This is a genomic window from Phyllobacterium sp. K27 (assembly GCF_054796155.1).
The window spans coordinates 3,019,416-3,250,101 of the sequence record NZ_CM139240.1 but is presented as its reverse complement, the minus strand read 5'-3'; the positions used below and the strand labels follow the sequence as shown (position 1 = coordinate 3,250,101).

The following is a 230,686-nucleotide window of genomic DNA, read 5'->3' as shown; positions in this document are numbered from 1 at the left end:
CGCCTTTCCCCCTTTGATCAATTGCGCGAACTGGCCATGGAAGCGGCGTTGATCCGCATGCAGGTGGTGATCGCTGCTGAAATTCAGGATCTGAAGTTTTCATCCGACGAAGCACGCCGCATCGCCCGCTTTGAGTTTGGACGCTATGCCGCCCATGCGCTGATGATGCCCTATCAGGCATTCCAGACAGCGGCTGCGCGCGCCAGATATGATATCGACGTACTGCGCTCGCGATTTTCTGTTTCGTTCGAACAGGCGGCAAACCGGCTCACTACGCTTGCCGCACCGGGTAACAGCATTCCCTTCTTCATGCTCGAGGTGGATCATGCCGGAAACCGTTTCCGCAGGGCAGGGGCGCTGGGTTTTCCACAGTCGCGCTTTGGCGGTGACTGCCCCAAACTCGCCATACACTCGGCCTTTGCCCAGCCCGGTCAAATATTGGTCGAGGCGGTGGAAATGCCCGATGGCGCAGAGTTTTTGACCATCGCCCGCACACTTGAAGGTCCGCAAGGCGCTTTTAATGAGCGTCCGCGCCGTACCGCCATTCTGCTGGGATGCGATATCGGCTTTGCTGATGAGACAGTCTATGGCAGCGCGCTTGGCAATCGCAGCATCAGCGCCGCTCCACTTGGCAAGTTTGTCGGCGTCACCCCTGTCGGCCCCGCCTGCCGCCTATGCGAACGCTCCGCTTGTCTTTCCCGCGCCGAACCGCCGGTCACGCGCCCGCTCGGCCTTGATGAGATGGTAACGGGATTAAGTGCGTTTGATTTTCAGTAATCATCCCCTTGGTCTTTGGCCACGAAATAGCGGTTGTTGTTTTTCGATCAGTTGTGCAAGGCGTTCCACCAAGGTGCGGATCTCCGGGCGGTGCCTGTCGTCATCATGCATCACCAGCCATTGCCGGTGATAAAGCGGCTTGATCTCCTCGCCAGCCCGTACCAGCGAAGGATCGTCGTCGCCGACAAAACAGGGTAGGATACCCCGTCCGGCCCCACTGCGCAGAAGGTCATGCAGCATGCGGGGTGTGTTTGCCCAGATCGTCACCCATAAATCCGTCTGTGCAAGCAGCCAGCGGGCAGAAGGTGCAATTGCATCGTCAGCTCCAATTCCCACCCAGTTGCAGTCGCGCACCATATTAAAGTGGCTGGCGCAATATGGCGCATAGGCAACATCGCCAATGGGACGCGCCGCCAGATTGCTGCTCTCCGGAAATCTGTTACGAATGCCGATTTCTGCCTCGCGATGTGCAAGGTCGAGACGGATTTCCGCTGTCTTGAAGCAGAGACGGAAGGGATCGTCCGGGGTCCAAAGCTGCCCCAAATTGGCCGCCATGAAATGAGACATCCAACTGCCTGCGGAAATGCGCACCGTCGGAAGTTCGTTGACGCCTTCATTCCACGCTCCGATAGACTGTGCGGCTTCATTCATCGCAAGAACGTGCGTGAGGAGCGCTTGTCCGTCTTTGGTCAGCGAATATCCCGTTTGCCGCCGTATGAAAAAGTTCCGGCCCATCTGTCGCTCTAAAGCCAGCAGCCGCCGCCCGATTGTTGCCGGGCTTGCTCCTGTCTTTTCAGATGCGCCCGTTAATCCGCCTTCACGTGCGACATGCAGGAACAGCTTCAGGTCATCCCAATTCTCATTTTTCATTTTTGAAAAACCTGTTTCATCCATGCTTGTAGAAAACAGCTATTTACTCTGCCCATTCTTAACTCTGGTGCAAACAGTTTTTTACTGGAGATAAATATGAGTGGATATTTTTATCTATTATGGACCATCGCTCATCAGCAGATCAGTCAAAACCAAGGACGCCAGATGTCGGAGGATGAGTTCTATGAAAACTATGGTGGTTCGCCGAGCCGATTCTCCGTCTTACTGAAGCGCTTTTTTATGCTGGTGCGTTCCATGTTTTTTCGGAGCAAACACCCGTAACATCAAGGTGTTGGAGCCAAAAAAATCCATGCCAAATGCAACTTTCCGCATGAGAGTTGATCGATCCCAGTTGACGAAGTGATCGCAATCTAAAAAGGTAGGGGAAACTTACCTGTGCGGTGCATCTTCGCGGATGCACAAAGATACAGTGGAGCGTCGATCTGGGAACAAGCGGCATTGTAGAGGTGCTGGCAGCATGGAGAAAATAATGGGTATCAAAACTGTATTGTTAACCGCAACGCTTGCGCTGGGGATGACTACATCCGTGTGGGCGCAGGAACGCGTCGTTAATGTTTATAACTGGTCAGATTATATTGATCCGACCACCCTTGAGGATTTTACCAAGGAGACCGGAATCAAGGTTGTCTATGACACCTTCGACTCCAACGAAATTCTTGAAACCAAGCTTTTGGCGGGCGGAACCGGCTACGATGTTGTTGTTCCGACAGCCTCCTTCCTCCAGCGCCAGATTGCCGCCGGTGTGTTCCAGAAGCTCGACAAGTCGAAATTGCCGAACCTTTCCAATATGTGGGACGTTGTTTCCGAGCGTATCCAGAAATACGATCCCGGCAACGAATATGCTGTTGATTGGATGTGGGGAACCACGGGTCTCGGCTATAATGTAGCCAAAGCCAAGGAAATACTGGGCAATGATGAGCCGCCGACATGGGATGCGCTGTTCAAGCCCGAGCTTGCGGCCAAGTTCAAGGATTGCGGCATTCATGTTCTCGACTCGGCAACCGATGTCCTGCCATCCGCTCTTGCCTATCTTGACCTTGATCCTGACAGCAAGAACCCGGACGATTTGGCAAAGGCTGGCGAATTGCTTGAAAAAGTTCGCCCGAATATCCGCAAGTTCCACTCGTCAGAATATATCAATGGACTGGCCAATGGCGATATTTGCCTTGCGCTCGGCTATTCGGGAGATATTTTCCAGGCGCGCGACCGTGCAGCGGAAGCCAAGGCCGGCGTTGAAGTCGGTTATGCCATTCCGGGTGCTGCGCAAATGTGGTTCGACGTGCTGGCCATCCCCGCCGATGCGCCGCATGTGGCTGAAGCGCACGAACTCATCAACTACCTGATGCGCCCTGATGTTGCCGCCAAAGCCTCAAACTTTGTCTTCTATGCCAATGGCAACAAGGCCTCGCAGGATTTGATCAGTAAAGAAATCATGGATGATCCGGCGATCTATCCAACGCCTGAGGTTCTGTCGAAGCTGTTTACTGTCACGCCTTATGATACCAAGGTTCAGCGTGTGGTGACACGCCTGTGGACGAAAGTCGTAACCGGCCAGTAATCAACAAAGACCCCGGCACCGATTGCCGGGGTCTTTCAACAAAAGCGACAATCGGGGCATATCATGAAGTCATTGGGAAGCTTTCGCCGCAAGTTTGCACCGTGGAATGATCCGGAAGCAAAGCCCTTCATTGCTGTCGAAAACGTGACCAAGAGATTTGGCGATTTCACCGCTGTCGATGACCTTTCCCTGAATATCTATAACCGCGAATTCTTTGCGCTGCTCGGTGCATCCGGTTGCGGCAAGTCAACGCTGCTACGCATGCTTGCTGGGTTTGAAACGCCGACATCGGGCCGTATTCTGATCGATGGTCAGGATATGAGCGGCATTCCGCCCTATAAGCGTCCGGTCAATATGATGTTCCAGTCCTATGCGCTGTTTCCGCATATGACTGTCGAGGGCAATATCGCCTTTGGCCTCAAGCAGGATGGCATGCCCAAAAACGAGATCGATGCGCGCGTTGCCGAGATGCTCAAACTGGTCAAGCTCGAACAATTTGCCAAGCGCAAGCCGCACCAGCTTTCCGGTGGTCAGCGCCAGCGCGTTGCTCTGGCGCGCTGCGTTGCCAAACGGCCAAAGGTTCTGCTTTTGGATGAGCCGCTCGGTGCATTGGACAAGAAGCTGCGCGAGGAAACCCAGTTCGAGCTAATGGACCTTCAGATGAAGCTGGGCCTGACATTCGTCGTCGTGACCCATGATCAGGAAGAGGCCATGACTATGTCGGACCGCATCGCGGTCATGGATAAGGGCAAGGTCAAGCAGGTCGCCACCCCGGCGGAAGTCTATGAAGCGCCCAACTCGAAATTCGTCGCGGACTTCATCGGCAATGTGAACATGTTTGAGGGCACCGCGGCGGCGGTGGAAAATGGCAAGATCGATATCAGTATTCCCGCCGACAAGATGACCATTCGCACCGATGCGACGCGTGACTGTTCTGCCGGGCAAACGGTCGGTTTTGCCATCAGGCCGGAAAAAATACGGATAAGCCGTACTGAGCCTGCAAATTCCTCAGTCAACGCAGCCTATGGCGAGCTTTACGATATTGCCTATTTCGGTGACATGACGGTTTTCCATGTGCAGCTGGAAAATGGCCGCATCATCAAGGCGGCAAGCCTGAACGCGGTTCGCACCGTGGAAGACCCGCTAGGATATGAGGATATGGTCTGGGTGAATTTCGATACCGACGCCGGTATTCTTTTAACTGCGTGAGGAGGGCTGTCCAATGCAAAAATTGATAGCATCCGTCACAAGCCGGCTGGTTATCAGCGTGCCATATCTGTGGCTGCTGATCTTCTTCCTTGTTCCGTTCATTATCGTATTCAAGATTTCCCTGTCCGAAGTGGCGATGGCCATTCCGCCTTATACGCCTGTCCTTGATATTACAGCGGGGATCAGGTCTCTCTTCAACAGCATATCTCAGTTCTCATGGGACAATTATATTTGGCTGGTCGAAGACCCGCTCTACTACAAAGCCTATATTTCAAGCCTGACCATAGCGGCGGTTTCAACTCTTCTGACACTCATCATCGGCTATCCGATCGCCTATGGCATGGCGCGCGCTCCTGCGAGCCTCCGCCCCACTTTGCTTATGCTGGTCATCCTTCCATTCTGGACCAGCTTTCTTATCCGCGTTTATGCTTGGATCGGCATTTTGAAACCTGAGGGCCTGCTCAATCAGTTTCTGATGTGGGCCAATGTCATCGACACGCCGCTGAACATTCTCAACACCAATACGGCGATCTTTATCGGTATTGTTTATTCTTACCTGCCATTCTTGGTGCTGCCGATTTACTCGGCCTTGGAGAAAATGGATTATTCGCTGGTTGAAGCCGCTGAAGATCTTGGCTGCCCGCCGATCATGGCGTTCTGGAAGATCACATTTCCACTCTCAATGCCGGGTGTCATTGCCGGTTGCTTCCTTGTTTTCATTCCAGCAACGGGCGAATTCGTCATCCCGGACTTGCTGGGCGGCTCATCCACGCTGATGATCGGTAAGACATTGTGGAGTGAATTCTTTTCGAACCGCGATTGGCCGGTATCGTCTGCAGTTGCAGTTATCCTGCTTTTGCTGCTGGTTTTGCCTATTGTGCTGTTCCAGCGGTCTGAAGCCAAAGCGCAGGAAAGCGGGAAATAATATGAACACAACCTGGTCCCGCTTCAATATTGCTTCGCTGGTTTTGGGCTTTGCCTTTCTTTATCTGCCCATTGTCCTGCTCGTCATTTATTCGTTCAATGAGTCCCGGCTTGTCACCGTTTGGGCCGGATTCTCGACCAAATGGTATGTATCGCTGTTCAATAATCAGGCCTTTATTGATGCTGCCTGGGTCACCATCCGAGTCGGTCTGATTTCGGCAACTTTTGCCACCATTCTTGGTACACTTGGTGCACTGGCGATGACACGTTATACGCGCTTTCGTGGGCGCACGCTGTTTTCTGCGATGATTTATGCGCCGCTGGTCATGCCGGAGGTGATCACGGGCCTGTCACTTCTGCTGCTCTTCGTCGCCATTGGTCTCGACCGCGGCATTCTGACGGTTACACTTGCGCACATCACTTTTTCCATGTGTTTCGTGGCTGTGGTGGTTCAGTCGCGGCTCGTCACATTTGATCGCTCGCTCGAAGAGGCGGCGATGGACCTTGGTGCGACGCCTGTCACCACCTTTTTGAAGGTGACCTTGCCGGTGATCATGCCCGCAGTTGTTTCCGGATGGATGCTGGCTTTCACCCTTTCCCTTGATGATCTGGTCATTTCCAGCTTCACCTCGGGACCGGGCGCGACAACCCTGCCAATGCGTATCTATTCGCAGGTGCGCCTTGGCGTGACGCCGGAGATCAATGCTGCCTGCACGATCCTCATCGCCATTGTCGCTATTGGCGTCATCATCGCTTCCATCGCCAATAAGCGTCGTGAGGTTAACCGCGCCCGCGACGAACAAGCTGCGGCGCGGAATTGATGTTGTTTGCAGTGTAGGTAAGACAGCAAGAATAGCGCGAGCCAATCTCCCCCCTTGTGGGGGAGAAAGGATTTTCTTGGGTTTAGCCTCATTGCTAAATCCTTAGAAAATCCAAGAGAGGGGATCCGTTCATACGTCAAAGCAAGCAAGAGAGGTACTAACGTCTCGTGCAACGTCAATACCCAATGAACGAGGTAGCGTTTTAATGTGCACGCGCTTTCCCCTCTCTTGTGATTTCTGGCACTTAGCAAGGGCTAAGGTGCCGAAATCACTTTCTCCCCCACAAGGGGGGAGATTGGCGAATTATTGCGAGATAATCGGCGAAATAAACGGGTTGTCCCACGAGCCGCCGATGAAGAACCGCGTGTGATTGAACGCAGGCTCCGGTTTTGGCGCATCTTCTGGCGTGCCTTCCACTGGTGCTGGCGCAGCAATTGGTGCTGCGAAATCGCCGGTGAGTGCCAGGCTCTTGCTCACTAGCGTCACAATGCCTGCAAAGGTAAACGTGCCAAGCTTATTCTGGATTTGCGCGGTTTCAAGCGCTGCAACGCCATCCATGATGTTTGCCTTCAGCTCCAGCCTGTCGAGAGCAAGCGCAACGTCAGTCTTTTCGTTCAGGCTGAAAAACCGGTCTGTTTTTGCCTTGCTCAGCAAGCGTGTCAGGTCGAGACTGCGAATCTGACCATTGCCGAAGCGCAAGGAGAGAGTACCTTTTGCGTTGCGCAACGCCGTTGACCAGCGCGTTATCGGCCCTTTCAAGACCAGTGACACGGTGCCTTTGCCAAGTTCAAAGCGATTGCCAAGTCCTAATATTGAGGCAATTGAGGCGCTGTTGACGTCGGTTCCGTTGAAGCGCAACTCCCCGGTTGTGCCAGCTTCCGGTTCATCGGCGAGTTGGAAGCTACCTGCAACAGAACCATCGAAAGCTGTCGCATCGCCAATATCGAATATGGCGCGACCATTCCGGACCTGTGCAGTAGCTGCGACCTTCGTAAGGCTGACCTTTCCCAAGGTTGCCTTTTGCGTCGAAACCCGCAAATCAAGATTAAGCTGTTTAAGAAAGGCCGTGTTGATCTCGGTATCGGAATTGGCAGAACCATCCGGCAGCGGCATGATCCCGGAGAACACCGAGCGAAGGTCCAGAGTCTCGAATGCCAGCGTACCATTGATACCAAGCGGAGCGCCAGTCGCGTTATTCAGCGTGATCTCGATCACGCCTTTTGCTGGATTATCGTTCAGCGTGGCGGTCAGATTATCCAGCTTCACGCGGGAAGATGAGCCGGTAACGGAAGCGTCCAGCGTAAAGCTGCCAATAGGCGCCGCTGGAATTTCCGCCATTCTGGACCATTCGAGCGTGCGTCGCAGCGAGGGCGAGGTGAGGGAGAGGGTTCCTTCAAAAAACCGGTCCTTGGCAATATTGGCAGAACCGTTGAAAGAGAGTGTCAAAGGCGTAGAGCTCAGGTTGATCTGCATCGGGCTTGTCCCGCCCGCCAAAAGCAACAGTGCCTTGCTGGCAGAGCTGTCGATTGCAGTCTCTTCGCCATGCCAGATGGCCTTGCCCTGAAAGCTGGCAATGCCCGATGTCTGCGGCCAGTCAAATACGCCGCTTATACTTGATATCTGTTCCTCTGCACCATTGATGGGGCGCTTGAACGTGACCATTGCATCTTCCAACCGCACACGCCCGAATGGTTGCGAGGACACGTTGCTCATATCCGGTTTGGCGGGGTTGGCCTCAATGGCCGCCTTTGCCTCGCGCATCACGTCGCCAATACGGCCATCGCTCTTGGCAAGCGCTTCGCCAATGTCTGAAAGGCTTTTGATCGGCTCGTCGAGAACAAAGCGGGGCCGGATAATCTTGGTCTCTGTGAATTCGGTTTTCCCCATCAGCGCTGAGAGCAGCGAAAGATCAACCTCGATCCGTTCGGCGTGCATGAAAGGTTGACCTTCCGTAGCCCAGGGGTTGCGAATGGTCACATTGCCCATTGACGCTGTGAATGTTGGAAAAAATGAAATGTGCGGCTCTTGCTGTGCTTCGACACTATAGCCGGTCCAGTTGCTGATTTCCTGAACCAGACGCGCCCTGATGAGATCGGTGCTGACAAGGCTGGGAAGGGCAACAAGAATCCCACCGGCGATAAACGCCAATACCAGAATTGTCGCCAAAAGATTTCTCGGTCTCAGCCAAGACATGAGTTTTCCGATGTTCACATCCGTTGAGCCAAAGCCAAACGAAATACTGCACTGCCTCTCAACGGTTTAGCCATCATGGGTAGCAATTCAAGTCGATAACGCGGCTTTGACGCAATTTTGTTGCATAAGACACCGTTCAATGCCCGTTTGCGGACATTTTTTGAATTGACAGGCACAAACTGACAATCTAACAATCTAACAATTAACAGAATGTTGGATTATGATGATACGGCCCGTCCAACGTAAAGAGCTGGAAGATGCTGCGAATATTTTCAAAGCCTTGTCGGATACGGCGCGGCTGCAAACTTTGATCGTATTGGCACAAGGCGAGCGCAATGTCGGGCAAATTGCTGAAATAGAGCAAGACAAAATTGGTACTGTTTCCGCCCGGCTGAAACTTCTTCTGCATGCCCGTCTGGTCAAACGACGCAAGGACGGTAAGACCGTGATCTATTCAATTGCTGATGATCACGTCCTCATGCTTATCGAGAATGCAATTGAGCATGCTTGTGAGCAACATTAACAACCAAGTCTTTTGAAAGGAAATAATTATGAGCGACTGTACCCTTCCGCATCACCACAATCATGATCACAAGCACGAGCCCAATTGCGGGCACACCGCCATTCGTCATGGGGATCATGTGGACTATCTTCATGATGGCCACCTGCATCATCCCCATGGCGATCACGTGGACGAGCATGTGCTTGAGGTAAGCGCTACAAATCCTGATCGTTGCACGCCTGAGCATCGCTGTGCGGGCCATGATGCCGCCCATGTGCATGGGCCTGGTTGCGGCCATGAGGCTGTACCCCATGGTGATCATATTGATTATCTCGTGGATGGCCATTTGCACCACCCGCATGGCGATCATTGTGATGATCATGGTCCCGTGGAAATCGTCTCCTGATCAATGAATACCGCATCCTGCTGATATCAGCAGGATGCACTCTATTCCGCCAGAACACGCGTTGAGGGGAATGTGATTTCGACCATTGTTCCGCGCCCGGGGCTGGAATCAATATTGAAGTTTGCCCGGTTTGCTTCCGCCATTGCTTTGGTCAGCGGCAGGCCGAGACCTGTCCCGTCGCTGCGTACATTGCCCGGTGTTGTAATCTGTTTGTAGGGCCGCAAGGCCTGCTCGACCTCCTGCCGGGTCATGCCAATGCCCGTATCGCGCACCCGCAAAAGAACATCGCCGCTGGCTTCATAGCTGGTGGAGACAATGACCTGTCCGCCGGGGCCGGTAAAACGGACAGCATTTGACAATAAATTGAGCGCAATCTGCGTGATAGAGCGATTGTCGGCCACGATGTCCGGCAGGCGCGAGGTCAGGCTGGACCGGATGATGACGCGCTCGCGATTGGCTTGCGGCTGCATGATCGCGACGGCTTCGGTCAGGGCATCGTTCAAAGACACTGCCTCGAAATTCATCTCGACAGCGCCCGCCTCGATCTTGGAAATGTCCAGAAGATCATTGACCAGCGAAAGCACATGATTACCCGAGCGGCTGATATCATGCAGATAATCGCGGTAACGCTCGCTGCCGATGGGGCCGAATTTCTCATCAGCCATCAGTTCGGAAAAACCGATTATGGCATTGAGCGGGGTGCGGATTTCATGGCTGATCCGTGCCAGGAATTCGCTCTTCTGGGTTGATGTGCGTTCAGCTTCACGCTTGGCGCTGAGCAGTTCTTCTTCTGCGCGCTTCCAATGGGTTATGTCGCGCAGTACCACACAGTAGCCTTTGGAGGCGTCCAGCTTGCCGATTGTCATGAACAACGGAATGAACCGCCCCTGACTTTCGCGGCCAATCACTTCCCGTCCATCATTGAGAAGACTGGCAACGCCATTGTCAGAAAGACTGTTGAGGTAATCCATCGCTGCCCGTTGGCTTTCAATGGCAAAAAGGAACGAGAACGCTTTGCCATTGACCTCTTCCGGCTCATAGCTGAACAGTGCGGAGGCGGAGTGATTGACCGAGCGGATGGAACCAGCAGAATCAAGCAGGATCACCCCATCGGTTGCCGTGTCGAGAATGGCATTAAGCTCGTCGATCCGCGTCTGAAGCAGCAGGCGTTCACTCTCGTCGAAATGATTGGCAGCCTTGGTTTGCGCAGACAAAGCCAAAAGCAGGGCGCGCGATCCATCGCCGTTTTCATCATTCCAGCGTACCGCTTGAAGATGCGCCTCGACACGAAGCGTCGAGGCGTCATTGCGGCGCAGGATCATACCGCTTCCGTCCTCGTCGTCATCGTCCGGGCCGTCGGCAAAGAGTGTGCTCAGGCCACCAGCTTCATTGATCGCTTCGGCACTCTCGTAAGCCGTGGCTTCAAGCATGGCCTTGTTGGCATAAAGAATCTGCCCCTCGCGATGGATTAAAACGGCAAGCGGTAAAGCCGCAAGAATCGATGTATCAACGCCCTGGCGCACCTGTTCACGAATATCGCTGGCAAAATCCTTTGATGCCGTCTGCGTGACGAAAGGTGCGGTATCGGCGGCAAACCCTGGGCCGACAATTTCGGCGTCCGGCACCTTGGCTTTGCTGGCTACAGGGTTCGATTTCTGCTCAGAAACACGTGCAGGTTCCTGTGCTTCGACAAAAGCGGGCTCTGCAAGAACCTCGCGGCGAAGTCTCTCGGCAATCTCACGAAACGCGTTGCGTTCAGCATCGTTCAGGCGGCCATCATTGTGCAAGGGCTGCTGGGTTTTCAGCGCTACGACGTTGCTGGCTTCAGGCGGCACGATGGCAGGAGCCAGCGGTTCGTCCGCAAATGGATCGCTCTCGCTGGTTGGTATCGGTTCGACCCAGGCTTCCTGCTCACTGGAAACCGGCTGCGCACCAACGACGTTCAGGTCCTCAACGACCTCTGCCATTTTGGCTACACCAAACCCGCGAAAACCCAAAAAGACCCGCTCACGCGAATAGATGGGCAATGCTGCAAGTTCGATTGGTACGCGCAGATTGGTGCCCTCGATTGGCCAAAGCACAGCGCGGCCAGACCATGTATCGCGCCGCTCAAGAAGTCCGGCTATTTCGCCGTCCGCATCGAAACTATATTTGGCTGCCACATCGCGGAAAGATTTGCCGATAATGGCGGCTGAAACTGGCCCAACTGCTGCCGCGAATTCCGGTGAAATCTCACTGAAATTTGCCTGTGCATCCACTTTCCAGACAAATCGGGCGTTTACATCACTGGGTCTGTATTCAAACCTCTCGGAGGCTGGTTCGCTCGCGCTTGGATTCACCGCCGCTTTTTCGTCTTTCGCAATTGCGACAGGCGCAATTGGCTCGAAAGGCAGGTTGGCCTGCGGCATGTCCTTTACTTCGGTATCCGGAACGGGGGCGGCAGGAATGACCTCCCCGGCGGCTGATGCCAGCCTGCTATTCTCAGGTTCAATTGCCAGCAGCAAATGCAGGGCAGGGCTGTCGGTCAAGCGGGCCATGCCTGTCGGCACAGTGCCATTTGGCGTTGTGACTGCTCGCTTCACCAGACGATTGCGCTCATGCCGAACTTCGCGCACCAGATCGCCCAGACTTTTATCGTTAAAGCCCAGTTTGGAGAATTGTTGCGACGCGGCGATCACTGCACCTGATCCATCGACTATGGCGGCATGGGTCGTGTCGTCACCAAAGCCTTTTATTGCCTGTGCGGCAATCTGCGCATCGGAACTCGCGCGGTCGTTATTGGCGATTGAAAGCACGATAGCTTGCTCGCCACGAGGCAGAATAAGGTCGCTGGCCTGAAAGGTCAAAATGCGGCTGGTCAACCCGAATGCTATGCGCAGCGAGACGCTGCGCCCGTGCCCGATTGATGGAAATCCATCCAGTGCTTTGAGCTGTCGCTGTGCCTGAACACTCAGCACCGTGCCTGCATTCAATATATCATCGACCGTCGCATAACCAAGCATGGCGGCGCCTTGGCCATTAGCCCATATGACATTTGCAAGATCGGGTGAAATGACCACAAGCGCATCGCCATTGGCAAAGCGTTCGCGAACTTCATCGAGAACGGCAATGTCGATAAATGGGTAGATTCCAGACGCCATTATTGTTTAGCAGCTCCGTAGCAGACCACCGCATCCATGCGGAAGCCCTTAATACTTTATTAATAATAGCCATGAGGGCACACGTCCACAGGCTGCCGCTTGTCTGCCAGCTCTTTCTCTTGGTTTAGTTAACTTGGACCAGCACTTTGTAATGGTTTTCAGAATAATTTTCTTGGGAAATCAACGGTAAATGGTGCATTGCAAGAAAAATGTTGCAATGCACAATAAATGTGTTAAATATAGTCCATCAAATCAATTGCAGAGACAAACATCTGCACCAAGGAAGGGCTTTATTATGAGCAAGACTGCTAAACAGACTGCCGACGCATTTGCAATGCCTGCCTTCGACGCTACCGCTGTAACCGATCAGGTTCGCGAATTCACTGAAAAGGGCGTTGCCCAGTCCAAGGAAGCCTATGCCAAGATCAAGGATCAGGCTGAAGCTGCACAGAAGACTCTGGAAACAACTTTCGAAACTGCCCAGTCCAATAGCACTGCCATTTCGTTGAAGGCGCTGGCTGCCCTGCGCACCAACACAGAAGCTGGCTTTGCACATATCGAAGCTTTGTTCGGCGTAAAGTCGTTCGGCGAAGTTATCGAGCTGCAGACTGCATTTGTTCGCAAACAGGCGGAAGCAATCTCCGGCCAGGCCAAAGAGCTTCAGGCTGTGACTTCCAAGGCAGTTGAAGAAATCTCCGCACCGGTCAAGTCGGCTGTAGAGAAGGCAATCAAGGACGTAAAGGTAGCCTGATCAGGCGCCAGCGTTAGATATTCTCCAGCGGCATTCCTCCTCCCAGCCGCCGGAGACGCGAGAACGGCATCTCCTCCCTGCCAGTCTCGCATTCATGGAAAAGGCCGGGTCCTCCCCCCGGCCTTTTTTCTTTTTCAAAAGCGGTTTGCGTGTTTTTTTGGGAATCTCTGTGCCTTTTGTTGCATCAAGTGCTTGCAAAAAGCATCAATTCTCCGTATGTGACGCCAAGTCAAAAACTTGACGGTGTGCGGTCGTAGCTCAGTTGGTTAGAGCGCAGGATTGTGGCTCCTGAGGTCGGTGGTTCGAATCCACCCGTCCGTACCATTCATCCCACATGCCCATGACTTCTTGGCTGTCGATGGCTGTTCAGTATCGAACAGACCAACCTCCATCGCCCTTTATGCGAACCGCCAAAACCCGGCCTGCAATAGCAGTACCCATACTGTCGGAAAACGGTAGTGGGAGCGCCTTTTCAATCGCTTCCAAAACACTGTTTTCAAATGCGCGTTGTTGCGCCTCATTCCCCTGAATATTTTTTGCTGTGACTTTGGGCTTGCCGATCAATGTCCCATCGCGGCGCAACGAAAAAACAAGTGTGATTTCACTGTCCTCGGCATTTGGAATTCCAAAATAGCAGGCAAAAAGAGCGGGCCAAGTCTCTTTCAAAGTGGTGACGGTTTCTGTGCTGCGGCAATTCGGATCAATGCTTTCAGCAGACGATGGGGCCACCATCAAACTAAGTGTGACGATAGAAGTTACAATGAACTTAAATATATGAATCATCGGATAAAACCTGTTCTCGCAATAGGCTGTTGGTCTGAAAAATTAGATGCATGCAATAAACTGTAGTTTTTACTTATGTTACGGGTCCTAAGCGCGCAATGAAAATTCGCCAGCATCCGCTCAAGCGCCCTGCCGAATGACGCCCAGCCCCCCAAAGGCAGTCGATCAACTTTAAGCTGTGCAACGCAAAAATCTCTGGTGTACTTGGTTGAAATATCAGGGCAACTCAGTCAAAATCTTACCCAGATAAGTATTTTTGGAGATGAACCAGCATCTTGCATAACTCGATAAATCCACCGATAGATGCCGTCATTGCTTGGGTGGATGGCTCTGATCCTAAACATTTCGCAAATATGCAAAAATACTTGCCGGAAAATATACTCGGTAAGGCGACCCGCTATGCCAGCAATGGCGAGATTTATTACTGCATCGCGTCAATTTTGAAATTTGCACCGTTTATCCGCAATGTCTGGATAGTCACCGACAATCAGAGACCGCAATTTATTGACGAGTTCGCCAATGCCGGCCTCTGCCCGCAGGATTTTATCAAAATTGTCGATCATAAAGCGCTGTTCGAAGGTTTCGAATCGGTGCTACCGACATTCAATGCCAGAACAATTGAAACGATGTTGTGGCGCATCCCCGAGCTGAGTGAACATTACATCTATTTCAACGATGATTTTTTCTTGAACAAGCCCCTGACGCCGGAGTTCTTTTTTCGCCGTGGTCTTCCGGTTATTTTCGGAAAGCGGGCTTTACCGCATCGATGGCAGCCCAAGACGATTCTCCGCAAGGCACTGGCGGGTAAGAAAGTTCCTTCGCCCACCCTCCGTCCCACCTATAGGGCAGCCCATGAGCTTGGTGCCCGTAGCGCTGGAGTGAAGGGCAGGTTTGTGCTGGTCGATCACCTTCCACATCCTTTGCGCAAGTCCGTGCAGGCATCATTTTATCACAATGAGCCCGAACTATTGAGCAAGCAGCTGAAGTTCCGCTCGCGCAATATCGAACAGTTTTCATCGGTGGCCTTGATCAATCATTTGGAGATTTCAGCCGGTAATGCCCATATCGAAAAGCCGGTAAAGATCGCCTATGTCACGCCTCATGGTCGTTTTGTAATCCACCGCTTTGGCCAGCAGGTCCATGCGGAACAACGGCCATTTGGCTGTATTCAGAGTTTGGACAGTTTCTCCACCATTGGGCAGGGCCTGATCCGAAGCATAATGCGCAAAAAATTCGGACGTTTCTTGCCGGAGACGGTCATTTTTGAAGAATAGTTATCGTCTATAAGCCCGTTCGCTTTGCTATGAAGCGTGCAATAGCCGGGCCCGTTATCAGCACGATGAGAAAACGCGCGGTTTGCATGGCCATGACAAAGGGTAGGTCCACATCGCTTGAGGCCGCGATAATGGCGATGGAATCGGCGCCTCCGGGGCTTGTCGCGAGATAGGCTGTCAGCGGATCGATATCGGCGAAATAAACCAGCAAGGCAGCAATGCCGCCGCATATGGTTATAAGTGTCAGGATTGATGCAACGACGCGGGGCAGGGCGCGCGCAGCGTGAACAAGGATCGGCCGCGTAAAACGTGCCCCGATGTTCCAGCCGATCAGCGCATAGCTGGCCGCCAGCAGCCAGGGTGGCAGGACGATGGTCATCAGGCCGGTATTGTGAAGAATAATCCCGAGTATCATCGGCACAAGCATTGGGCCGGCGGGGATACGCAGCCTGACTGCAAGCCAGCCTGCTCCCAGGATGAGAACCAATGTCTGCCCGAAGCCTATCCAGTCGAGAGGTGGAAACCAGATGAACGCGGGCGCCGCGGCGATAGGGCCTGTCACCCAGATGAGAGATATCAGCGACGCGGCCACTGCCACGAAAACAACCCGCAAATATTGCATAAAGGCCACGAGGCGAATATCTGCGCCGTAGGCTTCGGCCATAAGGGTCATCGCGGCGGCCGCGCCCGGCGAAGAACCCCAAACCGCTGTTGTTCCCGGTAATACTTGCCAGCGCGCCAAAAACCAACCGAGTGTGTTGCTGGCGAAAATCACGGATGCAATGACAGCGAGAAAAATTGGCCAGTCATGTACCATTTCTCTGAGTGTCGAGGGTTCGATACTATGGGCAATAAGGCAGCCGATCACACCCTGTGAGATAATAAAGGGACGTACCGGGACCCGAATTGCGCCCTCAGCCGCCGCAACGGCAATCGCCGCCGCCATGGGGCCGAGAAGCAGTGCAGCGGGAAGGCGCATTGCCTGAAAAATCACGAAAAAGAGCAGGGAAAGCGCGAGCAAGACCAGCCACTGCAACCCTCGCGAGCGACTGCTTAAATTCATTCGCATTCTGTCACTTCCAACTGTTTTGAAACTGTAGAATAATCCTCTGAGGGCCACCGTCCAGCTTTGAATTCATTTTGCATTAGACCAATTGGCACTTTAGCAATGGCTGGAGCAATGCTATATTGCCTCTTGGAGTGGGGCGAACTTTCGTCCGCCCCTTTCCTCATTTCGTAAAGTGAACCCGGATCGTGAGTGACCAGCTCGTCCGGGTTCTTTTTACAATGAGGGTAATGCTAAGCGGTTTTTGCCACATAGCTTACCTCCAAGTTTGAGAGCAAGGCTGATGCCGCAGTCAAGGAAACCTATCTCCCTTGATGCACTGGCTGGCTCAGTGCTGCTGCTTTAGCACTCAAAACCGAAAGCCACTGACCCATCGCCTGATTTTATCCGCGCCGCAACGAATGCAGGGTTGCATTTCCCCTTGCCATTCGGGTTGAGCAGTTGCGCACATTGCGACCGACAATCGATACTGTTTGCGGGCTTTCCTGTTTCGTGCCAATGAAACAGCATGCGTATATTGCTGGTAGAAGACACACACGATGTGGGAGAAGCGATCGCCAAGCGCTTTGAGGCGGCTGGCCACGCCGTCGATTGGGAAACCAATGGGCGCAATGCGGCGGAAATTATCGACTTCACCGAGTATGCGCTGATCATTCTTGATGTCATGCTGCCCGGCATGGACGGTTTTGAAATTCTCAAATCCATCCGCAAGTCAGGCAATGCCGTTCCTGTGTTGATTCTGACCGCCAGATCGGAAATTGACGACCGCGTGAGCGCGCTTGATCTTGGAGCGGATGATTATCTGGTCAAGCCTTTTGACTTCCGCGAGCTGGAAGCACGGGCCCGCGTTTTAATGCGGCGGCATAGCGGCGGGGAGGCCACCAATCTCATCAAATGCGGTGATATTGCCGTTGATCGCGCCACGCGTTCTGTTCATGTGGGCAAACGCGAAATACAGCTGAAGCGGCGTGAGCTGACCTTGCTGGAGGTGCTTGTCGCCAGACCCGGCCGCGTTTTCAGCAAGGATGAATTGCTCGACCAGATTTTCGGGTTCGATGAAGCCGCCAATGCCAATGCCATCGAGCTCTATATTGGCCGTTTGCGCAAAAAACTTGACGGGGCGAAAGCCCACATCGTCACCGTTCGTGGCCTGGGCTATCAACTGGTATCCGGCGATGCCCCCTGAAATCCACGCAAATCAGCCTTCGTTGTTTGCACGCCTTGCAAGGCGCATTTCGCTGGTTCTTGGCATTGGCGCTGCTCTGCTGGTCAGCGCCGCTTGGTATTATGCCGACACTGCCGCAGACAAGGCCTATGACCGTTTGCTTGTGGGTGCAGCCTTGCAAATGGCGGAAAGCCTTGCAGTTGAAGACGGAAAGCTCAGCGTTCGCCTTCCCGCATCGGCTTTCGAGCTGCTCGGACTTGCCGATCGCGACCGGATTTTCTACCGCGTGATTGATACCAATGGCGAAACATTGACCGGGTATGATGATCTCAAGGGCCCGCGCACTCCAGACGGTAACAATGGCGCGATGCGTGTCGAAGAAGGTACCTATAAAGGTGAGGCTGTTCGCGTCACCCGCGCTACCCGGGTTCTTGCGGATCCCGCTGTCGCCGGCCGGGCCTATGTCATTGTCGCCCAGACCAATGAAGCACGGTCGGCCTTGACCCGCGAGCTTACGTTACGCGCGATTATTCTGGTGATCATCATGAGCCTTCTGGCCTTTGTGGGTGCCATGCTTGCCATCCGTTATGCGCTCCAACCGGTCGAGCATTTGGGAGCAGCGGTCCGCCGCCGGGATCCGCATGATCTGACGCCGGTCTCCGTCGATGTGCCGCGTGAACTTGACCCCTTTGTCGGGTCGATCAATCATTTCATGGGCCGTCTCGGTGAGCGGGTCGACCTGCTGCAACGCTTTGTCGCCGATGCTGCACATCAGATTCGAACACCGCTGACTGCGTTGAACGCGCAGATCGACCTGCTCGGATCTGGTAGAATGAGTAAAGCTGACCGCCAGCATTTTGATCGCGTCAAGGAACGCACAGGCGAGTTGTCCCGATTGACAAACCAGCTGCTTAGCCACGCCATGGTTATTCACCGCGCCGATTCCGTACAGCTGGAGCCGATCAGTCTTGTTGATGTGGCGCGGCGCGCCTGGCGCGCAGCCGTCCCCATTACTGTTGATCCGGATATTGTCGTTTCCTTCGAGGCGCCGGAAGACCGGCCATTGGTCCTTGGCGATGCGGTCAGTCTTCGCGAGGCTATCGTCAACGTCATTGACAACGCATTGCGCCACGGCACGCGGAGTCGCCTGGAAGTGCGTGTCAGCGCAGATCAAACCCATGCCTTCGTCGAAGTTGAAGACGATGGTCCCGGCATTCCGCCTGAAGGCTGGGAAAAGGCAATGCAACGCTTTTCAACATCGAAGTCGCACGAAGGCGGCTCTGGCCTCGGCTTTGCCATCGCGCAAGAGGTTGCCAAGGCCCATGGTGGAAGTTTGAGTTTCCGCCCTCGCAATAAGCGAGGATTTACTGTGGTGCTCACCTTGCCGCTCCATCAAAAAGAACAATTGGTCGATCAGGAATAATTAACCCCTAACAAAAAGACAGGCCCCGAAGGGCCTGCAAGTTTCCGCAGAGGGGAAACATATCTGCGGGGATGAACGAGTGCTTCGTCAAAACCTGACGCTCAAATCGGCTTTGACGGCATTGTCATGCGACTGGCTGGAGAACTGGCCGGTATAGCTGATGCCGATGCTGGTGGCCTTGCCGATGCCAAAGTCCAGCCCGGCCTCGATGATGGCCGCATCCTTGGCCATGCCAGCACCCTCAACCGTGAAGCCTTCGCTGCCGTTAAAGGCAAGGCTGGCCTCAGGTGTCACATTGCCAAAGCCGTGGGTCCAGCCCAGCATGCCGCGTGCGGTCAGCGTGGTGCTTTGGCTCAGCGTGAACTGGCGTGAGGCACGCAGACCAAGCGTTGTCACTGTCAGGTCAGTGCTTGATACTCCACCGGTCAGATTGCTGATGGCGCCATCTTCGCCAAAGCCATCGGTTTTGACATGCACATGCCGTGCTGCCGCAAAGGGTTCGAATGCGGCATAGGTCGTGTTGATCGCATAGCCGATCTCACCGAAGAGCTGTACGGAGCGCGCATCATAGGAAGCCTGATGCTCGTCATGCAGCGCGCCGAACTCTACGCTCCGCTTGGTGTCGATCTCGTGCTGGCCGAGATTGACGCCAAAGCGAAGCCCGAGCGCGTCCCACCTGGTGCCGCCATAGACGCCGATCTGATAATGATCCACCGATGCCTTGCCATTGCCATGCAGCGATGTGCTGCCATAGCCGGCAAGCAGACCAAAGCGCCAGTCATCGGCAATCACACCATCCATGCCGGTGACAAGACCGCCGGTGCTGCGGCTATAGCCGGCAGCATTGCCGTTTCCATCCGCATGGGCCCATGAGCCATAGGCTTCACCCCAAAGCGCCGTGCTTGCAGCGGCTGGTGCAATCGCGGCAAAGGCTTGGCTGGCCTTCGGCTTGGCCTCAGCACCATAAGCCAATGGCGCGGTGACAGATTGTGCCTTGCCTGCTACTCCGCCAAAGGCATGGCGCAGCCGCGCCGATGCCGTATCGGAGATGAAATGGCTGTCAGCCGCCACAACACCGGCCAGCACCGCATGAACATCGCCGGAAAGCGCATCGAAGTTAAGGGGCGCATCAGACGAGGAAACGATCACCTGACCGAGCAGCCTGTTGCCCTTGATGCCTTGTGACTGGATGGCCCGCCACACGCCTTTATGGTTGCCGCTTTCAACGCCAGCGGCAAGGAAATCGGCGGAAAGAAAGCCTTGCATCTTTTCCTTTAAAAGCCGGACATGCAAACGCGCACTCTCAGCTTCCTTGGCTACCATAAGCTGTTTTTCCAGCTCCAGAGTTTTTTCGGTTTTTACTGCGGAAGTGAAATCAAAACCAAGAACGACTTTGTTCTCATCGGAATAATCAAGATTGGCAGTGATGTAATTATATCGTGGCCAAACGCCGTCGAACTGGCCGGTCGCACCTTTGCTTGCGGTCAAGATATCAAAGGTTTTCAGGAACAGACTTTTAGTCACGTCCTCTGGCAACAGCGCCGGATCGTTTTCCAACCGCACATTGACCGCGCCGCCGAGCAGGATTGCCTTACCAGCAACTGCCAGTTGATCCGCACTCAAGAAATCAGGCTTGATCTCGATATCCAGGACGCTGCCCTTCTCGAATGTCGCATCCTTGCTTACATTAAGCGTACCTACCGAATTGCCCGGCGAGACAATGCCGCCGCTCTTGGCGGTAAGGCTATCCACCGTGCCAGTGCCGGAAACAAGGCCCTTGACTGTCACCAGATTGTGGACAACTCCATCAGCTTGAAATGTGCCCTTCTTGTTGACCAGAACAGGTGAAAGCAGCGAGGGAACGACTGCCTTGCCATCAGTATCCAGCATTGGCTTGCCATCCGTCCCAAGCTTCTGGCGGTCAAGCACCAGCAACCCGCCATCAATGCGGGTCTCACCGGCATAGGTGTTAACGCCCTGCAGGATCAATGTGCCGGTGCCGGATTTCGTCAGACCGGATTCGTATGTTTTTGTAGATAAATAAGCGGACCGGCGCTCTGAATTGTTAAAATCGCCGAGTGTCATTTCTTTAAATTCGGCGATTTCATTCGCTAAAATAGCAAAATCCGGCTTTTTCAACAAAACAACTAAATCAGCTCCCATATTCTTGGCAATCCAGGGATATTTTGGATCTGAAATATAATTAAAATAGAAGGCAGGATGACGCGTTTGCCCCTTCAGACGAGCAAAAGCAATTGATGCAAGAAGATCAGCGTTTACGGCCTCAAGCTCTTTGTCAAATTTGCCGGTGGTCATTGCAGCAGCAAGGGCCTTTAAAAGCGCCGGAGCAGTTTTGAGGTGTGAATCGACCATATCTGTCAATTGCTTATCGGAAATACCCTTTTCCCAGCTATTGGCTTTCTTTTCAGCTTTCCAATCCGCAACCTCCTTGGTTTCCTCCGCCTTGCGCGCAATCAAAGCCATGTCAGAAATATCGTTGGACCAGACATCGGTTCCAGTTTGCTGACCGGGAACAATGTCATCTTCAGCCAAATTCACAACAAACCTGTCCAGGAATTGCGCTGGTCCGTTTACCGCCTTGGAAATATTGACAAGGCCCCATCCGGTTACTTTGTTTGGCACATTGGAATCACTTTCAACCAAAGATGTACTTTGAGAATTAGTGCCAGATGATGCGATCATATTGGTTGCGGTTGTAAACAATACTGTGAGCGCTTGTTTATTGGTCATATAAGGATAGCGCTGCATGATAAGTGCCAGCGCGGCAGATGCGTGCGGAGCAGCAGCGGATGTTCCGTTGAAACTTTTCGAGTATTCATTATCTTTGCCAGCGCTCGGCGTTAGGATATTGACGGTGGGCGCCATAATGCACCAGTATTTTGCGATACCGCAGCGATTATAAATTTGGCTATTGTTTTGTTGATATCCGGTCGTTGTTAGCCAGTGTCCTTCGAGTTCGGGACGAAAATAGGGAAGTGATCCACGCAAACTTGTATTGTCATATCCGGTATTCCCTGCACTGAAATTATTGATGGCACCTTCATTTCCATTTTGACCCGTCGAGGCTCGTATTGCTCCATCGATCCAACTTCCCGTACCATCATGAAGCCGGAAAGCCTTGACCATCTCTGGTAGAGTTGAATAGGTCTCATTACCCGGCTGGCTACCCCAACTATTACTGATGATGCGTAGGCCAGCATCCGCCAATTTATCGTAAATAGCTGCAAGATAGGTTGGCGTTGCGTTTACGAAGGCCGTCTGTGCAGCACCGAATAGCAGACTGTCATTTGCACCTGTATTGGCGACATAAAGGTCTGCATCGAATATGATGCCTTGCATGTTTGTGCCATCTAAGGCACCTCGATCAGCGCCTATAACGCCGATTACATACGTACCATGGCTATCATTCAATCCCTTAATCCACGTACCAGAAATGCCGTTTGGATATTTCGTTGCTGTTGGCGGATTGGGATCTTTAACTGTAACTGAACGGAACCGTTTTTTCTGCGAAAACTCCTGATGGGAATCGTAAAAACCGGAATCAACAATTCCCAGTTTGAAGTTCCTGCCTGTCAAACCGAGGACATAAGCAGCTTCGACCTGCATCGCGCCAGCGCCCCAGCCCGCTCTGAACTCCGGATCATCCTGCCAACTCTTTAGGGCCACGGCGTAATCATCTGTGCGCGTTCCATCCGCTTTGAAATATCTGCCATCCGCCAATGCATTGGTGCCTGCTGCGGCGAGGATCAGTGCAATGCAGGCCGATCCTTTCAAATATTTGCTGAAAACGGAAAGACGATTGCGGCCTGCGGAAAAAACCGCAGCTGTGGTGTGAAAAGGCATTATAAAATTCCCGAATTATAGAAATAGGTCTTACAATATCCGGGTATTAAAGATGCAACACAGACTATGCGTCAAGTGCCTAATTTGCATGCAATAGAAATATTGCACTTTTAAACAGCAATATCGCGTATTGAGTATTACGATTGGATTGAGGCGGAAAATGATCAAGCATCTGTGTGTTGCCCTGGCCGGAATGTTGATTGCAGCGCCGGGCTATGCCGCCGATAACATAACCCGTTTTCCTGCCCTCCAGGCAGAATCGGGGAGGTTGACCATCTACTCGACGACAGACCTTGCGGCGATGAAGCCCCTCATTGATGATTTTCAGACAATCTGGCCCGATATGTCGATTGACTATATTGAGTATCTTACCAATGAATTGAATGCTCTGGCTGCAGAGGCGTGCCGCAAGCAGAAGCCGCTTGGTGATCTTCTGCTATCGTCATCTGTGGATCAACTTGTGAAACTGGCCAATGATGGCTGTGCAACCGCCCATACTTCACCCGAGACGGCTCGTATTGCCGATTGGGCAAATTGGCGGGATGAGGTTTTTGGTTTTACTTATGAACCGGCCGTTTTTGTCTACAATATCAACAAAGTGCCGCCGCGTGATGTGCCTCGCACCCATGTCGAACTTGCAGATCTGCTGCGGGAGAAACTCGACACCTATCGAGGACGTGTCGGGACCTATGATATCCGCCTTTCAGGCATTGGTTATCTGCTGGCATTCAATGATGCCCGTCAGACAACAGCCGTATTCGGCCGGTTGCTGGAAGGCATGGCGCGTGCCTCCGCAGTCGCCCGTTGTTGCACGGGTGAAATCCTTGAGGAGGTTGCCAAAGGCAATCTCTATATCGGCTATAATATGCTCGGCTCTTATGCCTATGAGGCGGCGCGCCGCTATCCGCAATTAAAAGTAGTCGTTCCGCGCGACTACACCTTGGTGTTGAGCCGTGGCGCTCTGATTCCGAAGGGGGCCAAACGCGCCGATCTTGCCGCAAAATTCCTCGACTATCTTCTGTCCCGGCAGGGGCAGTCCGTTGCAAAAGCCCATGCATTTTATTTCACCGAAACGGGCAGTCTGCCGCCTGATGTTGATGGTCCGCAGAACCTGAAAGAATCGGGCATCGCGCAGCCGATCCGTATCGGGCCCGCTTTGCTAGCCGTGCAGGACCGGGCGCAACGTCAGCGTTTCATTGATGATTGGTCGCAATCGCTGATTGAGTTGAACCGTCCTTCATGGAATCGGGAATAAGATCACTACAGGTTGAGCGATCAGCCGGCCATTATGAGCAAAGACCGGAAATTCTTGCTGAAGAATAGCGGATTTTTACGGCAGAATTTCCATCTTGGCGGGTAAAATGGTTGTGTGGACGCGAGTAAGACTAGAAAAGCGACCCTTGCGAACCGCCAGCGACCGGAGCTTTCTTGACCGATGCGGGTCGCTCAATTTTTGGCTGCACAGGCTTTGCATCGCCATTTTTTGCCAGTGCCTGAATGTCTCCATCCTGAAACCGGAGCGTCAGATTATCACCGGCACAGACGCCACCGGCGCGCTTGATCGGTGTGCCGGAAGGATCGAGGACGAGCGCAAAACCACGGTCCAGAATGCTCGTATGAGACAACCCATTCAGCAGGCGCCATTGTTCGTCTCTGCGGCGCTTGGCGTGGTCAAGCAGCAGTCTGACTGCTTGGATCTGGCGTCTGTCGAGCTGTTGCAAATGCTGCTTGCCGCGCTCTGCCAGACGTGCTGTCTGCTCGATCGACAGCCTTATCGAGCGCCTTTCGAAATAGGCTTTCCGGTCGCGAACAAGCATTTCGACGGCGCGTGGCAGCCGGGCGGATAAGACACTGATTTCACGACGCTTTTCACGAAATTTCTGTTGAAGAATGCGCGGCGACAATTGGCGTGCGGCACCGACAAACTCGCCGCGTTTCTTCTGTGTATTGGCTTGCAATGCACGTCCCAAACGCGCTGCGGTCTCGTCGAAATGCCGTCTTGGTAATGCGAGCAATTGGTCTGCCGAGGGCAGGGCGCGCGCAAGAGCCCGCTGCGCCTGTCTGCGGCGATCAAGATAGCGTGACATGCCCGATGAAAGCCTTGCTCCAAGTGTTGCCAGATGCGCCATCAGATCGGCTTTTACCGGCACGGCCATTTCCGCTGCCCCGGTCGGTGTCGGGGCGCGAACATCCGCGGCCAGATCGATCAGCGTCCAGTCAGTCTCGTGACCAACTGCGGAAATGACAGGGATATGCGAGGCACCCACAGCCCGCACCACCACTTCATCATTGAAGCCCCATAGATCTTCAAGACTGCCTCCGCCGCGCGCCACGATCAGAACGTCAGGCTGCGGGAAGACAAGGTTGTTTGCTAAGTCATTGAAACCATTAACGGCATTGGCAACCTCATTGCCGGAAGTCTCACCTTGTACACGCACCGGCCAGACCAGAACATGCAATGGAAACCGGTCTGTTATGCGGTGAATAATATCGCGAATAACAGCGCCTGTAGGCGATGTCACCACGCCAATAATGCGTGGCATATAGGGCAAAAGCTGCTTGGCAGAACTGTCGAAAAGGCCTTCCGCACCAAGTTTCCGTTTCCGCTCTTCAAGCAGCGCCATCAACGCCCCGGCACCAGCCGGTTCCATTTGTTCGATGACAATCTGATATTTGGAGGAACCCGGATATGTGGTTAGTTTTCCGGTGGCGATAACCTCCATGCCCTCTTCAGGTTGAAAACGCATGCGGCTCATGGAACCGCGCCAGATGACAGCTTCAATGCGGGCCTTGTCATCTTTCAGCGAAAAATAGGCGTGTCCGGAAGAATGTGGTCCTCTATAACCGGAAATCTCACCACGAACCCGAACATGGCCAAACGTATCTTCAACAGTACGTTTCAACGCACCTGAAATTTCGGACACAGTATATTCGGCAACATTGGATGCAGTTTCGAGCTTTTCGGTCATATCCCATTCCTATCGGAGAGATTGTGGAAATCAACCTTCCAATCTCCGATTGCATTCTTGGCAGTAGACGAATAACGCCTATAGAAGAATGTATAGGGGAATGAGGGAACACTATATGCCTGCTGTTGCGTATATACAGAAAAAACGCCTGACCTTGCGTCATTACCTGCTGCTGGGTGCTCTTATGATTGCCGGTGCGGCAGTAATTCTGCTGCTTATGGGCCGCAATCCCATATGCACTTGCGGGACTGTAAAATTATGGGTCAGCGATACAAACTCTTCAGACAATTCGCAGCATATCGCCGATTGGTATACGCTTTCCCATATCATCCACGGCTTTCTATTTTATGGACTTCTCTGGCTTGCAGCACGCAAAAGACCTGTCGGGCAGCGTCTTCTTGGGGCCATTTTTATAGAAGCTGCCTGGGAAATATTCGAGAATACGCAGATGGTGATCGACCGCTATCGTGAAGCAACGATCGCACTCGGTTATGTGGGTGACAGTGTGCTCAACTCCGTTAGCGACATTCTGTTTATGGTACTGGGTTTTTTCTTTGCGGCGCGCGCGCCAATCTGGCTGACAGTAGTCCTGGCGATCATATTTGAGTTGCTGGCAGGGTGGGTTATTCGCGATAACCTCACCCTTAATATCGTTATGCTGCTCTATCCGCTTGATGCAATCAAAGTTTGGCAGGGTGGATTGTAATCACCAGCCGGGGACGAGTTCCGTAGAGCGGACTTGCCTCATGCGCTGGTTGACCGGCACCGGAACTGCCGCTTGTGTCATGCTGACGGGGGTCGGCATGGACAGGTTGTCCAGGCTTTCTATGATGTGCTGCACCAATGCGTCGACGATTGCAGAGGGCTTGGTGTGGCCGCGCATAATACCGATCCCAAACTCTGGAAGACGACCGAAACCATCGGCCTCTGTCAGAACCCGCATGCCCGGCCGCAGGGCGCATTCCGGCAGAATTGATACGGCAAGCCCGGCGAGCACCGCGGCAGCAAGAACCGTAGCGGACCAGCTGGTAAACAGGATGCGATAGTCGTGATGCATTGAGTCCAGCACATCAATGGCCGCTGCACGCCATATGCAAGTGGGCCGGCCCACTGCCAAGGGCAGAACGGCTTCTTCATGCACATTATGGTTTGCGGAAGTCACCCACAGAAGCTGTTCGCTACGCACGACTTCAGAGCGGCGTTGCTCATCACATTGCGTGACAAGCGCAATATCCAATTGACCCTTGCGGATCATCTCATCGAGATTGACCGTTGGCTCACAGACAACCGATAGCTCTACTCGCGGGTTTGAGCGTGAGAAACGCGCCATAATTTCGGGCAGAAAGCGATCGGCATAATCATCGGGAGTGCCGATACGAATATGACCTTGCAGTTGCGTGTCATCAAAAGCTGCGATGGTTTCATTGTTCAGCTGGAGCATGCGCCGCGCATAAGCGAGAAGGCGCTCGCCATCTTCAGTCAGGCGGTTCGTGCGGCCATCGCGTTCAAAAAGCGCCTTGGAAACACGCTCTTCCAGCCGCCGCATCTGCATCGATACAGCCGACTGCGTCTTATTAACCTTATCCGCTGCCTTGGTGAAGCTTCCCAAGTCAGCAATGGCTGTGAATGTCTGCAACTGATCGAGATCAAGCGGTGCGCTCATGACAGGTTCCCAAAGCTGTTGACTCATCATTATTATTGAACGTTTACATTAAAAACATTCGTTTGAATAATCAATCCTTCTGTATCATTCTAAGGATGTTCAGGAAGCGCCGGTGTCCATAAGATATTGAGCGTGCTGCGCGAAAAATGGTTTTCGCGCGATTTAACTTCTGATCGCTGCCGTTCAAAAGGAGTACGGGCGATGACAACAACAACGAGAATGACCGAAGTAACTGGTTTCACCAGCACGATCGCATCGCTTGCGTCGCTGGCTGTCAGCTTTGTCAACCGAGTGATTGTTGCCCGCCGGAATCGTAAAACAATCTTGAGCTTGGGCGAGTGGAATGATGCAATGTTGCATGACATTGGTGTCACGCGTGCTGACCTTCATTCGGCCATTGGTACGTCGCTGCTGGATGATCCAAGCGAAAGACTTGGAGCGCTCGCAGATGTGCGCTCACGTGTTCGCAATGCGACAAGGTAATTTGATTTGACTGTTTAGCAGGCGCCCATTCACGCCGGAATCCCCTCCCGGCGCTCCGCCTGCCTCCTGCCCGGCCCATCTTGCATATGCAATTTGGCCGGGCTTTTTCTTTTCGGCTTTATCTGTGACGGTCCATTCCGCGCATATACTGGTCGAAGATCGACTCCATGCCCTTCTGGTACTGTTCGTTGGTCTTGCGGCCCGTATCGAACATCTCTCCAAGTATGTCTTTCAAAGGATTATCAGAAGGCGGGGAAGCGGCTGTTTCGGGCTCTGGTTCGGCTTCCGATTTTGGAGCCGATCGCTTTTGAGTCCCGCCGCCGAGCATTTCTTCAAAGATTTTACCGAAAGGATTGTCGCCAAAAGGGTTTTGGCCTGTATCCTGCGGCTGTTGGTTTTTCTCTGAGGTTTTGGGAGCCGCACTGCCGGGAACCCCACCACGCATCATTTCCTCAAAGATTTGCCCGAGCGGATTATTGCCGGTGGAACCACCCTGACCCGATGGCTGCTGCGTTGCACCGCCCAACATTCCTTCGAGAATCTGGCCCCATGGGTTGGTGCCGGGTGCAGTTTGTTGTGTGCCGGCAGTCTGCCCTCCGCCGCCTTGTCGCATCATCTGCTCGATCAGGTCGCCGATGACATTGCCGCCGCCAAGACCTGAGGCGGCAAATTGGCCGGTTGACTTCTTATAGAGTCCACCCATCAGCATTGACGCAATAACGGGAAGCATCTCCTTCAGCGTGGCAGTTGCAAGGCCAGTCGTGGTTGCGGCATGGTCAGCTACAGCTCGTGACAGATCCTTTGAGCCGAACAGATGACCCAGAATATCATTGCCGTCTGCTATGCCGGACGGGTTGAATGCCGCAGAGGGATTATCGAAGTAGTTGGCATGCTGGCCCGATGAGAGTGCCTGCACAAAAGCACCCATACCCATGGGATCGGCTGTGTTGCGCTGCAGCCCTTGCGAGAATGCAGGCATCAAAGCTTCGATAGCGGCGAGCGTTTGCTGTTGAGAAAAATTGAATTGCCGGGAAAGCGCTTCAATATTCTGCCCTCCCTGGCCCTTCAGAAACATATCCACGAGATTCATAACGCCGGTCCTCCCTCATGCTGATTATGGGGGAAGACTATCGCTGTAGTGATATCAACATCAACTGATTTATGCGTTTAGAAGAAGCGCTTGAGATTTTCCCGTATGCGCTGCAATGGATCAATAGCGGCATCACCGGCTTCGAACTTGTGGTCAGTGATCTTCTCATAGGCCTCAATATAGACCTTGGTCGTCGCGTCAATCACATCCTCAGGAATTTCCGGGATATCATCCTTGTACGGATCGCAACGCTCAACAACCCAGTTGCGGACGAAATCCTTGTCAAAGCTAACAGGCCGCTTGCCTGCTTCATAGCTATCGGCGAACCAGTAACGGCTGGAATCGGGCGTATGGATTTCATCTGCAAGAACGATATTGCCTGCTTCGTCCGTACCGAACTCATATTTGGTGTCAGCCAGGATCAAACCTCGGCTTGTCGCAATTTCCTGCCCGCGTGCAAAAAGCTTCAACGCATAAGATGAGATCGTTTCCCATTGTTCTTTGGTCAGCAGCTTCTGCTCAATAATATCTTCGGCAGTCAAAGGCTCATCATGACCGCCATCAAATGCCTTGGACGTGGGCGTGATGATTGGCTCGGGCAGTTTTTCATTGTCCAGCATGCCCTCCGGAAGGGTGAACCCATACATTTGACGCTTGCCGGATTTGTAGAGTGTCAGGATTGATGTGCCCGTTGTCCCGGCAAGATACCCACGCACGATGATTTCGACGGGGAGAATAGTGAGCTTCCGGCAGAGCAAAACATTTGGGTCGGGATATTCGATAACGTGATTTGGACAGATATCCTGCGTTTGTTCGAATTGGAAACGCGCGGTTTGCGTCAAAACCTGCCCTTTGAGCGGTATTGAGGCCAATATACGGTCAAATGCACTGATGCGATCCGTAGCGATAATAATGCGCGTGCCATCTGCAAGATCATAATTCTCACGGACCTTGCCTTTGTAGTGGTTTGGAAGCTCGGGAATAAAGGCTTCGGACAGCGCTTTGTGTTTTGCCATGGTTTGAAAATCCGCGTGAAAATGAGATTGCTCCGCATAACACATATAGCGTGCAACGGGAGTCCTAATTGTCGGAAGGCTTTAACGCCCCCCAGTTACGTCGAGCAACGAGCCTGTCACGTAGGATGATGCGTCACTCAGCAGCCAGACAATTGATTCTCCGACTTCATCCGCTGTACCAGCTCTGCCAAGTGGAGCTGTGGCACCAAGTCGTTGGGCGCGGTCGGGTTGTCCGCCGCTGGCGTGAAGATCGGTCTCAATCAATCCCGGACGTACTGCATTGACACGAATGCCTTCAGGGCCGGTCTCTTTCGCAAGACCAAGCGTCAGACTGTCCATTGCGCCTTTCGATCCGGCATAATCCACATATTCGAAGGGGCCGCCGATGCGGGCAGCTGCCGAAGACAAAAGCACGATCGAACCACCATTGCCGCCGCGTGACTGTGCAAGATAACGTACAGCTTCGCGCGCGCAGAGATAGGCTCCCAGAACATTGACATCAAGACACGCCGCATGCGGTCGCTGTCCATATCCATGAGTTTGGACGCCGGAGCCACGATGCCTGCATTGATGACGACGCCATCAAGTTTGCCGAGTTGCTTTGTCTGCTCGAACATTGAAATGACATCAGCTTCAACGGCAACGTCTCCCTGAATAGCCTTTGCCTTGCCGCCAGCTGCGATGACAGCCTGCACAACTTCATCAGCAGCAGCCTTGTTGGTTGCATAGTTTACGCCGACGGACCAGCCCTTTTGACCAGCGAGAATGGCGGCTGAACGGCCAATACCGCGGCTCGCGCCCGTAATCAGAACAGTTTTTGTCATCGGACTTTCTCCATCTCGTTCAGTAGGCATATTCCAGAAACGCCGGTTCAACCGAACTACCCCAAGCGGTATTGTACTGAGATAGCATTTGTTCGGCTGATGTTGTGCCGCGTGCAATCACTTCTTCCAGCGATGAGAGGTAATGGGTTTCATCGAAACCCTCACTGTTGAGCATCGCTCTGTTTCGAAGGCCAAGCTTGGAAATCGCCAGTACCTCGCGCGAGATTTCGTGCACGGAACGATTGCGCAATTTCGCTTGCAGGCCTTTGGCGGGAACCTCGTCGCGCAGCGTCTGAACCTCTTCATAACTCCAGTCACGCGTCATAGCTTCGGCTGCATTGAGCGCCTCAGCGTCATAGAGCAAACCTACCCAGAATGCGGGCAGAGCACAAATGCGCCGCCATGGCCCGCCATCTGCGCCGCGCATTTCAAGGAAGCGCTTCAGACGAACTTCGGGGAAAAGCGTTGACAGGTGATTGGCCCAATCGCCCATATTGGGCGTGCTTTCGGGAATATGGTCCTGCAATGCGCCATTCATGAACTGGCGGAACGTTACATGGGTGCAGTCGTGATAATGGCCATGACGCATGACGAAATACATCGGAACGTCCAAGGCCCATTCAACATAATCGGCAAAGCCAAAATTTTCATTGAAGATGAATGGCAGGACGCCGGAGCGATTATTATCGGTATCCCGCCAGATTTCCGAACGCCATGAAAGCAGGCCATTCGGCTTGCCTTCTGTGAACGGCGACATGGCAAACAGCGCGGTGGCAATCGATTGCAGTTTAACTGAAACCTGCATTTTGCGGCGCATGTCGGTCTCGGATGAGAAATCCAGATTCACCTGAATGGTACAGGTGCGGTACATCATATTCAGCCCGTCCTTGCCAACTTTCGGCATATAATTGGACATGATGTTGTAGCGCGACTTGGGCATGCGCGGCGTTTCGGCAAGGGTCCATTTTGGACTGCCACCCAGACCCAGAAAGCGAATGCCAAGTGGTTCGGCGATTTCGCGTACCTGAGCCAGATGGGCGTTGGATTCGCGGCAGATCTGGTGGATGGAAAGAAGTGGTGCGCCGGACAGCTCGAATTGCCCGCCCGGTTCAAGCGAGATTGCACCCTGGCCGGTTGGCTCTACGAGCCCGATAATATTGCCTTCATCTATGATAGGCTCCCAGCCGAGTTTGGACTGCATGCCTTCCAGAATGGCGCGAATACCACGCGGTCCGTCATAGGGAACCGGGCTGTTATGCTCGGTATAAAAGGGAAATTTCTCGTGCTCTGTGCCGATACGCCATGCTGCTTCCGGCTTTGATCCTTGCGCGAGATATGCGGCCAATTCTTCTGTATTGGCGATCATTGTTTCGTCTGTCGTATCCCGCGCCATGGCTGGTGCTTTCCATTATTGAAATATTGTTGGGCGTGATTGGCCATTTTTTGAATAAGAGCGCAAGCAAATTTCATTGATAGTTCGATCAACAGAAATTGCTTCTCACCAATCGCCAATCGTCGCCTGAATCAAGGCGAGGGCAGCAACTGCCGCCGTATCTGCCCGCAAGATGCGCTGACCAAGGGGAATGGCTGTTACAAAAGGCAAGGTACGCAGTCTCTGCCGCTCCTGATCCGAGAAGCCGCCCTCCGGCCCGATGATCACGCCAAGAGGTGTTTTAGGCAATGTTTGCAGCAGGGGCAGGGGATTATGTGTATCGTGCCCCTCGTCGCAGAAAATCAATCGGCGTGCGGGATCCCATTCATCAAGCAACTTCTCAAGTTTCAAAGGTTCGCGCGTCACCGGAATCGCCAACACTCCACATTGTTCAGCCGCTTCAATGGCATTCGCCTCGATCCTCTCAATGCCGATGCGCGCCACTTGCGTGTGTTGTGTGATCACGGGCTGCAGGACACCTGCACCCATCTCAACGGCTTTTTGCACGAGATAATCGAGCCGTCCCTGTTTTAGCGGTGCGAAGCAGTAGATCAAATCAGGGGTCAAAGGCTGTTCGCGGGTCAATTCGACGAGTTCGAAGTACAACTTCTTCTTGCTTTCAAATCGCAAGACTGCGCGCCATTCCCCATCCCATCCGTTAAAAACGAGAATCTCGTCGCCATCCTTCATTCGCAGAACATTGGCCAGATAGTTTACCGCCTCTGGTGAGGCATCAGCACGGCTTCCACGCTTTAGATCGGTGGACACAAACAGCCGTTGCATTTTGTAGTTGGCGCGCATCATTGGCTCCGGGCGTCAGGCGAGGGGTGGCAGGCGCCGTCTTACCGGCGAGGACTTGACTATTGCAGTGTTTGTTTCAGCTTTTTCCGCCAAACGGTCAAGGATACTGTCCAATTGCTGCATTGTGCGGAATTGCAACTTGCCGATAAAACAATCATCCCCCGTCACCTTATCGCATTCAGTGATTTCGGGGGTTTCCTGAATGAGCTTTTCAACAATGTGGAGCATACCGGGAAGCGGTCGCACCCGCACAATTGCAGTTAGATTATAGCCCAATGCTTGTGGGTCGATATCGACAGTGAAGGAGCGGATCACTTTCTTCTCTTCCAGTCGTCGCAGTCGTTCTGAAACACTTGGAGAGGATAGCCCGACCTTTTGGCTGAGTTCTTTCAAGGAGATACGCGCATCATCGACGAGAATTTCGATGATGGTTCTGTCGAGTTCATCAAGCATTTTTTCCGTAAGGCTCCCAGTTAAAATCGCCTTCATTTAAAAGGTGAATTGCAAATATTCCTATCTGTAAATCATATCAAATCCAGAGGCTGCCGCATAGTCTGTCATTAGCAGCCAAGGAGAATGGGCAATGGAAAGAGATATCGTCAGAGGCAGTTTGGAGATGACCGCAGCAATGGTTATTTCCGGTACGATTGGCTGGTTTGTGTTGATGTCAGGCCAACCGGTATTCTCTGTTGTGTTCTGGCGCTGTGCGATTGGCGCGCTGACATTGCTGGCTGTTTGTGGCGCTTTGGGTTTGCTTCGGCCCAATGTGATCTCATTAAAGATTCTTGGACTGGCAATGGTCGGCGGTGTCGCAATTGTACTGAATTGGGTTCTGCTGTTTGCTGCCTACCCGCGCGCCTCTATCGCAATTGCCACCACTGTCTATAATGTGCAGCCATTCATGCTTGTCGCTTTGGGTGCGTTGATCTTCAAGGAAAAACTCACCATCACAAAGCTGGCATGGCTGGCACTCGCATTTGCGGGCATGTTATTGATTGTGCAGGCAAAGCCCGGCGGCATCTATAGCGGGTCTGACTACATGACTGGTATCGCCTTGGCACTTGGCGCCGCTTTTCTCTATGCTATCGCTGCCATCGTTGCCAAGCGGTTGAGAGGTACGCCGCCGCATCTGATTGCGCTGATCCAGGTGAGCGTCGGCATTGTCATGCTTGCGCCTCTTGCCGATTTTGCCGCGCTACCACAAACGACGGGACAGTGGGCGAGCATCGTAACCATAGGTATCGTGCACACGGGGCTGATGTATATTCTGCTCTACAGCGCGATACAGAGGTTGCCGACCCACATCACGGGCTCACTATCATTCATCTATCCTGTAGCTGCCATTCTGGTTGATTATTTTGCCTTCAATCACGCTTTGCAGCCAAGTCAGCTGATAGGCTCGGCTATAATTCTGATTGCCGCAGCCGGGACGAGCCTTGGCTGGAGTTTCCGCCGAGCTGTAACGGGAGATGTGAAGGCTTGAAGCCCGCTTTGAGTGTGCGGATTGTTGAAGGCGGTGTAAGTAAGGTTGCCTCGGATAAGTCGATTTGAGCCTCTGAGTAGCCTTCCCAGGACCAAAGAAATGCTTTGCCCTGTTTGACCAGATAGGCGTCGGACCCGCTGGCCAGCATGGCTCCATCCGGTAGCTCATGAATTGCGGTGCCGACCGGGTGGTGTCTCTTCCGCCCCTTTTGATCGAGCCTTTCGCGATGAAGTAGCGCATCCATCTTTGGGGCAGGAGGCAATTCAGTTGCATTCCCTTCAGCCCATGCAGCTTGAAATTCTTTGGCTCTCTGTCTCTGACAATAGAAGCAAGGACGATGCCCTGCGCTTAAGGCGGTGGCTTCATCAAGAAAGAACAGCTCGGTCCAGCTTCTGCGTGCCATCACATCGCGTTGCACGTTCTTGAACCTGCAAACGCAGATGATCCATGCGCGCGATGACCAGCGCTTTTTCAGTAGAGTTTTCGTAGCGGGATCATGGATGATGCCGCGGTTTCCCGTCATGGTGCCGCGCTGCGTTACGGCAATGATGTCGCCAAAGGGTGTGACGCGATTTTGCAGGGGCATCTTACGGCTTCCGGTCATTGAGTCCTCATGCTATCCGAGATCATAACCAATGCAGATCAGGGTCGCCATGCACGTTCTTGTCGTTCAGAACTATCATAATACCGGACTTGGGCAGTTAGGCATCGCATTGAATGAGGCGAATGCTTCCATTGACTTGCGCCACGCCCATCTCGGCGAGCCACTGCCCCATAATCACGACGATCATGATGCGATTGTGGTGCTCGGTGGTGACCAAAATGCACTGGCAGACGAAAGCTATCCCTATCTCCCGCAGCTGGCAGGCTTGACCAAAAAATTCGGAGATGCGGATAAGGCCGTTCTTGGCATCTGCCTCGGCAGCCAATTGGTGGCGCGGGGGTACGGCGCCACAAACATTCTTGGCCGTCCGGCGGAATTCGGGTGGAAAAACGTGACATCTACGGCACAAGCTGCGTCAGATCCGATGCTCTCGGCTGTCGCCAAAGAATTCCCCATCTTTCATTGGCACAGCGATACTTTCACATTACCGGAACAAGCGACACATTTGGCCTCAAGCCAGATGACGCCCAATCAGGCCTTTCGGATCGGGCGTGCAGTGTACGGCATTCAATTTCATTTCGAAGCCGATACGCATCTGGTTGATGAATGGAAACATGTATTTCACGACCAGATTGTCAACAACCACACGGACTGGCTTGCTGATTATGCCAGTAACGTAGCGAAATATGGGGCTGCGGCAGATGCAGCAGGGCTTGCTCTTGCCCGTGCTTGGGTAGCGCTGATCCGGTAACGGGTATTCGACTTTAGTTGCAGCTGTGCAACAGATGAATTGCGAATCACTCTTACCCTGCTGAAATATGTGGAACGTGTCTTCAATTCACTAGTTGGTAATGGATGTGTCCTTTAGTGGGCACACGCACAACTGGCATCAAGCCAGAAAAAGCCTAGCAACGGAAACGCTTAAGATGACCACCAAGAGTGCCGCCCTTTTGACTGCCTTTATGCTGTCAGCCATTTTGTTCATGGGCATTGGTTTGTTTTCCGTTGATGCTGGCGGACATCGGGTATCGAGCGACGGCTACGGTGTCAGCACGTCATTTCGCTGATTGCCTTCATTATATAGTCGCTTCCAGAAACGTCTTGCTCAGGCCATCGATCATGATGGCGCTCAGCCTTCCGCTGGCATAAGCACCTGTATCAAGGTTTATCCGGTTGGGCCTGATTTCAACTTCAGTTACGGGTGTATGCCCGTGGACGATGACTTTGCTATGGGGGCGTGCATCGTCGAGAAACGGAGACCTGATCCAGATCAGATCTTCCGGGTCCTGTTGTTCAAGCTCTATTCCGGGGCGAATACCGGCGTGACAGAAGAAAAAATCTCCAAAGAACATTGATCGCGGCAACCGGCGCAAAAAGTCCACATGCGCGACTGGCACTGCCGTCTTCAAAGCTTCACGGCCCGATGCAAGGGACAAATCACTGCTGAAGTTGATGTTCACGCCATATGACAGTCCCGTCTGTCGTCCACCATGGCGGGCAAAAAGCCCGTAAGTGTCGCCTGTCTCAAGAAAATCAACAAAGCCAACATCGTGATTGCCTGCCAGTGCAAGCATTCGATGATTCTTGCGTTGTCCATCAATTAGGAAGTCGATGACACCGCATGATTGAAGACCCCGGTCAACATAGTCGCCAAGGTGTACCACGACCCAATCGAAGGGGGGGGATTTCAGGTTCTCCATATGGATCAGCCGATGCATCTCTTGAAGCAGATCGAGCCTGCCATGCACGTCACCTATCGCGTAGATGCGCAACTTGTCTGGTCCCCGGGCATGTTTGAAATCAACTGTTTTCATGATCCATCATTGAAGCCGTATACAAATCAAATCTTTGCACGATTTGCAGCTGTGACAAATATGGTTGCACTAAATTGATGATTGGAACAGCATGACGCAGCCAAAAACTGCGCCGGGGTGTTATAGGCTGAATGACAAGGCGAAACTTTGCTAAGACCGTGACGGGGAGGAACGATGTCCGGACTTGTTATGCCTAAGGCTGATGAAGCGACCATGTCGCGCCGAGCGGCGATTGTTGCGGCGCTGCAAGAAATCGTGCCGGGCGAAGGCGTCGTTGATGCCACGAACGAAATGCGTGTATTCGAATCGGATGCGCTGACTGCTTATCGCCAGCTGCCGCTCGTGGTGGTGCTTCCGCAGAGTGTCGCGCAGGTTTCGCGCATTCTCAAATATTGCCACGAAAACAACGTCAAAGTTGTGCCTCGGGGCTCAGGAACATCATTGTCTGGCGGGGCCTTACCCTTGGAAGATGCGGTGCTCCTGGTCATGACCCGTTTCAATCGCATCCTTGAGATTGATTACCCAAACCGGGTCGCCGTTGTTCAGCCGGGTGTTACAAATCTTGGAATAACCAAGGCGGTAGAACATGAAGGCTTTTATTACGCGCCTGACCCATCCTCGCAGATTGCATGCTCCATTGGCGGCAATATCGCAGAAAACTCCGGTGGTGTGCACTGTCTGAAATATGGGCTGACTGCAAACAATGTGCTGGGCCTTGAGATGGTGTTGATTACCGGCGAAGTCATCCGGCTTGGCGGCAAGCATCTTGATAGCGAGGGCTATGATTTTCTGGGCCTTATGACCGGCTCTGAAGGTCTGCTTGGGGTTGTCACCGAAGTCACTGTTCGCATCCTGCAAAAGCCAACGACAGCACGCGCGCTTATGGTAGGCTTCCCGACCAGTGAGGAGGCTGGGCAATGCGTCGCAGAGATTATCGCGGCGGGGATTATTCCCGGCGGTATGGAGATGATGGATCGTCCGGCTATCCATGCTGCCGAGGATTTCGTTCATGCAGGCTACCCACTTGATGTTGAGGCACTGCTCATCATCGAATTGGACGGACCAGCTGTTGAGGTGGATCACCTTATCAATATGGTTGAAGCCATTGGTCGCAAGAATGGCGCAACAACATGCGTCATATCGCAGAGCGAAGAAGAGCGCATGGCCTTTTGGGCGGGACGCAAGGCTGCGTTTCCGGCAGTCGGTCGAATTTCTCCGGACTATCTTTGCATGGACGGCACGATCCCGCGAAAGGAGCTGCCAAAAGTACTTGCCGGGATGCGCGAGCTTTCTAAGAAATATGGCCTGCGCGTTGCCAATGTCTTCCATGCTGGTGACGGCAATCTGCATCCACTCATCCTTTATGATGCCAATATACCAGAAGAACTGCATAAGGCCGAAAGCTTTGGTGCGGATATATTGCGGCTCTGCGTGAAGGTTGGCGGCGTGTTAACGGGCGAACATGGGGTCGGTGTTGAAAAGCGTGATCTCATGCCGGAAATGTTCAACGAAATCGATCTGAACCAGCAGATTCGCGTGAAATGCGCTTTCGACGATAAGCATCTGCTGAACCCCGGAAAGGTCTTTCCGCAACTGCATCGTTGTGCGGAACTTGGCCGTATGCATGTGCATCACGGCCGCGTGCCGTTTCCAGATATACCGAGATTTTGAACTTGAGCATATTCAATCCCCATTCTGAAGATGAGATTGTCGAGATCGTGCAATGGGCGCTGTCTGAACAAGCCCCGATTGAAATCATCGGTCAGGGTTCCAAGCGCGAACTTGGACGTCCTTTACAAACGGAACACACGATTGCCTTATCAAGCTATTCGGGTGTGACACTCTATGAACCCGATGAGCTTGTCCTGTCCGCCAAAGCCGGAACACCAGTCGCCGAGCTTGAAGCCATGCTTTCGGCCAGTGGTCAGGCATTTCAATTCGAGCCAATGGATTATGGGCCATTGCTGGGAAAGCCTGTCGGACAGGGTAGTCTTGGCGGTCTGCTTGCCACCAACCTATGCGGTCCACGACGTCTCAAGGCAGGCTCTGCTCGTGACCATGTGTTAGGGGTGCGGGTCGTTTCAGGCAGGGGAGAATTGTTCAAATCCGGCGGGCGCGTTGTCAAGAATGTGACAGGCTATGATCTTTCCAAAGGCATGGCGCATTCGTGGGGAACTCTGGGTATCGCGACTGAAATCACGTTTAAAGTTCTGCCATTGCCTGAAACCGAGACCACGCTGGTGCTGCGCGGGCTTGCCGACGATGAAGCTGCCCGGGCAATGGCGATTGCAATGGGATCAAGCGGTGAGGTGGCTTCTGCGGCGCATTTGCCTGGCAACGTCGCCAGCCGAGTGATTGGTGGTATCCTTCGAAGTGATGCCTCGACCTTGCTTCGCCTTGAAGGTTTTGCCCCTTCCGTGGCTGATCGGGCGGAAATGCTGAAAAAACTGTTGGCGTCAGCCGGTGAAATCGACATGCTGAATGGTGAGATATCCCGAAACCTATGGCGCGAAATCCGCGATGTCATACCATTCGCAGATGGCACGGAACGCCCTGTCTGGCGCGTGTCGATGGCGCCCATGGAGGCTTATAAGCTGGTGGCTTCTTTACGCATGGGCGCAGCTGTTGATGCGTTTTATGACTGGCAGGGCGGGCTTGTCTGGCTGCGGATGGAGGGTGATCCAGAGGCAGAGGCTGTTCGTGCGCTGATTGCCAAATATGGCGGGGGGCACGCGACATTGGTGCGCGCTTCTGTGGCATTGCGTGCTGCGGTGCCGGTATTCGAACCGCAACCGGCCCCTTTGGCAGCCCTGTCCAAAAGGTTGAAACAGCAGTTTGATCCAAGCGGCATATTCAATCCCGGTCGCATGGTTGTAGGGGTGTAGGATGCAAACCAACTTTACTCCCGAGCAATTGCGTAACCCTGGTGTTGCAGAGTCGGAAAAGATACTGCGCAAATGTGTGCATTGCGGTTTTTGCACCGCCACCTGTCCAACCTATGTCACGCTAGGCAACGAACTCGATAGCCCGCGCGGACGCATTTATCTGATCAAGGACATGCTGGAAAATGGCAGGGCCGCTGATGAACAAATCGTCAAGCATGTGGATAGGTGCCTGTCCTGTCTTGCCTGCATGACGACCTGTCCTTCAGGCGTCAATTACATGCATCTGGTTGATAATGCCCGGGCCCATATTGAGAAGACCTACAAGCGGCCATTCATGAATCGTCTGACGCGCGCCCTGCTTGCGCTGGTGTTGCCTTACCCGTCCCGCTTCCGCTTTGCTTTGACTGCTGCCAGATTCGGTAAGCCACTTGTCCCTCTTTTCAAATCCATTGCGGCTTTGAAACCCATGGCCGCGATGCTGGAACTTGCGCCCAAATCGCTTTCCGCCAAGTCGTCCTATGCAGAAGCTGGTACACATAAGGCGAAAACAGTAAAAAGAGGACGCGTTGCCATTTTAACGGGCTGCGCGCAGCCGGTTCTTGCCCCCGGCATCAATGAAGCAACGATCCGTCTTCTGACCCGGCTTGGTGTTGAGGTCATTGTGCCGAAAGGCGAGGGCTGTTGTGGCGCACTCGTGCATCATATGGGCCGCGAGGAAGCTGCACTGGAAAATGCCCGTCACAATGTCGACGTCTGGACACGTGAGCTTGAAAGTGGCGGCCTTGACGCGATCGTCATCACGGCATCCGGTTGCGGCACGGCGATCAAGGATTATGGTTATATGCTGCGACTCGATACTGCCTATAAAGAGAAGGCAGCACGCATCTCCGCTCTGGCAAAAGATGTTACTGAGTATCTGACGATGCTGGATTTACCGGAAGCCGAACACTCAACCGGCCTCACAGTTGTCTATCATTCGGCCTGCTCCATGCAACATGGCCAAAAAATTACCCGCCAACCAAAAGATTTGCTGAAGGCCGCCGGTTTTATTGTCAAGGAACCCGCTGAAGGTCATCTCTGTTGCGGTTCTGCCGGCACCTACAACATCATGCAGCCCGAAATTGCCCGCACGCTTCGGAACCGCAAGGTCAAGAATATAGAGGCCACCGGAGCCAGCGTGATTGCAACGGGCAACATCGGTTGCATTACCCAGATTGCCAGTGGAACGAGATTGCCGATTGTTCATACGGTGGAGTTGCTGGATTGGGCCTATGGCGGGCCCCGCCCTTCGGGTGTTCCACAAAGCAAACCATTGCTTGCCGCTGAATAAAAAGGGCAGCGGCACAAACTATATGCGCCGCTGCCCATTTCCGGCATCACCCCTGATACCGGCCCCCGTTATCTGACAATGACTTTTGTACCAACGTTCACCCGCTCATAGAGATCGGTGACGTCTTCATTACGCATGCGAATACAGCCGCTCGATACGGATTGCCCGATCGTCCATGGCGCATTGGTCCCGTGAATACGATAAAGGGTGGAGCCTAAATAGAGCGCTCGTGCACCAAGAGGATTTTCAATGCCGCCCGCCATATGAGCGGGTAGAATACGACCTTTGCGCTTCTCACGTTTGATCATCTCTGCTGGCGGATACCATGATGGCCATTCCGCTTTGCGGCTAATGATGTTGGTGCCGGACCAGCCGAACCCTTCCTTGCCGACACCGACGCCGTATCGTTGCGCGGTGCCACCAGCCTCGACCAGATAGAGAAAGCGCTGTGCCGTATCTATAACAATTGTTCCGGCTGGCTCGGTACCATCATAGGCTACGCTCTGCGGCAGGAATTTCGCATCCATCTCCCGCCTTTTTTTGGGTTGGGTATCAGCTGGCGCAGTGGGACGTCGAAATGAAACTTCGTCTACGGCTGGATTGGAATTGAGTTTTTTACGTGCTGCCCGGCGTTCGCGTTGTTTGACACGAGGATTCGGCTGCTCGTCAAAGACCACGTAACCGCGAGGGTTGACCGGTGTACCAACTGGCCGCTGGCGTAATTGCATAACCCAAGGAGCCGATAAGTCAGGACTTATGACGACGGGGGGACGCGTCGCATAGCGATCGCTGGCGACTGCACCCGATGCAACTGTAACAAGGCAGAATAGGAGAAGCAGGCGTGCAAACTTCATCGGAACCAGTCTCGTAACAAAATCTGCTGACAAGTTTTGTCAGTTTTCGGATTGAGTTTGCCAGCGGCAGGGTAGAAAAAAGTGAATGAGAATCAACTAAGCGTAATTCTCGGTCGAAACCACTCGGTATAGTTACCGATACGTGTGGCAAGTTGGTTAATGCGCGGTAAAATGAAAAGGCCCGCTATGAGTGAAGATGTTGCTGTGAAGACTGGTCTGATGACAGGTGACGATGGCATTACGCGCTGTTTCTGGCCTGGTGCTTTGCCCGAATATATTCGTTACCACGACAATGAATGGGGCAAGCCGGTAACAGACGACACACGGCTATTTGAAAAAATATGCCTCGAAGGGTTTCAATCAGGATTGTCCTGGTTAACGATACTGCGCAAACGCGAGAGTTTCCGCGAAGCCTTCGATGGTTTCGACTACCGCAAGATTGCCCGCTATACGGACAAGGATGTCGAACGGTTGCTCGGCAATGCCGGCATTGTGCGCCACCGCGGCAAGATAAATTCTGTTATCAACAATGCCAATCGCGCTATCGAACTGGTGAAAGAAACCGGCTCGCTTGCCGCCTATTTCTGGTCGTTTGAACCACCTGCAGAGGAGCGCCCAAAGGTCGTCGATTATTCGACCCTGATCGCAAATCCAACATCGCCTACATCAACCCGCCTTTCCAAGGATCTGAAGAAACGTGGCTGGAGTTTTGTCGGCCCCACAACGATGTATGCGCACATGCAGGCGATGGGTCTTGTCAATGACCATATAGAGGGCTGCAAATGCCGCGAGGAAATTGAAACTCTGCGTGCGAAGTTCAAAAGGCCCAAATGACGTCGGTATCCTTGCCCTTGCGGGCTTGATGGTCTAGAGCAAAACCGCTTCGGCAATCAGCTTCATCTCAGGGTATCGGATCATCATTATGGCAACCAAGGCAGACAGGGTAAAAGCGCGGCTGCCGCGCGGTTTCGTGGATCGTGCGCCAGATGATCTGCGCGCTGCAGAAAAAATGATGGCGGAAATCCGTAAAGTCTATGAACTCTACGGTTTTGAGCCGGTTGAGACACCACTGATCGAATATACCGATACGCTCGGAAAATTCCTTCCTGATCAGGACCGCCCGAATGAAGGTGTGTTCTCATTCCAGGACGATGACGAGCAATGGCTTTCGCTGCGCTATGATCTGACGGCGCCCTTGGCGCGCTATGTTGCTGAGAACTACGAGAGCATTCCGAAGCCCTATCGCAGCTACCGGGCCGGATGGGTTTTCCGTAACGAGAAGCCGGGGCCGGGCCGCTTCCGCCAGTTCATGCAGTTCGATGCCGATACGGTTGGCGCGCCAAACGTCTCTGCTGATGCCGAGATGTGCATGATGATGGCTGATGTCATGGAAGCTCTTGGCATTCAGCGCAGCGATTATGTGATCCGCGTCAATAATCGCAAGGTTCTTGATGGCGTACTGGAGGCGATCGGGCTCGGTGGAGATGAGAATTCCGGCAGGCGTCTGACAGTGCTGCGCGCTATCGACAAATTGGATAAGTTCGGCATTGAGGGCGTGCGTGAACTGCTTGGGAAAGGCCGAAAGGACGAAAGCGGCGATTTCACCAAAGGTGCAAATCTCGATGAGGCTGCCATCAAGCAGGTTCTTGATTTCACTTCGGCTGGTGGTGCCACAGGCAATGCCACTATTGCCAATCTGGAAAAGGTTGTCACTGGCAATGACAAGGGCGCAGAAGGCGTTGCCGAGTTGGGCACAATAGCAGCACTGTGTACTGCCGCTGGTTATGACGGACGCATAAAGATTGATCCTTCTGTCGTGCGTGGTCTTGAATATTACACCGGTCCCGTGTTCGAAGCCGAGCTTTTGGCGGAAATCCCCAATGAAGATGGCCAGATCGTCCGTTTCGGCTCGGTTGGTGGTGGCGGACGTTATGATGGGCTGGTCTCCCGCTTCCGCTCCGAACCTGTTCCGGCGACGGGTTTTTCAATCGGCGTTTCGCGCCTGATGACTGCGCTCAAGAATCTTGGCAAGCTGGATACGTCCGACAATATCGGACCTGTCGTCGTCATGGTCATGGACCGCGATACGGAAAGCCTTGGGCGCTATCAGAAAATGGTATCCGATCTGCGTCAAGCCGGTATTCGCGCCGAAATGTATCTGGGCGGTTCCGGCATGAAGCCGCAGATGAAATATGCGGATCGTCGCGGTGCACCCTGCGTCATTATTCAGGGCTCGCAAGAGCGCGATCTTGGAGAAGTGCAGATCAAGGATTTGATTGAAGGCGCACGTTTATCAGCTGAAATTGAGGATAATATTACCTGGCGTGAAAGCCGCCCAGCACAGATCACTGCGAAGGAAAGCGACATTATAGCCGAGGTACGCAAGATACTTGATGCCCAGGCTGAAGATCGCGCCAATGCAGCGAAAGCCTCCTAAGTTCGATGGTTGCCTCCCGCGCGCCTGCATTTAGCGATCGCCTTGCCGCGTTAATAGCGAGCAGGGAAGCGGAACTTGTCGATATCCCTGTTATCCAGCCTGCTGACCAGTTTCTGGACATGGCGGGTGAAGATTTGCGCCGCCGGATTTTCCTAACCGAAAATGAAACAGGCCAAAGCTTATGTCTGCGTCCTGAATTTACAATTCCGGTCTGCCGTAATCATATTGAGCTTAATGCTGCTACTCCAAAGCGCTATGCCTATCTTGGCGAGGTATTCCGCCAACGACGCGAAGGTGGCAATGAGTTTTTTCAAGCGGGTATTGAAGATTTGGGGGATGCCAATCGCGCGCGCGCGGATGCACGCTCTTTAGCGGATGCTCTGTCCTCCATCCGGCTCGTGGCACCCCATGCCCAGCTAGAAACCTTGCTCGGCGATCAAGCGATCTTTGAAGCGGTTCTGGCAGCGCTCGGCCTGCCGCGGGGCTGGCAAAAGAAGCTTGTCCGGGCTTTCGGCAATCCTGTTCAGCTCAAGGGCTTGTTGAAGGATTTGTCATCAGACAGACAGAATGGCGATCTGCCGGACCACCTTGCAACACTCGTTGCTAAAGGTGACGAGATTGCGCTTGCTGCCGAACTTGAAAAGGATATGCAATCTGCCGGTATTTCCCCGGGAGCTGGTCGTACACCTGTCGAGATTGCGCGCCGCCTCATCGACAAAGTTGCGCTTGCTTCTGTGCGTTTGCAGCCCAAGGCGATTTTGGCGCTTCAGGATTTTCTGGCGATCCGCATTCCTTTGCAATCAGCGGCAGGGCATCTGTTACGATATGCGCGGGAAAACGAGTTCGATTTGGGGTCGGCGTTGGAACAATTCGAAGCGCGCTCTGTGTCAATTGTTGAAGCGGGTATCGGAGACGAAACCATCATCTACGACGCATCGTTTGGTCGTCCGCTCGATTATTATACCGGCTTGGTCTATGAAACCCGTGCAGTGAGCAATACCGAACTTGGTGCCATCGTTGGCGGTGGCCGTTACGATCGGCTTTTGACGATGCTCGGTGCTGTCGGCTCGATCCCGGGCGTTGGTTTTTCCATATGGCTCGACCGTCTTGAGAAGATTTCAGGAGAGGCGCGATGACCATAACATTGGCGCTACCTTCCAAGGGGCGGCTGAAGGAACAGGCTCTTGAAGTACTTGGCAAAGCCGGTCTGGAAGTAATCCTTCCCAATGATCAGCGCAATTACAGGGCGCAGGTAGCAGGCGAAAGCCAGATTGATATTCTCTTTCTTTCTGCTTCCGAGATTGCCCGCGAATTGGGCTATGGCAGTGTCGATCTTGGTGTAACCGGAGAAGATCTTATTCGCGAAACCCTGTCTTCGGCCGATGATCGGGTGCAAATCGAGGCCCGACTGGGTTTTGGTCATGCGGATGTGATTGTTGCTGTTCCCGAGGTTTGGTACGACGTATCCACCATGGCGGACCTTGATGACGTCGCTGCGGATTTCCGTCAGCGTCATGGTCGTCGCTTGCGGATTGCCACCAAATACTGGCGGCTGACCCAGCAATTTTTCTCGCAGATGCATGGTATCCAGGTCTACCGTATTGTGGAAAGCCTTGGCGCTACTGAAGGTGCTCCCGCCTCCGGATCAGCCGATATCATCGTTGATATTACGTCGACTGGATCGACGCTTCGTGCCAATCAGCTCAAGGTTCTCGAAGACGGCATTATTTTGAAGTCGGAAGCGTGTTTGATTTCCTCGCGGAAGGTAGCGGATACCAAGGCTGTATCGGAGCTGTCGCAGCGCATAAAGGCAGCACTGGGTTAGCTGCAAATTCATCAACTCTCTGTGATCCATCCGGTTGAATGTAACCTTTTGGGCTCTTCCTTCGTATCTTTCTGCATGAAGCCGAAATAAATCGGTATCATTACGCAGGGAGCCTACCCATGATGACACGTCGAACCCTGTTCGGAGGCGCTGTTGCCGCTTTTGGTGCAGTTGTTGCCACACGCTTTGCAATCATGCCCGAGGCTCACGCCACTGGCAAATTCGAAGTCGAGCATACGGATGCCGAATGGAAGAAACTTCTGACGCCGGAGCAATATTATGTATTGCGTAAGGAAGGTACTGAAACGCCTTTCACCAGCCCGTTAGACCATGAGAAGCGCAAAGGTATCTTTGCCTGTGCTGGCTGTGATCAGCCGCTTTTCGAATCCGACAAGAAGTTTGACAGTGGCACTGGCTGGCCCAGCTTCTGGCAGCCGATAAAAGGCGCAGTGATCGAGAAATCAGACAGTTCCTTTGGCATGGTGCGTACAGCTGTGGATTGTCATCGTTGCGGCGGCCATCTTGGCCATGTCTTTAATGATGGTCCGCAACCCACCGGCCTTCGTTACTGCATGAATGGCGTTGCTATGAAATTCACACCGGCTGCGGCTTGAGCCACTTCGAAGGAAAAACAAATGAAACTTCGTTATTTGTTACTTGCCACCACGTTGATCTTTGCACCAGCTACGGCTCTCGCCGAAAGCGTCACAATGGTCCCGCCGCCTGCAATGGATCAATCAATATCAGCCAAAATGGAGAAAATCGTGCTTGCCGGTGGGTGTTTTTGGGGCGTCCAGGGCGTTTACCAACACATGAAAGGCGTAACAAACGCTGTGTCGGGTTACTCTGGAGGAACGAAAGCCACCGCCAATTACGAACTGGTCAGCAGCGGTGATACTGGCCATGCGGAAGCCGTCGAGATTAGTTATGATCCAAAGATCGTCAGTCTGGGCAAGATTTTGCAGGTCTATTTTTCGGTAGCTCACAACCCGACAGAGCTCAACCGTCAGGGGCCTGATGTTGGCCCGCAATACCGCTCAGCCGTCTTCACGACCAGTGCCGATCAGGAAAAGGTGGTGAAGGCCTACATAGATCAGCTCGACAAGGCCAAGGTCTATTCTGACCCCATAGTCACCAATGTATCGTCACTCGAAGCCTTTTACCCGGCAGAGGCGTATCATCAGGATTATGCGACCATCAATCCGACGCAGCCCTATATCGTCTACAACGACCTGCCCAAGATCGAAAATCTGAGCAAGCTGTTTCCGCAGGAATACAGAGAAAAGCCAGTGCTGGTAAGCGATGTAAAGCCTACCAACTGACATGATGTTAAAAACAAAGGCCGCTCGAAGCGGCCTTTGTTACTCAATGATGGTGTCGATTAACTGCGTCTGGCGTCAATTGAAAGTGCACCAGCGCCATAAGCGGCTAGCACAAAGAAACCGCCGGCTACGCCCAGGTTTTTCTGGAAGAACATGAACTGGGTCATGCCGGCATCGCCAGTCCAATTCATGTGAGCAGTTGCGGTGGCAGCCAATGTGAAAAGGCCAAGCAAAAGGGCAGCAATGCGCGTCTGGAAGCCAACGAGTACGGCAATACCACCGAAGAATTCAAGTAAACCGACAAGAACCGCAACAACTGTTGGGGCTGGCAAGCCCATGCCGCCAAAATAGGCAGCAGTACCGCCGATAGCTGTTAGCTTGCCCCAACCAGCCATGATAAACATGACCGAAAGCAGAATGCGACCGATTAGAACCAGAATGCCATTGTTAGACATAGGTATTTCTCCAAAAAAGTGACTGCGCGGTCAGTACGCGATGCATACTGTTTACTAAAGTCACTTTTTCGACAACAGATTGTTCATCAAATCCACTGCTTATTCAGGAGCGATCATCCGTTCCGGACGCACAAGACGATCATAGTCCTCTGCTGATACATGCCCGCTTGCGAGTGCTTCTTCCCGCAGCGTGGTGCCATTCTTGTGCGCGGTCTTGGCGATTTTGGCTGCATTGTCATATCCAATGGCAGGAGCCAATGCAGTCACGAGCATGAGCGAGCGTTCGAGCAAGTCCTTTATGCGTACTTCGTCGGCTTCGATGCCTTCAACGCAATTATCGGCGAACGACACCATCGAATCGGCAAGCAGGCGGATAGATTGGAGCACGTTCAGTGCGATAACCGGCTTGAACACATTAAGCTCAAAATGGCCTTGGCTTGCTGCCACAGTCACTGTCGTCTGATTGCCGAAAACCTGAGCTGCAACCATTGTCAACGCTTCCGCTTGAGTTGGGTTGACCTTGCCTGGCATGATTGAGGAGCCGGGCTCGTTTTCAGGTAGCTTCAGCTCACCAAGACCCGAGCGCGGCCCTGAACCAAGGAAGCGGATATCGTTGGCGATCTTGAAAAGATCTGTAGCAAGTGCGTTCAGGCTGCCATGGAAATTCGCTAGTGCACCATGGCTTGCCAGAGCCTCAAATTTGTTTGGCGCGGTCTTGAACGGTAGGCCGGTAATATCCGATACAGCTTCCGCAAAGCCCGAATCGAAGCCGACTGGAGCGTTCAATCCTGTACCAACAGCCGTACCCCCTTGCGCCAGCAGGAAGACGTCAGCCAAGCTCTGTTCAATACGCTTGCGTGCATATTCCAGCGCCGCACGATAGCCGGAAAACTCCTGTCCAAGAGTTACAGGTGTTGCATCCTGTGTATGTGTTCGGCCAATCTTGATGATATCGGCAAACGCTTTTTCCTTCTTGGCAAGCGCCACTGTCAGATGAGTCAGAGCAGGATAGAGACGCTCAGTTGCTTCAACTGCTGTTGCAATATGAATGGCCGTTGGAAACGTGTCGTTTGACGATTGGCTCATATTGACATGATCGTTCGGATGAACAGGTTTCTTTGAGCCTTTCGTTCCACCGAGCATTTCGATTGCACGGTTGGAGATAACCTCGTTGGCGTTCATATTGGACTGGGTTCCAGAGCCCGTCTGCCATACGACGAGGGGGAAGTGTTCGTCGAGCTTGCCTTCGATCACCTCTTCGGCAGCCACGGTAATCGCACGGCCAGTGACTTCATCCAGCTTGCCGAGAGCCATATTGGTTTCTGCCGCCGCGCGCTTTACGATGCCGAGTGCCCGAACCAATGGAATGGGCATACGTTCGCCGCCAATCTTGAAATTGTGCAGGGAACGTTCGGTCTGTGCGCCCCAATATTTGTCGGCAGCTACTTCGATTGGACCAAACGTATCGGTTTCGGTGCGTGTAGAAGTCATCATGTATTTTTCCCGTGACAGTTGGCGCAATGACTACTGCGAAGCGGTCCGGGAGGCAAGTTCCCAGCATGGAATGTTGGTCTGGATTTCGTAAGCTGCTAGGATAAAATCGATTATAACATTACGGGAGTGCGAGCAGTGACAGCACATGAAGCACGAACTCTTCAAATTGCGATTCATCGCGACTGGCAGAATGTCTACCGCTATGCAAGCTTGCCTGAGAATTTGCCAGAGTGGGCCTCAGGGCTGACTTCAGGGCTGCAGAAGTCCGGAAATGAATGGATGGCTGATGGGCCTGCGGGAAAGCTGCGTCTTCGATTTGCGCCTGAAAACGAGTTTGGCGTACTAGACCATTGGGTTACAACTGAAACTGGCGAGAATGTTTATATTCCTCTGCGCGTCGTTGCCAATGGCGATGCATCGGAGGTAATATTCACCTTGTTTCGGTTGCCTGGCATGGATGATGAAAAGTTTGCGGCGGACGCTGCCTGGGTTATGCGCGATTTGCAAAAGTTAAGAGATTTGCTGGAAGCCCAATTGGTGGAGTAATGGGATGAGCGATAAATTCAGGTCAAGACAAACAGATCAACTACATTGAGTTCAACGTCGACGATATTTCGCGTGCGAAGGATTTCTACGGCGCTGCATTCGACTGGACTTTTACCGATTATGGTTCAGCCTATTGCGAGTTTTCGGATGGCAATCTCAAGGGCGGCTTTGCTCACTCAAAGGGCGTTAAAGCTGGCGGGCCCTTGATTGTCCTTTTTGCCGATGATCTTGCGGAAACATTGGAGCGTGTCAAAAAAGCAGGCGGAGAAATTTCAAAAGAGATATTTGAGTTTCCTGGAGGGAAGCGCTTCCATTTTGTTGACCCGGAAGGCTACGAATTGGCGGTCTGGTCGGACAAATAAGGGAGGCGGCTGCATGGACAGCCGCCAAAAGCGTCAGGCGTCGCGTGCGGCTTTCAAAGCGTTACCCCACCAGACAAGCTGATCAAGCTGAGCGCCAGCCGCTTCATTAAGATGCGGGTAGTCGCCAAGTTTCTTTTCACCCTTCACGACCGTCAGATATTCAGGGAAGGAAATATGGACGCCGGTCTTGACCGATGCTGCGCCCATTTCAACGAAAATCAGACGCAGATGTTCAACCGCGCGCGCACCGCCCACGCCGCCATATCCAACGAATGCCACAGGCTTCTGGATGAACTCACCAAGGTCGATTGCATTCTTGAGCACGGCAGTAGGCGCGTGATTATATTCCGCAACAGTGAAAACAAATCCGTCGAATGAGCGTAGCTTCTTCTTCCAGCGTTCAGCAGTTTCTGTTTCTGCTGTTGTACTGCGTTCTTCACCAAAGAAATGCATTGGGTAGTCCAAGAGGTCGACAATCTCAACCTCCACATCATCACGCTGGCCTGCAACATCGGCAATCCATTTGGCAGGAAACTCGGCGAACCGACCAATACGCGTGCTGCCGACGATAACGCCGATTTTCAACTTTACCATTTGTAGGAATCCTTGTCTTGGGGTGGTAACTATTTGTGACCGGAGCTATATAGGTGACTGTTAAAAGTCCTAGCAAGGAGGCACTTTTTTGAAACCGAAGCACTTTGAGGTAACTCCTGCCTGCGGTGCGGTCCACCAAATTCTTTCCCGTGTCGGAGATAAGTGGACTGTGCTCGTCGTTAATTATTTGGGCGCTGGCTCGATGCGCTTCAACGAACTGAAACGCGCGATTGATGGCATTTCCCAAAAGATGCTGACGAGCACCTTGCGTGGTTTGGAGCGCGACGGCTTTGTGACGAGAACAGTGTTTCCGACAATTCCGCCGCGTGTAGATTACGAGCTTACTGATCTTGGACGCGATCTGCTTGTGCCTGTGCGTAGCCTTGCTGATTTCGCTATCCGGAATGAAACGCGTATTGCCAATGCGCGCGCCAGCTTCGATTCCGCGAACAAGGCTTCGCAAGCCACTTCGTCTTTCGCTCAAGCCGCAGAGTAAAACTTGCTCTCATTCGGATAACAAAAAAGGCGGGTCGAAACCCGCCTTTTCCGTATTGGTTGGGATAGGGCTTCTTAGAAGTCCATGCCGCCCATGCCGCCCATTCCGCCGCCTGGCATCTGGGGAGCGCTGCCATTGTCCTTCTTAGGAGCTTCAGCGATCATGGCTTCGGTAGTGACCAGAAGACCTGCAACCGATGCTGCGTCCTGCAGAGCAGTACGAACAACCTTGACCGGATCAACAATACCCATGACGATCAGATCGCCATATTCGCCGTTGGCTGCATTGTAGCCGTAGGTCTCTTTCTTGTTGTCAAGGATCTTGCCAACAACGATGGAAGCTTCATCACCTGCGTTTGTTGCGATCTGGCGAGCCGGAGCCTGCAGAGCACGACGAACGATGTTGATGCCTGCATCCTGATCGGAGTTTATGCCCTTGAGTGTAAGGTTCGCAGAAGCACGCAGAAGAGCAACACCACCGCCAGGAACGATACCTTCTTCAACAGCAGCGCGCGTTGCGTTGAGGGCGTCGTCTACACGGTCCTTCTTTTCCTTGACTTCAACTTCTGTAGCACCGCCAACGCGGATAACTGCAACGCCGCCAGCGAGCTTGGCAAGACGTTCCTGCAGCTTCTCACGGTCGTAATCGGAAGTTGTTTCATCGATCTGCTGCTTGATCTGGCCGACGCGGGCGTTGATTTCGCCCTTCTTGCCATGACCGTCAACAATCGTGGTGGTTTCCTTGGTGATCGACACCTTCTTGGCGCGGCCGAGCATGTCCAGCGTAACGCTTTCGAGCTTGATGCCGAGATCTTCGGAAATAACTTGACCGCCAGTAAGGATAGCGATGTCTTCAAGCATTGCCTTGCGGCGATCGCCGAAGCCAGGAGCCTTGACAGCAGCAATTTTCAGACCGCCACGCAGCTTGTTGACAACGAGCGTAGCAAGAGCTTCGCCTTCTACGTCTTCGGAGATGATGACGAGTGGCTTGGAAGTCTGAACAACAGCTTCGAGAACTGGCAAAAGAGCCTGAAGGTTCGAGAGCTTCTTTTCATGAAGAAGGATGTAAGCGTCTTCGAGATCAGCAACCATCTTTTCAGGGTTGGTGACGAAGTATGGCGACAGGTAGCCGCGGTCGAACTGCATGCCTTCAACGACTTCAAGTTCGGTTTCAGCGGTCTTGGCTTCTTCAACGGTGATTACACCCTCGTTGCCAACCTTCTGCATTGCCTTGGCAATCATTTCACCGATTTCAGTCTCGCCATTGGCAGAGATCGTGCCAACCTGCGCAACTTCTTCCGAAGTCTTGATCTTCTTGGCGCTCTTGCCGAGCTGCTTGACAACTTCTGCAACAGCAAGATCAATGCCGCGCTTCAGATCCATCGGGTTCATGCCGGCAGCAACAGCTTTGCCGCCTTCCTGAACGATTGCCTGAGCAAGAACAGTAGCGGTCGTGGTGCCGTCGCCGGCAATGTCGTTCGTTTTCGAAGCGACTTCACGGACCATCTGTGCGCCCATGTTTTCGAACTTGTCTTCAAGTTCGATTTCCTTGGCAACAGTCACGCCGTCCTTGGTGATGCGCGGAGCGCCGAAGGACTTGTCGATAACAACGTTGCGACCTTTCGGGCCAAGCGTTACCTTGACAGCATCTGCAAGGATGTTAACGCCGCGCAGCATGCGCTCACGCGCGTCGCGGCCGAATTTTACTTCTTTAGAAGCCATTTTATCTCTCCTGGGATTTAACCCGGTTTGATCGAAATATTATTGGGTGACGGTGATTAGCCGAGGATGCCGAGAATGTCGGATTCCTTCATGATCAGCAGGTCTTCGCCGCCGATCTTGACTTCCGTGCCGGACCACTTGCCGAACAGGATGTGGTCGCCTGCCTTGACATCGAGTGGTACGAGCTTGCCAGCTTCGTCACGAGCGCCTGTGCCTACGGAGACGATTTCGCCTTCCTGTGGCTTTTCCTTGGCAGTATCCGGAATGATGATGCCGCCTGCAGTCTTTGCTTCCGATTCAACGCGGCGTACAACGACGCGGTCGTGAAGCGGGCGGAACTTGGTCTTGGCCATGGTTAGAACCCTTGATGTTGGTGTCAAAACGGTTTCGCAAACAGCTGAGCCATTTGCGCTATTAGCACTCGATGGTGGTGAGTGCTAACTGCAGCCGGAGATAGTGGGAGGGGACGAAAGAGTCAAGGGAATTGCCGGTGAAATTTTCATGACAGTCATTTCAAATTCGACACTTTGAAACGATCTGGTGAAGCAGTTTCAATCATCGCTGTCCTCACAAACATGGTGGGCCATATCGACAAGCATGTCGCTGACATGCTTGTCAGCAAGTTCATAAAAAATCTGCTTTGCCTGCCGATTACCGTGTACCAGACGCGCGCCGCGCAACAATCGCAAATGGTGGCTCACCAATGATTGCGACAGATCAAGGCTTGCCGCAATGTCGCCAACAGAGCGCGGAGCCTCCAGGCAGAAGAACAGGATACGCAGGCGTGTCGGGTCGCCAAGCAATTTGAATGTCTCGGCCAGAATGGTCGTATCAAGCTGGGATGGTATTGATACTTTGCTCAATGCTTGTGGTCCTCTTGGCTGTGGTCATGCGCAGCATGTTCATGGTAGCCATGGCCGCTATGATCGTCATCTGCATGATCGTGGCTGTGTTCGCCGGAAGGCTCAGAACCAAGATGGCAACTGCCATGTGCATCGGCGAAATCGATGGCGACCGTTGAGTGCGCGATCTCAAATTTTTTGATCAATTCTGCTTCCACTGCTTTGACAAGTATACGCGGATCGCTGCCCTCTTTGGGCTTCACATGCAAGGTTGCCAGCGCTTTGCCGGATGTAATCATCCAGACATGAACATGGCGTACGCCAGCCAGGTCAGGAATGGTTTTCATCAGATGCTGTTCGATTTCTTCCGGCTTGGCGTTTTCTGGTGCACCTTCAAGCAGAATATGTAGGGAATTGCGCAGGAGTGCCCAAGCGCTGCGAAGGATCAGCAGGCAGACGAACACCGAAAGGATCGGATCAATTGGGGTCCAGCCTGTATAGTAAATAATGATAGCGGCGGTGATGGCGGCGATGGAACCGAGCAGATCACCCAGAACGTGCAAGATCGCGCCCTTGATATTGACGTGATCCTTATCGCCGCGTGTTAAAATCCAGAAGACACCGATATTGACGAGTAGCCCTATCGTTGCGACAATGAACATTGGTCCCGCAAGCACTTCGCCGGGATTTCGAAACCTTTGGAAAGCTTCGATCGCTATCCAGACCAGAATGGCAAACAGTGCAATCGCATTGATAAGACCGGCAATCACTTCAAATCGCAAATACCCGAATGTACGGCGCTCATCCGCCGCGCGTTTGCCAAAACGAAACGCGGCATAGGCGAGCGCGAGGGCGCCTGCGTCCGTCAGCATATGTCCCGCATCGGCAATCAAAGCCAAAGAGCCGGATAAAAGGCCTCCGATCACTTCAACGATCATGAACGTGAATGTGATCAGGAAAGCGACCAGGACTTTGCGCTCATTATCAACCGTTATTTTGGGAGCATGATCATGCGCGTGATCGTGCCCATGCGTGCCGTGGGAATGCGCCATATTAACCTCATTGTGACAACAAACATATCAATATCTATTCATATGTTTGTTGTCAACGTCTTAGCGCAGCTTTTGATTATGATCCCGAGTGACAGTTTTCCTGCAATCAGGTAAGCGATGGTGCAACTCGATAATCGGCACGGAGAAAGATCGGCATGACCGACATGGTACACTTGGCAAGTCTTGACGGCTTGATGGATCGTTATGACGTGCTTCTTTGCGATGTCTGGGGTGTTTTGCACAATGGTGTCGATTCCTTTGCCGCTGCTTCAAAGGCCTTGGTACGTGCCAGAGCGGCAGGTCTGACAGTGATACTGATAACCAACGCCCCACGGCGCTTTGATAGTGTGGCTGCGCAAATTCATGGCTTGGGTGTGCCTGAAAATGCCTATGATCGCATCGTCACATCAGGCGACGTTACACGTGAGCTGATCCGCAATGCGCCGCGCAAGGTCTTTCATCTAGGACCCGAGCGCGATGAGACGCTTTACGAAGGTCTGGATGTCGAGCTTGTGGAAGAGCGGGAAGCCGATGTCGTCGTCTGTACCGGTTACTTTGACGACGAGACGGAAACCCCTGCCGATTATGCTGAAATGCTGACTCGTTTCCGTTCACGCGATCTGCCGTTCATTTGCGCCAATCCCGATATTGTTGTTGAGCGTGGAGATCGCTTGATCTGGTGCGCTGGTGCTCTGGCGCGCGATTATGGCCAGCTTGGTGGCCGCACGCTTATCGCCGGCAAGCCGCATCGCCCAATTTATGAGGCTTCCATTGCCGCGGCTGAGGAAGTGCGTGGCAAGCCTATTGATCTCAGCCGCGTCATAGCGATAGGTGATGGCATGCTGACTGACGTCAAGGGTGCCGATCTGTTTGGCATTGATGTTCTTTATATATCGGGTGGTATTCACGCGGGTGATTATGTTGATGGCGGCATTCACGATGTTGAAAAGCTGCTGGAATTCTTGAAGAAACACGGGAGTAACCCCGTCGCTACCATGCCTGCTCTAGCCTGAGGATAGGTCTATGCCCATTCTGCGCTTGTCGGACCCCTCGCAGCTACCAGCCCACTTGAGAGACGCCGTTGTTGCTATCGGCAATTTTGATGGTGTTCACCGAGGGCATCAAGCGGTTCTCGGGCGCGCTTTGGAAGCAGCCCAAGCTGAGGGAAAGCCATCGCTGGTATTAACGTTCGAGCCCCATCCACGCAGTCTCTTTGTGCCTGATCAACCTGTTGACCGGCTGACGCCTGCTGCTGAAAAGGCCGCTATTCTGGAGGTCTTGGGCTTCGATGCAGTGGTAGAGTGCCCCTTCACGCGCGAATTTTCCCAGCTGACAGCCGATGATTTTGTCGATCAAATTCTAGTTGGCGCACTGAATGCAAGCCGCATCGTCACGGGCTTTGATTTTCATTTTGGCAAGAATCGTCAGGGCGGCCCTGCTTTTCTTATGGAAGCCGGTGAGAAACGCGGTTTTCATGTCACGCTGGTCGATGCTTTCCGTGATGAAGGCGGGCAAGCGGTGTCATCCAGCCGCATTCGCTCGCTGTTCGGGGAAGGGGATGTTGTGGAGGCGGCGGGTCTCCTGGGTTATCGTCATCGTGTCCGCGCAGAGGTGGTTCATGGTAAGCAGCTTGGTCGTACAATCGGTTACCCTACTGCCAATATGGTCTTGCCACCAGAAACCCATTTGAAACACGGTATCTATGCGGTTCGTTTTCGTCGAGCTGATGGAACGCTCTATGATGGCGTTGCGAGTTTCGGTCGCAGACCCACGGTTGACGCCGATGGCGAGCCATTGCTGGAAACATATGTTTTCGATTTTTCCGGCGATCTTTACGGTGAGAACTGCGCCGTGTCGTTCTTTGCATACCTTCGCGGCGAAGAAAAATTCGATGGCCTGGAGTCAATGATGCTGCAGATCAGAAGGGATGAAGAAGAGGCGCGGGGGCTTTTGCAGGGCGTGAAACCGCTCTCGCCACTGGACAACACGATTAATTTTGTCTGAAATGGCAAATCGTTTACCATAAGAATAAATCCAATTTTATCTATCTTTCCATAGCTTGGCCCGGAATTGCCGTCTCCCAAGGCAAATTTCGGAGTGTTAATATGTCTGTTCGTTTGATTGGCGCCCTTGCTGGCGCAGTAATTTTTGCGTCTCCCGCAATGGTTTTGGCCGATGAATATTATAGTGACACTGAAACGACAGCCAGCAGCCCAAGAGGCGATCACTGGTGGTCGGGTGACTGGTATCTGACTCTTGGGGCAAAAGGGTTTGTGGCGCCGCGTTATGACGGCGCAAGCGATTATCGCTTAATGGCCGCTCCGGTTATTTCACTTGGGCGTGCTGGAAAAACCGAGAAGTTCTCGTCGCTGAATGACAATGCCTCTTTGGGTTTTATTGACACTGGGGTGTTCCGCGCCGGTCTGACAGGTAAGCTGGTTTCGGGCCGTGATGATGATGATTCACGTGATTTGAAAGGGCTGCATGATACGGATTGGGGTGTTGAGGTCGGTGGCTTTGCCGAGTTCTATCCAACAGACAATGTTCGTGGCCGTGTTGAAGTGCGTCGCGGTATCGGCGCGCATGACGGTGTTGTCGCAGATTTCGCTGTGGATGCCTTTACGGATATCACGCCAACGGTCCGCATATCCGCTGGTCCTCGTGCGACAGTAGCGACCAAGGATTATTTCCGTGAATATTACGGCGTCAATCCGGCAGAGTCTGCTGCCTCGGGGCTTAAGGAGTACAGACCAGGAGGGGGCCTGAAATCGCTCGGCATTGGCGGCCAGATTACCTGGAAGACCACCGACAAGATTACTACCAGTGCCTATGCAGAGTATAATCGTTTGATGGGGCCTGCTGCTGATTCTAGTCTTGTCAAAGAGCGTGGGTCAGCCAATCAGGCAACGTTCGGATTGCAGGCAACCTACCGTTTCGACTTCTCCCTGTAGCTGGTGTAGCAGATGCAAACGAAGTTTATTGTATCTGCCCCTTTATTCTCGCGAGCGTGATTGCTAAAAGCGCGGTCATGAAAACCGTTTGCGGGGCTTTTCCCAAGTCCGTACCAATTCAGATACGAATTACTGGCCCGGCCTTCACCTGAACCTGAAGCTATATGTGCTTCGTGGTGTTGAAGGTCCGGGCGGCGCCTTTGCGCCTTTTAAGATTTCTTCAAATCCTTGCTTGCAGCGATAACGCGCGGGCCTAAGAAAAAGCCAAAAACAATGAACGATATGTCCAAGCCAATCGACTATTCGAAAACCCTTTATCTGCCACAGACGGACTTTCCGATGCGCGCCGGCCTTCCGGCCAAAGAGCCGGAATTCGTCCAGCGCTGGCAGAATATGGACCTGTACCGGAAGCTGCGCGAGGATGGCAAAGATCGCCCGCTTTATGTGCTTCATGACGGTCCTCCCTATGCCAATGGCAATATCCATATCGGCCATGCGCTGAACAAGATTCTCAAGGACGTCATCACGCGCTCATTCCAGATGCGCGGCTATAATTCCAACTATGTGCCGGGCTGGGATTGCCACGGCCTGCCAATCGAATGGAAAATCGAGGAGCAGTACCGCGCCAAGGGCAAAGATAAGGATCAGGTGCCAATCAACGAATTCCGCAAGGAATGCCGCGAATTTGCTGCCAATTGGATCAAGGTCCAATCTGCCGAGTTCAAGCGGCTTGGTATCGAGGGTGATTTCGAGAATCCCTATACGACGATGGCTTTCCGTGCGGAAAGCCGCATTGCTGGAGAGCTTTTGAAGTTCGCCATGTCCGATCAGCTTTATCGCGGCTCCAAGCCTGTCATGTGGTCGGTCGTTGAGCGCACCGCTTTGGCCGAGGCTGAAGTCGAATATGCGGACGTTGAAAGCGACACGATCTGGGCGAAATTTCCTGTAAACATTGATGTACTTGAAAAAAATTTGAAAGATAATCCAAGTATTGTCGATAAATTTCGGGGTGCGTACGTTGTGATCTGGACCACCACTCCTTGGACAATTCCTGGAAATCGTGCTGTAAATTACTCGCCGCGTGTGACCTACAGCATTTTTGAGGTTACTGAAGCGGAGAATAGTTTTGGCCCGCAGCCGGGTGAGAGGCTAATAATCGCCGATAAATTAAAAGGTGATTGCGAGTCAAAGGCAAAAATAAAGCTGGAACGATCTCTTGTGCTAGGACCGGAATCTGCATTGTTCCGTATGCTTGTTCTCTCCCACCCATTCAAGGGGTTTGGCGGCGGCTATGAATTTGTGGTGCCGATGCTTGCGGGCGATCATGTGACTGATGATGCGGGAACTGGTTTCGTCCATACGGCCCCCGGCCATGGCCGGGAGGATTTTGACGCTTGGATGGATGCGCGCAGTGATCTTGAAGCACGCGGGATTTCTACTGCAATCCCGTTCACTGTTGATGATGCGGGTTACTACACCAAGGATGCGCCGGGTTTTGGCCCGGACCGTGAAGGAGGAGCCGCGCGGGTCATCGACGATAACGGCAAAAAGGGCGATGCCAACAAGGCTGTTATCGAAGAACTGATCAATCGCGGCATGTTGTTTGCGCGTGGCCGTATCAAGCACTCTTATCCGCACTCGTGGCGCTCAAAAAAGCCCGTCATTTTCCGCAATACGCCGCAATGGTTTGTCTATATGGACAAAGATCTTGGCGATCAGACGACATTGCGCTCGCGTGCGCTTGCCGCCATCGACGAAACCCGTTTCGTCCCTGCTGGTGGACAAAATCGCTTGCGCGCGATGATTGAGGATCGCCCCGATTGGGTGCTTTCGCGCCAACGCGCCTGGGGGGTGCCTATCTGCGTTTTTGCCGATGAGGACGGCAATGTCTTGAAAGATGATGCGGTCAACGCGCGTGTCCTTGAGGCGTTCGAGCAGGAAGGTGCAGATGCCTGGTTCGCCGAAGGTGCCCGTGAGCGGTTCCTTGGCGAAAAAGCCAGTGAGCCCTGGACTCAGGTGCGCGACATTCTCGACGTCTGGTTTGATTCAGGCTCGACGCATGTCTTTACACTTGAGGATCGCCCTGATCTGAAATGGCCAGCCGATGTTTATCTCGAAGGCTCCGACCAGCATCGCGGCTGGTTCCATTCATCCCTGCTTGAAAGCTGCGGCACGCGTGGCCGCGCGCCATATAATACGCTCGTCACCCATGGCTTCACCATGGATGAAGAGGGGCGTAAAATGTCGAAGTCGCTCGGCAACACTGTCACGCCGCAAGATGTAATCAAAGATTCCGGAGCAGATATTCTCCGCCTTTGGGTCATGACCACCGATTATTGGGAAGATCAGCGTCTGGGCAAGAATATCATCCAGACGAATATCGACTCCTATCGCAAGCTGCGTAACACGATCCGCTGGATGCTCGGTACTTTGGCCCATGATGAGGGTGATGAAGTCGCCTATGCGGACATGCCAGAGCTTGAACAGTTGATGCTGCATCGTCTGGCTGAGCTCGATGAGCTTGTGCGCTCGGGTTATGATGCATTTGAGTTCAAGCGGATCACGCGCGCCTTGATTGATTTCCTCAATGTGGAATTGTCAGCGTTCTATTTCGATATCCGCAAGGATGCCCTCTATTGCGATGCGCCTTCCAGCATCAAGCGGAAGGCAGCACTCCAAGTCGTCAGGCATCTATTTGACCGAATCGTGACATGGTTGGCTCCAATGCTGCCTTTCACAACGGAGGAAGCATGGCTTGATCTTCACAAAGATGCGGTCTCGGTCCATCTCGAACAATTCAGGGACACGCCTGAAGAATGGAAGAATGGGGCGCTGGCCGCAAAGTGGCGCAAGGTGCGCGATGTACGCCGTGTCGTCACAGGCGCGCTGGAATTGGAACGCGCCAAGAAGACCTTGGGCTCATCGCTTGAGGCTGCACCGGTGGTTTTCATCAATGATGCTGAATTGTTTGCGGCAGTGAAGGGCCTTGATATGGCCGAGATCTGCATTACCAGTGACATAACAATCAGGGATGGAGTCGCAAGCGGCGATGCCTTCGTTGTTGACGATGTTAAAGGGGTGGCAGTCATATCGGAACGGGCAAGCGGCACAAAATGTGCGCGGTCATGGCGATACACGCATGATGTTGGGTCAGACCCCGCTTATCCAGATGTTTCAGCACGGGATGCGGCAGCGCTGCATGAACTGGCAAAACTTGGAAAACTTGATGCCTGAATAAAAACTGCGGGTTATCCTTTGAGATAATCCGCAGTTTTATGAACAAAAAGAGCCTCGACTTGCTTAATGCTATAGGCCTCATGTAAAAGGCTTGCCATTGAGTTGCCTGAATTTAGAGGCAGGGCATAGATCAAGCATATTTTTTGGCGGGCAACAGTGCTCAGACTTGGGTGGAAGTGGCGAGTATGAATTTGAACGGACGCATCACGATTGTAAGTGCATTGTTTGTTTCTCTGGCAATAGCTGGCTGCACCACCTCGCCCACCTATGGCACTGACAAGACATCGGGTGAGCAATTGCTTGACGACGTTTCAAATATTGCTTCGTTCAGTAAAAAGAAAAATACCATCGCTTATAACCCCAGACCAGAACTTGTCCGTCCAGCGGCAGGCTCTTCTGCCAACGCGCAGCTACCGCAGCCACAGGGCAATGTTGTGGCTGAAAATAAAGCGAATTGGCCAGAATCGCCCGAGCAACGTCGCAAACGCATTCGTGACAATGCGACTGCAAACCAGAACAATCCAAATTTTGTTCCGGAGGTTGAGAACGATATTCCAGCTGCCTCCAAATCATCAAAATGGGAAGAGTACGGTGTTTACAATGATAAAGCGCCTAAGGTCGTGCCCGCCGGAGCTGGACAAACTGATAAAAGCAGCGAATTCCGCGCACGCAAGCTTGCCTCAACGGCCGGTTCGCCCACCACGCGCAGATATTTGAGCGAACCACCGCTGGAATATAGGGCACCCGCACCGACTGCGGCCACGGACGACCTTGGCAAGGATGAAGTCAAGAAAGAACGCGAGCGCAAGGCTGCAGCCCGGAAAGATAAGGGCTTCAGCTTCAAAAACCTGATTCCCTGGAACTGATGATCTGTCCCTGCCGACTGTAAGGGCGACATTGTGAAGGGTGGCCTGCAAAACGCTGTAGCAAAAATTTGGAACTGAATTATTTGCGTTCCGTTGTTACAGCTCAAAGCTAGAGCAAGTTTTGTTTATATAGAGTCATTCTGCCGGAGGGAATTCGCGGACAAGATCGAGGGATTTAGCGAGGGCGATGTTTATCCATCGGACGAGACTGAAGCCCGATGGAGTTGGCCCGAATTCACCCGGCCTTTTAGGTTTCCGGCTGACGGCCAACCACTTTGTCAGGCAGCTTCGTCCGATGGAACCACATCGACCTCGCCACCTTCCGCGTGGATTGTCTCGTCATCCGAGAAACAGAATTGGCTCTATATAAACAAAATTTGCTCTAAATCTTCAGGTCGGCGAGGGGTTTTCCCAATTGTTCATTTTGAAATTGATCGGACGAATTACTCTCGTCCTCATTTCGGTTCTGGTTTTTATATGGGGCGGTTTCGCCCTTTGGTATCAACTTCCCCTTGGCGTTCTTGGGACGATCGGTTGTCTTATAGTCTGGACAGCAATTGCCTTTTCTGTGCTTTGGCTGGAAATAAAAGGACGATCGTTTCGAGCATTGATCGTTCTTGTGCCGGTACTGCTTGGACTGTTTTATTGGTGGAGCACGATTACACCCTCGCTCACGCGCATTTGGGCTGATGATGTTGCGCAGACGGTCACCGGGACTTTAACTGGCAATCAGGTCATCCTGTCGAATGTGCGCAACTTCGACTGGAGAACACGGGAGGATTTTACGCCCCGTTGGGAACTACGCTCATACAATATGGAAGATCTTGCATCGGTCGATGTTTTCCTTTCCTATTGGTCCAACCCCGCCATTGCGCATACGCTTGTCAGTTTTGGCTTTAATAATGGCGAGCATGTTGTTTTTTCTGCCGAAATCCGAAAAGAACGACACGAGACATTTTCCGAGATTGGCGGCTTTTTCAAAGAGTTTGAGCTGGCGATGATCGCAGCCGATGAACGCGATATTGTTCGATTGCGCACCAATATACGCAAGGAAGACGTGTATCGCTATCGCATCCATATGAAGCCGGAGATGCGTCAGGCATTGTTCCTGTCATATGTCGACAACGCCAATCGTCTGGCGGAAAAAGCCAGCTTTTACAATACTGTGACTGCAAACTGCACCACGGTCATATTCGATATGATTCGTGCTATCACGCCAGATATTCCGGTTGATTATCGTGTCGTTTTCTCCGGTTATCTGCCAAGCTATCTTTACGATCTTGGCGCGATAGACAATCAGAAGCCCTTGAAAGAAGTTGAGGAGAGGGCCTTGATCAATCAACGCGCAATAAATGCAGACACGTCACCGGATTTTTCGGCAAGAATACGCAGTGAGAATTAGAGCCGCTTTGCCTTGAAAAACTCTTTCAGCAGAGCTTCAGACTCGGCTTCGCCAAACCCAGAGTAAATTTCTGGGGCGTGATGGCAGGTTGGTTGGGAGAAGAAGCGTGCCCCGTTTTCTACGCCGCCACCTTTTATATCCTGTGCGCCATAATAAAGCCGGCGAATTCGGGCAAAGGAGATTGCGGCGGCACACATTGTGCAAGGCTCAAGTGTGACATAGAGATCACATCCAGGTAGCCGTTCATCCCCAAAGGTCTGGCAGGCTTCGCGGATCACCACAATTTCGGCGTGAGCGGTCGGGTCATTGAGTTCGCGGGTCCGGTTGCCAGCTGCCGAAACAATTGTTCCGTTTTTGACCAAGACAGCGCCAATTGGTACCTCTCCTCGGGCCGCAGCTGCGTGCGCTTGCGCCAAAGCGATGCTCATAGGATCAGTTTTTTGGTTCACAGGCGGCTCATTATCCAGAATTTACTCGCAAGCACACTCCATAGCTGGTAGTGAGCCCTGCTGAAAGGCAAACATTCCATGACAAGCTCAAATGATGACGGCAAGGGCGGCAAACGCCCCTTTGAAAAGCGCAGTTTCGACAAGCGCGGCAACGATGGTCCCAAGGGCCCCCGCAAGTTCGACGGCGCTGCTCCGGCAAAGCGCGGTTTTGAAGCGCGTAAAGAAGAAGCGTTGCCCGAAGGGGGCGAGCGTATAGCCAAGCGTTTGGCGCGTGCGGGAATTGCATCCCGCCGTGAGGCTGAAACGATGATTGCGGCGGGGCGTGTTTCCGTCAATGGCAAGCGTCTTGCCAGTCCAGCAATTAATGTCATGCGTAGTGATCGCATCGAAGTTGATGGGAAACCATTGCCTGAAAAAGAACGGACACGCTTGTGGCTTTACCATAAGCCGGCTGGTCTGGTGACGACCAATCGCGACCCTGAAGGACGGCAGACGGTTTTTGAGTCCCTGCCAAAAGACATGCCGCGCGTTTTGTCCGTAGGTCGCCTTGATATTAATACCGAAGGCCTGCTTCTCCTTACCAATGATGGCGGTCTGTCGCGTGCTCTGGAATTGCCATCGACCGGTTGGCTTCGCCGCTATCGCGTTCGGGCTCACGGCAGCATCACGCAGGAAAAGCTTGATACATTGAAAGACGGCATTGCTGTTGATGGCGTCTTCTATGGTGCAATTGAGGCTCATCTGGAACGTGAGCAAGGTTCAAACGTCTGGATCATGATGGGGCTTCGTGAAGGCAAGAACCGCGAAGTCAAGAATGTTCTGGGCGCGCTTGGTCTTTCGGTCAATCGCCTCATTCGTATTTCCTATGGTCCATTCCAGTTGAGCGATTTGCCGGAAGGGTCAGTTCGTGAAATGAATGGCCGCACGCTTCGCGACCAGCTGGGCGAGCGTCTGATTGAAGAGTCAGGCGCCGACTTCGATGCGCCGATCATCAATGTGTTTTCAAACGATGCCGTTAAGGGCGAGGCTGTTCAGCAGCCAGCCGAACGTCCGACTCCCGCACGCCGCTCGGAGTGGATTTCCAGTGCGCCCGTAGAAAAAAAGCGTGCGCCGCGCAAATCCAAGGATGAACAGCGCGAAGAAAATCTTTCGCGCTGGACGACCGATCGCACAGACAGACCAGCCACGCCGAAAACGGGCCGTGATGAACGGCCTGCGCGCGGATCACGCGATGAGCGCCCAGCCCGTCCGGCCCGTGACAGCGATCAAAAGCCGCGTGGCATTAGCTCGAAAGCGGATAGGGAACGTAAGGAAGATGAGGCCATGGCGCCGCGCAGTTCGCGCTCAGCGAATGTGTGGATGGCTCCAGGTGCCCGTCCCATGGGCAAGGCGAGGGCAAAAGCAGTCGAATCGCGTGAGGCAAGAAACCGCTCGGAAAGCGCGCGCCCCGAGAGACAGAAGCGGTTTGGCGAAGGCACTGACCGGCCAGCGCGGGCCTCTGGTGACCGTCCTGCCTCGGATCGTCCCCGCGAAGATCGGGAAAGGTCGGGGCCTCGCTCGACAGGTAGTTATTCTGGCGATAAACCGCGCAGCTATTCTCCGCGTCCACCACGTGAAGGCGGCGATAATGCTGAACGGCCAAAGCGTTCATTCGGTTCGGATCGTCCAGCAGGTTCCCGCAATGCTCCGCGTCCCCCTCGGGTCGGTAAACGCGAGCGCGCGGAACTGAAGGAACGTGAAGCACGCGGCGATGCACCAGCACAGGGTGACCGTCCAAATCGCTCCGAACGCCCCTATGGTGCCAGCGGCAAGCCAACGCGCGCGCCCGGCAGACAGGATGGCCGGAGCGGCGACCGCCCCTATGGCGGTCCCAAGGCGTCACCTCGTGGTGCACCGCGCAGCGGCCCTGGTGGCCCAAGCAGGCCGCCACGTGGCGGAAGGCCTAAAGGCTAAGGCTCGACATGCGGATTGTTGGCGGGAAATTTCGCGGACGCGGCTTGGCTACACCTGATACAAACGCGATCCGGCCGACAACGGACCGGACGCGTGAGAGCCTTTTCAATGTATTGGCGCATAACTACCCGGAGAAGTTCGATTCCACACGTGTGCTCGACCTTTTTGCGGGCACGGGCGCCTTGGGCTTGGAGGCTATGTCACGCGGCGCACGCTATGGAATCTTCATTGAAGAATCCGCGCAGGGGCGAGGTTTGATTCGCACGAATATCGAAGCGTTCGGACTCAACGGAAACACCAAAGTGTTTAGTCGAGATGCGACCAAGCTCGGCGATGCTGGCAATGTCGAGCCCTTTGATCTGGTCTTTGCTGATCCGCCCTATGGCAAGGGTTTGGGCGAGCGGGCATTCAAGGCCGCTCTTGATGGTGGTTGGCTGAAGCCCGACTCTCTCCTGATTCTTGAAGAAGAAGCTGACGCTGCCATTGCATTCGACGCAAGGTTCGAAATCATCGAAGAGCGTCCTTATGGCGGAACAATCATAAGGCTTGTCACATTGAAGTCGTAATAGCTTGGGAAGTCGTAAGTCCATCATTGCAGCGTCTGCAAAACAGAATTGGATTGATCTGAATGCTTCTTGCTCAAGGCCGCACTGTGGCGGCATTTGTCTTGGCGGGCGTCGTTTTCGCCTCGTTTTCAACTCTTCCAGTGCGAGCGGAAACAAAAACTGCAACATTTATTGCAGCTAACGCCTCGATTAAGAATAATGTCAGCTCGTTTCATCTCGCAAATGGGCTGGAAGTCGTCGTTATTCCTGACCATCGCGCGCCCGTCGTCACGAATATGCTGTGGTATCACGTTGGATCTGCGGACGAAGAGCCCGGCAAATCCGGCATTGCACACTTCTTCGAACATTTGATGTTCAAGGCGACAAAAACCTATCCGGCCGGTGAATTTTCGCGCAAAGTCTCCGAGATTGGCGGTCAGGAAAACGCTTTCACCTCATATGACTATACAGCCTTCTATCAGCAGCTTGATCCGCAGGCGCTCGAAATGGCAATGACCTATGAAGCGGACAGGATGGAGAATCTCATCCTGAATGATGAAGTCGTTAAAACGGAGCGTGATGTTGTTCTGGAAGAGCGTCGGTCGCGGGTTGATAGCAATCCGTCTGCGCTGCTTTCAGAGGAAGTAAATGCCACGCTTTATCAGAACCATCCTTACCGTATGCCGGTCATCGGCTGGCTGCATGAAATGGAAAAGCTTAACCTGACGGACGCTTTGGCCTTCTATCAAAAGTACTACACGCCAAATAATGCGACGCTGGTTGTCTCCGGCGATGTTGACAGCGCCACAGTTAAAGCTCTCGCGGAGAAGACCTATGGCAAGGTGCCGCGCCGTGCGGAACCCGGCAAGCGCGAGCGTCCGCAGGAGCCTGAACAGAATAGCAAACGCACCGTTTCACTGGCTGACCCGCGTGTTTCCCAACCCAGCTTCCAGAAGATGTGGCTTGCCGCGTCCTATACCAATGCAAAGCCCGGTGAAGCAGAGGCACTTGATTTGCTGAGCGAAATTCTTGGCGGCTCTTCGCGCAGCCGCATCTACCAGACATTGGTCGTTAAGGATGGTTCCGCTGCAAGTGCCGGTGCCTACTATCAGGGCTCATCGCTCGATGATGGCAGTTTTGGCGTTTATGGGTCGCCCCGTGGCGATGCGACATTGAAAGACGTTGAGAATGGTATTGATGCGCAGGTTGCCCGGATTATCAAGGATGGTGTAACCGAAGACGAATTGGAAAAAGCCAGAAACCGCTTTTTAAAAAGCGTTATTTTCGCCCGAGACAGTCAAACGGGTATGGCTCGCATTTATGGCTCGACGCTTTCAACAGGTCAGACCATTAAAGATATTGAAGAATGGCCTGATCGCATCAATGCAGTGAAAGTGCAGGATATTCAGGATGTGGCCAAGCGCTATCTTGTCGATAGCCGCTCAGTCACAAGTTATCTGATGCCGGAAGCGGGGACGCCCGATAAAAAAACTGAAAATCAGACGCAAAATGCGGGCGAAGGTGAAACGCCAGCGCAGGGAGTTGTCCAATGACTGCATCAATCATGAAGCGGGTTGCCGCTGCGCTTGTGCTCGCTGTCGTTACCATGGCTCCCGCATATGCTGTAGAGATCAAGGAAGTCGTATCTCCAAAAGGCATTCGGGCATGGCTGGTCCAGGACGATTTCGTCCCGCTTATCTCCATACGCTTCTCTTTCAAAGGCGGTTCTGCGCAAGACCCGTCAGGTAAGGAAGGGATTGCCAACTTGATGACCGGTCTTTTCGATGAGGGCGCAGGTGATCTCGATTCGGAGGCATTCCAGCAACAGCTTGATGATGTCGGCGCTGAAATGAGTTTCAGCGCTGATGATGACGCGATCTCTGGCACAGTACGTATGCTTTCAGACAAGCGGGATGCTGCTATCGATCTACTTGCGCTCGCAGTCAATAAACCACGCTTCGATCAAGCCCCTATTGACCGTATTCGTCAGCAGGTGGTTGCTCGAATAAAGGCATCCGAGCGCGATCCCAACACCATCGCAGGGCGCAAATTTGCCAAAGCGCTCTACGGGAAGCATCCCTATGGCCGCCAATCGGAAGGTAAAGTGGAGACATTGAGCACGATCACGCATGATGATCTTGCCACTTTCCATGGACGTAATTTTGCCAAAAATAACCTGATTGTTGCAGCGGTTGGCTCGATCAGCCCTGAGGATTTAGCTCCTTTGCTGGACAAGGTATTTGGCGATCTGCCTGAAAAAGCGCAGCTCGAGCCTGTCGAAGACGCGAAGCTGAACTTCGACCAAACGACGCGCGTCGATTATGTCTTGCCGCAAACTTCGATTTCTATGGTTTATCCGGGCGTTCGCCGTCAGGATCCGGACTTCTTCCCCGTATTCATTATGAACCATATCCTCGGTGGTGGTACGTTCTCATCGCGTATCTACAATGAAGTCCGAGAGAAGCGCGGCCTTGCCTATTCTGCTGGTTCGACCTTGGCAACCAAGGATCATATGTCAGCGCTGATAATCTCGACAGCAACGCGTGCGGATCGCTCCAATGAGACCTTGCAAATCCTGAAAGATGAAGTTGCACGCATGGCCAAGGATGGGCCAACCGAGGCTGAACTCGTCGAGGCGAAGAAATATCTGGTGGGTTCCTATGCTGTAAACAACCTGGACTCGTCATCCGCTGTGGCCAGCACTCTCGTCGGCTTGCAGGATCAAAAACTTGGTCGTGATTATATCGACAAACGTGCCGACCTTATAAACTCCGTGACGTTGGAGCAGGTTAAGGCAGCGGCGCAGAAGCTGCTTTTGACCAGTCCTGCCGTATTGATTGTCGGGCCGCCCCAATCCTGAACCTATTCAGCTGGCGTTGGTATGGGCTTGGTGTCTCCATTGTCATCCAGAACTGTATCAATGCGTTGAGCCTCACGTGTTGGTTTAACCAGAGGCTCGGGTGTTACTGGTCGCGTGAGTAGAAGGTCGTTGCCTGCAGACAGGCCTTCTGCTGCCTGCAAGTGCAGCCTGTCTTCATCTCGTTGGCGAATGTCCTGCACGATTTCATAGGCGAGTTCTTCGGCGACGCCGAGTTCTTCAAGTGCTCGCCTTCCGAATACCAGGCCAGATTCGAACGTTTCACGCAGCTCATAATGAACGCCGCGCGCTCGCAGTTTCAGCGTATGTACGCGGTCATAGGATCGTACAAACAATTTGATATCCGGATACTCAGCTTGGATCAGATCAACGATCTGGTTTGTCGTTTCTTTTTTATGGGTTGTGATAGCGACAATCTTCGCTCGCCTTATACCGGCCGCTTCAAGAACCTCCTTTCGCGTACCGTCACCAAAGTAGATGCGAAATCCGAACTTGCTTGCCGCGCGAATTCGGTCGGCTGAAGCATCAATAACAGTCACCTCGCTGCCGCCTGCCAGAAGAATTTGCGCTGCGATCTGTCCATAGCGTGAGAAGCCGATCATCATGACATCGGCGCCTGCCCCATCGAAATTCTCGTCGATTTCATCCTTGGTGTTGTTATCCACCAGAAAGTGGTTTCCGAGCGCAACCGACAAAGGCATTACCGCCATGGAAAGCGTTGTTACTGCGACCAGCTGCGAGGCAACTGAATCGGCCATAAGACCCGCTGCCGCTGCCGCTGAAAACAGGACGAATCCGAATTCACCACCTTGTGGCAGAAAGAACGCGACGCGGATCGCATCATTGTGATTATTGCGGAATATCCGAGCAAGAACATATACCACCAACGCCTTGATTGCCATGAATACTGGTACAGCCAAGAGGATGGACTGCCAGTTCTGCAAGATGACACCAAGGTCGAGCGAGAGGCCGACAGCCATGAAAAAAAGGCCGAGGAACACGCCACGAAAGGGCTCTATATCGGCTTCCAGCTCATGTCGATATGATGATTCAGCCAATAGCACACCGGCGATGAATGCGCCCATCGCCATCGACAGACCAGCAAATTGCATCAGCGTTGCGGCTCCCAGAACGACGAACAAGGCAGCGGCGATCATAACTTCCCGTGCGCCGGTATTGGCGATAAACCGGAAGAGCGGATTAAGCAGGTAACGACCAACAGCAATAATCGCGCCAACGCAAATAACGGCGATGAGAAACTTGCCCAGCGGATCTGCTTCCTGGGTTGCTGAACCTGGTGCGAGCACAGGAATCATTGCCAGAAGCGGGACGATCGCCAAATCCTGAAACAGCAAAATTGCAAATGATGTCTGGCCATGCGGCATTGTCGTTTCGCCGCGTTCTTCCAGAATCTGCATGGCAAAGGCCGTGGAGGAAAGAGCAAGGCCGAATCCTGTGATCAGTGCCGCCTGCCAATTCATAAGGGCGAGGGCAAGGATGAGGCCGGTCAACAAAGCACCGGTAATGATCACCTGGGCTGCACCAAGACCGAAAATTGCATGCCGCAATGTCCAAAGACGCGAAGGCTTGAGCTCAAGTCCGATGACGAACAGCAGGAAAACGACACCAAGTTCGGAAAAGTGCAGAACCTGTTCGCCATCGGTGATCAGATTTGCAAGTGGTCCTATCAGCAGCCCGGCGGCGAGATAGCCAAGCACGGTCCCCAGACCGAGACGCTTGAAAAGTGGGGCGGCAATAATCGCCCCTGCGAGAAGTGCAAGTGCCTGAAAGTAGAGGTTGCCACTCTGTGAAAGCATGTGCTCGTGATCCGGATCTGAAAAAATGTTGCGTGCGTTTGCCTTGATAGACCCTGATTTGCACCATATAGGGTGGAGTACATCGTGTGACTTTTGTCAGATAAGTCCTCGCATCCTATCATGCAATCAACCTTAGAGATGAATATGGTCGAGCCGGTAAACTCCCGCGAATTTCTAGACAATGCCACAGCGCTGGTGGAGGCTGCAAGGCGCGTCGGTGCTGATGCGGCGGACGCCGTGGTGGTGCGCTCCCGCTCGACTGGCGTCAATGTACGGCTGGGCAAAGTGGAGTCGACAGAATCCTCAGAAAGTGACGAGTTTTCGTTGCGGGTCTTTGTCGGCCGCAAGATTGCAAGTATTTCCGCAAATGCGGGTTCTGATCCCAAGGTTTTGGCCGAGCGAGCCGTCGCCATGGCCAAGGTTTCCCCGGATGATGCCTATGAAGGATTAGCGGCAACAGAACAGCTTGTTCGCAATATTCGCGATCTTCAACTCTATGATCCAACCAGTGTGGATGCTGCGCAATTGACAGAAGCCGCACTTGCCGCCGAAGAAGCCGCGCTCAGTGTCGAAGGCGTTACCAATTCAGGTGGTGGCTCAGCATCTGCTGGCATGGGCGGGCTTGTTCTGGTCACATCAGGAGGTTTTGCCGGATACTATAATGGCTCACGTTTCTCGCGCTCGGTCAGTGCCATTGCCGGAACTGGAACCGGCATGGAACGTGATTATGATTTTTCGTCGCGGATTTATTACGATGAACTGGAAGACGCAGGCGCTATCGGCCGTTCCGCCGGAGCGCGCGCTGTCAGGCGGTTGAATGCGCGTCAGGCGCAGACCGGGCGCGTCAATGTCGTTTATGATCCGCGCGTTGCGCGTGGCATTGCCTCGCATCTGGCCAGCGCCATCAATGGCGCATCTGTTGCACGTAAGACTAGTTTTCTGAGAGATCGTATGGGAATGAAAATTCTCAGCGACGCCGTTAACGTCACGGATGATCCATTGCGTGTGCGCGGTTCTGCTTCTCGCCCTTTCGATGGCGAGGGTCTTGAAGGTATTCCATTGAAAATGGTTGAAAATGGTGTGCTCAAACATTGGTTGCTTTCCACATCAACAGCTAAAGAGTTGGGGCTCACCACGAATGGCCGCGGCACACGCTCAGGATCGACTGTCGTGCCGTCATCAACAAATTTTGCTATTGAGCCTGGCGAAAAAACGCCTGACGAATTGATCCGTGCTGTTGGCACAGGGTTTTATGTCACGGAACTGTTCGGGCAGGGCGTTGACATGGTAACCGGCCAATATAGTCGCGGCGCCAGCGGATACTGGATCGAAAACGGTGAATTGTCTTATCCGGTAAGCGAGGTGACACTTGCCTCCAATTTGAAGGAAATGTTCCTCAATTTAACGGTTGCCAATGACATTGACCGCAATTTCGGTGTTGCCAGTCCAACGCTCGTTATAGAAGGCATGACTCTTGCCGGAAAATGACCAAAACAGACAAGATCTCGACTTGATTCGTGAGGCAGCGGCTGGCGCTGGCCGGATAGCACTGTCCTATTACGGGCAATCGCCGCAAATCTGGCTCAAGACTGGCAATTCGCCCGTCACCGAAGCAGATCTTGCTGCAGATAAATATCTCAAGGACGTGTTGCTGAGTGCTAGGCCAGATTATGGCTGGATATCGGAAGAGACGCTGGATGAGCGTATAATTTCACCCAGGCAGCGCTTCTTCGTTGTTGATCCGATTGATGGAACCCGTGCTTTCATCGAAGGCGTTGACGTCTGGTGTGTCAGTGTCGCAGTTATCGAGAATGGTCGTCCGGTTGCCGGCGTTCTTGAATGTCCGGCACGGAGTGAAACGATAAGTGCTCTACCCGGTAAGGGCGCTGACCAGAACGGCAATTCCATTCATGTTCAGGCGGAAAGCCGGCCATTCAGGGTCGCTGCACCGGGTGGATATCTCAACAAACTGCCGCAGTCTTTTCTCGGCTCTATCGAACGTGCGCCCCATATTGCCTCTCTTGCATACAGGTTGGCCATGGTAGCACGCGGTGACCTTGCTGGCACATTCGTGAGACCGAATTCGCATGATTGGGATCTGGCTGCTGCTGATCTCATTTTGTCTGAGGCGGGCGGCAATGTCTTGACAGCAAAGGGCGAAGCACTCACCTACGGTCTGCGCAATCCCCAGACCGGCGATTACCGGCATGGTACTTTGGTTGCGGCGAGTGGTCTGCTAATGGATAACATGCTGAACGTTGTAGCGGACACTGCCTTCGGTTAAACAGAACCATCTTTCAATCTGACAAATCATCTGGACAAATTATTATGAGCGAAGAAACCTCGGATACAAAACAACTGCTACATCTGGTTTTTGGCGGGGAGCTTAAAAAATTGGGCGGCGTCGAGTTCCGAGATCTCGATAATCTCGATATTGTCGGAATTTACCCGAATTTCGAGACCGCACAGCGCGCCTGGAAATCCAAGGCACAGCAAACAGTCGATAATGCGCATATGCGTTATTTCATCGTCCATATGCATAAGCTGCTCGATCCGGTAACGGGCAAATCAGGTTGAACGTGTGACACGACAAGACGACGAAATGCCGTCCAGCGAAGTGATAGTAACCAAGTCTTCACCCAAGAAGAAAAACGGGTTGCTGAAGCGGTTCTGGCGGTCTGTTCGCGGTCCTTTGGCAAATTCTCCGGTTGTGCGGTCGATGATCGTCTGGCTCATTACCCAGTTTTTCCGGCTGGTGAATGCGACAAATCCTCGGCTCGCCGGTTCGTCCGATGTCGAAGAAATGAAGCGCGGAGGCGAACCGTTTATTGCAGTTGCCTGGCACGGACAGCATCTGATGGCTCCGTTTCTCATGCCGCGCAATATCCGGTTTGTTGCAATGTTCTCGCGCAGCAAGGATGCCGAGCTGAATGCACGCGTCGCCGAGCGCTTCGGAGTTGAGATTATTCGTGGTTCAGGCGGCAGGGATCGTGCAAAAGGCACGGAAAAGGGCGGTGCACGCGCACTGCTTGCCCTAAAAAAGGCACTGAAGGATGGCAAGACTGCTGCAATGATTGCCGATATTCCCCATGGTACGCCTCGCCAGTCAGGCATTGGTGTTGTTCTGCTTGCAAAATTGTCGGGCCGTCCGATTCTCCCGATTTGCTATTTAACGTCGCGACGCAAAGTTCTTGAAAAAAGCTGGGACAAGACAACTGTTCCATTGCCATTCGGCAAGTCAGGGTTGATTGTCGGTGATCCGATTTTCGTTCCCCAGGATGCTGATGATGCCATGCTTGAAGCCAAGCGCGTTGAACTGACCGACAGCCTGAATGCGAATACGCTTCGCGTTCACAAACTGGTGGATGGCGCGATATGAGTGAGAAGTGGGCACGGCTTGCGCTGGGCACCTATCGCTGGGCGGGTGCAATAATTTTCCCCGTAGTGGGTGCCTATGTTGCTTTCCGTGCCAGCAAGGGCAAGGAAGAGCGCGGCCGTCAAGGCGAGCGTTATGGCGTTGCCAGTGTGGCGCGTCCCGCAGGGCCGTTGGTTTGGGTTCATGCCGCCAGCGTTGGCGAAACATCGGCTGTTACGCCATTGGTCGAAGCAATCGTCGAAATGGGCATTCATGTCGTCTTGACGACCGGCACGGTCACCTCTGCGAAAATGGTTCAGGATCGTCTAGGTGATCGTGTCATTCACCAATATGTGCCGCTTGATCTCAAGCCTGCAGTCGACCGCTTCCTGACGCATTGGCAGCCTGATCTTGCAGTCATATGCGAGTCCGAAATATGGCCTATGACTATTCTCGAGCTTGGAACGCGGCGCGTGCCGCAGGTTCTCGTTAATGGACGCCTGTCGGATCGTTCCTTTGCCGCCTGGAACAAACGCGCATCAATTGCCGAGGCATTGTTTGAAAATCTCGCTCACGTTGTGGCGCAGTCAGATGTTGATGGCGAGCGCTTCCGTACGCTTGGCGCGCGGCCGGTCACCGTGTCGGGCAATCTCAAGGTCGATACAGCCGTTCCTCCGGTCGACAATTCGCAATTGGCTGTCCTTCAGGGAATGATAGGGTCGCGCAAGACATGGACTGCCATCTCTACGCATCAGGGTGAAGAGGAAATCGTCGCCCAGGTACATCAGATGCTCAAAGCCAGACACCGTGATTTGCTGACGATCCTTGTGCCGCGGCATCCGGACCGTGCTGCCGAAGTGGCGGCACAGATCGAAGCCATGGGAATGCGCGTTGCGTTGCGTAGCCGTAATGATCCAATTGAGCCGGAAACCGATATTTTTATTGGCGATACGATCGGCGATATGGGCCTATATTTGCGAATGGCAGAAATTGCCTTCGTTGGTCGCTCCCTGACAGCACAAGGCGGTCAAAATCCCCTCGAACCGGCTATGTTGAAGTCTGCCATTCTCTCGGGCCGAAATGTGCAGAACTTCCGTGACTCCTATCAACGGCTGATCAAGAATGGTGCAGCCAAACTTGTACGTGACAAGGATATGCTGGCAGGAGCGGTAAACTACCTGTTTAACAATCCGGCAGAGCGGCAGATTATGATTGAAGCGGGGCTGAAGACCGTCGAGGACATGCGCGGATCGCTGTCCCGCACCATGACGGCGCTTGAGCCTTATCTACAGCCTTTGGTGCTGCAGGCGCGGCTGTCCAATCGCGAAAGTGCTTGGAAATGACTTCTGAAGCGCCTCCATTCTGGTGGGAAAAGCCGGATTGGCGTGCGGGAGCCTTGAGTCCACTGGCGAAGATATATGGCGCGGTTGCCGGTCGCCGTATCCGGCGTGCCAAGCCACCATCCGTATCCGTTCCAGTTCTTTGCATCGGTAATTTTACTGTTGGTGGTGCGGGCAAGACTCCAACATCGATCGCTCTGGCCAAAGCAGCAGCCTCAATGAGTCTAAAGCCAGGAATTGTATCGCGCGGCTATGGCGGCGCATTTTCTGGGTTGTACAGAGTCGATCCGGATCAGGATAGCGCGCGCCATGTTGGTGACGAGCCTCTATTGCTGGCGCGTCATGCGCCCGTGGTCGTGTGCGCCGACCGCTTGGCTGGCGCGAAAGCGCTTATGGAGTCCGGTAGTGATTTCATCATCATGGATGACGGGTTTCAGAGCGCTCGGCTGCACTTTGACTATGCGCTCATGGTCGTCGATGCGGGTAGGGGCATTGGCAACGGGAAAGTTCTACCCGCCGGGCCGTTGCGGGCTCCGCTGACGGACCAGTTGCTCCGGACCGATGCCTTGCTCAGGATCGGCACCTCCGGCGGTGCCGATCAAGTTGTTCGCAGTGCAGCGAGGGCGGCAAAACCGATTTATGAATCTGTGCTTCAACCACAAAGCATTGCGCATATTGCCAAGGGACAGCTATTGGCTTTTGCCGGCATTGGCGATCCTTCCAAGTTTTTCAGAACCTTGAATGAAGCCGGATTGGATGTCGCCCAAACCAGATCCTTTCCGGATCACCATCCTTATACGGATGAGGATGCTGCTGATTTGATGAAAGACGCAGCCAAGGATCAACTCACTTTGATCACGACTGCAAAGGATCACGTCAGATTGCTCGACGGCAGCCCTTTGGCCAGGGAATTAGCGACAAAAGCGCTTATCCTTGAGGTGGAATTGGTCTTCAGCCACCCGCAAACGGCGCAAAACATCATCCGCGAAACGCGGGAGCGCGCAAAGGCCCGCGCACTAAAAAACCTATAGAAAATGGCGTCTTCCAATCCGGGGCGGCACTTCTCTCATGGGTAGGTCGAGATTGCGTCCGGTTGTTTGGCTATATTGCCGATCATTGGTGAAAATGACTTTCCCGTACTGGCGCATTTCTACAGCGAGTGAAATGCGCGGGGCGGCATGGCTTGCAGGAATTTCAATTTCATAAGCAATTGGGAAATAACCATTGCGATTGAGCGTAAAACTTGTTGCGCCAATTTTAGGCATGGCAACGGCTGTTCCATTGGTCGCATCATAAGCTGTTATGAAAACAACAGTGCTCGCGGTAAGCCGGGCATGGGGCGGACCTTGCAAATAGCCGCGAATGGTTTTCGTTGGGCCGCTATAGGTTGGGGGCTCATCGTTGGTCGTACAACCGCCCATGGCAAGCCCAAGACCCATGAGTGAAAGCAGGAGGGTGCGACGACTATACACGCTTAGTCCTTGCTCCGCTGACGAAGGTCCGGATTTTCATGTAGTTCCCGATTGAATGATGTGCGTGCGTCTACATAAGGCTCCTGCCGTGCAACACTCCAATATCTCAGCTCATCAATGGCTATCTTTTCTCCGGTAACGGCACACAACACATAGGCGCCCGGCGACAGGACTTGAAAGTCACCGTCGAGATAGCGAATTTTGGCTTCGCGAGAGCCGGGGCCTTCAAATCGGTTCATTGTGTTCGTTCCAGTTCGGTTAATTGCCGCTATTTACGGCCTTGCAACTTTAGCGGTCAAGGTCTGTCAGAACGGTTCTATATATAGAACGGCCCTAGCGCCTGCCGAACAGTCGCTCAATATCCGTCAGTTTCAATTCGATATAGGTCGGACGCCCATGATTACACGTCCCTGACCCCGGCGTTGCTTCCATTTGCCGGAGTAACGCGTTCATCTCATCGGGCTTAAGCCGTCTTCCAGCCCTGACTGAACCATGACAGGCCATGGTCGCGGCCACATGGTCGAGAATGGCTTTCAACCCATCCGATGTATCGTGTTCGGCAATCTCATCTGCAAGATCGCGCACCAGTTTTTGCGTATCGATCTCGCCCAGCATGGATGGTGTTTCGCGAATGGCGACAGCGCCAGGGCCAAAAGCTTCCAGACCAAGGCCAAATTGTTGCAGCGTTTCAGCATGGGCAACGAGTCGCCCCACATCATCTTCGGGAAGATCAACGATCTCAGGGATCAGTAGCATTTGTGCCGCCAGAGGGCGCGAGTGCAGGGCGTTTTTTAAAGCCTCGTATACAAGGCGTTCATGCGCTGCATGTTGGTCGACAATAACGAGGCTATCGTCAGTTTGCGAGACGATGTAATTCGCATGAACCTGTGCCCGGGCTGCCCCGAGTGGCATGGCAAGCAATTCCGGGGAAGCACTGGTTGCGCTGGCGCGGGCATCTGCGCTGAGTGCGTTGGCACCGTCATAGAGAAATTCCTGCACGGTTTCAGCAAACCCATTGCCTTGACTGGCGGCCATAACTGCCTTCTCAAAAGGGCGGAACGGTGATTGCTGCACCGAATAGTTCTGATTGCTGGAAGAGACGTTTTCGGTGCCCCATACTGGCGTTGTGGAGCGAGGCTCGAATCCGCCGGGGCGGAAAGATTGCAGCATGGCTTCTGCGCCCGTGGTAGCGGCGCGGATTCCGGATTGCCCCAGTGCTTCCCTTATAGCTCCAACTATCAGGCCGCGCACAAGGCCGGGATCGCGAAACCGTACATCGGCCTTTGCCGGATGGACATTCACATCGACGAGTTCTGGATCGAGATTGAGGAAAAGCACGACGACCGGATGACGATCACGCGACATGACATCTGCATAGGCTCCGCGAATCGCACCCCATATCTGCTTGTCGCGGACCGGGCGTCCATTCACATAGGCGAATTGATGAAGACTGTTTGCGCGATTGAAAGCCGGAATGCCAGCAAAACCAGTCAGTCGCACACCATCGCGCGTGGCATCAATGCCTATGGCATTTTCGGGGAACTCCTTGCCCAGTACTTGCGAAATGCGCTCCAGCATGCCCTCGGAGCCAATGCCCGTCGCGGCCATTTCAAGGGGCGATCTGTCGCTGCCGGTGATGGAAAAGCGAATATGCGGAAAGGCTATAGCCACGCGTTTGACCACATCGCTGATTGCCGTTGCTTCCGCACGGTCGGTTTTCATGAATTTGAGGCGGGCGGGCGTTGAAAAGAAAAGATCACGCACCTCGACAATCGTTCCGCCATTCATGCCCGTAGGGCGTGGCCCATCCATGCGTCCACCATTAACGGCGATCTCAAAACCGGAATCCGCATCGGCGATGCGCGACTTCAATGACAGTCGCGAAATCGAACCAATGGAGGGCAGCGCTTCACCACGAAATCCGAGCGCCCGGATATCATGCACATTGTCAGTCAGCTTGGATGTGCAATGGCGTGAAACCGCAAGGGCAAGTTCGTCTGCGGGAATACCCGAGCCATTATCCGTTATGCGAATAAGGTTCTTTCCACCACCGGCCGTAACGATATCAATGCGTGTCGCTCCAGCATCGATCGCGTTCTCTACCAGTTCCTTCACCACGCTGGCCGGTCGTTCGATAACTTCGCCAGCCGCGATCTGGTTGATGATTGTTTCGGTGAGATGTTTGATGGCCATTGCAAAGATATAGTGGATTCGGCCGACTACCGAAACGTGCAAATCATGCATGCCGCTCATCATCCAAGTAAATATTAGCAATGCCACGATCTGGTCATCAGTACGGCTTTGGTGGTAGGTCTTGTGCCGCTATTCGAGGAGAAGACCTATGGCAAATTCCAAGCCGTCCTTTGTCTGGACCGATCCCTTTCTGTTGGAAGATCAACTGACAGAAGATGAAAGGATGATTCGTGACAGTGCGCGTACCTTTGCCCAAAGCGAACTTCAGCCGCGTATTGAGGAAGCCTATCTTCAGGAAAAGACTGATCCTGATTTATTTCGTCTCATGGGGCAATCAGGACTACTCGGCGTCACCTTGCCTGAGGAATATGGCACGGCCGGTGCGTCTTACGTGGCTTACGGACTCGTTGCACGCGAGGTGGAGCGCGTGGACAGCGGGTATCGCTCCATGATGAGCGTGCAGTCGTCGCTGGTGATGTATCCTATCTATGCCTACGGTTCGGAAGAACAGCGTAGGAAGTATTTGCCAAAGCTGGCCTCAGGCGAATGGATCGGTTGTTTTGGACTGACGGAGCCTGATGCAGGCTCCGATCCGGCGGGCATGAAGACCCGCGCGATCAAGGTCGCGGATGGTTACAGTATTTCCGGCTCGAAGATGTGGATTTCGAACTCCCCCATTGCGGATGTTTTTGTTGTTTGGGCCAAGTCCGATGCGCATGATGGTCAGATCAAGGGGTTCGTGCTTGAAAAAGGCATGAAGGGTCTTTCCGCCCCCAAGATTGACGGCAAGCTTTCGCTCCGGGCCTCAATCACTGGCGAGATTGTCATGGATGGCGTCATCGTCGGAGAAGAACATGTATTGCCAAATGTGGCTGGTCTCAAAGGTCCATTCGGATGCCTCAATCGCGCACGCTACGGCATCTCTTGGGGTGTCATGGGCGCCGCCGAAGATTGCTGGCAGCGCACTGTGCAATATGGCCTTGATCGCAAGCAATTCGGACGCCCGCTGGCTGCAACACAGCTTTTCCAGAAGAAGTTTGCCGATATGCAGACCGAGATCACACTTGGTTTGCAAGCCTCGTTACGTGTGGGTCGTCTCATGGATGAGGACCGGATGGCACCGGAGATGATCAGCCTCGTCAAGCGCAACAATTGCGGCAAGGCCTTGGATATCGCGCGCATGGCCCGTGATATGCATGGTGGCAATGGAATCCAGATCGGCTACCATGTCATGCGCCACTCGCAAAATCTTGAAACCGTGAATACCTATGAAGGCACGCACGATGTGCATGCCCTCATTCTGGGTCGCGCCCAGACCGGCATTCAGGCGTTCTTTTAGCTCTTTTGCTGCTGGACAATTCCGTAAATATTGGTTGAGCGTGCACCAGAGCGGCAATAGGCCAGAACCGGGCCGTCAGTTTGCTCAAGGGCAGAAGTCATGGCATCGACATCGTCCTGCGTGAGTTGTCCAGCCACGACTGGCACGTAATAAACAGGGATTCCGGCCTTCTCCGCCACTTTGGCAATCTCTGCAAAATCCGGCTGGTCTGGCGACTCGCCATCTGGCCGGTTGCAGATGAGCGCGTTGTAGCCAGCGGCAACGATATCGCGAATATCGTCCGGTGAAATTTGACCAGTCACGGCGTAGCGATCGTCAATCTGACGGATATCCATTTTCATGTCCTTGGAATTGTGGATGTTTACGGCACCATACATCAAACAAAACGCTTTGCCAGATCAAAGCGGCTTCAACATTCGAAGGCTTGCTCATTTGCATGGATCACCATTAGGGTCTTTGTGGAGGGACAAATGATCGACAAGCTGGAATTCTTTATTGCATTGGCTCGCCACAAACATTTCGGCCGCGCTGCGGAAGAATGCGGGGTGACGCAGCCGACGCTTTCAGCGGCAATTCGCCAGCTTGAGAACACGTTGGGGGCGGTTCTCGTTCAGCGCGGCTCCCGGTTTAATGGTCTGACATCTGAGGGCCAACGCGTGCTCGAATGGGCGCGGCGTATTGTTGGCGACACGAAGACAATGCGAGAGGAAATCCGCGCAGCGCACTTTGGCCTCGCGGGGCATTTGAAGATCGCCGCGATTCCAACCGCTTTGGCTATGGTGTCGAAACTCACCACGCCTTTCAGGGAGAAACACCCGGACGTAACCTTTTCCATTACGTCGCGAACCTCATTGGAAGTTCTGACGCTGCTGAGTAACTTTGAGATCGATGCCGGTATCAGTTACCTTGACAATGAGCCTTTAGGCCGTGTGACCTCGGTCCCGCTTTATTCCGAGCGCTATCAATTGATTACTGCGGCGGGGAATACCTATTCGGACAGAACGTCCGTCACTTGGGCAGAGGTCGGTCAACTGCCGCTGTGTCTGCTGACGAAAGATATGCAGAACCGCCGGCTCATCAACAAGCACTTGCAGGATGCAGGTGTCGACGTTCATCCGACCCTTGAATCCAATTCGATGATCGTCCTCTTCTCTCATATTCGTACCGGAAAATGGGTTAGCATCATGCCGCTTAACCTTTCGGAGACCCTTGGTTTTGCTGAACCGATCCGGTCCATCCCGATTGTGGAGCCAGATGCGCGTCATTTGGTGGGGTTGGTTGCAGCAGACAGGGAGCCTCATACGCCACTTGTATCTGCTCTCCTGCATGAAGCACGCACACTCGCACTGACAATGGATATTTCTTGATAGAAAATTTCTATCATCCAACGAGTCTGCGATATTGATTATATATCAGTTTTTTGATCTGTTCTAAATCACGAGGAGAAATTAGGGAGGGCGCTGCACAAAATGCAGAGCGCAAGTACCGATATCGCTGCTAGAGCGATAGGCATTATCGATCAATTCAAGGGCAAAGAAGGGCCACTATTACCCATCTTGCACGAGTTGCAGGGTGAGTTTGGTTATGTGCCACAGGAAACGCTTCCTTTGATCGCACATGCTCTCAATATTTCCCGGGCTGAAGTGCACGGCGTATTTTCATTCTATCATGATTATCGCGATCATCCGGCTGGTCGGCATGTTCTGAAGCTTTGCCGGGCCGAAGCCTGTCAGTCGATGGGTGGTGATGCATTGGCGGATCGCGCGCGCCAATTGCTGGGAATAGACTGGCATGGCACGACTGCCGATGGCGCGGTAACCCTAGAGCCTGTTTATTGCCTTGGCCTTTGTGCTTGTGCTCCGGCCGCCATGTTGGATGGCAATGTAATCGGGCGTTTGGATGCTGAGCAGCTCGATGAAATTGCTTCCGAGGTGCGGCTATGAGCATCACTTTCTTTGTTCCCCGCGATTCCGGTGCATTGGCACTTGGCGCTGAACAGGTCGCCAAGACCCTCGAAAATGAGATCGTCGCGCGCAACCTCGATGCAAAGGTCGTGCGCAATGGCTCGCGTGGCATGTACTGGCTTGAGCCAATGGTCGAGGTGGAAACGCCTGGCGGCCGCGTAGCCTATGGACCGGTCAAGGCTTCCGATGTTGCATCCTTGCTTGACGGTGGGTTGGCCGAGGGTAGGGTGCACCCACTCTGGCTTGGTCTTACAGAGCATCTTCCATTTCTGGCCAAACAAACACGCCTGACATTTGCCCGTTGCGGTATCACCGATCCAGTTTCGCTTGATGATTACCGCGCCCATGATGGTTTGAAGGGGCTGCAAAACGCTCTGACTTTGTCGCGGGCTGAGATCGTGGCTCAGGTAACCGAATCCGGACTGCGCGGACGCGGTGGCGCGGGTTTCCCAACTGGCATCAAATGGAAAACAGTGCTCGATACCGCCGCACCGCAAAAATACATTGTTTGCAATGCCGACGAGGGTGATAGCGGTACATTCGCTGATCGTATGATCATGGAGGGCGACCCCTTTGTCCTGATCGAAGGCATGGCGATTGCAGGCATCGCCGTTGAGGCGACGAAGGGTTATATCTACATTCGTTCTGAATATCCCCATGCAATCGCCGTTATGAATGAAGCCATTGAGGTTGCACGAAAAGCGGGCATATTGGGTGCGTCCATACTCGGTTCGGCCTATGCTTTTGACATGGAAGTGCGCGTTGGCGCAGGCGCCTATGTTTGCGGCGAAGAAACAGCCCTGCTTGAAAGTCTTGAAGGGCGCCGCGGTATCGTACGCGCCAAGCCACCGCTTCCCGCGCATAAGGGCCTGTTTGGCAAACCCACCGTCATCAATAATGTGATTTCCTTGGCCTCCGTGCCTGTCATCATGGACAGGGGTGCCGCCTTCTACAAGAATTTCGGCATGGGACGCTCACGTGGCACCATTCCGTTGCAAATCGCTGGCAACGTCAAATATGGCGGTCTGTTTGAGACTGCTTTCGGCCTTACCCTTGGTGAGATCGTGGACGATATTGGTGGTGGCACTGCGACGGGTCGCCCGGTGAAAGCTGTGCAGGTTGGCGGTCCACTGGGGGCTTATTTCCCTCGCTCGCTTTTCGACACGCCGTTTGATTATGAAGCCTTTGCTGCCAAGGACGGTCTTATCGGCCATGCGGGATTGGTCATCTGCGATGATAGTGTCGATATGTTGAAGCAGGCGCGCTTCGCCATGGAATTCTGCGCTGTGGAATCCTGCGGCAAGTGCACACCATGCCGTATCGGTTCGACGCGCGGTGTTGAGGTTGTGGACCGCCTTTCAGCCAATATAGAGCCCGAGAAGCAGATCGCGGTTCTTACCGATCTTTGCAATACAATGAAGTTTGGCTCCCTCTGCGCCTTGGGCGGTTTCACGCCTTACCCTGTCATGAGCGCTCTTAATCATTTTCCTGAAGATTTCCGCCCGGCCACAGTTGCCGTTGCGGCGGAATAGGAGATCACCATGTCACTGGTTCACGAAATTGACTACGGCACACCAGCTTCCCTTTCCGAGAAGATGATTACGCTGACCATTGACGGCAATGAGGTGACGGTTCCCGAAGGGACCTCCCTGATGCGCGCCGCGATGGACGCTGGCATCAAGATACCGAAGCTTTGCGCGACAGATATGGTCGATGCATTCGGTTCGTGCCGTCTGTGCCTGATTGAAATTGACGGTCGCAATGGCACACCTTCTTCCTGCACCACACCTGCGATGGAAGGTTTGGTCGTCCATACGCAGACCAAGCGTCTGAAGGATATCCGCAAAGGCGTAATGGAGCTTTATATCTCCGATCATCCTCTCGACTGCCTGACCTGTGCGGCCAATGGCGATTGTGAATTGCAGGACATGGCAGGCGCGGTGGGCTTGCGCGATGTCCGCTATGGCTATGAAGGCGACAACCACGTCTTTGCAAAGAAAGACAGTCTCGCCAATGATCGCTGGATGCCGAAGGACGAAAGCAACCCTTATTTCACCTACGACCCGGCAAAATGTATCGTCTGTTCGCGCTGCGTCCGTGCCTGCGAAGAAGTACAGGGCACATTTGCATTGACGATTGAGGGCCGTGGTTTCTCCAGCCGCGTATCGCCCGGGATGCACGAAAACTTTCTCGACAGCGAGTGTGTGTCCTGCGGAGCCTGCGTGCAGGCTTGTCCCACGGCAACGCTGACCGAAAAATCCGTGATCCAGATCGGCCAGCCCGAACATTCCAAGGTAACGACCTGTGCCTATTGTGGCGTGGGTTGCTCATTCAAGGCCGAAATGCGTGGTGAAGAACTTGTTCGTATGGTTCCCTACAAGGATGGCAAGGCCAATCGTGGTCACTCCTGCGTCAAGGGCCGCTTTGCCTATGGCTACTCAACCCACAAGGATCGCATTCTTAATCCCATGATCCGCGAGAAAATTACGGATCCCTGGCGCGAAGTCAGCTGGGACGAGGCCTATAAATATGTCGCCAATGAATTCCGTCGTCTCCAATATCAATACGGGCGCAATTCCATCGGCGGTATCACTTCTTCCCGCTGCACAAATGAAGAAACATACCTCGTTCAGAAACTGATCCGCGCGGGTTTTGGCAATAATAATGTTGATACCTGTGCCCGCGTCTGCCACTCGCCGACAGGCTATGGCCTCAAGACAACGTTTGGCACATCGGCAGGTACACAGGATTTCGACAGTGTTGAACATACGGATGTGGTTATCGTCATTGGTGCAAATCCGACCGATGGTCATCCTGTGTTTGCCTCGCGCCTGAAAAAGCGTTTGCGCAAAGGTGCGAAGCTGATTGTCGTTGATCCGCGTCGCATTGATCTGGTCCGCTCTCCCCACATCGCGGCCGCCCAGCATCTGCAACTGCGCCCCGGAACAAATGTTGCCGTTCTAACCTCGCTGGCTCACGTGGTTGTTACAGAAGGCCTTTTCGACGAAAAGTTCATCCGTGAGCGTTGCGACTGGGAAGAGTTTCAGGATTGGGCTGCTTTCGTCTCCAGCCCGGAACACAGCCCGGAAGCCATTGAAGAGCTTTCAGGCGTAAATCCGCAAACCCTGCGCGAGGCTGCACGCCTGTTCGCAACCGGCGGCAATGGCGCCATTTATTATGGTCTTGGCGTAACAGAACACAGCCAAGGTTCAACCACGGTCATGGCAATCGCCAATCTGGCCATGGCAACCGGAAATATTGGCCGCAAGGGCGTCGGCGTTAATCCACTGCGCGGCCAGAACAATGTGCAGGGTTCCTGCGATATGGGTTCATTCCCGCACGAGCTTCCCGGTTACCGCCATGTTTCCGATGAATCGACGCGGGACATTTTTGACAAGCTCTGGGGCGTCAAAATTCAGGACGAGCCGGGCCTGCGTATTCCTAACATGCTCGATGCTGCCGTGGATGGCACGTTCAAGGGTATCTACATCCAAGGTGAAGACATTTTGCAGTCAGATCCAGATACGAAGCACGTCGCGGCTGGTCTGGAAGCAATGGAATGCGTCGTCGTCCACGACCTGTTCCTCAACGAGACCGCAAACTACGCCCACGTGTTTTTGCCGGGTTCCACGTTCCTCGAAAAGGACGGTACCTTCACCAATGCTGAGCGTCGGATTAATCGCGTGCGTAAAGTGATGAGTCCACTGAATGGTTACGCGGATTGGGAAGTTACCCAAAACCTCGCCAAGGCAATGGGTTTGAACTGGAATTACACGCATCCGTCGCAGGTCATGGACGAAATTGCCATGACGACTCCCAGTTTCACTGGGGTCAATTATGACCTGCTTGAAAAAGAAGGGTCCGTTCAGTGGCCGTGTAACGAAAAAGCCCCCCTTGGTACGCCAATCATGCACATTGATGGCTTCGCGCGTGGAAAGGGCAAGTTTATTCGCACTGAATATGTTGCAACTGATGAACGTACCGGGCCGCGTTTTCCGCTTTTGCTCACCACCGGCCGTATCCTGTCCCAATACAATGTGGGCGCACAGACGCGCCGCACAGACAATGTGATGTGGCATGAAGAAGACCGATTGGAAATCCACGCACATGACGCAGAAAATCGCGGCATCCGCGATGGCGATTGGGTCAAGATCAGCAGCAGGTCCGGTGAAACCACATTGCGCGCGTTGATTACAGATCGGGTTTCTCCCGGCGTTGTCTACACCACCTTTCATCATCCCACGACGCAGGCAAATGTCATCACTACGGACTTTTCCGATTGGGCGACAAACTGCCCGGAATACAAGGTGACAGCGGTGCAGATTGGTGCTTCGAACGGCCCCAGCGACTGGCAGGTTCAATATGATGAACAAGCTCGCCAAAGCCGACGTATCAAAGTCCTGGACGCGGCGGAATAGAGGTGGAGCAACGTCCCCCACGCCAGCCCGTACCGCGGATTACCCGCCGCTTGAGTGGTGTGGTCGATAATTATGCGAGCAGCGACCGGCTTGTCCCCGAAGAGACGCCGGTTGCCTTCAGCTATAATGGCACGACCCATGCAGTCATGATGGCCACTCCGTCCGACATGGAGGATTTTGCCGTTGGCTTCAGCCTGTCGGAGGGTATCATCTCCCGCCTTGAAGAAATCGATGAAATCAACATTGAAGATCATGCTGAAGGCATCGATATCCAGATCAGGCTTGCGGGCGAGGCAGGGCAGGATTTAAGCGACCGTCGCCGCCGTATGGCTGGCCCGGTTGGCTGTGGTCTTTGCGGGATTGAATCAATTGAACAGGCATTGAAGCCCGTCTCCTCTGTCGAGAACGTCAAATTGGAGTTGACGCCGGATGATATTGCCCAAGCGGTCATCCTGCTGTCAGAAGTGCAGCCGCTCCATACGGAAACAGGAGCTGTTCATGCCGCCGGTTTCTACCAACCGGGAAAGGGTATCATTGCGGCCCGTGAAGATGTCGGAAGGCATAACGCGCTCGACAAGCTGGCCGGTAGCCTTTGCCGCTCCCACATTGATGGCAGCAGCGGGGCAATCGTTATAACCAGTCGGGTTTCCATTGAAATGGTCCAGAAGGCTGCCATCATCGGAGCTTCTATCCTTATTGCAGTTTCTGCTCCAACGGCGCTTGCAATCCGCACAGCCCATGCCGCCGGATTGACGCTTGTTGCGTTGGTTCGTGGCGGTGAGTTCGATGTATTTACACGCCCGGACCGCATTCCGGTTGTGACGTCTCAAATCAAATCAGTGGCGGAAGACAAGCCACAGAGGGCGCACCTCAACCCTGACCCTGCTGCCTCGACGCTCATACAAAGTCCAACTGTAAAACTGGTGCAATATGGATAGTGAAAGCCATAAAACCACGGCGACAAAACTGGTCTATATGGCCAATCAGATCGCAACATTTTTCCATTCTCAGCCGAAAGATGAGGCGGCAGCAGCCGTCGCTGACCATATCAACCATTTCTGGGAACCGCGCATGCGCCAGCAACTCTTCGCCATATTAGAACGGCCGGATAACGGGCTGAACGCATTGGTCGTCGAAGCTGCACAGCAGATACGCAAGCCGGGCTCTGTTCCAGTCTGATCCAACTATCCATCCTGTTTTTGGTTGCAAACCTTGTGAGGGGACCGCATGTCAGCATTTGACCAAACCGCAGGGGGCTCGATAGGGACTCCCGGAATTCTGGACCGCGAACGCATTATCGCCAAAGCGGGTTTCAATCGGTGGCTCGTCCCGCCGGCCGCCTTGGCAATCCATTTATGTATCGGCATGGCCTATGGGTTCAGCGTTTTCTGGCTTCCTTTGTCCCGATCCATCGGGATCGATCAATCGGTAGCCTGCGGCGACCTCAATCTCATAACCGCGCTGTTCACAACCAGTTGCGACTGGCGTGTCAGTGATCTCGGCTGGATTTATACGCTGTTTTTCGTGCTTCTCGGTTGCTCGGCAGCAATTTGGGGCGGTTGGTTGGAGCGTGCAGGGCCTCGCAAGGCCGGCGTTGTTTCGGCACTCTGCTGGTGTGGTGGCATGGTTATCGCAGCCATCGGCATCATGACACATCAATTATGGCTGATGTGGCTGGGTGCAGGTGTTATTGGCGGTATCGGACTTGGACTTGGCTATATTTCTCCTGTCTCGACCTTGATCAAATGGTTTCCTGATCGACGTGGAATGGCAACAGGTATGGCGATTATGGGCTTTGGTGGTGGCGCAATGATTGGAGCGCCGCTGGCCAATCTCTTGATGAATTATTTCAAGACACCGGAATCCGTTGGTGTCTGGCAGACACTGCTTGTCATGGCAGCAGGCTACTTTGTTTTCATGATGTGCGGTGCATTCGGCTACCGTATTCCACCGGCAAACTGGCGTCCGGAAGGATGGACACCGCCCGTTAACAGCAAGGCGATGATCACGACCCGCCACGTGCATTTGCGCGATGCGCACAAGACCAAGCAGTTCTGGCTCATCTGGGCCGTGCTTTGCCTCAACGTGTCTGCTGGCATTGGTGTGATCGGAATGGCTTCACCAATGCTTCAGGAAATTTTCGCGGGCAAGCTGATTGGCTTCCCCGATGTTAGCTTTACACAGCTTGATGCATCGCAGAAAACTGCTGTTGCGGCCATTGCAGCCGGTTTTACCGGCCTGCTTTCACTGTTCAATATTGGCGGTCGCTTCTTTTGGGCATCGCTTTCCGACCGCCTTGGCCGCAAAGTAACCTATTATACCTTCTTTGCACTCGGCATTGCGCTTTATGCCTTGGCGCCCACAGCAGCACATATGGGCAGTCAAGCCCTGTTTGTTGCTATTTTCTGTGTGATCCTGTCGATGTATGGCGGCGGCTTTGCCACTATCCCGGCCTATCTCGCCGATATATTTGGTACGCAGTTCGTTGGTGCCATCCATGGCCGCTTGCTGACCGCCTGGGCAACAGCCGGTATCGTGGGGCCTGTTGTGGTCAATTACATCCGCGAATTCCAGATCAGCGCCGGTGTGCCGCGTGATCAGGTCTATGATCGGACGATGTACATCCTGGCTGGCATGTTGGCGCTCGGTTTGGTGGCCAATCTGTTCGTGCGCCCATTGGCTGATAAATGGTTCATGTCGGATGCGGAAGTGGCTGCACTACAGGCCAAAACAAAGGTTACAGAGGCTGGTGCGAGCGGTTCATTCGGAATAGGCCATGGCGGGTTGGACGCAAAGGCAGCACTTGCCTGGGCTGCCGTTGGCATCCCCATCCTCTGGGGTGTCTGGATTACCATCAAACAGGCAGTCATCCTGTTTCAGTGAACAATCTTTTTGGTTGAGAGAAAAGGCCCGAAATGGGGCCTTTTCTTGAAGTACAGCTAAAGTTTGCAATCGTAGATTGCATGCTCTGTTGACAAGTCATGACGAAGTTTAAAGAGTGCCTTCCATCAGGATCAGCGGTGGCGTTGGGAGGACGATATGTCTATGCGCGCAAGGTTCGGGCTTCTTGCTCTTCTCCTCACATTTTTTGCGTCCAATTTACCGGTGGGTGCTGCGGAAATTAATCGCGATATCGTCACCACGAAGGATAGCGATTATTTTGGTTTTGATCTGCGTACAGAAGAAGACGTTACGCTGGACCAATGCGAGACAGTCTGCCTTGCCGATCAGGCGTGTAAAGCCTTCACCTATAATCCCAAAGTGAAGTGGTGCTTTCTGAAATCCGATTTCAAGGAGCTCAAAAGCTTCCCGGGTGTCTTTGCGGGTAAAGTCGTTGAAACAACTGTCGAGCCGGACATTGGTGCCGCTCCTAAAGTGCAATTTGTTTCAGACCAGTTCATCAATGATGCGCGCGAGGTCAAAGCCAATCTACCAGTGAGCGATTATCAAAAGACGCTTGGCTTTGATAATCTGCTTGATCAGGCAAGAAGCGATGCCTCCAACGGATCAATTACACCGGCGATTTCAAACTACATGGCGGCATTGGCACTTGCGCCGGGCAATGGCGAAGTGTGGCTCGAGCTTGCAAAGACTGGAAATACGGGGAGTAATCGCTACAGGGGTAGTCAGTCTGCATTGGCTGCTTTTAACGCCTATCAATTATCGCGCACCACGCAGAGCCGCGCTGAAGCGCTCTTTGTTTTGGGAACGTCCCTTGAGATTGCACAGAATTACAGGGCAGCCATCAACGCCTATAAAGCCAGCCTGGAACTGGTCGAAGCAAAGACAGTGCGGGCAGCTCTTAATGATTTGAAGGCGCGTCAGGGCTTTCGTGTGATCAACCACACGATTGACGCAGACAGTGCGACAGCACGTGCCTGCGTCCAGTTCTCGGAACCATTGGTAAAAATGGGCACCGATTACGCGCCTTTCGTCACGCTTAATGGTGCACCAGCCAAGAGCGTTGAAGCCAAGGCCAGTGAGATCTGCGTCGAGGGGCTGACGCATGGCGAGCGATACAAGCTCGCGCTGCGTGCAGGACTTCCATCATCGGTGGGTGAGTCTCTGGAAGGACAGGTAGACCTGGATATTTACGTCAAGGATCGCGCGGCAATGGTTCGCTTTACCGGCGACAGCTTTGTTTTGCCAAGCACGGCCCGGCGCGGCATTCCTATTGTTTCGGTCAATACGAGCAGCGCCAAACTGAAACTCTATCGCATTGGTGATCGTGGCATTGCGCCGTTACTGACAAGTTCGCAATTCCTCACGCAGCTGCAGGGTTACAGTGCGCAAAGATTACAGGATGAGGCGGGCGAGGCCATATGGGAAGGAACGATTGATATTCAGCCCGACCTGAACAAGGACGTGGTGACCAGCTTCCCCGTTGATGAAGCTCTGCCGCAACGCAAGCCAGGTGTTTATGTGTTGACCGCCGTATCAGCCGAGTCAAAGCAGGATGATTGGGCAACGCAGGCGACCCAATGGTTCGTCGTTTCGGATATTGGCCTTTCCACATATACAGGCACGGATGGCCTCAATGTATTTGTACGCTCATTGGCGACTGCACAGCCGCTTATTGGCGTCGAATTGCAGCTTCTTGCCAAGAACAACGAAATACTGGGAACCGCGATAACCGATACAGATGGCCGCGCAACTTTCAGTGCGGGCCTGATGCGCGGAACGGCAGCGATGGTTCCTGCGGTACTCGCTGCCAAAAATGGCGATGCGGACTACGTATTCTTGGATATGACCCGCGCCGGTTTCGATCTGTCGGATCGCGGTGTGACGGGCCGCGCCGCGCCCGGGGCTATCGATATTCTGGCGTGGACCGAGCGTGGTATCTACAGGGCAGGAGAGACGGTACACGTCTCGGCTCTTGCGCGTGACAATGCTGCAAATGCCATTGAGAAACTGCCGCTCACTTTCGTATTCAAGCGTCCCGATGGTGTTGAAGACCGCCGGATGGTCAGCAATGGTGAGAACATTGGTGGCCATACGCTGGATCTGGAATTGCAAGCCAATGCCATGCGTGGCACATGGACCATGCAGATATTTACCGATCCAAAGGGATCATCAATTGCCGAAAAGCAATTCATGGTCGAGGATTTCGTCCCGGACCGCATTGAGTTCGATCTGACAAGCAACGCCAAATCATTGGAAATCGACCAGCCCGCATCTGTCACCATTGACGGGCGCTATCTCTATGGCGCTCCGGCTGCGGGGTTGTTTGCAGAAGGCGATGTCATCCTCAAGCCGACACGCGAAAGAGAGGATTTCAAAGGCTATTTCTTCGGTTTGGCCGACGAACAGCCAAGCGAACCAATATCTGTGCCGATCGAAGCTGCAGAGGCATTGGACGAAAACGGCAAGGCAACGTTTGATGTCACCATTGCCGATGCTCCTTCGACAACGCAGCTTTTAAATGCAAATGTCGTTGTGCGGTTGAAGGAAGCGGGCGGCCGCGCTGTTGAGCGTTCATTGACACTGCCAGTCAAGCCCGAAGGCTCGATGATCGGCATCAAGCCGGAGTTTTCGGGCGATCTTGGCGAGAATTCCATCGGCAAGTTCAATGTAATTACGCTTGATGAAAATGGGCAGAAGCAAGCCATGCAGGGGCTTTCATGGAAGCTGCTGAGCGTCGAGCGAAACTATCAATGGTATCGCGATGGCAGTTCCTGGAGGTACGAGCCGATCCTGTCGACCAAGCAGATTGCCAATGGCACTGTCGATGTCACCACAGATGGGGGAGCCATTTCAGTTCCAGTGACTTGGGGACGCTTCCGGTTGGAGGTTGAAACTGCCGCCGCAGATGGTCCCACATCAAGCGTAGAGTTCGACGCTGGTTACTATGATGAAGCTACCTCGACAGAAACGCCCGATGGTCTGGAAATTGCGCTGGACAAGGAACAATATGCGCCTGGAGAAACCGCCAAGCTCAAAGTATCGTCGCGTTTTGCCGGAGAACTGCTGGTTACAGTCGGCGCTGAAAGCCTGCTGACCACGGCCAAAGCCAGCATTGGCGTTGAAGGCGGCGAAGTTGATATTCCTGTCACTGCCGAATGGGGTGCGGGAGCTTACGTCACGGCGACGCTGTTTCGCCCGGGCGATGCACAGGAAACACGTATGCCCATGCGAGCCATTGGCATTAAATGGCTGAATGTAAATCCAGGTGATCGCAAGCTGGCGGTCACGCTTGAAGCGCCGGACAAAACCGAACCACGCCAACCGCTCAACATTGCATTACAGGTTGCGGGTGCCGGTGCAAATGAAGACGCTTTCATTACCGTTGCGGCGGTCGATGTCGGTATTCTTAATCTGACACGCTACGAAGCGCCTGATCCTGACAATTGGTATTTTGGCCAGCGCCAGCTTGGACTGGAAATCCGCGATCTCTATGGCCGCCTGATCGATGGCTCGCAAGGCGTGACCGGCAGATTGCGCACCGGCGGCGATGGCGCTCAAATGCCGATGCAAGGCAATCCTCCAACCGAAAAGCTTGTCGCCTTCTTCTCCGGCCCGGTAAAGCTGGATGCGGAGGGTAAGGCGAATGTCAGTTTTGATATTCCGCAGTTCAATGGCACGGCGCGTGTCATGGCTGTTGCCTGGTCCAAGTCTGGTGTTGGGCATGCCACGTCAGACGTGATCATACGTGATCCGGTTGTGGTGACAGCAAGCTTGCCCAAATTCCTTACTCCCGGCGACAAGGCATCGTTGCGGCTGGATATTGCCAATACGGATGCACCAGCAGGCGAGTATCAGGTGCAAGTTACCAGCAATCCAGCCGTTCAGGTGGAGCAGGTCGGCGCATCGCAGGCGATCAATCTGACTACTGGCGGCAAGTCGGACCTCACATTGCCGCTCATTGGTGTTCATCCCGGCGATGGTGTTGTCTCGGTGAAGCTGTCAAACACCGCCGGATTGTCACTCGAGCAAACACTCAATCTACCCGTGCGACCTGCCACTTTGCCGATGACCGTTCGCAAACCAATCAAGCTTGCACCCAACGCCAGTGTCAAAGTGGACAGCGAATTGCTCGCTGGGAGCATTCTTCAGGGCGCTTCGGTAAGCCTCAATGTCACGAGGTCGGCAGCGTTCGACATTCCTGCTCTGCTGATGACACTTGATCGTTATCCCTATGGATGTGCCGAGCAGACCACCAGCCGCGCTTTGCCTTTGCTCTATATGAGTGAGCTTGCAAAGAAATCTGGTATGGCTGATGACGGGGAAGTGCAAAAGCGTGTTCAGGAAGCCATCTACCGTGTGCTTGCCTACCAATCATCGTCCGGTAGTTTCGGCTTATGGAGTCCGGGTTCTGGTGACCTTTGGCTTGACGCCTATGTCACTGATTTCTTGACCAGAGCACGCGAACAGAAATATGAGGTGCCGGAGCAGGCGCTGGTGCAGGCGCTGGATAATCTCCAGAATTCGCTGAGCTACGATGTGAATGTCAAGGATCAGGGAAACGAGATTGCCTATGCGCTCTACGTATTGGCACGTAACCGCAAGGCAGCAATCAGCGACCTTCGCTACTATGCAGATACAATGCTTTCGCAGTTCCCAACCCCTCTTGCAAAAGCCCATATAGCAGCTGCACTTTCGCTTTACGGCGATGGTCAGCGTTCGCAGAGCATTTTCACCGGCATTGTGGGCCAGACTTCGCTGTTGAATAATGTGAGCCTCGTACGCTCCGACTATGGTTCATCCTTGCGTGATGGCGCTGCTGTTTTGGCTCTGGCCGCCGAGAGCCGCCCCGTTCCGGCTATCATTCCGCAGCTTTCGAAAATCGTTGCCGAGCAATGGGAAAGCAAGCGCTATACCAGTACGCAGGAGCAGACATGGATGCTCCTTGCAGCGCGTGCAATTCAGGACGGTGACAGCGATCTGAAGCTCGACATCAACGGCTCTGCCCATACGGGCAGCTATACGTCAACAATAACGGGCGATGAACTTATCGCATCGCCGGTCACAATTGCCAATGCAAGCTCTGCCGCTGTCTCTGCGGTTGTCACGACCGTGGCAGCTCCGTCACAACCTCTACCCGCAAGCGGCGATGGCTTTAACATTGAACGCACCTACTACACGCTCGACGGTAGCGAGGCCAATGTCACACAAGCCAGGCAAAATGAGCGCTATGTTGTTGTACTGAAAATCACCGAGAACAATAGATGGCCTTCCCGTGTTCTGGTAACGGACTTGCTTCCGGCCGGTTTCGAGATTGATAATCCCGGCTTGGTCAACAGCGCCAGCCTGACCAATTTCGATTGGATAGGTGAGGTCGAGGCAGCGCATACGGAATTCCGTAGTGATCGGTTTGTTGCTGCTTTTGATCGGGTAGCAAGTGACAATAGCGAGATTACCCTCGCTTATGTTGTGCGCGCCGTCACACCCGGCAATTACAGCCATCCGGCAGCCAGCGTCGAGGACATGTATCGCCCGCAGTTCTCGGCACGCACTGCCTCGGGCCGCATGGAGGTCGTTGAAGCACAATAATGTTCACATGGCGAACATTTTGCATCGGCGTCTCCGTCAATCTCGTATTGGCGACCGTGCTGGCCTTTGGACTGGACACGGTGGATCGTGTCTTCCCGCCGCCTTTGGAAAAAGCACGCGAGATTTCGACGGAAGTGCTGGATGCGGATGGACAGCTGCTACGCGCCTTTACTACCACCGAAGGTCGATGGCGACTGGGTACGAAGACCAAGGATGTTGATCCGCAATTTGTGCGTATGCTGATCGCCTACGAGGATCAGCGCTTCATGGATCATCGTGGTGTCGATCTTCTTGCCTTGGCCCGCGCTGCATTTCAGCTGGTTACCCATGGGCGCATTGTTTCCGGTGCCTCTACCTTGTCAATGCAGGTCGCCCGGCTTATCGAACCCCGCGAAGGCCGGTCGCTCACTGCAAAATTTCAACAGGTCTTGCGGGCCTTACAGATCGAGCGCCGTCTGAGCAAAACAGAGATTCTCGATCTTTATCTCAGCCGTGCACCCTATGGGGGTAATCTTGAAGGTGTCCGCGCAGCAAGCCTCAGCTATTTCGGCAAGGAACCACGCCGCTTGACGGTTTCGGAGGCTGCTCTGCTCGTCGCTCTGCCGCAATTGCCCGAAAAACGCAGGCCAGATCGGAACGTCGCCGCAGCTAAGAATGCGCGAGAACGTGTTCTCAAGCGCATGGCGGTTGAGAAGATTGTGGGGGAGGGCGAAGCTGAGCGGGCAAGTCTGATCCCTGTCTCATCCCGCCGTCTTCAACTCCCCGCCCTTGCCGCCCACCTTGCGGAGGCTGCCGTGCGAAAAGAACCGCAAGTCAAACGCCACCAGACCACTTTGCGCCGCAAGGTCCAGCAAGGGCTTGAGACAGTTGCGCGCGATGCGGCTGCGAAACTTGGTCCGAAACTGTCCATCGCCATGGTGATGGCGGATGCTCGCACGGGCGAAATTATTGGCGAAGTTGGCTCCGCCAATTACTTCGATGGAAGCCGCTCTGGCTGGATCGACATGACCCGCATCAATCGCTCGCCGGGTTCCACGCTGAAGCCTTTCATTTATGGGCTGGCCTTTGAAGATGGTCTGGTCAGTCAGGAGACGATGATTGAGGATCGTCCCACGGATTTTTTTGGCTATCGGCCGCGCAATTTCGACATGAGTTATCAAGGCGATGTCAGCGTCAGGCAGGCACTGCAACTGTCATTGAACGTCCCAGCCGTCCGGCTGCTCGATGTGGTTGGCCCGACGCGCTTGATGGTTCGTTTCCGTCGCGCTGAGGTGCGTCCGGTTCTGCCTGCCAATGAAGCGCCCGGACTGGCTATTGGCCTTGGCGGCGTCGGTACGACGTTAAAAGATCTGGTTCAGCTCTATGCGGCGCTTGCCAATCAAGGCAGGCCAGTGCAATTGGGTGATGGTATCCGCGAGAAACCTGCGGTTATAGAGGGCGAGCCATTGCTTGGGCCGGTCGCAGCTTGGCATATTGCTGATATCCTGTCCGGCGTCATGCCACCTCTTGGGGCAGGCCAGCGGGGCATAGCGTATAAGACAGGCACAAGTTACGGCTATCGTGACGCTTGGTCAGTGGGTTTTGACGGAGCCTATGTTCTCGGCGTCTGGGTTGGTCGACCGGATAATGGGACTGTGCCGGGCATAACAGGGTTCGGTTCCGCTGCACCCATCCTGTTCGAGGGCTTTGCCAAATCTGGTATTGCCATAACGCCTTTGCCGCGCGCACCAGCTGGAGCGGTGCGCATTGCACAGGCAGAATTGCCCATAAGCCAGCGTCGTTTCTCCATGACACCAAGTGGTCTTCTGGCCTCTACGACGCGTGAACCCGCGCCGCAGATCATCTATCCGCCGGAAGGCGCCCGGGTCGATCTTGGTGTCAATGCGGGGGGGCAAATCAATCCACTTGTGCTCAAATTACAAGGAGGTAGAGCGCCGTTCCGTTGGCTCGCCAATGGCAAGCCTTTGCCGGATACCTCGCGCAGGCGGGTCAATCAATGGACTCCGGATGGCGGGGGCTATTCCACTCTCACGGTTGTCGATTCGATGGGCCGGGCGGCTACTGTTCGTGTATTTATAGACTGAAAAAGCGACGCTGGAGGTTGCCGCTTTTTCTTGTTGTGTTTATCGAGCCTGAACCAGTGCCGAAATGATGCCGGATGTAATGCCAATCAACACATATTTATCGTCGGCCTTCACCCAGTGATAGCCACGTGGCGGGGTCCGCAGGTGATAGCGATTGTAATCACGCACAACGTGACGGCGATAGTTTGACGGAAGCGCATGACCGCGCGACCAACGTGTTTTCTTCACCACGACCTTCTTGGTCACGACGCGCTTCTTGACGACATGTTCCCGCTTCTGGTCGTAATGATGACGACCTTGGTCATGTCGCTGCTGAGCGAAAGCTGCCGGCGTGGCAAGGAGTGATATGGCAATGGCTGCCAGAGCGATCTTTTTCATTCTCGTTTCCTCGTGAGCTGCATGGCTTGGGGAAGACCATGATTGTTCAGACACGCACTGGTTGTATGCCTCGCGAGATGAATGAAAACTGAATATAGACCTAAACAATTTGTAATGTTTTAAAGCACTTAGGGCGGATTTTGCGCAGTCTTAACATCAGCCGTAGCGGCTGATGTTAAGCGGTGATGCGTCGACATCTGGCGATTTACCAGAAACGAGATCGGCGAGAACACGCCCGGACCCGCATGCCATCGTCCATCCCAACGTCCCGTGGCCGGTATTGAGATAAAGATTGGAATACTTCGTTCCCCCGCCGATGATGGGCGGCCCATCGGGCGTCATTGGTCGTAGTCCGGTCCAGAAACTCGCTTTTGAAATATCGCCGCCCTTGGGAAAGAGATCGCCGACGGAGTGGGCCAGTGTTCCCCGGCGTGCTTCACGTAAGGTCAGATCATAACCGGAAATCTCGGCAGTGCCGCCGACACGAATACGATCACCCAGACGGGTGATCGCGACCTTGTAGCTTTCATCCATGACGGTCGAAACCGGTGCACCATCGGGATCGGTGATCGGAACGGTAATTGAATAGCCTTTCACCGGATAGACTGGAATATGCACACCGATGCGCCGCAGAAGGAAAGGCGAGTAGCTGCCAAATGCGATTACATAGGCATCAGCAGTAAATTCTTCCGTTTCAGTCGAAACACTGGCGATCTTGTTCGTGCTTGTATTAATGGACGTGATTGTTGTGTTGAACTGGAATGTTACACCAGCTTCGGCACAGCGTGCGGCGAGCTTTTCGGTAAACATCTGGCAGTCGCCCGTTTCATCACCGGGTAGTTGTAAACCACCCACAAACTTTCCGCGCACATTGGCCAGCGCAGGTTCGGCTGCAATGCAGCCTTCAGGGTCAAGCAGATTATAAGGTACGCCAAACTGCTTCAATACATCAATATCGCCGCCGGTTCCGTCATATTGGCTCTGGGTGCGGAAAAGCTGCAGCGTGCCTTGCGTGCGCTCATCATAGGTGATGCCGGTTTCCTCGCGAAGCGCCTTCAGGTTGTTGCGGCTATATTCTGCAATAGGAACCATGCGCGACTTATTGAGAGCATAACGTGCAGATGTGCAATTGCGCAGCATCTTTGCCAGCCACAGCGCCATATAGGGATCGAATTTCGGTCGCACGACAAGCGGTCCAAAATGCATCAGCATCCATTTGATGGCTTTTACCGGAACGCCGGGACCTGCCCATGGCGATGAGTATCCGGGCGAAATTTCTCCGGCGTTGGCAAAGCTGGTTTCCCGTGCCGGACCCGGCTGACGATCGATAACCACGACCTCATGCCCTGCCTGTGCAAGATACCAGGCCGATGTGACACCGACAACGCCACTGCCAAGGACAAGAACTTTCATGAACGGGAACTCCTTCGAACCACACACCAGCCGTAAACAGGGCTGTTATAAACGAATCGCACTCTGTGTGTTCAAGCGCAGTCTTTCCAGTGGTTTCTTGGCTATTGCGCTGAAATGTCGTGGGGAAAGCAAAGGGTCTGATGGGTCGTCAGAAATCCAGGCAAAATAAAAGGCCGGGAAAACCCGACCTTCTCAAACTCGTCTTTGCTATCAGTGCCAGTACATCCGTGGTCAAAAACCGCGAAGACGAATTATAATCAACCAGCCTGAAGCTGATCAGCAGTCATCTTGCCGGACTTGTTGTCACGGACCAATTCGAAGCTGATCTTCTGACCGTCATTGAGGCTGCGCATACCAGCGCGCTCAACTGCGGAGATGTGTACGAACACGTCTGCCGAACCGTCATCAGGTTGAATGAAGCCGAAGCCCTTTGTGGAATTGAACCACTTTACTGTTCCAGTGCTCATGATGAACCCTTTCAATGGAAATATCTTAATACAGGGCACGACGCGCCATGCAGTTTTTAGCTCGATTTTTGAAGAAGGATCTTTCAGAGCGCCCAAGACGCAATAAAACTGTTAACTAACTACCAAATACCGATATGAGACATATAGGACGAAGCACCCGTTTCGTCAATGCAGGCGGTCAGAAATAAATAAAAAGACTTTGCCATCCGTAATATATCAATTGAAGCGCTAGGCTTTAACTGAAAACTATTTTTCGATTTATGAATAGATCAAATCGTAAATAGCATGTCAGGCTCAGCCCCTCCAAACTCGGGCAGGCAGCGATTACTTGGCTTTTTTAGCCCGGGGCGCCTTGGCTTTAGCTTTGGATTTCGACGCCGCTTTCGGCGGCTGCGCCGCGCGCTCGGCTTCGTCTGCAGCCTCTTTGGCAAGACGAAGCGCCTTCAGCCGGGCTGTCTTGCTCTCCCATTTATTGGTTTCGTCATTAATAATGGCGGAGGCGGCAGCAGTGGTAGCCAGACTTTTCTGTTCCGAGGGACTAAGTACCCGCTTTGGGCGCACGCCGACTTCCGGCAATTGTTTTGGGCTATGTTTCATCGTGTCTCACATTGTTGGCTTGCAATAATGACACGCGATGGCTGCCAAGTCTATCTTGCAATCTTTTGACTGGCGGGCTTCCATCCTCGGGCGAAGCCGTATGACATCGCCAAAGCGGCATATTCGATTTCGCGTAAAAGAAAGTCGCGCTCAGCTAAAAGAGCAGCTACGGTCGCTCTGGCATCACCCTGATGATAGGCGAGGGCCTGATCGATTTCATCCTCTGGTTGTTTCAAGATGGCGTTCATAGGAATCTCCTTTCCAAAAAATACTGCCACAACCGAACATATTTGAAAAGGATTTTGTTCTCTTTTTGTTCTGGAAAAGAAGTGCGTGCCGGGGCATGGTCTGAGCCATGTCGTCCCGGCACATATTGGTTCAAGCTTTCGGCTTGCCCTTAGGCGTCGTTGCCTCAGCTTTTTTCATCATGGAGCTGAAAGGAACCTCTGCTTTGGCTGCGACCTTTTCCTTTTTTGGCTTGCGCGTTTCTTTGTTGCTGCGTTGCTGACCCTTGGCCATGGTGCCTCCTACATTATAACAGGATACTTCACGGAATCGGTCATTTGGAATGAATTGGCGGCCGAAACCTCTGACGCCGCGAAAAGCCAAGCCTGGCCAAAAGACGATTTACAATATGGAAGCTTAGAGGTTTAATTCGGGCCTGTCACGGGCTATCGTATGCGACCATGCCGCTCTCTGTTCGTACAAACTTACGGATTAAGCATAAGCAGCAGTGCAATAAACACAGCGAATATTGCAAAATTGAACCAAAAATGGGCAGTTCGTGAGTGCATTTTCGATCTCCTGCCTGACCGCGCCAGTGAGAATGAACCCGTTGCGGAGCGTTCAGCCTATGATAACGCCAACCATGCCGAGCTGGTTCCAGCTTTGCAGGGCAAGTTCGGTTTCGGACCGAACAAAGGTCGAACCAATGAGCCATACAATAACTAAAAATATCACGGCAATTGCAGCCAAGAACAATAGTCCAGTCAATTTTACTGGCTGATGGTCATTATCGAGCATGAGATTCGTCTCAAAATTGTGACTGTGGTCTAATACAACTTATGCGTGAATTATCAATCAGAACATCTGTCAATCTTCAGGATCAAAAGCACAGTCCCTTTTGATATGTGGCCCCATGTAACGTGACTGATTATAATTTGTTCCGGCGGGCCATCACATAAATGACTGACCTATTGCTGGTTGTAGCTTGCTCTTGATAAGAGTTCTTTGAAGTGAGGATGAGTCTATGGCTTCGGCTACTGTTCTTGTTACCGGAAGCTCGGGCTTCATTGGAATAGAGCTTGTTCAGCAATTGCTGGCATCGGGATATCATGTAATCGCTGCCGTGAGGGATGGGGCAACTGGCGGTGTTGCCAAGCTGCCAGCTATTCGTCTGCCGGCTTACGACGAGCCTGATGCTGCTTTCGAAGCCATTCTGGATGGCGTTGATCATGTGGTTCATCTGGCAGCCATCGCACATACCAGACTGGAAAATGGCGCTGAGATATATGACGCGGTAAACCATATCCTTCCAGTCAAGCTGGCGAAAGCGGCTGATAAAGTCATCACAGGCAAGTTCATTTTCATGTCGTCGATAAGGGCGCAATGTGCCAATATTGCTCAGGGTGTTGCGCTTGAGACGGATGATCCAAGGCCCACTGATGATTACGGTCGGTCGAAACTCAATGCCGAAATTGAGATAGCGAAGGTCATGCCCCGGCGAAACTATACCATACTCCGGCCGGTTCTGGTCTACGGTGCGGGGGTAAAGGGCAATATGGCGGCTTTGATGAAACTTGCGGCATTGCCGATACCGCTTCCCTTCAAAGCGCTTGTCGGCAAGCGGTCTCTTGTCGATCGTTCGTCGCTTTGTGACGCTGTAACCCACTGCCTAAAGCAACCGAAAACCGACGGCGGCACATTTATCGTTGCAGACAGCCACCCGGTGACAGTTCCCCAGATACTTGGCGCTCTGCGTGGCGGCAATAAAAGAAGCTCGTGGTTGTTCACCTGTCCTGTCTGGGTCATGGGCATAGCGGCGCGTTTAACCGGACAGCAGGATCGTTGGGACACGTTGAATGGCGATCTTGTTGCCAGTTCGAAGCTGTTGCAGACCACAGGATGGCAGGCGGTCAAAAGTACCGTCGGCGAGATTGAAAAACTGGCGGCTGAAAAAACCAGACAGCGCCCGACAGGCCTTCTCGACAGTTAGGCGGTAAAACGTCTCTTGGATATTCGCCAATCCGTGTTACATTATCGCCAACGTTAATTAAAAAGCGCCTTGCTTTGCGTCCTCTGATGGTTCGCGCGGTGCTCGAAGGATAGAATAGTGAAAGACCCCGAATTGGGCGCTTTATCCGCGTCATATGGGGCGTCTGGTGGAATTGATGCGCCAAATGGTGCAGGCGATTCTGCCAAGAACGGGTTCGGAAAACATGGTGATCCCGTGCAAGAGGCACAGGGCAGCCAATCCGGGTCCGAAGAACGGCGCTTCGACCAAAACCCCAGGAAACGTGCGCGTCGCAGGCGGCGTGGCAAGTCGAAACAGGCTCCTGTTTCGAATGACAATGTTTTGTCAGCTACCGCGTCTGCGCCCGGCGCTGTACCTCCTGTGAACGCTGCTGCCAAAACGGCCAAAAAGCGGCGGCCAAATCGCTTTCGCCGTCGTGGACGCTCGGGCAATAAAGGTTCTGCCCAGAATGCAGAAGCCGGTGTAGTTGCCCTGCAAGTGCAGCCATTGGCAGCGCCACAGCCTGTAGTTCAAGATGTCGCCCGCAAAGACAACCGGCATTCCGGAGCAGCATTATATGCTGCGTTGGATCTGGGTACGAATAATTGCCGGCTGCTCGTTGCTTCTCCCACGCGCCCGGGCCAGTTTCGGGTCGTTGACGCATTTTCCCGCATCGTACGACTTGGTGAAGGGCTTGGCGCAACAGGCCGACTGAACGATAACGCCATGAATCGTGCTGTTGAGGCATTGAAAATTTGCCGGGACAAACTTGATAGTCATGATGTGCGCCGTGCACGACTGATTGCCACTGAGGCTTGTCGTCAGGCGTCCAATGGAGAAGAGTTTCTTGCGCGGGTTAAGGATGAAACGGGTCTGGATCTCGAAATCATCAATCGTCAAACCGAGGCGCGGCTTGCTGTTTCGGGCTGTGGTACTTTGGTTGAACGGGAAACCGATGCGGTGGTCCTTTTCGACATTGGCGGAGGATCTTCCGAAATTGCGTTGATCGACGTTTCGGAGCGTCGCTCACCCCGGCTGGCGGAACACATTATCGCCTGGACGTCGCTGCCGGTTGGCGTTGTAACACTTGCCGAACGCTTCGGTGGTCGCGACGTGACCACGGATAATTTCGCAGTCATGGTCGATCATGTTGCTGAACTCATTAATGAATTTACAGAGCGTCATAAGCTCGGCGATTTGGTCAAAAGCCAGAACTTCCATTTGCTTGGAACGTCCGGAACGGTAACGACGCTTGCCGGTATTCATCTTGGACTGGAACGTTATGATCGTCGCCGGATTGATGGCATCTGGATGCAGAATGACGATGTGACGGAAATGACCAGCAGGCTTCTATCGTGGAGCTTCGACGAGCGTGTCGCAAATCCTTGTATCGGCGCAGATCGGGCTGATCTGGTTCTTGCCGGTTGCGCAATTCTGGATGCCATTCGCAATGTGTGGCCGAGCCAGAAATTGCGCGTTGCTGATCGCGGCCTTCGTGAAGGCATTTTAACCGAACTCATGTCGCGCGATGGCGCGTGGCGCAATCGCTGGCTTCGTCCCAGCGCTTAAAGCAAGATTGTGCATTGCTTGATCGCAATGCGGAAAATAGGGGCCCAAATGGCTAAAACGACAACAGGCGGACGCGGCGGCACAGGTACGCGCGGGCTGCACACCAAGATCAAGAAGAAGGCCGGGACGATCAAGGAGTCCTCGCGCCGCTGGCTTGAGCGCCACATCAACGATCCCTATGTCCAGCGGTCGAAGGCGGATGGCTATCGTTCGCGCGCGGCCTACAAGCTCATTGAGATAGACGACCGTTACAAGATCCTGAAAAAGGGTCAGCGTATTATCGATCTCGGCGCCGCTCCTGGCGGATGGAGCCAGATTGCTGCCTCTATCGTGGAATCGCCCGCACATCAGCCGACAGTCGTTGGTATTGATTATCTGCATATCGACCCGCTGCCGGGTGTGACCTTGCTTGAGATGGATTTTCTCGACGATGCTGCACCGGAAAAGTTAATAGAAGCCTTAGGGGGAGAGCCCGATATTGTGATGTCTGACATGGCTGCTCCAACGACAGGTCACCGCCGTACGGATCATATACGTACGACGCATCTGTGCGAGGTTGCCGCCGATTTTGCCGTGTCTGTCCTGCGTCCGGGTGGCCATTTCCTGACCAAGACCTTTCAGGGCGGCACTGAAAATGAAGTGCTGACATTGCTGAAAAAGCACTTCAAGTCAGTGCATCACGTCAAGCCACCGGCGTCCCGCGCTGAGTCTGTCGAACTTTATCTTTTGGCCCGAGACTTCAAGGGAAGAGACGTCTGATTGCTATTCAGCTGGTGATTCCACTTTGATCAGTGGCCGGTGGCCGGAAACTTCCGCCCCGGCATCTGCTTTCAAGCCACGAAACGACAGGCAAGCCAGCCCGGAAATGGCGGCAACGATAAAGAATGCCATATGAAAGTCTGATAGTTGCAGCGGTCCTCCATGCAGCTTTGTCGATATTTCAAGAATGCCGCCAGCGACAGCAACGCCCAGAGCTATCGAAATTTGCTGAGCGACAGAGCTGATCGGCGTGGCCTGGCTGGTCTGTTCATTGGGAATATCAGCATAGGCCAGCGCATTGGTTCCGGTAAAGAACAGCGAACGAAAAAAGCCGCCAGCAAGCAATAACAGGATCATTATCCAATAGGGCGTTGCCGGTGTGAACAGGCCATTGACCGCAATAAAGGCCGCAGCGACGACAGACCCATACATGAGCGAGTTACGGAAACCTGTCTTGGCGTAGAACCACTTTGTCACAAGCTTCATGCTCATCGCCCCGAGAGCCGAGACGAATGTAATCATGCCTGATTGGAAGGGCGTCATGCCGAAGCCGATCTGAAACATCAGCGGCAGAAGGAACGGAACGGCACCGACCCCAATACGAAACAGGCTGCCACCGACGATGGATGCTCGAAATACTTGATTCTTGAAAAGATCGAGTGCCAGCAAAGGCTCCGGCTTATTGCGTGCATGAAAGAGGTAAAGAACAGTAGATATAACTCCTACAGCGAGCGTTGTTAGTCCTATCCATGAGGGCAGTGCAGGCAGGCTGACAACCGACAATCCGAATACCACGCCGGATGCGGCGGTTCCGCTCAAAAAGAAGCCGATAACATCAAGTGGTCGCCGTACGAGTGTTTCCACTGAAGGCAGATAGCGTGTTGCAAACCAGATGCCGATTATTCCTATTGGCACGTTGATCAGGAAAATCCAGTGCCAACTGAAATAGGTTGTAAGAAAGCCACCCACAGGCGGGCCTAATAAGGGACCGATCAGTGCAGGCATGGTGAGCCACGCCATTGCGCTCACAAGTTCGTTGCGTGGCGTTGAGCGCACAAGGACAAGGCGCCCCACAGGCGTCATCATCGCACCGCCAACGCCCTGAAGAAAGCGCGATATGACGAAGGCCAACAACGAATTGGATACCGCGCAGGCGATGGAACCGAGAACAAACACCACGATTGCCGCACGAAATACGTTTTTCGCACCGAATCTGTCAGCCATCCACCCGCTTACGGGAATGAAAACTGCCAGCGAAACCAGATAGGCTGTCAGCGCTAATTTCAGTGCTATTGGGCTCGTGCCGATATCCGCTGCAATGGCTGGTAGCGAAGTTGAGATGACGGTCGAGTCCATCTGCTCCATGAAAAGGGCGACGGCGAGGACGAGTGGAACAACACGATTCAAAATCTGATCCAGTTCTCAATGCTCTGAGAAAGGCGCATCCGACGCCGGATAACATCTTATGGGCGCTGCGATAGCACTCGCCATGCTTGCGCTCAAGCGCCGATCAAACAGAAGTGATCTGACAACGCCTTTGTTTTCGGCCTTTGCGCGTTACAACCAGAAATAGCATTCGCAAATCAAGGAGATTGATCCATGTCAACATTTGAGATTTCGCGCCGAGATCTGTTTCTGGCTTCCACCGTAATGGCTGGCGGGCTGGCGACAGCCAATTTCATGACAGGCACCGCCGAAGCCGCCGCGCCGCAGTCAGATATAAAATCCCCTGGCTTTAAGCGTTTCAAGCTTGGTGACTTCGAGATAACCACTCTGCTGGACGGTTTGCGTCCGGGCGATGGTCCGCATCCGACTTTCGGTGCCAATCAAACGCAGGAAACAGTTGCCGAATTGATGCGCAATAACTTTTTGCCTGAAACCAAATTCGTCAATGGTTTCATACCTGTTTTGATCAATACCGGTTCCGAGGTGGTGTTGGTTGACACCGGCTTTGGCGCTGCTGGACGTGAAAACGGTTTGGGCCAACTGGAAAATAACATGAAGGCAGCCGGATATACGCCGAATCAGGTTACTATTGTGCTCATTACCCATATGCATGGGGACCATATTAACGGTCTGATGAACGGCGATACACCGGTTTTCGCCAATGCGCGTTATATAGGCGGCCAGATTGAGTATGATTTCTGGACAGATTCCGCCCGCACCGGTACCCCGGCCGAAAATAATGCAAAGGCCGTGAATGCCAAGGTCAAGCCGCTTGCTGATAAATTCACTTTCATCAATGCTGGCGATGAAGTGGTGCCGGGTATTGTGAGTGAAGCAGCCTATGGCCACACGCCGGGACACATGATTTTTCACGTTGAATCGGCTGGAAAACGTCTGGTTTTGACGGCCGATACTGCCAATCACTTCGTGGCATCATTGCAGCGTCCTGAATGGGAAGTAAGCTTTGATGTTGACAAAGCCATGGCGGCTGAGACGCGCAAACGGGTGTTCGATAAGATCGCTGCTGATAAGGTTCCTTTCATCGGTTACCACATGCCGTTCCCCGGCGTTGGGTATGCGGAAAAGCTGGAAACTGGCTATCGTTTCGTGCCTGCATCCTATCAGTTCGATGTTGGATGAGGAGCGTTTTGGGTGCAGCAATTGCAATATTATGTGTCTGAATAGGGCGTAAAGAGCTAGGAGTTGCGTTTACGGCTTTTCAAACTGACATAAGCATGTTACCAGCCCGTGCCAATTCACTTGAATAGACCTTGATAGACGCTCCACCCCACGTGGCGCGTCCTTTAGTCGTATTAGCCGTAGTTAGGAATTGGTAATGGCAAGAATCGTTGAATCCGCAACTGGCGCACTGGCTCTGACATTTGATGATGTCCTGCTGCAACCTGGTCATTCCGAAGTTATGCCTGGCCAGACAGATATCCGCACGCGCATTGCGGCTGACATCGAGTTGAATCTGCCTCTGCTATCCGCCGCCATGGATACCGTGACCGAATCACGGCTTGCGATTGCCATGGCGCAGGCAGGTGGCATGGGCGTCATCCACCGCAATCTGTCCCCTGAATTGCAGGCTGAAGAGGTCTATCAGGTCAAAAAATTCGAATCCGGCATGGTCGTCAATCCAGTGACCATCGGCCCGGATGCCACGCTTGCCGATGCGCAGGCCCTGATGCGCGCCCATGGCATTTCCGGTATTCCAGTCGTCGAAAATGCAGGTGAGGGCAGCCGTAAGCCGGGACGTCTCGTCGGTATCCTGACAAACCGCGACGTGCGCTTTGCCTCTGATCCGGCACAGAAAATTTACGAACTCATGACTCGCGAAAACCTGATCACGGTTCGCGAGAACAATGTTCAGCATGAGGAAGCCAAGCGCTTGCTGCATCAGCACCGCATTGAGAAGCTGCTGGTCGTAGACAATAAAGGCCACTGCGTCGGCTTGATCACTGTCAAGGACATGGAGAAGTCGCAGCTTAACCCGAATGCAGCAAAAGATGCGCAGGGTCGTTTGCGCGTCGCCGCTGCTTCAAGCGTCGGCGAAGATGGTTTTGAGCGTGCGGAACGTCTGATCGCTGCGGGCGTCGATATCCTTGTCATTGACACGGCCCATGGTCATTCCCAGCGCGTGCTCGATGCTGTTACCCGCGCCAAGAAGATGTCAAATGCCGTGCGGATCATCGCCGGTAACGTCGCGACTGCTGCAGGAACACAGGCTCTGATTGATGCGGGCGCTGATGCAGTCAAGGTCGGTATTGGACCGGGTTCAATCTGCACCACCCGCATCGTTGCCGGTGTCGGCGTGCCGCAGCTTTCCGCCATCATGGCCGCTGTGGAAGCTGCTCACAAAGCTGATATTCCCGTTATTGCCGATGGTGGCATCAAATATTCGGGCGACTTCGCCAAGGCATTGGCTGCCGGCGCATCTGCTGCCATGGCAGGATCGGCGCTCGCAGGCACAGAAGAAAGCCCTGGCGAGGTCTATTTGTATCAGGGTCGTTCCTTCAAAGCCTATCGCGGCATGGGCTCGGTGGGCGCAATGGCACGTGGATCGGCAGATCGCTATTTCCAGGCGGAAGTCCGCGACGAGTTGAAGCTTGTTCCTGAGGGCATTGAAGGGCAGGTTGCCTATAAGGGCCCGGTTTCCGGTGTTCTGCATCAACTCGCTGGTGGCCTGCGCGCTTCCATGGGTTATGTCGGTGCGAAAAATCTGGAAGAATTCCGCGAAAAGGCTACATTTGTCCGTATTACCAATGCCGGTCTGCGCGAGAGTCACACTCATGATGTCACCATCACCCGTGAAAGCCCGAACTATCCGGGCGGTAACTGATATTCGTCTGACAGGTGAGGGCGATGTCTGACACCGCCCTCCACGATCACTTTTCGGCCATGGCGCGCAACAGCGCCTGGTCCAATCATCGACTTTTGAGTGCCTGTGAACAGCTGTCTCCGGCCGAGTTCGCCCAAGAGTGCACGAGTTTTTTCCCGTCACTACAGCTCACCCTCAACCACAACCTGATTGTCGACCATATGTATATGGCTGACATGAGTGGTGTCGGGCGCGCAAATATAGGACTGGAAGGGGATGTGCCATTCCCTGCTGCCAGTGATTTGAAGAGAGCGCAGGAAAAGTTCGACAGATCGCTGATCGCGTTTTGTGGCGGGTTGAGTGTGCCTGACTTGAACCGCCTCGTTACGATCACTTGGGGAGCAGGAGATACTTCCCTCGAACCGATCCATCTCATTCTATCGCATCTTTTTGTGCATCAGATTCACCATCGCGGGCAAGCGCATGCCATGCTCGCTGGGACAAATGTTCCACCCCCGCAGCTTGATGAATTTTTTCTCAATTACGACAAGCCACGCAGGCAAGGCGAACCTTATACCTGAAACCCTGCAACCTTCTTTGTTGACAGACAAGACTTCCCGGATTGTGGTAGATAAATCATAATACTGCCGGGATTGGCCAAAGCCGATCCGTGCAGGTGTGTTACTCTTTTCGTTGATGGCAGCCCATGACTGTTATGCATCCTGCATTACTAAAAATACTGATCAGCGTTTCTGCTGCGGTGTTTTTGATGACATCGCTCGTATTTGCTCAAACGGTGTCTGATGCTGAGCCGCCGGCACCGGCGAAAGTTAATCAACTTATCCAGTTGCTGTCTGACCCTGAGGTAAAGACATGGCTGGAAAAGGAACTGGCAAAACCGGAGACAAGCGCTTCTGCCGATGCTCAGTCCCCTGAAACAAGCACCATGCCAAAATCCATGGTGTCTTCGTCTTTGGAGAATGTAAAACAACATATTGAACGTACGGCCAAGACTATTCCCGATCTGCCGCGGCAATTCACGCAGGCGCGATCAACGGTTATGTCGGAGTTGAGCGACCGGGGACTCGTCGGTGTGCTCCTCCTCGTGTTTGTATTTATTGCGGCTGGTATTGCCTTGCAGAGGCTGGTCTATCGTTTAACCGTGCGCTTTCGTCGATGGATCATCGGCCTGTCGAAAGATACGCCTCAAGGCCGTGCCAAGAAAATCAGCGCCCGTTTTCTATATTCCGGCCTCATGGTCCTTGCTTTCAGTGTGGGCAGCACCGGCGCATTCATGATCTTTGATTGGCCACCATTGCTGCGTGAAATCGTGCTCGCGTACCTCACGGCGGCAACTGGAACATGGGCTGTGAACGTGTTTTGCAAGGCGGGGCTGGTGACATCCGTCATGCAGGTGGCTCACTCGAAGGAAGTGCGCGCTTTGCCCATATCGGATGAGACTGCCGATCATTGGGGTTTTTGGCTCGTCATCATAGCGGGTTGGTTTCTATTCGTGGACGCTACATTCTCGTTGCTTCCACCTCTGGGCTTAACCTCGGATGGCATTGCCGCGCTGGCAATACCAGCAAGTTTTGTGCTGTTGTGTCTGGCACTTGTGGCGGTCTGGCGCCGCCCGCCCACGCCAATCATGGAGGGGGAGAAGCGGTGGGTGAGCCACGTCGCTGCGACCTGGTTATTTACCGTCTATTTCGTCGGATTATGGCTACTGCACTTGACTGGCGCTTGGGTGCTCTTCTCGGTTGTCCTGCTTGTTTTTTTGATTCCGCTGCTCGTTATTATTGCGCACAAGGCGGTTCACTTCATACTACGCCCCGCGACAGAAGAAGCAGGCGGCGCGACAATTCCCGCCGTTACGCTTGCGGTCGTTGATCGAGGCATCCGGATTGCGTTGATCTTGCTTGCTATATTCATCACGGCGCGCATGTGGGGCGTGAGCATGTCGAGCATGCAGAATATGCAGGACCCGACGACGACGTTGATTGTGCGCGGTCTCGTCAACACACTCATCATTGCCCTTGCCGCAGATTTCGGCTGGAGCATCATAAAGGCGTTGATTGAGCGGAAGCTCGGTGTCCATCATCATGCACCACAGGAAGAGCATGCTGAGGTTGATCCACAGCAGGCACGGTTGCGCACTTTGCTGCCGATCATACAGAACATTCTCTTCGCCTCGCTGCTAGTCATGGCGATCCTGATGGTTCTTTCCTCAATCGGAATTCAGATCGGGCCGTTGATTGCCGGTGCCGGCGTCGTGGGTGTCGCCATTGGCTTTGGAGCGCAGACAGTCGTAAAGGACGTCATATCGGGTGTCTTCTACCTGCTCGACGATGCTTTCCGGATTGGTGAATATATCAGCAGCGGTAAGTATATGGGCGTGGTTGAGAGCTTCAGCCTGCGCTCGATCAAACTTCGGCACCATCGCGGCCCGGTTTTCACCATACCCTTCGGCGAGTTGGGAGCCGTGCAAAACCAGAGTCGCGACTGGAGAACGGACAAATTCAACATCACAGTCGGGTATGATACGGACGTTGAAATGGCACGAAAAATCATCAAGCGTGTGGGTATTGAGCTGGCAGGAGATCCCGAATTTGCTCCTTGGGTCATCGAGCCGATTAAAATGCAAGGTGTGCAGGAGTTTGGCGAATACGGAATCGTCCTGCGTATGAAGGTAACAACCAGGCCCGGCGGGGCGTTTGCGATGAAGCGTAAATTCTTCAGTGCGGTCCAAAAGGTATTTAAAGAAAACAATATAGAACTGCCCTTTCCGACGGTGCATGTGCAGAAGGGTGAAGACAGTGCGACTGCCGTCGCTCAAACCGTTACTGCACGGCGCAAACGTGCAGCAGTGGCCAAGGCTGCTGACGCAGAAACTTAGAACCTTTCAGAGTGCAGTTTTGCCCGATTGCAGCACGATTCTATTGAAGCAAGAAAGGCGCTAAGGAATGATCTTGCGTGTCTTCAGGTCATCAAAGACGCGCATAAACATTTCCTCCGTATCAATATAATTATGAAAACCGGCACGGCGCAGCTTCGTCCCGTCGGCAAAGAAATCGTAATCCCAGCCAAAAACAAAGTCCCCGAAACCCCAGGCCGAAACGTCGGAATAGGCTGTTGGTGTGAGGCTATGTCTTGTTATCATCTCCTCCCAAAGTTGCTCCTTGTCAGCCATGATGACATTGAGCGACATGGGCAAAGGCGGGGCGACTTCCAACCCGAAATATTGGGCGATCCTGGGCCATAATTCACTCCAGCGGAAGAGGTCGCCATTATTGATGTTGAAGGCCTGATTGCCGCATTGCGGGCTGGTGGCGATGAATACAGTTGCGCGCGCCAACAAGCCGGCATCGGTCATTTCCAAGAGACTGTGATATGCGCCCGGTTTTCCGGGAAAACGCAATGGAATGCCAAGCTCTTTGGACATCGATGCATAGACTGCAATCACAGACGCCAGATTCATGGGATTTCCCAGAGCAAAGCCGATCACCACTGAAGGCCGCAAGGCTGACCAGCTCCACGCTTTACCCTTTTGCGAGGCCTCAAGAAAATTCTGCTGATCAATGTTGAATTCCGGTGGCATATGATTGGCATCGGATTCGCGTGCAGGCGTTTTAAACGGACCAAGGTGTGCACCGTAGACCTTATAGCCCTGCATGAGGCTGATATGTTCGAGGCTTGGAGCAATTGGCTCGATTGCATTTACCGCATTGACCAACATTGCCAGATTGGGCGCTACCAGCTCCGCCCAGCTTGGGCGGTCCTGATAGGCCGCGTAAAATATATGAGTGACATCGGTAAGGTTGCCAAGCTTCGCTTGTGCATCTGCCGCGTCGAGAAGATCCACGGCGATATGACTGACCTTGCCGACGGTCTCTCCGCCGCGTCGCGAGAGGCCAACAATGTCCCAATCCGCAAGCTCCACCAGATGCGCAATAAGATTTCCGCCGATAATGCCATTGGCACCGACCACCACTGCTTTTTTATGTGTTCCGACCATTTGAATAACTCCATTTGCACTAAGTGAAGATTATCCATGTGAAAAACTTTGTGTAGACGCTCAAAAATGATAAGATTTATAAGAAATACTTTGAGGTGATAAATGGACCGGCTTTCGGCGATGAAGACTTTCGTGCGCGTTACAGAGCTTGGTACGCTGTCTGCCGCCGCACGTGAGCTTGGGCTCACACAGCCAGCCGTCAGCCAGCAGATTGCTGCACTTGAACGTCATCTGGGTATCAAGCTATTTCATCGTTCGACACGGCAGCTTGTCTTGAGCGAGGGCGGCGAAACCTATTACCGGCACGCATTGGGAATATTGCAGGCTGTTGATGAGGCGGAAGAAAGTGCCGGTGCATATTCAACTGCGCTCCATGGCAGCTTGCGCATCCAAGCGCCAGTCGGTTTCGGCCAAATGCACCTTGCGCCTCTTGTGATTGATTTTCAGCGGCAGCATCCGGGCTTAAAGTCCGAACTGGTGCTGGACGACCGCATCGCTGATTTGATTACAGACAATGTTGATGTGGCTATCCGGTTCGGCGCAATGAAATCATCCGACTTGATTGCCCGCAAGCTTGGCTCGTTTGAGCGTGTGCTGGTCGCCTCTCCAGATTATATCGCCGCACACGGAACTCCCGGTACGCCAGATGAACTCATCAATCATGGATATATCCGCTTCATCTGGTCGCCGCGGGGAGAGGTCATTCCATTGATCGGCCCGGACGGCGCCGTTGAGGCATCAGTGAGATCGGTTTTTCTCGCCAATAATGCATTTGTGCTGAACGACGCACTCTGCGCTGGCCTGGGTATTGGTGCTGTACAACTTCCGCTTGTTCAACCTTTGATCGACTGCGGAAAGCTGATCCGCATCCTGCCTGACTATGGGTACGCGCCGATGGATATTCATGCCGTATATGTCAGCGGACGTTTCCTGCCGCGCAAGATCAAACGGTTCATCGATTTCCTTCAGATGAAAATGAAACCAATACCGGGCTTGCATATGATCTCGATCACTGAGAAAGACGTGTGAGGGTTGGAGCATTTCCGCGATCTCTTTTTGTGCGGAATCATCGTGGATAGCAGCAGGAGAACACAATGTCGCAGACTCAAATTTTCTGGCCGATGATCGCTTTGACCTTCCTGATCTACTGCGTTTATTTGCTGCTTTTTCTTCGGCGCCGACGGGCGGTCATGAGCGGGCAGGCCAAGATTCAGGAGTTTGTAATTCCAACGAACGAGCCGCAAATCAGCACAACGACAATCCGCAATCTGAACAATCTCTATGAAGTGCCCATGCTGTTCTATGTGGTTTGCCTCTCGCTCTATGTCGTCAATGGTGTGTCATATCTTGCTGTGGTTATTGCCTGGCTTTTTGTCGGTGCGCGGCTGGCGCATACGCTCATTCACGTGACGACGAATCGCTTGCGTTACCGTCAGTCAATTTTCACATTGGGCTTTATTCTCAATGGTGTTCTTTGGATTATGCTCGCGATGCATCTGCTCTTGCCACCGGCAATTTAAGCCACTAAATCAGCCAACTCTTTCTCCGAAACGGTCAATTTGCGGCTGCACTCTATGATAGCGGTTGCAAGTGCCTCGAAATCTTCGCGCCGTTTGCTCTGCTTGCGCCAGATCAAACCTATTTCACGCGCTGGTTCAGGATCGGCAAAAGACGCGATCCGCACATTGTTGCGGCTGGCCTCGGTTCGAACTGCGATTTCCGGAATCAGCGTCAGACCCATGCCATGGCTGACCATCTGCAAAAGTGTTGCCAGACTGGTCGCGCCATAATTGACGAGTTGTCTTTGTTTGACGCTGGTGCACACCGCCAGCGCCTGATCCCGCAGACAGTGACCTTCTTCCAGAAGCAACAGGCGCTCGACGGCAACATTTTCCTGCGTCATGGGCGATGAAAGAACATCGGTGTCATTGCTCGATGTAGCGATCAAAAAGCGATCACGGAAAAGCGGCATTGTGATTGTTCCTTCGCCATCAATGGGCAAAGCGGCAATCAGGACATCAAGATCGCCAAGGCGCAAATCCTCCACAAGCTTCGAAGTTAGGGCTTCGCGTAGTTCAATGGAAAGGTCCGGATAGTTGTCGTGTAGGTGCGGGATGAGGACTGGTAGCAAGTAGGGCGCGATGGTCGGAATGATCCCGAGACGCAGGCGGCCCCGCAGAGTGCCGCGTTTTTCCAATGCCAAATCTTCCAACGAGCGGATTTCGTCGAGAATGCTCTGGATTCTTGGAAGAAGCTTTCGCCCCAAATCAGTCAGAACCACCGAACGACGTGTCCGCTCAAATAAGGTTGCGCCAAGCCGCATCTCCATTTCCGCGATTTGTGCCGACAGCGCAGGCTGCGAAATGCGTGCCACCTCCGCAGCTTTGCGAAAGTGCAATGTGGTCGCGAGGATATCGAAATAACGCATTTGCCGTACTGAAAACATGATAGGTAAATCCTATCAATAATAATTCTAAATACAATTGGAAACTATGATTGGAATAGTTCTATCCTGGGGTTGAATGCCAGCCAAAGCGCTGCGCTGATCATTTCAGAGCTCGAACAATCAAGGGAGAAGCCTCATGGCTGACCGTCCAACATTGACGACGACCGCCGGTGCACCGGTATCGGACAACCAGAATTCCAGAACTGCAGGCGAACGTGGTCCGGTACTGCTTGATGATTATCAGTTGCTTGAAAAGCTTGCCCATCAGAATCGCGAGCGCATCCCTGAGCGCGTTGTCCATGCCAAAGGCTGGGGCGCATTTGGTACATTGAAGATCACAGGTGATATTTCGCGTTACACCAAAGCCAAGGCTTTGCAGCCCGGAGCCGAAACGCCATTACTTCTGCGCTTTTCGACCGTTGCCGGGGAGCTTGGCGCTGCCGATGCCGAGCGTGACGTGCGCGGTTTTGCCCTGAAGTTCTATACAAGCGAAGGCAATTGGGATCTTGTCGGCAATAATACGCCAGTCTTCTTCGTCCGCGATCCGCTCAAGTTCCCGGACTTCATTCATACGCAGAAGCGTCATCCACGCACCAATATGCGTTCCGCTACGGCCATGTGGGATTTCTGGTCGCTTTCACCCGAAAGCCTGCATCAGGTAACGATCCTTATGTCGGATCGCGGTCTGCCTGTCGCGCCGATGTATATGAACGGCTACGGCTCCCACACCTATTCCTTCTGGAATGATGCTGGCGAACGCTTCTGGGTCAAGTTCCACTTCAAGACGCAGCAGGGTCACAAGTTCTACACAAACGCGGAAGCCGAAACCCTTATCGGCAAGTCTCGTGAAACCTATCAGGAAGAACTTTTCGGCGGCATTGAACGCGGCGAATTCCCGAAATGGACCGTTCAGGTTCAGATCATGACTGAGGCCGAGGCAGAACGCACGAGCTATAATCCGTTTGATCTGACCAAGGTTTGGCCGCATGGCGAATTCCCGCCGATCGAAATCGGTGTGATGGAACTCAACCGCAATGCGGACAATTATTTCGCGGAAATCGAGCAGGCGGCCTTCTCGCCATCGAATGTTGTTCCGGGCATCGGCCCTTCGCCAGACAAGATGTTGCAGGCACGTGTTTTCTCCTATGCAGATGCGCATCGCTATCGTCTTGGCACGCATTATGAAGCGCTTCCCGTCAACCAGCCGAAATGCCCTGTTCATCATTATCACAAGGATGGCCAGATGAATTTCTTCGGTCAAAAGACTGGCAATGTCGACGCATACTACGAACCCAATAGCTTCTCCGGGGCAGTAGAACAGCCATCGGCCAAAGAGCCACCGCTGAAGCTGTCGGGCGACGCAGATCGCTTCAACCATCGCATCGGCAATGATGATTATGGTCAGGTGACCGCATTGTTCAATCTTTTCGATGCTGGTCAGCGCTCGCGCCTTTTCTCCAACATCGCAGCGGCAATGGGCGGCGTTCCGGGTGAAATCATCGAGCGCCAGCTGGTGCATTTTGCCCGCATTCATCCCGACTACGAGGCTGGTGTGCGTGCCGCTTTGAAAGAAGCACATGGCTATGAAGCCAATGCCATCTCCAACGAGGAAAAAGACGTCGCTGCCGAATAGGCCGACGCGAACAACGAACAATAGCAAGCCGGGGTGCAAGCCCCGGCTTTCTTTTATTGTCGCAGCCATGTATGCGACAGTGAAAGAGTTGGAAAAGCTCTAAAGGCTTACAAGGAATTCATATGCGACTTGGCGGACGCCTGCAGGCGGCAATCGAAGTTCTCGAAGACATTGAAAATCGCAAGCGTCCCGCCTCGGATGCTTTGAAGGATTGGGGGTTGTCGCATCGTTTCGCCGGGGCTGGTGACCGCGCTGTCATTGGCAATATTGTTTATGATGCGCTGCGCCGGAAACTGTCGCTCGGTTGGCGCATGGACAGCGACGCGGCACGCCATATCGCTTTTGGCGTTCTGCTGTCCGATGCCGAACTGAATATTGAAGATATCAATACCGCGCTTGAAGGCGACAAGTTTGCCCCCGAACCTCTCGATGCAGATCGTCTGGCCATTTGGGGATCGCGCGATTTGACTTCTGCCCCCGATCATATTCGCGCCGATGTGCCGGAATGGTGCGTGCCACATTTTCAGGCGATCTTCGGTGATAAATGGGTGGAAGAAGCGGCCGCCTTGAGCGACCGGCCCCCTGTTGATCTGCGGGTCAATACATTGAAGGCCGACCGCGAAAAAGTGTTGAAAGAACTGGCGCGCGCTGGAGCTAGCCCTGCGCCGCTGCTTGAAACGGCTATTCGTGTGCCGCCATTGCGCGCCATGGGCCGTCATCCGAACGTACAGGCGGAGCCAGCCTTTCAGCGCGGATTGTTCGAGGTACAAGACTTGGGGTCTCAGATCGCAGCCAAGCTCAGCAATGCAAAACCGGGTGAACAGGTGCTGGACTATTGTGCAGGAGCAGGCGGTAAAACGCTCGCTTTGGCTGCGGAGATGAACAATAAGGGCCAGATACACGCCTATGACGCCGAACGCGCACGATTGGCGCCCATTTTTGACCGCCTCAAGCGGGCAGGGGTGCGCAATGCGCAGGCACATGCAAACATAAGCGATCTCGTTCCGCTGGAAGGCCAGATGGATCTCGTTCTTGTTGACGCGCCATGCACGGGTTCGGGAACATGGCGCCGCAGGCCCGATGCAAAATGGCGTTTGAGCGAGCAGCAATTGGAGCGACGCGAGGTCGAGCAGCGTCAGGTGCTGGATGCCGCCAGGGTCTATGTCAAACCGGGTGGCCGTCTGGTCTACATCACCTGTTCGCTTTTCGCCCCTGAAAATGGCGATCAAGTATCGGCATTTCTTGCTACAAATCCGCAATACAGCATTGTAGACAGCCAGCCGATCTGGGCGCAGTCCGTTTCGGAGCACAGCGATCTTAAGCCGCTGTTTAAAGATGGAACTGCGATCCTGTCGCCGTTTTCAACGTCGACCGATGGCTTCTTCATTTCGGTTCTCAGACGGGAAAAATAAAGCTACAACCGGCGGCAGTCATTCACAGGAATATACCTATGTCCCGCTCCATAGTACTTTTGCTGTTTTTGGTTCTGGTTGTCGGCGGTGGACTTGCAATTGGCTATGCAACCCTGCCTGGGGAATGGTATGCGGGCCTCGTCAAGCCATCATTCAATCCGCCAAACTGGATTTTTGCGCCTGTCTGGACAGTCCTATATGTGCTCATCGCCCTTGTTGGCTGGCGTGTATGGGATCGTAGCTTGACTGTATCCCAGCAGTTCTGGTGGGCACAACTTGTTCTCAATTTTCTTTGGTCACCAAGCTTTTTCGGGCTCCAACAGATGGGCTCGCGCTGGTCGTGATCCTGCTGCTGTTGATCTCCATTATTGGTTTTATCAAGGTCAGCTGGAGCACGGAACGCGTATCGGCAATTCTGTTCCTCCCTTATCTGGCATGGGTGGCTTTCGCTACCCTGCTCAACGCATCACTTTATTGGTTGAATCCGGCAGGCTGAAATGTTCGATTATATGACCCCGATTGCTGGCAAGCGCGTTTTGTTTGCCATGGCCGCAACTGCCGAATATGGCCAACATTTGCAAAAACTGTTTACACCGCTGATCACGGGCGTCGGGCCAGTGGAATCGGCCGTCAGCGTTTCGTCGATTCTTGCACATCTTGGCGCAATGTCGGCGCTGCCTGATCTCGTTGTATCGCTGGGTTCTGCTGGTTCGCGCATTCTTGAGCAGACGGAAATCTATCAGGCAACCAGCGTGTCCTATCGCGACATGGATGCTTCGCCACTCGGCTTTACCAAGGGCGCCACCCCCTTTCTCGACCTGCCTGTGAAGTTGCCACTTGATCATCGCATCCCCGGTATAAAAGAAGCGACGCTTTCAAGCGGTGCCAACATCGTTTCAGGCAAAGCCTATAATCTTGTGGATGCGGATATGGTGGAAATGGAGACTTTCTCCATCCTGCGCGCATGCCATAGGTACAATCTCCCACTGATCGGGCTACGCGGCATTTCCGATGGTGCAGCCGAACTACAGCATCTTGGCGATTGGACCGAGTATCTCCACGTGATCGATGAGAAACTCGCTGCGGCAGTGGAGACTATGGCTGGCGCAATTGAAGATGGAACTATTTCAGTCTGATTTATTTTTATAACACTATATTTTATTGATACTGAAAAGTGATACTATTATATGAAACTCAACAAGAAGCACACGGACACGCTTGCCGCAATTTTTGCCGATCCAGTGCGCCCGGGAATCGTCTGGCGGGAAATAGAGATGCTATTCTTGGCGTGTGGCGCGCAGATCAGCGAAGGAAACGGTTCTCGTGTGCGGGTGGCATTGAACAATGTGCGGGCTGTATTCCATCGTCCACATCCGCAGAAAGAGACGGATAAGGGCGCAGTAAATTAGTGCGACGGTTTCTACAGGAGGCAGACGTAAAACCATGACGACCATGCATTACAAGGGCTATGAAGCAGTCATCGAGTTTGATGAAGAAGAAAATATTTTTCACGGTGAAATCGTTAACTTGCGCGATGTCATAACTTTTCAGGGTGCTTCTGCTACAGCCTTAAAGAAAGCCTTTGCAGATTCCGTTGAGGATTATCTGACATTTTGCAAAGAGCGGGGTGAGGAACCTGAAAAGCCGTTTTCGGGGCAGTTTGTCGTCCGTACCGAGCCTGTCTTGCATAAGGCAATTTCGGGCGCTGCGCGGCGTGCTGGCATAAGTCTCAATAAATGGGTAGTTGCCACGTTGGAACGCTCGGTCCGGTAAGATCTTCACCGCAATGCTTCACCCACCCTGTTAGAGCGGAGAATATCCAAATGGAATCGTTCTGCCGGAGGGAATTCGTGAACAAGGTTGAGGGATTTGGCGAGGCCGATGCCTTTCCATCGGACGATGTCGAAGCCCGATGGATTTGGTCCGAATTCACCAGGCCCTTTGGGTTTCCGGCTGGCGGCCAACCACGTTGTCAGGCGGCGTCGGACGATGGAAAGACATCGACCTCGCCACCTTCCTCGTGGATTGTCTCGCCATCCGAGAAACAGAACTGGTTCCATTTGAATGTTCTCCGCTCTAACAATCGGAATCAGTTTGTCAGTAAGCTTTGGCAACCCATTGCGCCTCACCGACATTTGCTTTAAAGGCCCGCCATGAACACTCCCACTCATCCCGATACAGTCCTCATCGTCGATTTCGGCAGCCAGGTAACTCAGCTGATTGCGCGTCGCGTGCGCGAAGCCGGCGTCTATTCCGAGATCGTTCCTTTCCAATCAGCTCAGGAAGCGTTTCACCGCATCCAGCCAAAAGCGGTCATCCTGTCCGGCAGCCCTCATTCGACTGTCGATATCGGCAGCCCGCGCGCGCCGCAGGACGTCTTTGATTCCAATGTCCCGGTGCTTGGCATTTGCTATGGCGAGCAGACCATGTGCGCGCAGCTTGGCGGTAAGGTCGAAAGCGGTCATCACCGCGAATTTGGCCGTGCTTTCCTCGATATTCAGGAAGAATGCGCGCTTTTCGATGGCATTTGGGCCAAAGGTACGCGTCATCAGGTTTGGATGAGCCATGGGGATCGCGTTGTCTCAATCCCTGACGGTTTCAAGGTTGTCGGTACCTCGACTGGCGCCCCCTTTGCCGCCATTGCAGATGAAGCGCGTAAATATTACGCCGTGCAATTTCATCCTGAAGTGGTGCACACGCCCGACGGCGCAAAGCTACTCCAGAACTTCGTCCATCGCATTGCCGGGATTGAAGGCGACTGGTCCATGTCTGCATACCGCGAAAAGGCGGTCGATCTTATCCGCAAGCAGGTTGGCGACAAGAAAGTCATCTGCGCTCTGTCAGGCGGTGTTGATTCGTCCGTTGCGGCCTTGCTCATCCATGAAGCAGTCGGCGACCAGCTGACATGCATCCTTGTCGACCACGGCCTGATGCGCAAGGACGAGGCGGCAGATGTCGTCAGCATGTTCCGCGAACACTATAATCTACCGCTTATCCTCGTGAATGCGCAGGACCGTTTCATCGGTGCGCTTGAGGGCGAGAGCGACCCGGAAAAGAAGCGCAAGACGATTGGCAGGCTCTTCATTGAAGTCTTTGAGGAAGAAGCCAAAAAGCTTGGCGGTGCAGATTTCCTTGCTCAAGGCACACTCTATCCGGATGTGATTGAAAGCGTATCCTTCACGGGTGGCCCTTCGGTGACGATCAAGTCGCACCACAATGTGGGTGGCCTTCCTGAACGCATGAATATGCAGCTCGTCGAGCCCTTGCGTGAACTGTTCAAAGACGAAGTGCGCATACTCGGCAAGGAGCTTGGCTTGCCGGATCATTTTATTGGCCGTCACCCGTTTCCCGGTCCGGGACTGGCGATCCGCTGCCCCGGCGGCATCACCCGCGAGAAGCTGGAGATCCTGCGCGAAGCCGATGCTGTCTATCTCGACGAAATCCGCAAGGCCGGACTCTATGATGTCATCTGGCAGGCATTCGCGGTTCTTCTGCCCGTGCAAACAGTTGGTGTCATGGGCGATGGGCGCACCTATGAATTTGTCTGCGCGCTGCGTGCGGTGACATCGGTTGATGGCATGACGGCGGATTTCTATCACTACGATATGAATTTCCTTGGTCAGGCCGCAACGCGGATCATCAATGAGGTCAAGGGCATCAATCGCGTCGTTTACGATGTGACCTCGAAGCCACCGGGCACTATTGAGTGGGAGTGATCTAGAGCAAATTTTGTTTATATAGAGCCAATTCTGTTTCTCGGATGACGAGACAATCCACGCGGAAGGTGGCGAGGTCGATGTTTATCCATCGGACGAAGCTGCCTGACAAAGTGGGTGGCCGTCAGCCGGAAACCCGAAGGGCCGGGTGAATTCGCGCCAATTCCATCGGGCTTCAGCTTCGTCCGATGGATAAACATCGCCCTCGCTAAATCCCTTGATCTTGTCCACGAATTCCCTCCGGCAGAATGACTCTATATAAACAAAACTTGCTCTAGGCCTCAAGGCCAGGGTCATCCGGACTCAATGATTATAAAATTAAGGAAGGGGCTTTGGGTCTAACAGTTAGTGCAAGATCACTACTGTGGATGCCTTGGCATGCCTTTGACGATGCGCGCTTGCGGCACGCTTGCGTCGACTCCATTGCACGCAGGCTGAATATCTCACTTTGTCAGCCGTGCTGCCTGCCGGTTTCAAGCCAATTGGCTTGCACTGAATGCACCCGTTTGTGATGCCTATTTTTAATAAGCAGCCCCGGGACCACAACGCCTGCAATAGCCTGGTCCAAAATTTGCATTTTCGGTGAGGGGTCGCCGGATTGTTGCGTGCGTTGCGGGAAGCCCCTGAAACCCTGCGCTATTCTTCTTTGAAACGAACCCAGTACGAGCTTGCGCAGCCCGATTTAGGCTATCGGAAGCTTCAAATTCAATTTCTCTCGCTTGACAAATTTTGCATAGAGTGAAATTATTTTCACTAAGAGATAAAAATATCAGAAAATGTTCAGGGTGGAGACATGGCAATGGTGAGTGGCAGTTCTCTTCGCGAAGAAGAGTCCAGCATGGCAGCGCGCGCTGCCTGGCTCCACTACGCCGGTGGTCTCACTCAGTCTGAGGTTGCCAAGCGTCTTGGCCTGACATCGCTCAAAGCTCATCGTCTGATCATGAAGGCCAATCAGGAAGGTCTGGTGAAGGTCTATATTGATGGCGAAGTCTCGGAATGCGTCGAGCTTGAGCAAAAGCTATCCGCGCGATACGGGCTCGACTATTGCGAAGTCGTCCCCGATTTTGATCCGGAAGAATTGCCGCTAAAGGCTCTCGGCATTGCCGGAGCCCAGTTTCTTAAGCGGGAGATCGAGCGCGATGGCGCGCTTCTTATCGGCATGGGCCATGGGCGAACGTTAGCGGCGTGCGTCGATTATCTGCCGCGCATAGCGAGCAATAATGTTCGTTTCGTCTCGCTGCTTGGCGGCTTGACACGCAAATTTTCCGCCAACCCGCACGACGTTATCCATAGGCTGGCAGAGCGTATCGGTGCGGAGGCCTATGTCATGCCTGTCCCGTTCTTTGCCAATACCGTCGAAGACATGGACGTATTGTTCAGTCAGCGCGGCGTGCGCGAAATATTCAACATGGCAAAGAGCGCCAATCTCTCGATGGTCGGCATTGGTACTGCCGAGCGCGAAGCCTCGCTGGTTTCGACGGGCATGATCGAGAAGAGCGAGATCGAGGACATCAAGAAAGCTGGAGGGGCGGGAGAGCTTCTCGGTCATTTCTTCGATGATGCGGGCCAAGCGATTCAAACAACCTTGTCTGATCGCACATTCACCCTGAGCCGGGAGGACCTGAAAAAACAGCGATTGATTGCGGTTGCAGGCGGCAGGATGAAGGTACGAGCCATTCGGGCAGTACTCGAAAGCCGGTGCCTCAATGGTTTGATTACAGACGAGAAAACGGCGCAGCAACTCGTTGCGGAAAATACCTGACAAAACGTCAGGGAGGGGATGCGGGCAGCTGCATCCGGGAGAATACCGGCGGGGTATCCGGTCCATAATACCCGATAAGAAGGAGGAGAAGACCAATGCATGACAAGGAAAAAGACCTTATCAGCGCTTTCCTGCGCGGATCGGTTGACCGTCGCGGCCTGTTGAAGGGGCTGGGCACAATGGGCATCACAGCGGCCACTGCCGGCACATTGATGAATATGATGTCGACCAATGCGCAGGCAGCCGATTTTGACTGGAAGAAGCATTCCGGCAAATCCCTGAAGCTGCTTTTGAACAAGCATCCCTATGCGGATGCGATGATCGCAAACCTTCAAAACTTCAAGGACCTGACCGGCATCGACGTGAAATATGACGTATTCCCGGAAGACGTCTATTTCGACAAGGTGACGGCAGCCCTGTCATCCGGCTCGACAGAATATGATGCGTTCATGACCGGTGCTTACATGACATGGACCTATGGTCCTGCCGGCTGGATCACCGATCTGAAGGAATGGATCAACGATCCGGAAAAGACCAATCCGAACTATGCCTGGAACGACTTCCTGCCGGGCGTCAAAAACTCCTGCGCATGGAATGGTATTCCCGGCGGCGCGCTTGGTTCGGAAGACGCCAAGCAATGGTGTATTCCATGGGCGTTTGAGCAGAACAACATCACCTATAACCGCGAAATGTTCGAAAAGGCCGGAGTCGGAGTTCCGGGCAATATCGATGAAATGATCGCAACATCTGCCAAGCTTCAAAAGGATATTGGCGGCATTTACGGCATTGGCGTGCGTGGTTCGCGCTCATGGGCCACAATCCATCCGGGCTTCCTGTCCGGCTATGCCAACTTCAACCAGAAAGACCTCAATGTTTCTGCTGACGGCAAGCTTTCGGCAGCAATGAACACGCCTGAGTCAAAAGCCTACCACACCAAGTGGGTGCAGATGATCCAGGAGAGCGGTCCGAAGGATTGGTCCACCTATACCTGGTATCAGGTGGGCACGGATCTTGGTGCCGGTGCTTCGGCCATGATTTTCGATGCTGACTGCCTTGGATATTTCATGAATGGCGGCGACAACAAGATGGCCGGCAAGCTTTCCTATGCTGCCTTCACCGCCAATCCGGAAGCCACTGCATCGACACCGAATATCTGGATCTGGTCGCTTGCCATGTCCAATTTCTCCAAGGACAAGGACGCAACCTGGTACTTCCTGCAATGGGCTTCCGGTCCGGAACATGCCCTGTTCGGTGCCACCAAGATGGACTTTGTTGATCCGGTTCGCCAGTCGATCTGGAAGGATGAAATGTTCCGCGAAAAGCTGAACAGCAAATATCCGGGCTATGTCGAAATGTTTGATGCTTCCGCCGCTGGCGCAAGTATCAAGTTCACGCCGCAACCGCTCTTCTTCGATGTGACCACGGAATGGGCTGCAACGCTCCAGAAGATGGTTGCCAAGGAAGTGCCGATCGATGAGGGGCTGGATCAGCTCAGCCAGAGCATTGATCGTCAGCTCAAGGAAGCCGGACTCGGCTGATCCTTCTCCCGCCAATACCCGGCGCCAAAGGTGCCGGGTATCCCGGTGCGCAGCATGCGTGATTGTCTAAACAATAAGGAGCTTTAAATTGGCTTCACCATCCATTCCCAGAAAGCCAGCTTCAAGATTCAGGATCAGCAGGAAGATGCTGCCCTATGTCCTGAGCCTGCCAGCATTGCTTGTCTGCATCGGCATTCTGATTCCGTTCTTCACTGCTGTCATCTATTCATTTCAGCGCTACCGGCTGAGCCAGCCATGGAGCCGTCAGTTCAACTGGGGCGAGAACTATTATAACTTTCTGTTCAATGATCCGGGCTTCTGGAACACGCTCAAAGTATCGTTGCTCTATGCCGGTATCACTGTAACGCTGGAGCTGTTGCTTGGACTTGGCATTGCGCTGCTTTTGCAGAAGCGCTCGCGGGTCAATAATTTCATTTCGATCATGCTTCTCCTGCCGTTGATGATTGCACCGGCGCTTGCAGCACTGATGTGGAAGCTGATGACCAATCCCGGCTTCGGTATTCTCAGCTATCTGGCAAGTTTGATCGGTCTGGAAGATTTCCGCTGGGCTTCGTCGCCAGATACGGCTCTCCTGACTGTCGTTCTGGTCGATATTTGGGTCTATACGCCCTTTATCATGATCCTGCTTTTGGCCGGACTGCGGTCTTTGCCGACACAACCATTCGAAGCCGCCGCGCTTGATGGCGTGCCGCGTACCTTCGTGTTCTTCCGCATCACATTGCCGATGCTGACGCCCTATATTCTGACCGCAACTTTGTTTCGCCTGCTCGATTCCATCCAACAGTTCGACATCATCTATGCGATGACGCAGGGCGGCCCCGGTAATGCACTGACGGTATTTCAGGTCGAAGCCTATCTGAACTTCTTCCAGTCAACGAATGTCGGGCGGTCAGCGGCTCTCATGGTCATCCTGTGGGCGATCACCTACCTGCTCTCCAATATCTTCATCAAGAACTGGCTGCGGCTGCGCGAACGCGCACGCGGCGAGGCGTGAGGAGTACATTATGGAAACCACATCTACACTTGAAAAATCCTTGCGCTTCCTTGCGCTTTCGCTGGTCGTTGTCTTCTTCATGTTCCCGATTCTCTGGATATTCCTTATGTCATTCCAGACGAATGAGACCATTCTCCAGATACCGCCATCCATTGTTTTCACGCCAACCCTGTCCAACTATTCAGCGCTCATCACCGGCAAGCTGACCACTTCGGCAGGCACGCTCGATATTGCCTTCATGCGTAATCTTGGCAACTCGGTCTTTCTGTCTGTAACATCGGTTGCGCTTGCTCTGGTGCTTGGCGTGCCTGCGGCCTACGCATTTGCCCGTCACAAGTTCCGCGGCTCGGAAGATATCGCTTTTACGCTTTTGTCGTTCCGCTTCGCCCCGCCGCTTCTGGTCCTGCTGCCTCTGACGCAGTATTTCCAGTGGCTTGGCCTGTCGGATACTTATTTCGGTCTCATCTGGGTCTATCAGCTGATCTGCCTGCCATTGATCCTGTGGATTGTGCGCGGCTATTTCGAAGATATCTCGGCTGATGTTGAATATGCCTATCGCATTGCGGGACACTCATGGTTTGCCACGTTCCGCAAGATTGCCCTGCCTCTTGCAGGACCGGGCATTGCGGCGGCTGGCCTGCTTGCCTTCATCTTCGCCTGGAACAATTTCGTCTTCGCGCTGGTGCTGGCATCTGCCGACAAGCAGCCGGTCACGGTGGGCGCTCTCGCCTTCGTTACCTCATCGGGCATTCAGTACGGCCAGATCGCCTCGGCCATCGTGCTTTCCGTCACGCCGACGCTTGCGCTCGCTCTTTATGCACAGCGCTACCTTGTCGAAGGCCTCTCGCTTGGCGCGGTGAAGGGATAATTTCATGACCACTTTAGAACTCAAGAATATCGTCAAGCGCTACAAGACCAATACGGTCCTCGATGACCTGTCGCTAGACGTAGCAAATGGCGAGACGCTGGTCTTGTTCGGCCCTTCCGGGGCCGGAAAGACCGTCCTCCTGCGTCTCGTCGCCGGTGTGATCGATCCTGATGAGGGAAACATCCTGATTGGCGGTGAAGATATGACCGATGTCGATGCGGAGCATCGCGGCATCGGCATGGCGTTCCAAAACTTCGCGCTGTTCCCGCATATGAGCGCTCACGACAATATCGCCAGCCCTCTCACCGCCACTCGCTCATCCGCCGAGGCAATCAAGGCGGGTGTCGGCAAAGTGGCAAAATTGCTCAAGATCGACCATGTGCTGTCGCATCATCCCAAGGCGCTGTCCAATGGACAAAAGCAGCGTACCGCGCTTGCACGCGCTTTGGCCGGTTCACCGCCGCTGCTTTTGCTCGACGATCCCTTGCGCAATGTCGATGCCAAGCTGCGCTTCGAGATGCGGCTGGAACTTCCACGTCTGCTCGCTTCGCAGGGCGCAACGGTCGTCTATGTGACGCAGGATTACAAGGAAGCCATGGCGCTGGGCGATCGTATTGCGGTCATGGCCAGTGGCAAAATTCGACAGATCGGTACGCCGGAAGAAATCTATAATGCGCCTGCCGATATCGGGATTGCCAGCCTCTTCGGTGACCCGACGATCAACCTTCTCGACGTGGTGCCGCAGAAGGATGCTAACGGCATCTATGTCGAGATTTCCAGGGTGCGCGTCGCACTGCCCGGCATGCCGGACAGTGTTGCCGGACAATCCTGCGTCATCGGCATTCGTCCGGAGTCGATCACTTTCACCAATGGCACGGGTAAAGGCGCCGTTCCTATCGAAGTAGAGGCGGAAACTCCGCTCAACGAGAAGACTGTCACCTTGGTCCTCACAGCCGGCAAGCGCGAAGTGCTGGTCTCCCGCCCTGCGGGAACACCAGGCCCGGCATCGGGGTCCGCCCATATCGTCATCGATGGCAAAACAGCATTTCTTTTCGATAAGGCCAGCGGCGCATTGATCCGCAAGGCTGGCACAACAGAGCAGGGAGTAGCAGCATGAGTGACACTGCTCTGTTGATCAAGAATGTCGACAAGTTCTATGGCCCCATCGACCACGGCGTTCATGCGGTCCGCAACATCAGCATGGATGTGAAAAAGGGTGAGATCATTGCGCTCCTTGGCTCATCCGGTTGCGGCAAGACATCAACCTTGCGCATGGTCGCCGGCTTTGAAGCTGTATCGCGAGGCACCATTTCGCTCAAAGGCCGCGAGGTGCAGTCCTTCGCGCCCGTCCGGCGTAATGTGGCCATGGCCTTTGAGGGCTATTCGCTCTATCCGCCTTTGACTGTGAAGGAAAATATCGCCTTCGCACTCAAATCCTCAAAGCTCTCGCAGGCCGTCGTCGAAGAAAAAGTCGCCTATATCGCCAAGCTTCTGGAGATCGAAGATATTCTCGGCCGCTATCCGAGTTCAATCTCCGGGGGGCAGCAACAGCGTGCCTCGCTTGGCCGCGCCTTGATCCGCGATGCCGATCTGCACTTGCTGGATGAACCGATGGGGCAGTTGGAGCCACAATTGCGGGCGGTACTGCGTGGTCGCATCAAACACTACATCAAGGAACGTGGGTTGACCGCTATTCTCGTCACGCACGACCAGACGGAGGCCAATGCGCTGGCAGATCGCATCGCAGTCATGGAAGGCGGTCAGTTGCAGCAGTTCGACACGCCGCAAATGATCAAGGAGCGTCCGGCCAATCTCTTCACGGGCACTTTTGTCGGCGAACCGCCCATGAATGTCTTCGAGGCAACGGTCTCCGGCAATGACAGCACGGTCGCCTTCGGTCTCAACCAAGGCGTCAAGCTGGAATATGCTGCTTCCGACTTTTCTCCGGCCGTGCGCGAAGAATTGAAAAAGCATCAAAAAGTCGTTGTCGGCATTCGGCCTTACGCAGTTCGGCGCAGCGACGGCGGCGTCCATGCGCGTGTTTCGGTTAATCAATGGCTCGGCGACCAGACCCATATTGCGGCAGACTTTGCCGGTGGATCGCTGGTACTGGTCGAGCATGACCGGACAGATGTGGCAATCGGCGATACGATTGCAGTTCGTCTCGATCCGGCCAGCCTGCATGTATTCAACGGTGAAACGGGTGCCGCCATCAGCCACGGACAGGAGCTTGCGTGATGACACGCGATATCCTCATAGGGATTGATGCGGGAACCTCCGTCATCAAATCCGTAGCCTTCGATCTTGCAGGTCGCCAGATTGCATTCGCCTCGACGCCAAACAGTTATGAAACTGTCGGTCGGGCCGGGGTTGTGCAGGATCTCGCACGCACTTGGGCCGATGCAGCCAAGACGCTGATCGAGCTTGCCGAGAAGGTTGAAAATCTGGCCAGCCGCACTGTGGCAGTCTCGGTAACGGGACAGGGGGACGGCACCTGGATGATCGACCAGAACGGCGAGGCGGTTGGCAAGGGCTGGTTGTGGCTTGATGCGCGCGCTGGCGATACGGTTGATAGTCTGCGCAAGGAACGCGGCGATCTTGGCCGCTTCACCCATACAGGCAGCGGGCTTGCCGCCTGCCAGCAGGGTTCGCAATTGCGCTGGATGATGGATGAAGCCCCGGAGCTTTATGCCGGTGCAACCACGGCGTTCCATTGCAAGGACTGGCTTTATTTCAAGCTGACAGGCAAGCGGGCAACCGATCCGTCCGAGGCGGTTTTCACCTTTGGCGATTTTCGCACACGCGCCTATTCAGACAGCGTGATTGATTTTCTCGGGTTGGAGAAACTCAAATATCTGCTCCCCGAGATCGTTGATGGCTCTACGACCCATCATAAGCTTGAGGGCGAAGCTGCGCGAAGCACGGGATTGCTGGAAGGCACGCCTGTCGTTCTGGGTTATGTCGATGTGGCCTGCACCGCGCTTGGCGCCGGATTATACGAGCCGGGGACCGATACGGGGTGCTCGATCATCGGATCGACCGGCATGCATATGCGCCTTGCCACAAGCCCGGACGATGTGCAGCTGAACCGTGATTTGACTGGCTATACAATGTGCATGCCGATCCCGGGCATATATGCGCAGATGCAGTCCAACATGGCTGCAACGCTCAATATTGACTGGATATTATCCGTCGCTGGCGATCTTTTCAAAAGCGTCGGACTTGAAAAGTCCAAAGCGGAATTGCTCGCCTATGTCGAGACGTGGCTTGCCGATGCACAAGCCGCTTCGGTCATTTATCATCCCTATATTTCCGATGCGGGTGAGCGGGGTCCCTTCGTTGATGCCTCGGCTCGTTCGTCCTTCATAGGTCTTTCATCAAGCCATCGGTTTGGCGATCTGGTGCGCGCTGTGTTTGATGGTTTGGCGCTTGCTGCTCGTGATTGCTATACGGCGATGGGGCCTTTGCCAAAGCGCGTTCGAGTAACGGGCGGCGCGGCGCGCAGTGCTTCGCTGCGCAAAATTCTGGGCGGGGCGCTCGGTGCCTCGGTACAGACCAGCGAGCGTGAAGAGGCAGGAGCCGCAGGCGCAGCCATGATCGCAGCCGTATCGCTTGGCATTTATGGCTCGATGGCCGATTGCGTCAAAGATTGGGTAACGCCGTTCCAGCGCCAGCCGGAAGCTGCCGATGAAGAATTATCCCTGATTTATGAGAAGGCTTTCCCGGCCTATCGCCAGTCACGGCTGGCACTGCAATCGACATGGCACACGCTAGCCAGCAGCAATTGACGAATAGGAAGACCGCAATGACCAAGAAAATAGCCATTATCGGCGACCGGTTCATGCTCCCGGATGTATTCAGGGAAAAGATCGTGGAGTTATGTGGTGATGAGCACGATATCCGCACGCTGGAACAGCCCTGGCCCGACGTTCCCATGGAGCATGGCTATGCGGTCAAAGGCATGGACGGGCTGAAGGAATATCTCGGTGATCCCGATGAGATTGTCGAATTCATCGGTGATGCCGAGCTTTTTATTACACAGCTTGCTCCCATGTCGGCAGGTATGCTGGAACGCTTGCCTGAATTGAAGTTCGTAGCTGTTTCGCGTGGCGGTCCGGTCAATATCGATATGAAGGCCGCGCGCGATGCTGGCGTGCTTGTCGTCAATACACCGGGCCGTAACGCCAGCGCCGTTGCCGAGTTTACCCTTGGTGCCATTTTGGCTGAAACGCGTCTTATCCGCAGCGGCCATGAATCCTTGCGTAAAGGTGAATGGCGCGGCGAGCTTTACCGCGCCGACAAGACGGGCCGCGAGCTTTCGGAAATGACAGTCGGCGTTATTGGTTATGGCAATATCGGCACAAAGGTTGTGCGCCTTTTGCGCGCTTTCGGCACGAAAGTGCTGGTGCACGATCCTTATGTCCAGCTGTCGGCGGATGACCGCAATGCCGGTGTCGAGCATGTTGCATTGGATGATCTGCTTTCCCGCTCCGATATTGTCAGCATGCACCCCCGCGTCACCGACGAAACCAGAGGCATAATGAATGCCGAGACCTTTGCCCAAATGAAGCATGGTGCGATCTTCGTGAATACTGCGCGCGGTCCGCTTGTTGATTATGATGCACTTTATGAAGCACTGACCAATGGTCATCTGGGCAGCGCCATGCTGGAAACCTTTGCCGTTGAACCGGTTCCTGCCGATTGGCCGCTGTTGCAGCTGCCCAATGTCACGCTCACGCCGCACATAGCAGGGGCCTCCGTGCGCACTGTAACCTATGCGGCTGAAATGGCCGCCGAGGAAGTGCGGCGCTACATAGCCGGTCTGCCGCCGGTCAATCCCTGCTGAGGCTGTCATGATGCAAGAATTGAAACTCAGACAATCAATCATCGATCACTGCCGCCAGATGAATGCATCCGGCATCAATCAAGGCACGTCGGGCAATATCAGTGTGCGCTTTGAAGACCGAATGCTGATTACGCCCTCTGCCGTTCCTTATGATGAGATGACACCCGACATGATCGCCTCCATGCCGCTTGATGGCGAATATGGCTCTTGGGACGGTCCGAAGAAGCCTTCCACCGAGTGGCGCTTTCATCTCGATATTTTGCGCACACGGCCTGAAATCAATGCGGTCGTACATACCCACGCGACGTTTTCGACAATCCTTGCCATCGCCCATAAATCCATTCCGGCATGCCACTATATGGTCGCAGCATTTGGCGGCGATGATATCAGACTGTGCGATTATGCACGCTACGGCACGAAAGAACTTTCCGACAATGTGTTGAAGGCTCTTGAGGATCGCACGGCCTGCCTCATGGCTAATCATGGCATGATCGCAACGGGCGGTAGCCTCGAAAAGGCTATGTGGGCGGCTGTCGAGCTGGAGACAATCGCCAAGCAATATTACCACGCTCTGCTTTTGGGCGGAGCCGTCATTTTGCCTGCGGAAGAGATCGACGGTGTTCGCCGCGGCTTTGCGAGTTATGGACTTCAGGACAAGCCTTCATCGCAGGGGGCAGGACGTTGAACAAAGACGCTGAGATATATGACCTGTTTATAATAGGCGGCGGTGTAAACGGCGCAGGCATTGCGCGCGATGCAGTGGGCCGCGGGTTGTCAGTCATCCTATGCGAAAAAGATGATTTGGCACAGGGCACAAGTTCGCGCTCCGGCAAGCTGGTCCATGGTGGTTTGCGCTATCTGGAATATTATGAATTCCGACTGGTGCGCGAGGCGCTGATTGAGCGCGAGGTTCTGCTCGAATCCGCCCCGCATATCATCTGGCCAATGCGCTTTGTCCTGCCGCATAATCCGGCGGATCGTCCGGCCTGGCTCGTGCGTCTGGGCCTGTTCCTTTACGATAATCTTGGCGGGCGCAAGCGCTTGCCGGGAACGCGCACGCTCAATCTGAAGACCGCGCCGGAAGGTGCGCCGTTGAAAGACGAGTATGGCAAGGCATTCGAATATTCAGACTGCTGGGTTGATGATGCCCGGCTGGTGCTTTTGAATGCGCTGGATGCTGCCGGGCGCGGCGCTGAAATCCATACCCGCACCGCATGCAGTTCGATCCGCCGCGAGGGCGATATCTGGGCTGTTGAAATGACCGATACGGTTTCAGGCACCAAGAGAACCGTCAAGGCGCGCTGTGTGGTGAATACCGCCGGACCGTGGGTCAATGATATTATTCGCCGCGTGGCAGGCATGAACTCCAGCCGCAGCGTTCGCCTTGTTAAAGGCAGCCATATTATCGTGCCGAAATTCTGGGAGGGGCGGCAAGCCTATCTCGTTCAGAACCCGGACAAGCGCGTCATCTTCATCAACCCCTACGAGAATGATCTGGCTTTAATCGGCACGACCGATATTCCCTATGAAGGGAGCCCGGAAGATGTAGCGGCCGATAGCAATGAAATTGATTACCTGCTGAAATCGGTAAACCGTTACTTCAAGCAGCAGCTGGTGCCAGCAGATATTGTGCACAGCTTTTCCGGTGTGCGCCCGCTCTATGATGACAGTGCCGAAAACCCCAGCGCCGTTACCCGCGACTATATTTTTGAAGTCGATACGGAGAACAACAAAGCACCGCTGCTTTCCGTGTTCGGAGGCAAGATCACCACATTCCGCAAGCTTTCCGAACATGCGCTTGACCGTCTGAAACCATTCTTTCCAGCCATGCGCCCCGCATGGACAGCAAAATCGCATCTCCCCGGTGGCGACATGCCCAATGCGGATTTCGAGCAATTTCTGGGCGATGTGCGGGCCAGATATCCTTGGCTGCCCTTTGATCTCGCCAAACATTACGCCCGGCTTTACGGCACGCGCATGCATGAGCTGCTTGGTTCGGCCTGCTCTGTGTCCGATCTGGGCACTCCGTTCAGCAAGCTTTTATATGAACGGGAGGCACAGTTCTTGCGTGAAACGGAATGGGCGCTTCAGCCTGAGGATGTTCTGGAGCGGCGCACCAAGCACGGTTTGCATATGACGGAGCAAGAGCGCGAAGCCTTCGCCAATTGGTGGACAAGTCAGCGGGTGGCGGCATGAGAAGCGCACAGTTTGAAGCTCTTCTCGACCTGTCAGCGCGTATCGGTTCTGACCCTGCGCTGGTGCAGGCGGCAGGCGGCAACACATCCATTAAGGAGGGCGGCACACTCTGGATCAAGGCCTCCGGTCTGTGGCTGATGAACGCGCGGAACACGGATATCATGGTGCCGGTGGCGCTGGACCCTTTGCTGGATGCGCTGGCTCGCTTTGACCCTTCTGCCGAGAAAGCACAGGATTACGTGATTGCCGAACGCAATCCCTCCGGTCTGCGGCCATCGATCGAAACCACCGTTCACGCGCTTATGCCGCAAAAAGTGGTGGTGCATGTTCATTGCGTTGAGACGATAGCGCTTGCTGTTCAGGCCGATGGTGCAGCATTGGTAGCCTCGCGCCTTGGCGATATTCCCCATGCCTTTGTACCCTATGCCCGCCCGGGGTTACCGCTGGCGCGTGCCATTGCCGAGCGGCTGGAAGAGGACACATGTGTGCTCATCTTGGGAAATCACGGGCTGGCCGTTGCTGCCGAAACAGTCGCTGAAGCCGAAGCGCTTTTGACGAAGGTTTCTCATCTTTTGTCGGTCACGCCGCGTCAGGCGCCAGTCGCAGATATAGCCGCGCTGCAACGCCTTGCGGTTAATAGTCAGTACCGACTTCCTGAAGATGAACTGATCCATCGCGCAGCGACCGATCTTGCCAGTTGCCGGATCGCGGCAGGGGGCAGTCTCTATCCGGATCATGTCATCTTTCTCGGCAAGGGTTCGATGATTGCCTCGCCTTCGGATACTGCCCTGACAATTGAAGAAAAACTGGAAGAGGGTATGGCGTTACCTCCCGCCATCCTGTTCCCCGGCAAGGGTGTTCTGGTGTTGAAAGACGCAACAGCAGGTGCACTTGCCATGGCGCGCTGTCTTGCGGATGTTACCTCCCGCATTCCGCAAGGCGCGCGCCTGAATTATCTGACCGATGAGGAAAACGCCGAGCTTCTTGGCTGGGACGCCGAGAAATACCGGCAAACGCTCAATCGCGCCGGACAGGCATTGCAATGACAGGTGAAGCGCTTTTCGTCGGCATCGATATAGGCACGTCCGGCGCGCGCGCTGTGGCAATGACGGCCTCGTTTGACATTGTTGCCAGCGGCGCTGCCCGGCTTGATCGTTTCTCGGACAATCACCGCGATCCCGCGGCGTGGTGGTCGGCTGTCCAATCAGCGCTCTCGCAGGTGCTCACCTCGGTTGAACGCAAACAGATACGGGCGATCAGTATTGACGGAACGTCTGGCACAGTTCTGCCAGTCGATACCGGCGGCGAGCCTTTGGCCGAACCATTAATGTATAATGATCCGGTCTCAGACACGAATATTCTCGAGGCGATTGCCGCCAATGCGCCTGATACCAGCGCCGCGCATGGAGCCACCTCCGGTCTCGCCAAGCTGCTGCATTTCCAAAGCGTCGGCAATGTAGCTCATATCATCCATCAGGCGGACTGGCTGTCAGGGCATTTTACCGGGCTCTACAATGTGTCTGACGAAAACACTGCGCTGAAAACAGGTTACGATCCTGTCGAGCGGTGCTGGCCCATATGGATGGGTCGCACCGGTGCTCATATGGAAATGTTGCCGCATGTCTTGGCTGCGGGTTCACCGATTTCGACCATTACAAGTTCGGCCGCTACCGCTTTTGATTTGCCTTCTTCGGTCATCATCGTTGCAGGCACGACCGATGGTTGCGCCTCCTTTCTGGCAACAGGTGCTGATAAGCCGGGCGATGGTGTCAGCGCGCTTGGCACGACACTGACAGTCAAGATGCTCTCGAACCGCCCACTCTTCGCACCTGAATTCGGACTCTATAGTCACCGCATTGGCGATATGTGGCTCGCGGGCGGCGCGTCGAACACGGGCGGTAATGTTCTCGCCCATTATTTCGATAATGCACAGATCGAACAGCTTTCCGCCGCCATTGATCCTTCGACAGATACTGGCCTCGATTACTATCCTCTGCTGCGTAATGGCGAGCGTTTCCCCATCAACGATCCGGCGATGAAACCGCGCATGGAGCCGCGCCCCGAGGATGATGGGCAATTCCTGAAAGCAATCTTTGAAGGCATAGCCAATGTCGAGCAACTGGCTTATGAGCGCCTTGCCAAACTCGGCGCTCCCAAACTTGGCTCGGTGCGTAGTGTCGGTGGCGGTGCAAAGAATGCCATCTGGTCTGCCATTCGTGCACGCAAGCTCGGCGTCGCCATGCCCCCCGCTCTTTCAGAAGAAGCGGCATCGGGTACAGCGCGGCTTGCAATCCTGGGCGCAAAAACGGCCGGTGTCCTATGACCCAGCCAGCACAAATATCCGGCTTGCGCGATTTGGAAGGGCGCTTTGATGCCTTCCTCATTGACCAGTTCGGTGTGCTGCGCGATGGCCGCGGACCTTATCCTGATGCTGCTGCAACGCTTCCCAGACTAAAGCAGACCGGAGCACGTATCATTATCCTGTCCAATTCCGGCAAACGCTCCGCTGAAAATGACCGGCGTCTGGCAAAGATCGGCTTTGATCCGGCAAGCTGGGACTTGTTTCTAACCTCAGGCGAGGTGGCATGGCAGATATTGGCCGCCGAAGCGGCAAAAGCGCAGGCAGGCTCCACCCAGCGCTGCCTGCTTATCAGTCGTGACGGCGATACGTCGCCTTTGGATGGACTTGATCTTGAACGCACGGCAAAGGGTGAGGATGCCGACATTGTTCTGATCGCCGCGAGTGAAGGCGATGTCCATGATCTGGATTACTACCGCAGCTTGCTGGAACCGGCTGCCATGCGCGGCGTTCCCTGTCTGTGTACCAATCCGGACAAGATCATGCTTACCGCTGAGGGGACTGCCTTTGGGGCAGGGCGCATCGCCGATCTTTATCAGGAGTTGGGCGGCACAGTGCGCTGGATCGGCAAGCCCTTCGCCGATATTTATGCGTCAGCACTGGATTTTCTCGGACATCCCCATCCTGACCGAGTGTGTTGCATTGGCGATAGCATTGAGCACGACATTGCGGGGGCGGCTGGCGCTGGCCTGAAGTCCATACTGGTCAAGACCGGCATCCTGGCTGGTTCAGAGCCACAGCACTTGCAGAACCTTTTTGCCGAACACGGCGCAACACCTGATTACACAATCGACCGCTTTATCTGGTAGGAGACTATGGCTTTCACCCTCTCGCTCAATACCAATCCGCTGGTGAACCGCTTCGCTGAAGCCGATGATCTGGTCGATACAATCGCCGAAAAAATCCGCATCGGCTATGTGCAGCTAACGCATGAATTCATCAATCCATCCTGGCCTCAATCGACAATCTCCAAACACGTAAAGCAATTCCAGAAAGCGCTTTCCCGCACTGGCGTGAAGGTTACGTCTGGAATGACAGGCCCCTATGGCCGCCTCAATCATTTCGGCCATCCGGATGCGGATGTCCGGCAATATTACGTTGATTGGTTCAAGACCTTTGCGGATATATCCGCCGATCTGGGCGCTACGTCACTCGGGACCCAGTTCGCGATCTTTACCCATAAGGATTATGACGACCCCACCCGTCGCGAAGCGCTGATGAAAATCGCTATCGACTGCTGGCGGGAGGTTGCTGAACACGCAAAGGCTGCCGGACTGTCCTATCTCTTTTGGGAGCCCATGTCGGTCGGGCGTGAATTCGGTCATACCATCGCTGCCTGCCGCGAACTCCATGATCGTTTGCAGGCATCTGATCTGCCAATCCCGCTCCTTATGATGGTCGATATTGATCATGGTGATGTCACATCCAGCAATCCTGCCGACATTGATCCTTACGCCTGGGCCGAAGCCTTCCCCAAAGAATCGCCGATTATCCACATCAAGCAATCATCGATGAACAAAGGGGGGCATTGGCCGTTCATCGCTGCGCATAACAAGGATGGCCGGATCACGCCGGAGAAATTTCTTGAAACGGTGCGTCGGGGCGGCGGCACGGACAATGAAATCTGCCTTGAACTATCCTTCCGGGAGCGCGAACCAACCGACCATCTGGTGGTTGATATGATCCGCGAGTCCGTGGAGTTCTGGGAACCCTATATCGATACGGGATTTAACCAAAAATGAATGACTTCTGGGTTGGCACAAGTTTCAAGATGAACAAGACCTTGGCAGAGGCATTGGCCTTTGCTGCGGCGCTTGCCACTGCTGATGAGAGCCGTGACCGGCGTTTCCAGCGCTTTGTCATCCCGCCATTCACGGCGGTGCGCGAGGTCAAAGCCGCGTTGAAAGACACAAGCGTCAAAGTCGGTGCGCAGAACATGCATTGGGATGATGCCGGTGCGTGGACCGGCGAAATATCACCCTTGATGCTAAAGGACTGCAAACTTGATCTTGTCGAGCTTGGCCATTCCGAGCGGCGCGAATTTTTTGGTGAAACCGACCGCACTGTTGGCCTCAAGGTCGCGGCCGCCGTGCGTCATGGATTGACCCCATTGATCTGCATTGGCGAAAGTCTGCCACAGCGCGAGGCGGGAGAGGCGGATGCCGTGCTGGCTGCACAGGTGCAAGGCGCGCTCGGCCTGCTTGAAGGCGAGGCGAGGAAGCAGCCGATTCTTCTGGCCTACGAGCCCATATGGGCGATCGGCGTCAATGGCATTCCGGCAACGTCTGACTATGCGGATGAACGTCATGCGAAAATCGCCGCGATAGCCAGGTCCGTCCTCGGCGTTGCGGTGCCGGTGCTTTATGGCGGCAGCGTCAATCCTGAAAACTGCGCCGAACTGATTGCCTGCCCGCACATAGACGGCCTGTTCATCGGTCGCTCCGCCTGGGCAGCAGAAGGTTATCTTGATATTTTACAGCGGGTCGCAAAAGCAATTCCAGGAAAAGTGGGAACCGGTTTTCCGTCCGGAATTGCGTAGAAAAATAGAAGCAGAAAGGAAAAACCAATGAGAATAGCAATCGGAGCCGATAGTGCAGGCAAGCCTTTGCTTGATGTCATTGCTGCGCATCTAGCGACAAAGCCGGAACACGTCGTTGCGGACCTGAGCCAGTCCGGCTTTTATGCCGACCTTTCGCAAAAACTGGCACAGACGATTATCGATGGGACAAACGAGCGCGGCATTCTTGTTTGCGGCACGGGTATTGGTGTGAGCATTTCTGCCAACAAGGTGCCGGGCATTCGCGCCGCACTGACCCATGACACCTATTCGGCCGAACGCGCCGCCAAATCCAACAACGCACAGATCATCACCATGGGCGCGCGGGTCATTGGCCCGGAGCTTGCCAAGGCGATCGTCGATAAATGGCTGGAGTCCGAGTTCGATCCGAATGGCGCATCAGCAGGTAATGTCGAGGCAATCGACAGGCTGGATGCGGTAAAGTAACGCTCAACCTATCTCCCCCCATTGCGGGGGAGAAAGTGATTTCAGCATCTTAGCTCTTGCTAAATCCTTGGAAATCACAAGAGAGGGGATTCATTCCATTGAACTACCCCCTCACTTGGGTTTTCCAAGGATTTAGCAAAGAAGCTAAACCCAGGAAAACCCATTCTCTCCCACAAGGGGAGAGATAAACGTTGGGTCAATCTCCTAACCCAATCCTTTGCTCATGGCTCTGATGAGTATGGCTGCTGAAGCGGCGCCCGGATCAATATGGCCAATGGCGCGCTCGCCAAGGCGGGCGGATCGTCCTTTGGAAGCGACCATCGCCTTTGTCGCTTCTGCTCCAGCCTCGGCAGCATTTCCTGCTTCGTCCAATATCCCGGCCAATGAAGCACCTCGCGCCTTCGCAGTCTCGACTGCCTCGGCAGCAGGCGCCCAGGCGTCGATCATGGTCTTGTCGCCAATCTCAGCTTTGCCGCGATCCTGAATGCCCTTGGCCATGGCAATGAAAGCATCGGCAAAATCCGGTGCAGTCAGGACGGTTTTACCCTTTACGCTTGCTCCCGCACGCATGAATGCTGTCGCATAAAGCGGACCGGATGAAGCGCCGACCGCATTGAGAAATGACTTGGCCGCCGTGTTGAACACCATTGTGGGATCTGCCATCGCTGCGTCCAGCGCGGCGAGATTGGTTGCAACGGTTGAAAAGCCCAAATCCATGGCAATGCCGTGATCGGCATCGCCAATAACGCCATCAAGCTCGCACAAATGTGCCTTTGACTGAGCCATGGCCTTGGCAATTTCCGCGAACATGGCAATCAGATTTGCAGAGGTAATATCGCTCATGATTCAGCCCGCCCGAAACATGGCACAGTCGCAAGGGTGGTCGATCATCTCCTGCAATTCATCGTCCAAATGCATCATGGTGATCGAAGCACCAGCCATTTCCAGCGATGTGCAATAATTTCCGACAAGGCTCAAATGCAGCGCAAGCCCCGCCTGATCCAGCCGTTTTTTCACCTGTCGCATCATGATATAAAGCTCCATCAGTGGCGTGGAGCCGAGGGAATTGACGATGACTGCAACGCCATCCCCTTTGGGCGCGGCCATTTCATCCAGTATCTTGTCCATTAATTCATCGGTGATGGCGTCAGCCGGTTTGAGTTTCTCTTTGGAAATACCCGGCTCGCCATGAATGCCCATGCCGACTTCCATTTCATCTTCGCCCAGCGTGAAATTTGGCTTGAGCGTCTGGGGAAGTGAACAGGGGGAAAGCGCGACGCCAAAGGTGAAAGTGCGGTCATTTGCCTTGCGGGCAATCCGTTCGCATTCATCAATCGGCAGCATCTTGTCGCAAGCGGCTCCCGCAGCCTTGAACACAAAGACATTTCCGGCGACGCCGCGTCGTTTGTTCCGTTGATCGGCAGGAGCGGAGGCGACATCATCCGTGGTCAGCACGGTGCGAACTTCAATATCGTCCATGGCAACCATTTCCGCCGCCATGTCGAAATTCATCACGTCGCCCGCATAGTTGCCATACATGTAAAGCACCCCGGCACCATTATTGACGGCTTTGGTGCATTCAATGATCGGGTCAGGTGGCGGTGAGGCAAAGACATTGCCGATAGCGGCAGCGTCAGCCAACCCCTTGCCGACAAATCCGAGAAATGACGGCTCATGTCCTGAACCGCCGCCGATCACCATGCCGACCTTGCCGGGGCGGGGTCCGTCCCGGGCAATAATCGAGCGGGGAGAATGATCGAGCGCAAAGACCTTGGCAGAGTGGGCGGCAAGCACCCCTTCCAGCATTTCGTCGACAGCATTGGCGCCGTCATTGATAATTTTCTTGGTCTTCACGTCGATCCTCCCAGATACATATTCTGCCTTATCAGGCGTCAATCATCGCAAGCTTAGCGCGGACCTGCAATATCTGCGAGCAGGCATTGGCGGCTTCCACACCCTTGATGACAAAATGATCCTTGAAGAAGGCAATATGGGCTGCCGACTCCTGGAAGTTGTGCGGCGTGAGCACAGCCGAGAGCACAGGAACACCGCTATCGAGTTGAACGCGCATCATGGCATCCAGCACGGTTCCGGCAACAAAATCATGGCGATAGATGCCGCCATCGACCACGAAGGCGGTGCCGAGAACGGCCGAGAATCTCCCGGTTGAGATCAATGTCTGTGCATGGAGCGGAATTTCGAGCGCACCTGGAACGTCGAAGATTTCAACGTCGGAGCGGTGGCCGCCAAGCGCCGCCCATTGTTCAACGAATGCGTTGACGCATTGGTCGACAATATCCGCATGCCAGCGCGCGCGGATGATGGCGATTTTTGTAGAAGGGTGGGAAACAATAGTCATTTATCAGGCCTTTCAGGGTTTTGCCATTTTTCAATGATCCCTTTGGGCGAACACGCACAGATCAGACCCCGCTGGGGGCGGGGTCTTGCCAATGCTTGCTCTCTTTCATCCGGACTATACCGTCGGCTCCGGAATTGGACCGGATCTGCTGACCTTCCAGCAGAAGCTGGAAGCGCTCGCGGGCTTCAGGCATTTCTGCCTGCTACCGCCGGTGGGGAATTACACCCCGCCCTGAGAACGTGCAGGTTGAATATAAGCACGCCGCAGCGCAGGTCAATCCGTCCAGCGACAAGTCTGACGCCAAAGACGACGATCGGTTGATTCATCGGCCTTTGGATAAATCAGAGCGTTCTGGAATAGTCGATCATCTGGTCCAGCACCGTGCCCCAGCCATCATAAAAGCCCATTTCCTCATGTTGCTCGCGTGTTGCTTGATCGCGATGGATCGCCATGGCGGTGTAGCGGGTGCCGCTTCCTTCGTCCTTTAATAGAAGAACGGCCGTCAGGAATGGATTTTCGGCTGGGCGGTATCCGGGCAAAAGGGCGTCAGTCCATATCAGGCGTTCGTTGGGCACTATGTCCAGATAGCAGCCATAATTGATCGATTGTTCTCCATCAGGCCCATTCATCACAGTGCGGAAAATCCCGCCCGGACGCAGATCGATCTCACAGTCGGAAATGGTCCAGGGTTTCGGCGTAAACCACTTGCTGACATGTTCCGGCATCGTCCAGCATTTCCAAACGAGCGCGCGCGGCACATCAATGGTCCGCTCCAGAACCAGATCAAGTTTGGGATCAACTTTCAAATCATAGGTCACGTGTTTTCCTCCTTGAGTGTAAGCATGTAATCGTCAAGCTGGTCGAGTCGGCGTTCCCACAGGTTTCGTTGTTGGGAAAGCCAGTTTTCGGCAAGCTTCATTGGCTCGGTCGCAATGCGATAGGTCCGGATGCGCCCTTTCTTCTGCGAGTTGACCAGCCCGCTGCCTTCAAGCACCCGCAAATGTTCCACGAAAGAGGGTAGAGCCATATTGAAAGGCTCTGCCAGTTCACTGACCGAAGCCGGGCTGCTGACAAGCCGTTCAAGCACACGCCGCCGAGTCGGATCGGCCAGGGCGCGAAAAACTGCATCAATGGGAACAGCTGGAGCAGCCAGTGCGGAAGCGGTAGGCATGGATTTGCGGGGTCCTCAAATGTCGAATGAGCAATACTTAGGTTAAATCCTAAGTATTGGCAAGCGGGAAATATTGGAGCGCTGTTGGGTAAACCGGACAGTTTTTCGGGATGTGGTAACTGGTTGCTATGAGCAACCATCAACAGCGGTCGATGCAGCCATCAAATTAATTGTCTTGTCTCGGCGGGAAGCGGGGATAATGTCCGCGCATGAAATCAGCTCCTGCATCCCCGCTTCGCTTCGCCCTTGGCGGGCTGGTCGCTATGGCTATAGGCATGGGGATCGGTCGTTTCGTCTATACGCCCATTCTGCCGGGCATGATGAGCGATCTTGGTCTTTCCGCCGGTGATGCGGGCATCATCGCCTCGGCAAATTTTCTTGGATATCTCGTTGGTGCGATTGTTGCGGGTTACGGGTGGGCTGCGGGCATTGAACGCAAGGTCATGTTGGTTTCGCTTGCCGCAAGCGCTGCCTTGTGTCTTGCAATGGGTCTTACCGAAAATGTGGTTCTGTTTTCTGTCATCCGCTTTCTTGCAGGCATGGCCAGCGCTTTCATGCTGGTTTTTGCTGCAACGATTGTCTTCAGCCATCTTGGCGCTGCAGGCAGGCTGGATTTGCAAGCCCTGCATTTTGGCGGCGTCGGCACCGGCATTGCCCTGTCAGCGATGCTGGTGGCGCTGGGTGCATTCACTGGCTTTGGCTGGCGTGCCGATTGGATGGGCGCGGCAGTTCTTTCCGCGCTTGGCTTGATCGCAGTTGCCTTATTGATCCGCGAGGGGCCGCTTCGCACCGGAACGGATATCAAGGAACCGGCCATTGTCTGGACGGTAGAATTCATCAAGCTCAACATAGCCTATGCGTTGTTCGGCATTGGCTATGTCATCACCGCCACCTTTATCATGGCCATTGTCCGTGCCAATGAAGGGAGCGCCTCAACCGAAGCCTTCGTCTGGCTTTGCACCGGTCTTGCGGGCATATTCTCTGTCTGGATTTGGAACCCCCTGCTACGCCGCGTCGGCCCGTTTACCTCGCTCGCCTTCAGTCTGCTCGCATTGGCCGGCGGTGTTGCAGCCAGCGTCATCCTGCCATCTCCCGTGGGTCCGCTGATCGGCGGCCTGCTCCTGGGCCTGACCATCATGGTCATCACCGCCTTTGTGTTTCAGGCGGGGCGTCAGCTTGTGCCGCAATCGCCGCGCCGCATGATGGCGATCACCACCGCCGCCTTTGGAATCGGGCAAATCATCGGCCCTTTGATCGCAGGTTATCTCGCTGATATCAGCGGCAATTTCACCTCATCCACGCTGCTTGCAGCGGCGGGGCTGGTGATTGGCTCGTTTTTTGCATTTTCGGCGGGTCGGAAGGTGGGCTGAGGGAGTGTTCTAACCTGGCACAAACACGGAATTTTGCGCGCACTATCTCTCACTTGCGGGAGATAGTGATTTCAGCATCTTGGCTCTTGCTAAGTGCTGGAAATCACAAGAGACGGGAACCTGCCAGCGCTGCCAAGTGCCTACCTCTCCGTCATCCTCGGGCTCTTGACCCGAGGATCAAAACCACTAACCAGCTTAGTAACGAAGACTTCAATCCGAAAATGCATTGTGTTGTGGGTCCTCGGGTCAAGCCCGAGGATGACGGAGAAGTTGAGCGGAGTCGACCCGCAGTCTGCGGCGCGTAGCTAGCCACACATCCAGCAATTTGCCAGGCAACACTTGTAATTACCTCTCATCATTACAGTAATTTAATTACGCCAACTGACGGTTTGCCCTATTCGTGCTGAAAAACTTGTGCAACTCGTACACACGACGATTTGCATAGTTTTCATGAGGGTCATTACCGTGTTCGTTTCATTTTTTCCCAAGCCCAAGTTGTTTTTTACAACTGCCGTGTTGTGGGCTTTGTTTGCTGTTTTATTTTGGATTTTTGCGGGCGAACAGCTCGGCGCTTATGTCGGCTTGCCTCCTGCTGCGCCCGATGCACCGCCGGTTATTGGTATATCGGCCTTCGTGACCAAACCTTATCTTTGGCTATATATCTATTTTGCTGCATTCGTTGCAGCCTTCTATGCATTCTGGAGTTGGTATGCTCCTCACCCTTGGCAGCACTGGTCTATTCTGGGTTCAGCGCTGATCCTGTTCTCGACCTATTTTTCAGTGCAGGTTTCCGTGGTGCTCAATGGTTGGCGTGGGGAATATTATGATCTCATCCAAAGCGCTCTGACAACAAAAGGCTCGGTCCAGGTAAATCAGCTCTACGCCGGTGTTGTCACTTTCGTGGTTATCGCGTGTATTGCTATCGCCGTTGCTGTTTTAACACTGTTTTTCACGAGCCATTATGTATTCCGGTGGCGCACGGCAATGAATGATTACTACATGGAGCATTGGGATCGCTTGCGACATATTGAAGGCGCTTCGCAGCGTGTTCAGGAAGACACGATGCGATTCTCGACGATTATGGAGGGACTTGGCATTTCGCTTGTTCAGTCCGTAATGACATTGATTGCTTTCCTACCGCTTTTAGCAGGTCTGTCCCAGCACATTACGGCGCTTCCAATTGTTGGCGTTATACCCTATCCGCTGGTTTTTGCCGCTTTAGCTTGGTCCATCTTGGGTACAGGAATGCTGGCTATGGTCGGTATCAAACTGCCGGGTCTGCACTTCCGCAATCAGCGGGTTGAGGCCGCCTACCGAAAGGAGCTTGTTTTAGGTGAAGACAGAGCCGAACGGGCGCAACCGCCGACAGTCCAGGAATTGTTCGCGAATGTTCGTCGTAACTACTTTCGGCTCTATTTTCACTATGTTTATTTCAACGTGGCTCGATATGTCTATCTTCAGGCTGACGTGGTTTTCGGCCTGCTGGTTTTGGTGCCGACCATTGCTGCAGGAACAATAACTTTCGGTATCTATCAACAAATCCGCGTGGGTTTCTCCCAGGTAACCGAGTCATTTCAGTATCTTGTCAATTCCTGGTCGACCATTGTGGAACTCCAATCGATCCACAAACGACTGAAAGCGTTCGAGGCGACACTTGAGGGAGAACCGCTACCCGAAATAGACCAGCATTATCTCGAACAGGAAGCCAGCCAAGCTTGACGCACTTCGCTTAACGAGCGGCGGTTAAATGCCGCCGCCCGTTTGCGGCTGTATCAGATCGGGTGCCGAAGCTGCCGCCACTCCGCCGGTTTCCTTTAGATACTCGCTGTAGGTCGTGCAGCGCACATCGGCTTTGGTGCAGACCTCGGCGGAAAAACGCTCCAGTGCGCGCCAATAGGCATCGCCATTCATCAATGTGAAATGCAGTCCGATCTGGAAGGGGATGCGCTTGCCCTGATATTGCCGCTCAAATGCACCCTTGAACGCCTCATAAGCGCGGTTTTCAAATTCGCCCATATGGTCTGTCCGCTCGAAGCCGCCGGAGTGACGCACGAACATATTGTAATCCATGGCGATCACGGGCCGGTTCTGCGGCCCTTCGGCAATTGTCGGCAGGCCGAACTGGTAAAGTCCTCCCATATGCAGCGGCAAGGCAGGGCCTTTGGAAACGCCGCTGCCATCAAAGGTAAAGTCCTGATCTTTCAATGCGGCAAGCAGAGCCGGGCTTTCTGAAAGGTAAGGCGCACGAAAGCCGCGTACTTCCTTGGCCACAAAACTCTTCCAGCCTTCCGGCTCGGGGTTGGTTCCGTATTTGGCCCAGGCGTCGCTCAGCACTTTCCGGTATGTGACAAGTTCGCTTTCCCATTCCGCCTTCGTCCAGCTTTTGCCGTCGAAGTGGCCGCAGGCATGGCTGCCAATCTCATGGCCCGCATTGCGTGCTCGCCAGATATTGTCGAGACGCTTGGCGATGTCATTCTTCGATGCAGCAAAGCCGATATTGGAGCGCCCGGGTGCCTTGCCAGGCGCTTGATAGCTCTTGCGGTCGGCGTGATTGATCAGAAAGACGCAGGAGAGAAAATAGGTAAATTTGGCGTTGGAGCGCTGCGCAAGATCATATGCGCGATCCCAAAGGGCATTATTGCCGGCATTGTCGAACGAGATCAGCACATATTGCGGCTTCACACCGATCGAGCCGCGTAGCCCTGTGGCACCATCAGCATAGGCAGGGGAAGCCATTGCAACAGCCGCCGACACAGCGACGATTCGGGTAATAATATGCATGATGTCAGGCCAGCTCCAAAGGGAGCAATGTCGCTACAGGTCAATTGTGGCGATGATCGGACGCGGCGATCCACCGCAATGCTTTACGTTGGAAGCATCCTGATCACCCTGTAGAGTGCCGTTACAAAGGGGGGCAAACCATGCTGGTCATGATTATCGGAATCATCGTTTTTCTGGGCATACATTCGGTGCGCATTGTCGCGCCGCGCTGGCGGCTGGCAAAGATGGAGGAATGGGGAGAAGGCAAGTGGAAGGGCCTTTATTCGCTGGTGTCCATCATTGGCCTTGCGTTGCTGGTCTGGGGCTTCAGCATGGCCCGACTGGACGCGCCGATACTTTATGAACCTCCGGTCTGGATGAAGCACATCACCTCGCTGCTGATGCTGTTTGCATTCATCTTTCTTGGTGTTTTCATTGCCAAGCCCGGTCGCATGAAGCCTGCACTCAAGCATCCCATGCTGATAGCCATCAAGACCTGGGCGCTGGCGCATCTGCTGGCCAATGGCGATCTTGCATCGCTTATCCTGTTCCTGTCCTTTCTTGCCTGGGCGGTGTTTGACCGCATTGCGCTCAAGCGTCAGGCGCGTGCGGGTCTTGCGCCAGCGGCAATAACCCCCGGTCCCGTGACCAATGATGTCATCGCCATTCTCATTGGCCTTGTGCTTTACGGTCTTTTTGTCTGGAAATTGCACGTTCTTTTGATCGGTGTTTCACCAATGTGACGGCTAATTTAAGCAAGCCCCTTACATCGCGCGCAGTTTCCGACTAAAAGCCCATGAAATCCTTGCGTGACTGCCTCTGGCGGTCGCGCGATAACTATTCATGAGGCACCATGACTGACGACGGCTTTTTCCGTGAGGTAAATGAAGAACTGCGCTCCGACAAGATGCGGGCGTTCTGGGCGCGCTATAGCACGCTGCTGATCGGCGGTGTGGTTGCGATCGTTATCGGCACAGCGGCCTTTGCTTTCTATGAATACTGGAGTGAAAAAGAAGCTTCAAAGTCTGGCGACCAGTTTCTGGCAGCGCTCAACCTTGTCCGGGACGGCAAGAATGACGAAGCCCTGAAGACTCTCGATCAGCTTGAAAAAGACGGTTACGGCGCTTATCCGGTGTTGGCTCGCATGCGCGCTGCCGGTGTGATCGCGCAGAAGGGTGATCTTGCCGGTGCGGTTGCAGCCTTCGACAAGGTTTCTGCCGACACGTCCGTGCCGCAGGCTATTCGTGATTTGGCCAAGCTGCGCGCCGCGCTCATTCTGGTTGATACAGGTTCTTATGATGATGTGGCTGGCCGCGTTGAAGCGCTCTCATCGGATAGCAATCCGATGCGGCATTCGGCCCGCGAAGCTCTCGGCCTTGCCGCCTGGAAAGCTGGCCGTGGTGCGGACGCAACCAAACTTTTCAAGCAGATTTCCGACGATCAGGCGGCACCTGCCAATATACGTCAGTTTGCCGATACAATGCTGGACATGCTTAAAAGCACTGGCGCCACGCCCGCAGCGGCGGCTGGCTAATTTAGAATTAGGAATGTTAAGCCGATGAGCTTTACCCTTGCAATTATCGGCCGTCCGAATGTCGGAAAGTCTACGCTGTTCAACCGGTTGGTTGGCCGGAAGATCGCGCTTGTCGACGATCTTCCCGGCGTTACCCGCGACCGCCGCGTCAACGCAGCCAAGCTTTACGACCTGAAATTCGATGTCATCGACACGGCGGGTCTCGAAGAGGTTGCCTCCGATTCGCTGGAAGGCCGCATGCGCGCCCAGACCGAACTTGCCATTGGTGAAGCCGATCTCATCCTTTTCCTTGTCGATGCCAAGGCCGGCGTTACACCGACAGACGTAACCTTTGCCGATCTTGTCCGCCGTTCCGGCAAGCCGGTTATTCTCGTTGCCAATAAGGCTGAAGCGCGTGGCGCTGAATCCGGCATGTATGACAGCTATCAGCTCGGGCTTGGTGAACCGTGCCCGATTTCTGCTGAACACGGGCAGGGCTTTCCCGATCTGCGCGATGCCATCGTCGAGACCATGGGCGAAGAACGGGTTTTCCCGGATGAGCATCTGCCTGTCGATGCCAATGCAGATGACTCTGTTGCCGTAACCATACCGGCTACACCGCGCGGCATGGATGATCTGATTGGCGATGATATTGACGATCCGGATGCAGAAGACATTCCCAGCTATGATTCGACAAAGCCATTGCGCATCGCCATTGTCGGGCGTCCAAATGCCGGCAAGTCGACACTGGTCAATACAATGCTTGGCGAAGACCGCCTGCTCACAGGTCCGGAAGCCGGTATCACGCGTGATTCCATCTCTGTTGATTGGGAGTGGAATGGCCGCAGGATCAAGCTTTTTGATACGGCAGGCCTTCGCCGCAAGTCGCGCGTTCAGGGCAAGCTGGAAAAGCTTTCTGTGGGTGATGCCCTGCGCGCCATTCGGTTTGCCGAAGTGGTGATCATCGTTCTCGATGCGACCATTCCTTTCGAGAAGCAGGATTTGCAGATTGCCGATCTGATCATTCGCGAGGGTCGTGCGCCGATCATCGCTTTCAACAAGTGGGATCTGGTGGAAAATCGCCAGATGGTTCTGGCTGATCTACGTGAAAAGACTGAGCGGCTTTTGCCGCAGGTTCGCGGTATTCGCGCTGTGCCGATCTCAGGCGAGCGCAATCAAGGTATCGACAAGCTGATGGCCGCTGTCGCCTCGACTGACGAAATCTGGAACCGCCGTATCTCCACCGGCCGCCTCAATCGCTGGCTGGAAGGGGTTCTTGCCCATCATCCGCCCCCCGCTGTCGCGGGTCGCCGCCTGAAGATCAAATATATAACGCAGGTAAAGACACGCCCGCCGGGTTTTGTCATTTCATGCTCGCGCCCGGATGCGTTCCCGACTTCCTATGTCCGCTATCTTGCCAATGGTATTCGTGAAACTTTCGATATTCACGGCGTGCCTATCCGGCTTGTGCTGCGCACTTCGGATAATCCATTTGCGGGCCGCGCAAAGAAGAAGCGTTAAGTCCGTTGATTTTGTGCGGTTCGACAAGCTCACCATGAGGGCGCTTGTCGAACCGCGAAAACTTTAATGCAAATCACGGCAGCGTCCCCTCGTTAACTCTCCATCAAGGTTAATGCTTCATTTTCATGGCCAATAGTGTTCGGTCGTGAGTGTGGGGTATCGGCGTGCGTTTCTATCAGGTTTTGCGGGATTCCGGCTCCCGCCGCAAGGGCCAGCCATTTTCAAAACAGGCAAATCGTAAATATTGTGGCCCAATCCTGATAGGTGCAGCGATCTATCTGCTGTCCCCGACCGTGGTTGCTTATCAGGACATGGCGAGCCTGCTCTCCGGCTCCGAATCGGGGCAGGGCCGTTGGTCTTCCTATCTGGAAAAATCCCCCGCTGGCTCGGTACAAAAGGCCAATATGTCCTTTGTGGACAGAATAGCGACCGGCTCCATTCCTGCCAGTGGTACCAATGCGCCGGGAATAGGCCCTGTGGCCATCAATGGCTCGGGCAAGGCTTCGGGCGCCACGCCCGACGAGGCACGCATCAACCGGGCGGAAAAACAGGGGCGTATCGTTTCGATCAGCAAGAAAGCCCCTCCAAAAGCTTTCAGTGCCGGATCAATATTGCAGCGTCAAAGCATGATCATCCGGCCAACCCATGGTATTGAAGTCGATATGGCTTTTGCCAAGCCAAAAATCGCGGGCAAGGAAATCGAGATTGCTCTGGCGTTCCACAGTCGTGTTCCTGAGAAAATCGAGCCCGACGCTCCGATGCTTGCTGGCCTGATTAACAATGATCAGCCAGATGTTTTGGCCCTTGGTTATGCGCCCGCTGCTCCCGATTATTCGAAAACCTCACCTTTTGATTCCATCCTTGCTGAACCGAAGCAGGCGGGGCGCTTCGTGCCTCAGCTTGGAAAAGGTGATCATGATTGGCTGGCAACGCCTTTGCCTCCCGTCGTCTTCACGGCTGCGGAACAGAAGTGCCTGGCGACTGGCATTTATTTCGAGGCGAGAAGCGAGAGCATAAAAGGGCAGGCCGCAGTGGCACAGGTTATCCTCAATCGCGTCCGCAATCCCGCCTATCCGAAAACCATCTGCAATGTCGTCTATCAGAATGATGACTGGATCAACCGCTGCCAGTTCTCATTTGCCTGCGAAGGCCGCAAATTGCGTGTGACCGAACCAAAGCAATGGAAAGTCGCGCAGGAAATCGCCATGGCTGTCACGTCGGGCCGGATATTCCTGCCGGAAATTGGCTCGGCAACCCATTATCATGCGACCTATGTACGGGCGAACTGGGCGCGTACGATGAAGCGTATCGATAAAATCGGTCAGCACATCTTCTACCGCACTTATGGCGGCGGCTGGATTTAGACCGCTTGGAAAACTGGGGAAAACTGCTATATTTGTTTCTGGAGTGGAGGATGAGCTTTCGCCCATCCCCCGTTTCTCACTTGCCGAAATAGACCCGGACGGTCCATGACCAGCTCGTCCGGGTTTTTCTTATAGTGAGAGTGAAGCTAAATGGTTTGTACCACATAGATTCACCTCCAGTTTTGAGAGCAAGGCCTTTGCCAAGGTCGGAGAGGCCAATCTTCTCCGATGCACCGGCTGGCTCGGTGCCTGCTGCTTCCGCTCTCAAATTCTCATTTGAAATCGTCTCAGTCTATTCTTTGAAACCCTGCAACCCGCAAGAAACGTGGGGTTGAATCGCCATGAGCCCATGCCGGCTGTGCTTTTGCATAGCCATTTACAAGTCAATTATGAAGGCGTATAGTTGTATCATGCAACTATATTGAGGGGTATTTATATGAGAAAGTTGCCAGATACCGCTCCCATACGTGATGCATCGCGGCGGATTGTTCGCGAACTGGGCTTTATGCGGCCAACTCTTGCAGGAACAGACCTTGCTCCGTCCTCGGTTCACGCTCTCATCGAGATTGGCAAAAATGGAGCGCTGACCGCTGCCGAATTATGCGCCGTACTCGACCTTGAAAAATCCAGTGTCAGCCGCATGATGCGTAAGCTCGTCCTGTCGGGCGAGTTGACCGAAGAGCCGAACGGACAGGACGCCCGCTCCAAAGTACTTTCCTTGACAAGCAAGGGTCACCACACGCTCGCTGCAATCAATGCCTTTGCTGATGATGTCGTGTCTTCTGCGCTCAGTGATCACTCGGCGGCTGTGCAGGAAAAGGTGCGTGATGGGCTTTCAGCCTATGCCAATGCGCTGGAGCAACGGCGCGCAGGCAAGGCGCCACAGTCATCACCAGCAATATCCATCCAAAGTGGATATCAGCCCGGTATTATCGGACGGTGTGCCGAGATGCATGGCCGCTATTATGCAAGAACCAATGGTTTCGGCCATTTTTTTGAAGGCAAGGTGGCTGCGGGAATTGCTGAATTTTCGGGGCGGTTGGAGCGGCCTGTCAATCAGATATGGGCGGCGATAGATGCGGAAAAGATCGTCGGCACAGTGGCAATTGACGGCGAAGATCTCGGAAAGAATGTGGCGCACTTACGCTGGTTCATCATGGAAGATGGTTATCGCGGCGCCGGCATCGGTAGGCGGTTGCTCGATGAAGCGATTTCGTTCTGCATCGAACGAAAGTTTTCGGAAATCCAGCTTTGGACATTCAAGGGATTGGACGCCGCCCGGCGACTTTATGAGGCGCACGGATTTATTCTGACTGAGGAAAAGCCCGGCCAGCAATGGGGCAAAGAGGTGCTTGAACAGCGTTTTACACGCAAAATCATCGGGGCCTAGCCATTGGCCGCCTGGAACCATTGGAGCAGTGACAGTCTGCACCAGTGGCTCGAAGGCGACGGGCGAAACTCGTCAGGCACTTGCTGCGACGCTTCTGGTGCTGGCTAAGGGCAAATTTTCCGGTTGCTGGCTTCAGCACCTTCTGAAAACCAAAACCCGCAACGTCCCAAAGAGCTGAATTACGCAATCTATATCGGCAGCCAATCGCAAGATTCGCGTGCAAAATTGACGCTTAGTGGTGAGCGGGAAAGTCATATTTGCCTAAGGTATTGAATTCTAGTGAAAAAATTACCTTGGAGAGTCATGACTCTTCGCCTTGACTAGCGAGGATCAGAACAATATGTTGCGCGCGACTTCGAAGCGGGGATGAAGCCTCGCATTCAGTGTGTAAAGGACATGCCATTGGCAACGGGTAACGATCCCGATAAGTCAGGTTCTGTCGGTGACACGCCGGATGCTGGCAGGGGACTAACTTCGGAAGAGCTGGAGCTTCGGCGCCGCAATCTGGAAGCAAAGCTTGTTTCCAGGGGGGCAGGCCGCAAAGCCGGTTCGCATGACAAGGGGACGGAAACCGCCTCCGGTGTCGCGCAGGCCATGAAACTGTCGAGCGAGTTTATCGCCGGTGTTCTGGTTGGTGCGGGGTTGGGCTGGTTAGCTGACCGATTTTTGGGTACATCGCCGTGGGGGCTTATCATTCTGCTCCTTCTGGGCTTTTGTGCTGGAACGCTGAATATCCTGCGCTCTGCAGGGCATGTGGCGGAAAATAATGGGGTAGACTTTACTAAAAAGTCTGACCATGAAAAACCGGAATAGGGCTCATCGAGCGCCGTTCGTGAGAACAGAATTAGAGACGAGGTAATAGTGGCTAACGATCCGATTCATCAATTCCACATCGCGCAATGGGTTCCCTTGCAGGTGGGCGGCGTTGATCTGTCCTTCACCAACTCCTCTGCCTTCATGGTTGCCACTGTTGCTGTTGCGTCGGCATTTCTTTATCTCACCTCGTCAAATCGCGGCCTCATTCCGACTCGCCTTCAGTCGGTTTCGGAAATGGCCTACGAGTTCGTCGCATCGACATTGCGCGAATCAGCCGGCAGTGCGGGAATGAAGTTTTTTCCGATGGTGTTTTCGCTGTTCATGTTTGTGCTTGTTGCCAATATGCTCGGCATGTTCCCATACTTCTTCACCATTACCAGCCAGATCATCGTGACCTTTGCGCTTGCGGTTCTGGTTATCGGAACAGTGCTCGTTTATGGCTTTGCCAAGCACGGTTTCAAGTTCCTTGGGGTCTTTGTGCCCTCCGGCGTGCCCGGGCCGCTCTTGCTGCTCGTTGTTCCCATCGAAATTATCTCTTTCCTTTCCCGTCCGATCAGTCTTTCGGTTCGTTTGTTCGCCAACATGCTTGCTGGCCACATTACACTGAAGGTGTTTGCCGGCTTTGTGGCTTCCCTCAGCGCATTCGGCGCGGTGGGAATTGGCGGCGCAATTTTGCCGTTGGCCATGACTGTCGCATTGACGGGTCTGGAATTCCTGGTGGCTTTCCTTCAGGCCTACGTCTTCACCGTGCTTACCTGCATGTATCTGAACGACGCAGTTCATCCCGGCGGTCACTAAACAGTTCACCGGCGGATGTCCGCCAAACGTAAATCTATTCTAACGATCTACCCTCAAGGAGTTTAATATGGATCCCGTAGCAGCAAAGTACATCGGCGCAGGTCTGGCTTGTTTTGGTATGGCCGGCACGGCCCTCGGCCTTGGCAACATTTTCGGCAGCTATCTTTCCGGTGCATTGCGCAACCCATCCGCAGCTGATGGCCAGTTCGGCCGTCTGGTATTCGGCTTCGCCGTTACTGAAGCTCTGGGCATCTTCTCGCTGCTCATCGCTCTTCTGCTTCTCTTCGCTGTATAATAACGGCTTACGATATTGGCTGCGTCGGTCGAAATGAGACCAGCGCAGCCAGTATGATTTGAAGTTCAATCAAGGGGACAACGCATGTTCGTGTCTTCGGCTAACGCCGCATCCACAACAGATACAATAGTCGCGCAGAGCGAAGCGCCGGCCCAAACCGAAACGGTTGCGCCTGGAGCAGTGCCTGATGCGCATGCTCCCGCAGATCCGACAGCGGGAACGCATTCGGAAACCGGTCATGTCAAAGCCGTGTTCCCTCCCTTTGATTCCAACCATTTTGCTTCACAGCTTCTTTGGTTGGCGATCACATTTGCAGTTTTCTATGTCTTCCTGTCCCGCGTGGTTCTCCCGCGTATCGGTGGTATCATCGAAACGAGGCGTGATCGTATCGCTACTGATCTGGATCAGGCAGCGCGGATGAAACAGGAGTCTGACGAGGCCCTTGCTGCCTATACGCAGGAACTCGCCGACGCCAAGAATAAGGCCGGCGCAATTGCGCAGGAAGCCCGTGATCAGGCAAAGGCGAAAGCCGACGCTGAGCAGGCCGAGATTTCCGCAGCTCTTGAAAAGAAGCTGAGTGACGCTGAAGCCAGCATTGCCACCATCAAGAACAAGGCTATGCAAGAAGTCGGCTCCATTGCGGAAGATACGGCTGCTGAAATCGTCAAGAAGCTGTTTGGCGGTGCCGTCGACAAGCCCGCAATCTCCGCTGCTGTCAAAGCAGTGCGCGGCTAAGGAGAATCGTCATGCAATTGGATGCAACATTCTATTCTCTCGTCGGCCTCATCATCTTCCTGGCGATTATTGTCTATCTGAAGGTTCCTGGTGTCGTCGGCAAGTCCCTTGATGCTCGTGCGGACAAGATTCGCGATGAGCTTGAAGAAGCCCGCCGCCTGCGTGAAGAAGCGCAGTCGCTGCTGGCTGAGTATCAGCGCAAGCGCAAGGAAGCTGAAAAGGAAGCTGGTGAAATCGTTGCCATAGCGCAGCGTGAAGCACAGGGCCTTCTCGAGGAAGCCAAGAAGAAAACTGAAGATTATGTTGCCCGCCGTAATAAGCTGGCTGAGCAGAAGATCGCTCAGGCAGAAGTTGAGGCGGTCAATGAGGTTCGCGCTTCGGCTGTGGATATCGCCGTTGCCGCCGCCAGCCGGATTTTGTCGGATAAGGTGGATGCCAAGACATCTGCCGATCTCTTCAAATCATCGCTTTCGGAAGTGAAATCTCGTTTGAACTGACAAGTAGGTTGAACGAATGAATTGAGTGAAGCCGCCGAAAGGCGGCTTTCTTTTTTGCTCAAAGAAAATCTCCCGAAGGCATGCAATGTCATTGCAATGATTGAACACTGACCTAAAAATCGTAACAACCAGCGCAAAAACAGGGATTTTTGCGGAAAAATTGCAAGCGAAGATTGCAGTTTGGTTGCATGCGATTGAATTAAAGCAACGTCAGCAAAAGTGGGAGCCGGTTCTGCGTTTGAAATTGCTTGAAACAAGAAGTTCGAGCATTCTGTGGCTTTGGTTTAAATGGAACCAAAAGAACGCTTGATCAAAACGGATACTCTAGGCCTGCCGCTCTTTCAAAGGCGAAAAACTGAAGCGGTGCAGACCAATGACCGGTCCATGCTCTTCCATTGCATTGCGATGGATTTCTGTCGCGTAACCCGCGTGGGATTCCAGCCCATAGAGCGGATAATACTGCCCTGTCTGGGTCATCATCCTGTCTCTCGTCACTTTGGCGAGTATGGATGCCGCGGCGATTGACACAGAGCGTTGGTCGCCCTTGATCATCGCTGTTGCAGGGCAGGGCAGGCCGGGCGCGACATCCCTACCATCAATCAGGGCATGCTGAGGAATGATCGCAAGACCGCGTGTGGCGCGGCGCATCGCTTCAAGCGCGGCCTTCAATATGTTGGTTGCATCGATTGCAGGTGCAGAGATACTGGAAATAGAACAGGCCAGTGCTGTTTTTGTAATAATATCAAACAGTTCTTCGCGCCGCTTTGCCGTGAGCCGCTTTGAATCATCAAGGCCGTCGGGAATTTTCTTCGGGTCAAGAATAACAGCCGCTGCAACCACTGGTCCTGCCAAAGGCCCTCTGCCTGCTTCGTCGATACCGGCAACGAATTGGATACCGGATCGTGTAAGCTTCCTTTCACTGGCAAAGTCGGGCTTGTCAGCGGGCAGGGAAAGCAGCAGAGAATCAGAACGTGATCGAGACATCTTGCGGCGACTCTCGCATTCGTCCTGATTCTCTGCAAGTCCCTGGATAGCTGATGGGGCGTCGCTATCCAAGGTTACCATCAGGCGGGGATGGGGGTCGCACCTGATGGAAGTCGGTTTAAAACAGCGACAACTGCTCGCTTCCAGGTGTTGCGGCGAAGAGATCGGTCCGCAAACGCCTTTTATTCAGATTGATTCCAAGCCGCTTGGCAGCAATTTCAAACCGCCGTCCGATTTGCCAGGCATAGGGGCCTTCACCACGCATGCGCTTGCCCCATTCGGCGTCATAATCCTTGCCATCCCGCATGGACCGCACGAGCGAGAGCACATGCCGGTAACGATCAGGATAGTTGCGCAGCAGCCATTCTTTGAAAAGCGGGCTGACCTCAAGTGGCAGCCGAAGCAGAACATATCCAGCCTCAAGCGCACCCATGGCACGGGCACTGTCGAGAATACGCTCAATCTCGTGATCGTTCAGCCCGGGAATGACAGGGGCCACCATAACACCAACGGGAATTCCCGCATCGGAAAGGCTGCGCAAGGCTTGCAGCCGTCGCGTAGGCGTTGAAGCGCGTGGCTCCATGGTGCGGGCCAACTTTCCGTCGAGTGTCGTCACTGAAAGACAAACCTTGGCGAGGCCCTTCTCAGCCATGCGCGCCAGAATGTCCTGATCCCGCATAACCAACGCAGATTTTGTAACGATTCCAACGGGATGTTGATGCGCCTCCAGCACCTGCAGAATATCGCGCATGATACGCCATTTCTTCTCAATGGGCTGATAGGGATCGGTATTTGTGCCGATGGCGATTGTCTTTGCAGTATAACCTGGCTTGGACAATTCCCTGTCCAGCATCTTTGCTGCATCAGGCTTGGCAAAGAGTTTTGATTCAAAATCAAGTCCGGCAGACAATCCCATATAGCTGTGTGTCGGGCGGGCAAAGCAATAGATGCAACCATGCTCGCAACCGCGATAAGGGTTGATTGACCTGTCGAAACTTATATCCGGCGAGTCATTGCGTGTGATGATTGTCCGGGGCTTTTCAAGTTGTACCTCAGTCTTGAATGGCGGGAGATCTTCAATTGTTTCCCAACCATCATCATAGACGTGGCGGCTTTCAGCTTCAAAACGGCCAGTTGGATTCATACCCGCGCCGCGCCCGCGTCTGCGCTCACCGTCTATCCGCAAGCCAGCATTTTCGATCAATGCGTTGGCATGCTGTGCCCGGCCACTTCCGAAAGCGATCTTATCCGCCTGCACTACAATGTTCATCTGCATTCTCCCTGCCAGGCAAAACCGATTCGTTGATGGCTTCGAGCCTGAATCTATTCCTATCAAATAATGAGAACAAAGCAAGAACAATTTAGACAAAAGGATGGATGGAAATTATAGTCACATTGATATATTGGCTAAGTATGATTTCCGTCCTGATTGAAACCCGTAACTCAGACGAATTATTGGCCAGAACCCTTGCCGGGCTGGTAGGTGGAGCTGTCGAGGGGCTGCTCAGTGATGTGATTATTGTCGATTATGGATCATCGGATCAGACTCATCGTGTTGCCGATGCGGCTGGTTGTATCTTTCTGCAGGATCAAACATTGATCGACGGATTCCGGCGGGCGCGCAGTGAATGGTTTTTGCTGGTGGAACCCGGCGCGAGATTGCTCGATGGATGGATTGAGCCGGTCGCCGTGCATGTAGAGCGGGCGCAAGGTCCGGCCTGTTTCACCTGCTCCCATGCTCACCGCAAGCCTTTGCTTAACCGGATTTTTTCGAAACGCAGCCCCATTGCCGACGGCCTGCTGATCTCCAAACGTCAGGCAATGGCATTATTAAAGCCGGAAAAGAAGGCAGCCGATTTGGCGCGCGGATTGGCGATGAAGCGCTTGCGCGCAGAAATCATCCCAACAGCTTAGTTTAGCCCTTGCTACTGCGTCTCAAATGCTCATTGAGGCGTGGCATGATCTCGACAAAGTTGCAGGGCATGTGACGATAATCGAGCTGATATTGGAGAATATGGTCCCAGGCATCCTTGCAAGCGCCTGGGGAGCCCGGCAATGCGAACACAAAGGTGGCGTTTACAACGCCGCCCGTCGCGCGCGATTGAATCGTGGACGTGCCGATTTTATCATAGGAAATCCTGTGAAAAACCTCGGAAAATCCGTCCATCCGCTTTTCGAATATTGGTTCAAGCGCTTCCGGTGTCACATCGCGTCCGGTAAAGCCGGTGCCGCCTGTGGTGATGATGACATCGATCTGTTCATCCTTTGACCAGGAAATGACGCGCTCGCGAATTTTTGCAACATCATCGGTTACGATGTCTCTGGCCGCCAATATGTGGCCTGCGAGAGCGATGCGTTCAGCAAGTGTCTTGCCTGATTTATCATCATCGAGCGTACGCGTGTCAGACACGGTAAGAACTGCGATTTTGACCGGAACGAATGCGCGTGGTGAATTCTCGGACAAGATCAGCTTCCTCCTTCGCCGCTATGCGTGTTTATCACAAACCACGATGGATAAGCGTTGCGCAGCTGCGATGCAGCAGCAAAGGCCGCCTCATCGCTATCATAAATCGCAAAACAGGTGGCTCCCGATCCAGACATGCGCGCCAGACGCGGAGACGTGGAACACAGCGCATCCATCGTGTCGCCAATAATGGGAAGCAGTTCGACTGTGGCCGCATATAGATGATTTTCTGTCTGTTCAAGATAGGCGCAGACATCGTTCACGCTCCCGAATCTTGGCAAGGTGGGCAATCCAGGATTGTCTTGCTTTTTCAAGGCTCCGAAGACCTGTGGCGTCGAGACGGCGGTGCCGTTGTTGACCAGAACCATTGGCAGGCGCGGGATGGCTGTGACCGCCTCCAGTTCTTCGCCGATACCGCGGGCAATCAAGGGCCTTCCATGCAGGCACATGGGCAAATCCGCGCCAAGTGCCAACCCAATATTATTGAGATCGACAGGATCAAGATTGACGTTCCAAAGAGAGACCAGCGCCCTCAAGGTTGAAGCGGCATCGCTGGACCCGCCGCCAATGCCAGAGGCAATTGGCAAGTGTTTTTCCAGATCGACTGAAACAGGGAAAGCTTGGTCCGGAAATTCTGCACGCAACCGGTCTCGCGCTTTTAAAACAAGGTTGGACGCGTCGGCAGGTACGGAATGACCATAAGGCCCCGTTACACGAAATGAATCCACTCTGCTGCGTGCGACACTTATCCGGTCACCAAAATTTGCAAACACGACAAGGCTGTCCAGGAGATGATATCCATCATTCCGTCGGCCAGTTACATGAAGCGCCAGATTGATCTTGGCAGGCGCAGTCAGGCTGATCGTTTGCTCAAGGCTGTCGAGCATTTCCGTCAGTCTTTACGCACACGATATTCGCCAGTTTCCGGGTCCTGAACCAAGGTGCCTTGAGAGCGATTCTGGACTTCTTTTTCCGCCTCACGAACGCGTTTGGATACACGCTGTGCTTCGCGTTTGAACGAACGATAGCCATAATAGGCGGCGATGCCGACAAGCAGGAAAAAGATCAGTTGTGGCATCGTCCTAAACCTCGAATACTGCAAGCGCCAACATTTCAGCAATTATAACACGGCACTTCCTACTTGCCAAAACACACCAGTCTAAAGGCCGAAACGTGACCAAAGTGCCCGTTCTTCTGCGGCATTGACAACGCCTTCGGCAAGTCCGGCACCTATCCCACCAAACCGGATCTCGGCAGAAGGGAGTTTGCGCCCAAACAGCCCGCGTGGCTGCGAAATGAGTTTCATCTTGGTCTTGGGGCCATATAGCGACTGCAAATACGAGCGCATATCGCCAAGCCCGTCGATGAGTCCAAGTTCCAGTCCGCGTGTTCCGGTCCAGAACAGGCCCGTGAACAGGTCAGGATTGTCACTGAGCTTTTCGCCGCGCCGCTCTTTCACCAGATTGATAAAGGTCTCGTGAATTTCCAACTGGAGCGCTTTTAGATGCTCGATATCCTGCTTGTTTTCCGGCTTGAAAGGGTCGAGCGTGGCTTTGTTCGACCCAGCTGTATAAACGCGTCGCTCGACGCCGATCTTCTTGATAAGTTCCGTGAAGCCGAAGCTTGCGGAAACAACGCCGATTGAACCGACGATAGATGATGGGTCGGCGATGATCTCGTCACCGGCAACAGCAATCATGTAACCACCAGATGCAGCAACATCCTCAACGAAAACGTAAACCTTTTTGTTTTTTTCAATGGCAAGGTCGCGGATACGCCGGTAGATCAGCCGCGATTGAACAGGCGAGCCGCCGGGAGAATTGATCGATATTGCAACAGCTGGAGCATCTTTATCGCCAAAGGCTTCTTCCAGCATGCCGGCTGTGGAACTGAGAGAAAGGTCGTTGCGAAAGCGGCTGTTGCCTGACAGGATCGCGCCATGCAAACGCACCACCGGGATCTCGATATGGTCTGGGCGCCAACGGCGGGGCAATAACTTCCGAATAAATCGAGCCAAGCGGGTCTCCTTTAAGGTACTCGTCTCACGACCATGTAAGCGGTGCGGAGAAAAGCGCAATGGTACCAAAGTTTAAAACAGCGAAGAGACTCCGTTGTTAATTGCTATGGCGCGTTCGGTGAAATCATTGCCGGTTTCATGGTGCATGACCAAGGCGGGATAGAATGTCAGCCCCGCGCGGCTGCCCTTTACCCCTTTGATGATGATCCTGATCGCGGCCTCTTGAGGTCTGGGCTGGACAGGTACGATGATCAGACCGCCAAAGCGCCTTTGCAATGCGGTGAGCAATTCAAACAAGGACGCTGGCCGGGCGATGATTGCGAGTGAGCCGCCGGGTTTGATGATGGCAGCAGCCGTTTTGACCCATTTTTCCAGCATGCCATCTGTCATGACATGGGCTTCCGCCTTCAAGTCATCCGGTGTGGCGCGGTCCTTCGCCTCGTTGAAGGGCGGATTCATGATGGCAAAGTCAAAGGCGTTATCTTGAATCCCGGAAGCTAGCCGCGCTTTGGCCGTTGATGTGACATCAGCTTCAATAATGTCGCACTGGCCGGAGAACATATGGTTTTCCGGCAAAGCCAAAGACAAGCGTGCACACTCCACCATGACCTCGGATCGCTCGATGAGGGTTGCAGTGGCTTGGTTGCAGCGGGAAAGAACCGCAAGCCCGGCAGCCCCGGCTCCAGCACCAAGATCAGCAATGCGACCGCTAAACTCATTGGGCACCACACTTGCCAGCATCATGGCATCAACGCCAGAGCGATGACCTTTCGCAGATGGCTGGATAAGGTGGAAACGACCGCGATGGAATGCATCGATTGTATGAGGAATGTCCAGAAGAGGCATGGATTAGCCGCGAAGCTCCTGCTCAATTCCCGCATCGATCAGCAATTGGCGCGCCTCTTTTTCAAACTCTGAATCAACCATGACGCGCCGCGCGAGAACGCCAAGCGAACCTTCGAGGACACTCATATTGGCATCAGCGATAAAATATTTGATCTGAGCATCTTTCAGCAATGATTCGACGAAAGAAATAAGAACAGGGTCATTGAGGCGCATTATTTCAATCATCGGTACTACCGTTTAAAGAGGAATGGAGAAAAGGACACTGGCTTTATCACGAATTTGTGGCCTGCACCAATTCTGCGCGCCAATTCGCCGCTTGCGGGTTATAGGCAGTCAAAATAAGGTGTCGCCGCATTGCAACGCCACGTATCTTGCAAGGTTTTACCGGGCGTAGTGACATTTTGATTTGACCCGCAATCCTTTCTGGAGATCGAATTTGGTCCTCGGAATTGGGCGCAGGGTCAGGACAGTAGGAGTTTCATTTTGGGCGTTGTTGTCAGTCTTGAAGATAAGAAAAACAGTTCTGGTTCGGTTCAGCCCCTTGTCGATTTGACCAAGGCAGATATGGGACGAGTCAACGAACTGATTTTGTCGAAAGCAGGATCTGACGTTGAAATGATTCCGGAAGTCGCCAATCACCTGATCTCCTCAGGTGGCAAGCGTTTGCGCCCAATGATCACACTCGCCGCCGCGCGCATGTTCGGCTATGAGGGCGATGGTCATGTGAAGCTGGCAACCAGCGTTGAATTCATGCACACCGCGACGCTCCTCCATGACGACGTGGTTGATGAGAGTGATCTGCGCCGCGGAAAGAGCACTGCGCGTATGATCTGGGGCAATCAGGCAAGCGTTCTGGTTGGCGATTTTCTTCTGGGCCAAGCGTTCAAGATGATGGTCGAGGTCGGTTCGCTGGAAGCATTGGATGTGCTCGCTACCTCAGCATCAGTCATTGCTGAGGGTGAAGTGATGCAACTTTCGGCGGCAAAAAACCTTGAAACCACCGAGGATGAATATCTGGCCGTTATCAAGGCGAAGACTGCGGCGCTCTTCTCTGCGGCGGCAGAAGTCGGGCCGATTATAGCTTCTGCATCGAAGACTGATCGGCAGGCATTGCGTTCTTACGGCCTCAATCTCGGTCTTGCCTTTCAACTTGTCGATGATGCGCTGGATTATGGTGGCAATGCCAAAGATCTTGGCAAGAACACCGGCGATGATTTCCGCGAGGGCAAGATCACGCTTCCTGTTGTCCTGACCTATCGCCGGGGAAGCTCGGAAGAGCGTCAATTCTGGAAGGAAGCGCTCGAAAACGGCGCGAATGACGATAAGGGCCTGGAAAAGGCCAAGGGCCTGATGACGCGTTATGGGGCATTGAGTGATACGATCCAGCGTGCAAGGCACTTTGGAGGAATAGCCCGTGATGCGCTGGCTCCATTGGACCATTCACCACAGAAAGATGCCTTGCTCGAGGTCATCGATTTCTGCATCAGCCGGGTAAATTGAGGGCTGATGGATCGAGGCTATCAACTGGCTCAAGACACAAGTCTTTGGGAAACTTGAGCTGAAACCGTAAAAAGGCCATGGTTTCCTTGAGGATTCGCAGTATCGTTCCAAGTTTAGCCAGTAAAGAGGGAATTTTTTATGCAGCGCAGTAAGATACTCGGCTCCATTGCAGGAGTTACACTGGCTGCCATAATGGGTGGTGTGATCCCCGGTGCCGCTAACACGACGAAGACGCCAGTCATCAATACCGGAAACTTGTCGGGTGCCTTTCTTTCGGCCCGCACTGCCGAACGCGACAATGATTTTGACAGTGCCATAGCTTTTTACCGGCAGGCGTTGACCTATGATCCAAAGAATACGGAGCTGCGCCAGAGTCTTCTTCTTGTCCTTTTGACAAATGGCCAGTTCAAGGACGCCTTGCCGCTTGCTGCCCAGCTGAAGGCGGTGCCGGAAATAGAGCGCTTTTCGCGTTTGGCGCTTGGAATTGATGCTCTCAACAAAAAGCAATACCGACAAGTTGAGACATTGATGATGTTGTCGCTCCAGTCCGATCTGGACAGGATGGTGACTGGACTGATTGCAGCTTTCGCTAAAGCCGGTGCCGGCAAGCCCAATGAGGCCTTGGCGATGATCGACAAGTTGAAGGGCCCGGAAGGCTTTACGCTTTTCAAGGCCTATAGTTCTGCGCTGATTGCCGATATGGCCGGCCAGAAGAAAAAGGCAGCAGCGTTCTACCAAGCCGCTCTGGACAACAGGGCTAATATTGCAGCAGCACCTGACACATATGAGCGACTGGTTGAAGCTTATGCTTCGTTCAAGATCCGCAATGGTGACAAGGCTGGCGCTGAAACGCTGGTCAAGGAGGCGAACGAAGTTCTGTCTGGGCGCATGGTGCTTGTCGAGTACGGCAAGCAGATTGCCGGTGCGAAAACAGTCAAACCCTTGATCCAGACGCCGCAACAGGGGGCGGCTGAAATATTGTACGCCGTTGCAACAGCAATTGATAATAATGGTGGTGAGGCGTTCTCAAAACTTTATTTGCAAATGTCTCTGCCGCTTCGTCCCGATCACGATGCCACCCTTTATCAACTAGGCGACCTGAGTGCGAAACTTGAACAGCCGGAAAAGGCAATCGAGTATTTTGGCAAGATTGCCAAGGATTCTGCCTATAGGCGCGATGCCGAAATGCAGCTTGCAATCAACCTTGCTGTTTTGAAACGGAATGATGAGGCCATTCAGCATTTGGGTGTGTTGCTTGAAAGCAATCCCGAAGACATGCGGACCTATCTCGCGATTGGCAGCATTTACGCTCAGGATAAAAACTATAAGCAGGCTGCCGAAACCTATGACAAGGCTGTCGCGATCTTGAAGCAACCTACGCGCAACGACTGGACGATCTTCTACCAGCGCGGAATTTCCTACGAGCGGCTGAAGGAATGGGACAAGGCGGAGCCGAACTTCCTGAAGGCGCTGGAGCTCTATCCGGACCAGCCACAGGTCCTGAACTATCTTGGATATTCGTGGATCGATATGAATATCAAGCTGGAGCAGGGGTTGGATCTGATCAAGAAAGCCGTCGCTGCAAGGCCACAGGATGGCTATATTGTCGATTCACTGGGCTGGGCCTATTACCGTCTGGGGCGTTACGATGAGGCCGTTATTCAGCTTGAACTGGCTGTCAAACTGCGCGCCGAAGATGCCACGATCAATGATCACCTCGGTGATGCTTACTGGCGCGCTGGCCGCAAGCTTGAGGCGACTTTTCAATGGGCGCATGCGCGTGATTCCAAGCCTGAACCTGAAGATCTGGTCAAGATCGAGGAAAAGCTGAAGAACGGACTTCCAGAAGAAAAGAACCCCGGCGTTGCGAAGAACGGCGTTGAAACACCAAAGCCCGCTGAGCCTGCTCCGGCACCCGACAAGAAGGGTTGATTTCTTCGTTTCACTTGACCGGCCAGTATGCACGTCCTAGGAGGTGCATTCTCTATTATTTCCAGTAATGAAAAGGCCGCACGGTGACTTCTCCCTTGCCAGATCATATGCACCCGACCCGCTCGTTTCAGGGCTTGATCCTGACACTTCACAATTATTGGGCGCAGCACGGCTGTGTGATCCTGCAGCCCTATGACATGGAAGTTGGTGCGGGTACGTTCCACCCCGCAACGACCTTGCGTTCGCTTGGGCCGAAGCCGTGGAAAGCCGCCTATGTGCAGCCTTCACGCCGCCCGAAAGACGGACGTTACGGCGAAAACCCGAACCGGATGCAGCACTATTATCAGTATCAGGTGATCATGAAGCCATCGCCACCGGATCTTCAGGAGCTTTACCTCGGCTCGCTGCGGGCCATCGGCCTTGACTCATTGATGCATGATATCCGCTTTGTCGAGGACGACTGGGAAAGTCCGACACTTGGTGCATGGGGGCTAGGCTGGGAGTGCTGGTGTGACGGTATGGAAGTTTCGCAGTTTACCTATTTCCAGCAGGTATGCGGCATCGAATGCTCACCAGTCTCGGGTGAATTGACCTATGGTCTGGAGCGCCTCGCCATGTATGTCCAGGGCGTCGACAATGTTTACGACCTCAATTTCAACGGCCTTGAGGGCGATGAAAAGGTCACCTATGGCGACGTATTCCTGCAAGCAGAACAGGAATATTCCCGGCACAATTTCGAACATGCAAATACCAGCACATTGCTAAGACACTTCGAGGATGCGGAAGCGGAATGTGAAGCGCTGCTGCGCGCTGGTGCTCCAAAGGAAGGCGATAACAGCCCTCAGCATAAAATGGTCCTGCCAGCCTATGACCAGTGTATCAAGGCCTCGCACGCATTCAATCTTCTTGATGCCCGCGGTGTGATCTCGGTCACGGAACGCCAGAGCTATATATTGCGTGTGCGCAATCTTGCCCGGCAGTGCGGCGAAGCCTTCCTTCTCACGGAAGCGGGTGGCATCAATTTCAAGAGTGAGTCCGTATAATGCCTGATCTATTGCTCGAACTTCGCTCGGAAGAAATTCCGGCACGTATGCAGCGCAAAGCTGCCGGTGATTTGAAAAAGCTGGTTACCGATGCTTTGGTTGAAGCCGGACTGACCTATGAAGCCGCGGGTGACTATTGGACGCCGCGCCGTCTTACGCTCGACATACGCGGCCTGACGGCGCGTTCCAAGGATGTGCATGAAGATCGCAAAGGCCCAAGCGTCAATGCGCCTGAGCAGGCTATTGCTGGCTTTCTGCGTTCCGCCGGATTGAATGATATTTCCGAGGCGCATGTTCATACGGATCCGAAGAAGGGTGATTTCTACGTTGCCCATCTGACCAAGCCGGGCCGCGGTGCCGAAGAGATTATTGCGGAACTGATGCCAAAGATCATCCGCGAATTCCCATGGCCTAAATCCATGCGTTGGGGCGCGGCATCTGCAAAGTCTGGCAGTTTGCGCTGGGTGCGCCCACTACAGTCTATTGTCTGCACATTCGGGCCAGAAACCGAAGAACCGGTTGTGGTCGATTTTGAGATTGATGGTCTGCGAGCCGGGAATGTAACCTATGGTCATCGCTTCCTGAGTGATGGCAAGCCGATTACCGTTCGCCGTTTTGACGATTACGTCGCGAAACTGGAGAAAGCCAAGGTGGTTCTTGATGCGGATCGCCGCAAGGAGATCATTCTCTCCGACGCCCAGAATATTGCTTTTGCATCAGGGCTTGAGCTTGTTGAAGACGAGGCGCTACTTGAAGAAGTGTCTGGTCTCGTTGAATGGCCCGTGGTGCTGATGGGTGAATTCGAAGAAGAGTTCCTTGCAATTCCGCCGGAAGTTATTCGCCTCACCATCAAAACCAATCAGAAATGCTTTGTCACCCGCAAACAGGGTGAAGCCGATAAGCTTTCCAATAAGTTCATCCTCGTTTCCAATATTGAAGCGACGGATGGTGGTCGCGAGATCGCCCATGGGAATGGCAAGGTGGTGCGCGCCCGCCTCTCGGATGCTCTATATTTCTGGAATACGGATCAGCATGATCTGCCGGACATGCACACGCTGGCGTCCGCTGCTACCAAGTTTGATCTTGATCTGTCCAAGCCGCTTGATCAGCGCATGGCGCGTTTGGATGCGCTGAACGTTACTTTCCACGCAAAACTTGGCACGCAAGGCGAGCGCGTAACGCGGATCAAAAACCTCGCGCGCTTGCTCGCAACCCGGATCGGCGCTGACCCGGTATTGGCAAGCCGTGCATCCGTTCTGGCTAAGGCCGACCTTACGACAGAAATCGTTGGCGAGTTTCCTGAGTTGCAAGGCGGCATGGGCCGGAAATATGCACTCTTGCAGAATGAGCACCCATCAGTGGCTGCCGCCATTGAGGAGCATTACAAGCCGCAAGGACCGTCTGATTTTGTACCAAGTGATCTGGTTTCGGTTGCTGTTGCACTGGCCGACAAATTGGACACGCTGGTCGGTTTCTGGGCTATCGATGAAAAGCCAACAGGTTCGAAAGATCCGTTCGCATTGCGTCGCGCAGCTCTGGGTGTGATCAGGCTTCTGCTTTCAAGCGATTGGAAAGTCGAGCTTCTGCCCATTTTCCAAGACGCCTTTTCTCAATTGCGCGAAGAGAAAATCGAGCAGAGGATCGAGCATTTCGAGGAAGCGCAGGCAGCCCAGAATTCGGGTGATGTGGATGGCGAGGAGGATGTCATCAACGCGATATCCGGCTTTGAAAAACGTATACGTGATGAGGTGTCAGAGCGGTCACGGCCTATTCTTCTCGACCTGCTGGCTTTCTTCCATGACCGCCTGAAAGTGCATCTGCGCGATCTTGGTGCGCGTCATGATTTGATAGACGCCGTGTTGAAGCCCGAGTCGGACAATCTGCTATTGATCGCACGCCGGGTTGAAGCACTGGTTGTCTTTCTCAACACGGAAGACGGCAAAAACCTTGTTGCCGGAACCAAACGGGCGGCCAATATTTTGAGTGCCGAGGAGAAAAAGGGCACAGCCATTTCAGACGTGGTAAACCCGGTACTTTTCAACGACGATGCGGAAAAGAACCTTTACTCTGCGGTGAATCAAGCTGAGAACCAAGCGGCTCAAGCGATTCAAAATGAAGACTTTTCCGGTGCCATGATCGCATTGAGTGCATTGCGTGAACCAGTTGATTCATTCTTTGAAAAAGTGCTGGTTAATGACGGCAATGCCGATATCCGCGCCAATCGTCTGGCGCTGCTTTCGCGCATTCGCACGGCGACAAACACTGTTGCCGACTTCTCGAAGATTGTTGGATGACAAGAAGATAGGCGGATTTTTTCGCCTGTTTTCATTTGCTCATGCGCCCTGCCAAATCAGATTTGGTCTGGCGGGAACAGTTGCGTCTCTGCGCATAACCTCATTCGGTCTGTTCATCAGCCAATACTTGCGGCGCGCCACTTCATTCGTGTAGGCAATGGCGACCATTGGAGGTTATTTTGGCTGTAGTTTTGGGAATAGATGATCAGGCGATCCTTGATGCCGCCGATACGCTGGCTCAGGGTAAGCTGGTGGCTATTCCGACAGAGACCGTCTACGGCCTTGCAGCTGATGCAACGAACGGAAGCGCCGTCGCTGGTATTTTTGAGGCCAAAGGCCGCCCGCATTTCAATCCGCTCATTTGCCATGTCTCCGATATTGCCATGGCGGAACGTTATGCCGAGATTGATCCGGTTTCGCGTCAATTGATTGATGCTTTCTGGCCGGGGCCGCTTACCCTTGTTCTGCCATTGAAGCCAGAGGCGGGCATCCACCCCTTGGTGGCAGCAGGGCTTGATACCATTGCGTTGCGCATGCCACGTGGCGTTGCTGGAAAAATCATCGCCGCGCTTGGCCGGCCACTGGCGGCGCCAAGTGCCAATACATCGGGCAAGATCAGCGGAACCAGCGCTCTCGCTGTCGAGGAAGATATTGGATCAAAGATAGCCATGATCCTGGACGCTGGTCCATCAGAAGTCGGGCTTGAATCCACGATTGTGAAAGTTGAGGGCGATGCGATCCTGATGTTGCGTCCCGGCGGTCTTGCCGCTGAAGAGATCGAAGCTGTGATCAGCCGGAAGCTTGACCGGATCGATCAGCGTGCTGCCATTCAGGCGCCGGGAATGATGGTTTCTCACTATGCACCGGCAGCAGGTGTGCGGTTGAACGCTCTTGAAGTAGCGGCGGGTGAAGCTCTGCTTGCATTTGGTCCGCAGCGCGCAACGGGAGCCTCGCATGCCAAAGCGATTCTTAATTTGAGCGAAACGGGCAGTCTTCACGAGGCAGCTACCAACCTCTTTGATTTCATGAAACGCCTCGACGCCGTTGGCAGCACCATGATTGCCGTCGAACCAATACCCTTTAACGGCCTCGGCGAGGCAATCAATGACCGTCTTATCCGCGCCGCAGCGCCACGCGCCTTGTCGGTAGCCGAAATGGAACAGATAAAATGACACTGACGCAGGGTTTGATCGAACGTTTTGTGACAATCGTGGGTGAGGCTTATGCTTTGCGTGATGAGAGCGATATTGAGCCCTATCTGATTGAGCCGCGGGATAAATTCGGCGGCAAAACACCACTGGTGTTGCGTCCCTCAAATGTCGATGAAGTTTCGGCAATTCTCAAACTTGCAACTGAAACTGGAACTGCCATCGTGCCGCAAGGTGGCAATACCGGACTTGTTGGCGGTCAGATTCCAGATGGTAGCGGAGCCCAAGTCGTCCTGTCGCTTTCGCGGCTGAACAAAATCCGCAGCGTCGATCCCGCTGGCAATCTGGCCATTGTTGAAGCCGGTGTCGTGCTGCAAAAATTGCAGGAAGCGGCTGCCCAGGCGGGAAAGCTGTTTCCGCTATCCCTTGGCTCCGAAGGCTCGTGTCAGGTGGGAGGAAATCTTTCATCCAATGCCGGGGGAACCGCGGTACTGGCCTATGGCAATACGCGGGAGCTGTGTCTTGGTGTAGAAGTCGTTTTGCCAACAGGGGAAATCCTGAATGATTTGCGCACCGTCAAGAAGGACAATACCGGGTACGATCTGAAGGACCTCTTTATTGGGGCAGAGGGTACGCTGGGCGTTATCACTGCTGCAGTTATGAAGCTGGTTCCACAGCCGAAAGGCAAAGGCGTTGCCTATGTTGGACTTTCCAGCCCTGATAATGCCTTGCAATTGCTGAACATGGCGCAGAGCCATGCGGGGTCATCATTGACGGGCTTTGAGCTGATGCCACGTATTGGCGTTGAGTTCTCGGTTGCTCATACGGAAGGCGTGCGTGATCCGCTGCAGGAGCCTCATAATTGGTATGTTCTCCTCGATATTTCGTCATCGCGTTCAGCAGAGGACGCACGAGAAACCATCGAGTCGATCCTGACGGAGGCCTTCGAAGCCGGTCTGGTAGACGACGCTACCATTGCTGAAAGCACCGCGCAGGAGAAATCATTCTGGCATATGCGCGAGGCTATGTCTCATGCGCAAAAACCCGAAGGCGGATCGATCAAACATGACATTTCCGTCCCTGTCGCAAGAATTCCAGATTTTATCAAAGAGGCGGATCAGGCCGTTCTTGATCTTATTCCCGGTGCGCGCATTGTTTCATTCGGCCATATGGGCGATGGCAATCTTCACTATAATATCTCGCAGCCTGTCGGTGTGGATAAACAGGCGTTTCTTGATCGCTGGGCTGAGGTAACGAAGCATGTTCACGATATTGTCCGCGCCTATAACGGGTCGATCTCGGCGGAGCATGGTATTGGTGTGCTGAAGCGGCAGGAACTGTCCGAAACCAAGTCACCTGTTGCGCTTGATCTGATGCGCCGCATCAAGAAATCATTCGATCCCGCAGGCATTATGAACCCCGGCAAACTTATCTGACATCGCAAGAATTTGTTCATGCTCCTTACCAGAGTCTTGGGGCAGGTTGGGTTTCGATAACCATTCCATCTAATCAGAAAGAGTTAACCCAGTTCGTTAAGCGCTATTGGGAAAGTTGACGCTACTGTGTCCCTAACGAGACCAGAAAATGGTCCGTCCTTACAGGGAAATACAAATCAGAGAAGACCGGAAAACCGGCTCTCAGGATCGACAGAAGGCGTCAAATGAACAAAGCCGGAGTAAAGCCGGTTTGGGCAGGTCGGGAATTCCGGCTTGACCCATTCCACCTGCCACAGACAGTAACCTATGCGACACGCGATGATCGCGGCGACATCACCTTTACCCTGCACGAACGAGGTGCAGTGGTGAAGCGCATTCTTCCGGCCAGCAATCTGCCGGTTTCGCTTGCCCTTCCACCTTGCGCCTTCCGCGGCGTTACGGCCCGGGCAACGGAAGATGAGCTTGGTGATATCACTGTAACGCTTGAACTCATGCATACGGACCCGCAACTTTCCGTTCCATTGCTCGTCGCCCACGACCTCAACGATGTAGCCGCCGATTGGCGTGCATGGTCATCAATGTTCAAACTGCCAATGATGATGGTGGAAGAAGATGGTGTTGCCCGTCAGCTCGACAACAGCATTGGTCCAGTTGCCGTTTCGGCCCCAACGCCTCGCCGTCAAGGCCGTGAGCCTCGCCGTCGCCGTCCGCGCTTTCTTGCCCGTCGCAAAATGGGCGATCTTGGCCTGCGACTGGTTATCAGCGGTGAAGAGATTATCGCACAGGGCTCAAGATAGCCCTGGCATATCTCAGAACATCGGTTTGACGACGGTCCACAGCCCACCGGCAACAAGACCAAGAAAGATCACCCAGCCGACGACCGTGTTCGATTTGAAGAGCCGCAGGCATTCATCCGGATTGTCGATATCGAGTGTCATGATCTGCCGATACATATGTGCGCCGGCTGCCAATAGGCCGGCCACGGCAGGCATAGGAACCTCGGCCATGGCAAAGGCACCAAGAAAAAGCGCCAATGCGCCGCCGTAAAGGACCATCAGCGCTTCGCGGGTGCGGCTGCCGAACAGCCGCGCCGTAGAACGCACGCCGACCAGCGCATCGTCTTCCTTGTCCTGATGGGCATATATTGTGTCATAGCCGATGACCCAAAGGATTGAGCCTGCATAAAGCAGAATGGCTGGCCAATCCAATGAGCCGAAATGTGCTGACCAGCCAACCAGCGCACCCCATGAAAATGCCAGCCCAAGCACAAATTGCGGCCAGTTGGTTATGCGTTTCATGAATGGATAAATCGCAACAATCAGCAATGATGCGATTGCAAGGATAATGGTGAAAAAGTTCAACTGAACCACGACAGCAAGACCAACCAGCGCCTGTAGCACCAGAAATAATTTGGCCTGTTTCCTGGTCACCTGACCGGAAGGCAGCGGCCGCGAGCGTGTCCGCGCCACCTTATTGTCAATATCCTCATCCGCAAGGTCGTTATAGGTGCAGCCAGCCCCACGCATGGCGATTGCCCCAATGAGGAAAAGTATCAGATGATAGGGCGAGGGAAGAACGGACCACAGCGGCTCGCCAACCTTTGCACCTGCCGTTGCGGCAAGTGCCGTCGCCCACCAGCACGGCCACAGGAGAAGCCACCATCCAATCGGCCTGTCCCAGCGCGCGAGCTGTGCATAGGGCCAGAGCCAGTTTGGCAAGGTGCGATAGACCCAATGGCCTGAGGGTGCATCGAACACGCGGCCACGGCTCTGCCGGGACTGAATATCATCTTTTTCCGTAATCATGGTTTGACCTTGCAGCGGTTGCCCGCGCAGTCAAGCACCTGTTGAGCATTTTCAGGGCAAAATTCTTATTGCGCGCTTGACCCCTGCGCTTCAAAGCCATACCGACACGGCAATAAATCTTTCTAGGAGCGGAATTGCGATGAACGTCTTGCTGATAGGTTCCGGCGGCCGCGAGCATGCATTGGCATGGAAAATGGCGGCTTCACCCGCCCTGACAAAACTCTATTGTGCTCCGGGTAATCCCGGTATCGCCCAGGTGGCCGAATGCGTGGCACTCGATCCCTCCGACCATGTGCAGGTTCTTGCATTTTGCAAAGACAATTCAATCGATTTCGTGGTTGTTGGTCCGGAAGCGCCTTTGGTGGCAGGCATTGCAGACGATCTGCGTGCTGAAGGATTTTCCGTATTCGGCCCGTCGAAAGCGGCGGCGCGGCTTGAGGGGTCGAAGGGTTTTACCAAGGATCTATGCGCGCGTTTCGATATTCCCACTGGCGCTTATCAGAGATTTACCCAAGCTGATGCCGCCAAGGCATATGTCAGGCAGCAGGGCGTGCCAATCGTGGTCAAAGCCGATGGACTTGCTGCGGGCAAAGGCGTTGTCGTTGCTTTTGAACTGCAAGAGGCTTTGGATGCAGTGGATGCGTGCTTTGAAGGTGCCTTTGGTGGTGCCGGTGCCGAAGTTGTCGTCGAAGAGTACCTTGATGGCGAAGAAGCCAGCTTCTTTTGCCTGTGTGATGGAAAAATCGCACTTCCCTTTGGGACAGCACAAGACCACAAGCGCGTTGGTGATGGTGACACCGGGGTCAATACCGGTGGCATGGGGGCCTATTCGCCTGCACCGGTAATGAGCCAGGAAATCATTGACCGCACCATGCGCGAGCTGATCGAGCCGACGATGCGCGGCATGGCTGAAATCGGCGCGCCGTTCAGCGGCATACTCTTTGCCGGTCTGATGATTACCAAGGATGGGCCTAAACTGATCGAATATAATACGCGTTTCGGCGATCCGGAAACGCAGGTTCTGATGCTGCGTCTGAAAGATGATCTGCTTTTGCTGCTGAAAGCCGCTGCCGATGGTGCATTGGATCAAATGTCAGTGCGCTGGAATGATGACCCTGCCTTGACAGTCGTTATGGCTGCGAAGGGTTACCCGACTTCTCCGCAGAAGGGCAGCGTCATCAAAGGCGTGGATGCCGCGGCCAAGGATGATTCGGTAGAGATTTTCCACGCAGGTACCGCTTTGAAAGACGGTGATCTCGTCGCCAATGGTGGGCGCGTATTGAATGTGACAGCAAGCGGCAAAACTGTGCGATTGGCTCAAGAAGCTGCTTATAATGCCGTTTCAAAAATTGATTGGCCGGAGGGATTCTATCGTCACGATATTGGCTGGCGGGCAATTGAACGGGAACGTGGCTAGTCGTTCTATCGAGCGGTCACACAATATCTGGCCGGGGAGGCGAGTGCTAACCAGGTATCCCGATGTGCAGACTGTTTTAAACTTTGTGTGATCAAGCCGATCCTGAGCACTTCGTCCTGATGCATATTTTTTTGCGGTTTGGTAATGGAAGCTGTCAGGGTTTCATCGACATTCGCATTTGGAGGGGCAGGGGCAAGTAGCTCATTGATACCGGCGATAAAATCGTCCGTTGCAATGGCGGATTGCGTCAGCTTCCAAAGCGCACGGTAATCGACCAGCGGCGGCTCGGCGCCAGCCATAAGTATATCATCCTGTGGGTAGGGGCGATTGCCCGGCATTGGCAGATTGTCCGGCGGAAGAGCGCGAACCAGTTCTCCCAGAGGCCATGCGTTTTTCAGCTGCGCAACGGTCATATCAGCCACGTTTACATCGATGTCGCGATTGGTACCCGCCGGCCGGTAAGGACAGCGTTGCTTGGTGCAATTGCTTTGGGAGGCAAATTGCCAGAGCGCGTAGTCTTGCCAGTTGCCTTTGGGAAAATGTGGAGCAATGTCGGATTCATATCGCGCATACCATAATTGCAGGCGAGACAGGGTTGGAAACTCTAGTCGCCTGTCTGCAATATATTTCGCCGTTGTACCATTGGTGTAAAGCACCGGATAGCGGCCTGTCCGCAGTTTGATATGCTCGGCAAATATCTGGGCGTCCCGCAATGACATGAAGCGCTCGGGATCATTGTCCTCAATATCAATGGCTATCAGTTCGTCATCACTTGGCTCGGCGTAATCGATAAAATGGTTGGCCTGCTCTATCGGATTACCCGGGCGACCAAGATGGTACGCACCCCATTTCAGTCCTAGAGCTTTGGCAAGCGCGCGACGTGTTTGATAGAGTTCGCGCGAAACTGCGTAATTGCGCCATATGCGCCTGCACAATTCCCGTTGCATTTCATCGTTGATCCGCTTGCAGTGGTAGTTGGCGGGCAGGCCGTCGGAACCTTTATGGATGAAAGCAGCTATACGTGGGTCTTTGACGATTTCTGCAAGATTAAATGAGTTTTGTTCGTAGCCATCAAGCACAATTGCACGGGCCTTGTTTGACCATGGCGTGGTGAATTCCGAGACGGCATTCGCACTGCTGCTGAAGCACACTCCCAAAAGGGCTGCTGCAAAAGCAAATGTGGATCGCCAGATCGTCAATATGCTGCCTCGTAACAGGATGTTTCAAGATGCCAGCCAGATGGTGTCTTCATTAAGTTAACATGATGTTAACCATGAAAATACGTTCGCACGTTGTGAAATTCTTACGTTTACGTAAAAATACCCTTGCCTTTCCATACTTGGGAGTTGCAATGTCTTCCCGCATCACCGGATGAGGAGACCGTAATATGTACCGCGCGCCTGTCGAGGAAATAGCCCACACTTTGAAAAACGTCGCAGGTTTGGCCGCGGCAATGGAGCAGGGCCGCTTCGGCGATCTCTCTGCTGATCTTGTGGATGCTATTCTGGAGGAGGCTGGGAAATTTGCCAATTCCCGCGTTGCTCCTTTGCTTGAACTCGGTGACAAGCACGGCACCCCGCTCAACGACGCTGCGATCACCATGCCTCCAGGCTGGAAAGATGTTTATCAGGAGTGGGTTTCCGGTGGATGGAACGCCCTGACCGGCAAAGAAGAGTTCGGCGGTCAAGCCTTGCCGATGATGTTGGCCATTGCGACGTTCGAAATGTGGAATTCGGGGTCAATGGCCTTCGGCATCGGACCAACGCTAACGCTCGGGGCAATTGAAGCCCTTGAGGCGCATGCCACGGAAGAATTGCAGCACACCTATCTTCCAAAGCTTGTGTCCGGCGAGTGGATGGGCACGATGAATCTGACCGAACCGCAGGCGGGATCAGATGTTGGGGCGTTGCGCACACGGGCCGAACGGGCGGATAACGGTACCTATCGAATCTTTGGCAGCAAGATTTTCATTACCTATGGCGAGCACGACCTTACCGATAATATTGTCCATCTGGTCTTGGCGCGTTTGCCTGATGCCCCCGCCGGAACCAAAGGCATTTCACTGTTTTTGGTGCCCAAATATCTGGTTAATGAGGACGGATCGCTTGGAGCGCGCAATGATGTGTTTTGCAGCAGCATTGAGCATAAGATGGGCATACATGGCTCGCCCACATGCACGATGATTTATGGCGATGGCTTTGCAAAGGGCAGTAAGCCTGGCGCAATCGGCTGGCTCATCGGCGAGGAAAATCGCGGTCTGGCCTGCATGTTCACCATGATGAATAATGCCCGTCTTGCGGTAGGCATTCAGGGCGTAGCCGTTGCCGAAGCTGCCTATCAGAAGGCGCTGACCTATGCTGAGGATCGCCGCCAGATGCGTGCACCCGGCTGGACAGGTGAAGGCATGAGCCCGATCATTGAGCATCCGGACGTGCAGCGCAATCTTTTGACAATGAAAGCTTTAACTGGAGCTGCCCGCTCTATTTCCTATGCCTGTGCTTTTGCCCTGGACATGGCAAAAACAGGAAGCGGAGATGAGGCTCGCTATTGGGCTGACCGGGCTAATCTGCTGACACCTGTAGCCAAGGCCTTCTCGACGGATATTGGCGTGGATGTCGCCTCAATCGGCATTCAGGTGCATGGCGGTATGGGCTTTATCGAAGAAACTGGCGCGGCCCAGTTTTTGCGTGATGCGCGGATTGCGCCCATATACGAAGGCACAAACGGAATTCAAGCCATTGATCTTGTGCAGCGCAAGCTCGCGCTTGGCGGCGGCCAACATATCAAGGGCTATATAGACGAGCTTCGCACGATTGCCGATGCCGTTGCGGTTTCTAACAATCCTGTTTTTGGAGAAACGGCGAACCGGCTGCAATCTGCATTGAACGATTTAGAAGCCACTGGCGCATGGTTGCAGGAAGCCTTGGCGAATGGAAAGGTCAGCGAAGCGCTTGCAGGTGCAACGCCCTATTTGCGGCTGTTCGGTTTGGCCGCAGGAGCCTCCTATCTGGCGAAAGGCGCATTGGCTGATAGCGATAATCGCCACAAGGTACTGGCAAGATATTTTGCAGAAAACCTTCTCAATGAAACGGCAGCTTTGAAAGATCGTGTCCTCAATGGCGCAGCCAGCCTGCTCGGCGCTCGCTCCGCTCTCAGCCTATAAGGAAAGCTTCATGTCAGAACATATTCAGGTCGAACGGCAAGGTGCTGTCCAGATCGTCCGGCTCAACCGTCCGGAAAAGAAAAACGCGCTCACGCGTGCCATGTATGCTGCCATGACAAATGCCATGGTCGAGAGCGATAACAACGCGGATATCAGAGCAAATGTGTTTCTGGGTACACCCGGCGCATTTTCTGCGGGCAATGATCTCCAAGACTTTATGGCTTTTGCCATGTCCGGGCAGATGGGCACCGAGGTGTTTGATTTTCTCATTGCTTTGGCCAATGCGACAAAGCCGCTACTGGCTGGCGTCGATGGACTGGCGATTGGCATCGGGTCAACGATCCACTTTCATTGCGATTTAACATTCGCAACACCGCAATCGCTTTTCAAAACACCTTTCGTCGATCTTGGGCTTGTTCCGGAAGCAGCATCAAGCCTGCTTGGCCCGGTATTAATGGGATCGCAGCGGGCATTTGCTTTTCTTGCCAATGGCGATGGGTGGAGTGCAGCCGAAGCAAAGGATGCGGGGCTGATTTACAAGATAGTTGAGGCTGCCGATCTGGAAGCGACTGTTTTGAAAGCCGCAACCGATATCGCTGCCAAGCCGCCGGAAGCAATGCGGATAACCCGCGATTTGCTGCGCATGCCAAGAGAAGCGGTGGTGGAACGCATGAAGCTCGAAGCAAAGCATTTCAGCGAGCGATTGCAGGCTGAAGAGGCCCGCAATGCCATGGTCAATTTCTTCTCGCGCAAAAAGCCCTGAGAAACTTAGGGATAAAGCCTCTCTTTTCCCCAATCGCTGTCCGGTGTCTCACGACTGAATACTACCCGGTCGTGCAGCCGGAATGGCCTGTCGTGCCAGAACTCGATCGACGTAGGGCGAATACGAAAGCCAGACCAGTGTTTTGGGCGGGGAATCTCTCCTATCGCATAGCGGGCCGTATATTCGGCGACAGCCTTTTCCAGCGCAAACCGGCTTTCAAGCGGGCGGGACTGTTTTGAAGCCCATGCACCGATGCGGCTGCCGCGCGGGCGCGTCGCATAATAGGCGTCAGCCTCTTCGGCGGTGACGATTTCCACCGGCCCGCGAACCCGAACCTGCCGGCGCAAGGTTTTCCAGTGAAAACACATGGCTGCCTTCATGGAGCCAAGGATTTCGACACCTTTTTGGCTTTCGAAGTTTGTGTAAAAAACGAAGCCTTGGTTGTCGAAACCCTTGAGAAGAACCATGCGGACATCAGGCAATCCATCCTTATCGACAGTTGCAAGCGCCACGGCATTGGGGTCATTGGGTTCGGTTTTTATCGCATCGCCAAGCCATTCATCGAAGAGTGCGAATGGTTCGGACTTTTCAGTGAAGTCATCGGTTGTTAACTTCATTTAATCCATAGTCCCATAGTCATTTCGGATTGACCTTGTTAAAGAGAGGTATGTGTTTGGCGTTTCTATCATCCGATAGCAAGTTCGTTGCAAAAAAACAGCACGGTTTCGGTGCCCTGAGCGGGTTCGCTGCCGCTGTTTTCGTTTGTGCGCTGTCTGGCTGCGCCATGAAAGATTTCAGTATCGAGAAAGCTGTGCCCGACAAGGCAACCATAACGGGTTCTGTTGCCTCTGCACAGCAGGTGGATCCAAAGAGCTCTTCCGATCAGACAACGATACGCAATATTGTTTCGGCGCTCAATTTCACCCAATGGGGCAGCAAGCCCTTGCCATGGTCAAACCCGGAAACAGGCAGTCAGGGCACTATCACTGCCATTGCTGAGAAAAAGAATGAGACCGGCCTTTGCCGCGAATTCCAGACATCGCGCGAATCGTTTGATGGCGTCATGCTTTATAAGGGTGAGACCTGCATGCAAAATGATGGGCAGTGGGCGTTGAAGTCCTTTGCTCCTATGTAACGTGGGCAATTCGAACGTTGATGTTCATTTTTGAATTTAAAAATCTGGAATTTCTTCCTATTTAAGCCCATATAGGCAAAAAGCAATCTGACAACCTGTTCGCATGTTGCGAGGAAAGGCACTCACATGCGCGATCCATATACCGTGCTGGGCGTTGCCAAAACGGCAAAACCAGACGAAATAAAATCGGCGTTCCGCAAGCTCGCCAAGAAATACCATCCTGACCAAAATCAGGATGATCCCAAAGCACAAGCCAAATTCTCCGAGATTAATCAGGCCTATGAAATTGTCGGTGACAAGGAACGTCGCGGCCAGTTTGATCGTGGTGAAATCGATAGTGAAGGCAAGCAACGCGCTCCGCAGGGCTTTGAAGGCTTCTCAGGCGGAGGTGGAGACCCGTTTGCAGGCTTTGGCGGTCGGCAACGCCCCGGCAATTTCGAGTTTCGCAGCGGAACTGCCGGCTTTGGGGCCGAAGACATTCTAAGCAGCCTGTTTGGGGAGACGGCTGGCATGGGTGGCGCGCGTCGCGCAGGTCCTCGCAAAGGTGCGGACCTGCAGGCGACGATTGACATTACCTTGGAGCAGGCCGCCGGTGCCGAAAAGGTCGAGGCGGTGTTCCCCAATGGCAAGCGGCTGGCGATCAAACTGCCAACACAGGTGGAAAATGGACAAACGATTCGCCTTAAAGGACAGGGAGAAGCTGTTCCGGGCGGTATATCGGGTGACGCTTTGGTCACAGTCCGCTTCAAACCGCACGCGAAATTTCGCATCGAAGGCCGCGACCTTCACGTGGAATTGCCTGTAAGCTTGCGGGACGCTGCCCTTGGCTCGCGCCAGGAAGTTGAGACCTTGAGTGGTCGCGTAGCGATGAAAATCGCGCCATGGACCAGTTCTGACCGCGTTTTAAGGTTGAAAGGCAAGGGTTTGCCCAAGAAGCCTGACGGCCATGGCGATCTTTTTGCGCATGTCCGGATCATGCTGCCGGAGGACGGTGATTCGGCATTGGAGGCATTTTTACGTCAATCCGAGGTTTGAAAAACCAAATCCACGACGACAGTGCGCTTGAAGCCCGGCGCGGGCTGTGCGATACCGCACACAATCATAAGTCTCATGAAGGGTTGGTATATGACCGCCAAAACTGGTTTGATGCAGGGTAAACGCGGCCTGATAATGGGTGTCGCCAATAATCGGTCGATCGCCTGGGGCATCGCCAAGGCAGCACATGATGCCGGCGCTGAGCTTGCGTTCACCTATCAGGGCGATGCGTTGAAAAAACGCGTCGAACCGCTCGCACAGGAGCTGGATGCTTTCTTGTGCGGCCATTGCGATGTTTCAGATGCATCAACAATTGACGCTTGTTTCGAAGCTCTTGAAAAACATTGGGGCAAGATTGACTTTCTTGTTCACGCGATTGGTTTCTCCGATAAGGACGAGTTGACCGGCCGTTATGTTGATACATCTGAAGCAAATTTCACCAAGACCATGCTGATCTCGGTCTATTCGCTGACAGCAGTCGCCAAGCGGGCTGAAAAGCTGATGACCGATGGCGGATCAATTCTTACGCTGACCTACTACGGCGCTGAGAAAGTTATGCCGAATTACAACGTCATGGGCGTTGCGAAGGCTGCCCTTGAAGCAAGCGTGAAATATCTGGCTGTTGATCTTGGCCCGGATAATATTCGCGTCAATGCCATATCCGCTGGTCCGATCAAAACGCTTGCCGCTTCCGGTATTGGCGACTTCCGCTACATTCTCAAATGGAACGAGTATAATGCGCCATTGCGCCGTACCGTTACGATTGAAGAAGTAGGTGATGCAGGCTTGTATTTCCTTTCGGATTTGTCGCGCTCTGTCACGGGCGAGATACATCATGCTGATAGCGGGTATCATGTCGTCGGCATGAAGGCCGTCGATGCGCCGGACATATCAGTCGTCAAGGATTAATTCTAAAGTGCATTTGCCTGACACGATTATCTATTTCTCGCGTCACGGCGAGACGGACTGGAATGTGTCTGAACGCATTCAGGGCCAAGAAGACATCGATATCAATGTGCGTGGTCGGGCTCAGGCCGATCGTAACGGCGATTTGATGAAATCCCTCATCGGAAATGGTGAGGGCTTTGATTTTGTCGCCAGCCCTTTGCGGCGCACGCGCGAAACGATGGAGCGGATACGGACGCGGATGGGTGTCGATCCGCATGCCTACCGCACCGATCCCCGGCTCATGGAAGTGAGCTTCGGAGACTGGCAAGGCTTCATGATTGAAGACATAGCGGCCAAGACGCCCGAACTTGTGGAGGCGAGGGCCCGCGATAAATGGAACTTCGTTCCACCGGGAACCACCGCTGAAAGTTACGCGATCCTTGGCAAGCGAGTGGCCAGTTGGCTATCCGAAGTAAAAGGGCCAACAGTGTGTGTTACGCATGGTGGTTGCCTGCGGACGATATTCCAGATGGTCGAGGGTCTCGGCGGTCATGACGCGGCAAATCTTGCCATCACGCAGGATCATATTCTCCGGCTTGAACAAGGTAAGCTGACCTGGATGTAAGCGACTGTTCTATTCGGTTGCTTCTTCGATGTCGGTAATGAAGCGTTCCTTGTTCACCACGTCGAACATCAAGGTTACTTTCATGCCTTGCTCAATAACGCTCAGATCGAATTCGCCCGGCAGTTTATAGACCTTGCCGTCGTCCAGTGTGATCGTGGAATTGTCTTCATCGATTTTGGTAATTGTGCCTTGCGCATCATCGGCCAGCGCGCCAACTGGAAACAGGGAAGCGACAAACATGAATGCTGCAACGAAGAAGCGCATCTGAGATTTCCTTTAAATCAATACCAACGGTCAATAGGCCAAGTAGACTGTTCATTTGTGGCAAAACAATTGCTTTTTTCGTGATGAATGAAGGAATTTGAGAGACAGGTTTGACCACGGGTGTAAACGCTCATAAAACCCCCTGATAAAATGACAGGTGGGTTCATGTCGCATAATACGTTCGGTCATCTTTTCCGTGTTACCACTTGGGGCGAAAGCCATGGCATTGCGCTTGGCTGTGTCGTGGATGGATGCCCTCCCGGTATCTCGTTTACCGAAGCTGAAATTCAGTCCTATCTGGATAAGCGCAAGCCCGGTCAATCAAAATATACAACGCAGCGCCGCGAACCTGATCAGGTGCGGGTGCTTTCCGGCGTGATGCTGCAAGATGACGGCGTCACGATGATTTCGACCGGAACGCCCATTTCGATGATGATCGAAAATACCGATCAGCGTTCGAAGGATTATGGCGATATTGCGCGCCAGTATCGCCCCGGCCATGCCGATTATACCTATGATGTGAAATATGGCATTCGTGACTATCGCGGCGGCGGACGTTCTTCCGCGCGCGAAACGGCCGCTCGCGTTGCTGCCGGAGCGATAGCACGCAAAGTTGTGCCCGGATTGATCGTTCGTGGCGCGCTGGTCAAGATGGGCGTGCATTCAATAGATCACAGCCGTTGGGACTGGGCTGAGATTGATAATAATCCTTTTTTCACACCCGATGCCGGTGCAGTGGATACATTTGCCACTTATCTGGACGGAATTCGCAAAGCTGGATCATCGATCGGTGCCGTTATTGAAGTGATTGCCGAAAATGTACCCGCCGGTCTTGGTGCTCCCGTTTATGCCAAGCTCGATCAGGACATTGCCAGCTATCTCATGTCGATCAATGCCGTCAAAGGTGTCGAGATAGGGGATGGTTTCCACGCGGCGACGCTGACCGGCGAAGAAAACGCCGATGAAATGCGTATGGGCAATGATGGAAAGCCGGTTTTCCTCTCAAATCATGCGGGCGGCATTTTGGGCGGCATTTCCAGCGGCGCGCCCATTGTGGCGCGCTTTGCGGTCAAACCTACCTCATCGATTCTCACACCTCGTCAAAGCATTGATGCTGATGGCAAACAGGTGGATATCATGACCAAGGGCAGGCATGATCCTTGCGTTGGCATTCGAGCCGTTCCCATTGGCGAGGCAATGGTTGCCTGTGCTATCGCTGATCACTATCTCAGGCATCGCGGCCAGACCGGCCGTATTTAATCAAAGGGAATATCCATGGCCTATAATCAGAAACGGGTCGTTGATGCGCTTCGCGCCTTCGAACGTGGCGAAATTGTTGTCGTCATGGATGATGATGGGCGTGAAAACGAAGGCGATCTGATCGTCGCAGCGGTCCACTGTACGCCTGAAAAAATGGCGTTCATTGTGCGACATACATCTGGAATCGTATGCACGCCGATGACGCGCGAGCATGCAAAACGGCTTAATCTCGCACCAATGGTTGCCGATAATGACGCGCCGCATTCGACAGCGTTCACTGTGACTGTTGATTACAAGCACGGCACCACGACCGGCATTTCAGCCGAAGACCGCACGCTGACAGCGAGAAACCTGGCAAACCCCAATGCCGGTGCAGTCGATTTCGTGCGTCCCGGCCATATCTTTCCGTTGGTTGCACGCGAAGGTGGCGTTCTTATGCGCTCGGGACATACGGAAGCAGCCGTTGATTTGTGCAAGCTGGCTAATCTGCCGCCCGTTGGTGTTATTTGCGAACTCGTGAATGATGATGGAACTGTCATGCGTGGCCCGCAGGTTTCAAGCTTTGCCGAAACTCATAACTTGCAGCAAGTAACGGTGGCGGATCTTATCGCCTATCGCCAGCGCAAGGAAACATTGATCGAGCGCATCGGTGAATATGAGATCGATACCTGTGCGGGAACGGCAAAAGCGATCACCTATGCGCTGCCTTGGGAGCCGATGCACCACGTTGCGATAGTCTATGGTGATATTCGGGATGGCGAAGATGTGCCAGTGCGCCTGCAACGTGAAGATGTGCTCAGCGACGTTTTTGGCACGCGCAACACGCTTGATAGCATTATGAAACGTATCGCCGAAGAAAAACGGGGCGTTATCGTTTATCTGCGCGAAGGCTCGGTAGGCGTTGGCCGGGATGACGACCGAAACAGGGCTTTGCTGCAAGAGCGCGAAGCGCACGCGGAAGCCCGTGTACGGGACGAAGAGTGGCGACAGATCGGTTTGGGCGCCCAGATATTGAAGGATTTGGGCATTACATCGATCCGGCTTTTGTCATCACGCGAGCGTCACTACGTGGGTCTTGAGGGCTTTGGTATTCAGATTACCAAAACCGATATCATCTGATTGCTTTTCTACAATTGCGAAGCCGGCGGCATATTTGCAAGGAATAGTCGCCGGCTTTGCTATAATCTCGCTGTGAAACGCCACGTTTAGCGAGGAAAGCATTATGACCGCACCCCATCCTTCAAAGACGCATATTGGCAATCACGAACTGCATCCAGAAACCTTGATGCTGAATTATGGGTACGACCCGGAACTGTCGGAAGGGGCGGTTAAGCCGCCCGTATTTCTCACCTCCACATTCGTTTTCAAATCGGCAGAGGAAGGACGCGACTTTTTCGATTTCGTCTCTGGTCGCCGCGAGCCACCGGCAGGGACTGGCGCGGGCTTGGTTTATTCCCGCTTCAATCATCCCAATAGCGAGATCGTCGAAGATCGGCTTGCCGTCTATGAGCGCACTGAAAGCTGCGCATTGTTTTCGTCGGGCATGTCCGCGATAGCCACAACACTGCTCGCCTTTGTCCGTCCAGGCGATGCGATTTTGCATTCGCAGCCACTCTATGGCGGAACCGAAACCTTATTGGCCAAGACATTCCTCAATATGGGCGTTGCTGCTGTGGGGTTTGCCGACGGAGTGAACGAAGCGTCTGTTCAAAGCGCTGCTGATGAAGCCATGAAAAAGGGCCGGGTTTCGGTCATTCTTATTGAGACGCCTGCAAATCCAACAAATAGCCTGGTTGATGTCGCCATGATCCGCCGTATTGCGGAAGCGATCGGCGAAAAGCAGGGGCATCGTCCGGTTATCGCGTGCGACAACACTTTGCTTGGCCCGGTATTTCAGCGGCCAATCGAGCACGGGGCAGACATCTCGCTCTACTCATTGACCAAATATGTCGGCGGCCACTCTGATCTCATTGCTGGTGCTGCCCTCGGCACCAAAGCAGTGATGAAGCAGGTAAAGGCGCTGCGCGGCGCCATCGGTACGCAGCTTGATCCGCATTCCTGCTGGATGCTTGGTCGTTCACTTGAGACACTAAGCATCCGCATGGAAAAGGCGAATACCAATGCTTTGGCGATAGCTGACTTTTTGCGCGATCACCCGAAAGTAGAGAAAATCCATTATTTGCCCTACCACGACCCATCATCGCCGCTGGGCAAAACATTTGCTGCGCAATGCACCGGCGCAGGCTCGACATTCTCATTTGATATTCGCGGCGGGCAACCCGCAGCTTTCAAGTTCCTCAACGCACTGCAAATATTAAAGCTCGCCGTTAGTCTTGGTGGCACGGAATCTCTTGCCAGTCATCCGGCAACAATGACCCATTCCGGTGTGCCAATTGATGTTCGACAGCGTATCGGCGTTCTGGATTCGACCATCCGCTTGTCCATAGGCATTGAGCATCCGGATGATCTGATTGCCGATCTGGCCCATGCCTTGAGTGAGGTATAAAGATACAAACTCCCGGTTTGGGACTTGTATAAATGCAAGGGGCTGTGCAGATTTGCATGGCCCCTTTTCGTTGCCGGAAGCCCTATGGTCACACGTCTTTACACTCATCCAATCTATCTTGAACATTTGACACCACCCGGCCACCCGGAGCGGCCGGATCGCTTGCGGGCGCTGGGCAAAGTGTTGGATGATAATGCATTTGATGGTTTGGACCGCATTCAGGCACCCATGGGAGATGAAGCAACCATCCTTTATGCCCATCCTGAATCCTATCTGGAGCGTGTCCGCAGGACGATACCCAATGAGGGGCTGACGCGCGTCGATTCCGACACCACAGTGAGCCCGAAGAGCTGGGAAGCAGCGCTGACAGCGATTGGGGCGGCCAATGCTGCTGTTGATGATGTGTTTTCTGGCCAAGCGGATAATGTGTTCGTGGCTTCAAGGCCGCCGGGACACCACGCGGAACGTGACAGGGCGATGGGATTCTGCCTCTTCAACAATGCTGCCATTGCTGCCCGGCACGCACAAAAGGCTTATGGTATTGCGCGCGTGGCGATTGTCGATTGGGACGTGCATCATGGCAATGGGACGCAGGATATATTCTGGGAAGACCCATCGGTGCTTTATTGCTCCACACACCAGATGCCGCTTTATCCGGGCTCTGGAGCCAAAAGCGAAACCGGCGCGGGCAATATCGTCAATGCGCCGCTTGATCCCGACACCGGCAGCGATCATTTCCGCGAAGCATTCAACACAATTATTCTGCCTTCGCTTGATGCTTTCCAGCCGGAGTTGATAATCATTTCCGCCGGGTTTGATGCGCATCACCGCGATCCTCTTGCCGAAATAAACCTCAATGAGGATGATTTTGACTGGGCAACCGGTAAGCTGATGGAAAGAGCTGGGAGCTACGCATCAAACCGTCTTGTCAGTCTTCTGGAAGGCGGGTACGACCTCAAGGGTATGTCGCTCTCCGCAGGCGCACATATCAAACGTTTGATGGAAGGATGAATAAATGGCCGATACACCGAACAACTCCGATATCGCTGCCATGAGTTTCGAGCAGGCGCTCGACCAGCTGGAAAAGATTGTTGATGATCTGGAACGCGGCGATGTTCCCTTGGAGCAGTCGATCCGCATCTATGAGCGCGGCGAAGCCCTCAAGAAACATTGCGACGCACTGTTAAAGTCCGCCGAAGACAAGGTGGAAAAGATCAAACTTGGCCGCGATGGCCAGCCGGTGGGAACAGAACCACTCGATCCGGAGTGAGATCAAGGCGCACTGTTCACCTTGTCCGCGAGCCGCTATGATCAAGCTTCAATAGTCTGGAGCTGCCTCTCATGAGCTTTTTTCCTGGTAACGATCCAGAACCTGGCGATGCTGTTGCCGTGGATTCCATTGAAACGCTGATCATACCGCGCACAAGCGACATTGGCGGATTGGAAGTGCGGCGGGCCTTGCCCACGGCCAAGCGGCGGCTGGTCGGCCCATTCATCTTCTTTGATCGCATGGGCCCGGCAATCCTTCGTCCGACCGATCCATTGGATGTGCGTCCGCATCCCCATATTGGCCTGTCGACAGTTACCTATCTGTTCGATGGAAATATTCGCCACCGCGACAGTCTTGGCACAGAAATGGTCATCAAGCCGGGTGACGTTAATCTGATGACGGCCGGACGCGGTATCGTTCATTCCGAGCGTTCGCCGGAAGAATTGCGCACGCAGCCGCTGCCCATATCAGGCTTGCAGACATGGCTCGCCCTGCCGGATCATCTCGAGGAAATTGACCCCACCTTTGCCAATACTGGGGCAAGCCAATTGCCCACGCTCCAAGAGTCGGGCCTCGACGCACGGGTCGTCATGGGGCAATTCCATGGCGCAAGTTCTGGCGTTAAACAACATGCCGAAACGCTTTATGTCGATATTCGGCTGAAGCCTGGTGCCCATATCCAGATTCCCGCCAATGCGGCCGAAGAGCGTGCCATATACACGCTGGATGGGCCCGTCGAAATTGCAGGGCAGAGCTTTCCGGCAGACCGGCTTCTGGCATTCCGACCCGGAGACGAGATTGTCATTTCTGCTCCGCAAGGTGCGCATTTCATGCTGTTTGGTGGGGCTGCCTTATCGTCCAGGCGCTATATCTGGTGGAATTTTGTCTCTTCGTCGAAGGAGCGTATTGAGCAGGCAAAAGAGGAATGGCGCACTGGCCGCTTCGATATTGTCCCGGGCGATGAGGAAGAATTCATACCCTTGCCTGAAAATTGACGTGAGCCATCACTAAGCCGATTGCTTGCCGGTTTTGCTGAATTGCTCTAGGAAAGCGCGCATCCGGTCGATTTCTGATGCTAAACTGGAATTTATAAAGTGAACAAGAAGCCTGAAACGCCATTATTGGACCGTGTGACTGTTCCTTCACAGCTGCGTGCTTTGCCGGAATCCGATCTGCCGCAATTGGCACAGGAGCTTCGCACAGAACTGATCGACGCTGTTTCGACGACGGGCGGACATCTTGGCGCAGGTCTTGGTGTCGTCGAATTGACTGTTGCCTTGCATCATGTTTTCGATACGCCGCACGACCGGATTATCTGGGATGTTGGCCATCAGGCCTATCCGCATAAGATTTTGACCGGACGGCGCGACCGCATCCGTACACTCCGGCAGGAGGGCGGACTTTCCGGCTTTACCAAGCGCAGCGAAAGCGAATACGACCCGTTTGGCGCGGCCCATTCCTCGACTTCGATTTCAGCAGGCCTCGGCATGGCGGTCGCAAGTGATCTTGCAGGCATAAAGCGCAATGTTATTTCTGTCATTGGCGATGGCGCAATGTCTGCCGGTATGGCCTATGAAGCGATGAACAATGCGGGTGCGCTGGATGCGCGGCTTATCGTAATCCTCAACGACAATGATATGTCGATTGCACCGCCGACAGGTGCCATGAGTGCCTATCTTGCGCGTCTTGTCTCCGGTCGTGCCTATCGCTCTTTCCGCGAAACGGCCAAGCAGCTTGCAAAGAAATTGCCAAAGTTCCTTCAGGAAAAAGCCAGGCGTTCGGAAGAATATGCCCGTGCCTTCTGGACTGGCGGCACCATGTTTGAAGAACTGGGTTTTTACTATGTCGGCCCCATTGATGGTCACAATCTGGATCATCTGCTGCCAGTGTTAAAGAATGTACGTGATACGATGGATGGGCCTGTGCTTATCCACGTGGTGACGCAGAAGGGTAAAGGCTATGCCCCGGCGGAAGCTTCCGCTGATAAATATCACGGTGTGAATAAGTTTGATGTAATCACCGGAGCACAGGCAAAGCCACCGGCAAATGCGCCAAGCTACACGAAGATTTTCGCCACCAGCCTGATTGAGGAAGCGCGCCACGATGACAGGATCGTCGCTGTGACGGCAGCCATGCCGGGCGGCACAGGGCTCGATCTGTTTGGCGAAGTTTTTCCAGACCGTACATTTGATGTGGGTATTGCCGAACAGCATGCGGTCACCTTTGCAGCAGGCTTGGCGAGCGAGGGTTTGAAGCCTTTCGCGGCGATTTACTCAACCTTCCTGCAGCGCGGCTATGATCAGGTCGTGCATGATGTGTCATTGCAAAATCTGCCGGTGCGCTTTCCCATTGATCGCGCAGGTCTGGTTGGTGCTGATGGTGCCACCCATGCGGGTTCTTTCGATACAGGCTTTCTTGCGGCGCTGCCCGGCTTTGTCGTTATGGCCGCCTCCGATGAGGCAGAGCTTCGCCATATGGTGCGCACCGCTGCCGAATATGATGAGGGCCCGATTTCGTTCCGCTACCCGCGCGGCGATGGGGTCGGTATCGACCTGCCGGAGCGCGGCAATATTTTGGAAATCGGCAAGGGACGCATTGTCCGCGAGGGCAGCAAAATTGCGCTTCTATCATTTGGGACACGGCTCGCCGAGTGCCTGATGGCTGCTGATGAACTCAATGCGGCAGGTCTTTCAACGACTGTAGCCGATGCACGTTTTGCCAAGCCTCTGGATGAGGATCTGATACGCCGTCTGGCCAGGGAACACGAAGTGCTCGTGACAGTCGAAGAGGGCGCTATTGGCGGGTTTGCCTCCCATGTCCTTCATTTCCTCAGCCGCGATGGTCTTCTCGATCAGGGGGTGCGTGTCCGCACATTGACGCTTCCGGATGTTTATCTCGATCATGCCAAGCCTGAGGTGCTTTATGCCCGTGCGGGTCTCGATAGTGCTGGAATTGTGGAAGCGGTGTTTGGTGCACTCGGACGTAACCATATGGTTGCGCCTGCCCGTGCCTGAATTCAATTGATGCGGCTCGATCAATTTCTGGTGGAAAATGGCCTCTTTGCCACTCGGTCGCGCGCACGAGATGCAATCATGCGCGGCACCGTCAAGGTGGATGGTGCTGTCGTCACTAAACCGGGCACTTCGGTGGGGCAAATTGCTGTGATTGCCGTAGATGATCCCGCAAGTGCTTATGTTTCCCGCGCGGCATTGAAGCTCATTGCCGCACTGGATCATTTCGCCATCAGTGCAACGGGCACGGCTCTGGACATAGGGGCTTCAACAGGTGGTTTCACGCAAGTGCTGCTTGAACGGGGTGCGGCGCACGTGATTGCAGTCGACGTTGGAACTGCTCAATTACATCCTCGCATATTGTCCGATCCCCGTGTTACCAACCTCGAAAATCTCAATGCACGCTCTCTTGCGCGCGAGCACCTTGATAGCCGGAATATTGATCTGGTTGTCTCGGATGTAAGCTTTATATCCCTGAAACTGGCTTTGCCCCCTGCGCTTGATCTGGCGAGGCAGGGTGCTCATTGTGTGTTGCTGGTGAAGCCGCAATTTGAGGCTGGCCGCGATGCAATTGGTAAGGGCGGCATTTTGCGCAATCCAGAGGATGGGATTCGCGTCGCAAATGATCTAAGAGACTGGTTGGATCAATTGCCGGGCTGGGAAGCATTAGGGCTTTGCCCTTCACCCATAGAGGGTGGCGATGGCAACCGTGAATTTCTTCTGGCCGGTATTAAAAGCAAAAACTGAAAAGACAAGATCAATGAGCACGCGCGTAACAATCGAACGGATGGGCGCCGGAGGCGATGGCATTGCTGCCACTGCTGCGGGCGCCGCCTATGTGCCATTTTCCCTGCCGGGCGAGGTTGCCAATGTAGCCTTGGAAAACGGTCGCGCCACGATGATGGCCTTGCTCGAACCGTCGCCGGAGCGGGTTGCGCCTGCATGTCGGCATTTTGAAGAGTGCGGCGGCTGCACATTGCAGCATTGGCAAGATAGCGCCTATCAGGAATGGAAAAGATCGCTGGTCCAAGATGCGCTTGGTGGCAGGGGATTGGCGTTCAAGCTTGAGCCGCTTGTCACTTGCGCGCCGCATACACGCCGCAGAACGGTCTTTGCCGTGCGCACCAGCGAGCGGGGGGCGGTGCTGGGTTTTAACAGACATCAAAGCCACGAACTGATCGATATTGCCGAGTGCCCGATAACCGTTCCGGAAATTGTCTCTCGTCTTGATGATTTGCGCGATCTCGTTGCGGTTTTGGGCGGCGGCATGAAACCGTTCAAACTCACTGTAACGTCAACAGCATCCGGCCTCGATATTACAGCTTCCGGATGTGGCGCGCCCGATGCAGCAAAGCGACAGGCGCTAACGGCACTGGTCATCAAAAAGGATTTTGCGCGCCTCTCTTTTGAAGGTGAGATCATTGTCGAGCCGCGAAAACCACTTGTTCATTTCGGCAAGGTGCCGGTGTTTTTGCCTCCGGGTGGGTTCCTGCAAGCAACAGCAGAAGCCGAAGAAGCCATGTGCGATCTGGTAGCCGGACACCTCGCCAAGGCCAAAAAGACGCTGGATCTGTTTTGTGGCTCCGGCACTTTCGCTTTTAGAATGGCGGAAAAGTCCTCAGTTCATGCGGTAGAGAGCGATCAGGGCGCTGTTGCAGCAATTGATCGCAGCGTCCGTCATGTGCAGGGATTGAAGCCGGTCACAGTCGAGCGACGCGATTTGTTCCGCAGGCCGTTTCTTGCGCGCGAACTTGCTCCGTTTAATGGCCTTGTCTTTGACCCGCCGCGCGCTGGTGCTGAAGCACAGGCAATTGAAATCGCAAAATCGTCGGTTTCAAAGGTGGCAGCGGTTTCCTGCAACCCCGTTACTTTGGCACGTGATCTGAGCATCCTCGTCAAAGGCGGATACAAGATTGATCGCGTTGTGCCGATTGACCAGTTTCTCTGGTCGTCACACGTGGAAGCCGTGGCTTTGCTTAGCAAGAAGTAGGTTGCGTTCAACATTGTGTGTGGTTCGCCCTTCGACAAGCTCAGGATGAGGCGTGGGTTGCAATGACAGTTCGCCAGCGTTGCAAGAGTTGCCTCCCTGCAATCAACTCCCCTCCCTCATCCTGAGCTTGTCGAAGGGCGTATTTGGCTTTTGCAAATCAGCCTTCCAAAAATTCTCTCCAAAAACTTATCCAACAGTTCCCGCTCTGAATTATTCTGCTCGTGTCCTTCCCGCGGGGAACAGCTTCCGGAGCCGTTCGAAGTTTGGGGAAGGATGGGCGCCTCCGATGGCGGGTTACGGACCCGCCATCCGGGGAAGTTCTGTCCAAGGGTTCCCCTGCCGTTACTAGGAACGGCGCGTGCTGGACGAGCACTTTAAGGGGCGAGTAGGTGACGCATGGCGTGCCGCAAATGGCGCTCCTTGGGTAGCCGAGGCCTCCCAAGCGGAACGGGCAGAATGCAAAATCGCCGGACGGGCGGTCTTCGGATCGCTTGAATTACTACAAAGACGCGCTTCGATGACCGCCCGTCTTTCCCACCACCTCAATAGCCAGACGCAAAAGCGGGCGTGGCAAGGGATCGCCACACCCGCGTTCTTTGACATTATGGACCGAATGAATTTAGACCGAGGTGCCACCAACGGTCATCTGATCCATACGCAAATGGGGCTGGCCAACGCCAACAGGCACCCACTGACCGCCTTTACCGCAATTGCCCATACCCGTGTCGAGTTGCAAATCATTGCCAACCATCGATATTCGCTGCATGGCATCGGGGCCGTTGCCAATAAGCATGGCACCTTTAACAGGGGCACCGATTTTTCCGTTTTCGATCATATAGGCTTCAGTGCAGCCAAAGACGAACTTGCCCGACGTTATATCGACTTGCCCGCCACCGAATGACACGGCATAGATGCCTTTTTTAACGGATGCGATGATCTCGTCCGGCGTCTTGTCCCCGCCAAGCATGTAAGTATTAGTCATGCGGGGCATCGGTGCATGCGCATATGATTCGCGCCGTCCATTGCCAGTAGGTTGCATGCCCATCAACCGCGCATTCTGGCGATCCTGCATATAGCCGACAAGAATGCCGTCATCGATCAATACCGTTTTGTTGGTCGGCATTCCTTCGTCATCCACGGTCAGCGAGCCACGGCGCTCCGAAATCGTACCGTCATCGACGACTGTCACGCCTTTGGAAGCCACTTGTTGGCCAAGCAGACCGGCAAAGGCAGATGTCTTCTTCCGGTTAAAATCACCCTCAAGGCCATGACCTACAGCTTCGTGCAGCATGACGCCCGGCCACCCGCTTGAAAGAACAATGTCGAATGTGCCGGCTGGGGCGGGAATGGCTTCAAGATTGACCAAAGCTTGGCGCAGTGCCTCGTCTGCGGCATGCTGCCATTTATCGGTGGTGATGAAGTCACCAAATCCTTTGCGCCCGCCAGCTCCGTAAGTGCCACTTTCCTGCCGGTCGCCGCTTCCGACCACGACAGAAACATTCAAGCGAACCATGGGGCGAACATCGCGAACGAAATGACCATCAGCCCGCAAAATCTCGACGTGCTGCCATGATCCGGCCAGCGATACCGAGACCTGTCGAACCTTGGGGTCTTTGGCTCGCAGATAAGCGTCGATTTCCTGGAGTAATTTTACTTTGGCTTCAAAACCGGGCGATCCCAGCGGATTTTCATCGCTGTAAAGACTGCTATTGGTTCCGGGCGGCGCAGCCGTATAGGTGCCGACATAGCCTGCTGTCACCGCAGAGGCTGCATCGGCAGCGCGTTTCAGAGCGCCCAGCGACAGTTCGCCAGCATGAGCATACCCCACGGCGTCACCGGCCACGGCGCGAAGTCCAAAACCTTGATCCTGATTGAAAGAACCATTTTTCAACCGGCCATTGTCGAAGACAAGTCCTTCCGATTCGCGATACTCGATGAACAATTCGCCATCATCAGCGCCCTTCAGGGACTGCTTGACGGTATCCAGAATTTTTTCGCGCGGGGCATCGAAACTATCGATCAGGCTTTTCATTGTATCCGGTCCGGTTTCATTTGGGTGTACCGGATGTAAGCCTTCGGGCTGCGCGCGACAACCGCTATCTTGCGGAAAGATCAGGGGAGGGCGTCGAAGCCTTCGCCGAAACCGTTGAGTTCTACCGGAATGCCGATACCCTCTTCAGGTGTCTGGAAGACGATGAAGGTTGCAGCCTTGCCGGTCTTGAGCGTCTGAACTAGCTGTTCTTCCAGAATGACCTCAGCGTAACAGCCATCTTCGAAGCAGCGCACGAAATAAGCGCGGCCAATGTCCTTGCCATCGACATTAAGGCCGAGGCCGTTTGGAAGCAGCACACCAAGTGGAGCAAGGACGCGCAATATCTTGGCTTTGTTGTCGGCAGTCTTCAGTACCACCACGGAAAGGCCCATCTCGGGACGATCCGCCGCGACAACGTTCTGGATAAGCGCGCATTGTTCTGATTTTGCGCCTGCTGGCGTATCGCAGAGAATAGACCAGGCGCCGTGAGTGGATTTGACAGTCCCGCTTTGCGGTGCGGCCAGTGCGCTGCCGGAAAGGGCAGTCAGGGACAGGGCAAAAATACCGGCAGCTATATGGCGAAGGGCTAAAATGGACATGGTGGCTCCAAAACGAATCATCCAGACGTTAGACCGCCGGGAACCGGATGAAAAGAATGCTGCACGAACACTCCCCAAGGTATGGCAGGCTTTGTTGTGTGTAATGCAAAAATGGCTGCATTGTGAGCCTGCTTCATACTTGTCCCTAAAAATGGTGGGCAGACCGATAAAAAATCGCAACTTTTATAGGTTCATGCATTTCGAGGACAAGCTGCGCGCAAAAATGCCGCATGGGATCACGTTCGCCTTCCTTGCGATGTAGGCTAATGTGTGGTTTGAACGCGACATGCGACCGGGCCTTTAACGTCCGGCATTAACGTATGGAACTGATGCTTCATTCGGGAGATCTCTAGGTGAAGAAGAATATTGTCAAGCTGGCCGGTATCCTGGGTAGCTTCCTGAGTGCCGGTACGGCCATCGCGGCGCAACCCGAGCCATGGCAAATGACATTCCAGCCAGCTGCATCCGGCATTATGGAGCAGATCGTCTGGTTCGAGCGTTATACGCTGTGGTTTATCATTCCAATCACGATTTTTGTGATGATATTGCTGGCTTGGGTGATGTTCCGTTATCGCGCCAGTGCCAATCCAGTTCCGTCAAAGACGAGCCACAATACGGCTGTTGAGATTGTCTGGACTGTCGGTCCGGTTGTCATTCTTCTTTTCCTTGCCATTCCTTCGTTTCAGTTGCTGACAGCGCAATATTCGCCTGAAGATCCCAAGCTGACGATCAAGGCGACGGGGTACCAGTGGTACTGGGGCTATGAATATCAGGCAAGTGAAACGCCGGTTTCGTTTGATTCGCTAATTCTCAAGGATACCGACCGCGCGACTGCTGGTAAGGAAGACATCAAGGCATATCCGCGCCTTTTGGCTGTGGATAATGAAATGATCGTTCCGGTCAACACGACCGTTCGCATCCTCGCTACTGCCGCAGATGTCATTCATGCTTTCGCAATGCCGGCGTTTGGCGTGAAGATTGATGCTGTGCCGGGCCGCTTGAATGAGACTTGGTTCAAGGCCGACAAAGAGGGCCTTTACTATGGCCAGTGCTCGGAAATCTGCGGCAAGGACCATGCATTCATGCCTATCGCTATCCGTGTTGTGTCAGAGCAGCAGTACAACGCATGGTACGCGGCCGCTGGCAGTGATCTGCCGGGCGCCTATAAGACACTCGCCGCATCAATCGATGATGGCAAGAATATCAATGTGGCTGGCAACTAAGTCAGCTGCGCTTTGCATTTGAGGAACGGGAGCTATCTCATGGCAGGTTCAGCTGCTCACGAAGCCCACGACGATCATCACGACCACAAACCCAGTGGTTGGACGCGTTGGGTAAATTCGACCAACCATAAGGATATCGGAACACTTTATCTGATTTTCGCGATCATCGCGGGCATAATCGGTGGCGTGCTTTCGATTGCCATGCGCGCCGAGCTTCAGGAGCCTGGCATTCAGATTTTCCACGGCCTTGCCGCCATGGTTTACGGATTCGAGGGTGATGCGGCTATCGATGCCGGCAAGCACATGTACCTCGTGTTCACGACGGCTCACGGCCTTATCATGATCTTCTTCATGGTTATGCCTGCCTTGATCGGTGGTTTTGCCAACTGGATGGTGCCGATCATGATCGGTGCGCCGGATATGGCGTTTCCACGTATGAACAACATTTCGTTCTGGCTGCTCCCGCCAGCTCTGATTCTTCTGCTTCTGTCATTGTTCGTTCCCGGCCCAGCCGGAGGCTTCGGTACAGGCGGGGGCTGGACGATCTATCCGCCACTTTCGACGACCGGTCAGCCCGGACCAGCGATGGATTTGGCAATCCTGTCGCTCCACATTGCTGGTGCCTCGTCCATTCTTGGCGCGATCAACTTCATCACCACGATTTTCAATATGCGCGCGCCTGGCATGACCCTGCACAAGATGCCGCTTTTTGCGTGGTCTGTGCTGATCACCGCCTTCTTGCTGCTGCTTGCACTGCCTGTGCTTGCCGGTGGCATCACCATGCTCCTGACAGACCGCAACTTCGGCACGACCTTCTTTGCGCCTGAAGGCGGTGGGGACCCGATCCTGTTCCAGCATTTGTTCTGGTTCTTCGGTCATCCGGAAGTGTACATTATGATTTTGCCAGCCTTCGGCATTGTCAGCCACATCGTATCGACCTTCTCCAGAAAGCCGATCTTTGGCTATTTGGGCATGGCTTACGCCATGGTCGCCATTGGTGTTGTCGGGTTCATCGTATGGGCGCACCATATGTACACGGTCGGTCTTTCGCTCGACACACAGCGCTACTTCGTCTTCGCGACGATGGTTATCGCAGTGCCGACAGGCGTAAAGATTTTCTCCTGGATTGCGACCATGTGGGGTGGATCGATTGAGTTCAAACCGCCAATGGTTTGGGCAATCGGCTTCATCTTCCTGTTTACGGTCGGCGGTGTGACAGGTGTTCAGCTGGCCAATGCGGGTCTGGATCGTGCAATGCACGACACCTACTACGTTGTCGCCCACTTCCATTATGTTCTGTCACTGGGTGCTGTGTTTGGTATCTTCGCCGGTTGGTATTACTGGTTCCCGAAGATGACGGGTTACATGTATAACCACACGATTGCCCACACGCACTTCTGGGTTACGTTCATTGGCGTTAACCTCGTGTTCTTCCCGCAGCACTTCCTTGGGCTTGCTGGTATGCCACGTCGCTATATCGACTATCCGGATGCCTTCCAGGGTTGGAATGAAGTATCGTCCATCGGCTCTTATATTTCCGGTGTTGCCGTTCTTATTTTCCTCTTTGGTGTGTTCGAGGCATTTGCCAAGAAGCGCGAAGCCGGCGCGAACCCATGGGGTGTAGGTGCAACCACGTTGGAATGGCAGCTTTCGTCGCCTCCACCATTCCATCAGTGGGAACAGCTTCCACGCATTAAATAATGATCACGATAACCGGGCTGCAAAACAGCCCGGTTATCTCCTGAAATAACTGAACTTTAAGATTGAGCGCATGTCACTGATCGAGAAACACGCAACACTGGATGCAAACATTGGCCTCTCTGAAGCCAATGCATCAGACTATATTGCGCTTCTCAAACCGCGTGTCATGTCGCTCGTCGTTTTTACGGGCCTTGTTGGCCTGATGGCAGCTCCGGGACACATTAATCCGATCATTGCCGCTATTGCGATCCTTTGCATCGCCGTGGGGGCTGGCGCGTCCGGCGCTCTCAATATGTGGTACGACGCCGATATTGACGCGGTGATGAAGCGCACTGCCAAGCGCCCAATACCAGCCGGTCGGCTCTCCCGCGATGAAGCGCTGACCTTTGGCTTGCTGCTTTCAATCTTTTCCGTTTTAACACTTGGCCTTTTTGTCAATTTGTTATCGGCGTTCCTGCTGGCTTTCACCATTTTCTTCTATGCCGTCGTTTATACGATGTGGTTGAAGCGCTCTACACCGCAGAATATCGTTATTGGTGGCGCAGCTGGAGCTTTTCCCCCCATGATCGGTTGGGCTGCAGTGACCGATTCGATCAGTATGGAAAGCATCGTCCTCTTTCTCATCATCTTTCTGTGGACTCCACCTCATTTCTGGGCGCTGTCGCTGTTCATGTCCGATGATTACGAGAAGGCCAAGATTCCGATGATGCCCAATGTGATGGGCGAAGCTTCAACGAAATTTCAGATTTGGCTATATACAATTCTGGTTGCTCCGGTGGCCGTCCTGCCTTGGGTTATGGGTTTCGCAGGTCCCGTGTACGGCGTGTTTTCCATCGCTATGGGCGTTGTGTTTCTATTTTATGCTTGGACCGTATGGCGCGCGGAAGTCGGCGAGGCCATGATCAAACCGGCAAAGAAAATGTTCGCGTTTTCCATCTTCTATCTTTTCAGTCTCTATGCCGTGCTGCTCGGCGAGATACTCGTGCGTAAAGTACTTTTGGTTATGGGTGTGTGAATGAGTGATGATCGCGTAATTCTAAGCGACAAGCAGAAGCGCGCTCGACGCAGCCGTTCGCTTGCACTTGCGCTTGCGCTCGCAGCTTTCGTTATTATCGTTTATGTCGGTACATGGGCGAAACTTGGTGCCAACATTTTGAACAGGTCTATGTGATGAGCATGGAAACCGGTCCTGATAAACAAGCTCCCGTAAAGCGTAAGGTCTCGGACCGGACGATTGCTGTTTCCTGTTTGGCATTTTTCTTCGGTATGGTTGGCATGGCTTTCGCTGCAGTGCCGCTTTATGCGATGTTCTGCCAGGTAACCGGCTATGGTGGTACGACCCAGCGCGTCGAGCAGATGTCGGACACTATCCTCGACAAGACAATCACCGTGCGTTTTGACGCCAATACATCAGGCGGATTGCCATGGGATTTCAAGCCCATGCAACGGGACGTGTCGCTGAAGATCGGCGAGACAAAACTGATCAAATATGAAGCCAGGAACATTGCATCACAGCCGACTTCGGGACGCGCGCTGTTCAATGTGACACCCATGGCTGCTGGTGCATATTTCAACAAAGTTGAGTGTTTTTGCTTTACAGACACTGTGTTGAAGCCGGGCGAAGATCTTGAAATGCCGGTGGTATTTTTCATCGATCCTGAGATTGTAAATGCGCCGGAGCTTAAGGGTGTAAATACTATTACATTATCCTACACATTCTTTCCGATACCAATGCCTGCGCCCGTTGCGGCCAGTGCGAAGGTGAACAAGACAACGACATCGGGGCAGCTCTGAGGAGATGTCGATGTCTAGTGCAATAAATAGACCTTGCGGGGGTTAACATGGCCGAAGCGCACCAAAAGAACCACGACTATCATATTATCGATCCAAGTCCTTGGCCGTTCCTTGCCTCGGTAGGCGCATTCATCCTTGCCCTCGGTGGCATTGGCTACATGCAATACAATAAGGGTGGCGAGTTCGTCCTGTTCAATGCCAATCTGACAACGCCTTGGCTTTTCGCCATTGGCTTGCTCATTGTCCTCTATACGATGTATGGCTGGTGGTCGGACACGATCAAGGAAGGCAAGCAAGGGCATCATACCCGCGTTGTGTCGTTGCATTTGCGCTATGGCATGATCATGTTCATCGCTTCGGAAGTGATGTTTTTCGCGGCGTGGTTCTGGGCGTTCTTCGATGTGAGTCTTTACCCGGGCGAAGTCGAGCAGGTAGCCCGTACCACATTTACAGGTGGCGTCTGGCCGCCAAAAGGGCTTGAAGTTCTCGATCCTCTGCACCTCCCATTGTACAACACCGTTATCCTGTTGCTGTCTGGTACGACTGTCACATGGGCTCATCATGCGTTGATCCACAACGACCGCAAAGGTCTGATAACTGGTCTATCGCTCACTGTTGTGCTTGGCGTTATCTTCTCATTTGTTCAAGCATATGAGTACATCCATGCGCCCTTTGCATTCAAAGATTCGATCTATGGTGCAACCTTCTTCATGGCGACTGGTTTCCATGGTTTCCACGTCATTATCGGAACGATCTTTCTGGCGATTTGCCTGCTTCGTTCCATCCGCGGCGATTTCACACCCGATAAGCATTTCGGTTTTGAAGCTGCTGCATGGTACTGGCATTTCGTCGACGTGGTTTGGTTGTTCCTGTTCTTCACGATCTATGTATGGGCATCGTGGGGTGCGCCGATCGCTGCCGGTCATTAAAGCTGGTAGTTCTGACAATAATGAGAGCGGCCGCAGAAATGCGGCCGCTCTCATTATTTGGGCACATTGCTGCGGCAAGGAATGGCCATGGTCATTAGATTTATGTCACTTTTGGTCTTTGTGGTCAGCCTCTTGTCGGCGAGCATAATGCTCACTCACGCGGCTGAAAAGGTTGACCTTGTTCGGGTGGAGAAATCCGAGCGCAAGATGCAGCTTTTATCTGCAGGTGAGATCGTTAAAGAGTATAAGATTGCACTGGGCGCGCGACCTGTTGGCCACAAGCGATGGGAAGGTGATGAGCGCACACCGGAAGGCCGGTACGTTCTTGACTGGCGAAATCCTAAAAGTATGGCGCATAAATCCATTCACATCTCTTACCCGAATGCGCAAGATAAAGCGGCGGCCAAGTCGATGGGGGTGTCGCCGGGTGGGGAGATAATGATTCATGGCGCGATCAATGGATATGGCTGGTGGGGTTGGGTGCTTCAACTTATCGACTGGACAGATGGGTGCATAGCGGTCACTAATCCCGAGATGGATGAGATCTGGGCGCTTGTCCAGAATGGTACGCCGATCGAAATCTACCCTTGAGTGATAATGTGATGAATGAAGATTCTGCCCTTTACCCGCCCGTTGATCCGTTCGCTGCCGGAGTAAAGGCCAAATGCCCGCGTTGCGGGCAGGGAAAGCTATTTGACGGCTTCATTACTCCGGCCAAGCGCTGCACAAGTTGCGGTCTGGATTATTCGTTTATCGATTCCGGAGACGGTCCGGCAGTTCTTGTCATGCTGCTTATCGGCTTTATTGTTGTTGGGCTTGCACTGTGGATGGAAGTCAATATCGATCCGCCGCTATGGGTACATTTTCTGCTGTGGATACCGCTGGCGCTGTTATTATGCTTGACCGCGCTCCGCTGGATGAAAGGTGTATTGATAGCGCTTCAATACAAGCACAAGGCTGCAGAAGGCCAACTGGATATTCCATCATCAAATGAACACTAGTCCAATTGCTGCGGGGCGGCGGCGTTTCCCTTGGATCACGTTGATCCTTGGTTCCATTGTTTTTGTCATTCTGATTGGGCTTGGTACCTGGCAGGTCGAGCGTCTGCAATGGAAAGAAAATCTACTTGCGGAAATCGAGCAGCGAACCCATGCAGCACCCACTTCGCTCAGTGAGATTGAAAGCGTGTGGGCAGAAAAACGCGATGTAGATTACCGGACAATTACGGTCGTCGGCCAGTTTATGAATGGGCAGGAGCGTCATTTCTTTGCAACTTTTGCAGGAATGTCCGGCTTTTTTGTTTATGCACCGCTTCAACTGACCGATGGCCGGTTCATCTTCATCAATCGTGGTTTCGTGCCCTATGACAAGAAAGAACCAACCAGTCGTGACCAAAGCATAGAAGGACCAGTTACCATTAAGGGGCTAGCGCGCAACCCGCTTGACGCCAAACCCTCGTCCCTTGTTCCTGATAATGATTTGAAGGCCAATATTTACTATTGGAAAGATCTGCCGGTAATGGCGGCGCAGTCTGGAGTGCCCGAAAACAGGCTTGTCCCCTTCTTCATTGATGCCGATAAGACGCCTAATCCAGGTGGCCTGCCCATCGGTGGCGTGACGATTATCGATCTACCGAACAGTCATTTGCAGTATGCGGTCACTTGGTATGGGCTCGCAGCCACCTTGCTGGCAATTGTAGGAATATCAATCTGGCGGCGTACACATCCAAAAGATGAACCGGTTCAATCCGATGGTTCGGGGTTGACTTCCCGTTGATTGCCGCCCAATTCCAAGAAGAACAAACTTTGGCTGAGATATGATGATGACCGAGAAAGCTCCACTGACAATCCGTCTTTGCGGACCGCGCGGATTCTGCGCCGGAGTTGATCGGGCTATTCAGATCGTTATTCTGGCTCTGAAGAAATATGGCGCCCCGGTCTATGTGCGCCATGAGATCGTTCACAATCGTTATGTTGTCGAAGGATTGCAAGCGCGTGGTGCGGTCTTTGTCGAAGAACTGGATGAAATTCCTGCTGAGCATCGCGATCAGCCCGTCGTGTTTTCCGCTCATGGTGTGCCAAAATCGGTTCCGGCCGATGCTGAAAACAAGAACTTGTTTTACCTCGATGCGACATGCCCTCTTGTTTCAAAAGTGCACAAGCAGGCGATGCGCCATCAGCGCCTTGGCCGCCATGTGGTCTTGGTAGGGCATTCCGGCCATCCGGAGGTGATCGGGACTATGGGGCAGCTGCCAGACGGGGCAGTAACACTGATTGAAACCATCGAAGATGCGGCAACTTATATGCCCGCAGATCCAGAAAATCTCGGTTTCGTGACGCAGACAACCTTGTCCGTGGATGATACAGCCGGGATAATCGCAATTTTACAGGAACGCTTTCCGGCACTCACTGCACCGGCGGCCGAGTCCATTTGCTATGCCACTACCAATCGCCAGGATGCAGTAAAAGCGGCCGCTCCCGGATGCGACTTGTTTCTGATCGTAGGCGCTCCGAATTCCTCCAATTCCAAGCGGTTGGTTGAGGTAGCCGAGCGCTCCGGTGCCAAACAATCGCTTCTGGTTCAACGCGCATCCGATATTGACTGGACCGGTGTAGGTAAGATTGCCACCGTTGGTCTTTCTGCCGGTGCCTCCGCACCCGAGATCATTGTCGACGAAATTATCCAGTCATTTTCAGAACGATATTCGGTCTCAATTGAACTGGCTGAAACTACAGTTGAAACAGAGAATTTCCACGTTATGCGTGATCTGCGGGATGTAGAGTTAACAAGTCACGACATGGCTTTTGTCAATGGGACGCACTGACCATGGCCGTCTATACCGATATCAATGAAATCGACCTCGCAGAGTTTTTGAAGAACTACGATATTGGGGATTTGCTCTCCTATAAGGGAATTGCCGAAGGCGTCGAAAATTCAAACTACCTTCTGCACACGAGCAAGGCGGCATTTATTCTGACACTCTATGAGAAACGTGTTGACAGTAATGATCTGCCGTTTTTTCTGGGTCTCATGCAGCACCTAGCCGGTAGAGGCATCAGCTGCCCTTTGCCTGTGGTTCAGAAGTCAGGTTCGAACATCGGTGAACTTGCTGGCCGCCCCGCAGCTATCGTGACCTTTCTGGATGGCATGTGGATGCGCAGACCAACCGTGCAACACTGTGCGGCCCTTGGAGAGGCACTGGCGAGAATGCATCTTGCTGGCGAAGATTTCCCCATGCGCCGCAAGAATGCGCTCTCGGTAGAGAGCTGGCGCCCCTTATGGAACAATTCCAGAGCCGACGCAGATCGCGTTGAAGCAGGTCTCGCAAAAGAAACTGAAGAAGACCTGTTATTTCTTGAAGAGAATTGGCCTTCGCATCTTCCTTCGGGCATCATTCACGCGGACATGTTTCCTGATAACGTTTTTTTCCTCGGCGGTGAGTTGTCCGGGATTATCGACTTTTACTTCGCCTGCACGGACCTTCTTGCCTACGATGTTGCTGTTTGCCTGAATGCCTGGTGTTTCGAGAAAGACAATTCGTTCAACCTGACCAAGGGTACGGCATTGCTGCGAGGTTACAACTCTGTCCGGCCGTTGTCAGAAGAAGAGGCTGCAAGCCTGCCCGTTCTGGCTCGTGGCGCTGCACTGCGTTTCATGCTCACAAGGCTCTATGATTGGCTGAATACTCCCGAGGGAAGCTTCGTCGTCAAGAAAGACCCACTCGAATATTTGCGCCGTATGCGCTTCCATCGCCAGATACGAACTCCTGAAGAATATGGATTGGCGTTTGAGGGGCAAAGAGCGTGAAGGAGATACAAGCTTTCACCGATGGGGCATGTTCAGGCAATCCCGGCCCGGGAGGCTGGGGGGCAGTGCTACGCTGGAACGGGAACGAAAAGGAACTTTCTGGCGGTGAGGCTGACACCACGAATAATCGCATGGAGTTGATGGCCGCTATTTCGGCATTGAATGCGTTGAAAGAGCCTTGCCATGTAGATGTCTATACGGATTCAGTTTACGTTCGCGATGGCATTTCCGGATGGATTGAAGGCTGGAAAAGAAATGGCTGGAAAACGGCGGCCAAAAAGCCTGTGAAGAACGCCGAACTTTGGCAAGCCCTTGATGAAGCGCGCAAGCGCCACAAAGTTGTCTGGCATTGGGTAAAAGGCCATGCGGGGCATCCGGAAAACGAACGGGCTGACGAATTGGCGCGTGCCGGCATGGCGCCTTACAAATGGAAGTGATTGGCAAGAACCGGGGGTCCGATCCTTGCCTTGCTGGGCTTATCAGATCTGCTCAAGAATTGTAGCAGCACTTGAAGTAACTGCCTGACCGGGCGATTCCTCGATGTTGAGTTGCTTCACGACGCCATCTTCAACCAGCATGGAATAACGCTTGGATCGCACGCCCATATTGCCCGCACCAAGATCAATGTCCAAACCGACATCCTTGGTAAAAGTAGCATTTCCATCCGAGAGATACTGAATCTTGCCTTCGCCATTGGTGGCTTTTGCCCAAGCGCCCATGACATGCGGGTCATTGACTGCGACAACCACGATGGAGTCCACTCCTTTCGCCAGAATGGCGTTGCGGTTCTCAAGATAACCCGGCAGATGATTCATGCTGCAAGTCGGAGTGAAAGCGCCAGGTACGGCGAAAAGCACTACTTTTTTACCCTTGAAAAGCGCGTCGGAATTAATTTCGCTGACACCTTCGTCAGATTTGGTTTTAAATTTTGCATCGGGCAAACGTTCGCCCACCTTGATCGTCATGAACTTGCTCCTTGGGTAAATAGTATGACGGTGCAGACATAGTGCTGATGCCATGTTTTTACGAATTATTGTTGAACGTCAATCGTTCCAGAAACGGCCTGCTCTCCTTGAACCAGCGTATAGTTCAGTATCATCGATTTCTCTTGCTTGCCGGAGGTGACTGGAACGGAAAATACCGCGCGATTTTGGTCGCGGTTTTCAAGTTTGGCCATGCCGTAGGCCACCGATCCGTTTCCGGCGACAAAAATGTCCGTATTCGGATCATCAGCAGGCAAATTGACGACGATTCTAATAACATCTCCACTCTTGGACGCGGATGCCGCTCCAAAGTTCGTTGCGGGGTTTGCGGGCAACTGTTCAAACGCAGTGTTTATCAAAGTTTTTGACAGAGCATCAGACGGTGTATGATCTATTGCTATATCGAACTCCGCCGTAACCGGGATGCATATTGTTTCACAAATGCCAAGGAATGCATGTCCCTTCAGACGCGCTGGCTGACCAGCTTTCACCAAAGTCAACGTAACGGGAAGTGATACCGGTTTCTTATAACCTGCCCAATGCGTGCCTTCGTCGTCAAAACGATGCGGTGCAGGAAAACCAAGCACTGCGTTTTTTACATTTGTGCTACCCGAAATACTTAATTCCGGTGGTACACCCGCATCACCCGGCTCACGCCAATAGGTCTTCCAGCCCGGATCGAGGTTGATTTGGACGACGCCTCGTACCTCATCTGTATTGGGCAGAGGGTTATCTATAACCAGACGCACGCTCCCGCCGGGTGTTTTTGTCCAATCCGAACTTCCGGCATGAGCTTGAAAGGCAGTGGCTAAGGCAGCCAGAAAAATAAAAAATTTGATCTTCATGCCCAACCATTACAGGCCTTTGGGACGCGAGCAAGAAGGCTTAAGCTTCAAGTCATCATTTCTGCGTGAGCTTTCTGTTAGCCAGGAATTATGCGTGTGATTGCGATTCGTTATTCAAGGCCGTTGTTATTTGCAAATTCCTTGATACCTTTACTGCCATGGAGATTTTCAGAGACGCCAGTAAAAATACAGGATTTCTGAATGGGCAGTTCCTTCTCGCAATGCCGGGGATGGATGATAGCCGTTTTGCACGTTCGGTAATTTATGTGTGTGCACACTCCGAAAAGGGTGCAATGGGCCTGATTATAAACCGTGCTCAGGATATGGAGTTTGCAGATATTCTGGTTCAACTAGGTGTGCTTGATGAAGAGCAGGCTATTGTGATGCCAGAAAGAACGCGTGATTTTCTGGTGCGCAGTGGTGGTCCTGTCGAGATGCGGCGTGGATTCGTCCTGCATTCAGACGATTATCTGACGGATTCAACAATGCCGGTTGCCGAGGAAATCTGCCTGACGGGGACAATCGACATTTTGCGCGCTATTTCCGGAGGCTGTGGTCCCCGCAAAGCTCTGATGACACTTGGCTATTCTGGCTGGGCATCGGGCCAGTTGGAAACCGAGATAGCAAACAATGGCTGGCTAACGTGTCAGGCGCCACAGGAATTGCTGTTCGATACCGATATGGATCGCAAATATGATCGAATCCTCAGTCATATGGGCGTTGACCCATCAAGGCTGGCAACAATTGCGGGCCATGCCTAGAAAATTGCTCTAGGTGTGGAGCCTCAAGAGGTTGTCCCAGTTTAGACTGAGTCGACTGATGGGTGTTTGTGATTTTAGGCTGCCGTGCGGGCGATGCCAATTGTACATATGCGTCCACTGTGGGAGATGGGCTTTGCGGAGCTCTGACGAAGGATAGGCACGTGCATAGGCCCATTCTCGCAAGGCTGTCTGGATGAAGCGTTCGGCCTTGCCGTTGGTTTGGGGCGTATAGGGTTTGGTTCGGATATGCTTGAGACCGAGCGCCTTGCAGGCCTTTGCAAAGTCCTTGGCTTTGTAGCATGAGCCGTTGTCGGTCATGACGCGTGTGACGGTGACGCCGAGGTGCTTGTAGTAGGTGACCGCCGCCTTGAGAAAGGCAATGGCGCTGACGGCCTTCTCGTCGGGCAAGATATCTGTGAAGGCGATGCGGGAGGCGTCGTCGATGCAGACGTGAACGTATTCCCAGCCGACACCACGTGAGTTGCTCTGCCCTTTGCGGTCACCGGTGATGCGGTGACCGACCCGTTCGAAACGGCCTAGCCGCTTGATATCGAGATGGATCAGGCCACCTGGCTCACTATACTGGTAGCGCACCACCGGTTCGGCCGGTTCAATGTCCTTCATCCGCGAGAGCTTTGCGCGCCGCAGGATACGGCTGACGGTAGCGGGCGAGACGCCCGTTTCGAGAGCAATGTGCTTGCCAGTCAGGCGCTGGCGGCGAAGCGTGATGATACGCTGCGCCAGCGCCTGATCTGTCTGCTGTGGACTGTTTTGCGGGCGCGACGAGCGATCGATCATCTGGGCACGCCCACCCTGTTCGAAGCGTTTGACCCAGCGCGACACGATCTTGAGCGAAACGGCATAAACGCGGCCGGCTTCTGCCTTGGTCAGCGCACCGCAAAGAACCGCGACAGCCATTTCCTCTCGACGCAACGGGGTCAGTCGGGCATTCTTATGAATGTTCATTCGGAGCGATCCTGGAAAACTGAGGTGTGGTAACTCCAGTCTCCTAAATCCGCTCCGAATGGACAACCTCCTGAAAGCTCACATCTAGGCCTCAGAATCAAGACGCCTTTGATTGCTGGAACTGATCACGTAGCAGTTTGGTTGCTACATCCAATGTCAGCGGAGGGCTGAACATGAAGCTCTGGGCAAACTCACATCCCATCTGACGTAGTTGCAGAGCATCACTTTCATTCTCAATGCCTTCCGTGACAACTGACAAGCCCAGATCATGCGCCATACTGATCATCGAGCGCAGCAGCGTAACCTTTTGCGGTTGCTCCGCCTTTAGGAACGATCGATCAATCTTGATCATGTCGAACGGAAAGGATGTCAGATAGGACAGGGAAGAGTATCCCGTACCGAAGTCATCAAGTGAAACACCGACACCCATCGCCCTAATGCTGGAAAGCACATAAGCAGACCGCTCCGGGTTCTCCATCATGAGAGATTCAGTTAATTCCAGCTTGAGGCTGGCCGGGTTGATCTGTGTTTGCAGTAACACCGACCGTACATCATCAATCAGATCCTGGCGGATCAATTGGCTGCTCGAGATGTTCACTGAAACGAACAGGGGAGTGGCACCCAAAGTACGCTGCCAGTTTACCAGATCATCCGCAGCGCGGCGCATTGCAAACAAGCCAAGCTGAACGATCAAGCCGGAACTCTCAGCAATCGGTATGAATTCTGATGGTGGTATAGAGCCACGGCGGGGATGATCCCACCGCATAAGAGCTTCAAATCCAGCGATGCTGTTGTCGTCAAGGCGTACAATCGGTTGATAGGCCATATGAATTTCGTGACGCTCAAGCGCGCGGCGCAAATCAGATTCAAGTTGAAGCCGGTCACTTCCGACTGCACGGAAAGCAGGGCGGAAAGGCTCTATACGATCGCCACCAAACCTTTTTGCCTGATACATGGCGAGTTCGGCGTCTTTGACCAGATCTTCTGGCGATGCGGAACTGCCGCTTGTCCATGTGATCAATCCAAGCGAGGCTGTCAGCACAATTTCACGTTTCGAGAAAGCGATGGGCGCACGAATTGCCTGCTTAATCGCCTCAGCGAAGGCCGCAATTTTCGCAGGCTCGCTTTCCGATACCAGCATAAGGCCGAATTGATCGGCAGAGAGGCGGCTCAGTGTATCCTGTGGACGCAACAGGCGATGCAGACGACGCGATATTGTGAGCAGGAAGGTGTCACCTGCCGATAGGCCAAGACCATCATTAACCTGCTTGAAACGATCAATGTCGATAATGAAAATCGTTGGGCGCAGCCTGCTTTCTGTCTGTGCCATGGTGATGACTGAACCCAGACGGTCAAGAAACAGTTCGCGATTTGGCAGGCCTGTCAGGTTGTCGTGAACAGCGTCATGCAAGAGACGCTCTTCTGCCTTCTTCTGCTCAGTCACATCGATAAGCGTGCCGACACAACGCACGATCTCCCCGTCAGAGCCAATTACGGGCCGTGCTTTCAACGAATACCAATAATAATGGCCATCATTGGCGCGCAGGCGGAAGGTCTGCGATATGCGGCCCCGGCGATTTTCGAGAATAGCATCAAGTGTTGTGCGAAAACGGTCGCGATCATCGGCATGCAAAGTTGGCAGCCAGTTGCGGACGGCACCATGAAGTGAGCTTGCCGACGCTCCAAGGAAGTTCGTAAGGTCGGGGGTGGTTACTACCCGATCACGTGGCACGTCCCAATCCCAGACGATATCGCCAGAGCCGATAATGGCCAGAGCCTGCCGTTCCACGTCCGAGAAAAGGCCTTGCTGCAACGCACCACCGGAAAATGCGTGTTGCATGACGGTAAAGCCGATCAGCAATACGATCAGCACCAAACCGCCAGCCAGTGCCGGTTGGATAATATCATTGGACAAGAGGCCGGATACGGTCAGCCAGCTCCCGAGCAGCCAGACCAGCAACAGCATCCATGTCGGTATCAACATGATCGCCCGATCATAGCTGCGGAAGGAGAAAAAACCGATCAGCAAGGTGCCAGATAGAATCGTCAAAGCAAACGAAAAACGGGCAATGCCAGCAGCAACCGGCGGATCAAAAATGGCAACACCCGAGACGATAGCGAGCCCCAAAATCCAAGTCAGTGCCCCATAGCTGAAGTTGTCATGCCATCGATTGAGATTCAAATAGGTGAATAGAAAAATCACCAGTGTCGCGGCGAGTGCGACCTCCGTGCCAGCTCGCCATACTTGTTCGTTGCCGGGGGTTATCTCGATCAGCTTGTTCCAGAAACCAAAGTCCACGCAGATATAGGCCAATACAGCCCATGCCAAGGCCGCTGTTGCCGGAAAAAGAGACGTTCCCTTCACGACAAACAGAATGGTGAGAAACAAGGCAAGCAAACCCGCAATGCCGAGGAGAATTCCACGATAAAGAGTATAGGAATTGACCGTATCCTTATAGGCATTGGGCTCCCATACATAGACCTGTGGCAGGTTAGGAGATGCCAACTCGGCAACCAAGGTGATGACAGACCCCGGGTTGAGTGTAATCAGAAAGATATCGGCATCCTCACTGGCCTGCCGGTCAAGCGCAAAACCTTCGCTGGGCGTGATGGAGGTAACGCGGGTAGAGCCTAAATCCGGCCAGATAAATCCGGAGCCGACAAGCCGGAAATGCGGCACAACAATCAGGCGATCAATCTGCTCATCAGTCGGATTTGCCAGAGCAAATGCTGCCCAATCGCCGGCTGCACGCTTGTCATTTGCAGGCACTTCGATGCGGCGAACGATGCCATCGGTTCCAGGAGCGGTGGAAACCTGAAAAGTCTCTCCCTGATTTGTGTAAACTTCCACGGCCTTGGACAGGTCGAGCGCAGTGCTTTCCTTGGTGATCTTGATGGTTTCAAACGCTTGAGCAGTCGCATGAACAGACAACAGCGCAACGACAAGGAGACACATGCGCAACAAGCTTCTCAGCATATGTCCAATCAATAAAGCCACTGATAATACCTTTGCTTGGTTACCGCCACCGGTCATCTTCAATAAGAGAGAAGAGCAGATGGTTTTGCCACATACCATTGATTTTGAGGTAGGAGCGTAACAGTCCTTCCCTCTGAAATCCGGCTTTTTCGAGAAGCCGGATGGATCTTTCATTGCTTGGAATACAGGCCGCTTCCAGCCGGTGCAACCTTAGCTTGGTAAAAGCATAGGGTATAATCAGTTGAAGAGCTTCATACATATAGCCTTGACCGGCAAATGGCTGGCCAACCCAATATCCGATCATAGCATTCTGTCCGACACCGCGCCGAATGTTGCCAAGGGTAATACCACCAATCAGACGAGAGTCGGTGTTGCGAAACAGAAAAAGGGGATAGGCAGTTCCAGCAGCAGCTTCCTCGTCATAATGCCTGATCCTGTGGCGAAATGCGCTTCGCTCCAAATCATCCAGGGCCCAAAGCGGTTCCCACGGCACTAAAAAATCACGACTTTGCGCGCGAAGCGTTGCCCAAGCCTTGTAATCTGAAAGTTGTGGCGGACGTAAATACAGCCGCTCGCCCTGAAGGGGCGGGGCTGCACTTTTCAGGAAGGGCAGGGCGATCATCGCACCTTAGACAGCGATTTTTCGCGGGCTTGCCGATATAGACGTCAAACCGTTGCGAACGTCATCAAATTTCATCAAGGAACCAACTGGCCCAACAGCGGCAATAGTCGGCGTCGTATCGAGAAACAGCCGACCTGCAAGATCTGTCAGGCGCTCGACCGTAATTTTAGACAACCGGTCTACCAGCGCTTCAGTTGATACAGGTTCACCATAAAGCATGATCTGTCTTGCGATTTGTCCTGCCCTGCTGGCAGGACTTTCATGCGACATTAGCAGGCTGGCACGATACTGCGCCCGGGCGCGATTGAGTTCCTCCTGGGAGATATTGCGCGCAGCTTCATGCAACTCGTTGATAATGACAGGAACAAGCTTTTTAAGATTGTTTCGGCCAGTAGCGGCATGAATGCCAAAAATCCCGGTATCGGAAAAGCCCCAGTGAAAAGCATATACGGAATAGCACAGTCCGCGTTTTTCCCGCACTTCCTGGAAAAGCCGGGAAGACATTCCCCCGCCAAGCACCATGGATAGCAATTGCGAAGCATAGAAGTCACGCACATGATAGGCGCGGCCTTCAAAGCCCATGACAAGTTGTGCATCCATCAATTCCCGTTCTTCACGGAAATCGCCGCCAACATAATGTGCTGAATCAGCCTCTGGCGCAGTTGATTTTGCCCGGAATGAGCCAAGACGTTTTTCAACTTCCCGCACAAATTCATCATGCTTTACACCACCCGCGGCAACCACGACCATGCGTTCGGCGCTGTACTGCTCATCCATGTAACGGCGCAGATCGGCTGAAGAAAAGGATTGAACGGTTTCAGGTGTACCGAGAATAGTCCGACCGATAGTCTGGTTTTTGAAGGATGCTTCGGTAAAGCGATCAAACACCACATCATCGGGCGTGTCATGCGCCGCGCCGATTTCCTGCATGATGACGTTCTTTTCACGCTCAAGTTCGTCTGCATCAAACTTGGAACCTGTCATGATGTCGGTGAGGATATCAATAGCCAGCGGCATGTCATCGCGCAAAACGCGAGCGTAATAAGATGTGGTCTCGACGCTGGTTGCAGCGTTTATTTCGCCGCCGACATCTTCAATATCGGCCGCAATTTTCCACGCGGAGCGATTCTCAGTCCCTTTGAAGGCCATGTGTTCAAGAAGATGAGCCATGCCATGCTGGTTCTTCGCCTCACTTCTTGACCCCGCTTTTACCCAGATGCCAAGTGCTACACTCTCCACATGCGGCATTGTCTCTGTCGCAATCGTCAAACCGTTGGAGAGGCGACTGATTTCAACGCCCATGCAATGCTCCTCACTTGCCGCCCTTGCTGCGCCGTACATCCGGATTGGAAGCACACTGGACGCATCAGCGCTTTGTATTTGTTCATCACCGCTCAATCTGTTTAAAGCTTATGAGGTGATGCACGCGAATGTTGGCTAATATACTCTTCCACATTTTTCAGGTCGTTGGGAAGTACCGTGTATTGTTCTTTTCGCTCCATCAAATCGCCGAGCCATGTCGGAAGATCCGCGTTTATTCCGCTGGCAGCTTTTACAGCATCGGGAAATTTAGCAGGATGGGCTGTCGCAAGAACGACGCTCATTTGATCCGCAGGGATTTTTTCGCGGGCCACCTTCAATCCAATGGCAGAATGCGGATCCATGAGATACCCGGTAGATCTTAACACTTGGCCGATTGTCCCGGCCGTTTCGGCTGCCGTTGATCGACCAGCGCCAAACTCGGTGCATATCTTACTAAGTGCGGTGTCGCCAATCACGAAGCCGCCTGACTGTTTCAGGTTGTCCATCAAGCGCCGCACAGCTCCCGCATCCCGATCATGAGCTTCAAATAGCAGTCGTTCGAAATTGGACGATACCTGAATGTCCATTGATGGTGAAGTCGTGTGAAAAACGCCGCGCGTTTCATAATGTCCCGTTTCAATCGTGCGGGTCAGAATGTCATTCTCATTTGTCGCTATGATCAGCCGGTCAATCGGGAGGCCCATGCGCTTGGCGACGTAACCAGCAAAAATATCACCAAAATTCCCTGTGGGAACCGTGAAGGATATTTTTCGATCAGGACTGCCGAGGGAAAGTGCCGAAGTAAAATAGTAGACGATCTGGGGCATTATGCGTGCCCAATTGATTGAGTTGACTCCCGACAATGATAGCGCGTCACGGAAGTTCAGATCATTGAACATGCCTTTGACCAGCGACTGACAATCATCAAAATTCCCATCGATCGCCAATGCGTGCACATTGGGCGCGGCGGATGTCGTCATTTGCCGCTGCTGCACGTTTGAAACCCGGTTGTGCGGGAACATGATGAAAATATCAGTCCTGTCGCGATTGGCAAAAGCCTCAATAGCTGCACCGCCAGTGTCGCCGGACGTTGCTCCCACAATGGTGGCCCGCTCATTGCGCTGTGTCAGTATGTAATCCATCAATCGTGCCAAGAGCTGCATCGCCACGTCCTTGAAGGCAAGGGTGGGCCCATGGAAGAGCTCTAGAACGAATTCACTATGTGCGGTCTGAACGAGAGGGCAAACTGCATCATGGCGGAATGTTTGATAGGCTTCGTGCACCATGCGCTCGAAATCGGCCTGATCGATGTCACCTTCAATAAAGGGCGTCAGGACATGAATCGCGATCTCAGCATAGGTCTTACCTCTGAGTGAGCGAAGCTCAGCAGCGGAAAACTGTGGAAACTGCTCCGGAAGATAAAGGCCTCCATCACGTGCAAGGCCCGCCAGAAGCGCGTCAGAAAAGGCAAGTTTAGGGGCTTCGCCGCGGGTACTGATGTATTTCATATTTTTGCCTTGTGTACCTTGTCTAAGAGAGTGCCTATGTCGTGCTGGTAAAAAAGCTGGTGACGCCCGTCGCATTATTTGCTTACCGTTGGTATAGAACATGTCGGTTCGTCAAGCTTCGTTCTTCGGGGAAAGTTCTGTTCATGAAGTCAAAAACACATAATTCCAAGCCTTTCTATCAACTTTACGCCCCCATTTGCGCTTTGACCTTTGCTGTAGGACTGAGTGCCTGCTCCACCGGCGGCACCAAAGTGGAAGATCCCAATAGCCCCAAAGCTCAAGCATTGGGCCAAGCCGAGGAACGGATCAAGGCTTCCGAATTATTGGCCTTTTGCCCGCAGGTTACTATTCGTGAGGGCACATCTGTAATGACAAATTACGGAAAAGCCGAAAAAATTGCGGACAATCTGATTTATCAAGCTTCAATCTCCAATGAAACGCGTTCCTGCAAGACGGTCGATGGTAATATGACGATGAATGTTGCCATTGCCGGCAAGATCGTCCCTGGACCGAAATTTGCACCAAACACAGTGAACGTGCCAATCCGTGTTGCCGTCGTGCAGGGAACTGACGTTCTCTATTCGAAACTGCATCATCAGGCAGTTCCCGCTAATGATAGTAGCGCTGCAACGCAGTTTGTTTTCAATGATGCGAATGTTTCTTTTCCAAAACCTTCGGCTCAAAATATTCAGGTCTTTATCGGTTTCGATGAATCAGGCGATGCGCCCAAAAAATCGAGAAAGCAGTAAGAAAAGCCGACGGTAGCCGGCTTTTCATTTCACTTATACAGTTTCTGACCAGATCGACATGGCTTCGATGGTCGCTGGTAAATCCTTGTGGCGACTGATGACTGTTTCGGCACCAGCGTCAGTTAGCTTATCGGCGTGTCCGGGATAGGTATGCGAACCACCAGTGAAACCGATAACGCGCATGCCTGCGGTATGCGCGGCGTGCACGCCGTGGGTGGAATCTTCTATCACAATGGCATTGGCTGGATTCACGTTGAATTGCTTCGCCGCAAACAGATAGACATCGGGGGCCGGTTTGGGCTTCTGGGTCCCTACTTCCCGCGCAGAAAAGATATGAGGTGAGAACAACTCGTAGAGAGTGCTTTGTTCAAGCATCATTTTTAGCGACGAACTGATTGAGTTGGAAGCAATGCACTTTGTATAGCGCAGTGAGGCAATAACCTGTTCGGCACCCTCAATTACGTTCAGCTCATTGCGCAGTTTGTGGTCCATCTGGCGAGCCGATTCTTCGATCAGGGATGCTGAAATCGGAATTCCGGATTCTTTTTCAACTTGCAGCAGAATGTCGGTCCATGTCAGGCCCGCAAAACGTTCAGCGATTGTCTCCGGGTCAATCGGATAACCTGATTGCGTCAGCAATTGAGATTCAACTTCAGCAGCGAGGAATTCTGAATCAACGAGCACGCCATCGCAGTCGAAGATTATGAGCTGGGGTTCCATTGGATCATACCTGTCGGGAATAATGTGCGGCACATAATGCACGCCTCGGGTCAATTGGGGGGATTACGGGCATCGACTACACCCTTATCGGCCAGGCGTCAAAGAAAAGCTCATTGGCAAGATACCGATCTGTCGTCTCTTAACGCGATATTTACCCTACGCGGTAACCATAAGGATCAGTAAAGCGTCTCCAGTAATCGAGTATCCCATGTCTGTTGTCCGTCGCGTGAATGAACTTTCCCAGTCCGCACCGCAAGCTTCCTGGCTTGATACGATTCTCAAAGGGGATTGTGTTGCAGCCCTCAACCGGTTGCCCGATCATTCGATCGATGTGATCTTTGCCGATCCGCCCTACAATCTGCAGCTTGAAGGTGATCTCCACCGGCCAGATCAGTCGAAAGTAGATGCTGTCGATGATCATTGGGATCAATTTGAAAGCTTCCAGGCCTATGATGCATTCACCAGAGCCTGGCTGCTGGCCTGCCGTCGCGTCTTGAAGCCTAACGGAACCATTTGGGTCATCGGCTCCTACCACAATATTTTCCGCGTTGGCGCAAGCATGCAAGATCTTGGATTCTGGATGCTTAACGACATCGTCTGGCGCAAGAATAACCCAATGCCCAATTTCCGTGGACGACGCTTCCAGAACGCCCATGAGACGATGATTTGGGCATCGCGTGATCAAAAGGCGAAAGGCTACACATTCAATTATGAAGCCATGAAGGCAGCCAATGACGATCTGCAAATGAGGTCGGACTGGCTTTTCCCGATTTGCACAGGGGGAGAGCGCCTTAAAGATGAGAATGGCGATAAAGTTCACCCGACTCAGAAGCCGGAAGCCCTCCTTGCCCGGATACTTATGGCGTCGTCGAAGCCCGGTGATATCATTCTTGATCCCTTCTTCGGCTCTGGAACAACAGGCGCCGTTGCAAAACGCCTCGGACGGCACTTCGTTGGCATTGAGCGTGAGCAAAAATATATCGATGCTGCGACCGCTCGGATCGCTTCTGTGGAGCCGCTGGCAGGTGCTGAACTGACGGTGATGACAAGCAAGCGTGCAGAACCGCGTGTGGCATTTGGCAGTATCGTCGAGTCAGGCATGTTGAAGCCCGGCGCGATCCTGAGTGATGCACGCGGACGTCACGCTGCCATTGTCAGGGCAGATGGTACGATTACGACCGGCGGCGATGCTGGCTCTATCCATCGCATGGGGGCCAAAGTGCAGGGATTCGACGCCTGCAATGGTTGGACGTTCTGGCACTATGAGGAGGAAGGCTCACTGAAGCCTATTGACGAACTGCGCAAGCAGGTTCGTAGCGGGATGCTTTCCGCTGGAGCTTGAAGAATCCGATCGGCGGTGACCTCCAGCGCCGTACCGATGCACGAACGCCCGTGGTTTTGCCGCGGGCGTTTTGTTTTTGAAGATCAGGTGGAATCAGACCTGGATACCAAATTTGTTCAGATCCGCTCTTAAAGTATCGGGGTCGATAAACTGTATCGACTGCCAGCCTGCCGCTTGTGCCCCGGCAACGTTTTTCGGGCTATCGTCAATGAACAATGTTGCCGCTGGGTCGACATCGAAGGCTCTGACGTGATGATCATAAATTGCGCTGTCAGGCTTCAAGAGGCCAATATCACCCGAAATTGTAACGCCGCGGCTCTCGGTGAGGAACGGAAAGCGTGTCCATGCCTCGCGTAAGGTATCCGAAGCAAAATTCGTAAGCATTGTGACATCGTGACCATCGGCGATCAGCTTGCGCATGATTTCAACGCTGCCGTCGATGGAATGAGTGATCATCATGTGCCAGTTTTGCCTGAAAGCTCGTATATTATGTTCATGGTCAGGGTAATCCGCGATCAACAGCGCTTCAGCTTCCGGCCATTTTCTGCCCCGATCCTGCTCAATATTCCAAGCACTTGTGCATACGTTTTCGAGGAACCATCTCCGTTCAGCAGGATCAGGAATGAGCTCACGAAATGCGGCCTCCGGCTCGTAAGCTATAAGAACCATGCCAATGTCGAAAACGATATGCTTGACGGGAGTCATTCAGGTTTCCTTCTTTTCGTGAAAGCATCTGGAATGGCAGAAGCAATGGCCTTTTTCATGACCGTCGGCAACGCTTCCTCATGAAGATTCTCGACTTTGACCCACCAGCCCCCAAAGCCGGAGGATGCTGCTATATCATCGGCCTTATAGATTCTTAAACGCAGTTCGAAATGCGTGAAAACATGCGTGATGTTGCCCGTCGGTGTCCATGTTCCGGGGAAGGGCGCTGCATTGATTTCAGTATCGCCGTCGATCCGCGATGTCCATCCTGTTGTTGGTACTTCTGCCATACCGCCCAATAGTCCTGTTTCTGCACGGCTTTGAAGATAGATCTCATTGTCGGAAGAAATGGCGACGAATGCGGCCCCTAGACGAACTGGCTTATCCTTCTTGGGGGCTTTCACCGGAAACAGTTGCGGATCTCCTGTCTTCAGTGCCTGACAATTGTCTTTAACCGGACAGATGATGCATGCCGGTCGTTTGGGCGTGCATATAGTCGCTCCGAGATCCATCATTGCCTGAGCAAAATCACCGGGACGTTCGCAGGGAGTAAGCGCCTGCATCTTCGCCCGAATGGCTGGTTTGGCGGAGGGAAGAGGGGTGGTTATAGCGTGGAGCCTTGTGATAACGCGCTCTACATTGCCATCAACAACGGCAACAGGCATATCAAAGGCAATGGATGCAATAGCTGCGGCAGTATAGTCACCTATTCCCGGCAGGGCCTTCAGGTCGGTAGCGTCACGCGGAAATTGGCCATTATAGGTATTGGAAACTATATCAGCACATTTCTTCAGATTGCGTGCTCTGGAATAATAGCCAAGGCCCGCCCAAGCCCTTAGAACATCGTCCTGACTGGCGGCAGCAAGACTCGCGACAGTAGGCCATTTTCCTGTAAATACATTAAAATATGGCTTTACCGCTTCAACAGTTGTCTGTTGCAGCATGATTTCAGACAGCCAGATTCGGTAAGGATCGGCAATTTTTCCGCGCGACCGTTCGCTTGGTGAAATGCGCCACGGCAAAATCCTGTGGTGGGTATCATACCATTTTACTAGTTTTGTCGTTATGGGTTGCATCAATTACAAACTGCGCTACAGGGTAGAAATACGTTATTCACAAATTGGCTGATTGTGCCAGTTTCAGTTATATTCGGAACCATCATGTTTCCAGACCAATTGACCAAGGCGTTCCTGATCCCCTCGAAGGGGCACTATGTGGGAATTGATCGTAATAACCGTATTTTCACCTTTGTTTTTGCGCTTTTCCCAGGGCTTCTTGCAAGTGGAACGTCAGTAATATTGGTCTGTGCGCTCGTTTGGGCCATCATCTCGCTTGTCGCAAAGCGCTTTCCCTTTAAACTCACTCGCACTGATAAAATAGTTGCCTCCTGCGTAACATTCTATGTTTTGACGACAATATTGTCAGTCGTCATGCATCCCAATGCGTCAGATGACAAGGTATTCCTGTTGAAGATGATACCTTTCCTGGCCGTCTGGTTCGTTATCCCGCGTCTTCGTGTCAGTATTTCAGGGCGCCTGATCCCGTTTCTGATTATTGGTGCCGGAATTGGAATGATCGGCTCATTGATACTCAGTATTATACAGGTGGTTTTTCTCCAGTTTCGAGCGGAAGGTGGCGCAGGCAACGCGGCTGTCTTTGGGCTGTTTGCCGTATTATTCGGCAGTATCTCACTCTTGAACGCCCATTCTGAGAGTAAAACTGAGCGCATAATCGCTGTTGCAGGGTTTGCATCCGGTCTTCTGTGTGCATTTCTTTCCGGCACACGATCTGCGTGGCTCGTCATGCCGTTTAATTTTGCGATTCTTTTCTGGTATTTGCGTGGTCAGGAGCTTCCAACAGTCAGCAGATCAATCAAAATTACATTGACGATTATTATTGTGGCGGTGCTTGCTATTGCAGGAATGAAGGTGAAAGAGCGTTATCGCGCGCTGGAAATCGATATTTCCCTCCTTGATGAGAAGCCAAACGAGATAAGTTCACTGAAAGCGCGCCTACTTTTATGGGAAGGTGGGATCAAGGCTTTTGTCCAAGCTCCCGTGCTGGGGCATGGTCCTCAAAATCGCATGGATAAGGTAAATAGCGCTCTGGATATGCCCGGTGACAAGAAAATGTTGTTCACCCATGTTCACAATGGTTTCCTTAACGCAGCTGTTGATGGAGGGATTGTTGGGCTGTTGGGACTACTTGCCCTGTTGGCTGCGCCACTGATCGCCGCTTGGCGTAAAACACCCGGTCCTGGCCGCGATATTGCAATTGCCATTTCATTTCTGCTGGTAACCAGTTATGTGATTACCGGTACATTCGGCATCATGTTTGGTCATGATGCGACGGATGCGGTTTTCGTTTATCTTACGATAGTGCTCTGCTGGATTGCGGGAGAAGCGGCCTATCTTTCCGTCTCGCAAACAGCTGAACTGGCGGAAGCCGATAAAGTTGTGCTGGGCGAACGAACAAGTTGAGTGAGTAAATCTACTAAATGAAGGCAATTGTAACGGGTGCGGCGGGATTTATCGGTTCTCACGTGGCGAATCGTCTTGTAAGCGAGGGATTTGAGGTTCTCGCGATTGATAGTCTCAATGATTATTATCCTGTTGCTCTCAAGGAAGCCCGTCTTTCCATCTTGCAGGGTAGCCGAAATAACCGGTTCGTGCAGGCCAATATCGCCAATCCGCAAGAGCTGGCATCAGCCGTGGCGGATGATCTTGATGCGGACATTATAGTGCATTTGGCTGCGCAGGCGGGAGTGCGCTATTCGGTTGAAAATCCGGCAGCCTATGTCGATGCGAATGTTCAGGGCCAAGTGACAATTTTCGAACAAGCGCGCAGAATGACCAAACGACCGCCCATTGTCTACGCCAGTTCGTCCTCGGTTTATGGCGCAAACAGCAAAGTACCGTTTGCCGAGAGTGATCCTGTTGACCAGCCGGTATCGGTCTATGCGGCGACCAAACGCTCAGCGGAGCTTCTAGCCCATTCCTACAAGCGTGTTCACAATGTGAATTCGACCGGCCTGCGCTTCTTTACGGTCTACGGGCCTTACGGTCGGCCTGATATGGCGCCGTGGCTCTTTACAGATGCAATTTTGCGAGGAGAGCCAATCAAAGTCTATAATCACGGCAACATGGAGCGCGACTTCACATTCATTGATGACATCGTCAATGGTGTATATGGCGCCGTCCGCCGGATATTATCTCATCCGGATGATACCGCCCCGATCTATAATTTGGGCAATAACAAGCCGGTCGCGCTCATGCGCTTCATTGAAATCATCGAACAGGCTTGCGGTCGAGAAGCGATCAAGAAGTTTGAAACAATGCCCCCAGCGGATGTTGTACGTACTTATGCAGATATTGATTTGGCCTCGCGTGATCTTGGTTTTGCTCCCACGATGGCGCTTGAGGACGGGCTGCCATTGTTCGTTAAGTGGTTCCGCGGCTATAATGGCCGATGATTTTATTCGTATGTAACTTGTTTCCATGAGTAATGATCGCAGCAAAAAGGGTTTCCGGCCCCTTGCCGATCCTGCGGCAGGTATTCTCGAGCCTGTCCTGCGCAAACGTGCCGGAATCACAATAGAACTAGTGCAGTCATGGGAGGAAGTTGTCGGGCCAGAACTCGGTCAGCAATCACGTCCGCTAAAACTGCTCTGGCCCCGAAGGGCACATGAGGATGATCCATTCCAGCCTGCAACGCTGATCATCGCCTGCCAAGGCTTTACGGCGATGCGGATGAGCCATGAAACCGGCGAGATTATCAGCCGCGTCAATGCTTTTCTCGGCTTTGCTGCAGTCGGACGCATCAAAATTGAACAAAAGCCTGTGGCATTGCCTGTTGCAAAGCGCCGCGAGCTTCCTCCGGTAGATGCTTCGACGCGTGCCAGGATCAGTCATTCTGTGGAGAATATCGAGGACGACAGCCTGCGTGAAGCACTGCAAAAACTCGGGCAAAGCATCCATGCTGAAAAGAACAGACGCTGAGACGGGTTGCCATCACGAAAAATTCAAAGACAGAATGGTAATGCTGCCTTAAAGAGACTGTCATCGAGCTTTAACGCTGCAATACTTTATAATTGCATGAACAACGCCGGAGACTGGTGATCCTGATGACTGAATTGCTAAATCGCAGAAAAATCCTAGGCCTTGCGGCTATTTCCACAGCTGCCATTGCTTTAACGGCGGGTACGGGCGCTTGGGCGCAGGAAGCTGCAGCGCCCAAGGACGTAAAAGTGCCGGCCTCAACGGGTAAGGTAGACGAAGCCAAGCTTGTTGCGGCAAGCGGTCTGAAGGACATGGTCCTTGGCAAGGCCGATGCACCTGTGACAATCATCGAGTATGCCTCAATGACTTGCCCGCATTGTGCGCATTTCTCCACCACCACTTTGCCGACCATCAAGGAAAAATATATCGATACCGGCAAGGCGAAGTTGATTTTGCGCGAATTTCCGTTTGATCCGCGTGCTGCTGCGGCTTTCATGCTGGCACGCTGTGCACCGGAAGATCGCTACTATCCAATGGTGGAAGTCTTGTTCAAACAGCAGGAACAGTGGGCTGCGGCGGCAAATGCAGAGGAGCCACTGCTTCAAATCTCCAAATTGGCCGGTTTTACACAGGAGTCCTTCAAAGCTTGCTTGACGAACCAAAAACTTCTGGATGATGTGAATGCTGTGCGTGAGCGTGGCGCCAAAGAGTTCGGTGTGGATTCAACTCCAACCTTCTTTATCAATGGTGCCAAATACTCGGGAGCCCTATCGGTTGACGAAATGTCAGCGATCATCGACGGCCTGCTCTAGTACCCGCGATCAAATTTTCGGCGGGCGCGAAACCGCGACCGCCGTTTCGATTCGGGGCATATATTTTGGAGAGGGCATCTGATGCGCTTTACCAAGCTCCGTCTTCTTGGCTTCAAGTCTTTCGTTGAACCTGCCGAATTCGTCATTGAAAGCGGATTGACGGGTGTTGTCGGCCCCAATGGCTGCGGAAAATCCAATCTGGTCGAGGCGCTGCGCTGGGTTATGGGTGAAAGCTCATACAAGAATATGCGTGCGTCTGGCATGGATGATGTCATTTTTTCAGGCTCTGGCACGAGACCTTCGCGTAATACGGCCGAAGTAACACTTTTTCTCGATAATCAGGACCGCACTGCCCCCTCGGCATTCAACAACTCCGATGAGCTACAGGTTTCACGACGTATCGAGCGCGAGGCCGGGTCTGTCTATCGCATCAATGGCAAGGACGCCCGTGCCAAGGATGTGCAGCTGCTATTCGCCGATCAATCGACAGGTGCTCGTTCGCCCTCCATGGTGGGGCAGGGGCGCATTGGCGAACTGATCCAGGCCAAGCCTCAGGCGCGGCGCGCCCTATTGGAAGAGGCCGCTGGCATTTCCGGCCTGCATACGCGTCGTCATGAAGCAGAACTGCGCTTGCGGGCTGCGGAGCAGAACCTTGAGCGTCTGGAAGATGTGGTTGGTGAGCTCGAGACGCAAATTGAAAGCTTGAGGCGGCAATCCCGCCAAGCAAACCGCTTCAAAAGCCTTTCGGCCGATATAAGGCGCTCCGAAGCAATTCTTCTACACCTGAAATGGTCGGTCGCCAAAGCTCAGGAAGGAGAAGCGCAGTCAGCTTTGGCTGTTGCAACATCTGGCGTTGGCGAACAGGCGCAGCGCCAGATGAATGCCGCGAAAGAGCAGGCTGTCGGTGCCCATCATCTGCCGGATTTGCGTGAGGCGGAGGCTAAGGCGGCGGCTGTACTGCAGCGCCTGACAATTGCCAAATCACAGCTACAGGATGAAGCGGAGCGCATTCGTGCCCGCCAGACGGAAATTGAGAAGCGACTGCAGCAATTCACTGCTGATATTGCTCGTGAAGAGCAGATGGTGAGTGATAATGACGATGTGCTGGAACGTCTCATAACGGAAGAACAATCACTTAACCAAGAAAATGCCAATGCAGGAACGCGTGAACTGGAAACGCGGGCCGAGTTTGAGCGAGCTGAAGCAAAGCTTAGAGAAAGTGAAGCAGCGCTAGCAAAGATCACTGCCGAACGCGCCGAGGCCGCAGCCGAGCGAGCGCAGATTGAACGTAACCTGCGTGAAATATCAGAACGCCGTGACCGCCTTTTGCGGCAGGTAGGTGATGTCGAGCAGGAGTTGAACTCCGTGGCGGCACAAATCTCGACCTTGGCTGATCCGCTTGAAAAGCAAAGACTTGTCGAGGAAGCGGAAGCGATTTTTGCCCAGGCAGAAGAGGCAACATTTACTTCAGAAACAGCCGTAGAGACCGCGCGTCAGAAGGAGGCTGCGTTGCGTCAACCTTTGCAAGAAGCACGCAGCAATCTCGGACGCGTTGAGACCGAAGCCAATACTTTGGCCAAGATGATCAATGCAGCAGCTTCGGAACTGTTTCCAGCGATCGTTGAGTCTTTAAAGGTCGAAAAGGGCTACGAAACAGCACTTGGTGCGGCGCTTGGTGAAGATCTGGATGCTCCGGTTGATAATTCAGCCCCCGTTTTTTGGGGTGAACTTGTTACGACAACAGATGACGCGGCGCTGCCGACAGGTGTTCGGTCGCTGGCGGAGTTCGTTCGCGCACCACGGCAATTGGCACGCCGGCTTGCTCAGATCGGCCTTGTCGATCAGGCTGATGGCGGGCGGCTACAGGCTGAATTGAAACCTGGGCAGCGGCTTGTCAGCCCATCTGGCGATCTATGGCGCTGGGATGGATACACGGCAAGCGCAGATGCTCCGACACCGGCTGCTCAACGACTGGCGCAGAAAAATCGGCTGGCGGAGCTTGATCTTGAGGTTGTTGCGGCGACAAAACAGTTACGTTCTGCCGAAGCCGCTATCGTAGAAGCGGAAAAAGCTGTCCGTGATGCTGTTGAGTATGACCGGATTACCCGCGATCACTGGCGTTCGATGCAGCGGTCTTTAAACGATGCTCGTGAGGCATTGGCTGCCGCGGAACGCGCTTCGGGCCAGTTGTTCAGCAGGCGTGCTGCGCTTGATGAAGGAAAGTCGCGTCTTAGCGAGACGCTTGAAGAGACGCAGGAGCAGTTGATCGAAACGCAGATGCGGCTTGAGAATGCCGCTGATGTCGAAGAGTTGAATCGCCGTCTCGCCGCATTGACCGCTGAGGTCACACTGGACCGGGCGACGCTCGCAGAAGCCCGCGCCGTCTATGACGGGCTAAGACGTGAAGGGGAAGTGCGGATGCGCCGCCTCGAGTCGATCGGGCTTGAGCGTAAAAGCTGGATTACCCGCGCGGAGAATGCAGACCGTCAAATCAAGTCGCTGGGAGAGCGGCGTTTGGAAGCGGAGCGCGAAGCAGCCAATCTTGCCGATGCTCCCGACGAAATTGCTGAACGCAATCGTGCTCTGCTTTCGCAACTTTCCGAAGCTGAGGAGTTGCGCAAAAGCGCTGGTGACAAACTCGCTGTGGCAGAGGCCAGGCAGCAGGAACTCGACCGCGCCGCAACGGAAGCCATCCAATCGCTTGCAGCTGCGCGCGAAGACAGGGCGCGGGCCGAAGAACGTCTGTCAGCGGCCCAGGAGCGCCGCAAGGACACGGAAGCTCGTATTTTCGAGGCGTTGAATTGCGCGCCGCATGAGACGATGAAATTGACCGGGCTTGGTCCCAACGATCCACTGCCCGATGTGGATGCGACAGAACGCAATCTCGAACGGCTGAAAATTGAGCGTGAGCGTTTAGGCGCGGTGAACCTGCGCGCCGAGGAAGAGCAGGAAGAGCTGTCCGTTCGGCTAGAGGCGATCATCAACGAACGTGAAGATATTATCGAGGCTGTAAAGAAACTGCGTCAGGCTATCCAGAGTCTCAATCGCGAAGGACGGGAGCGCCTTCTGGCCGCCTTCGAAGTGGTCAATGTCCAATTCAAGCGACTCTTCACACATCTTTTCGGTGGTGGAACCGCTGAATTGCAGCTCATCGAATCCGATGATCCGCTTGAAGCTGGACTTGAAATTCTTGCTCGCCCCCCTGGAAAGAAGCCGCAAACAATGACGCTCCTATCTGGCGGTGAGCAGGCATTGACGGCTATGGCTTTGATTTTCGCAGTGTTTTTGACAAATCCAGCCCCCATCTGCGTGCTCGACGAGGTGGATGCGCCACTCGACGACCATAATGTCGAGCGCTTCTGCAATCTGATGGATGAAATGGCTGCGTCGACCGATACTCGTTTTGTCGTCATTACCCATAATCCAATAACAATGGCCCGTATGAACCGGCTCTTTGGCGTTACCATGGCGGAGCAGGGCGTCAGCCAACTGGTGTCGGTCGATCTTCAGACTGCGGAGCAGCTTCGCGAGGCCAGCTAGAGCAAATTGTGCTCTAAACCCTGCAAATGACCAAACATTTCAAGGATTAACGTGGATTTACCCTGCTAATCGATTTGAATGCTGCAATGCAGCATTTGGCGCTGGCGATTCGTGCATTCATCGCGTAGACCTCAATGAAGCTTTAGCGGCATGGGAGGCTGCAATGGTAAAATGGGTATATACATTTGGTGATGGCAAGGCAGAAGGTTCGGCGGATGACCGCAACCTTCTCGGCGGAAAAGGCGCCAATCTTGCGGAAATGTGTTCGCTGGGCTTGCCGGTTCCTCCCGGTTTTACAATTACGTCTGAAGTTTGCAGCTGGTTCTATGAGCATGGGCGCAGCTATCCGGACTCACTTCCCAGGGAAGTCGCACAAGCGCTGGATCATATTGCCGGTCTGACCGGGCGTTTCATTGGCGACAGCAAAAAGCCTCTTCTGGTTTCAGTTCGCTCTGGCTCTCGCGCGTCCATGCCAGGGATGATGGACACTGTTCTCAATCTTGGGCTTAACGATGAGACCGTTGAAGCGATTGCTCGCGAGTCAGGTGATCCGAGATTTGCTTACGACAGCTATCGTCGCTTTATCCAGATGTATTCCGATGTCGTGTTGGGGTTGGATCATTCGGTTTTTGAAGAGATTCTGGAGGACGCAAAAGCCAATTTGGGTCATGACGTCGATACAGCGCTGACTGCCGACGACTGGAAGAATGTTGTTGCGCAATATAAGGCCAGGATCGAGGAAGAGCTGGAGGAGCCTTTTCCTCAGGATCCCGAGCAACAGCTTTGGGGCGCTATAGGCGCTGTCTTTTCGAGCTGGATGAATGCCCGTGCTGTGACCTACCGGCGCTTGCATAACATACCGGAAAGCTGGGGTACGGCGGTTAGCGTACAGGCCATGGTATTCGGCAATATGGGCGACAAATCCGCGACGGGTGTCGCGTTTACGCGAAACCCTTCAACTGGCGAGAAAAAGCTTTACGGCGAATTTCTGGTCAATGCACAAGGCGAAGATGTCGTGGCGGGCATCCGCACGCCGCAGAACATTACCGAGGAAGCGCGTATTTCGGCCGGTTCCGACAAACCGTCGCTGGAAAAGATCATGCCAGCCGCCTTCGCGGAATTTTGCGCTGTCTCGGACAAGCTTGAAAAGCACTATACTGATATGCAAGACCTTGAATTTACTATTGAAAATGGTAAATTATGGATGCTGCAAACCCGGTCCGGCAAGCGCACCGCCAAGGCAGCGCTGAAGATTGCCGTCGAGATGGCCAACGAAGGGCTGATATCCCGCGATGAGGCCGTATTGCGCATTGAACCTGCATCTTTGGATCAATTGCTGCACCCGACAATCGACCCCAAGGCAAAGCGTGAAGTTATCGGAACCGGCCTTCCTGCATCGCCTGGTGCGGCCACTGGCGAGATTGTTTTCTCGTCTGAGGATGCTGAGCAATTGAAATCAGAGGGCCGTAAAGCCATTCTGGTGCGCATCGAAACAAGCCCAGAAGACATTCACGGCATGCATGCCGCAGAAGCAATTCTGACCACACGCGGAGGCATGACAAGCCACGCCGCCGTTGTGGCGCGCGGCATGGGAAAACCCTGTGTTTCGGGCGCTGGAGCGCTACGCGTTGATTATCGCAATGAGACATTGCTTGCCATGGGCGTTACCCTCAAAAAGGGTAATATCATTACCATTGACGGGGGAATCGGTCAGGTTTTGAAGGGCGCAGTGCCAATGCTTCAGCCTGAATTGTCGGGCGATTTCGGCAAGATCATGGAATGGGCAGATGGTGCTCGGCGCATGAAAGTGCGCGCCAATGCCGAGACTCCCAATGATGCTCGTACAGCACGATCGTTTGGCGCGGAGGGCATCGGCCTGTGCCGGACAGAGCATATGTTCTTTGAAGGTGAGCGCATTATTGCCATGCGCGAAATGATTCTAGCGGAAAGCGAGAAAGGTCGCCGTGTTGCTTTGGGTAAACTGTTACCCATGCAACGTGCTGACTTTATTGAACTATTTGAGATCATGCATGGCCTGCCGGTAACAATTCGTCTGCTTGACCCGCCGCTGCATGAGTTCCTGCCAAAGACGGATGAAGAAATTGCCGAAGTCGCGGCAGCGATGAATATCAGCTCCGACAAACTACGCGAGCGGACGGAATCCTTACATGAATTCAATCCGATGCTTGGACACCGCGGTTGCCGTCTGGCGATTTCCTACCCGGAAATTGCCGAAATGCAGTCGCGCGCCATATTTGAAGCGGCAGTAGAAGCCGCAAAATTGACAGGCGCGCCGGTCGAGCTGGAAATCATGGTGCCACTTGTAGGGCTTCGGACTGAGTTGGACTTCGTGAAAGCACGGATCGATGCGGTTGCCACGGATGTGATGAAAGAGGCTGAAATCAAGATCAGTTACCTCGTCGGTACGATGATCGAATTGCCACGTGCTGCGATCCGGGCCGACTCGATTGCGGAAGCAGCGGAGTTTTTCTCGTTTGGAACCAATGACTTGACACAGACGACATTCGGAATTTCCCGCGATGATGCGTCCTCGTTCCTCATGACGTATCAGTTCAAGGGTATCATTGAGCAAGACCCATTCGTGTCAATCGATGTGGATGGCGTGGGGGAGCTGGTGAGGCTGGCAGCGGAAAAAGGCCGAGCAACGAGGCCGAATATCAAACTGGGAATTTGTGGTGAACATGGCGGCGATCCGGCGTCGATCCATTTTTGCGATCATGTTGGGCTGGACTATGTTTCATGCTCGCCGTTCCGCGTGCCGATCGCCCGGCTTGCTGCGGCGCAGGCATCGGCAAAAACCAAAGGAAATTAAAGGCTTATTGCCATAATTCCGCTTGTTTTTGAGCGCTGTTCGCCGCAGGATTCCTCGTCTTGCGGCATTTTTTCATGCGTCTCATTCCCATAGTTTTGATTACATGCTCCGTCGTTCTGGCAACGGCTGTGGCTAATGCGGGAAACCATCCGCATTTTGTTGAACC

At 53.6% G+C, this 230,686-nt stretch carries 216 protein-coding genes, 1 tRNA gene, 2 pseudogenes and 1 riboswitch (2 of these 220 only partly in view); of the genes and pseudogenes, 148 read left to right on the top strand and 71 right to left on the bottom strand.

What is annotated here, in order from left to right; translation table 11 throughout:
- On the top strand, positions 1-777 hold the 3' portion of the coding sequence (locus tag ACYJL1_RS16065) for a helix-turn-helix domain-containing protein (protein ID WP_460896305.1). Its footprint begins 669 nt before the window's first position; 777 of the gene's 1,446 nt are visible here — the last part of the coding sequence; its start codon lies off the left edge, out of view; it ends in the stop codon at positions 775-777.
- Here ACYJL1_RS16065 and ACYJL1_RS16060 read toward each other — a convergent pair whose 3' ends face one another.
- A complete protein-coding gene (locus ACYJL1_RS16060) occupies positions 778-1,647 on the bottom strand; it encodes a LysR family transcriptional regulator (RefSeq protein WP_460896304.1) in 870 nt (289 codons plus the stop codon). It lies immediately after the preceding gene.
- A gap of 96 nt (positions 1,648-1,743) precedes the next feature.
- Here ACYJL1_RS16060 and ACYJL1_RS16055 point away from each other — a divergent pair, with 96 nt between their 5' ends.
- The 5 genes from ACYJL1_RS16055 (at position 1,744) to ACYJL1_RS16035 (ending at position 6,180) form a co-directional block, all read left to right on the top strand.
- Entirely contained in the window at positions 1,744-1,929 is a 186-nt protein-coding gene (locus tag ACYJL1_RS16055; protein WP_460896303.1) for a hypothetical protein, read from the top strand.
- Positions 1,930-2,137: 208 nt separating this feature from the next.
- Positions 2,138-3,226 carry a polyamine ABC transporter substrate-binding protein gene (locus ACYJL1_RS16050; protein WP_460896302.1) on the top strand — a complete coding sequence of 363 codons (1,089 nt, stop codon included), beginning with the start codon at positions 2,138-2,140 and terminating at the stop codon, positions 3,224-3,226.
- A 63-nt stretch (positions 3,227-3,289) separates the two neighbouring features.
- A complete protein-coding gene (locus ACYJL1_RS16045; protein ID WP_460896301.1) occupies positions 3,290-4,435 on the top strand; it encodes an ABC transporter ATP-binding protein in 1,146 nt (381 codons plus the stop codon).
- Between the two features lie 13 nt (positions 4,436-4,448).
- Complete coding sequence (locus ACYJL1_RS16040; protein WP_460896300.1) at positions 4,449-5,360, top strand: ABC transporter permease subunit; 912 nt, start codon at positions 4,449-4,451, stop codon at positions 5,358-5,360.
- A 1-nt stretch (position 5,361) separates the two neighbouring features.
- A complete protein-coding gene (locus ACYJL1_RS16035) occupies positions 5,362-6,180 on the top strand; it encodes an ABC transporter permease subunit (RefSeq protein WP_460896299.1) in 819 nt (272 codons plus the stop codon).
- A gap of 303 nt (positions 6,181-6,483) precedes the next feature.
- Here the strand turns inward: ACYJL1_RS16035 and ACYJL1_RS16030 are convergent, their stop codons facing one another.
- Entirely contained in the window at positions 6,484-8,373 is a 1,890-nt protein-coding gene (locus ACYJL1_RS16030) for an AsmA family protein (protein ID WP_460896298.1), read from the bottom strand.
- Positions 8,374-8,593: 220 nt separating this feature from the next.
- Between ACYJL1_RS16030 and ACYJL1_RS16025 the strand changes: the two genes are divergently transcribed.
- Positions 8,594-8,896, top strand: a complete 303-nt coding sequence (locus tag ACYJL1_RS16025; protein WP_460896297.1) for an ArsR/SmtB family transcription factor — start codon at positions 8,594-8,596, stop codon at positions 8,894-8,896.
- A 28-nt stretch (positions 8,897-8,924) separates the two neighbouring features.
- Positions 8,925-9,281, top strand: coding sequence for a hypothetical protein (locus ACYJL1_RS16020; protein WP_460896296.1), 357 nt, complete (start codon positions 8,925-8,927; stop codon positions 9,279-9,281).
- A gap of 41 nt (positions 9,282-9,322) precedes the next feature.
- On the opposite strand, the gene ACYJL1_RS16015 is transcribed toward ACYJL1_RS16020, so the two are convergent.
- The gene (locus ACYJL1_RS16015) at positions 9,323-12,421 is read right to left on the bottom strand and encodes a histidine kinase dimerization/phospho-acceptor domain-containing protein (RefSeq protein ID WP_460896295.1); all 3,099 of its coding nucleotides are present in this window, start codon (positions 12,419-12,421) and stop codon (positions 9,323-9,325) included.
- A gap of 295 nt (positions 12,422-12,716) precedes the next feature.
- On the opposite strand from ACYJL1_RS16015, the gene ACYJL1_RS16010 reads away from it, so the two are divergent.
- Together ACYJL1_RS16010 and ACYJL1_RS16005 are read left to right on the top strand one after the other, a co-directional pair.
- Positions 12,717-13,172, top strand: coding sequence for a phasin (locus ACYJL1_RS16010; protein WP_460896294.1), 456 nt, complete (start codon positions 12,717-12,719; stop codon positions 13,170-13,172).
- A 247-nt stretch (positions 13,173-13,419) separates the two neighbouring features.
- Positions 13,420-13,496: transfer RNA gene (locus ACYJL1_RS16005), tRNA-His, on the top strand.
- 42 nt (positions 13,497-13,538) lie between these two features.
- Here the strand turns inward: ACYJL1_RS16005 and ACYJL1_RS16000 are convergent.
- On the bottom strand, positions 13,539-13,955 hold the full coding sequence (locus ACYJL1_RS16000; protein ID WP_460896293.1) for a hypothetical protein: 417 nt from the start codon (positions 13,953-13,955) through the stop codon (positions 13,539-13,541).
- A gap of 365 nt (positions 13,956-14,320) precedes the next feature.
- Between ACYJL1_RS16000 and ACYJL1_RS15995 the strand changes: the two genes are divergently transcribed.
- Positions 14,321-15,229, top strand: a complete 909-nt coding sequence (locus ACYJL1_RS15995; RefSeq protein WP_460898080.1) for a hypothetical protein — start codon at positions 14,321-14,323, stop codon at positions 15,227-15,229.
- 7 nt (positions 15,230-15,236) lie between these two features.
- Here the strand turns inward: ACYJL1_RS15995 and ACYJL1_RS15990 are convergent, their stop codons facing one another.
- Positions 15,237-16,298, bottom strand: coding sequence for an AbrB family transcriptional regulator (locus tag ACYJL1_RS15990; RefSeq protein ID WP_460896292.1), 1,062 nt, complete (start codon positions 16,296-16,298; stop codon positions 15,237-15,239).
- Positions 16,299-16,803: 505 nt separating this feature from the next.
- Here ACYJL1_RS15990 and ACYJL1_RS15985 point away from each other — a divergent pair.
- Entirely contained in the window at positions 16,804-17,481 is a 678-nt protein-coding gene (locus ACYJL1_RS15985; protein ID WP_460896291.1) for a response regulator transcription factor, read from the top strand.
- A complete protein-coding gene (locus ACYJL1_RS15980) occupies positions 17,471-18,883 on the top strand; it encodes a sensor histidine kinase (RefSeq protein WP_460896290.1) in 1,413 nt (470 codons plus the stop codon). The genes ACYJL1_RS15985 and ACYJL1_RS15980 overlap by 11 nt, the downstream gene beginning before the upstream one ends.
- Before the next feature lie 87 nt (positions 18,884-18,970).
- On the opposite strand, the gene ACYJL1_RS15975 is transcribed toward ACYJL1_RS15980, so the two are convergent.
- The gene (locus ACYJL1_RS15975; RefSeq protein ID WP_460896289.1) at positions 18,971-22,747 is read right to left on the bottom strand and encodes an autotransporter domain-containing protein; all 3,777 of its coding nucleotides are present in this window, start codon (positions 22,745-22,747) and stop codon (positions 18,971-18,973) included.
- A gap of 160 nt (positions 22,748-22,907) precedes the next feature.
- On the opposite strand from ACYJL1_RS15975, the gene ACYJL1_RS15970 reads away from it, so the two are divergent.
- Positions 22,908-24,002, top strand: coding sequence for an ABC transporter substrate-binding protein (locus tag ACYJL1_RS15970; RefSeq protein WP_460896288.1), 1,095 nt, complete (start codon positions 22,908-22,910; stop codon positions 24,000-24,002).
- 130 nt (positions 24,003-24,132) lie between these two features.
- On the opposite strand, the gene xseA is transcribed toward ACYJL1_RS15970, so the two are convergent.
- Positions 24,133-25,716 carry an exodeoxyribonuclease VII large subunit gene (gene xseA / locus ACYJL1_RS15965; RefSeq protein ID WP_460896287.1) on the bottom strand — a complete coding sequence of 528 codons (1,584 nt, stop codon included), beginning with the start codon at positions 25,714-25,716 and terminating at the stop codon, positions 24,133-24,135.
- A gap of 115 nt (positions 25,717-25,831) precedes the next feature.
- On the opposite strand from xseA, the gene ACYJL1_RS15960 reads away from it, so the two are divergent.
- Entirely contained in the window at positions 25,832-26,422 is a 591-nt protein-coding gene (locus ACYJL1_RS15960; protein WP_460896286.1) for a DUF2585 domain-containing protein, read from the top strand.
- Here the strand turns inward: ACYJL1_RS15960 and ACYJL1_RS15955 are convergent, their stop codons facing one another.
- Positions 26,423-27,379, bottom strand: coding sequence for a LysR substrate-binding domain-containing protein (locus tag ACYJL1_RS15955; RefSeq protein ID WP_460896285.1), 957 nt, complete (start codon positions 27,377-27,379; stop codon positions 26,423-26,425).
- Positions 27,380-27,580: 201 nt separating this feature from the next.
- Here ACYJL1_RS15955 and ACYJL1_RS15950 point away from each other — a divergent pair, with 201 nt between their 5' ends.
- Positions 27,581-27,862, top strand: a complete 282-nt coding sequence (locus tag ACYJL1_RS15950; RefSeq protein ID WP_460896284.1) for a DUF1127 domain-containing protein — start codon at positions 27,581-27,583, stop codon at positions 27,860-27,862.
- Positions 27,863-27,980: 118 nt separating this feature from the next.
- On the opposite strand, the gene ACYJL1_RS15945 is transcribed toward ACYJL1_RS15950, so the two are convergent.
- The 6 genes and pseudogenes from ACYJL1_RS15945 to ACYJL1_RS15920 form a co-directional block, all read right to left on the bottom strand.
- On the bottom strand, positions 27,981-28,952 hold the full coding sequence (locus tag ACYJL1_RS15945; protein ID WP_460896283.1) for a DUF937 domain-containing protein: 972 nt from the start codon (positions 28,950-28,952) through the stop codon (positions 27,981-27,983).
- A 77-nt stretch (positions 28,953-29,029) separates the two neighbouring features.
- Positions 29,030-29,968, bottom strand: coding sequence for a phosphoribosylaminoimidazolesuccinocarboxamide synthase (locus ACYJL1_RS15940; protein WP_460896282.1), 939 nt, complete (start codon positions 29,966-29,968; stop codon positions 29,030-29,032).
- 81 nt (positions 29,969-30,049) lie between these two features.
- Positions 30,050-30,792 (bottom strand): annotated as a pseudogene (locus ACYJL1_RS15935) (SDR family oxidoreductase).
- Positions 30,793-30,811: 19 nt separating this feature from the next.
- The gene (locus ACYJL1_RS15930; protein WP_460896281.1) at positions 30,812-32,185 is read right to left on the bottom strand and encodes a glutamate--cysteine ligase; all 1,374 of its coding nucleotides are present in this window, start codon (positions 32,183-32,185) and stop codon (positions 30,812-30,814) included.
- Between the two features lie 105 nt (positions 32,186-32,290).
- Entirely contained in the window at positions 32,291-33,025 is a 735-nt protein-coding gene (locus ACYJL1_RS15925; RefSeq protein ID WP_460898079.1) for a 16S rRNA (uracil(1498)-N(3))-methyltransferase, read from the bottom strand.
- Positions 33,026-33,040: 15 nt separating this feature from the next.
- Positions 33,041-33,478, bottom strand: a complete 438-nt coding sequence (locus ACYJL1_RS15920; RefSeq protein WP_460896280.1) for an Lrp/AsnC family transcriptional regulator — start codon at positions 33,476-33,478, stop codon at positions 33,041-33,043.
- Positions 33,479-33,608: 130 nt separating this feature from the next.
- Here ACYJL1_RS15920 and ACYJL1_RS15915 point away from each other — a divergent pair, with 130 nt between their 5' ends.
- Entirely contained in the window at positions 33,609-34,508 is a 900-nt protein-coding gene (locus ACYJL1_RS15915; RefSeq protein ID WP_460896279.1) for a DMT family transporter, read from the top strand.
- On the opposite strand, the gene ACYJL1_RS15910 is transcribed toward ACYJL1_RS15915, so the two are convergent.
- A complete protein-coding gene (locus ACYJL1_RS15910; protein WP_460898078.1) occupies positions 34,429-35,094 on the bottom strand; it encodes a hypothetical protein in 666 nt (221 codons plus the stop codon). The genes ACYJL1_RS15915 and ACYJL1_RS15910 overlap by 80 nt on opposite strands.
- A gap of 67 nt (positions 35,095-35,161) precedes the next feature.
- On the opposite strand from ACYJL1_RS15910, the gene ACYJL1_RS15905 reads away from it, so the two are divergent.
- Positions 35,162-35,863, top strand: a complete 702-nt coding sequence (locus ACYJL1_RS15905) for a type 1 glutamine amidotransferase (protein WP_460898077.1) — start codon at positions 35,162-35,164, stop codon at positions 35,861-35,863.
- 175 nt (positions 35,864-36,038) lie between these two features.
- Entirely contained in the window at positions 36,039-36,179 is a 141-nt protein-coding gene (locus ACYJL1_RS15900; protein WP_460896278.1) for a hypothetical protein, read from the top strand.
- A gap of 9 nt (positions 36,180-36,188) precedes the next feature.
- On the opposite strand, the gene ACYJL1_RS15895 is transcribed toward ACYJL1_RS15900, so the two are convergent.
- Positions 36,189-36,926 carry a metallophosphoesterase gene (locus tag ACYJL1_RS15895; protein ID WP_460896277.1) on the bottom strand — a complete coding sequence of 246 codons (738 nt, stop codon included), beginning with the start codon at positions 36,924-36,926 and terminating at the stop codon, positions 36,189-36,191.
- A gap of 174 nt (positions 36,927-37,100) precedes the next feature.
- Between ACYJL1_RS15895 and ACYJL1_RS15890 the strand changes: the two genes are divergently transcribed.
- From ACYJL1_RS15890 to glcF, 3 genes are read left to right on the top strand one after another with little or no spacing between them, the layout of a single operon-like run.
- Complete coding sequence (locus ACYJL1_RS15890; RefSeq protein ID WP_460896276.1) at positions 37,101-38,597, top strand: FAD-linked oxidase C-terminal domain-containing protein; 1,497 nt, start codon at positions 37,101-37,103, stop codon at positions 38,595-38,597.
- A gap of 2 nt (positions 38,598-38,599) precedes the next feature.
- Positions 38,600-39,811 (top strand): FAD-binding protein, encoded by a 1,212-nt coding sequence (locus tag ACYJL1_RS15885; RefSeq protein ID WP_460896275.1) that lies wholly within the window; start codon positions 38,600-38,602, stop codon positions 39,809-39,811.
- A 1-nt stretch (position 39,812) separates the two neighbouring features.
- Positions 39,813-41,141, top strand: coding sequence for a glycolate oxidase subunit GlcF (glcF, locus tag ACYJL1_RS15880; protein WP_460896274.1), 1,329 nt, complete (start codon positions 39,813-39,815; stop codon positions 41,139-41,141).
- A 68-nt stretch (positions 41,142-41,209) separates the two neighbouring features.
- Here glcF and ACYJL1_RS15875 read toward each other — a convergent pair whose 3' ends face one another.
- Positions 41,210-41,995, bottom strand: coding sequence for a L,D-transpeptidase (locus tag ACYJL1_RS15875; protein WP_460896273.1), 786 nt, complete (start codon positions 41,993-41,995; stop codon positions 41,210-41,212).
- Between the two features lie 186 nt (positions 41,996-42,181).
- Here ACYJL1_RS15875 and ACYJL1_RS15870 point away from each other — a divergent pair, with 186 nt between their 5' ends.
- From ACYJL1_RS15870 to msrA, 6 genes are all read left to right on the top strand, one after another.
- Positions 42,182-42,829 (top strand): DNA-3-methyladenine glycosylase I, encoded by a 648-nt coding sequence (locus ACYJL1_RS15870; protein ID WP_460896272.1) that lies wholly within the window; start codon positions 42,182-42,184, stop codon positions 42,827-42,829.
- Between the two features lie 88 nt (positions 42,830-42,917).
- Positions 42,918-44,432 (top strand): histidine--tRNA ligase, encoded by a 1,515-nt coding sequence (gene hisS, locus ACYJL1_RS15865; protein WP_460896271.1) that lies wholly within the window; start codon positions 42,918-42,920, stop codon positions 44,430-44,432.
- 5 nt (positions 44,433-44,437) lie between these two features.
- Entirely contained in the window at positions 44,438-45,568 is a 1,131-nt protein-coding gene (locus ACYJL1_RS15860) for an ATP phosphoribosyltransferase regulatory subunit (RefSeq protein ID WP_460896270.1), read from the top strand.
- Positions 45,565-46,257 carry an ATP phosphoribosyltransferase gene (gene hisG, locus ACYJL1_RS15855; protein ID WP_460896269.1) on the top strand — a complete coding sequence of 231 codons (693 nt, stop codon included), beginning with the start codon at positions 45,565-45,567 and terminating at the stop codon, positions 46,255-46,257. Before ACYJL1_RS15860 ends, hisG begins: the two co-directional genes overlap by 4 nt.
- 119 nt (positions 46,258-46,376) lie before the next feature.
- Positions 46,377-46,871: a peptide-methionine (R)-S-oxide reductase MsrB gene (gene msrB / locus ACYJL1_RS15850; protein WP_460896268.1), complete on the top strand. Its 495-nt coding sequence runs from the start codon at positions 46,377-46,379 to the stop codon at positions 46,869-46,871.
- 21 nt (positions 46,872-46,892) lie between these two features.
- Positions 46,893-47,579, top strand: a complete 687-nt coding sequence (gene msrA, locus ACYJL1_RS15845) for a peptide-methionine (S)-S-oxide reductase MsrA (protein ID WP_460896267.1) — start codon at positions 46,893-46,895, stop codon at positions 47,577-47,579.
- Positions 47,580-47,638: 59 nt separating this feature from the next.
- On the opposite strand, the gene ACYJL1_RS15840 is transcribed toward msrA, so the two are convergent.
- Together ACYJL1_RS15840 and fumC are read right to left on the bottom strand one after the other, a co-directional pair.
- Entirely contained in the window at positions 47,639-48,034 is a 396-nt protein-coding gene (locus ACYJL1_RS15840; RefSeq protein ID WP_460896266.1) for a DoxX family protein, read from the bottom strand.
- Positions 48,035-48,133: 99 nt separating this feature from the next.
- The gene (gene fumC, locus ACYJL1_RS15835; RefSeq protein ID WP_460898076.1) at positions 48,134-49,525 is read right to left on the bottom strand and encodes a class II fumarate hydratase; all 1,392 of its coding nucleotides are present in this window, start codon (positions 49,523-49,525) and stop codon (positions 48,134-48,136) included.
- A 138-nt stretch (positions 49,526-49,663) separates the two neighbouring features.
- Between fumC and ACYJL1_RS15830 the strand changes: the two genes are divergently transcribed.
- Both ACYJL1_RS15830 and ACYJL1_RS15825 read left to right on the top strand, forming a co-directional pair.
- The gene (locus ACYJL1_RS15830) at positions 49,664-50,074 is read left to right on the top strand and encodes an SRPBCC family protein (protein WP_460896265.1); all 411 of its coding nucleotides are present in this window, start codon (positions 49,664-49,666) and stop codon (positions 50,072-50,074) included.
- A gap of 11 nt (positions 50,075-50,085) precedes the next feature.
- Entirely contained in the window at positions 50,086-50,436 is a 351-nt protein-coding gene (locus ACYJL1_RS15825) for a VOC family protein (protein ID WP_460898075.1), read from the top strand.
- Positions 50,437-50,469: 33 nt separating this feature from the next.
- Here the strand turns inward: ACYJL1_RS15825 and ACYJL1_RS15820 are convergent, their stop codons facing one another.
- Positions 50,470-51,030: an NADPH-dependent FMN reductase gene (locus ACYJL1_RS15820; protein ID WP_460896264.1), complete on the bottom strand. Its 561-nt coding sequence runs from the start codon at positions 51,028-51,030 to the stop codon at positions 50,470-50,472.
- 88 nt (positions 51,031-51,118) lie between these two features.
- Here ACYJL1_RS15820 and ACYJL1_RS15815 point away from each other — a divergent pair, with 88 nt between their 5' ends.
- Complete coding sequence (locus tag ACYJL1_RS15815; protein ID WP_460896263.1) at positions 51,119-51,526, top strand: winged helix-turn-helix transcriptional regulator; 408 nt, start codon at positions 51,119-51,121, stop codon at positions 51,524-51,526.
- Between the two features lie 74 nt (positions 51,527-51,600).
- On the opposite strand, the gene groL is transcribed toward ACYJL1_RS15815, so the two are convergent.
- The 4 genes from groL to ACYJL1_RS15795 form a co-directional block, all read right to left on the bottom strand.
- Positions 51,601-53,247 (bottom strand): chaperonin GroEL, encoded by a 1,647-nt coding sequence (gene groL / locus ACYJL1_RS15810; RefSeq protein WP_460896262.1) that lies wholly within the window; start codon positions 53,245-53,247, stop codon positions 51,601-51,603.
- A 56-nt stretch (positions 53,248-53,303) separates the two neighbouring features.
- Positions 53,304-53,600 carry a co-chaperone GroES gene (gene groES / locus ACYJL1_RS15805; protein WP_348600623.1) on the bottom strand — a complete coding sequence of 99 codons (297 nt, stop codon included), beginning with the start codon at positions 53,598-53,600 and terminating at the stop codon, positions 53,304-53,306.
- 198 nt (positions 53,601-53,798) lie between these two features.
- A complete protein-coding gene (locus ACYJL1_RS15800) occupies positions 53,799-54,110 on the bottom strand; it encodes an ArsR/SmtB family transcription factor (RefSeq protein ID WP_460896261.1) in 312 nt (103 codons plus the stop codon).
- Positions 54,107-55,141, bottom strand: a complete 1,035-nt coding sequence (locus ACYJL1_RS15795; protein ID WP_460896260.1) for a cation diffusion facilitator family transporter — start codon at positions 55,139-55,141, stop codon at positions 54,107-54,109. The genes ACYJL1_RS15800 and ACYJL1_RS15795 overlap by 4 nt, the downstream gene beginning before the upstream one ends.
- A gap of 164 nt (positions 55,142-55,305) precedes the next feature.
- Between ACYJL1_RS15795 and ACYJL1_RS15790 the strand changes: the two genes are divergently transcribed.
- The 6 genes from ACYJL1_RS15790 to ACYJL1_RS15765 all read left to right on the top strand — a co-directional run bounded on the left by ACYJL1_RS15790 (position 55,306) and on the right by ACYJL1_RS15765 (position 63,597).
- Positions 55,306-56,154: a TIGR01459 family HAD-type hydrolase gene (locus tag ACYJL1_RS15790; RefSeq protein ID WP_460898074.1), complete on the top strand. Its 849-nt coding sequence runs from the start codon at positions 55,306-55,308 to the stop codon at positions 56,152-56,154.
- Between the two features lie 10 nt (positions 56,155-56,164).
- Positions 56,165-57,145 (top strand): bifunctional riboflavin kinase/FAD synthetase, encoded by a 981-nt coding sequence (locus tag ACYJL1_RS15785; RefSeq protein WP_460896259.1) that lies wholly within the window; start codon positions 56,165-56,167, stop codon positions 57,143-57,145.
- 101 nt (positions 57,146-57,246) lie between these two features.
- Positions 57,247-58,092 (top strand): MipA/OmpV family protein, encoded by an 846-nt coding sequence (locus tag ACYJL1_RS15780; protein ID WP_460896258.1) that lies wholly within the window; start codon positions 57,247-57,249, stop codon positions 58,090-58,092.
- Positions 58,093-58,365: 273 nt separating this feature from the next.
- Positions 58,366-61,326 carry an isoleucine--tRNA ligase gene (gene ileS / locus ACYJL1_RS15775; protein ID WP_460896257.1) on the top strand — a complete coding sequence of 987 codons (2,961 nt, stop codon included), beginning with the start codon at positions 58,366-58,368 and terminating at the stop codon, positions 61,324-61,326.
- A gap of 188 nt (positions 61,327-61,514) precedes the next feature.
- Positions 61,515-62,195: a hypothetical protein gene (locus ACYJL1_RS15770; protein ID WP_460896256.1), complete on the top strand. Its 681-nt coding sequence runs from the start codon at positions 61,515-61,517 to the stop codon at positions 62,193-62,195.
- A gap of 415 nt (positions 62,196-62,610) precedes the next feature.
- Positions 62,611-63,597, top strand: a complete 987-nt coding sequence (locus ACYJL1_RS15765; protein WP_460896255.1) for an Lnb N-terminal periplasmic domain-containing protein — start codon at positions 62,611-62,613, stop codon at positions 63,595-63,597.
- Here ACYJL1_RS15765 and ACYJL1_RS15760 read toward each other — a convergent pair.
- On the bottom strand, positions 63,594-64,025 hold the full coding sequence (locus ACYJL1_RS15760; RefSeq protein ID WP_460898073.1) for a nucleoside deaminase: 432 nt from the start codon (positions 64,023-64,025) through the stop codon (positions 63,594-63,596). The two genes, ACYJL1_RS15765 and ACYJL1_RS15760, sit on opposite strands and share 4 nt — an antisense overlap.
- Positions 64,026-64,124: 99 nt before the next feature.
- Between ACYJL1_RS15760 and ACYJL1_RS15755 the strand changes: the two genes are divergently transcribed.
- The 4 genes from ACYJL1_RS15755 to ACYJL1_RS15740 all read left to right on the top strand — a co-directional run bounded on the left by ACYJL1_RS15755 (position 64,125) and on the right by ACYJL1_RS15740 (position 69,404).
- A complete protein-coding gene (locus tag ACYJL1_RS15755) occupies positions 64,125-65,999 on the top strand; it encodes a pseudouridine synthase (protein WP_460896254.1) in 1,875 nt (624 codons plus the stop codon).
- 8 nt (positions 66,000-66,007) lie between these two features.
- The gene (gene rsmD / locus ACYJL1_RS15750; protein WP_460896253.1) at positions 66,008-66,565 is read left to right on the top strand and encodes a 16S rRNA (guanine(966)-N(2))-methyltransferase RsmD; all 558 of its coding nucleotides are present in this window, start codon (positions 66,008-66,010) and stop codon (positions 66,563-66,565) included.
- A 62-nt stretch (positions 66,566-66,627) separates the two neighbouring features.
- Entirely contained in the window at positions 66,628-68,097 is a 1,470-nt protein-coding gene (locus ACYJL1_RS15745) for a M16 family metallopeptidase (RefSeq protein WP_460896252.1), read from the top strand.
- Positions 68,094-69,404 carry a M16 family metallopeptidase gene (locus tag ACYJL1_RS15740; RefSeq protein ID WP_460896251.1) on the top strand — a complete coding sequence of 437 codons (1,311 nt, stop codon included), beginning with the start codon at positions 68,094-68,096 and terminating at the stop codon, positions 69,402-69,404. Before ACYJL1_RS15745 ends, ACYJL1_RS15740 begins: the two co-directional genes overlap by 4 nt.
- Before the next feature lie 2 nt (positions 69,405-69,406).
- On the opposite strand, the gene ACYJL1_RS15735 is transcribed toward ACYJL1_RS15740, so the two are convergent.
- The gene (locus ACYJL1_RS15735) at positions 69,407-71,239 is read right to left on the bottom strand and encodes a monovalent cation:proton antiporter-2 (CPA2) family protein (RefSeq protein ID WP_460896250.1); all 1,833 of its coding nucleotides are present in this window, start codon (positions 71,237-71,239) and stop codon (positions 69,407-69,409) included.
- Between the two features lie 144 nt (positions 71,240-71,383).
- On the opposite strand from ACYJL1_RS15735, the gene ACYJL1_RS15730 reads away from it, so the two are divergent.
- The 6 genes from ACYJL1_RS15730 to lpxK are packed head-to-tail and all read left to right on the top strand — an operon-like array spanning position 71,384 to position 76,965.
- Entirely contained in the window at positions 71,384-72,727 is a 1,344-nt protein-coding gene (locus ACYJL1_RS15730; RefSeq protein ID WP_460898072.1) for a TldD/PmbA family protein, read from the top strand.
- On the top strand, positions 72,714-73,523 hold the full coding sequence (locus tag ACYJL1_RS15725; protein ID WP_460896249.1) for a 3'(2'),5'-bisphosphate nucleotidase CysQ: 810 nt from the start codon (positions 72,714-72,716) through the stop codon (positions 73,521-73,523). Before ACYJL1_RS15730 ends, ACYJL1_RS15725 begins: the two co-directional genes overlap by 14 nt.
- 44 nt (positions 73,524-73,567) lie before the next feature.
- On the top strand, positions 73,568-73,816 hold the full coding sequence (locus tag ACYJL1_RS15720; RefSeq protein WP_115055200.1) for a DUF4170 domain-containing protein: 249 nt from the start codon (positions 73,568-73,570) through the stop codon (positions 73,814-73,816).
- 25 nt (positions 73,817-73,841) lie between these two features.
- Positions 73,842-74,618, top strand: a complete 777-nt coding sequence (locus ACYJL1_RS15715; RefSeq protein WP_460898071.1) for a lysophospholipid acyltransferase family protein — start codon at positions 73,842-73,844, stop codon at positions 74,616-74,618.
- Positions 74,615-75,937: a lipid IV(A) 3-deoxy-D-manno-octulosonic acid transferase gene (waaA, locus tag ACYJL1_RS15710; protein ID WP_460896248.1), complete on the top strand. Its 1,323-nt coding sequence runs from the start codon at positions 74,615-74,617 to the stop codon at positions 75,935-75,937. Before ACYJL1_RS15715 ends, waaA begins: the two co-directional genes overlap by 4 nt.
- Positions 75,934-76,965 carry a tetraacyldisaccharide 4'-kinase gene (gene lpxK / locus ACYJL1_RS15705; RefSeq protein ID WP_460896247.1) on the top strand — a complete coding sequence of 344 codons (1,032 nt, stop codon included), beginning with the start codon at positions 75,934-75,936 and terminating at the stop codon, positions 76,963-76,965. The genes waaA and lpxK overlap by 4 nt, the downstream gene beginning before the upstream one ends.
- Here the strand turns inward: lpxK and ACYJL1_RS15700 are convergent.
- From ACYJL1_RS15700 to mutL, 3 genes are all read right to left on the bottom strand, one after another.
- Positions 76,960-77,406 carry a hypothetical protein gene (locus ACYJL1_RS15700; RefSeq protein WP_460896246.1) on the bottom strand — a complete coding sequence of 149 codons (447 nt, stop codon included), beginning with the start codon at positions 77,404-77,406 and terminating at the stop codon, positions 76,960-76,962. The two genes, lpxK and ACYJL1_RS15700, sit on opposite strands and share 6 nt — an antisense overlap.
- A 2-nt stretch (positions 77,407-77,408) precedes the next feature.
- On the bottom strand, positions 77,409-77,645 hold the full coding sequence (locus tag ACYJL1_RS15695) for a DUF2093 domain-containing protein (protein WP_460896245.1): 237 nt from the start codon (positions 77,643-77,645) through the stop codon (positions 77,409-77,411).
- Positions 77,646-77,739: 94 nt separating this feature from the next.
- Positions 77,740-79,599 carry a DNA mismatch repair endonuclease MutL gene (gene mutL, locus ACYJL1_RS15690; protein WP_460898070.1) on the bottom strand — a complete coding sequence of 620 codons (1,860 nt, stop codon included), beginning with the start codon at positions 79,597-79,599 and terminating at the stop codon, positions 77,740-77,742.
- Positions 79,600-79,747: 148 nt separating this feature from the next.
- On the opposite strand from mutL, the gene ACYJL1_RS15685 reads away from it, so the two are divergent.
- On the top strand, positions 79,748-80,938 hold the full coding sequence (locus ACYJL1_RS15685) for an acyl-CoA dehydrogenase (protein ID WP_460896244.1): 1,191 nt from the start codon (positions 79,748-79,750) through the stop codon (positions 80,936-80,938).
- On the opposite strand, the gene ACYJL1_RS15680 is transcribed toward ACYJL1_RS15685, so the two are convergent.
- The gene (locus ACYJL1_RS15680; RefSeq protein ID WP_460896243.1) at positions 80,935-81,273 is read right to left on the bottom strand and encodes a protein tyrosine phosphatase family protein; all 339 of its coding nucleotides are present in this window, start codon (positions 81,271-81,273) and stop codon (positions 80,935-80,937) included. The genes ACYJL1_RS15685 and ACYJL1_RS15680 overlap by 4 nt on opposite strands.
- 135 nt (positions 81,274-81,408) lie before the next feature.
- Between ACYJL1_RS15680 and ACYJL1_RS15675 the strand changes: the two genes are divergently transcribed.
- The 9 genes from ACYJL1_RS15675 (at position 81,409) to pbpC (ending at position 97,894) form a co-directional block, all read left to right on the top strand.
- Complete coding sequence (locus ACYJL1_RS15675) at positions 81,409-82,305, top strand: LysR family transcriptional regulator (RefSeq protein ID WP_460896242.1); 897 nt, start codon at positions 81,409-81,411, stop codon at positions 82,303-82,305.
- Between the two features lie 102 nt (positions 82,306-82,407).
- Positions 82,408-82,881 carry a formate dehydrogenase subunit gamma gene (locus ACYJL1_RS15670; RefSeq protein ID WP_460896241.1) on the top strand — a complete coding sequence of 158 codons (474 nt, stop codon included), beginning with the start codon at positions 82,408-82,410 and terminating at the stop codon, positions 82,879-82,881.
- Positions 82,878-84,434 (top strand): formate dehydrogenase beta subunit, encoded by a 1,557-nt coding sequence (locus ACYJL1_RS15665; RefSeq protein ID WP_460896240.1) that lies wholly within the window; start codon positions 82,878-82,880, stop codon positions 84,432-84,434. Before ACYJL1_RS15670 ends, ACYJL1_RS15665 begins: the two co-directional genes overlap by 4 nt.
- A 9-nt stretch (positions 84,435-84,443) precedes the next feature.
- Positions 84,444-87,320, top strand: a complete 2,877-nt coding sequence (gene fdhF / locus ACYJL1_RS15660) for a formate dehydrogenase subunit alpha (RefSeq protein ID WP_460896239.1) — start codon at positions 84,444-84,446, stop codon at positions 87,318-87,320.
- Between the two features lie 2 nt (positions 87,321-87,322).
- Positions 87,323-88,258 (top strand): formate dehydrogenase accessory sulfurtransferase FdhD, encoded by a 936-nt coding sequence (fdhD, locus tag ACYJL1_RS15655; protein WP_460896238.1) that lies wholly within the window; start codon positions 87,323-87,325, stop codon positions 88,256-88,258.
- Complete coding sequence (locus tag ACYJL1_RS15650; protein WP_460896237.1) at positions 88,251-88,499, top strand: formate dehydrogenase subunit delta; 249 nt, start codon at positions 88,251-88,253, stop codon at positions 88,497-88,499. The genes fdhD and ACYJL1_RS15650 overlap by 8 nt, the downstream gene beginning before the upstream one ends.
- A 48-nt stretch (positions 88,500-88,547) precedes the next feature.
- Positions 88,548-90,203 carry an OFA family MFS transporter gene (locus ACYJL1_RS15645; protein ID WP_460896236.1) on the top strand — a complete coding sequence of 552 codons (1,656 nt, stop codon included), beginning with the start codon at positions 88,548-88,550 and terminating at the stop codon, positions 90,201-90,203.
- 162 nt (positions 90,204-90,365) lie between these two features.
- Complete coding sequence (locus ACYJL1_RS15640; protein ID WP_460898069.1) at positions 90,366-95,810, top strand: alpha-2-macroglobulin family protein; 5,445 nt, start codon at positions 90,366-90,368, stop codon at positions 95,808-95,810.
- Complete coding sequence (gene pbpC / locus ACYJL1_RS15635) at positions 95,810-97,894, top strand: penicillin-binding protein 1C (RefSeq protein ID WP_460896235.1); 2,085 nt, start codon at positions 95,810-95,812, stop codon at positions 97,892-97,894. Before ACYJL1_RS15640 ends, pbpC begins: the two co-directional genes overlap by 1 nt.
- A 39-nt stretch (positions 97,895-97,933) precedes the next feature.
- Here the strand turns inward: pbpC and ACYJL1_RS15630 are convergent, their stop codons facing one another.
- From ACYJL1_RS15630 to ACYJL1_RS15600, 7 genes are all read right to left on the bottom strand, one after another.
- Entirely contained in the window at positions 97,934-98,272 is a 339-nt protein-coding gene (locus ACYJL1_RS15630; RefSeq protein WP_460896234.1) for an RcnB family protein, read from the bottom strand.
- A gap of 156 nt (positions 98,273-98,428) precedes the next feature.
- On the bottom strand, positions 98,429-99,685 hold the full coding sequence (locus ACYJL1_RS15625; RefSeq protein WP_460896233.1) for a D-amino acid dehydrogenase: 1,257 nt from the start codon (positions 99,683-99,685) through the stop codon (positions 98,429-98,431).
- 257 nt (positions 99,686-99,942) lie between these two features.
- Positions 99,943-100,152, bottom strand: a complete 210-nt coding sequence (locus ACYJL1_RS15620; protein ID WP_091881096.1) for a cold-shock protein — start codon at positions 100,150-100,152, stop codon at positions 99,943-99,945.
- 324 nt (positions 100,153-100,476) lie between these two features.
- The gene (locus ACYJL1_RS15615) at positions 100,477-100,749 is read right to left on the bottom strand and encodes a hypothetical protein (RefSeq protein ID WP_460896232.1); all 273 of its coding nucleotides are present in this window, start codon (positions 100,747-100,749) and stop codon (positions 100,477-100,479) included.
- A gap of 50 nt (positions 100,750-100,799) precedes the next feature.
- On the bottom strand, positions 100,800-100,997 hold the full coding sequence (locus tag ACYJL1_RS15610) for a hypothetical protein (protein ID WP_460896231.1): 198 nt from the start codon (positions 100,995-100,997) through the stop codon (positions 100,800-100,802).
- 130 nt (positions 100,998-101,127) lie between these two features.
- On the bottom strand, positions 101,128-101,268 hold the full coding sequence (locus tag ACYJL1_RS15605; protein ID WP_307283087.1) for a hypothetical protein: 141 nt from the start codon (positions 101,266-101,268) through the stop codon (positions 101,128-101,130).
- Positions 101,269-101,595: 327 nt separating this feature from the next.
- Positions 101,596-101,772 (bottom strand): hypothetical protein, encoded by a 177-nt coding sequence (locus tag ACYJL1_RS15600; RefSeq protein ID WP_460896230.1) that lies wholly within the window; start codon positions 101,770-101,772, stop codon positions 101,596-101,598.
- A gap of 226 nt (positions 101,773-101,998) precedes the next feature.
- Here ACYJL1_RS15600 and ACYJL1_RS15595 point away from each other — a divergent pair, with 226 nt between their 5' ends.
- The 3 genes from ACYJL1_RS15595 (at position 101,999) to ACYJL1_RS15585 (ending at position 105,310) form a co-directional block, all read left to right on the top strand.
- Positions 101,999-102,964, top strand: coding sequence for an NAD-dependent epimerase/dehydratase family protein (locus tag ACYJL1_RS15595; RefSeq protein ID WP_460896229.1), 966 nt, complete (start codon positions 101,999-102,001; stop codon positions 102,962-102,964).
- Between the two features lie 117 nt (positions 102,965-103,081).
- Positions 103,082-104,551 carry a Ppx/GppA phosphatase family protein gene (locus tag ACYJL1_RS15590; protein ID WP_460896228.1) on the top strand — a complete coding sequence of 490 codons (1,470 nt, stop codon included), beginning with the start codon at positions 103,082-103,084 and terminating at the stop codon, positions 104,549-104,551.
- Between the two features lie 48 nt (positions 104,552-104,599).
- Positions 104,600-105,310, top strand: a complete 711-nt coding sequence (locus ACYJL1_RS15585; RefSeq protein WP_460896227.1) for an RlmE family RNA methyltransferase — start codon at positions 104,600-104,602, stop codon at positions 105,308-105,310.
- 3 nt (positions 105,311-105,313) lie between these two features.
- On the opposite strand, the gene ACYJL1_RS15580 is transcribed toward ACYJL1_RS15585, so the two are convergent.
- Complete coding sequence (locus ACYJL1_RS15580) at positions 105,314-106,717, bottom strand: DHA2 family efflux MFS transporter permease subunit (RefSeq protein ID WP_460896226.1); 1,404 nt, start codon at positions 106,715-106,717, stop codon at positions 105,314-105,316.
- Between the two features lie 192 nt (positions 106,718-106,909).
- Between ACYJL1_RS15580 and ACYJL1_RS15575 the strand changes: the two genes are divergently transcribed.
- The 4 genes from ACYJL1_RS15575 to ACYJL1_RS15560 all read left to right on the top strand — a co-directional run bounded on the left by ACYJL1_RS15575 (position 106,910) and on the right by ACYJL1_RS15560 (position 112,473).
- The gene (locus ACYJL1_RS15575) at positions 106,910-107,896 is read left to right on the top strand and encodes an MBL fold metallo-hydrolase (protein WP_460896225.1); all 987 of its coding nucleotides are present in this window, start codon (positions 106,910-106,912) and stop codon (positions 107,894-107,896) included.
- A 196-nt stretch (positions 107,897-108,092) separates the two neighbouring features.
- Positions 108,093-109,598 carry an IMP dehydrogenase gene (gene guaB, locus ACYJL1_RS15570; RefSeq protein WP_460896224.1) on the top strand — a complete coding sequence of 502 codons (1,506 nt, stop codon included), beginning with the start codon at positions 108,093-108,095 and terminating at the stop codon, positions 109,596-109,598.
- A 23-nt stretch (positions 109,599-109,621) separates the two neighbouring features.
- Positions 109,622-110,158: a DinB family protein gene (locus ACYJL1_RS15565; protein WP_460896223.1), complete on the top strand. Its 537-nt coding sequence runs from the start codon at positions 109,622-109,624 to the stop codon at positions 110,156-110,158.
- Positions 110,159-110,346: 188 nt separating this feature from the next.
- Complete coding sequence (locus ACYJL1_RS15560; protein WP_460896222.1) at positions 110,347-112,473, top strand: mechanosensitive ion channel family protein; 2,127 nt, start codon at positions 110,347-110,349, stop codon at positions 112,471-112,473.
- Between the two features lie 60 nt (positions 112,474-112,533).
- On the opposite strand, the gene ACYJL1_RS15555 is transcribed toward ACYJL1_RS15560, so the two are convergent.
- A complete protein-coding gene (locus ACYJL1_RS15555; RefSeq protein ID WP_460896221.1) occupies positions 112,534-113,592 on the bottom strand; it encodes an SDR family oxidoreductase in 1,059 nt (352 codons plus the stop codon).
- A 102-nt stretch (positions 113,593-113,694) separates the two neighbouring features.
- Between ACYJL1_RS15555 and ACYJL1_RS15550 the strand changes: the two genes are divergently transcribed.
- On the top strand, positions 113,695-114,621 hold the full coding sequence (locus ACYJL1_RS15550; RefSeq protein WP_460896220.1) for a LysR family transcriptional regulator: 927 nt from the start codon (positions 113,695-113,697) through the stop codon (positions 114,619-114,621).
- A 65-nt stretch (positions 114,622-114,686) separates the two neighbouring features.
- On the top strand, positions 114,687-115,112 hold the full coding sequence (locus ACYJL1_RS15545; protein ID WP_460896219.1) for an MAPEG family protein: 426 nt from the start codon (positions 114,687-114,689) through the stop codon (positions 115,110-115,112).
- On the opposite strand, the gene ACYJL1_RS15540 is transcribed toward ACYJL1_RS15545, so the two are convergent.
- Positions 115,109-116,038, bottom strand: a complete 930-nt coding sequence (locus tag ACYJL1_RS15540; protein WP_460896218.1) for a LysR substrate-binding domain-containing protein — start codon at positions 116,036-116,038, stop codon at positions 115,109-115,111. The genes ACYJL1_RS15545 and ACYJL1_RS15540 overlap by 4 nt on opposite strands.
- Before the next feature lie 136 nt (positions 116,039-116,174).
- On the opposite strand from ACYJL1_RS15540, the gene katA reads away from it, so the two are divergent.
- The 7 genes and pseudogenes from katA to guaA all read left to right on the top strand — a co-directional run bounded on the left by katA (position 116,175) and on the right by guaA (position 122,799).
- Positions 116,175-117,671, top strand: coding sequence for a catalase KatA (gene katA / locus ACYJL1_RS15535; protein WP_460896217.1), 1,497 nt, complete (start codon positions 116,175-116,177; stop codon positions 117,669-117,671).
- A 122-nt stretch (positions 117,672-117,793) separates the two neighbouring features.
- The gene (locus ACYJL1_RS15530) at positions 117,794-119,083 is read left to right on the top strand and encodes an RsmB/NOP family class I SAM-dependent RNA methyltransferase (RefSeq protein ID WP_460896216.1); all 1,290 of its coding nucleotides are present in this window, start codon (positions 117,794-117,796) and stop codon (positions 119,081-119,083) included.
- Between the two features lie 38 nt (positions 119,084-119,121).
- A pseudogene (locus tag ACYJL1_RS15525) lies at positions 119,122-119,579 on the top strand (TspO/MBR family protein).
- 1 nt (position 119,580) lies between these two features.
- Positions 119,581-120,219: a 5'-methylthioadenosine/S-adenosylhomocysteine nucleosidase gene (locus tag ACYJL1_RS15520; RefSeq protein ID WP_460896215.1), complete on the top strand. Its 639-nt coding sequence runs from the start codon at positions 119,581-119,583 to the stop codon at positions 120,217-120,219.
- 51 nt (positions 120,220-120,270) lie between these two features.
- Entirely contained in the window at positions 120,271-120,492 is a 222-nt protein-coding gene (locus ACYJL1_RS15515) for a type II toxin-antitoxin system HicA family toxin (protein WP_460896214.1), read from the top strand.
- Between the two features lie 34 nt (positions 120,493-120,526).
- Positions 120,527-120,856 carry a type II toxin-antitoxin system HicB family antitoxin gene (locus ACYJL1_RS15510; protein ID WP_460896213.1) on the top strand — a complete coding sequence of 110 codons (330 nt, stop codon included), beginning with the start codon at positions 120,527-120,529 and terminating at the stop codon, positions 120,854-120,856.
- A gap of 380 nt (positions 120,857-121,236) precedes the next feature.
- Positions 121,237-122,799, top strand: a complete 1,563-nt coding sequence (guaA, locus tag ACYJL1_RS15505; protein WP_460896212.1) for a glutamine-hydrolyzing GMP synthase — start codon at positions 121,237-121,239, stop codon at positions 122,797-122,799.
- Positions 122,800-122,883: 84 nt separating this feature from the next.
- Here the strand turns inward: guaA and ACYJL1_RS15500 are convergent, their stop codons facing one another.
- Positions 122,884-123,030, bottom strand: a complete 147-nt coding sequence (locus ACYJL1_RS15500; RefSeq protein WP_460896211.1) for a hypothetical protein — start codon at positions 123,028-123,030, stop codon at positions 122,884-122,886.
- 568 nt (positions 123,031-123,598) lie between these two features.
- On the opposite strand from ACYJL1_RS15500, the gene ACYJL1_RS15495 reads away from it, so the two are divergent.
- From ACYJL1_RS15495 to derI, 16 genes are all read left to right on the top strand, one after another.
- Positions 123,599-124,561: a sugar-binding transcriptional regulator gene (locus ACYJL1_RS15495; RefSeq protein WP_460898068.1), complete on the top strand. Its 963-nt coding sequence runs from the start codon at positions 123,599-123,601 to the stop codon at positions 124,559-124,561.
- Positions 124,562-124,656: 95 nt separating this feature from the next.
- A complete protein-coding gene (locus tag ACYJL1_RS15490) occupies positions 124,657-126,099 on the top strand; it encodes an ABC transporter substrate-binding protein (RefSeq protein ID WP_460896210.1) in 1,443 nt (480 codons plus the stop codon).
- Positions 126,100-126,244: 145 nt separating this feature from the next.
- Complete coding sequence (locus tag ACYJL1_RS15485) at positions 126,245-127,114, top strand: carbohydrate ABC transporter permease (protein ID WP_460896209.1); 870 nt, start codon at positions 126,245-126,247, stop codon at positions 127,112-127,114.
- A 10-nt stretch (positions 127,115-127,124) separates the two neighbouring features.
- Positions 127,125-127,982 (top strand): carbohydrate ABC transporter permease, encoded by an 858-nt coding sequence (locus ACYJL1_RS15480; protein WP_460896208.1) that lies wholly within the window; start codon positions 127,125-127,127, stop codon positions 127,980-127,982.
- Positions 127,983-127,986: 4 nt separating this feature from the next.
- A complete protein-coding gene (locus tag ACYJL1_RS15475) occupies positions 127,987-129,099 on the top strand; it encodes an ABC transporter ATP-binding protein (RefSeq protein ID WP_460896207.1) in 1,113 nt (370 codons plus the stop codon).
- Entirely contained in the window at positions 129,096-130,220 is a 1,125-nt protein-coding gene (locus ACYJL1_RS15470) for an ABC transporter ATP-binding protein (RefSeq protein ID WP_460896206.1), read from the top strand. Before ACYJL1_RS15475 ends, ACYJL1_RS15470 begins: the two co-directional genes overlap by 4 nt.
- The gene (locus ACYJL1_RS15465; protein WP_460896205.1) at positions 130,220-131,770 is read left to right on the top strand and encodes an FGGY family carbohydrate kinase; all 1,551 of its coding nucleotides are present in this window, start codon (positions 130,220-130,222) and stop codon (positions 131,768-131,770) included. The genes ACYJL1_RS15470 and ACYJL1_RS15465 overlap by 1 nt, the downstream gene beginning before the upstream one ends.
- A 17-nt stretch (positions 131,771-131,787) precedes the next feature.
- Positions 131,788-132,828, top strand: a complete 1,041-nt coding sequence (locus ACYJL1_RS15460; protein ID WP_460896204.1) for a 2-hydroxyacid dehydrogenase — start codon at positions 131,788-131,790, stop codon at positions 132,826-132,828.
- Between the two features lie 10 nt (positions 132,829-132,838).
- Complete coding sequence (locus ACYJL1_RS15455) at positions 132,839-133,513, top strand: class II aldolase/adducin family protein (RefSeq protein ID WP_460898067.1); 675 nt, start codon at positions 132,839-132,841, stop codon at positions 133,511-133,513.
- Positions 133,510-135,024 (top strand): glycerol-3-phosphate dehydrogenase, encoded by a 1,515-nt coding sequence (locus ACYJL1_RS15450; RefSeq protein ID WP_460896203.1) that lies wholly within the window; start codon positions 133,510-133,512, stop codon positions 135,022-135,024. Before ACYJL1_RS15455 ends, ACYJL1_RS15450 begins: the two co-directional genes overlap by 4 nt.
- Entirely contained in the window at positions 135,021-136,070 is a 1,050-nt protein-coding gene (locus ACYJL1_RS15445; protein ID WP_460896202.1) for a class II aldolase/adducin family protein, read from the top strand. The genes ACYJL1_RS15450 and ACYJL1_RS15445 overlap by 4 nt, the downstream gene beginning before the upstream one ends.
- On the top strand, positions 136,067-137,347 hold the full coding sequence (locus ACYJL1_RS15440) for an FGGY-family carbohydrate kinase (protein ID WP_460896201.1): 1,281 nt from the start codon (positions 136,067-136,069) through the stop codon (positions 137,345-137,347). Before ACYJL1_RS15445 ends, ACYJL1_RS15440 begins: the two co-directional genes overlap by 4 nt.
- The gene (locus ACYJL1_RS15435; RefSeq protein ID WP_460896200.1) at positions 137,344-138,192 is read left to right on the top strand and encodes a TIGR01459 family HAD-type hydrolase; all 849 of its coding nucleotides are present in this window, start codon (positions 137,344-137,346) and stop codon (positions 138,190-138,192) included. The genes ACYJL1_RS15440 and ACYJL1_RS15435 overlap by 4 nt, the downstream gene beginning before the upstream one ends.
- A 6-nt stretch (positions 138,193-138,198) precedes the next feature.
- Positions 138,199-139,125, top strand: a complete 927-nt coding sequence (locus tag ACYJL1_RS15430) for a sugar phosphate isomerase/epimerase family protein (protein ID WP_460896199.1) — start codon at positions 138,199-138,201, stop codon at positions 139,123-139,125.
- A complete protein-coding gene (locus ACYJL1_RS15425) occupies positions 139,122-139,922 on the top strand; it encodes a triose-phosphate isomerase (protein WP_460896198.1) in 801 nt (266 codons plus the stop codon). The genes ACYJL1_RS15430 and ACYJL1_RS15425 overlap by 4 nt, the downstream gene beginning before the upstream one ends.
- Positions 139,923-139,949: 27 nt before the next feature.
- On the top strand, positions 139,950-140,387 hold the full coding sequence (gene derI, locus ACYJL1_RS15420; RefSeq protein WP_460896197.1) for a D-erythrulose-4-phosphate isomerase: 438 nt from the start codon (positions 139,950-139,952) through the stop codon (positions 140,385-140,387).
- A 204-nt stretch (positions 140,388-140,591) separates the two neighbouring features.
- On the opposite strand, the gene dhaL is transcribed toward derI, so the two are convergent.
- The 5 genes from dhaL to ACYJL1_RS15395 form a co-directional block, all read right to left on the bottom strand.
- A complete protein-coding gene (gene dhaL / locus ACYJL1_RS15415) occupies positions 140,592-141,230 on the bottom strand; it encodes a dihydroxyacetone kinase subunit DhaL (RefSeq protein WP_460896196.1) in 639 nt (212 codons plus the stop codon).
- A 3-nt stretch (positions 141,231-141,233) separates the two neighbouring features.
- The gene (locus ACYJL1_RS15410) at positions 141,234-142,241 is read right to left on the bottom strand and encodes a dihydroxyacetone kinase subunit DhaK (protein WP_460896195.1); all 1,008 of its coding nucleotides are present in this window, start codon (positions 142,239-142,241) and stop codon (positions 141,234-141,236) included.
- Between the two features lie 31 nt (positions 142,242-142,272).
- Positions 142,273-142,746 carry a 6,7-dimethyl-8-ribityllumazine synthase gene (locus ACYJL1_RS15405; protein WP_460896194.1) on the bottom strand — a complete coding sequence of 158 codons (474 nt, stop codon included), beginning with the start codon at positions 142,744-142,746 and terminating at the stop codon, positions 142,273-142,275.
- A gap of 93 nt (positions 142,747-142,839) precedes the next feature.
- A riboswitch (FMN riboswitch) is annotated at positions 142,840-142,989 on the bottom strand.
- Between the two features lie 98 nt (positions 142,990-143,087).
- Positions 143,088-143,564 (bottom strand): SRPBCC family protein, encoded by a 477-nt coding sequence (locus ACYJL1_RS15400; protein WP_460896193.1) that lies wholly within the window; start codon positions 143,562-143,564, stop codon positions 143,088-143,090.
- Positions 143,561-143,917 (bottom strand): ArsR/SmtB family transcription factor, encoded by a 357-nt coding sequence (locus ACYJL1_RS15395; RefSeq protein ID WP_460896192.1) that lies wholly within the window; start codon positions 143,915-143,917, stop codon positions 143,561-143,563. The genes ACYJL1_RS15400 and ACYJL1_RS15395 overlap by 4 nt, the downstream gene beginning before the upstream one ends.
- Before the next feature lie 209 nt (positions 143,918-144,126).
- Between ACYJL1_RS15395 and ACYJL1_RS15390 the strand changes: the two genes are divergently transcribed.
- Positions 144,127-145,287, top strand: a complete 1,161-nt coding sequence (locus ACYJL1_RS15390) for a YbfB/YjiJ family MFS transporter (protein ID WP_460896191.1) — start codon at positions 144,127-144,129, stop codon at positions 145,285-145,287.
- Positions 145,288-145,752: 465 nt separating this feature from the next.
- Entirely contained in the window at positions 145,753-147,006 is a 1,254-nt protein-coding gene (sbmA, locus tag ACYJL1_RS15385) for a peptide antibiotic transporter SbmA (protein ID WP_460898066.1), read from the top strand.
- Between the two features lie 24 nt (positions 147,007-147,030).
- Here sbmA and ACYJL1_RS15380 read toward each other — a convergent pair whose 3' ends face one another.
- On the bottom strand, positions 147,031-148,068 hold the full coding sequence (locus ACYJL1_RS15380; RefSeq protein WP_460896190.1) for a polysaccharide deacetylase family protein: 1,038 nt from the start codon (positions 148,066-148,068) through the stop codon (positions 147,031-147,033).
- A 140-nt stretch (positions 148,069-148,208) separates the two neighbouring features.
- On the opposite strand from ACYJL1_RS15380, the gene ACYJL1_RS15375 reads away from it, so the two are divergent.
- The 10 genes from ACYJL1_RS15375 to ACYJL1_RS15330 all read left to right on the top strand — a co-directional run bounded on the left by ACYJL1_RS15375 (position 148,209) and on the right by ACYJL1_RS15330 (position 156,976).
- Positions 148,209-148,790: an NnrU family protein gene (locus ACYJL1_RS15375; RefSeq protein ID WP_460896189.1), complete on the top strand. Its 582-nt coding sequence runs from the start codon at positions 148,209-148,211 to the stop codon at positions 148,788-148,790.
- Between the two features lie 110 nt (positions 148,791-148,900).
- Positions 148,901-149,581, top strand: a complete 681-nt coding sequence (locus tag ACYJL1_RS15370) for a tetratricopeptide repeat protein (RefSeq protein WP_460896188.1) — start codon at positions 148,901-148,903, stop codon at positions 149,579-149,581.
- Between the two features lie 24 nt (positions 149,582-149,605).
- Positions 149,606-151,081 carry a ribosome biogenesis GTPase Der gene (gene der, locus ACYJL1_RS15365; protein WP_460896187.1) on the top strand — a complete coding sequence of 492 codons (1,476 nt, stop codon included), beginning with the start codon at positions 149,606-149,608 and terminating at the stop codon, positions 151,079-151,081.
- 254 nt (positions 151,082-151,335) lie between these two features.
- Complete coding sequence (locus ACYJL1_RS15360) at positions 151,336-152,445, top strand: cell wall hydrolase (protein WP_460898065.1); 1,110 nt, start codon at positions 151,336-151,338, stop codon at positions 152,443-152,445.
- A gap of 436 nt (positions 152,446-152,881) precedes the next feature.
- Positions 152,882-153,835 (top strand): bifunctional helix-turn-helix transcriptional regulator/GNAT family N-acetyltransferase, encoded by a 954-nt coding sequence (locus ACYJL1_RS15355; RefSeq protein ID WP_460896186.1) that lies wholly within the window; start codon positions 152,882-152,884, stop codon positions 153,833-153,835.
- A 402-nt stretch (positions 153,836-154,237) separates the two neighbouring features.
- Entirely contained in the window at positions 154,238-154,648 is a 411-nt protein-coding gene (locus tag ACYJL1_RS15350) for an AtpZ/AtpI family protein (RefSeq protein WP_460896185.1), read from the top strand.
- A 48-nt stretch (positions 154,649-154,696) separates the two neighbouring features.
- Positions 154,697-155,449, top strand: a complete 753-nt coding sequence (locus ACYJL1_RS15345; protein WP_460896184.1) for a F0F1 ATP synthase subunit A — start codon at positions 154,697-154,699, stop codon at positions 155,447-155,449.
- 67 nt (positions 155,450-155,516) lie between these two features.
- Complete coding sequence (locus ACYJL1_RS15340; RefSeq protein ID WP_008125314.1) at positions 155,517-155,744, top strand: F0F1 ATP synthase subunit C; 228 nt, start codon at positions 155,517-155,519, stop codon at positions 155,742-155,744.
- A gap of 84 nt (positions 155,745-155,828) precedes the next feature.
- Entirely contained in the window at positions 155,829-156,479 is a 651-nt protein-coding gene (locus ACYJL1_RS15335) for a F0F1 ATP synthase subunit B (protein ID WP_460896183.1), read from the top strand.
- Between the two features lie 17 nt (positions 156,480-156,496).
- Positions 156,497-156,976 carry a F0F1 ATP synthase subunit B gene (locus ACYJL1_RS15330; RefSeq protein ID WP_460898064.1) on the top strand — a complete coding sequence of 160 codons (480 nt, stop codon included), beginning with the start codon at positions 156,497-156,499 and terminating at the stop codon, positions 156,974-156,976.
- Between the two features lie 324 nt (positions 156,977-157,300).
- On the opposite strand, the gene ACYJL1_RS15325 is transcribed toward ACYJL1_RS15330, so the two are convergent.
- A complete protein-coding gene (locus tag ACYJL1_RS15325) occupies positions 157,301-157,960 on the bottom strand; it encodes a ribonuclease HII (RefSeq protein WP_460898063.1) in 660 nt (219 codons plus the stop codon).
- 118 nt (positions 157,961-158,078) lie between these two features.
- Positions 158,079-159,236 (bottom strand): PA0069 family radical SAM protein, encoded by a 1,158-nt coding sequence (locus tag ACYJL1_RS15320; RefSeq protein WP_460896182.1) that lies wholly within the window; start codon positions 159,234-159,236, stop codon positions 158,079-158,081.
- Positions 159,237-159,337: 101 nt separating this feature from the next.
- Here ACYJL1_RS15320 and ACYJL1_RS15315 point away from each other — a divergent pair, with 101 nt between their 5' ends.
- Positions 159,338-159,874 carry a glycosyltransferase family 2 protein gene (locus tag ACYJL1_RS15315; protein WP_460896181.1) on the top strand — a complete coding sequence of 179 codons (537 nt, stop codon included), beginning with the start codon at positions 159,338-159,340 and terminating at the stop codon, positions 159,872-159,874.
- Between the two features lies 1 nt (position 159,875).
- On the opposite strand, the gene moaB is transcribed toward ACYJL1_RS15315, so the two are convergent.
- The 6 genes from moaB to ACYJL1_RS15285 all read right to left on the bottom strand — a co-directional run bounded on the left by moaB (position 159,876) and on the right by ACYJL1_RS15285 (position 163,512).
- A complete protein-coding gene (gene moaB / locus ACYJL1_RS15310; RefSeq protein WP_460896180.1) occupies positions 159,876-160,424 on the bottom strand; it encodes a molybdenum cofactor biosynthesis protein B in 549 nt (182 codons plus the stop codon).
- Positions 160,425-160,426: 2 nt separating this feature from the next.
- Entirely contained in the window at positions 160,427-161,311 is an 885-nt protein-coding gene (locus ACYJL1_RS15305) for a 4-(cytidine 5'-diphospho)-2-C-methyl-D-erythritol kinase (RefSeq protein ID WP_460896179.1), read from the bottom strand.
- Between the two features lie 5 nt (positions 161,312-161,316).
- On the bottom strand, positions 161,317-161,502 hold the full coding sequence (locus ACYJL1_RS15300) for a hypothetical protein (RefSeq protein ID WP_460896178.1): 186 nt from the start codon (positions 161,500-161,502) through the stop codon (positions 161,317-161,319).
- 81 nt (positions 161,503-161,583) lie between these two features.
- Complete coding sequence (locus ACYJL1_RS15295) at positions 161,584-162,441, bottom strand: S49 family peptidase (protein ID WP_460896177.1); 858 nt, start codon at positions 162,439-162,441, stop codon at positions 161,584-161,586.
- 72 nt (positions 162,442-162,513) lie between these two features.
- A complete protein-coding gene (locus tag ACYJL1_RS15290; protein WP_460896176.1) occupies positions 162,514-163,287 on the bottom strand; it encodes a tRNA1(Val) (adenine(37)-N6)-methyltransferase in 774 nt (257 codons plus the stop codon).
- Positions 163,288-163,290: 3 nt separating this feature from the next.
- The gene (locus ACYJL1_RS15285; protein WP_040854800.1) at positions 163,291-163,512 is read right to left on the bottom strand and encodes a putative signal transducing protein; all 222 of its coding nucleotides are present in this window, start codon (positions 163,510-163,512) and stop codon (positions 163,291-163,293) included.
- A 258-nt stretch (positions 163,513-163,770) separates the two neighbouring features.
- Here ACYJL1_RS15285 and ACYJL1_RS15280 point away from each other — a divergent pair, with 258 nt between their 5' ends.
- From ACYJL1_RS15280 to ACYJL1_RS15250, 7 genes are all read left to right on the top strand, one after another.
- On the top strand, positions 163,771-164,787 hold the full coding sequence (locus ACYJL1_RS15280) for a polyprenyl synthetase family protein (protein ID WP_460896175.1): 1,017 nt from the start codon (positions 163,771-163,773) through the stop codon (positions 164,785-164,787).
- A 138-nt stretch (positions 164,788-164,925) separates the two neighbouring features.
- A complete protein-coding gene (locus ACYJL1_RS15275) occupies positions 164,926-166,719 on the top strand; it encodes a tetratricopeptide repeat protein (RefSeq protein ID WP_460896174.1) in 1,794 nt (597 codons plus the stop codon).
- Between the two features lie 107 nt (positions 166,720-166,826).
- Positions 166,827-167,762, top strand: coding sequence for a glycine--tRNA ligase subunit alpha (locus ACYJL1_RS15270; RefSeq protein WP_460898062.1), 936 nt, complete (start codon positions 166,827-166,829; stop codon positions 167,760-167,762).
- Positions 167,762-170,056 carry a glycine--tRNA ligase subunit beta gene (gene glyS, locus ACYJL1_RS15265; protein ID WP_460896173.1) on the top strand — a complete coding sequence of 765 codons (2,295 nt, stop codon included), beginning with the start codon at positions 167,762-167,764 and terminating at the stop codon, positions 170,054-170,056. Before ACYJL1_RS15270 ends, glyS begins: the two co-directional genes overlap by 1 nt.
- A 179-nt stretch (positions 170,057-170,235) precedes the next feature.
- Positions 170,236-171,228, top strand: coding sequence for an L-threonylcarbamoyladenylate synthase (locus ACYJL1_RS15260; RefSeq protein ID WP_460896172.1), 993 nt, complete (start codon positions 170,236-170,238; stop codon positions 171,226-171,228).
- Positions 171,225-172,640, top strand: coding sequence for an FAD-binding oxidoreductase (locus ACYJL1_RS15255; protein ID WP_460896171.1), 1,416 nt, complete (start codon positions 171,225-171,227; stop codon positions 172,638-172,640). The genes ACYJL1_RS15260 and ACYJL1_RS15255 overlap by 4 nt, the downstream gene beginning before the upstream one ends.
- 224 nt (positions 172,641-172,864) lie before the next feature.
- Positions 172,865-173,437: a DUF6101 family protein gene (locus ACYJL1_RS15250; protein ID WP_460896170.1), complete on the top strand. Its 573-nt coding sequence runs from the start codon at positions 172,865-172,867 to the stop codon at positions 173,435-173,437.
- 12 nt (positions 173,438-173,449) lie between these two features.
- On the opposite strand, the gene ubiA is transcribed toward ACYJL1_RS15250, so the two are convergent.
- Positions 173,450-174,445, bottom strand: coding sequence for a 4-hydroxybenzoate octaprenyltransferase (ubiA, locus tag ACYJL1_RS15245; RefSeq protein WP_460896169.1), 996 nt, complete (start codon positions 174,443-174,445; stop codon positions 173,450-173,452).
- Positions 174,446-174,584: 139 nt separating this feature from the next.
- On the opposite strand from ubiA, the gene purD reads away from it, so the two are divergent.
- Complete coding sequence (gene purD / locus ACYJL1_RS15240; RefSeq protein ID WP_460896168.1) at positions 174,585-175,862, top strand: phosphoribosylamine--glycine ligase; 1,278 nt, start codon at positions 174,585-174,587, stop codon at positions 175,860-175,862.
- Positions 175,863-175,867: 5 nt separating this feature from the next.
- On the opposite strand, the gene ACYJL1_RS15235 is transcribed toward purD, so the two are convergent.
- Positions 175,868-177,061 (bottom strand): glycoside hydrolase family 25 protein, encoded by a 1,194-nt coding sequence (locus ACYJL1_RS15235; RefSeq protein WP_460896167.1) that lies wholly within the window; start codon positions 177,059-177,061, stop codon positions 175,868-175,870.
- Between the two features lie 188 nt (positions 177,062-177,249).
- Between ACYJL1_RS15235 and ACYJL1_RS15230 the strand changes: the two genes are divergently transcribed.
- Positions 177,250-179,025 (top strand): acyl-CoA dehydrogenase family protein, encoded by a 1,776-nt coding sequence (locus ACYJL1_RS15230; RefSeq protein WP_460896166.1) that lies wholly within the window; start codon positions 177,250-177,252, stop codon positions 179,023-179,025.
- 10 nt (positions 179,026-179,035) lie between these two features.
- Positions 179,036-179,788 carry a crotonase/enoyl-CoA hydratase family protein gene (locus tag ACYJL1_RS15225; protein WP_460896165.1) on the top strand — a complete coding sequence of 251 codons (753 nt, stop codon included), beginning with the start codon at positions 179,036-179,038 and terminating at the stop codon, positions 179,786-179,788.
- 5 nt (positions 179,789-179,793) lie between these two features.
- Here the strand turns inward: ACYJL1_RS15225 and pdxH are convergent, their stop codons facing one another.
- Positions 179,794-180,405 (bottom strand): pyridoxamine 5'-phosphate oxidase, encoded by a 612-nt coding sequence (gene pdxH / locus ACYJL1_RS15220; protein ID WP_460896164.1) that lies wholly within the window; start codon positions 180,403-180,405, stop codon positions 179,794-179,796.
- 50 nt (positions 180,406-180,455) lie between these two features.
- Here pdxH and ACYJL1_RS15215 point away from each other — a divergent pair, with 50 nt between their 5' ends.
- From ACYJL1_RS15215 to ACYJL1_RS15200, 4 genes are all read left to right on the top strand, one after another.
- Positions 180,456-180,923 (top strand): RT0821/Lpp0805 family surface protein, encoded by a 468-nt coding sequence (locus ACYJL1_RS15215; protein WP_460896163.1) that lies wholly within the window; start codon positions 180,456-180,458, stop codon positions 180,921-180,923.
- A 126-nt stretch (positions 180,924-181,049) separates the two neighbouring features.
- Positions 181,050-181,958 carry a DnaJ C-terminal domain-containing protein gene (locus tag ACYJL1_RS15210; RefSeq protein WP_460896162.1) on the top strand — a complete coding sequence of 303 codons (909 nt, stop codon included), beginning with the start codon at positions 181,050-181,052 and terminating at the stop codon, positions 181,956-181,958.
- 90 nt (positions 181,959-182,048) lie between these two features.
- Complete coding sequence (gene fabI / locus ACYJL1_RS15205) at positions 182,049-182,867, top strand: enoyl-ACP reductase FabI (RefSeq protein ID WP_008125268.1); 819 nt, start codon at positions 182,049-182,051, stop codon at positions 182,865-182,867.
- A gap of 13 nt (positions 182,868-182,880) precedes the next feature.
- Entirely contained in the window at positions 182,881-183,471 is a 591-nt protein-coding gene (locus ACYJL1_RS15200; RefSeq protein WP_460898061.1) for a histidine phosphatase family protein, read from the top strand.
- Between the two features lie 9 nt (positions 183,472-183,480).
- Here the strand turns inward: ACYJL1_RS15200 and ACYJL1_RS15195 are convergent, their stop codons facing one another.
- Entirely contained in the window at positions 183,481-183,735 is a 255-nt protein-coding gene (locus ACYJL1_RS15195) for a DUF1344 domain-containing protein (RefSeq protein ID WP_460896161.1), read from the bottom strand.
- 165 nt (positions 183,736-183,900) lie between these two features.
- On the opposite strand from ACYJL1_RS15195, the gene aroC reads away from it, so the two are divergent.
- The 9 genes from aroC (at position 183,901) to ACYJL1_RS15150 (ending at position 193,772) form a co-directional block, all read left to right on the top strand.
- Complete coding sequence (aroC, locus tag ACYJL1_RS15190) at positions 183,901-184,995, top strand: chorismate synthase (RefSeq protein WP_460896160.1); 1,095 nt, start codon at positions 183,901-183,903, stop codon at positions 184,993-184,995.
- Positions 184,996-185,010: 15 nt separating this feature from the next.
- The gene (gene ribB / locus ACYJL1_RS15185; protein WP_460896159.1) at positions 185,011-186,114 is read left to right on the top strand and encodes a 3,4-dihydroxy-2-butanone-4-phosphate synthase; all 1,104 of its coding nucleotides are present in this window, start codon (positions 185,011-185,013) and stop codon (positions 186,112-186,114) included.
- 103 nt (positions 186,115-186,217) lie between these two features.
- Positions 186,218-187,501 carry a cystathionine gamma-synthase family protein gene (locus tag ACYJL1_RS15180; RefSeq protein WP_460896158.1) on the top strand — a complete coding sequence of 428 codons (1,284 nt, stop codon included), beginning with the start codon at positions 186,218-186,220 and terminating at the stop codon, positions 187,499-187,501.
- 84 nt (positions 187,502-187,585) lie between these two features.
- Complete coding sequence (locus tag ACYJL1_RS15175; RefSeq protein WP_460896157.1) at positions 187,586-188,512, top strand: histone deacetylase family protein; 927 nt, start codon at positions 187,586-187,588, stop codon at positions 188,510-188,512.
- Between the two features lie 4 nt (positions 188,513-188,516).
- On the top strand, positions 188,517-188,771 hold the full coding sequence (locus ACYJL1_RS15170; RefSeq protein WP_008125256.1) for an exodeoxyribonuclease VII small subunit: 255 nt from the start codon (positions 188,517-188,519) through the stop codon (positions 188,769-188,771).
- A gap of 71 nt (positions 188,772-188,842) precedes the next feature.
- Complete coding sequence (locus ACYJL1_RS15165; protein WP_460896156.1) at positions 188,843-189,766, top strand: pirin family protein; 924 nt, start codon at positions 188,843-188,845, stop codon at positions 189,764-189,766.
- A 99-nt stretch (positions 189,767-189,865) separates the two neighbouring features.
- On the top strand, positions 189,866-191,785 hold the full coding sequence (gene dxs, locus ACYJL1_RS15160) for a 1-deoxy-D-xylulose-5-phosphate synthase (protein ID WP_460896155.1): 1,920 nt from the start codon (positions 189,866-189,868) through the stop codon (positions 191,783-191,785).
- Between the two features lie 9 nt (positions 191,786-191,794).
- Entirely contained in the window at positions 191,795-192,529 is a 735-nt protein-coding gene (locus tag ACYJL1_RS15155; protein ID WP_460896154.1) for a TlyA family RNA methyltransferase, read from the top strand.
- A gap of 13 nt (positions 192,530-192,542) precedes the next feature.
- Positions 192,543-193,772 (top strand): class I SAM-dependent RNA methyltransferase, encoded by a 1,230-nt coding sequence (locus ACYJL1_RS15150; protein WP_460896153.1) that lies wholly within the window; start codon positions 192,543-192,545, stop codon positions 193,770-193,772.
- Positions 193,773-194,391: 619 nt separating this feature from the next.
- Here ACYJL1_RS15150 and tldD read toward each other — a convergent pair.
- Positions 194,392-195,804, bottom strand: a complete 1,413-nt coding sequence (tldD, locus tag ACYJL1_RS15145; RefSeq protein ID WP_460896152.1) for a metalloprotease TldD — start codon at positions 195,802-195,804, stop codon at positions 194,392-194,394.
- Between the two features lie 80 nt (positions 195,805-195,884).
- A complete protein-coding gene (locus tag ACYJL1_RS15140) occupies positions 195,885-196,403 on the bottom strand; it encodes an invasion associated locus B family protein (protein WP_122086590.1) in 519 nt (172 codons plus the stop codon).
- Here ACYJL1_RS15140 and ACYJL1_RS15135 point away from each other — a divergent pair.
- The 13 genes from ACYJL1_RS15135 (at position 196,396) to rnhA (ending at position 206,294) form a co-directional block, all read left to right on the top strand.
- Positions 196,396-196,665, top strand: coding sequence for a hypothetical protein (locus ACYJL1_RS15135; protein ID WP_460896151.1), 270 nt, complete (start codon positions 196,396-196,398; stop codon positions 196,663-196,665). The genes ACYJL1_RS15140 and ACYJL1_RS15135 overlap by 8 nt on opposite strands.
- Positions 196,666-196,756: 91 nt before the next feature.
- Positions 196,757-197,626: a cytochrome c oxidase subunit II gene (coxB, locus tag ACYJL1_RS15130; RefSeq protein ID WP_460896150.1), complete on the top strand. Its 870-nt coding sequence runs from the start codon at positions 196,757-196,759 to the stop codon at positions 197,624-197,626.
- A gap of 39 nt (positions 197,627-197,665) precedes the next feature.
- The gene (gene ctaD / locus ACYJL1_RS15125) at positions 197,666-199,327 is read left to right on the top strand and encodes a cytochrome c oxidase subunit I (protein ID WP_460896149.1); all 1,662 of its coding nucleotides are present in this window, start codon (positions 197,666-197,668) and stop codon (positions 199,325-199,327) included.
- 70 nt (positions 199,328-199,397) lie between these two features.
- Positions 199,398-200,342 carry a heme o synthase gene (locus ACYJL1_RS15120; protein WP_460896148.1) on the top strand — a complete coding sequence of 315 codons (945 nt, stop codon included), beginning with the start codon at positions 199,398-199,400 and terminating at the stop codon, positions 200,340-200,342.
- Positions 200,343-200,498 (top strand): hypothetical protein, encoded by a 156-nt coding sequence (locus ACYJL1_RS15115; protein ID WP_460896147.1) that lies wholly within the window; start codon positions 200,343-200,345, stop codon positions 200,496-200,498. It begins immediately after the preceding gene.
- Positions 200,498-201,121 carry a cytochrome c oxidase assembly protein gene (locus ACYJL1_RS15110; protein WP_460896146.1) on the top strand — a complete coding sequence of 208 codons (624 nt, stop codon included), beginning with the start codon at positions 200,498-200,500 and terminating at the stop codon, positions 201,119-201,121. Before ACYJL1_RS15115 ends, ACYJL1_RS15110 begins: the two co-directional genes overlap by 1 nt.
- Before the next feature lie 47 nt (positions 201,122-201,168).
- Entirely contained in the window at positions 201,169-202,050 is an 882-nt protein-coding gene (locus tag ACYJL1_RS15105) for a cytochrome c oxidase subunit 3 (RefSeq protein WP_460896145.1), read from the top strand.
- A gap of 87 nt (positions 202,051-202,137) precedes the next feature.
- Positions 202,138-202,641, top strand: coding sequence for a L,D-transpeptidase family protein (locus tag ACYJL1_RS15100; RefSeq protein ID WP_460896144.1), 504 nt, complete (start codon positions 202,138-202,140; stop codon positions 202,639-202,641).
- 11 nt (positions 202,642-202,652) lie between these two features.
- Entirely contained in the window at positions 202,653-203,051 is a 399-nt protein-coding gene (locus ACYJL1_RS15095; RefSeq protein WP_460898060.1) for a DUF983 domain-containing protein, read from the top strand.
- Entirely contained in the window at positions 203,041-203,826 is a 786-nt protein-coding gene (locus tag ACYJL1_RS15090; RefSeq protein ID WP_460896143.1) for an SURF1 family protein, read from the top strand. The genes ACYJL1_RS15095 and ACYJL1_RS15090 overlap by 11 nt, the downstream gene beginning before the upstream one ends.
- A gap of 46 nt (positions 203,827-203,872) precedes the next feature.
- The gene (gene ispH / locus ACYJL1_RS15085) at positions 203,873-204,874 is read left to right on the top strand and encodes a 4-hydroxy-3-methylbut-2-enyl diphosphate reductase (RefSeq protein ID WP_460898059.1); all 1,002 of its coding nucleotides are present in this window, start codon (positions 203,873-203,875) and stop codon (positions 204,872-204,874) included.
- Positions 204,875-204,876: 2 nt separating this feature from the next.
- On the top strand, positions 204,877-205,857 hold the full coding sequence (locus ACYJL1_RS15080) for a homoserine kinase (protein WP_460896142.1): 981 nt from the start codon (positions 204,877-204,879) through the stop codon (positions 205,855-205,857).
- Complete coding sequence (gene rnhA / locus ACYJL1_RS15075; RefSeq protein ID WP_460896141.1) at positions 205,854-206,294, top strand: ribonuclease HI; 441 nt, start codon at positions 205,854-205,856, stop codon at positions 206,292-206,294. Before ACYJL1_RS15080 ends, rnhA begins: the two co-directional genes overlap by 4 nt.
- Before the next feature lie 42 nt (positions 206,295-206,336).
- Here the strand turns inward: rnhA and ACYJL1_RS15070 are convergent, their stop codons facing one another.
- Both ACYJL1_RS15070 and ACYJL1_RS15065 read right to left on the bottom strand, forming a co-directional pair.
- Positions 206,337-206,822: a redoxin family protein gene (locus ACYJL1_RS15070; RefSeq protein WP_460896140.1), complete on the bottom strand. Its 486-nt coding sequence runs from the start codon at positions 206,820-206,822 to the stop codon at positions 206,337-206,339.
- A gap of 65 nt (positions 206,823-206,887) precedes the next feature.
- On the bottom strand, positions 206,888-207,685 hold the full coding sequence (locus ACYJL1_RS15065; protein WP_460896139.1) for a protein-disulfide reductase DsbD domain-containing protein: 798 nt from the start codon (positions 207,683-207,685) through the stop codon (positions 206,888-206,890).
- A 158-nt stretch (positions 207,686-207,843) separates the two neighbouring features.
- Between ACYJL1_RS15065 and ACYJL1_RS15060 the strand changes: the two genes are divergently transcribed.
- The gene (locus tag ACYJL1_RS15060) at positions 207,844-208,446 is read left to right on the top strand and encodes a YqgE/AlgH family protein (RefSeq protein WP_460896138.1); all 603 of its coding nucleotides are present in this window, start codon (positions 207,844-207,846) and stop codon (positions 208,444-208,446) included.
- 9 nt (positions 208,447-208,455) lie between these two features.
- On the opposite strand, the gene ACYJL1_RS15055 is transcribed toward ACYJL1_RS15060, so the two are convergent.
- From ACYJL1_RS15055 to thrC, 5 genes are all read right to left on the bottom strand, one after another.
- Positions 208,456-209,412, bottom strand: coding sequence for an IS481 family transposase (locus tag ACYJL1_RS15055; protein WP_460896137.1), 957 nt, complete (start codon positions 209,410-209,412; stop codon positions 208,456-208,458).
- 97 nt (positions 209,413-209,509) lie between these two features.
- A complete protein-coding gene (locus ACYJL1_RS15050) occupies positions 209,510-212,368 on the bottom strand; it encodes a putative bifunctional diguanylate cyclase/phosphodiesterase (protein ID WP_460898058.1) in 2,859 nt (952 codons plus the stop codon).
- A gap of 61 nt (positions 212,369-212,429) precedes the next feature.
- Positions 212,430-213,011 carry a GNAT family N-acetyltransferase gene (locus ACYJL1_RS15045; RefSeq protein ID WP_460896136.1) on the bottom strand — a complete coding sequence of 194 codons (582 nt, stop codon included), beginning with the start codon at positions 213,009-213,011 and terminating at the stop codon, positions 212,430-212,432.
- Positions 213,012-213,017: 6 nt separating this feature from the next.
- The gene (locus tag ACYJL1_RS15040) at positions 213,018-214,313 is read right to left on the bottom strand and encodes a M16 family metallopeptidase (protein WP_460896135.1); all 1,296 of its coding nucleotides are present in this window, start codon (positions 214,311-214,313) and stop codon (positions 213,018-213,020) included.
- Positions 214,314-214,414: 101 nt separating this feature from the next.
- A complete protein-coding gene (gene thrC, locus ACYJL1_RS15035) occupies positions 214,415-215,821 on the bottom strand; it encodes a threonine synthase (protein ID WP_460896134.1) in 1,407 nt (468 codons plus the stop codon).
- A gap of 143 nt (positions 215,822-215,964) precedes the next feature.
- Between thrC and ACYJL1_RS15030 the strand changes: the two genes are divergently transcribed.
- Positions 215,965-216,570, top strand: coding sequence for a hypothetical protein (locus ACYJL1_RS15030; RefSeq protein WP_460896133.1), 606 nt, complete (start codon positions 215,965-215,967; stop codon positions 216,568-216,570).
- 33 nt (positions 216,571-216,603) lie between these two features.
- Here ACYJL1_RS15030 and ACYJL1_RS15025 read toward each other — a convergent pair whose 3' ends face one another.
- Positions 216,604-217,290: an HAD family hydrolase gene (locus ACYJL1_RS15025; protein WP_460896132.1), complete on the bottom strand. Its 687-nt coding sequence runs from the start codon at positions 217,288-217,290 to the stop codon at positions 216,604-216,606.
- A gap of 208 nt (positions 217,291-217,498) precedes the next feature.
- Here ACYJL1_RS15025 and ACYJL1_RS15020 point away from each other — a divergent pair, with 208 nt between their 5' ends.
- Positions 217,499-218,632 carry a DNA methyltransferase gene (locus ACYJL1_RS15020; RefSeq protein WP_460896131.1) on the top strand — a complete coding sequence of 378 codons (1,134 nt, stop codon included), beginning with the start codon at positions 217,499-217,501 and terminating at the stop codon, positions 218,630-218,632.
- 93 nt (positions 218,633-218,725) lie between these two features.
- Here the strand turns inward: ACYJL1_RS15020 and ACYJL1_RS15015 are convergent, their stop codons facing one another.
- Both ACYJL1_RS15015 and mutY read right to left on the bottom strand, forming a co-directional pair.
- Entirely contained in the window at positions 218,726-219,337 is a 612-nt protein-coding gene (locus ACYJL1_RS15015) for an HAD family hydrolase (protein ID WP_460896130.1), read from the bottom strand.
- Entirely contained in the window at positions 219,334-220,413 is a 1,080-nt protein-coding gene (gene mutY, locus ACYJL1_RS15010) for an A/G-specific adenine glycosylase (protein ID WP_460898057.1), read from the bottom strand. Before mutY ends, ACYJL1_RS15015 begins: the two co-directional genes overlap by 4 nt.
- Positions 220,414-220,497: 84 nt before the next feature.
- Here mutY and ACYJL1_RS15005 point away from each other — a divergent pair, with 84 nt between their 5' ends.
- The 7 genes from ACYJL1_RS15005 to ACYJL1_RS14975 form a co-directional block, all read left to right on the top strand.
- Positions 220,498-221,817, top strand: coding sequence for an O-antigen ligase family protein (locus ACYJL1_RS15005; RefSeq protein WP_460896129.1), 1,320 nt, complete (start codon positions 220,498-220,500; stop codon positions 221,815-221,817).
- Positions 221,818-221,834: 17 nt separating this feature from the next.
- Complete coding sequence (locus ACYJL1_RS15000) at positions 221,835-222,809, top strand: SDR family NAD(P)-dependent oxidoreductase (RefSeq protein ID WP_460896128.1); 975 nt, start codon at positions 221,835-221,837, stop codon at positions 222,807-222,809.
- 25 nt (positions 222,810-222,834) lie between these two features.
- Positions 222,835-223,335: a DUF721 domain-containing protein gene (locus ACYJL1_RS14995; protein WP_460896127.1), complete on the top strand. Its 501-nt coding sequence runs from the start codon at positions 222,835-222,837 to the stop codon at positions 223,333-223,335.
- A gap of 125 nt (positions 223,336-223,460) precedes the next feature.
- The gene (locus tag ACYJL1_RS14990; RefSeq protein ID WP_115052070.1) at positions 223,461-224,147 is read left to right on the top strand and encodes a DsbA family protein; all 687 of its coding nucleotides are present in this window, start codon (positions 223,461-223,463) and stop codon (positions 224,145-224,147) included.
- Between the two features lie 81 nt (positions 224,148-224,228).
- Positions 224,229-227,687, top strand: a complete 3,459-nt coding sequence (gene smc, locus ACYJL1_RS14985) for a chromosome segregation protein SMC (protein WP_460896126.1) — start codon at positions 224,229-224,231, stop codon at positions 227,685-227,687.
- A gap of 163 nt (positions 227,688-227,850) precedes the next feature.
- The gene (ppdK, locus tag ACYJL1_RS14980) at positions 227,851-230,520 is read left to right on the top strand and encodes a pyruvate, phosphate dikinase (protein ID WP_460896125.1); all 2,670 of its coding nucleotides are present in this window, start codon (positions 227,851-227,853) and stop codon (positions 230,518-230,520) included.
- 74 nt (positions 230,521-230,594) lie between these two features.
- Positions 230,595-230,686, top strand: partial view of a polysaccharide deacetylase family protein gene (locus tag ACYJL1_RS14975; RefSeq protein ID WP_460898056.1) — the 5' portion only. Its footprint extends 658 nt past the window's final position; the window shows 92 of its 750 coding nt (coding positions 1-92); it begins with the start codon at positions 230,595-230,597; its stop codon lies off the right edge, out of view.

Coding starts and splice junctions, on each gene's coding strand:
- ACYJL1_RS15695 (WP_460896245.1), bottom strand. CDS start 77,645: ATGAACCGATTTGAAGGCCCCGGCTCTCGCGAAGCCAAAATTCGCTAT.
- ACYJL1_RS15910 (WP_460898078.1), bottom strand. CDS start 35,094: ATGCCCCTGCAAAATCGCGTCACACCCTTTGGCGACATCATTGCCGTA.
- ACYJL1_RS15080 (WP_460896142.1), top strand. CDS start 204,877: ATGGCCGTCTATACCGATATCAATGAAATCGACCTCGCAGAGTTTTTG.
- ACYJL1_RS16000 (WP_460896293.1), bottom strand. CDS start 13,955: ATGATTCATATATTTAAGTTCATTGTAACTTCTATCGTCACACTTAGT.
- ACYJL1_RS15070 (WP_460896140.1), bottom strand. CDS start 206,822: ATGACGATCAAGGTGGGCGAACGTTTGCCCGATGCAAAATTTAAAACC.
- ACYJL1_RS15640 (WP_460898069.1), top strand. CDS start 90,366: ATGCGCGCAAGGTTCGGGCTTCTTGCTCTTCTCCTCACATTTTTTGCG.
- ACYJL1_RS15985 (WP_460896291.1), top strand. CDS start 16,804: ATGCGTATATTGCTGGTAGAAGACACACACGATGTGGGAGAAGCGATC.
- aroC (WP_460896160.1), top strand. CDS start 183,901: ATGTCGCATAATACGTTCGGTCATCTTTTCCGTGTTACCACTTGGGGC.
- ACYJL1_RS15490 (WP_460896210.1), top strand. CDS start 124,657: ATGCATGACAAGGAAAAAGACCTTATCAGCGCTTTCCTGCGCGGATCG.
- waaA (WP_460896248.1), top strand. CDS start 74,615: ATGAGTGAGAAGTGGGCACGGCTTGCGCTGGGCACCTATCGCTGGGCG.
- ACYJL1_RS15795 (WP_460896260.1), bottom strand. CDS start 55,141: ATGGCGCATTCCCACGGCACGCATGGGCACGATCACGCGCATGATCAT.
- ACYJL1_RS15955 (WP_460896285.1), bottom strand. CDS start 27,379: ATGAGCGCACCGCTTGATCTCGATCAGTTGCAGACATTCACAGCCATT.
- ACYJL1_RS15040 (WP_460896135.1), bottom strand. CDS start 214,313: ATGGGCGTTGAAATCAGTCGCCTCTCCAACGGTTTGACGATTGCGACA.
- ACYJL1_RS15430 (WP_460896199.1), top strand. CDS start 138,199: ATGGCTTTCACCCTCTCGCTCAATACCAATCCGCTGGTGAACCGCTTC.
- guaB (WP_460896224.1), top strand. CDS start 108,093: ATGGCAAGAATCGTTGAATCCGCAACTGGCGCACTGGCTCTGACATTT.
- ACYJL1_RS15485 (WP_460896209.1), top strand. CDS start 126,245: ATGCTGCCCTATGTCCTGAGCCTGCCAGCATTGCTTGTCTGCATCGGC.
- ACYJL1_RS15465 (WP_460896205.1), top strand. CDS start 130,220: ATGACACGCGATATCCTCATAGGGATTGATGCGGGAACCTCCGTCATC.
- ACYJL1_RS15340 (WP_008125314.1), top strand. CDS start 155,517: ATGGATCCCGTAGCAGCAAAGTACATCGGCGCAGGTCTGGCTTGTTTT.
- ACYJL1_RS15335 (WP_460896183.1), top strand. CDS start 155,829: ATGTTCGTGTCTTCGGCTAACGCCGCATCCACAACAGATACAATAGTC.
- pdxH (WP_460896164.1), bottom strand. CDS start 180,405: ATGAAGTTAACAACCGATGACTTCACTGAAAAGTCCGAACCATTCGCA.
- ACYJL1_RS15325 (WP_460898063.1), bottom strand. CDS start 157,960: ATGTCTCGATCACGTTCTGATTCTCTGCTGCTTTCCCTGCCCGCTGAC.
- mutY (WP_460898057.1), bottom strand. CDS start 220,413: ATGCAACCCATAACGACAAAACTAGTAAAATGGTATGATACCCACCAC.
- ACYJL1_RS15680 (WP_460896243.1), bottom strand. CDS start 81,273: ATGGATATCCGTCAGATTGACGATCGCTACGCCGTGACTGGTCAAATT.
- ACYJL1_RS15195 (WP_460896161.1), bottom strand. CDS start 183,735: ATGCGCTTCTTCGTTGCAGCATTCATGTTTGTCGCTTCCCTGTTTCCA.
- ACYJL1_RS15460 (WP_460896204.1), top strand. CDS start 131,788: ATGACCAAGAAAATAGCCATTATCGGCGACCGGTTCATGCTCCCGGAT.
- ACYJL1_RS15545 (WP_460896219.1), top strand. CDS start 114,687: ATGTCGCAGACTCAAATTTTCTGGCCGATGATCGCTTTGACCTTCCTG.
- ACYJL1_RS15315 (WP_460896181.1), top strand. CDS start 159,338: ATGGAAATTATAGTCACATTGATATATTGGCTAAGTATGATTTCCGTC.
- ACYJL1_RS15960 (WP_460896286.1), top strand. CDS start 25,832: ATGCCTGCTGTTGCGTATATACAGAAAAAACGCCTGACCTTGCGTCAT.
- ACYJL1_RS15305 (WP_460896179.1), bottom strand. CDS start 161,311: ATGCTCGACAGCCTTGAGCAAACGATCAGCCTGACTGCGCCTGCCAAG.
- ACYJL1_RS16015 (WP_460896295.1), bottom strand. CDS start 12,421: ATGGCGTCTGGAATCTACCCATTTATCGACATTGCCGTTCTCGATGAA.
- ACYJL1_RS16050 (WP_460896302.1), top strand. CDS start 2,138: ATGGGTATCAAAACTGTATTGTTAACCGCAACGCTTGCGCTGGGGATG.
- ACYJL1_RS15930 (WP_460896281.1), bottom strand. CDS start 32,185: ATGGCGCGGGATACGACAGACGAAACAATGATCGCCAATACAGAAGAA.
- lpxK (WP_460896247.1), top strand. CDS start 75,934: ATGACTTCTGAAGCGCCTCCATTCTGGTGGGAAAAGCCGGATTGGCGT.
- ACYJL1_RS15140 (WP_122086590.1), bottom strand. CDS start 196,403: ATGTCCATTTTAGCCCTTCGCCATATAGCTGCCGGTATTTTTGCCCTG.
- ACYJL1_RS15790 (WP_460898074.1), top strand. CDS start 55,306: ATGGTACACTTGGCAAGTCTTGACGGCTTGATGGATCGTTATGACGTG.
- ACYJL1_RS16020 (WP_460896296.1), top strand. CDS start 8,925: ATGAGCGACTGTACCCTTCCGCATCACCACAATCATGATCACAAGCAC.
- ACYJL1_RS15925 (WP_460898079.1), bottom strand. CDS start 33,025: ATGCGCGCCAACTACAAAATGCAACGGCTGTTTGTGTCCACCGATCTA.
- ACYJL1_RS15540 (WP_460896218.1), bottom strand. CDS start 116,038: ATGTTTTCAGTACGGCAAATGCGTTATTTCGATATCCTCGCGACCACA.
- ACYJL1_RS15785 (WP_460896259.1), top strand. CDS start 56,165: ATGCCCATTCTGCGCTTGTCGGACCCCTCGCAGCTACCAGCCCACTTG.
- ACYJL1_RS15685 (WP_460896244.1), top strand. CDS start 79,748: ATGGCAAATTCCAAGCCGTCCTTTGTCTGGACCGATCCCTTTCTGTTG.
- ubiA (WP_460896169.1), bottom strand. CDS start 174,445: ATGATTACGGAAAAAGATGATATTCAGTCCCGGCAGAGCCGTGGCCGC.
- ACYJL1_RS15575 (WP_460896225.1), top strand. CDS start 106,910: ATGTCAACATTTGAGATTTCGCGCCGAGATCTGTTTCTGGCTTCCACC.
- ACYJL1_RS15555 (WP_460896221.1), bottom strand. CDS start 113,592: ATGGTCGGAACACATAAAAAAGCAGTGGTGGTCGGTGCCAATGGCATT.
- fdhF (WP_460896239.1), top strand. CDS start 84,444: ATGTCACTGGTTCACGAAATTGACTACGGCACACCAGCTTCCCTTTCC.
- ACYJL1_RS15755 (WP_460896254.1), top strand. CDS start 64,125: ATGACAAGCTCAAATGATGACGGCAAGGGCGGCAAACGCCCCTTTGAA.
- ACYJL1_RS15730 (WP_460898072.1), top strand. CDS start 71,384: ATGGTCGAGCCGGTAAACTCCCGCGAATTTCTAGACAATGCCACAGCG.
- ACYJL1_RS15630 (WP_460896234.1), bottom strand. CDS start 98,272: ATGAAAAAGATCGCTCTGGCAGCCATTGCCATATCACTCCTTGCCACG.
- rsmD (WP_460896253.1), top strand. CDS start 66,008: ATGCGGATTGTTGGCGGGAAATTTCGCGGACGCGGCTTGGCTACACCT.
- ACYJL1_RS15110 (WP_460896146.1), top strand. CDS start 200,498: ATGAGCATGGAAACCGGTCCTGATAAACAAGCTCCCGTAAAGCGTAAG.
- fabI (WP_008125268.1), top strand. CDS start 182,049: ATGACCGCCAAAACTGGTTTGATGCAGGGTAAACGCGGCCTGATAATG.
- ACYJL1_RS15290 (WP_460896176.1), bottom strand. CDS start 163,287: ATGCCTCTTCTGGACATTCCTCATACAATCGATGCATTCCATCGCGGT.
- ACYJL1_RS15980 (WP_460896290.1), top strand. CDS start 17,471: ATGCCCCCTGAAATCCACGCAAATCAGCCTTCGTTGTTTGCACGCCTT.
- ACYJL1_RS15390 (WP_460896191.1), top strand. CDS start 144,127: ATGAAATCAGCTCCTGCATCCCCGCTTCGCTTCGCCCTTGGCGGGCTG.
- ACYJL1_RS15250 (WP_460896170.1), top strand. CDS start 172,865: ATGAACAAAGCCGGAGTAAAGCCGGTTTGGGCAGGTCGGGAATTCCGG.
- ACYJL1_RS15515 (WP_460896214.1), top strand. CDS start 120,271: ATGAAACTCAACAAGAAGCACACGGACACGCTTGCCGCAATTTTTGCC.
- groES (WP_348600623.1), bottom strand. CDS start 53,600: ATGGCCAAGACCAAGTTCCGCCCGCTTCACGACCGCGTCGTTGTACGC.
- ACYJL1_RS16045 (WP_460896301.1), top strand. CDS start 3,290: ATGAAGTCATTGGGAAGCTTTCGCCGCAAGTTTGCACCGTGGAATGAT.
- ACYJL1_RS14990 (WP_115052070.1), top strand. CDS start 223,461: ATGACTGAATTGCTAAATCGCAGAAAAATCCTAGGCCTTGCGGCTATT.
- ACYJL1_RS15780 (WP_460896258.1), top strand. CDS start 57,247: ATGTCTGTTCGTTTGATTGGCGCCCTTGCTGGCGCAGTAATTTTTGCG.
- ACYJL1_RS15020 (WP_460896131.1), top strand. CDS start 217,499: ATGTCTGTTGTCCGTCGCGTGAATGAACTTTCCCAGTCCGCACCGCAA.
- ACYJL1_RS15470 (WP_460896206.1), top strand. CDS start 129,096: ATGAGTGACACTGCTCTGTTGATCAAGAATGTCGACAAGTTCTATGGC.
- ACYJL1_RS15270 (WP_460898062.1), top strand. CDS start 166,827: ATGCACCCGACCCGCTCGTTTCAGGGCTTGATCCTGACACTTCACAAT.
- ACYJL1_RS15355 (WP_460896186.1), top strand. CDS start 152,882: ATGAGAAAGTTGCCAGATACCGCTCCCATACGTGATGCATCGCGGCGG.
- msrB (WP_460896268.1), top strand. CDS start 46,377: ATGATGACACGTCGAACCCTGTTCGGAGGCGCTGTTGCCGCTTTTGGT.
- dhaL (WP_460896196.1), bottom strand. CDS start 141,230: ATGAGCGATATTACCTCTGCAAATCTGATTGCCATGTTCGCGGAAATT.
- ACYJL1_RS14995 (WP_460896127.1), top strand. CDS start 222,835: ATGAGTAATGATCGCAGCAAAAAGGGTTTCCGGCCCCTTGCCGATCCT.
- ACYJL1_RS15480 (WP_460896208.1), top strand. CDS start 127,125: ATGGAAACCACATCTACACTTGAAAAATCCTTGCGCTTCCTTGCGCTT.
- ACYJL1_RS15300 (WP_460896178.1), bottom strand. CDS start 161,502: ATGCCACAACTGATCTTTTTCCTGCTTGTCGGCATCGCCGCCTATTAT.
- ACYJL1_RS15530 (WP_460896216.1), top strand. CDS start 117,794: ATGCGACTTGGCGGACGCCTGCAGGCGGCAATCGAAGTTCTCGAAGAC.
- ACYJL1_RS15820 (WP_460896264.1), bottom strand. CDS start 51,030: ATGGTAAAGTTGAAAATCGGCGTTATCGTCGGCAGCACGCGTATTGGT.
- pbpC (WP_460896235.1), top strand. CDS start 95,810: ATGTTCACATGGCGAACATTTTGCATCGGCGTCTCCGTCAATCTCGTA.
- ACYJL1_RS15970 (WP_460896288.1), top strand. CDS start 22,908: ATGATCAAGCATCTGTGTGTTGCCCTGGCCGGAATGTTGATTGCAGCG.
- ileS (WP_460896257.1), top strand. CDS start 58,366: ATGAACGATATGTCCAAGCCAATCGACTATTCGAAAACCCTTTATCTG.
- fumC (WP_460898076.1), bottom strand. CDS start 49,525: ATGACTTCTACACGCACCGAAACCGATACGTTTGGTCCAATCGAAGTA.
- ACYJL1_RS15445 (WP_460896202.1), top strand. CDS start 135,021: ATGAGAAGCGCACAGTTTGAAGCTCTTCTCGACCTGTCAGCGCGTATC.
- ACYJL1_RS15065 (WP_460896139.1), bottom strand. CDS start 207,685: ATGAAGATCAAATTTTTTATTTTTCTGGCTGCCTTAGCCACTGCCTTT.
- ACYJL1_RS15100 (WP_460896144.1), top strand. CDS start 202,138: ATGGTCATTAGATTTATGTCACTTTTGGTCTTTGTGGTCAGCCTCTTG.
- ACYJL1_RS15005 (WP_460896129.1), top strand. CDS start 220,498: ATGTTTCCAGACCAATTGACCAAGGCGTTCCTGATCCCCTCGAAGGGG.
- ACYJL1_RS15395 (WP_460896192.1), bottom strand. CDS start 143,917: ATGCCTACCGCTTCCGCACTGGCTGCTCCAGCTGTTCCCATTGATGCA.
- thrC (WP_460896134.1), bottom strand. CDS start 215,821: ATGAAATACATCAGTACCCGCGGCGAAGCCCCTAAACTTGCCTTTTCT.
- guaA (WP_460896212.1), top strand. CDS start 121,237: ATGAACACTCCCACTCATCCCGATACAGTCCTCATCGTCGATTTCGGC.
- xseA (WP_460896287.1), bottom strand. CDS start 25,716: ATGACCGAAAAGCTCGAAACTGCATCCAATGTTGCCGAATATACTGTG.
- ACYJL1_RS15155 (WP_460896154.1), top strand. CDS start 191,795: ATGCGGCTCGATCAATTTCTGGTGGAAAATGGCCTCTTTGCCACTCGG.
- ACYJL1_RS15165 (WP_460896156.1), top strand. CDS start 188,843: ATGAGCTTTTTTCCTGGTAACGATCCAGAACCTGGCGATGCTGTTGCC.
- katA (WP_460896217.1), top strand. CDS start 116,175: ATGGCTGACCGTCCAACATTGACGACGACCGCCGGTGCACCGGTATCG.
- ACYJL1_RS15975 (WP_460896289.1), bottom strand. CDS start 22,747: ATGCCTTTTCACACCACAGCTGCGGTTTTTTCCGCAGGCCGCAATCGT.
- ACYJL1_RS15620 (WP_091881096.1), bottom strand. CDS start 100,152: ATGAGCACTGGAACAGTAAAGTGGTTCAATTCCACAAAGGGCTTCGGC.
- ACYJL1_RS15030 (WP_460896133.1), top strand. CDS start 215,965: ATGAAGTCAAAAACACATAATTCCAAGCCTTTCTATCAACTTTACGCC.
- ACYJL1_RS15370 (WP_460896188.1), top strand. CDS start 148,901: ATGACTGACGACGGCTTTTTCCGTGAGGTAAATGAAGAACTGCGCTCC.
- ACYJL1_RS15890 (WP_460896276.1), top strand. CDS start 37,101: ATGTCCGGACTTGTTATGCCTAAGGCTGATGAAGCGACCATGTCGCGC.
- ACYJL1_RS15675 (WP_460896242.1), top strand. CDS start 81,409: ATGATCGACAAGCTGGAATTCTTTATTGCATTGGCTCGCCACAAACAT.
- ACYJL1_RS15425 (WP_460896198.1), top strand. CDS start 139,122: ATGAATGACTTCTGGGTTGGCACAAGTTTCAAGATGAACAAGACCTTG.
- ACYJL1_RS15380 (WP_460896190.1), bottom strand. CDS start 148,068: ATGCATATTATTACCCGAATCGTCGCTGTGTCGGCGGCTGTTGCAATG.
- ACYJL1_RS15255 (WP_460896171.1), top strand. CDS start 171,225: ATGACACTGACGCAGGGTTTGATCGAACGTTTTGTGACAATCGTGGGT.
- ACYJL1_RS15615 (WP_460896232.1), bottom strand. CDS start 100,749: ATGAAACATAGCCCAAAACAATTGCCGGAAGTCGGCGTGCGCCCAAAG.
- ACYJL1_RS15875 (WP_460896273.1), bottom strand. CDS start 41,995: ATGAAGTTTGCACGCCTGCTTCTCCTATTCTGCCTTGTTACAGTTGCA.
- ACYJL1_RS15050 (WP_460898058.1), bottom strand. CDS start 212,368: ATGTGTCTCCTTGTCGTTGCGCTGTTGTCTGTTCATGCGACTGCTCAA.
- ACYJL1_RS16010 (WP_460896294.1), top strand. CDS start 12,717: ATGAGCAAGACTGCTAAACAGACTGCCGACGCATTTGCAATGCCTGCC.
- ACYJL1_RS16030 (WP_460896298.1), bottom strand. CDS start 8,373: ATGTCTTGGCTGAGACCGAGAAATCTTTTGGCGACAATTCTGGTATTG.
- ACYJL1_RS15735 (WP_460896250.1), bottom strand. CDS start 71,239: ATGCTTTCACAGAGTGGCAACCTCTACTTTCAGGCACTTGCACTTCTC.
- ACYJL1_RS15740 (WP_460896251.1), top strand. CDS start 68,094: ATGACTGCATCAATCATGAAGCGGGTTGCCGCTGCGCTTGTGCTCGCT.
- ACYJL1_RS15025 (WP_460896132.1), bottom strand. CDS start 217,290: ATGGAACCCCAGCTCATAATCTTCGACTGCGATGGCGTGCTCGTTGAT.
- ispH (WP_460898059.1), top strand. CDS start 203,873: ATGACCGAGAAAGCTCCACTGACAATCCGTCTTTGCGGACCGCGCGGA.
- ACYJL1_RS15225 (WP_460896165.1), top strand. CDS start 179,036: ATGTCAGAACATATTCAGGTCGAACGGCAAGGTGCTGTCCAGATCGTC.
- ACYJL1_RS15095 (WP_460898060.1), top strand. CDS start 202,653: ATGAATGAAGATTCTGCCCTTTACCCGCCCGTTGATCCGTTCGCTGCC.
- ACYJL1_RS15720 (WP_115055200.1), top strand. CDS start 73,568: ATGAGCGAAGAAACCTCGGATACAAAACAACTGCTACATCTGGTTTTT.
- ACYJL1_RS16025 (WP_460896297.1), top strand. CDS start 8,594: ATGATGATACGGCCCGTCCAACGTAAAGAGCTGGAAGATGCTGCGAAT.
- ACYJL1_RS15210 (WP_460896162.1), top strand. CDS start 181,050: ATGCGCGATCCATATACCGTGCTGGGCGTTGCCAAAACGGCAAAACCA.
- msrA (WP_460896267.1), top strand. CDS start 46,893: ATGAAACTTCGTTATTTGTTACTTGCCACCACGTTGATCTTTGCACCA.
- der (WP_460896187.1), top strand. CDS start 149,606: ATGAGCTTTACCCTTGCAATTATCGGCCGTCCGAATGTCGGAAAGTCT.
- ACYJL1_RS15905 (WP_460898077.1), top strand. CDS start 35,162: ATGCACGTTCTTGTCGTTCAGAACTATCATAATACCGGACTTGGGCAG.
- ACYJL1_RS15215 (WP_460896163.1), top strand. CDS start 180,456: ATGTGTTTGGCGTTTCTATCATCCGATAGCAAGTTCGTTGCAAAAAAA.
- ACYJL1_RS15870 (WP_460896272.1), top strand. CDS start 42,182: ATGAGTGAAGATGTTGCTGTGAAGACTGGTCTGATGACAGGTGACGAT.
- ACYJL1_RS15895 (WP_460896277.1), bottom strand. CDS start 36,926: ATGAAAACAGTTGATTTCAAACATGCCCGGGGACCAGACAAGTTGCGC.
- ACYJL1_RS15170 (WP_008125256.1), top strand. CDS start 188,517: ATGGCCGATACACCGAACAACTCCGATATCGCTGCCATGAGTTTCGAG.
- ACYJL1_RS15770 (WP_460896256.1), top strand. CDS start 61,515: ATGAATTTGAACGGACGCATCACGATTGTAAGTGCATTGTTTGTTTCT.
- ACYJL1_RS15560 (WP_460896222.1), top strand. CDS start 110,347: ATGACATCGCTCGTATTTGCTCAAACGGTGTCTGATGCTGAGCCGCCG.
- ACYJL1_RS15455 (WP_460898067.1), top strand. CDS start 132,839: ATGCAAGAATTGAAACTCAGACAATCAATCATCGATCACTGCCGCCAG.
- ACYJL1_RS15645 (WP_460896236.1), top strand. CDS start 88,548: ATGTCAGCATTTGACCAAACCGCAGGGGGCTCGATAGGGACTCCCGGA.
- ACYJL1_RS15900 (WP_460896278.1), top strand. CDS start 36,039: ATGACCACCAAGAGTGCCGCCCTTTTGACTGCCTTTATGCTGTCAGCC.
- ACYJL1_RS16040 (WP_460896300.1), top strand. CDS start 4,449: ATGCAAAAATTGATAGCATCCGTCACAAGCCGGCTGGTTATCAGCGTG.
- mutL (WP_460898070.1), bottom strand. CDS start 79,599: ATGGCCATCAAACATCTCACCGAAACAATCATCAACCAGATCGCGGCT.
- ACYJL1_RS16035 (WP_460896299.1), top strand. CDS start 5,362: ATGAACACAACCTGGTCCCGCTTCAATATTGCTTCGCTGGTTTTGGGC.
- ACYJL1_RS15625 (WP_460896233.1), bottom strand. CDS start 99,685: ATGAAAGTTCTTGTCCTTGGCAGTGGCGTTGTCGGTGTCACATCGGCC.
- ACYJL1_RS15175 (WP_460896157.1), top strand. CDS start 187,586: ATGGTCACACGTCTTTACACTCATCCAATCTATCTTGAACATTTGACA.
- glcF (WP_460896274.1), top strand. CDS start 39,813: ATGCAAACCAACTTTACTCCCGAGCAATTGCGTAACCCTGGTGTTGCA.
- ACYJL1_RS15285 (WP_040854800.1), bottom strand. CDS start 163,512: ATGATTGAAATAATGCGCCTCAATGACCCTGTTCTTATTTCTTTCGTC.
- ACYJL1_RS15055 (WP_460896137.1), bottom strand. CDS start 209,412: ATGAACATTCATAAGAATGCCCGACTGACCCCGTTGCGTCGAGAGGAA.
- ACYJL1_RS15940 (WP_460896282.1), bottom strand. CDS start 29,968: ATGGCAAAACACAAAGCGCTGTCCGAAGCCTTTATTCCCGAGCTTCCA.
- ACYJL1_RS15605 (WP_307283087.1), bottom strand. CDS start 101,268: ATGGCCAAGGGTCAGCAACGCAGCAACAAAGAAACGCGCAAGCCAAAA.
- ACYJL1_RS15120 (WP_460896148.1), top strand. CDS start 199,398: ATGTCACTGATCGAGAAACACGCAACACTGGATGCAAACATTGGCCTC.
- ACYJL1_RS15520 (WP_460896215.1), top strand. CDS start 119,581: ATGTTCGATTATATGACCCCGATTGCTGGCAAGCGCGTTTTGTTTGCC.
- ACYJL1_RS15375 (WP_460896189.1), top strand. CDS start 148,209: ATGCTGGTCATGATTATCGGAATCATCGTTTTTCTGGGCATACATTCG.
- ACYJL1_RS15915 (WP_460896279.1), top strand. CDS start 33,609: ATGGAAAGAGATATCGTCAGAGGCAGTTTGGAGATGACCGCAGCAATG.
- ACYJL1_RS15595 (WP_460896229.1), top strand. CDS start 101,999: ATGGCTTCGGCTACTGTTCTTGTTACCGGAAGCTCGGGCTTCATTGGA.
- ACYJL1_RS15670 (WP_460896241.1), top strand. CDS start 82,408: ATGCAGAGCGCAAGTACCGATATCGCTGCTAGAGCGATAGGCATTATC.
- ACYJL1_RS15000 (WP_460896128.1), top strand. CDS start 221,835: ATGAAGGCAATTGTAACGGGTGCGGCGGGATTTATCGGTTCTCACGTG.
- glyS (WP_460896173.1), top strand. CDS start 167,762: ATGCCTGATCTATTGCTCGAACTTCGCTCGGAAGAAATTCCGGCACGT.
- hisS (WP_460896271.1), top strand. CDS start 42,918: ATGGCAACCAAGGCAGACAGGGTAAAAGCGCGGCTGCCGCGCGGTTTC.
- ACYJL1_RS15510 (WP_460896213.1), top strand. CDS start 120,527: ATGACGACCATGCATTACAAGGGCTATGAAGCAGTCATCGAGTTTGAT.
- smc (WP_460896126.1), top strand. CDS start 224,229: ATGCGCTTTACCAAGCTCCGTCTTCTTGGCTTCAAGTCTTTCGTTGAA.
- ACYJL1_RS15920 (WP_460896280.1), bottom strand. CDS start 33,478: ATGCTTGATGAACTCGACAGAACCATCATCGAAATTCTCGTCGATGAT.
- ACYJL1_RS15745 (WP_460896252.1), top strand. CDS start 66,628: ATGCTTCTTGCTCAAGGCCGCACTGTGGCGGCATTTGTCTTGGCGGGC.
- ACYJL1_RS15435 (WP_460896200.1), top strand. CDS start 137,344: ATGACCCAGCCAGCACAAATATCCGGCTTGCGCGATTTGGAAGGGCGC.
- ACYJL1_RS15150 (WP_460896153.1), top strand. CDS start 192,543: ATGAGCACGCGCGTAACAATCGAACGGATGGGCGCCGGAGGCGATGGC.
- ACYJL1_RS15090 (WP_460896143.1), top strand. CDS start 203,041: ATGAACACTAGTCCAATTGCTGCGGGGCGGCGGCGTTTCCCTTGGATC.
- ACYJL1_RS15585 (WP_460896227.1), top strand. CDS start 104,600: ATGGCTAAAACGACAACAGGCGGACGCGGCGGCACAGGTACGCGCGGG.
- ACYJL1_RS15320 (WP_460896182.1), bottom strand. CDS start 159,236: ATGCAGATGAACATTGTAGTGCAGGCGGATAAGATCGCTTTCGGAAGT.
- ACYJL1_RS15440 (WP_460896201.1), top strand. CDS start 136,067: ATGACAGGTGAAGCGCTTTTCGTCGGCATCGATATAGGCACGTCCGGC.
- hisG (WP_460896269.1), top strand. CDS start 45,565: ATGACCATAACATTGGCGCTACCTTCCAAGGGGCGGCTGAAGGAACAG.
- ACYJL1_RS15060 (WP_460896138.1), top strand. CDS start 207,844: ATGGAGATTTTCAGAGACGCCAGTAAAAATACAGGATTTCTGAATGGG.
- purD (WP_460896168.1), top strand. CDS start 174,585: ATGAACGTCTTGCTGATAGGTTCCGGCGGCCGCGAGCATGCATTGGCA.
- ACYJL1_RS15715 (WP_460898071.1), top strand. CDS start 73,842: ATGCCGTCCAGCGAAGTGATAGTAACCAAGTCTTCACCCAAGAAGAAA.
- ACYJL1_RS15180 (WP_460896158.1), top strand. CDS start 186,218: ATGACCGCACCCCATCCTTCAAAGACGCATATTGGCAATCACGAACTG.
- ACYJL1_RS15945 (WP_460896283.1), bottom strand. CDS start 28,952: ATGAATCTCGTGGATATGTTTCTGAAGGGCCAGGGAGGGCAGAATATT.
- ACYJL1_RS15565 (WP_460896223.1), top strand. CDS start 109,622: ATGTCTGACACCGCCCTCCACGATCACTTTTCGGCCATGGCGCGCAAC.
- ACYJL1_RS15665 (WP_460896240.1), top strand. CDS start 82,878: ATGAGCATCACTTTCTTTGTTCCCCGCGATTCCGGTGCATTGGCACTT.
- ACYJL1_RS15600 (WP_460896230.1), bottom strand. CDS start 101,772: ATGCTCGATAATGACCATCAGCCAGTAAAATTGACTGGACTATTGTTC.
- ACYJL1_RS15550 (WP_460896220.1), top strand. CDS start 113,695: ATGGACCGGCTTTCGGCGATGAAGACTTTCGTGCGCGTTACAGAGCTT.
- ACYJL1_RS15950 (WP_460896284.1), top strand. CDS start 27,581: ATGACAACAACAACGAGAATGACCGAAGTAACTGGTTTCACCAGCACG.
- ACYJL1_RS15015 (WP_460896130.1), bottom strand. CDS start 219,337: ATGACTCCCGTCAAGCATATCGTTTTCGACATTGGCATGGTTCTTATA.
- ACYJL1_RS15860 (WP_460896270.1), top strand. CDS start 44,438: ATGGTTGCCTCCCGCGCGCCTGCATTTAGCGATCGCCTTGCCGCGTTA.
- ACYJL1_RS15760 (WP_460898073.1), bottom strand. CDS start 64,025: ATGAGCATCGCTTTGGCGCAAGCGCACGCAGCTGCGGCCCGAGGAGAG.
- ACYJL1_RS15610 (WP_460896231.1), bottom strand. CDS start 100,997: ATGAACGCCATCTTGAAACAACCAGAGGATGAAATCGATCAGGCCCTC.
- ACYJL1_RS16060 (WP_460896304.1), bottom strand. CDS start 1,647: ATGAAAAATGAGAATTGGGATGACCTGAAGCTGTTCCTGCATGTCGCA.
- ACYJL1_RS15405 (WP_460896194.1), bottom strand. CDS start 142,746: ATGACTATTGTTTCCCACCCTTCTACAAAAATCGCCATCATCCGCGCG.
- ACYJL1_RS15115 (WP_460896147.1), top strand. CDS start 200,343: ATGAGTGATGATCGCGTAATTCTAAGCGACAAGCAGAAGCGCGCTCGA.
- groL (WP_460896262.1), bottom strand. CDS start 53,247: ATGGCTTCTAAAGAAGTAAAATTCGGCCGCGACGCGCGTGAGCGCATG.
- ACYJL1_RS15840 (WP_460896266.1), bottom strand. CDS start 48,034: ATGTCTAACAATGGCATTCTGGTTCTAATCGGTCGCATTCTGCTTTCG.
- ppdK (WP_460896125.1), top strand. CDS start 227,851: ATGGTAAAATGGGTATATACATTTGGTGATGGCAAGGCAGAAGGTTCG.
- ACYJL1_RS15495 (WP_460898068.1), top strand. CDS start 123,599: ATGGTGAGTGGCAGTTCTCTTCGCGAAGAAGAGTCCAGCATGGCAGCG.
- ACYJL1_RS15045 (WP_460896136.1), bottom strand. CDS start 213,011: ATGATCGCCCTGCCCTTCCTGAAAAGTGCAGCCCCGCCCCTTCAGGGC.
- ctaD (WP_460896149.1), top strand. CDS start 197,666: ATGGCAGGTTCAGCTGCTCACGAAGCCCACGACGATCATCACGACCAC.
- ACYJL1_RS15990 (WP_460896292.1), bottom strand. CDS start 16,298: ATGCGAATGAATTTAAGCAGTCGCTCGCGAGGGTTGCAGTGGCTGGTC.
- ACYJL1_RS15105 (WP_460896145.1), top strand. CDS start 201,169: ATGGCCGAAGCGCACCAAAAGAACCACGACTATCATATTATCGATCCA.
- ACYJL1_RS15475 (WP_460896207.1), top strand. CDS start 127,987: ATGACCACTTTAGAACTCAAGAATATCGTCAAGCGCTACAAGACCAAT.
- ACYJL1_RS16055 (WP_460896303.1), top strand. CDS start 1,744: ATGAGTGGATATTTTTATCTATTATGGACCATCGCTCATCAGCAGATC.
- derI (WP_460896197.1), top strand. CDS start 139,950: ATGAGAATAGCAATCGGAGCCGATAGTGCAGGCAAGCCTTTGCTTGAT.
- ACYJL1_RS15650 (WP_460896237.1), top strand. CDS start 88,251: ATGGATAGTGAAAGCCATAAAACCACGGCGACAAAACTGGTCTATATG.
- ribB (WP_460896159.1), top strand. CDS start 185,011: ATGGCCTATAATCAGAAACGGGTCGTTGATGCGCTTCGCGCCTTCGAA.
- ACYJL1_RS15230 (WP_460896166.1), top strand. CDS start 177,250: ATGTACCGCGCGCCTGTCGAGGAAATAGCCCACACTTTGAAAAACGTC.
- tldD (WP_460896152.1), bottom strand. CDS start 195,804: ATGAAAAGCCTGATCGATAGTTTCGATGCCCCGCGCGAAAAAATTCTG.
- ACYJL1_RS15275 (WP_460896174.1), top strand. CDS start 164,926: ATGCAGCGCAGTAAGATACTCGGCTCCATTGCAGGAGTTACACTGGCT.
- ACYJL1_RS15135 (WP_460896151.1), top strand. CDS start 196,396: ATGGACATGGTGGCTCCAAAACGAATCATCCAGACGTTAGACCGCCGG.